The sequence below is a fragment of the Stenotrophomonas sp. PUT21 genome (genome assembly GCF_052232875.1).
Classification (GTDB): Bacteria; Pseudomonadota; Gammaproteobacteria; order Xanthomonadales; family Xanthomonadaceae; genus Stenotrophomonas; species Stenotrophomonas maltophilia_N.
On sequence record NZ_CP197645.1, the window covers coordinates 1,125,391 to 1,347,869 of the forward strand.

Sequence of the window (222,479 nt, forward strand, 5' to 3'; positions counted from 1 at the left end):
AGAACATGGTGAAGATCCTGATGGAAGAGCGCCTGGCCCTGACGGTCTACCGTCCGGAAGCCTTCGTGAAGGGCACCATGACCGATCTCGACACCCCGTAAGGGCTGGTCTAGGTCCATCGAAGGGACGGCGTCGCCGTCCTTTCTCTTTTCGGAGATAGGACATGTACGAAGTGAAGGCTCTGGCCAGTTTCGATCACCACGGAAACCGCCGTGTGGGCGATCAGTTCAAGGTGGGGAGCAAGCGGCAAGCCGACGAGCTGGCCGAGAAGGGCTTGGTTGAGGTTGTCGGTGAAGTGGCCGCGCAGGAAGCCACGGAGAAGAGCGCGGCTGAGAAGCTTGTCGAAGGGACTGCCTCCGACGTGATCGCATCCTTGGCGGGTAACCAGGACAAGGATTTGTTGCAAGCCTTGCTCGCCGCGGAGCGAGCCGGCAAGAACCGCAAGACAGTTCTCGACGCGCTGGAAGCTGCTGTGAAGGCGGATTGACATGCGCCTGGTGACCATCGAACAGGCCCGACAGCACTGCCGGGCCGATAGCGACGACGACCAGATGCTGACCCTCTACGGAGGCGCGGCTGAAGACGCCGCCCAGGACTTCCTGAATCGTCGCGTCTACGAGGACGAGGATGCGCTCGCGGCAGCGGTTCTGGCCGGCACCGCGGGTTGTGAGCCGATCGTCGTCAACGACGCGATCCGGGCGGCGGTGCTGCTCACCCTCGGGCACTTGTACGCGAACCGCGAAAACGTGGTCACCGGCACCATCGTGTCGGAGATGAAGGAAGGGACGCGCAGTCTGCTCTGGCCCTACCGCATAGGCTTGGGGGTCTAACGTGGGAATCCCTGCCGGCCAGCGGCGCCATCTGATTCGCTTCGAGCGGAAGGTTTTCGTCAGCAACGACCTCGGAGAGGCTGTGGGTGTTGAGTGGGTCCGCGTCGTTGAGGTCTGGGCGAGGCTCACCAACCAGTTGAGTGCGACGGCTGAGGCAGTCGCCTCAGGCGCGGATTCTTACCGTGAGCAGGTCCGCTGGGACATTTTGCCGCGAGAGATCGACCCCAGCTGGCGCATCGTCGATCGCATGGGCCGCATCTACGACATCAAGTCGGCCGGCACAAGCAACGACGGCAGCGAGACAGCGATCATCGCTGTCGCAGGCCTCAATCAAGGCTGATCTCATGAGTATCAACGTCGATATCCGCGGCCTCTCAGGCCTTGCGGATGACTTTGCGTCCCTGAAGAAAGGAGCCCAACAGCGTGTGCTGCGGCAGGCGACCATGGCTGGCGCCAGGGTTGGCCGGGACGCGGTCCGCGATGCTGCACCGATCAACGAGGGAGCCACACGCAGGGGCGTGGTCGCAGCAGCGAAGAAGGAAAACGAGCCGGGCACCTTTACCGCTGGTGTGAGAGTCCGTTCGGTGGAGCGGTCCGACCGCCGATCCAGCCCCGCATACACCTGGCGCTTTTCCGAACTGGGCACCAGCAAGGAACCGGCCCGGCCATGGATCCGCCCGAGCTGGGACAGCCATGAGGATGAAATCGCCGATGCAGTACGGGAGCGATTGGCATCCGCGATCGACGAGGCGTTGGGACGGCGATGATTGAGAAAACCATCCAACAGCGGCTTTCCGCACTTGCTGGGGGCAGGGTCTACGGCGGCGTGGCACCCACGCCCGTGGTGCGTCCTTACATCACCCATTTCCATGTCGGCGGCGAGCTCGGCATGACCTTCTCTGGTGCCGATGGTAGTGATGCCGGCGCCGTACAGATCGATTGCTGGGCTGATAGCCGCGGCGAAGCCACGGCCCTGGCATGGGAGGTGAAGCGCCTCTTGGAAGTCCAGGACGCAGCTTTTGCCGCCAGCAGCATCCGTCGCCTCCCCGGTGACTACGAGTCCGACACAAAGCTCTTCCGCGTCTCCTGGGAAGTCGCAGCAACCACTGAAACTCCAACCTGAGGAACCATCATGACCTCCAAGTACACCCGATCGCAGGGCACGCGCCTGATGATCTCCATCGAATCGGCCGAGGCTCTGCCGGTCGGAACCCCGGATGACGAGGACTACATCGAACTCGGTTGCACGCTGAAGGGCTACAACCGCGCCGGTGGCCAGCGGACCGAGATCGACGTATCGACGTTCTGCAGCGAAGTGGTCGAGAAAGACTTCGGCCTGAAGGACAACGGCACGGCAACCTTCAACGGCAACTACTTCGACGGCGACGAGGCGCAGGATCAGCTCCGCGAGGCCGAGGAAACCGGCGACCGCTACATCTTCCGAGTCATTGACAGCCGCAACCGCGAGGCGCGCTTCGTGGGTGTGGTCACCCAGACCAGCGAAGAATCCAGCGTCAACGGCGCCTGGTCTGCCACCTTCACGGTCGCGATCGTGAGCCGCATCGTCCGCGTGGCATACGTGCCGGCCGGGCCGTAAGGAGATTCCATGGCGAAGCAGAGCAACCTGCGCGCCCTCGCCACGGCCCCGCTCACGCCCTTCAAGCATGAGCGGGTCACCGTCGACGAGTGGGAAGGCGCAAAGCTGATCGTGCGGCAGCTCACTGCCGGCGACTGGATTGACTACCGGGCCTCGATCGCGCGAGCCCGCGAGGCCGCTGGGCTCGAGCCGGGCGAGCCGTCTGAGCGACCGGTCAACGTGATCCCGGCAACTGCGCTGGTGCTGGTGCGCACGCTTTTCGGAGAGGACGGCAAGCGCGTGCTGAGCGATCGTGATGCGGACGAAGTGGCCGCTTCCTTCTCCGAGGTGCATGGCCGCTTGGTCGACAAGGCGTTCTCGTTGTCGGGGATCACGACCACCTCTGATCCGGTGGCCGACGCGGGAAACGTCTGACGCAGGAGCCGGACCTGCGGTTTATGTGTGACCTCGCGCTCCGGATGGGGCGAACGCTTCGGGAGCTGCGCGAGACGATGGAGCCGGATGAGCTGGCGATATGGCTCGCGCGTAACCGTGAATCCCCGATCGGCATGGACCGGGAAGACTTCCATGCAGCGCAAGTCGCAGCGGCAATGGGGGGCGGCAAGATCGTCGATCTCATGCCTCGCTGGGGCGAAGCGGCAGGGGATGACCCCGACTCGGCGATGGATCGACTGATGGGCGGCTGACACCAGCCGCCATTTCTTTTTCTTCTGGAGTGCTTCGTGTCGACGAGCCTGCGAGAGTTGATCGTGTCCGTTACTGCGGACACGACCAAGTACCAGCGCGAGATGGATCGTGCCGGACGTATGGGGGCACAGTACTTCCGCTCCGTGCGACAGGAGGGCGCTCAGGCTTCACAGTCGTGGAATGCCCAGACAACGGCAGCCCGCACCCACGCAAATGCGGTGGAGGCCAGTTCCCAAGCTATCGGCCGGTATGCGGCGGTGGCCGCCGCGGCGTTCAGCGTCGGCAACCTCATCTCCATGGCCGACGACTGGGGGCAGATCTCTGCCCGGATCCGGCTTGCGACTCAGACCCAGGATGAGTTCGCCCTGGCGCAGACGCGCCTTCTGGAGATTGCGAACCGGACCTACCGCGACTTCAACGAAGCAGCCGATCAGTTTGCGGGAACCGCGCAGTCCATGCGGGAGATGGGCTTCGCTGCGTCGGACACACTAGATTCTGCGGAGGCGCTGGGTCTGGCGCTTGTGGCCGGCGGCAGCAACGCTCAGCGCGGCGCTGCGGCGAACGACGCCTGGGCGAAGTCGATGGTGCAGGGGCGCATTGCGACGGACCAATTCCAGACGCTGCTTCTACAGACACCTCGCGTCGTTCAGGCCTTGGGGGAGGGTCTTGGTAAAACCACCCAGCAGCTGCAGCAGATGGCCAAGGATGGCCAGCTCACGGCCCAGGTCGTTGTTCCGGCGATCACCTCCCAGATGGGGAAGCTGCGTGCCGAAGTAGAGGCTATGCCCACGACGGTGCAAGATGCTGGCATCCGGTTTCGCAACGAGCTTCGCGCTTGGGTGGGAAGCCAGAACGATGCGTACGGCGCCACGCAGGTGCTGGTGGGCGGGCTGGAGCTGGTAACCGAGAACCTCGAAACGCTCATCACCGTCGGCGGTGCCGCGGCCCTGGGCGGCCTTGCTGGGCGCATGGTTCAGATCGGGGCTGCCACTGCCCAGGCAGCGGTGGGCTTCGTGCAGAATCGCGTCGCGATCGTAGCCGAGGCAGTCGCCATCAGGGACGCCACGGCCGTTGGTTTGGCTAAGGCGCAGTCGGATTTGCGTAGGGCGCAGGCGTCGGTTACTGCCGCCCGGGGAACCGCTGAGAGCGCAAGGCAGTCCCGGAATCTCGCGGCCGCTCTACTCGCCGAGCGTCAAGCCTCAATCGCCGCCGCTGAGGCACAGGTTGCCTATGGTCGAGCAACGAGCCTTGCTGGCAACCTGGGGCGTGGCCTCTTGGGTGTCCTAGGAGGACCTGCCGGCCTGGCGATCACTCTTGGCACCGTGGCCGCTGGCTGGCTGCTGTTCCGAGACAGTTCCTCCGAGGCGACCGCGGCCCTACGGGAGATGACTGGCCCGTTGGATGAAGTGCTCGGAAAGTTCCAGGCACTCGGCGCGGCCCAGCAGATGCAGGCTATCCGGGAGGCCGAGAAGCAGGTCGCGGAGGCCACGGGCGAGATGCGCCGCAGCATGGAGCAGCTGCGCACGGGGATGGACAACTGGAACCTCCGCCCCATGCTCGACGCTATCAAGCGCGACATGGACGCCGGCACCCTGACGGTAGAGGACGGGTCGCGACGGATCGCGGCTGTACTGGAGAGGTATTCGAAGACGGGCTACTACAGCGACTCGGCCCGAGATCATCTGATAGCCACTGGTGCTGCATGGGAAGAGAATGCCCGCAAGGCGCAGGAGGCGACCCAGCGACTCGACGGCTTCCGCGCAGCTCAGGAAGCGACAAAGTCGCCGACGGATGCCGCCGCCGACTCGGCGCGTAAACAGGCCGAGGCGCTGCGTCAGGTGGGTGGCGCCGCCGCCGACGCGAATCAGCAGTTGCAGGGCCTACAGGGCGGGCTGAACTCGCAGATCGTCAACCTGGTGCGCGTGCGCGACGGCGCGATCGCCGCGATGAAGGTGGAGATCGGGCAGCAGATCAATGCGGCGGGTGGTGTCGGTGCGCTTACTGCAGAGCAGCGCGCCGAGTTCAATCGGCAGATTGAGATGCGCTCGCGGCTCATCCAGCAAACTGAGGCGGCGCAGGAGGCCTCCAAGCGTAGCGCTGCCTCCAGCCGCTCCGGGGCAAAGAGCGGAGAGCAGTGGGCCGAATACAGCGCTCAACTTCAGCGATCCATTGCTCAACAGGACGAGCTTTCTGCGGCCTATGGTCGCGGTGAATCGGCTGTCGCGGCAGCCAATCGCCAGCATGAGATCGAGGTACAGGTCCTTCGCCTTGGAGAAGCACATCGTGCGGAGATCACCCGGCTGATCGATGCGGAGAATGAAGCAAGGTCGCGCGCGTATGGCGCCGAGCAAATCGCCAATCTCGAGCGGCAGATCGCCACCTACGGCCTTGTCGGCAACGCGGCGAAGATGGCTTACGAGACGGCGGCTGGATCGCTGTCCATGCTGAGTCAGGAGCAGAAGTCCGCACTAGAGGATGGCGCGCGCTGGCTGGACTGGCTTGATGAGATGGCCGACATCGAGAAGGTGTGGGACCAGCAGGCTGCCGGAGCTGCCAAGTTCGCCAGCGAGGCCGAGAGCAAATTCGGCGGGCTCTCAGCCCAAGCAGACCAGGCCGCCCGCAACATGCAGAGCAGCTTCGCCGACTTCCTGTTCGACCCATTCGAAGATGGCGTGGGCGGGATGGTCGAGGGGTTCGGCAAGGCAATCCAACGCATGATGGCTGAGGCAGCGGCGTCCCAGATCTTCCAGATGGTGGGCAGCTGGGCGTCTGGTTACAGCGGCGCCGGTTCTGGCTGGGTGAACGCTGTGGGCGGTGCTATCTCGCAGGGCGCCGGCAAGGCAGCCGGCGGGCCGGTGAGCGCGCGGTCCATGCAGCCGGTCGCTGAGTATGGCCCGGAGCTGCTCCAAGTCGGTGGCCAAACGATGTTGATGATGGGCGCGCAGCCCGGCCTCGTCTCGCCCTTGATGAACGGCCGAGCTGGTGGAGGCGCTTCCTCCAGCGCCGCACCAATCCAGGTGATCACCAACGTGAGCGTGACCGATGGCGGCACCCAGACGACCAGCAGCGGCACCAACGACCAGTTGGGCCAGAAGCTGGGGACGCTGGTCAGCAACCTGGTCAAGTCCGAGCTGATCCAGCAGAAGCGCCCCGGCGGCATTCTCGCCTGACCAAGGAACAGCAATGGCTGATGAATTCACTTGGTGCGTGCGCACCGACAGCACCGGCTCTGGCTCGTTTGACGTCAAGGAGGCGCGGTTCGGTGATGGCTACCGGCAGACGTCCGCCGATGGCCTCAACAATGAGACGCAGCAGTGGCCGATCTCGATTGTCGGCCGCGAGGCAAAGGTGCTCCCCGCGCTTGCCTTCCTCCGAGCACGGCGCGGCGCGGTGTCTTTCCTGTGGACGCCGCCCCTTGGAGTTCAAGGGCTCTACCTGTGCAAGACCTACAACATCAACGGGCATGGCAATGGCGTATTCACGCTGAGTGCCACGTTCGAACAGACGTTCCAGCCGTAAAGGATCCCCATGGCACGCCAAGTAATCGACACGACCACCAACAACGGCACCTACATAGGCGATCCGGCGAAGGTGGCCTTCGAAAAGGCCAATAACAACTTCGTTGAGCTCTACGGAAGGGGGTTCGCCACCGTCGGCACCTATGCACAGCGGCCTGCGGCCTCAACGATGCCTGGGCAAGGGTACTTCGCTACAGATGTGCAGGAAATCTACATCAGCAACGGAACGATCTGGCGAGTGATGCCAAGCGGGGGAAGCGAGCTTGGCTACGCCCAGATGGGCACGGTGTTCAGCACTTCATCCACTACCTTGGTGGACGTTCCGGGCATGGCGGTCACTTGCCGGGTCGGCGAGCGACCGGTGGTGGTTTCATTTGGTGGGCTGATGACCACCAGCGCAGATTTCGCCAGGCTGTACCTGCTTTGTGATGGCAACAAGGTGGGGAATATCCTTTGTCCCAACTCAGTAGGCCCCGGCGGAGCGGTATCGCAGTACAACACGAGGTGGAGGGAGGCCCGTATTTCAGGGCTGACGCCAGGACAGAGTTACCTGTTCAAGCTGCAGATGTTGGCAATCGGAACCGGAAACGCAAACCTGTTCGGCAGCGCTTCGGATGGTGACTTCGCCTCTATGCAGGTGCGCACCACATGATCTGGACTGATACCTCTATCGGCCGGGCCTACGCCAACGAACGCGACGTTGTGGTGCGAAACAAAGACCGACAGTCGAGCTACCAAGGGGTCCTGTACGTGCACGGATCCGAGGGAGGGGACGGCGGCAGCTCCCAGTGGATGGGGATTAAAACGCGCTGGCCGGTCATGCGGGCCGTCGGCGAGAAATGCCTGATGGTTTGCGCGGATCTCGCCGGAAACCAGACTTGGGGCAACGACACAGCCATCTCCAGGCTTTCGGCGGCGCGAACCTATATGCGTGGCATCGCCGGGGTCAAGCAAGGGCGCGTGAACATCCTTGCGCAGTCTATGGGCGCGACGACGGCTCTCGCATGGGCAGCAGCGAACCCTACGCTTGTGGGACGGATCGTCCTCATGATCCCGGTCATCAACCTCAGCGACGTGCACGCAAACAGCTCCATGTATCGGCCCTACATCAACGCAGCGTATGGCGGCTCTTACACCGAGGCAGCATTTGGGGCTACGCACAATCCTCTGACCATGGCGCAGCTTGGCAAGCTCGCTGGAGTACCTATCCAGATGTGGTACGGCACCGCCGACGCACTATGCAAACCGGAGCACGCTGTGATGTTTGCAAATGCAGTGAGTACGTGTGAGCCAAGGCCGATCCCCGGTGGCCACGCTGAATCAACTTTGATTGGAATCGACCAGGACATCGTTGCTTCATTCCTCGCAACGGAGCGCTCATGATCACCGCGGATGCACAGCAGCTCGAGCCAGGCGGCCGGGTCACGGTCTACGAACTGGACGCCAGCAGCTTCGGCGCTGATCAGCTCTTCTTCCACCAGCACCTGCAGACCGGGGTCATCTGGTGGCAGGGCCAGGAGTACGGCGCCTGGCCGATCGAGGCGACCGGTTTCGAGCGGACCAGCGACCAGCCGCCGAACCCGCGCCTGCGCGTGAGCAACATCGATGGCCGCATCGGGGCCCTGTGCCTGATGTACGACGACATGGTCGGTGCGCGGATTGTCCGCCGGCAGACGCTGGTGAAGTACCTGGACGCGGCCAACTTTCCACCGATCGTCAACCTTCTCAACAACAGCAACAACCCGGCCGCGTCGAACTGGAGCGGGGTCGGCACCACAACTTCGGCGCTCCCAGCCGAGGTCGCGGACGGGATCACGTTCGTCGGACCGGCCCTTCTCACCAGTGGTGGTGCCAACTGGCACCGGCGACAGGCTCCGCTCCGTGGGCAGACGCCGTGCACACCGACGACCGTGCGCGTCCTGACGGTCTACTTCCGCTATGGAACATCGAACGCTGCCCGAGTGGTGTTCAACACGAATGCCGGTGCTGGCGGCGCCAACGTTGAGTCCATCGTCAGGCTGACGGCTTCAGGCGGTCCTGTTTCATCGACGGCCTTCAACGGACCCATCGATGTCCTGTCGTATGAAAGCGTCGGCGGTGGCGTGATGAAGCTCGTTCTCCAGATCCGGTACTCAGTTACAGCGACCTCCTGCCAGTTTGCTTTCGGTCCAGACTCAGGCCCCGCTGGCCGTAACGTCGCGCTGCTTGGTATGCAGGCTCAGGATGGAAGCGTCGCGACGGCGTTCCAGGCCACCACCAACAATCCGGTATACGACCGGCAGCCGACCGCCGACCCCAATGAGCACTTCCTCGACGAGATTTGGTTCATCGAGCGCAAGGTCTCGGAGGACTTCGAAACCGTCGAGTTCGAGCTGGCCACCGCGATCGACCTCAACGGGGAGCAGTTGCCCGGCCGGCAGATCATCGCCGGCACCTGCGGTTGGCTGATCCGCGGCGGCTACCGGGGGCCGTACTGCACCTACAACGGCTCGGTGTACTTCGACATCAACGACAACCCAGTGTCCGACCCGGCGCGCGATATCTGCGCCGGCCTGGTGCGCAGCTGCAAGAAGCGTTTCGGCGAGAACAACCCGCTGCCCTACGGCGGCTTCCCGGCCGCCGGCCTGCTGCGCACCTGACAGCACGGCGGCGCGACACAGACCACCACACCCCGGCCCGCCCAGTGCGGGCCTTTTCTATGGGCGAGGCAATGGAACAGACGACTCTTCAGGCGATCCAGGCACACGCCGTGGGCGAGTATCCGCGCGAGTGCTGCGGGCTGGTGGTGACCACCGCCGCCGGCGAGCACTACCTGCCGTGCCGCAACACCGCCGAGACGCCCAGCGAGCATTTCCGGCTCCCAGCGGAGGACTTCGCCGATGCTGAGGATCAGGGAGAGCTGCTGGCGGTCGTGCACAGCCACCCGAACGCCGCGGCCACGCCGTCCGACGCCGACCGCGTCATGTGCGAGGCGAGCGGCCTGCGGTGGCACATCGTCAGCGTGGGCCAGGTCACCGGGGAACCTCCGGAATTCGTCGACCTGCAGACCATCGAACCGTGCGGCTATCAGGCCCCGCTGATCGGCCGCGAGTTCGCCCATGGCGTGCTGGACTGCTACAGCCTGGTGCGGGACTTCTACGCGCGCGAGCTGGGTATTGCCCTGAGCCAGTACGACCGCGAGGACGACTGGTGGGAGAAGGGGCAGGACCTCTATAGCATGAACCGCCTGCAGGCCGAGGGCTTCCAGCCCATCGCTGGCGAGCTGCAGCGCGGCGACATGATCCTGATGCAGATCCGCTCACCGGTGCCGAACCACGCAGGCGTCTATCTCGGCGACGGCCAGATGCTGCACCACCTGCACGGGCGTCTATCCGAGCGTGTGCCCTACGGTGGGATGTGGGCGGAGCGCACCTGCTACATCGTCCGCCACCGGGAGGCGCGCCATGACTGAGCGTGTCCGCACCGTTCGGCTCTACGGCGTCCTGGGCGCGCGCTTCGGCCGTGAGTTCAAGCTGGCCGTGAACAGCCCGCGCGAGGCCGCTCATGCGCTGAGCATGATGATTCCGGGGTTCCGTGAGTTCATGCGCGATGCGAAGTCCAAGGGAATGGAGTTCGCTGTGTTTCTGGGCAAGCAGAACCTGCGGCACGACCAGATCGACGACCCGCCCGGTAGGGACGACATCCGTATCGCCCCGGTGCTGGTCGGCTCGAAGCGCGGTGGCATCCTCCAGACCGTCATTGGAGCGGTGCTGATCGTTGTGGGCGTTGTCCTGAACGCTTACACGGGGGTCAGCGGCACGCCCTTCATCAACCTCGGCATCAGCATGGTCGTCGGCGGCGTTGTGCAGATGCTATCGCCACAGCCAAAGGGCCTGGGCGCCAAGGACAGCGCCGAGAACGCGCCGAGCTACAGCATGAACGGTACGGTCAATACGCAGGCCCAGGGCAACCCTGTGCCATATGCATTCGGTGGCCACGACACCAAGGGGATGTTCGTGGGCTCTGCCGTCATCAGCGGCGGCATTCTCGCAGAGGACCAGCAATGAACCTGCCCGTTCTCGCGCACGTGCCCGGCAAAGAGCTGGCGCTCGCCACAGCCTGCCGAGAGCTGGTTGGAGCGAAGAAGGGCGGCAGCAACGCCCGGACGCCGGTGGAGACGCCGGACAGCCTGCGCTCGATCGCGCGCGCACGCATCTTGGACCTTATCGCCGAGGGCGAGCTTCGCGGCCTGGTCGCCGGCAACCAGTCGATCTACCTCGATCAGGTTCCGATCCAGAACGCCGACGGCACGCTCAACTTCCAAGGCGTGCGGGTGGAGACTCGGTCTGGCACGCAGGACCAGACGCATATCGCAGGCTTCCCGTCCGTCGAGAATGAGATCGCGGTGAATGTGGAGCTGCGCAGCGACAACCCGGTCGTTCGCACCGCTACCGGCGCCGATCTTTCGGCCGTGCGCGTCCGGCTCGCTGTTCCCGCGCTGCAGAAGGTGGACACCAGCAACGGCGACACCGTCGGCTACAGCATCAGCTATGCCATCGACCTTTCCACCAACGGCGGGCCGTACGCCACTGTGCTGACCAGCGCTTTCACCGACAAGACCACCACCCAGTACGAGCGCAGCCACCGCATCGACCTGCCGACCGGCACGCAGTGGCAGGTACGCATCCGCCGCCTGACTCCGAACGCCAACAGCTCCACCATTTCGGACACGGTGAACGTCCTGTCCATGACCGAGGTGATCGACGCAAAGCTGCGCTATCCCAACTGCGCACTCGCCGCGGTGGAGGTCGACGCCAGCCAGTTCCAGAACATCCCGACGCGGTCATATCGAACCTGGGGGCGCATCGTCCGCATCCCGAGCAATTACGACCCGCTGACCCGCTCCTACAGCGGTGTATGGGACGGGACCTTCAAGACCGGCTGGACCAATAACCCGGCGTGGGGCTTTTTCGACATGGTCAGCAATGACCGGTTTGCCCTCGGCCACCGGATTCCGCTGGACTGGGTAGATAAGTGGCGGCTGTACCAGATCGCCCAGTACTGCGATCAGCTGGTCAGCGATGGCCAGGGAAACATGGAACCGCGGTTCACCTGCAGTCTGTACATGCAGACCCGTGCTGACGCCTACCGCGTGCTTCAGGACATGGCATCCATTTTCCGCGGCATCAGCTTCTATGCGGCCGGCCAGGTGATGGCCTCAGCCGACATGCCTTCGGATCCGGTGTTCACCTACACCCAGGCGAACGTCATCGATGGCCGCTTCACCTACGAAGGCACCGGGCGCAAGGCTCGGCATACCGTCGCGCTGGTCTCCTGGACGGATCCGGACGATTTCGGCCGGCAGAAGGTGGAGCCGGTGCAGTACCAGCAGGGCGTGCAGCGATACGGCATCCAGCAGACCGAGGTGACGGCGGTTGGCTGCCATTCGCGATCGCAGGCGCAGCGGATCGGCAACCACATCCTCTACACCGAGAACCTCGAGACCGAGACGGTCAGCTTCGGCGTCGGGCTGGACGTGCTCAACTGCCTCCCCGGCGACGTGATCCAGGTGGCGGATCCGGCGCGAGCTGGTCGCCGCAACGGCGGGCGCATCAAGACCGCTACGGCCGACACGTTGGTGCTGGACAAGTTGCCCGAGGTGATCGGGCCGGGTGACACGCTGCGTGCAACGCTGCCCTCGGGCAAGACGCAGGCCCGCACCGTGCAGTCGATCACCGGCAACGCGGTCAAGGTCACCGCGCCGTGGTCGGCAGTGCCCGTGGCGCAGTCCGTCTGGTCGCTGGAAAGCGCCGAGCTGGCGCTGCAGCAGTTCCGGGTGCTGGCGATCACCGAGAATCCCATTACGGAAGAGCAGGGCATCACCTACCGGGTGACCGCGCTGAAGCACGTGCCGGGCAAGTTCGCGGCCATCGATGACGGCACCCGTCTGGAGCTGCCGCCCATCAGCATCATCCCGCCCAGCGTCCAGCCGCCGCCGACCAACGTGCGGCTGACGTCCCGCTCGGTAATCGACCAGGGCATCGCCACCCACGTGCTGACCATCGCATGGGACGCGGCTGACAAGGCCATCGCCTATGACGTCGAGTGGCGCCGGGACGACATGAGCTGGGTCAGGGCAGGGCGGGTGTCCACGGCGAGCCTCGAGGTGCCTGGCATCTATTCCGGTAACTACCTGGCCCGGGTCCGCGCCGTGAACGCCCTCAATGCGGTCTCGCAGCCGACAATGAGCGCCCTCACGGCGATCACCGGGAAGACCGAGCCGCCGCCGGCATTGACCTCCCTGACGACGTCCAGCGATGTCTTCTCCATCGGGCTGGCGTGGGGCTTCCCGACCGGCGCCAGCGACACCCAGCGCACGGAGATCTGGTACGGTCCAACGCCGAATCGCGCCGCGGCGATCAAGCTGGGCGACTTCGCCTACCCGCAGGCCAAGCACCAGATCAACGGCCTAGCCGCCGGCGCACGGTTCTATTTCTGGGGCCGGTTGGTCGACCGCAGCGGCAATATCGGCCCTTGGTATCCGGCGACCACCGGGATCATGGGGGAGGCGAGCACCGATCAGAGCAAGTACGACGAGTACTTCTCTGGCCGAATCAGCGAAAGCGCGTTGGGGCAGGATCTTCTGGAGAAGATCGATTCCATCGACCAGCTGGTCCCGCTCGTGTGGGATGCCGAAGCCACCTACAGCAATGGCCAGACGGTGATCTACAACGGGCGCATCTACAGCTGGGAAGGAAGTGCGGCCGGCAATGAGACGCCGCCTGGCACAAAGTGGAAGGACGTGGGGCAAGCGATCGCCGACGCCGGCGCTATTGTCGGCCGGGTCGATCAGCTGGAGATGGACATCATCAACCTGGACGGCGAGGTCTCTGCCCAGGGCCAGAAGGTGGACGGTCTCTTCGCGCAGCTCGATGTGCACGCAGCGGGCGATACCGATTGGGGCGCAGGGGACACCGGGGTTTATGCCGGCTCGGTGACGATCCAGACCGTGATTGCGGAGGGTGATCGCGCGCTGGCCAGCAGGGTCGACCAGGTGGAGGCATCCATCGGTGACATCGACCTGGGTGGTATTGAGGCATCGGTGCAGAAGGTGAGTCAGGCGGTTGTCGACCTCAACGGCCGGGTCAGCGCGACCTACACCGTCAAGGCGCAGATCACCAGTGCGGGCCAGATCTATATGGCTGGCATGGGTATTGGTGTGGAGCAGCAGCCCGACGGCAGCTACCAGAGCCAGATTCTGATGCAGGCCGATCGATTCGCGGTCATCAACATCGTGAACGGGCAGGTGACCTCGCCGTTTGTGATCCAGGGTGGTCAGACCTTCATCAACCAAGCGCTGATCGGCACCGGCTGGATTCAGAACGCAATGATTGGAGACGTGATCCAATCGACCGCAATCGGGGCGGGCGGAAACGCGCGGTGGAGGCTGGACAAAAACGGAACATTGACGATGACAGGACCCAACAACGGCGGCTACCTGACCATCAACGACAGCGCGATCAGGGTGTATGACGCCAACGGAACGCTACGGGTTCGTATGGGGATCTGGTAATGGCGCAGGGCCTTCAGGTGTGGGACGCGAGCGGGGCGATCGTGCTGGATGTGACGGAGCGCCTGACACGCTTCATGACGTCCGGCTCCTATCAGGCGCCGGCGGGCAGTCCAAGTTTCCCGACGGTATTTGTCGGCGTACCGGGTATGTCGAACGATGGCACTTGGATCGCAGTGGCCACGTCGGGGCCAGGTGCGGGGAATCCGGTGAGCATCGTCAACGGGGGGTTCAACGTGGTCTGTAATGACACCACCGGCGGGATTCGGCCCGTCAACTACTATTCGGTGTATCGGGTATGACCGCTGGCATTCAAGTTTTCAACGATCAACAGATTCTTCAGATCGATAGCGACTACAGGAATGCGCGGTTCGCATTTAGCGGTTACTGCAACACGAGGGCGGTCGGCAGTAACAGCTATTTCGTGAATGTAGCTCTGGATGCGCAGACCAGCAGCGCGTTGGAATGCCCGATGGTATTAATCCGCCCCGAGCAGACCAATCAGTACGTGGGCGGGTGCTTCGTAAACCGTCCTCACGAGGCAATCGGCTCGTTTCCGGCTAGGCCAAACGGGGCGATCCAACTCTGGGGTCAGTGCCCCTTCGATTGGGCGATCCTGTCCACGCGCGTGGCTATGGGGAGCGGTGGCTCGACCTTTGGGTTTGATGTGTTCGATGCGGGCGGAAACCTCGTCTTCGCATCCGCATACCGGCAGCTGCGCATTACAGAGGTGTTTGACGATGTGGACAGCAACGGCTGGCCTAAGGCTTTCAACCTCACGAAAGGCCAGAGCGATCCTTGGATATGGGCGAACCCGCTTATCGGTCTTGCAGGTGGCAGCTACGACGAGATATTTCCGGGCATTGTCGCGCGCTTCAATGGAAATAGAAGCCAGCTCACAGTAGCAGCTGTAGACCTTGTGACTATGGCAGCTCTGCCAGGCAATCCGTTTGCGAACTACAGAAGGTTCTTTGGGACAGCGGCGTATTGACGCGATGGGGTTGAGCTCAACCGAGGGATCGTACTGCCGGTCTTTGCTGATGTATCGTTAGCGCATGAACGTCGTGTCTTCCTACCGCTGGGCCGTTCCCCTCATTGCATTGGCCCTTTCCGGGTGCGGCATCGGGCATGGTGCTGCCCCCACGGCATCCGCCACCAATGCGCGTATGGAATGCCTGTCGATCGTCGTCCGCGACATGCAAATCGCCTGGCCGAAAAATACTACAGTCAACATCGTGGCCTTTGGACATAGCGTGCCTGCCGGTTATGGCAATACCCCGGAAGTGAACAAGCGAGACGCATACCCTCGGCTTCTAGAGGATGCGCTTTCGGAGCGCTACCCTCACGCGGTGCTGAATGTGATCACCGCAGGCATCGGAGGGGAGGATTCAGGCCAAGGCTTACTGCGGATGCAGCGGGACGTTTTGGATCACCATCCGCGCGTAGTGACGATCGACTACGGGCTCAATGACCGCGCGATGCCCCTGGCGGAGTCCCGAAAGAACCTACTCGATATCATTGGTCGGGTAAGGGCAGTAGGAGCATGCCCAGTCCTACTCACGCCAACTTGGGACCTGCAGGCGCACCCGGGCGATAGCTCCGACCCCTTGGCTAGGCAGGCGGCGATGATCCGTGCACTTGGAGGGTCTGAGAACGTGCCCGTCGCGGATAGCATGCGTGCCTTCGAGCAGTACCGAGGGAATCGCGAAGGTCTAATGGCCCAGTTCAACCATCCGAACCGCGCGGGACATGAGCTGGTCGTCGGTCAGCTGCTCCCGCTGTTCGAGCGTGCCATTGCTGATTAGAGAGCCGGTTCCAGGAGTTCCGCGCGATTGTTCCGCGGCGTGTTCACGGCCCGGCTGACGCGATAGGCCTCCATCGCCGGCGGCTCACTGCCCCAGCGGCATCGCCGTCACCGGCTCCTGTGGCCGGCCTCCATGGCCGGCAGGTGAGACGCGCCGCCGACTCGGTTCACGAACTCGGAGAACCTGACGAAGCTGACTGCCTGTCTGTTATCGCAGTGCGGGCACTTGAGCACCGCGCCGCCCGCAAGGGTGGTGAGGCCATGGTCGGGCGTGGCGGTGAAGGTCCAGCCGCAGGGCAGGCAGCTGCATTCTACGGCGGTCACCTCAAGTAGCCTCTCGGCCTCGTCGGCTTGACCATCAACGCGTAGGAGATAGAACTGTCCGGTGTTGGGCATGGGCCTTCTCGTCGGAAACGGGGCCGGATCGCCTCGGGACTGAATAATATCCGTCCGCTTGTTAAGCGGGAGCAGATTTCGTCGCTCACGGCGCCTTGCGGCCCCCGTGATGTAATCCGCTCATGTGCTACTCCGCTCAGATCAAAGCCGACTACCACAAGCTCGTGCGCGAATTCGGCGCGGTCGTGTCCATGGACGAGTTCGCGGCGCTGTATGCCCACGACCCGGGCAAGAAGCGGCCGAAGACCCCGAAGGCCATGGATGATGCGTTCGCCGCGGGCAAGACCCCAGCCGAGCGCTCGGTCTGGGCGGCGATTCAGGACTGGAACGGCAGGGATGCAACAGCCTTCGAGCAGGAGCTGTTCACCCAGAAGACCCGCCTGGTCAACGCCGAGCGCGCGTTGCAGACCAAAGTCACGAAGAAGGCCGAGAACGACGTTCGGGTGGCCACCAACAAGATCGCCCGGGCCCAAGGCAAGCTGGCCGACCTCCGGCGCACTGACCACGTGGCAAGGGACTCGCGCATCTTCCCGGGCGTGTATGGCGCCGTCATCGTGTCCGAGGGCGGCAAGCGAGTGGTGAAGCCAATGCGCTATCAGTGCCGACTGGCGGGGAAGCCGGCCAGCTACGACCAGCGTTACCCCGGCACCTACAACGCGAGGCGTGACAGCCTGAAGGGCTTCTGGCGGCCCGCCTTCGGTTACACGCACGCGCTCATGGTGGTGGACACCTTCTACGAGAACGTCGAGGGGCCGGACGGCGGCAACCAGGTAGTCCAGTTCACCCCCCGCACCGGCGATCCGATGCTGGTGGCCTGCTTGTGGTCGCACTGGGTGGATCCGGCCGGCAAGGAGCCCGATCTACTGTCCTTCGCGGCAATCACCGATGACCCAGAACCCGAGGTCGCTGCAGCGGGTCACGACCGGACGATCATCAACATTAAGCCCGACCACGTGGACGCCTGGCTCAACCCCGACCCGGCCGACCTGGGCGCGCTCTACTCGATCTTCGACGACAAGCGGCACCCGTTCTACGAGCACCGCCTAGCGGCGTAGGGCTGTTCCGACTCTTTCTCGCGCACTTGGCCTATGGTCCCAGGGTGCGGCGCGGTCGATGATTGGCATGCCGGATCCGGGAGCCGCAGGCAGCTCAGCCCGGGTGCCGGGCGGCCTGAGCAGCCGCCCGCCGGCGCTTTCCGATTTCTGGTGCCGCCACTATAGGGCGGCACGTCCGATCACAAAGCCATCGGATACTGACTAATGTGAGCGGCGGTCTTACCCCGCCATTCCGGCGCTCACCGCCTTATACACTGCCAAGCTCACGGAGGCGATGGCCACAATCGCGCCAAAGAACCAAGTCAACACCTTGTATCCAACGCTCATCAGCCAAGTCTTGTTCTGCTCGCCAGCCAACTTGATCTGGCCCAAGACCTCGTTGGCGTTGGCGTAAAACGTCGCAGATTGCGCCACGTTTGCCTCACCTTGCGACTTGACCTCTTTGAGCACCAGTCCGATTTGATCGTTACCGGCCCTCAGGTCTGAGCGGAGCTTTACCGCCTCTTCGCGGAATTCCGCCAGCGCTGCACGGGAATTGGCTTCTGCCACCCTGATGCGCTGCTCGACTTCTTCCCGACTCATCGTATTCATAACCGTATGATCATCCCCGGGAGGCGCGACTTCAATGGGCTTGAGTTTTACGACGCCATCCGTTAAGGGGGCGTTGATCTGGGTCCACGTCAGGAAGGTGCTAGCGGGAGGGCTGCTCGATTTGGGCATTTCCACGAAATCGCCAGCAGCCTTCGAAGCGCTGAACATCGTTGAAATGCTCCTCCCGGCCTTTTCACCATCGGCTTCCCCCATCAATGACGCAACAAACTCTTGGGTCGCTGGAGGGCAGGACACTTGACTGGTTGTGGTGATCCTTACCTGGCCCAAAATTGGATGCTCCATCTCTATCCCTGTCTACTAGTCCTGACTGCTCTCGTGCAGCTTTTTAAGGTGAGCAGTGAGGACGCGCTGAAGCTGCTCAACTCCATTTTGAGTTAGGACCAAAGTCACGACGTCCTCACGGAGAGCGCCTTCTACAGCTATCACGCCCTTACTCGACATCACCAACGAACCACCGTCCGCGGCCTCGCTGTTTACCTCGACGACTTCCGTAAGAGAAGGAAGAACCTCTCGATAGAGAATTAGCATCGTCGGGCCGTCGTTCATTGGTCCGGCGGCGATGGCTCCAGAGATGTACTCAAATCGATGGTCTTTCGCCTGCACATGCGGAAAGCGAATCTCGTCGCCCTCTCGTTCCCAAGCAAGGATTTTCTTTGCCACAGTTTTCCCCTATTCACTAAACGGCGGATACTAGCTGAACCGTTGTCATTGGGGGAGTAGGAAAAACCCTACAGCAGCTCGATGGAGGCCTCGCTCAACGCGGTCGCGAAATCTGAGACTCCGGTCCGTATCCTGCGCCCATGCTCCCTCCCGACTTCCGATGGCGCTCGGTCGCCAGCCGCCCTGATGAACTCCCGGATGCGCTCTACTGCGGCGCCACGGAGGTACTGCGCCTGCAGAAGCGCGTCGACAATCACGTCTGGTGGGTCGAGGTGGACCGTCATCTGGACGACCAGTATCGGGGGCGACGGGGCTGCACCAGCTACGAGAAGGGCGTGATCGGGTCTGAGCTGTGGGCGGTCAGGCATCAGCAGCGGCTTCGCCTCGAGATCGACCAGCGCGAAGTGGCCCGCGCGGCCGCGAGGAAGAACCGGACCTGGTAGGCAGTCAGCCGGCGTTGCCCCCGTATCGGCCCGTGCGACCGCCGGCGACGACAGTGGCTCCATGGATCAAAAGAGCATCGGCAAGGCGCGCTGGGCGCGCGCGAGGGCGGCTTCGCTATGGCAGCAGGCCGACGATCTGGACAGCATTCGCAGCGGTGACTGGCGGGCGAGGGCGACGCGTCGTCGTGGGGCTGATCGCCTCCGCGCCGAGGCCGCGCGCTTCGACGGCATCGCAAACCGGCTGCAGCCCTTGCACGACGACCAGGCCGCCTGATGGACTGACCCCAAACTGACCCCAGGCCACGGGTAGGTCATTGATTTCCGTAGGCCGCCAATGATCGCGGGTGATCGGCTTAGTCGTTGTTTCTATTGATCTTCCGCGACCTTGACATGGTAGGGGTCACAGGTTCGAACCCTGTACCGCCCACCACTTCAGTCCCGGAGACTGTCGTGGCACAACAGAAAAGCCAGCCCTCGGGTTGGCTTTTTTGCTATGTGCATTTCCTGACAGCACCATGCATGCCGCACTGATACCCGGCATTGCGTTCGCCGTCGACACTCAGGGTTTCCTGGGTGGCGCGCATGCGGCGAGTGCTACACACCGATGGCACGGCTGTGCGCCTCTCGCTCCCGATCTTCGGCAAGGCGTGTGTCGTTGCGCTGTTGGCAGGCATCTGCACGATCATTTTCTCGCCTCGGCTGCTGCCGCAGGGGTGGGGCGTTGCTGCGGCAGCGTTCGGAATCCTGCTCTGGGTCCTGCCCTCCCGCCTGCGCCTGCTCGGTGCTGCTCTTTTCGGTCTCGGCTGGGCCGCGGTGCACGGCCACGCCGGGCTCGCGCAGCAGCTGCCCCCCGGTGGCCCGCCGGTGGACCATGCGCTGCACGGACGGGTGATCAGCCTCCCCGACCACGGTCCCGGTGGCACCCGCTTCCGTTTCCGGGTGGATGATGATCCGGCGATGCCAGGCGAACTCCGCGGGCGGGATCTCGCCCTGGGCTGGTACGACGGATTCCGGGGCGCAGCGGATGACCGCCGTCGCACGCTCCAGGCCGGCGAACGCTGGTCGCTCAGCGTGCGCGCCCGGCCGCCGCGCGGGCGGGTGAATCCGGGCGGGTTCGATGCCGAGGGCTATGCGTTGCGGCAGCGCGTCGCCGGTAGCGGCTACGTACGTGAGCCCGCCCAGGCCCATCCATTGGCCGAGCCGAGCGGGTTGCCGGCGTGGCGGGAGCGCATGGCCGATGCGATTGCCAGGGCGGTCAAGGGCGATGGCCGCCGCTTCGTCCAGGCGCTGGCACTGGGCGATACCCGCGGCCTCAGCCAGGCGGACTGGGACGACCTGCGTGCGCTGGGCGTGACTCACCTGGTGGCGATTTCCGGCTTCCATGTCGGCGTGGTCGCTGGCGTCGCCGCGGTGCTGGCGGGCGGGCTCTGGCGGTGCCTGCCGATAGTCGGCCTGTACGTACCGCGCCCGATGGGCGCCGCGGCCGCGGCGGTCGCAGGTGCGGCGCTGTACGCCGCAGCGGCCGGCTTTGCACTGCCAACGGTGCGCACCGTGCTGATGATCGCGGTGGTAGCGGCGGCGCGCTGCAGCCGGCGGCGGGCGACGGTGGCGCAGTCGCTGTCCCTGGCGGCGCTGGCGATGCTGGTGTTCGACCCGCTCGCGGTCCTTGCCCCCGGCTTCTGGCTCAGTTTTGCCGGCGTGCTGTGGCTGATCTGGTGCCTGCCCGGGCGTGAGACGAGCTGGCTGCGCGGCTTTCTGGGCGCGCAGGGCGTGGCGACCGTGGCGCTGTTGCCGTTGACCGTGGCGCTGTTCGGCCAGGCCTCGCGCGCCGGCCCGCTGGTGAATCTCGTGGCGATTCCGTGGTGGACGATGGTGGTCGTGCCGCTGGCCCTGCTGGGCACTGCCTTGGAGGCGCTGCTCGAGGGGGCCGGGCGCTGGCCCTGGCAGCTGGCGGCGTGGTGCTTTGAAGCGAGCTGGTGGCTGTTCGGCCATGCCGCGCGCAGTGAGCTGTCGCTGTGGTGGCTGCCGCAGGCCAATCGCTGGGCGTTGATCTCGGCGGTGTTCGGTGTGTTCTGGCTGCTGCTGCCGCGCGGCAGTGGCGGCCGGGTGCCCGCGCTGCTGCTGTGCCTGCCGTTGCTGTGGCCGGCGCGGCATGGCCCGGGCGAGGGTGAGGTGGAACTGCTGGTGATGGATGTGGGGCAGGGCCTGGCGGTAGCGGTGCGCACGCGCCGCCACACGCTGCTGTATGACACCGGGCCGGGGGCCGACGACGGCTTCGATGCCGGCGAGCGCATCGTGGTGCCGACCCTGCGCGCGCTGGGGCAGGGCCGGCTGGACCGGATCATGATCAGCCACGACCACCGTGACCACACCGGTGGGTTGCGCGGGGTGCGCCGCAGCTTTCCCGGTGCGACGCTGCAGGCACCGCCCGGTGCCCTGCGTGGCCGCGCAGTGGCCTGCCATGCCGGTCAATCATGGCAGTGGGACGGGGTGACGTTCCGGGTCCTGCATCCGCCACCCGATACACCGCAGTCGACCAACGACAGCAGCTGCGTGCTGCGGATTGAAACCGGGCAGGGGGCGGTCCTGCTGGCCGGCGACATCGAGAAGCGCAGCGAGGCCCTGCTGGTCCAGCATGCAGGCGCGCTGCTGGCGGCCGAAGCGGTGGTGGTCCCGCACCATGGCAGTGCCAGCTCGTCCACGCCGGCCTGGGTGGCGGCTGTCGCGCCGCGGCTGGCGATCGTCTCGGCTGGTCACCGCAACCGCTTCGGCCATCCGCGTGCCGAGGTGGTGGCGCGTTGGCAGGCTGTGGGGGCCGAAGTGCTCAACACGTCCGAGAGCGGCGCGGTGCGCGTCTGGCTCGGGCGTGAAGGCCTGCAGGTACGTGAACAACGGGTTTTCGAGCGGCGTTGGTGGGATGCCGCGGAGCGGAGCCGGTCGGCTGCTATCCTATCGGCGATCAAACAGGCGGCCGCTGGGCCGGAGGATTGAAACGTGTGGGAACTGGTCAAGGCCGGTGGCTGGCCGATGCTGCCGCTGCTGCTGTTGGGCGTACTGGCTTTGGCAATTGTCCTGGAGCGTTTCTGGACCCTGCGGCGCAATGAAGTCCTGCCCCCCGGGCTGGGGCAGGAAGTGCGCAACTGGGCCGCGCGCGGCAAGCTCGACCCGAGCCATATCCAGTCGCTGCGCGGCAATTCGCCGCTGGGCGCGCTGCTGGCCACCGCGCTGGAAGCACGCAATCGCCCGCGCGACCAGATCCGCGAGCGCATCGAAGATGCCGGCCGGCATCTGGTTCACCGCATGGAGCGGTTCCTGAACGCCCTGGGCACGATCGCCTCGGCCGGCCCGCTGCTGGGCCTGCTCGGCACGGTGGTCGGCATGATCCAGATGTTCATGGGCATCCTCGACCACGGCGTGGGCGATGTGAATCAGCTGGCCGGCGGTATCGGCAAGGCGCTGGTCTGCACCGCGACCGGCATGATCGTGGCGATTCCGGCACTGATGTTCCATCGCTATTTCAAGGGCCGCATCGCCGGCTACGTGATCGAGATGGAGCAGGAGGCCTCGGCCCTGCTGGATGCACTTGATGGTCGTCCGGGCGTGATGAACAACGCGCCGCGTGCTGCCGGTGCCTCGGCCGGCGCCACACCCGTCACGGTCAAGGGCTGACGGATGCGCATCCGCAATGACCGGATCCAGGACGAGCCACATATCGATCTGGTTCCCCTGATCGATGTGATTCTCGTCCTGATCATCTTCTTCGTGGTTACCACCACTTTCGATGCGCGTTCGACGCTGCAGCTGCAGTTGCCGACCGCCAGCCAGCAGGACACCACCGAGCCGCCGCGCTCGCTGAGCGTGCTGGTCAATGCCGAAGGGCGTTACTTCATCAACGATCAGGAAGTGCTGCGCACCGACGTGGAGTCGGTCAAGCAGACGATTGCCGCTGTTGCCGGCAGTGATCGGGAACAGACCGTGCTGTTGCGCGCCGACGCGCGCACGCCTTACCAGGCTGTCGTCACGGCCCAGGATGCCCTGGGTCAGCTGGGCTTCCGCCGCATCGCCATCGCTACCGCGCCGGAGGTGCGTCCATGAGCAAGAAACATTCCCCCGTCTGGCCGATCTACAAGCGCCTGCTCGGCTATACGGGCGCCTATTGGGTGTTCATGGTCGCCGCCGTGGTCGCGATGGTGGTCGAGGCCCTGGCCGGCTACAGCTTCACCAAGTTGATGGAGCCGCTGGTCAACCGGGGCTTCGTCAACCCGGAGCCGCGCATGGCGGTGATCCTGCCGCTGACCATCCTCGGGTTGTTCATGATGCGCAGCCTGGCCACCCTGGTCAGCGATTACGCGCTGGCCCGCACCGGCCGCAGCGTGGTGCGCGACCTGCGTGAGCAGGTGCTGGAAAAGTACCTGCATCTGCCGTCCTCGCATTTTGATGCCGAGGCCACGCCGGTGATGGTCAGCCGCCTGAACTTCGATACCGAGCAGGTCACCCAGGCCAGCGCCGATGCGCTCAAGACCCTGGTGGCCGATACCCTCACCATCATCGCCATGCTGGTGGTGATGCTGCAGATGAGCGTCAAGGTCACCATGGCGATGCTGGTGGTGGTGCCGCTGATCGGCGTGATCGTCTCGATCGTCGGCAAGCGCTACCGCCGCATCAGCCGCGGCATCCAGGATGGCATGGGCGGCATGGCGCAGACCGCCGAACAGTCCCTGGCCGCACAGCAGGAAGTGAAGGTGCATGGCACCCAGGCGCACGAGATCTCGCGCTATTCCCGGCTGGCCAACCGCATGCTCGGCCTGAACATGAAGGTCGAAACCACGCGCGCGCTGGCCTCCAGCACAGTGCAGTTCCTGGCGGCATTGGCGCTGGCGGTGATCGTGTGGGTGTCCACCCGCGAGGCGCTGGCCGGCAAGCTCAACGCAGGCCAGTTCATGGGCCTGATGACCTCGATGATGGCGATCATTCCGTCACTGCGTCGCCTGACCAGTGTGCAGACCTCGATCTCACGCGGTGTGGCCGCGGCCGAGCGCCTGTTCGGGATTCTGGACATGCCGGTCGAGCGCGACGAAGGCCTCCAGCGGATCGGCCGTGCACGGGGTGAGCTCGCGTTCGAACACGTGATGCTGCGCTACCGCGAAGACACCGGCATCGCGTTGGACGACATCAGTTTCGTGGCCAAGCCGGGCACGGTGACGGCGATTGTCGGCCGCTCCGGCAGCGGCAAGACCAGCCTGATCCGGCTGGTGCCGCGCTTCTACGAACCCAGCGGCGGCCGCATCACGCTGGACGGCGTGGCACTGGATGATTACCCGCTGGCGGACCTGCGTCGCCAGGTGGCGATGGTCGGGCAGAAGGTCATGCTGTTCGATGACACCGTGGGCGCCAACATCGCCTACGGCATGGAGGCCACCGAAGCGCAGATCCGCGCCGCGGCCGAAGCGGCCAATGCGTGGGAGTTCATCGCGCGCATGCCGCAGCAGCTGCAGACGCCGGTCGGTGAGAACGGTGCGCTGCTCTCCGGCGGCCAGCGCCAGCGCCTGGCGATCGCCCGCGCGATCCTGCGCGATGCGCCGATCCTGATCCTGGATGAAGCCACCGCTGCGCTCGACAACGAATCCGAGCGCCTGGTGCAGGACGCCCTGCAGCGCCTGATGCCCGAGCGCACCACGCTGGTGATCGCCCATCGCCTGTCCACCATCGAACATGCCGACCAGGTGCTGGTGATGGACCATGGCCGCATTGTCGAACGTGGCACGCACAACGAACTGCTGGCGCTGGGTGGCCTGTACGAGCACCTGCACAAGATGCAGTTCCGCGAAAGGCAGCCTTGATGGCAGGCAAGGGCACGCAGACGCCGTCGTACTGGTATGACGGCAGCGCCATTCCGTTCCTGGCGCGCCTGGCGTCACCGCTGTACGGCGCGGCGATCGCGCTGCGCCGGATGGCGTATCGCCGTCGCTGGCTCAAGCGGCATTCGCTGCCGGTGCCGGTGGTCGTGGTCGGCAACGTCACCGCCGGTGGCACGGGCAAGACGCCACTGACGATCGCCCTGGTCAACCGCCTGCGCGAAGCCGGCTGGAAGCCGGGGGTCGCCAGCCGTGGCTATGGCCGCGAGGATGCAGGTACGCCGCGTTGGGTGCTGGCCAGTACCGATACCGCGGTCGGGGGTGACGAGCCGGTGTTGATCGCCTGGAAAACCGGCGTGCCGGTGCGCGTCGATGCGGACCGAGTGGCCGCGGGCAAGGCGCTGGTCGAAGCGGGCTGCGACATCATCGTCTGCGATGACGGCCTGCAGCACTACCGGCTGGCGCGCGATATCGAAATCGAAGTGGTCGACGCCCAGCGTCGCTACGGCAACGGTCGTCTGATTCCCGCCGGGCCGCTGCGCGAGCCGGCCAGCCGTGCGCGCGACTGCGATTTCCGCGTAGTCAACATGGGCCAGGCCAGCGATGGCACCGAAGCGCAGACTGCCTGCGGCTTCGGCGAATGGCCGATGCAGCTGCGCATCGACAGCGCGCAGCCATTGCAGGGCGGCCGTGCGCGGCGCCTCTCGCATTTCCAGGGGCAGCGCGTGCATGCCGTGGCCGGCATCGCCAACCCGCAGCGCTTCTTCGACATGCTGCGCGCGCACCGCATCGGCGTGGTGCCGCATGCCTTCGCCGATCACCATGCCTACCAGCCCGCGGATCTGCGCTTCGGCAGCGAACTCCCCGTGCTGATGACCGAGAAGGACGCGGTCAAGTGCAAGGCCTTCGCGACCGAGTGGCACTTCGCGGTGCCGCTGTCGGCCGAGTTGCCCGCCGCGTTCTGGATCAGCCTGCTGGATCGCGTCGAGAAGCTCGGCAAGCGTTGACGGGCCCGGTGCCGGTTACGGCACACTGAGGCCCTGACTGCATTCCTTTCGTACAGGTCATCCCCCATGAGCGCTTCCGTCGAGTTCGTCGTCGCCATTCCCGCCCGTTACGCTGCCTCGCGGCTGCCGGGCAAGCCGTTGCGCCTGCTCGGTGGCGAACCCTTGGTGCTGCGCGTAGCGCAACGGGCGCTGCTCGCCGGCGCGCGCGAAGTGTGGGTCGCCACTGACGATCAGCGCATCGCCGAGGCGCTGCAGGGTCTGGCCGATGTGCGCGTGGCGATGACCTCGACCGCACATGCCTCCGGCACCGATCGGCTCGCCGAGTGCGCCGCGCAGGCCGGCTGGTCCGACGACACCCTGGTGGTGAACCTGCAGGGCGATGAGCCGTTCGCCCCGGCCGAGGGCATCCGTGCCGTGGCCGAAGCCCTGGTCTACAGCGGTGCGGAGATGTCCACGCTGGCCACGCCGGTCGAAGACGCCGAAACCCTGTTCGACCCGAACGTGGTCAAGGTGGTGCGCAAGCAGAATCTGGATGCGCTGTACTTCAGCCGCGCGCCGATTCCGTGGCACCGCGATGCCTTCGCCCGCTCGCGCGACACGCTTGCCGGCCCACACTGGCTGCGCCATATCGGCATCTACGGTTACCGCGCCGGCTTCCTGCGCCAGTTCGCCGCGCTGCCGCCGGGCACGCTGGAGCAGCTGGAGTCGCTGGAGCAGCTGCGCGTGCTGGAAGCGGGGCACCGCATCAGCGTGGCCCTGACCCCGGCCGAGTTCCCGCCCGGCATCGATACCCCGGACGATCTGGCGCGTGCCGAAGCCTGGTGGGCCGCACATCCGTGACCGTGGCACGACGGTTGCATGACGCGTAGTCCGGCATAATCGGGGCATGAACGTCCAGCCCGTCCAGGATCTTCCCGAATTCGCCACCTGGCTCAACGCCACGCCCACCACGCTGGCCGAGCTGCAGGGGCGGCCGGTGGTGCTGGCCTTCGTCAATGCCGCCTCGGTGTGGTGCGCGCAGCGGCTGGCCGAGCTGGCCCAGTGGCAATCGCGCAACCCCGGCAGGCTGCAGTTGCTGGTGCTGCAGGTGCCGCGTTTCGATGGGGAACGTGACCCCGAGCAGTCCCTCAAGCTGCTGCGCCGGCAGGGGCTGACCGCCCCGGCCCTGCTGGATGCGGAGTGGGATGGCTGGCGCCGCTTCGGCGTGACCGCGTGGCCGACCCTGGTCCTGCTCGATGCCCAGGGGCGCGAGCGCGACCGTCTGGTCGGTCTCGGCGGGGAGCTGGAACGCGCGCTCACGGCGCTCTGCGAAGGGAGCTCGCGGCCGTCCGATGAAGAGCTGCACGGTGCCCGCGAACTGAGCCCCGAGCCGCGCCTGCCGCTGCGCTTCCCGACCGGCCTGGCGGTGACCACCGAGCGCCTGTACATCGCCGATACCGGCCATCACCGCGTGCTGGAGTGCAGCCATGGCGGCCGTGTGCTGCGCCAGTTCGGCATGGGGACCGCCGATTTCATGGATGGCGACCAGGCCCAGGCGGCCTTTCACCATCCCCAGGGCCTCGCGCTGGAGCGCGAATGGCTCTACGTGGCCGACACCGGCAACCATGCCCTGCGCCGCATCCATCTTCTTTCCGGGCAGGTCGATACGCTGTGCGGCACCGGCCGCCCCGGCGAGCCGATCGAAGGGCCGGTGGCCGATCCGCGCCACACCGCCCTCAACCACCCGCAGGGCCTGGCCGTCGCCGACAACCAGATCCATATCGCGATGGCCGGCGACAACCGCATCTGGAGCTATCACCTCGGCCAGCGCAGCCTGCAGTGGCGCGCCGGCAGTGGCGCCATCGATGAGCGCGACGGCAGTGGCCATATGGCAGCCTTCGCGCAGCCGTGCTCGGTCGCGGCGGTCCAGCAGGTGCTGTACGTCTGCGACGCGCTGGGCTCGTCGATCCGCGCCATGCAGCTGCGTGGCGATCTGGTACAGACGCTGGTCGGGCAGGGGCTGTGGACCTTCGGCGAACAGGACGGCCCGCGCACCTCGGCGCTGCTGCAGTACCCGCAGGCGATCGCGCTGAGTCCGGATGCGCCGCTGCTGTGGATCGCCGATGCCGGCAACGGCCGCCTGCGCACGCTGCGCCTGGGCGGTGGTGAGCTGAGCACGCTGGAGCTGCCGCGACGCCTGCATGGTCCGGCCGGCCTGGCGCTGGGCGGCGGTGCGGTCTGGATCGCCGAGACCGATGCCCATGCCGTACTGCGATTCGACCCCGTCAGTGGTGTCCTGAGCGACGTGCCGATCAACGAATGACTGTTACTTCCGCCCCCGCCTTCGATGGCAAGGCATTTGCGGCCCACCTGAGCACCGCCCCCGGCGTGTACCGCATGTACGCCGCCGACGACACGCTGCTGTACGTCGGCAAGGCGCGTGCGCTGCGCAACCGCGTGGGCAGCTATTTCAACGGCACGCCCAAGACCACGCGGATCATGTCGATGCTCTCGCAGGTCGCGCGCATGGACGTGACCGTGACCCGCTCGGAGGCCGAGGCGCTGCTGCTGGAAAACCAGCTGATCAAGTCGCTCTCGCCCCGTTACAACGTCTCCCTGCGCGACGACAAGACCTATCCGCACGTGCTGCTGACCCGTGAGCAATGGCCGCGGATCGCACTGCACCGTGGCCCGCGCGCGGTGCCGGGGCGTTACTTCGGGCCGTACCCCGGCGTCACCGCCGTGCGCGAAACGCTCAACCTGATGCACAAGCTGTTCAAGCTGCGCAGCTGCGAAGACAGCGTGTTCCGTAACCGCTCGCGGCCCTGCCTGCAGTACCAGATCGGCCGCTGCAGCGCGCCCTGCGTGGAGCTGGTGGCGCCGGACGATTACGCCGAATCGGTGCGCCGCGCCTCGATGTTCCTGGAAGGCAAGAGCGATCAGCTGGCGCGCGAACTCGGCACCCAGATGCAGGCCGCCAGCGAAGCACTGGAATTCGAGCAGGCCGCGCGCCTGCGCGATCTGATCGCCTCGCTGCGCAGCATGCAGACTCGCCAATATGTAGACGGCCGCGCGGCCGATCTGGACGTGCTCGCCTGCGCCACCCAGGGCGCCAGCGCCTGCGTGCTGCTGCTGGCCTTCCGTGATGGCCGCAACATGGGCACGCGTCCGTTCTTCCCGCGCACCAACGGCGAAGAAAGCGCTGACGAAGTGCTGGGTGCCTTCGTCTCCCAGTACTACGCCGAGCACGCGCCGCCGCGCGAGATTCTGCTCGACCGCGAAATCCCGGATGCCAGCCTGATCGAATCGGCGCTGAGCGCCTCGGCCGAGCACAAGGTGCAGCTGCGCTGGAACGTGCGCGGCGAGCGCGCCGGGTATGTCGAACTGGCCGCACGCAACGCGCAGATCACCCTGGTCACCGAGCTGGGCAGCCGCACTGCGCAGCACGCGCGCAGCGAAGACCTGCGGCAGATGCTCGGCCTGACTGAACCGGTCAAGCGCGTGGAGTGTTTCGATATCAGCCACACCATGGGCGAAGCCACCGTGGCCTCGTGCGTGGTGTTCGATGCGGCCGGCCCGGTGCGCAGTCAGTACCGCCGTTTCAACATCAGCGGCATCGAGCCCGGTGATGATTACGCCGCCATGCACCAGGCGATCGAACGGCGCTTCCGTCGCGCGGTGGAGGAAGATGCGGTGCTGCCCGATCTGTTGCTGATCGACGGTGGCGCCGGCCAGTTGGCCCAGGCGCAGTCGGCGCTGGCCGATCTGGGCGTGGAAGGGGTGATGCTGGTCGGTGTGGCCAAGGGCGTGGAGCGCAGGGCAGGGCACGAAGCCCTGGTGCTGCCGGATGGGCGCGAACTGCGCCCGGGCGCAGCGTCGCCGGCCCTGCAGTTCATCCAGCAGGTGCGTGACGAGGCCCACCGCTTTGCCATCACCGGCCACCGCGGGCGCCGCCAGAAGGCCCGCATGACCAGCAAGCTCGAAGATATCCCCGGCATCGGCCCGCGCCGGCGGGCCAGCCTGCTCAAGCATTTCGGCGGCCTGGTCGGCCTGAAAGCCGCCGGCGAAGCGGAAATCGCGAAAGTGGACGGCATCAATGACGCCCTCGCTGCGCGTATCTACGCTAACCTTCATGGACTGCCTACGCCCGATGCGGCGGGCGAGTAGAGAGACGCAATGAAGTTGACCCTCCCCACCTGGCTGACCCTGCTGCGGATCGTGATGATCCCCGTCCTGGTGCTGGTGTTCTATCTCCCCTACAAGTGGACCAATTTCGCCTCCGCGGCGATCTTCGGCCTGGCCGCGCTCACCGACTGGCTCGACGGCTGGATCGCCCGCCGTTACGACCTGCAGTCCGCGTTCGGTGCGTTCCTCGACCCGGTCGCGGACAAGCTGATGGTGGCCGTGGCGTTGTTCCTGATCGTGCAGGGCCATCCCACCGCGTGGATGGCGGTGTGGGCGGCCGTGATCGTCGGCCGCGAGATTGCCGTGTCGGCACTTCGCGAATGGATGGCCGAAATCGGCCAGCGTGCCAAGGTGCGCGTGGCGGTGATCGGCAAGGTGAAAACCACCGCGCAGATGGTCGCCCTGTTGTGCCTGCTGTATTCGGTCGCCCCGCACACCCCGATGCAGGACATCTGGATGGGTACCCAGGTCTTCCACATCGGTGACTGGACCCTGGCGATCGCCTCGATCCTGACGCTGTGGTCGGGGCTGCAGTACCTGCACGCGGCGTGGCCGAGCCTGCGCGAAGACGAGCGCCTCGCGCGCGAGAACGCCAAAGCAAAAAAGAATGCATAAGGGCTGTTGACAGCCCCTCGTTTGGCTGTAGAATTTCGCCTCCCAAGCGGGAATAGCTCAGTTGGTAGAGCGCAACCTTGCCAAGGTTGAGGTCGCGAGTTCGAGTCTCGTTTCCCGCTCCAGATACCGCATTGCATCGTGATCCGTCCCGATGCGATGCAACGAAAAAAGCGACCTTCCGGGTCGCTTTTTTCGTTTGTGCGTGTGCAATCTCAGTGGCGCTGCCCGATCCGGACATCGCACCACGTGCGGATGTCCTCGCGGTCGAACCCGGGGCAGCGGTTGTTGATCGGCAGGTACAGGTACAGCGCCTCGTCCAGATGCACGAAGTGGTAGTAGTTCGTGCGGTCTTTGCCATACAGCCAGTAGTTCGATGAGCCCTGGTTGATGACGTAGGGCTCGAACCAGAGGATGGAGGACTCAGCGGGCATCACATTGCTTCTGTCGGTCAGCATCAGCCAGGCGTTGGAGAAGGCGTGGGTCGTTGCACCCAGCAGGAGGATGGCCACGACCAGGCTGATCGCGGTCACGATGACGACGCGGGCGGTACGGGAACGGCTTGGCATGGCCGGGGAGTTCCAAAGGCGGCGAGGGGGCTGCGCCAGCGCACTGGCAGGCGTCGGGGCAGATCGGACAGGCGCACGGACATGCTGCGAAAAGGATGTTGACGACGTGAAGGAATTCCGACAGAATAGCGCTCCTTCGACGCAGGTCGAGGGGCCGACAGCCTCCAGCGCCTCAGGGTGCGGTGCCGTTGGGGCAAGCGAAAGTCTGCGGGAATAGCTCAGTTGGTAGAGCGCAACCTTGCCAAGGTTGAGGTCGCGAGTTCGAGTCTCGTTTCCCGCTCCAGATTTCGACAGGGCCCCCTTGGGGCCTTGTTTTTCTCCGCAGTGGCACGCGGGCATCCGGTCCGGAAGCATCGGCCGGGATGTGAAAAAAAGTGTGAAAAGGCTGGTGTGTTTCGAGTGGTTTCGGTAACATACACGCTTGATTTTGCGGGAATAGCTCAGTTGGTAGAGCGCAACCTTGCCAAGGTTGAGGTCGCGAGTTCGAGTCTCGTTTCCCGCTCCAAATCCTGACCAGGCCCCGTTCTCGGGGTCTTGTTTTATCGGGGCACGCAACACGCCTTCGATGATCGTAGGGTCACCGGCCTGGTGGCAGAGTGGTCATGCAGCGGACTGCAAATCCGCGTACGCCGGTTCAATTCCGACCCAGGCCTCCAAATAGAAAGTAGCCCAGAGCCCGCGAAAGCGGGCTTTGTGCGTTGTGGGCCTCCATTCAGTTTCGGAGGCAAGAGGCGACAGGGTCTACACAACGCGCTTCGTATGCTGCGGCCGTCCATATTGGCAGCCTTATGCAGACACAAAAAGCACGCGTAGCGACGGGTATCGAAGGCCTCGACAGCATTCTGGGCGGGGGCTTCCCGCAAGGGCGGCTGTACCTGCTCGAGGGGCCGCCCGGCTCGGGCAAGACCACGCTGTCCCTGCAGTTCCTGCTGCATGGGCTGACCAAGGGGGAGCGATGCCTGTACATCACACTCTCCGAAACGGCTGACGAACTACGGGAAGTCGCCCATGCCCACGGCTGGTCACTGGAGGGCCTGGATCTGTTCGAGCTGGCCTCGGCCGAGGAAGCGCTGGGCGACGGCCGGATGCAGTCGGTACTGCACTCCTGGGAGGTCGAGCTGGATGAGACGGTCAAGCTGATCCTGGGCGAGGTGGAGCGGATCAAGCCCCACCGGGTAGTGTTCGATTCGCTCTCCGAGCTGCGCTTGCTCTCGCAGGATCCGCTGCGCTATCGCCGGCAGATCCTCTCGCTCAAGCAGTTCTTCGCGCCCAAGAGCGCGACGGTGGTGCTGGTCGATGACATGACCGCCTCCGGTGAAGAGCGCGATGGCCAGTTGCACAGTCTGTGCCATGGCGTGGTGTCGCTGGAACGGCTCACGCTGGATTTCGGCCCGGCCCGCCGGCGGATGCATGTGCAGAAACTGCGTGGCGTGAACTTCACCGCCGGTTACCACGACATGACCATCCGCGAAGGCGGCCTGGAGGTGTTCCCGCGCTTGATCGCTTCGGACCACCACGCCACGTTCAACGGCACGCCGATCAGCAGCGGGGTCGGGGAGATCGACAGTCTGCTCGGCGGCGGACCGCTGCGGGGCACCAGCACGCTGCTGACCGGCCCGGCTGGCAGCGGCAAGACCAACGTGGCACTGCAATATGTGTGGGCTGCCTGCGAGCGCGGTGAACACTGCTGCATCTTCGAATTCGATGAGCGCATCGGCACCTTGCTGGCGCGCGCCGAGTCGCTGGACATCGACCTGAGCAAGCACTTGGCGTCGGGCCTGCTGGAGATCCAGCAGGTGGATCCGGCCGAGATTTCACCGGGCGAGTTCGCCTGGAACATGCAGCGTGCGGTCGAGGAACGTCACTGCCGTCTGCTGGTGATCGACAGCCTCAACGGTTACGTCACCGCGATGCCGCAGGAAAAGCAGCTGATGCTCCAGCTGCATGAGATGCTCTCCTACCTCAACCAGAACGGCGTGGCGACCATCCTGATCAATCCGCAGCACGGGCTGGTCGGTACCATGTCCACGGGCAATCTCAACGTGTCCTACATTGCCGACTCGGTGGTGCTGTTCCGCTTCTTCGAATCGCAGGGGCGGATCCGCAAGGCGATCTCGGTGATCAAGAACCGCGGCGGTGCGCACGAGAACACGATCCGCGAGTTGAAGATCGACGGCAAGGGCATCTCGCTCAGTGCGCCGCTCAATGAGTTCAAGGGCATCCTGACCGGCACACCGGAATTCGTGGGCAATACAGCGCATCTGCTTGGCCACACCCGTGCGGACTGACGCCGCGCCCGGTGGGGTGCAGATCTTCGCACCGTTCGGGCGTGATGCGCACAGCATCGCTGCCGTGCTCAGCGCCGCCGGCGTGCCGACCACGATCCACGACAGCCTGGCACGGCTGGCCGAGGCGCTCGATGATGACGTGGGCGTCGTGGTGGTGACCGAGGAGGCCGTGGCGAAGGGCACTGCCGCCCTGCTCGAGCCCCTGTCCCGGCAGCCGTCGTGGTCCGATATTCCCTTCATCCTGCTGCGCTCGCCGCGCTCGCAGAAACGCCCGCTGGCCGATGCCGGCCTGAAGCTGGCGATCAACATCATCGAACTGGACCGCCCACTCGGCAGCAGCTCGCTGCTGAGCTCGGTGCGCAGTGCACTGCGCGCGCGCGACAAGCAGTTCCTGGTGCGTGACCAGATGCGGGCGCTGGCCGATGGGCGTGCCGCGCTGGAACGCAGCGAGGCCGAATTGCGCTTGGTCGCTGATGCGATGCCGGTGCTGATCGCCTTCATCGACCGCGACCTGCATTACCGCTTTGCGAACAAGGCCTATGAAGCCTGGTTCCAGCGTCCGGTATCGGAGGTGATCGGCAAGCGCGTGCCGGAGGTGTTCGGGGAAGAGGTCTGGACCAGTCGCCGCCCTTTGATCGAACGTGCGCTCGCCGGCGAACACATCGTGTTCGAAGCCAATTGGCCGTTCAGTGACGGCCGCCGGCGCGATAGCGAGATCCGCTACTCGCCGCGCTTCGATGCGGACGGCGCGCCGGATGGATTCCATGTATTCGTCACCGATGTCACCGCCTCCAAACTGGCCTTGGAGACCAGCCAGCAGCACGCGCTGGACCTGGAGGCGATGGTCGCCGAGCGCACCGCCGAACTGGAACGCCAGATGGCGGCGCGCGAGGCCAGCGAAGCGGCCCTGCGCCAGTCGCAGAAGATGGATGCGATCGGGCAGCTCACCGGTGGCATCGCGCATGACTTCAACAACATGCTGACCGGCATCCTGTCCTCGTTGGACATCATGCGCATGCGCGTGGACATGGGGCGCATGGAAGGGTTGGAGCGTTTCCTGGATGCAGCGACGGCCTCCAGCCAGCGTGCGGCCGCGTTGACCCAGCGCCTGCTGGCATTCTCGCGCCGGCAGTCGCTGGATTCGAAAACGGTGGAGCTCAACGCGCTGGTCGGTTCGGTCCAGCACCTGCTGCGCAGCACCCTCGGCGAGAAGATCCGCATCCAGATGGCGACCAGCGATGCCCCGCTGCGCGCGAACCTGGACAGCAACCAGTTCGAAAGTGCGCTGTTGAATCTGGCCATCAACGCACGTGATGCGATGCCTGAAGGGGGCGAGCTGATCCTGCGGACCTCGCACGTTTTTGCCGCCGATGGCGAGCTGCCGACCATTCCGGCGGGCGAGTACGCCGTGGTGTCCGTCTCCGATACGGGTACCGGCATGCCACCGGAGGTGGTCGAACGGATCTTCGAGCCGTTCTTCACCACCAAGCCGATCGGCAAGGGCACCGGCTTGGGCATGTCGATGATCTACGGTTTCATGCAGCAGTCCGGCGGGCACATCACGGTGGATTCCGCGCCCGGGCAGGGCACGACGGTGTCGTTGTTCATGCCGGTGGTGCACGATGCCGCCGAGGATGACGAGGCGCCCAACGCACAGCCGGTGTCGCTCGGTGCCGGCCAGTCGATCCTGGTGGTGGAAGACGACGAGCAGGTCCGGATGCTGGTCACCGTGGTGCTGGAAGATCTCGGCTATACCGCCGAAGTAGTGGGCGATGCCGATGGCGCCATTCCGATTCTGGGCTCGTCGAAGAAAATCGATCTGCTGATCACCGATGTCGGGCTGCCTGGCCTCAACGGACGCCAGCTGGCTGAAATCGCACGGCAGTCGCGCCCGTCATTGCCTGTGCTGTTCATGACCGGCTATGCGGAAAAAGCACAGGAGCGCTCGGCGTTTCTGGATAACGGCATGGCCATGATCGCCAAGCCGTTCCTGCTCGATGCGTTCAGCGAGGCGGTACGCAGTTCGATGGCCACGCCTCAGTAAATGGTGCCGCCGATATGGAGCAGCGAAAGCAGTACAGCCGCGCGAGTTTCGTTTTAATGCTGTTCTGAACGCTTCAGCCAGTCGCTTTATTTAGGTACCTGAAAGTGCCAGCATAGAGGTTTGACGTGTTGGAGTTTACCCATGCCCCTTTGCGCGATCGCGTATGTCAGCGACGTTGCGGGCCCGCTGTCGGCCGAGCACCTCGATGCACTTGTTGAGGATGCCATCCGCTTCAACAGCCTGGCCGGGGTCACCGGTGTGCTTCTCTGTGACGGCAATCGTTTCCTGCAGTATTTCGAAGGCCCGGATGACGGGGTGTCGGCCGTGCATGAGCGCGTGCTGCAGGCCCGCAGCCATCGCAACATCCGCAAACTGGGCCATGCACGCGTGCCTGGGCGTTATTTTCCGTACTGGAGCATGCGCTGGCTCGGCGTGGAGCCGACCCTGATCGAGGTGTTGTCGGCCGGAGACTGGGAGGCGTTTGCCGATCGCATTGCAGGCCGACCGCCGGCGGACAGTGCGATGGAACGGTTGATGCAGTTCGTTGCGCCGCACCTGCCTGAGCGGGTGGGCATGCAGGACACCCGCTCGGCGGCGGAGTAGTTCGGCTGCGCCCGTGGTTTCTCCCGGGGGCGATGTGGCCGGCAGTGGATTATCCGGCGTGCCGCGCTGACATATTGCTGTCAATACGCGCCCTGCATGATGCGGGCAGGGCGACGGGCGTAATATGAACGGTTCATCATGGACGCGGCCTTTGCCCTTCGGATAATTGACTTAATGAATGGGCCGTGCAAATTTTAAGTGAACCCGAAGTGAATCCACCCCTAAGGGGGTTTTGTCGTCCCTGAAGCAAGCAAGTCCCACGGAGGTCGTATGGAATACGGCGAACATGACTTGGCTGACGGAGTGCGAACCGAGCTGGAAGCCAGCTACGTGAAACATGGCTGCGGCCCGGAATTCTGGTCCACCTACCAGCGTGTGCTCGAACGTCTGGTCCCACCCGCGCAGGGCACCGCGCGAACCCGTGTCACCAATGAGCTGGCGTTGATCATCGAACAGTTGGGGATCGTGCGGCGCGCCCAGTTGGTGCCGCCGCGCAGCGTACGCCCACGCGCGCGCTGAAACCGGGTCGGGGGACCGGGGAAACGATACGGGGACAACCGCCAACGCGGCGCCACTACAGGTGATGAAGGCCGATGGCCAGCAGCGCCAACAGCGTGCCGGCGGCCGCGAGCGTGCGCGGGCGGACCCAGCGTGACGGGCGGTGCTGCATGGCCGATGGGCGCGCATAACGGAGCAATCCCGGTGGGAACTGCCAGGCACGCATGCGCGCGTCGCAGGCATCCTGGCAGTCGCCACAGCCGATGCAATCGGCGTTCGGCCCGGCGCGTACGTCCAGCGCCATCGGGCAGACGCTGACGCAGTCCCCGCAATCCAGACAATCGCCGAGTCGATCGGCGCTGAAGTGCGGCATCGGGCCGGCGATAGCCTCGTGCGCGGCGCGGAACGCATAGTCGCTGGCGCTGGTGGGGTCGAGCAGTCCGCGGCCGCGCGCCTCGATCCCACCCAGCCCCGCCACGCGCGGGCCACGCGGTTCACCGCGACGTGCGTGGTAGTGCATGCGCGGGGTGTCGCTGTCGCAGAACATGCCGTGGATGCGCGCATACGGGCACAGCTCGCGGCAGACATGTTCGCGCAGGAAGCCGGCATTGCCCCAGGTGGCTGCCGCATAGAAGACGATCCAGAACGTTTCCCAGCCACTCCAGGCGGGTGGCCAGGGTGTACCGACCAGGCCGTGGATCGGGCTGAAGAAGCCCACGAAGGTGATGCCGGTCCACGCGGCCACCAGCAGCCACAGCAGATGCTTGACCGTACGCGCGGCGCCGGTGGCCGGCAGCCAGCGCGCGGTGCCGTGATCGATCCAGCGGAACAACCGGCTCCACAAGGTCTGCGGACAGGCGTAGCCGCACCAGAGCCGCCCGGCCAGGTTGGTGAGCAGTACCAGCGCGGTGGCCAGCACGGCGGCCAGACCTAGCAGGAGGCCGACGTCGTGCGGCCAGAGCGTCCAGCCGAACAGATCGAAGCGGCGCGCGGTCAGGTCGAACAACAGCGCTTGCCGACCCTCCCAGCGCAGCCAGGGCAGGGCATAGAAACCGGCCAGCAGCAGCGCGGACAGCAGCGGCCGCCAACGCAGTGGCGCGCGTCGCGCCGGGGCAGGGGGTGCGGGCGAGGTATCGACAAGATGCAGGGCGAGGCGGTCTGTCATGGTCACCCCAGCGGCAGATCATCGTCGTCGCTGGGCATCGGGCGCAGCAGGTACCAGGTAATCGTGCTGGCCGCGGCGGTGACTGCCCAGAACATGAAGAACCCCAGCGTATAGCCCAGTTCGCGGCTGATCTGGTGTTGCGGGAAGCTGATGTCGCGCAGGCGCAGGGGGTCAACGAAGGCGAAGAACACCACGCTGGCCAGGCCGGCCGCCACGAAGCTGGGCCACAGGATGGCGCCCCATTGCTGGATCAGCCGTCGGCGGCTGCCGTCGGGCGGGTCGTGCAGGTCGTTCATTGCGGCCACGGTCAGGAGGAGGGGGCAGGGCACGGCTATACTTCGCGCCGACCGGGGGCCGGGATCGCGGGTGCGCGCGTCCTGTCGAGTTCCCAGACTAGAAGGCTTGGCCACTGGCTTCATTGATCCTGATCAAGGCGGTGGCAGGCTCTGCCGCCGATGCTGGGCGTTGCTGCCCGAGGATGTTCATGCCCGATCCCACTGACAACGCGCTGCCCAATCCCGCGCTGGACCTGTGCAGCGAACAGGAGGTCACCCGCCTGGTGCATGACTTCTACGCGCGCGTCCGCGAGGAGCCGCGCCTGGGCCCGGTGTTCACGGCGCGGATCCACGATTGGGATGCGCATCTGGCCCAGCTGGTCGATTTCTGGTCGGCGATGCTGCGCGGCACGCGGCGCTTCAAGGGCGCGCCGATGCCCAAGCACATGGCCATGGATGAGCTCGACCGCGATCTGTTCGACCGCTGGCTGGCCCTGTTCCGGCAGACCACCGCCGAATGCGGCAATCCACCGATGCAGCGGCTGGCCGACGATGTGGCCGAGCGGATCGCCGACACATTCTGGCGTCGCTTCCAGATGCTGCGCTGGCCAAGCCTGCCGATGGCTGGCCGCCCGGGTGTGAATTGATCTGACGCAATGCGTGCGCACCCGCGCACGCGCAAGCTGGCGGCATGGATACCTTCTCGCCTGCCGCCGCCGGGCTCGCCTGGCACTTTGACCCCGAGCTGCTACGCCGCCACGACCGGCCTGGCCCGCGCTACACCTCCTATCCCACCGCGCCGCATTTCCATGACGGCTATGGTGAGCTTGCGCTGCGCGAGGCCATCGTGGACAGCAACCAGCTTGGCCGGCCGCTGTCTCTGTATGTGCATGTGCCGTACTGCAGCAGCCCGTGCTTCTACTGCGGCTGCAACCGCGTCATCACCCGCGACCAAAGCAAGGGCATCAGCTATGTGGCCCGCGTGCTGAGCGAGGCGGACCTGATGGCGCCGCAGTTCGATCCGGCGCGCGAAGTGATCCAGCTGCATCTTGGCGGTGGCACGCCGAACTTTCTCGCACCGGCGCAGATGCGCGAGTTGATCGATGGGCTGCGCCAGCGCTTCAACTTCAGCTCGGCCGCCGCCCGCGACTTCTCGATCGAACTGGACCCGCGTTTCGTCAGCCGCGATGACATCGCGGTGCTGGCCGAGCTCGGTTTCAACCGCGCCAGCCTGGGGGTGCAGGACTTCGATCCGGACGTACAGAAGGCGATCAACCGCGAGCAGGGTGTGGAGGCCACGCTGGAGATCCTGCGTGCGTGCCGCGAGCACGGGCTGCGATCGGTCAATGTCGATCTGATCTATGGCCTGCCGAAGCAGACACTCGCCGGTTTCGCGCAGACGCTGGACACTGTGCTGCGTGAGCGGCCGGATCGCCTGGCGGTGTACGGCTACGCTCACCTGCCAAACCTGTTCCGCGCGCAGCGTCAGATCGCCGATGCGGACCTGCCCAGCCCCGAACAGAAACTCGCGCTGCTCGGCCTGGCCGTGCAGCGGCTCTCTGATGCGGGCTATCAGTACATCGGCATGGACCATTTCGCGCTGCCCGAAGAAGACCTGTCGCGTGCACAACGCGCGGGCCAGCTGCACCGCAACTTCATGGGCTACACCACACACGCCGATACCGATCTGGTCGGTCTGGGCGCCAGTGCGATCAGCCATATCGGCGCCACCTACAGCCAGAATCCGCGTGAACTGCCGGCCTGGGAGGCGGCGGTCGATGCAGGGCGCCTGCCGGTCTGGCGGGGTCTGCAGCTGGATGAGGACGATGTGCTGCGCGCCGATTTGATCGGGCAGCTGATGTGCCACGGTGAAGTGGACGGTGCCGCCCTGGCGGCACGGCATGGGGTGGACTTCGAGACGTATTTCGCCGATGGCCTGCGCGCGCTGGCCGCACTGCAGGCCGACGGCCTGGCCGACTATGCGCAGGGCGTGGTGCGCGCCAGTGAACGCGGGCGCCCGCTGCTGCGGCTGCTGGCGATGTGCTTCGACCGCTATCTGGCCCAGCCGGACCAGCCGGTGCGGTATTCCCGGGCGATCTGAGCGTCGCGGCATCGGCGCGCATGCATTCCAAAAACCGGTGCGATCAGGCACCCTATGCGCGCCGTTGCCCGGGTGGCGAAACTGGTAGACGCATCGGACTTAAAATCCGCCGGGGGCAACCCCATGCCGGTTCGATTCCGGCCCCGGGCACCACACTGTGGTGTTGTATCTCCCCGCGATCGCGGGTCGAGGCCTAGCAGTACCGCTCCTCATCATCGTCCCTTCGATCGTTCCCGGTCGCCGTGGCCCTGTGCACATGCGCCGGGTACTGCGCTGCGTGCGTGCGTGTGTCCGCACAACTGTGGAACGCCGTCCGCCGCGCCCTGATGCCCCGGCGAATTTCTGAAGTCGGTCACAGAACTGAGATTTATCCGAAGAAGTTGTCTCACAAGACTGTCCCGACGGACATCACGGTGCCGGGCGATTGACGCTGGCTCGCCGACATCGCGGCGTGTTGCTGCGCAGCAAAAAATGGCCGCCCGGCGTCAATGCCAGATCTTTGGCGGGCGGTGCGAAAACATCGCGGAGATTAAGTGCGATCCGCGGAATTCCATCACGGAATCAGCCTCCCGCCACGCTTGATCATTGACTCAAGCTATTAATCGTGCAGCCGCAATTGGGTTCCTGATGTCACTCGTGACGATATAGCGGACGCAATGCAATGGACTATGTGAGAAATCTGAAAGTGGGCAGCAAGCTGGCGCTGGGCTTTGGGCTGCTGTTGGTGCTGTTGGTCCTTTCCTCGTCGTTGGCCTTGTACCAGGCCGCCGGGATCGGGCAGCGCGTGATGGAGATGGAGACCAACAACCGCAAGGTGCAATTGCTCTCGTCGATGCGGCGCAGCAATTTCCAGAATGAAACGAACCTGCGTGACCTGATCCTGGAAGGGGAACAGCGCACGCCCGCGATCCTTGCGCGGATCCAGGCAGTGCGCGAGGAGTACGCCAGCGCGCGTACCGCCCTGGATGCGATTCCCCACAATGCAGAAGGGATGCAGGCCAAGCAGGCCATCAAGGAGGCCCAGGACGCGGCGGTGGCGTTGCACAACCGCATCATCGAGCACGCCAGTGCCGGTGAGGACGAGGCGGCGGTCGCCTTGCTGTATGGCGAGGCCGGGCCGTTGATGGCCGCGCGCGCGGCCTCGATCCAATCGGCGGTGGAGCTGCAGGAGCGACGCAACGGGGAAGGGGCGGCGGCCATCAATGACGCCATCCAGGCATCGCGCACCTTGCTGATCGTCTTCGCGGCGGTTGCGTTGCTGGCCGGCGGCGGCATGGCCTGGTGGATTACCCGCAGCCTGGTTGGCCCCCTGCGCCGGGCGATGGAGGTCTCGCGTTCGATCGCCGAAGGGCGCTTCGACACCGTGGTGGGTGCGCGCAGCCGTGACGAGACCGGGCAGCTGCTGTCCAGCATGGAGGACATGACCACGCGGCTGCGTGCGTTCTCCACCGCGCAGCAGGAGATGGCGCACCGGCATGATCTGGGCGAGCTGGACCACCGCATCGATGCGGGCGCCTTCCCCGGTGATTTCGGGCGCATGGCCAGCGGCACCAACGCCCTGGTCGGGAGCAGCATTGCGTTGACGCAGAAGATCATCGACGTGGTGCGCAATTACGCGGTGGGTGACCTGACCGAGGACCTGGAGGCCCTGCCTGGCGATAAAGCGCGCTTCACCGAAGCGATGGCTACGACCAAGCAGAATCTCGCTGCGATCAACGGCCAGATCCACCGCCTTGCCTCGGCCGCCGCGGCGGGCGACTTCAGTCAGCGCGGCGATGCCGATGCCTTCGAGCATCAGTTCAAGGTGATGATCGAGCGCCTGAACACGATGATGCATATCAGCGATGACAACCTCCGGCAGCTGTCAGCGCTGCTCAAGGCGATCGCCTCCGGCGACCTTACGGTGCGGATGGATGGCGAGTTCCAAGGCGTGTTCGCGCGGATGCGGGACGATGCCAACAGCACCGTCGGGCAGCTGACCGGCATCATCGGCAGCATCCAGTTCGCAGCGGGCAGCATCAATACGGCGGCGGTGGAGATTGCCAGCGGCAACAGTGACCTGTCGCGGCGCACCGAGCAGCAGGCGGCCAACCTGGAGGAAACCGCGGCCTCGATGGAAGAGTTGACCTCCACCGTGCGGCAGAACGCCGAGCACGCGCGCCAGGCCAACCAGCTGGCGATCGGTGCCGGCGCGGTGGCCTCCGAAGGTGGCCAGGTGGTGCAGGAGGTGGTCTCCACGATGCGCGGGATCGAGGCTTCGTCCAAGAAGATCGCCGACATCATCACCGTGATCGACGGGATCGCGTTCCAGACCAACATCCTGGCCTTGAATGCGGCGGTCGAAGCCGCGCGAGCGGGCGAGCAGGGCAGGGGCTTTGCGGTGGTGGCCAGCGAGGTGCGCACGTTGGCGCAGCGTTCTGCGGCGGCGGCCAAGGAGATCAAGGGATTGATCGAAGATTCGGTGGACAAGGTGGCCGTCGGTGCGGGGCTGGTCGACAAGGCCGGGGTCACCATGACCGAGATCGTCACCTCCGTGCAGAAGGTCACCGACATCATGGCCGAGATCTCGGCGGCGTCGCAGGAGCAGTCCGCCGGTATCGAGCAGGTCAGCCAGACCGTGGTGCAGCTGGATGAAACCACGCAGCAGAACGCGGCGCTGGTGGAAGAGGCCACTGCCGCGGCCAGGGCGATGGAAGAGCAGGCGGTCGCGCTGTCGGGTGCGGTCGCGCGCTTCCGTCTGGCGGCGCAGCACGACGGACAGCGGCAGCCGCCGGCCGTCTCCACACGCGCGGTGTCATCGCCGGTTGCTGCATCGCCGCGGCCCGCAGCCAGCGTTCGCCCGGCCGGCGGGAGCGTAACGTCGCTGCCGTCGCGTTCGGCCGCGAACATCGAAGGGGATTGGCGCGAGTTCTGATCGCGCCGTGATCCGGCGCACGCTGTCGAGGTGATGCAACGCGAGGGCAGCCAATGGGCTGCCCTCGTTCGTGAGAGCCGCCAGTGCCGGCGCAACGCAAACTTTACGCAGCCGCCCGCGCGCCGCCGTACGCTGCGCAGCAATTCACTTCGGACACACCACATGGCAAACGCAGGACGTGCAGGGAAAGCACTGGGGTGGGGCGTGGCACTGCTGCTTGGTGGCGCGGCCCAGGCGGCGGCCCCGGTCCAGACGCCGGTGGCGGTGCAGGTGCCGGTGCAGGCGGCGGGCGAGGTGATCGATCTCGCCCCGGTGATGGTGTCCGGCGCGCAGCCCGGGCCGGGGTTGTGGCAGGTCCGCAACAGCCAGGGTCACACGCTGTGGATCCTCGGCACGGTCTCGCCGCTGCCGGCCAAGCTGGACTGGCGCGCCGACGAGGTGCAGGCGGTGATCGCCAGTGCGCAGGAGGTGCTCGGCCCGCCCGGTTGGACGCTGGATGCCGATGTGGGGTTCTTCCGCGGCCTGACCCTGGTGCCGTCGGCGATGAAGGCCGCGCGTGATCCGCAGGGCCGCACGCTGCGCGAAGTGCTGCCGCCCGATCTGTACGCGCGCTGGGAGGTGCTCAAGCAGCGCCATATCGGCCGCGACAACGGCATCGAGAAGGACCGGCCGCTGGTGGCGGCGACCCAGCTGTATGCAGCCGCGCTGAAGGATGTCGGGCTCGGCCGGTCTTCGCCGGTCTCCCGCATCATCGAGAAGGCCAGCAAGGCCCATGGCCTCAAGCCGGTCTCGACCCAGGTGACGATCAAGATCGCCGACCCGCGGCAGGCACTGAAGGAGGTACGTGGGACCGCGCTGCAGGATGTGGAGTGCTTCCGCCGCACCCTGGATGTGGTCGAACACGGGCTCCCGCTGCTGGCCGAACGGGCCAACGCCTGGTCGGTCGGCGATATCGAGGCGCTGCAGCGGCTGGCGGTGAAAGGCCAGTACCTGGCCTGCGTGGACGCAGTGGCCAACAGCGACTTCGGGCGGCGCCGTGGGCTGACCGACGTAGATGCCCAGGCGCATCGCAAATGGATGAGCATGGTCAGCGACGCGCTGGCACGTAATACGGTCACCTTTGCGACCGTCCCGGTGACCTCCCTGCTTACACCGGGTGGGTATGTCGATCAGCTGCGCGGCCGGGGCCTGGAAGTCCAGGCGCCGGAATGAGCGCCGCTGCGCCGCGCGGTTGATAACGGGGCCCGTGCCACATTCAATGTCTACCCAGTGCGAATACTTCGTGGCATAGTCAGCTTCAGTTCATTCCGGAAATCCTTCATGCCGCTGCATGCGGTCGCTTATGTCAGCGACGCTATCGATGGAATCGAAACGTCTGATATCGATCAGATCCTGCAAGCAGCAATGGGGTTCAACAAAGTAGCAGGCGTCACCGGCGTGCTGATGTTCGACGGGCGACGTTTCCTGCAGTACTTCGAGGGCCCGGAGGACGGCGTGGACTCGGTGTTCCAGCGCGTGTTCAATGCGCGCATCCATACGAACCTGCGCGAGCTGGCGCGCGGTCCGGTCAGCGTCCGCCACTTCCCACGCTGGACGATGGCATCGGCAGCGGTCGAGCCCGACGCACTGGCGCGTATCATCGATGCGCCCTGGCACGGCTTTCAGCCACAGCTTCCGACCGGTGGCGATGTGCCTGCAGGGTTTGGATGTCTGCTTGCTGCCTGGACCGGTGTGTCCGGCGAGTTGGAACCTGCAGCGGTGACGCTGGGTTCGTAACGCAAAACAACGCTGGCCGTAACATAATGATCACGGCTTGGCGCCTATTCTCTTTCTACCAGCTGTGACCAGTCTTGCGGGGTTTGCCCTTGGAGGCTGTCTGAAAGGGTAGTAACCGCAGCTGGACCAATATTCCTTTGGCCGTCGTCCGTACTCTCCGCGGGCGGCGGCTTTGTTCTTTGTGGGGCAGGGGCCGGCGCGTTAGGCTTGCATCACCTGCACCCCCGGCTCCGTATCGCATGACGTATCCCCTGATGAAGCCCCGCCTGATGGCCGGCCCGGTTCCGCGATGCGGAGCCGAGCGATGACGCAGGCCATTTCCGCGGCGGTCGCCCCGTGCATCGGCGTCATCGGGCTCGGCTACGTCGGGCTGCCGTTGACGGTGACCTTCGGCCGGCAGCAGCCCACGGTGGGCTACGACATCGATACTGCGCGGGTTGCCGAACTGCAGCGTGGCGTGGATCACACCCTGGAACTGGACGCCGACGAGCTCGCTGCCGCGGTGCATGCCCGTTACACCGCCGATCCTTCGCAGCTGGCCGGGTGCAACGTCTACATCGTGACCGTGCCCACCCCGATCGATGCGCACGAGCAGCCCGATCTGGGCCCGCTGCGCAGCGCCAGCACGCTGATCGCCGGGCTGCTCAAGCGCGGCGACATCGTGATCTACGAATCCACGGTCTATCCCGGCACCACCGAGGAAGTCTGCGTGCCGCTGCTCGAGGCGGGATCGGGGCTGCGCTTCAACGACGATTTCTACTGCGGTTACAGCCCGGAACGGATCAACCCGGGCGACCGCGAGCGCCGGCTGCCCGACATCCGCAAGATCACCTCCGGCTCGACGCCCGAGGTCGCCGCCGTGGTCGACGCCCTGTACAAGGGCATCATCACCGCGGGCACCTGGCCGGCCCCGTCGATCCGCGTGGCCGAAGCGGCCAAAGTGATCGAGAACATCCAGCGCGACGTCAACATCGCCCTGGTCAACGAGCTGGCCTTGATCTTCGATCGGCTTGGCATCGACACCCAGGACGTGCTGGACGCGGCCGGCAGCAAGTGGAATTTCCTGCCGTTCCGGCCGGGCCTGGTCGGCGGCCACTGCATCGGCGTGGATCCGTATTACCTGCTGCACAAATCCGAGAGCGTGGGGTATCACCCCGATCTGATCCATACCGCGCGCCAGGTCAACAACCGGGTCGGCGAGCACGTCGCACAACGCGTGCTGGCGCTGCTGGCATCGCGCAGCATCGAGGTCGCGCAGGCCCGCGTGCTGGTGCTCGGCGTGACCTTCAAGGAGAACTGCCCGGACCTGCGCAACAGCCGCGCGCTGGAGCTGGCGCAGCGTCTGCAGGCCTGTGGTGCCCGGGTGGATGTGCAGGACCCGTGGGTCGGGCCGGCCGCGCTGGCCGATGCGGGTGTGCGCTGGGTCGAGACCCCGGATGCCGCCGCCTATGACGCCGTCGTGCTGGCGGTGGCGCATGAGCGTTTCCGTGCGCTCGATGTCGCGCAGGTGCGCGCGCTGTTGACGCCGGGCGGTGTGGTGTACGACGTGAAATCCGTATGGCCCCGGGAAGTGGTGGACGACCGCCTGTAGACTCGGGGCAGCTATTGATTGAGGAAAGCCATGCACCGCTATCTCGCGTACCTGCTCGCCATCCTGTTGTTCCCGGTCTGCCTGTGGTTGGCCACGATCTGGCCCGCCTGGTACTGGGGCGTCGGCGTGACGGCGGTGCTGGTCGGGCTGGGCACGTGGGACATGCTGCAGAAGCGCAGCACGCTGCGGCGCAACTATCCGGTGATGGCGCACTTCCGCTACGGGCTGGAATCGATCGGGCCGGAGATCCGCCAGTACTTCGTGCAGAGCGATCTGGAAGACGTGCCGTTCTCGCGCCAGCAGCGCGCGCTGATCTACCAGCGCTCCAAGAATGAGATGGACGTGGTGCCGTTCGGCACGCTGCGCAGCACGTATGCGGTGGACTACGAATGGATCAACCATTCGCTGGCACCCACCGAGATCGCCCACCACGATTTCCGCATCCAGATCGGCCCGAACTGCGCCAAGCCGTATTCGGCCAGTGTGTTCAACATTTCCGCAATGAGCTTCGGCTCGCTGTCGGCCAACGCGATCCGCGCCCTCAATGAAGGCGCGCGCCGCGGCAGTTTCTACCACGACACCGGCGAAGGCTCGATCTCGCCGTATCACCGCGAAATGGGCGGCGATCTGGTCTGGGAAATCGGCTCGGGCTATTTCGGTTGCCGTGACGATGCCGGCGGTTTCAGCGAAGAAAAGTTCGTTGCCAACGCCAACCACGATCAGGTCAAGATGATCGAGATCAAGCTCTCGCAGGGCGCCAAGCCCGGCCATGGCGGCGTGCTGCCGGCGGCCAAGGTCAGCGAAGAGATCTCGATCACCCGGGGCGTGCCGATGGGCGTGGACTGCGTGTCGCCCTCCAAACACAGCGCGTTCAATACGCCGGTGGAGCTGCTGCAGTTCGTCGCGCGGCTGCGCGAGTTGTCCGGCGGCAAGCCGGTCGGCTTCAAGCTGGCCATCGGCCATCCCTGGGAATGGTTCGGCATCGCCAAGGCGATGCAGGAAACCGGATTGCTGCCGGATTTCATCGTCGTCGACGGCGCCGAGGGCGGGACCGGTGCCGCGCCGGCCGAGTTCATCGATCACGTCGGTGTACCGATGCACGAAGCGCTGCTGCTGGTGCACAACACGCTGGTCGGGCTGGACCTGCGCGACCGTATCCGCGTGGGTGCGGCCGGCAAGGTGACCAGTGCGTTCGAGATCGCGCGCACCATCGCGCTGGGTGCGGACTGGTGCAACGCCGGGCGTGGCTTCATGTTCGCGCTGGGCTGCATCCAGTCGTTGAGCTGCCACAGCGACAAGTGCCCCACCGGCATCGCCACGCAGAATCCCAACCGCTGGCGTCACCTGGACGCGGCCGACAAGGCCACGCGCGTGCACAGCTATCACGAGAACACCCTGCGCGCACTGCGCGATCTGCTGTGCGCGGCGGGATTGAACGACCCCGCCGAGCTGGGCCCGGAGCACATCCTGCGGCGCGTCTCGCCGGTGGAGATCCGTTCGCTGGCGTCGCTGTACCGCTATCTGGCGCCCGGTGAACTGCTGCGCAAGGTGCCGGACCACGCGGTCTTCCACGACTACTGGGCCGACGCCCGCAGCGACTCGTTCCAACCTCCGGCGCGCATCCAGGCGCTGCGCACGAGCAAATCGCGATGAGCGGTGCGCGTACCGTGCGCCTGCGCGTGGGCGGTGCCGAGGAAGCGGACCGGCTGTGGGTGCTGCGCACGCGCTGCGTCCGCGAGCTGTGCAGTTCGGCGTATCCGCCGGAGGTGATCGCCCCGTGGTCGGCCTCACCGCCGCCGGAACACTATCGCGCGCTGCTCGCTGCCGGTGGCTGCGTGATCGCCGAAGACACCGATGGCGTGCTGCTGGGTTACGGCGTGATCGATCTGGCCGGCAACGAGATCGACGCGCTGTTCGTCGATCCCGACTGCGGCGGCCGCGGCATCGGTCTGACCTTGATGCAGGCGATGGAGGCGCTGGCCGACCCTGTGCGGCCGCTGGTGCTCTCGGCCTCGCTCAACGCGGTGCCGTTCTATGAACGCTGTGGCTTTGAAGCCCTGCGCGAGGAGAACTACCCGCACCCGAGCGGTGTGGCACTCGCGTCGGTGCGGATGCAGCGCACGCGGTAGTGCCGGCCGTTGGCCGGCACCGTGTGATTCACGCCCGCGCCAGCCACGCCACCACGCCACGCCCGGCGCGCAGCCCGCTGGCGTAGCACGCGGTCAGCAGATAGCCGCCGGTCGGCGCTTCCCAGTCCAGCATCTCGCCCGCACAGAACGTGCCCGGCCGGTCACGCAGCATCAGCTGCGCATCCATCGCTTCCAGGCGCACGCCGCCGGCGGTGCTGATCACTTCATCGATGGGGCGCGGTCGCTGCAGGGCCAGCGGCAGGCGCTTGAGCGCGTGCGCGATCTGCTCCAGCGGCAGCTGCCCGGCCTCGCGGCCCAGTACTTCGAACAGCAGGGCGGATTTGACCCCGGTCAGCCCCAGCTGGCGGCGCAGGACCTCGCCGAAGCTGCGGCCCTGGCGCGGCTTCTGCAGCTTTTCCAGCACCTGCGCTTCGGTCTGGCCCGGCAGCAGATCCAGCTGCAGTTCCACCTGGCCATCGCGGGCCAGGTGATCGCGCAGATCGGCTGAGAGGGCATAGATCAGGCTGCCTTCAATGCCGGTCGTGGTGATCACGCACTCGCCCTGCAGTGAGCGCGGTTCACCCCTCAGGTCCGTCCAGTGCGCCACCACCGGCTTGAGCGGGGCGCCGGCCTGGCGCTCGCTGAAGTAGGGCGTCCAGCCGATGTCGAACCCGCAGTTGGCGGGCTGCAGTGGGGCAATGTCGATGCCGGTGGCGGCCATCGGCGCGACCCAGGCGCCATCCGAGCCGAGTTCCGGCCAGCTGCCGCCGCCGAGCGCGAACACCACCGCGTCGGCGGTCACCGTCGTTTCGCCATCGGGCGTCTGCAAGCGCAGCGCACCCGCGTCATCCCAGCCGGTCCAGCGATGCTGCACGTGGAAGCGCACGCCCTGTTCCTTCAGCCGACGTACCCAGCCGCGCAGCAGCGGCGCGGCCTTGCGGTCGACCGGGAACACACGGCCGGAACTGCCCACGTAGGTTTCCACGCCGAACTCCAGCGCCCAGGCACGCAGCGCCTGCGCATCGAAATCGGCCAGCCAGCCGCCCACCGCTTCCGCGCGCTCGCGGTAGCGCGAGACGAACACGTCAGGCGCGTCGGAGTGGGTCAGGTTGAGGCCGCCCTTGCCGGCAATCAGGAACTTGCGGCCGGGCGAGCCCTTGGCTTCGTACAGATCCACGGCGTGGCCGACAGCGCGAACGGTTTCCGCCGCCATCAGGCCGGCGGGGCCGCCGCCGATGATCGCGACCCGGCGTGGGGTGGTCAGGGCAATGCTCATGCAGGCAGGATCAACGCGGCTTGACGTCGAGCAGTTCGACATCGAACACCAGCGAGGCGTTCGGTGCGATCGGGCCGGCGCCACGTGCGCCATAGCCGTACTCGGCGGGAATCATCAGCGTGCGCTTGCCGCCCACCTTCATGCCGGCGAAGCCTTCGTCCCAGCCCTTGATGACCTGGCCCTGGCCGAGGTCGAAGCTGAAGGGCTCGCCGCGGTCCACCGAGCTGTCGAACTTGTTGCCGTGCTTGTCGGCGGTGCGCTCGTCGTAGATCCAGCCCGTGTAGTGCACGGTCACCTTGCTGCCCGGCGTGGCCTCGGCACCGGTGCCCGGCTGGGTATCGATCTTCTCGAACTGTGCGATGCTGCCACCGGGCGGCGGGCCGGGCGGGGTGCAGGCGGCCAGCAGCGACAGCATCAGGGGGGCGAGCAGGTAACGCGGCAGACGGCGCATGGGCGGGCTCCGGATCCAAAAAACGGGGACGCAAGGGTAGCGCATCGCCGGGCGCTATCATGGGCGCATGTCGAAACTGCTGCTCAACCTGCGCAATGTCGCGGACGATGAAATCCAGGATGTCACCGCCCTGCTGGACAAGGCGGGCATCGCCCATTACCGCACCGAGCCCAGCCCCTGGGGCATCTCCTTTGGCGGGATCTGGGTCCGTGACAACGAGGATCACCCGCGGGCCAAGGCCTTGATGGCCGACTACCAGCAGCTACGCGGCGAGCGCGTGCGTGGTGAGCGTGAGGCCGCGCTGCGCGAGGGCACCGCCGAGACCTTCGGCAGCCTGATCCGCCGCCGCCCGGTGTTCGTGGTCATGGTGCTGGTCGGGATGGCCGTCGCCGCCGCCCTGGTGCTGCTGCCGTTCGTGCTGCTGCGCGGCTGATTCCCGGGCGGGTCAGGCGTAGCGCCGGCCCAGCGGCTAAAATGGGCGGATGATTGCCAATACCGCCGCCTACCACTTCACCCCCGTCGCCGACCCGGACGCGCTGTGCGCGACCCTGCTGGAGCGGGCAACCGCCGCGCAGCTGCGCGGTACGATCCTGGTAGCGGGCGAGGGCATCAACCTGTTCCTCGCCGGCGCCGAGGCGCAGATCGACGGCTTCTACGCCGCCCTGCGCGCGGATGCGCGGTTTGCCGGGCTGCGCGTGAAGACCAGCTACAGCCGCATGCAGCCGTTCGCCCGGCTCAAGGCCAAGGTGAAGCCGGAGATCATCAGTTTCCGCATCGACGATGGCCAGCCGCTGGCCTACCCGCGCGCGCCCTCGATCGACCCGGCCACCGTGCAGCGCTGGCTGCGCCAAGGGCACGATGACGCGGGCAAGCCGGTGGTGATGCTGGATACGCGCAATACCCAGGAGATCGAGTACGGCACCTTCCAGGACGCGCTGGTGCTGCCGATCACCAAGTTCACCGACCTGCCCGAGGCCCTGGCCCCCCACCGCGAAGCGCTCAAGGACAGCACCGTGGTCAGCTTCTGCACCGGCGGCATCCGCTGTGAGAAGGCCGCGCTGTGGATGCGCAACGACGGCATGGACAACGTCCTGCAGCTGGATGGCGGCATCCTGGGCTACTTCGAGGCCGTGGGCGGCGAGGGCTATGACGGCCGCTGCTTCGTGTTCGACGAGCGGGTGGCGCTGGATGCGGCCCTGCAGCCGCTGGTGGACCAGGACGCAGACGCCGCCTGAGCGCCTTCACGGCGTTGATTGTCCTGAATCGTCGCGAGACGGAAATCAGCGTCTTGCCATCCACGCCTTGTTGGCGGTGGCAAACCGGCCGGACAGCCCCATCTCAGTGAGATATCTCCTGGTTGGAACGAGCATTCATGATGCAGCTGTCGATTCTTGATCTGGCGCCGGTCTGCGAAGGCAGCGACACCACGCAGGCCTTCGCCAACATGCTGGACCTGGCCCAGCACGCCGAAGGCTGGGGTTTCCACCGTTACTGGCTGGCCGAGCACCACAACATGCCCGGCATCGCCAGCGCCGCCACCGCGGTGCTGATCGGCCATGTGGCCGGGGGTACCCAGCGCATCCGCGTCGGTGCCGGCGGCATCATGCTGCCCAATCACTCGCCGCTGCAGGTAGCCGAACAGTTCGGGACGCTGGCCTCGCTGTACCCGGACCGCATCGATCTCGGCCTGGGCCGCGCGCCCGGCACCGATCAGCCGACCGCCCGTGCACTGCGTCGCTACTTCGACAGTGCCGACCAGTTCCCGCAGGACGTGCGCGAGCTGCTGCATTACTTCGAACCGGCCCAGAAGGGCCAGGCCGTGCGTGCGGTACCCGGCGCGGGCATTCCGGTGCCGGTGTGGCTGCTGGGCTCGAGTCTGTTCAGTGCGCGGCTGTCGGCGGCGATGGGCCTGCCGTTCGCGTTCGCCTCGCACTTCGCGCCGGACGCGATGGATGAAGCGCTGGCGGTCTACCGTCGCGAATTCCGCGCCTCGCAGTATCTGCAGGCACCGTACGCGGTGCTGGGCCTGAACGTGGTCGCCAGCGAGTCCGAAGCCGAAGCCAAGCGCTTGTTCACCACCCAGCAGCAGAGCTTCGTCAATCTGCGCCGTGGCCTGCCGGGGCTGATTCCGCCGCCGATCGACGACATCGAAGCATTCTGGCAGCCACACGAAAAGGCGGGCGTGCAGAACGCGCTGGCCTGCGCGGTGGTCGGCGATGTGAAGCAGGTGCAGGAAGGGCTGGCCGCGTTCGTGGCGCGGCACAAGCCTGACGAAGTGCTGGTCACTGCCAACATCTACGACCATGCCGCGCGCAAGCGTTCGTTCGGCCTGGCGATGCAGGCATGGCGCGCACTGCAGGTGTAATGCCCACGGCGCATGCGAAGAAGGTGTGACCGCGCGGTTCACGTCGCCGTAGCCGCCGATCGGCTGTGATGGTGGCTCCCCTTGCAGGAGTCACCCCATGGCCGAACACGATCGCCAGCAGCACATCAAACAACTGGCCGAACTGATCCGCGACGTCGATATCGCGATGTTCACCACGGTCGGCGCGGACGGGCGCTTGTTCAGTCGTCCGCTGGGCACGCAGGAAGTCGAGTTCGATGGCGACCTCTGGTTCGCCACGGAAGCCGACAGCCCCAAGGTCGCGGAAATCGCCGCCAACCCGCGCGTCAACGTCGCCTATGCCTCTCCGTCGGGCAACACCTATGTCTCGGTCTCGGGCACGGCCCGCGTGGTCAATGACCGCGCCAAGATCGAGCAGCTGTGGTCGCCGGCAATGAAGATCTTCTTCCCGGGCGGCAAGGACGACCCGAACCTGCGCCTGATCCACGTCAGCGCCGAATCGGCCGAGTACTGGGATGGCCCGGGTGGCCTGCTCGGCAAGGCGCTGTATTTCGTGCTGTCGGCGGTTACCGATGATCCGGGCGCGATGTCCGACACCGGCACCGTGGATCTCAAGCCCGGCGCGTAACCGGGCTCACAGGGCCGGCCCTGCGCTGGCCATTGTGGTGCTGAAGCCGGCCGCGGGGTCGGCTTTTTTCGTGGCGCGTCGCGTGAAGGGGGGCCGGCCTCAGCCGAACCAGCGCTGGAACAGGTCCACCGTATATCCCACCAGCTGCCCCGAGCTGAAGCCGAAGAACAGCACGGCTGCCACTGCGCCGATCCAGTTGAGCAGCATCAGCACGCCATCACGCTCCAGCAGTGCCAGGGCGAACAGCAGCAGCTGGAAGCCGAACAGGTAATTGGTCAGCGGGATCGGCAGCGACAGCAGCAGGCCGATCAGGATCAGCAGCAGGCCGCTGAAGGCATGCGCCGGCAGCGGCACCAGCAGCCCCGGCAGACGCGGCTTGAGCAGCCGGTCCAGGCGGCGCAGCGGGCCGTTGATCCGCTCCAGGAAGCGATGCATGGTGCCGCGCTTGGGCCCGCGGTTGCGGATGAAGCCCGGCAGCCAGGGCCGGCGCATGCCGCACAGCATCTGCGCGCCGATCAGGATCACCAGCGGCCCACTGACCGCCCCGCCGATCCCCGGAATCGGAATGAACGCCGGCAGGATCGCCACGAACAGGAACACGCCGAACGCGCTCTGCTGCAGGTCCTGCAGGATCTGGCCCAGCAGCAGCCGTTCCTCCGGGTCACCGTGGTCGAACATCGCCAGCAGGGTACGGATACCCTCGTTGCGGTACTGCGGCCGCGTCGGGTCCGGCGGTGTCGGCTCAGCCGGTGATGTCATCGGTTTCGTCTTCGCTCAGGGTGCGCAGCAGCAGCTTGTCGACACGGGCACCGTCGAGATCGACGATCTCGATGCGCCAGCCGGCCCAATCGAAGTACTCGCCCGCATGCGGGATGCGGCCGAAATAGTGGATGCACATGCCGGCCAGCGTGTAGTAATCGCCATCGTCGGCATCGGGCAGCTCGGCGTTGCCCATCAGTTCGCGCAGGTCCTCGATCGACAGCGAGCCATCGACCAGGAACGAGCCGTCCTCACGGGTCACCACCAGTGCGTCCTCGTCCACGTTCTCCACCGACTGCAGGCGGCCGACCACCGCGCCCATCAGGTCGCTGATGGTGACCAGGCCCTGGATCTCGCCGTACTCGTCCACCACCAGCGCCATCGACTGCTGTTCCTCGCGGAAGATCTCCAGCAGCTTCATCGCGTGGGTGGATTCGGAGACGTACAGCGGCTCGCGCAGGTTCTGGAACAGCGAATGGTCATCGCGCACCAGGCGGGTCACCAGGCTTTTGACCTCCAGCACGCCCACAATGTCCTGGTCGTTGCCGCGGAATACCGGGTAACGCGAGAATTCGTTCTCGCGCATGGTCGCGATGTTCTTCTCCGGTTCGGCCAGCGTATCCAGCCAGGCGATCCGGTTGCGCGGGGTCATCAGGCTGTCGGCGGTGCGGTCGCCCAGGCGCATGACGCGGTTCATCATGTCGCGTTCGTGGGCGTCGATCACGCCGGCTTCGTGGCTCTCGGCCACCAGCATGCGGATTTCCTCTTCGGTCACCGACGCCGATTCGTCCTTGCCCAGCCCCAGCACGCGCAGCACCAGGCGGGTGGAGTGGGACAGCAGCCAGACGCCGGGGGCGGCGATCCTGGCCAGCCAGCTCATCGGCAACGCGACCAGGCCGGCGATGTCCTCCGAACGGGTCAGCGCCAGCCGCTTGGGCACCAGTTCGCCGAAGATCAGCGTCAGGAAGGTGATCAGGGCCACGGCCAGGGTCTTGCCGACCACGCCGGCGTAAGCAAACGCCGGGAACATGCCCTGCAGCCACTCGGCGATGGTCAGGCCGATGGCCTCACCGCCGAACAGGCCGGTCAGGATACCGATCAGGGTGATCCCGATCTGGACGGTGGACAGGAAGTTCTCGGGCTTCTCGGACAGGGCCAGGGCGCGCTCGGCGCGCTTGCTGGAGCCGGCCATCTGCTTGAGGCGGCTCTTGCGCGAGGTCATGACCGACATCTCGGACATGGCGAAGAAGCCGTTGAGCAGGATCAGGGCGAGGACAACAATCAGTTCAAACACGGGCGTCATCCCCGGTTGGTGGCAGGGAGGGCGTGTTCAAGCGATGTCGGCTACCGGAGGGCGCGTAAGCGCGGCGGTGCGGCGGGGGGTAAGGGTCGTCGTCCATAGAGTGCACCCGAAGGTGCCCGCGCATCTTAACAAAAGGCCGGGGCAGGGATGCAATCAGGGTCGTTCAGGCAGGGCCGCGGGAGCGTGAAGATGACGGGGAGTACCCGGATTGGACATCAAACCGTCATAATTCCGCCCGGTGCCGTCCTTCCTCGACGGCGAATAGGTTTCTCAATGTTCTCTCTGCAGACCATTTTTGGCTCCGGCAAACAGTTCTACACCCTGCTGGACGAGGCTGCCCAGGCCGCCCAGGACAGTTCCAAGGCGCTGCACGCGATGCTGCGCGAAGCGGACCGCCAGCCGGCGCTGGACGCCTTCAAGCTGGCCCGCCTGCGCGAGCGCGCGGCCTCCGACAAGATCAGCCAGGCGCTGGTCGACAGCTTCATGACCCCGATCGAGCGCGAAGACATCGAAGCGCTGGGCTCGGCGCTGTACAAGATTCCCAAGCAGATCGAGAAGTTCGCCGATCGCTATTCGCTGGCCACCCAGCACCTGGAACACATCGATTTCGCCCCGCGTGCGGCGATGCTGGAGCAGGCCGCCAGCGTAGTGGTGGAGATGGTGGGCGACCTGCGCCACATGAACCTGGACCGGATGACCGCGCTCAACGAAAAGCTGCGCTCGCTGGAAAACGAAGCCGACCGGCTGATGCTCGAGCTGTACCGCGACATCTATTCCGGCCGCCTGGACAGCCTGCAGATGTTCCTGCTCAAGGAATTCTTCGAGATCCTGGAAAAGGCCATCGATCGTTGCCGCGAGGCCGGCGTGGTCGCGTACCAGATCGTCTTGAAGAACAGCTGACGGACACCACAGCATGCTGACCCTTGTTCTGGTGGTGATCCTGGCCGCGCTCGTCTTCGAGTTCATCAACGGCTTCCACGACACCGCCAACTCCATCGCCACCGTGGTGGCGACCAAAGTGCTCTCGCCCGGCTGGGCGGTGATGCTCGCCGCGTTCATGAACCTCATCGGCGCGCTCACCGGCACCGCCGTCGCGCTGACCATCGCCTCGGGCCTGCTCAACACCAACGTGGTCGATGTGACCCCGCAGGTGATCCTGTGCGCGCTGCTGGGCGGCATCATCTGGAACCTGATCACGTGGTGGAAGGGACTGCCGTCCTCCTCCTCGCACGCCCTGATCGGCGGCCTGTGCGGCGCCGGCCTGGCCGCGGCCCACAACAACTGGGACGCGCTGATCTGGTCCGAGCGGATCGGCACCTGGGCCCAGAACAAGGGTCTGCTGTGGAAGGTGTTCCTGCCGATGATCACCTCGCCGATCGCCGGCTTCCTGCTCGGCATCGCGGTGATGCTGCTGCTGTGGGGCTTGATCGCCGGCATGGCGAAGATCGGTGGTTTCCTGGGCCGTCTGGCCCGCCCGCGCATCGTCAATGCGTTCTTCGGCAAGGCCCAGATCGTCTCGGCGGCCTACATGGGCTTCGCCCACGGCCACAACGATGCACAGAAGACCATGGGCATCATCGCCATGACCCTGATCGGTGCCGAGGCGACCGGTGCGCTGAACGACCTGCCGTCCTGGCTGGCCTTCATGCACCCGGACGCGACCGCCGGTGACGGCATCGCGATGTGGATCGTGCTGACCTGCGCCGTGGTGATGGCTGCCGGTACCGCCTCGGGTGGCTGGAAGATCATCAAGACCCTGGGCCACAAGATGGTCAAGCTGCATCCGATCCACGGCTTCGCCGCGGAGACCAGCTCGGCCACCATCCTGACCGTGGCCGCGCACTTCGGCATGCCGGTCTCGACCACGCACAGCATCTCCACCGCAATCATGGGCGTGGGCTTCGCCAAGAACCCGCGTTCGCTGCGCTTCGGCGTGATCGAGCGGATCGTGTGGGCCTGGATCCTGACGATCCCGGCCGCCGGCGGCTGTGCGTACCTGATCCTGCGTCTGTTCGAAATGTTCGGCTGGGCCTGATCGGTCCACCCGCTGGAACAACGAAAAGCCCGCCGCCAGGCGGGCTTTTTCGTGGGAGTGGGCGTGCCGGGCAGGGCGGGGCGAGGTCGCTACCCGCAGGGTGGCGCCGCGCCGGTGCTATCGCGGCGCCGGGTCGGCCTGATCCTGCCACTCCCGTGCCAGCAGGCCGTAGACGGCTGAATCGGAGATCTCGCCGGCGACCCGCCAGCGCTCCCGCAGCAGCCCCTCGCGCTGGAAGCCGAGCCGCTCCAGCACCTTGGCCGAGGGCACGTTGCGCGGGTCGATTTCCGCCTCCAGCCGACGCAGGCGCAGTGCATCGAACAGGTAGGCCGCGAACCGTGACAGCGCCTCGTGCATGTAGCCCTTGCCCTGTGCCGACGCGGCCAGGTGATACCCGATCTCCGCGCGCCTGGAGGTCTCGTCGATCGCGAACACCACCACGATGCCCAGCAGCGGCCCGTCCACGTGCTCACGGATCGCCAGTTTCAGCTGCGTGCCTGCATCCAGTGCGGCGAGGTCGTCGAGGATCTGCACGTAGGCCTGCTTGAGGTCGGTCCACGCGGGATGGTTCCAATAGCGCATGCCGGCATGGTCGGACTGGATCGCGAACAATGCCTGCGCGTCCGTGGCGCGGATCGGTGTCAGCACCAGGCGCGCACTGTCCAGTTGCAGGGTGGGATCGAACGGCATGGGGGTTCCTGCGAATGCGGTGACGCCACGGTAATCCTTCCCGCTGCATGCATCCATGCCCGGTGGCACAGGCAAGAAAAAACCCGCCGGGAGGCGGGTTCTTTCGGTGTCACATCAGGCGGATCAGACTTCCAGCGAGGCCAGATCGCCCTTCTTTTCCAGCCAGCCCTTGCGGTCGCTGGCGCGCTTCTTGGCCAGCAGCATGTCCATCAGCGAATGGGTCTGCTCACCATCGTCGATGGTCAGCTGCACCAGGCGGCGGGTATCGGGATGGATGGTGGACTCGCGCAGCTGCTGCGGGTTCATTTCACCCAAGCCCTTGAAGCGGGTCACGCTGATCTGGCCCTTGATCTTCTCGCGCTCGATCTTGTCCAGCATCGTGCGCTTCTCTTCCTCGTCCAGGGCGTAGAACACCTGCTTGCCCACGTCGACACGGAACAGCGGCGGCATCGCCACGAATACGTGGCCGGCATCGACCAGCGCCGGGAAGTGCTTGAGGAACAGCGCGGTCAGCAGGGTCGCGATGTGCAGGCCGTCCGAGTCGGCGTCGGCCAGGATGACGACCTTGCCGTAGCGCAGGCCGGCGATGTCTTCCTTGCCCGGATCGCAGCCGATCGCGATAGCCAGGTTGTGCACTTCCTCGGAGGCCAGCACGCTGCCCGAGGACACTTCCCAGGTGTTGAGGATCTTGCCGCGCAGCGGCAGGATCGCCTGGAAGTCCTTGTCACGCGCCTGCTTGGCACTGCCGCCGGCGGAGTCGCCTTCGACCAGGAACAGCTCGGTCCGCGACAGGTCCTGGCTGATGCAGTCGGCCAGCTTGCCGGGCAGGGCGGGGCCCTGGGTGACTTTCTTGCGGGTCACCAGCTTTTCGGTCTTCAGGCGCGCACTCGCGCGCTCGATGGCCAGCTGCGCGATCTGCTCGCCCAATGCGACGTTCTGGTTGAGCAGCAGGCTGAAGGCATCGTGCGCGGCGCCTTCGACGAACCCGGCGGCCTGGCGCGAGGACAGGCGTTCCTTGGTCTGGCCGCTGAACTGCGGGTCGGTCATCTTCAGCGACAGCACGAACGACACGCGGTCCCAGACATCTTCCGGGGCCAGCTTGACGCCACGCGGCAGCAGGTTGCGGAAGTCGCAGAACTCGCGCAGCGCCTCGGTCAGGCCGGTACGCAGGCCGTTGGCGTGGGTGCCGTGCTGGGCGGTCGGGATCAGGTTGACGTAGCTTTCCTGGACCAGCTCGCCCTCGGGAATCCAGGCCAGGGCCCAGTCCACGATTTCGTTTTCTTTCTTCAGGTGGCCCACGAACAGGTCGGCCGGCAGCATCTCTCGCTCGCCGAGCTCGGCCTTGAGGTAATCGCTCAGGCCATCTTCGTAGTACCAGGTGTCCTGCTCGCCGGTGGCTTCATCGTGAAGCTTCACGGTCAGGCCCGGGCACAGCACGGCCTTGGCGCGCAGCAGGTGGCGCAGCCCACGCAGGTTGTACTTGGGCGTATCGAAATACTTCGGGTCGGCCCAGAAGCGCACACGGGTACCGGTGTTCTTCTTGCCGACGCTGCCGACCACTTCCAGCGGGGTGGCGCGGTCGCCCTTGCGGAAGGTGATGCGGTGTTCACTGCCGTCGCGCTTGATATGCACTTCGACGAGGGTGGACAACGCGTTGACCACGCTGACGCCAACGCCATGCAGGCCGCCGGAGAAGGTGTAGTTCTTGTTGTTGAACTTGCCGCCCGCATGCAGGCGGGTCAGGATCAGTTCGACGCCGGGGATCTTCTCCTCGGGGTGGATGTCCACGGGCATGCCGCGGCCGTCATCGCTGACTTCGCAGCTGCCGTCCTTGAACAGCGTGACTTCGACCGTGTGGGCATGTCCGGCCAAGGCTTCGTCGACGGCATTGTCGATGACTTCCTGCGCCAGATGGTTCGGGCGCGCGGTGTCGGTGTACATGCCGGGGCGGCGCTTGACCGGGTCCAGGCCGGACAGGACTTCAATATCGGCGGCGTTATAGCGGGCGTTCATCTGTCTTCATAAAGCGCAATGCGACGGCGAAGTTTGCGGTCTGGACGGGTTTTTTGCACGCCACACGTTCAGGGGGCGGCCGACCGGGGCGCGATAGACTGTGCTGGATGGGAAACCGGACCCTCCGGCGCCCCATTCCATGCCATACCGCGAGGAGCACCCCATGAAGAAGTTGCTGACCATCGTTGCCATCGCCGCCGCCGTGGTGGCCGTGCCCATGGCACTGGCCCAGAACGCCGGACAGGGCCAGCCCACGCCGCAGCAGGGCGAACAGGCCGACAAGGCGCAGGCCGAGGCGGACGCCAAGGCCAAGCGCCGTGCCGCCGCCACGGCCGAAATGAAGGCCAGGGGCGAGCAGGCCCCGCAGAAGGAAGAGGAAGAAGAAGCGCGGAAGAAGCGCTGATTCCTGTTGTCTGATTACCGACGCCCCGGCCTGGCCGGGGCGTTTTTTATGTGAAGACCGTCATCCGCCCCTTGGGCTGGAGGCCGTCAATCTGTAAACTATGGCTTTCCGGGAGTAGTGCGTGTCATCCATCAGCGAATGGACTGGCCTGATCGTGCGCGATCGCCAGCAGGGTAGGCAGGAGGTGACGGTCCAGACAGCGGCCGGCACGGCTGACCCGACGTCGCTGACCCACTCCCGCACCGCATCCCCCCTGATCCCGGCCCAGGCGCGTGAATCTTCCGCTGCCGCCCGGCTCATCCCGATTTCCCCCTTCACGTCGTCCGTCGCCCTGCGCGCCGGCGCCGTTTCCCCCTTCCTGACAGGACACCCCCAGCCATGACTCCCTTGATCTTCGTAACCGGCGGCGTAGTGTCCTCGCTCGGCAAAGGTATTGCCGCCGCGTCGCTTGCCGCCATCCTCGAGGCCCGCGGCCTGCGGGTGACGATGATGAAGCTCGATCCGTACATCAACGTCGACCCGGGCACCATGAGCCCGTTCCAGCACGGTGAGGTCTACGTCACCGACGACGGCGCCGAGACCGATCTGGACCTGGGCCATTACGAGCGCTTCGTGCGCACCCGCCTGAGCCGCAAGAATTCGGTCACCACCGGTCGCATCTACGAGAACGTGATCCGCAAGGAGCGCCGCGGCGACTACCTCGGCGCAACCGTGCAGGTGATCCCGCACATCACCGATGAGATCCGCCGCTGCATGGACGAGGCCACCGAAGGCTTCGACGTGGCGCTGGTGGAGATCGGCGGCACCGTGGGCGACATCGAGTCGCTGCCGTTCCTGGAGGCGATCCGCCAGGTGCGCACCGAGCGCGGCCCGGAGAAGGCGCTGTTCATGCACCTGACCTTGGTGCCGTACATTGCCGCCGCCGGCGAGCTGAAGACCAAGCCGACCCAGCACTCGGTCAAGGAACTGCGCTCGATCGGCATCCAGCCGGACGTGCTGCTGTGCCGTTCCGAGCAGGTCGTGCCGGATTCGGAGCGCCGCAAGATCGCCCAGTTCACCAACGTCTCCGAGCGCGCCGTGATCAGCGTGCCGGACGTGGACGTGCTGTACCGCATTCCGATGGGCCTGCACGCACAGGGTCTGGACGAGATCGTGGTCAACCAGCTCAAGCTCGGCGACAAGGCCGGCCCGGTCGATCTGGCCGAGTGGGAAGCCGCGGTGGATGCCACCCTGCACCCGCTGGACGAGGTCACCATCGCGGTGGTCGGCAAGTATGTCGATCACCAGGACGCCTACAAGTCGGTCGGTGAAGCGCTCAAGCATGGCGGCCTGCGCCAGCGCACCAAGGTCAACCTGAAGTGGCTCGAAGCGCAGGAGCTGGAAGACAGCGATCTGGCCGCGCTCAAGGATGTCGACGGCATCCTGGTGCCGGGCGGCTTCGGCGACCGTGGCTTCGAAGGCAAGGTGCTGACCTCGCAGTTCGCCCGTGAGCAGCACGTACCGTACTTCGGCATCTGCTACGGCATGCAGGCTGCGGTGGTCGATTTCGCCCGCCATGTGGCCGGCCTGGAAGGCGCCAACAGCACCGAGAACGACCGCCAGTCGCCGAACCCGGTGATCGGCCTGATCACCGAGTGGCGCACCGCCACCGGCGATGTCGAGAAGCGTGACGACAAGAGCGATCTGGGCGGCACCATGCGCCTGGGCCTGCAGGAGCAGCGCCTGAAGCCGGGCACGCTGGCCCGCGAGCTGTACGGCAAGGACGTGGTGTCCGAGCGTCATCGCCACCGTTACGAGTTCAACAACCGTTACCGCACCCAGCTGGAAGATGCGGGCCTGGTGATCGCCGGCAAGTCGATGGACGACACCCTGGTGGAAGTCATCGAACTGCCGCGCGACCAGCACCCGTGGTTCCTGGCCTGCCAGGCGCACCCGGAGTTCCTGTCCACCCCGCGCGAAGGCCACCCGCTGTTCATCGGCTTCATCCGTGCCGCGCGCGAGCGCAAGGCCGGTGGCAAGCTGGCGCAGGACGCCGCCGCCTGATCGGCACGCCGCACTTGCAGCGGGGGCCGCGTGCCCCCATTGCAGAGCGCTAATCACCCACGGCGGCTGGCCTGGCCAGTGTCCGCCGGACAACAAGGAAACGCCATGAAACTGTGTGGATTCGACGTCGGGCTGGACCAGCCCCTGTTCCTGATCGCCGGCCCGTGTGTGATCGAGTCGATGCAGCTGCAGCTGGACGTGGCTGGCAAGTTGAAGGAAATCACCGATCGCCTCGGCATCAACTTCATCTTCAAGTCGAGCTTCGACAAGGCCAACCGTACCTCGGGCACTGCCTTCCGCGGCCCCGGCATGGAAGAGGGCCTGAAGGTCCTGGCTGAAGTGAAGAAGCAGATCGGCGTGCCGGTGCTGACCGACGTGCACGAATACACCCCGATGGACGAAGTGGCCTCGGTGGTGGACGTGCTGCAGACCCCGGCGTTCCTGGTGCGTCAGACCGATTTCATCACCAAGGTCTGCGCGACCGGCAAGCCGGTCAACATCAAGAAGGGCCAGTTCCTGTCGCCGTGGGACATGAAGCCGGTCGTGGAGAAGGCCAAGGCCACCGGCAACCAGGACATCATGGTCTGCGAGCGCGGTGCCAGCTTCGGCTACAACAACCTGGTCAGCGACATGCGTTCGCTGTCGGTGATGCGCGATACCGGGTGCCCGGTCGTGTTCGATGCCACCCACTCGGTGCAGCTGCCGGGCGGGCAGGGCAACAGCTCCGGCGGCCAGCGCGAGTTCGTGCCGGTGCTGGCGCGCGCGGCAGTGGCGGTCGGCGTCTCGGGCCTGTTCGCCGAGACCCATCCGGATCCGTCCAAGGCGCTGTCCGATGGCCCCAACGCGTGGCCGCTGGACCGCATGGAAGAACTGCTCGAAACGCTGATGGAACTCGACGCGGTCACCAAGAAGCACGGGTTCTCGCGCTTCGCATGATGGCCGACGTACCGGCGTCACCCGCGGTGCGCCGCGGCTGGCGCGGCTGGGCCTGGGGCTGGATCGCGCTGGGTGCGGCGATCACCGCCTGGGGCGGCGTGTTCGTGCTGGTGCTGCTGGTGTTCGCCAGCGTCGGCTCGCCCGGCGATGGTGACAACGCGCTGCGCTCGGTGCGCCCGCTGCTGTTGGTGACGCTGTCGTTGACCGGCACCGTGGCGCTGGTCTGTGTCACCGCCAGCGTGCTCGCGTTCCGGCTGCGCCGGCAGGCGGCCGGTGGCGGTGCCGCGCTGGCGCTGCTGGCCGTGCTGATGCTGGTGCTGTTGATCCCGTCGCTGGTCTCGCGCCACGCCAGCGTGGCCGGGGTGCTGCCCGCCGCTACGCCGATTTGGCAAGTGGCGGGTGTGCAGGGATAATCACGCGGCATGTTTTTTTTGGCGCTGCGTTGGCGGCGCCTCCCCCTCTCTGACTGGTAACCGGCCCGCTATGACCACGATCCGCAGCATCCACGCCCGTGAAATCCTCGACAGCCGTGGCAACCCCACGCTGGAAGCCGAAGTCATCCTCGAGGACGGCTCGTTCGGTCGTGCCGCGGTGCCGTCGGGCGCCTCGACCGGCACCAAGGAAGCCGTGGAACTGCGTGACGGCGACAAGACCCGTTACCTGGGCAAGGGCGTGCGCAACGCCGTGTCCAACGTCAACACCACGATCGCCACGGCGCTGAAGGGCTTCGATGCCGCCGACCAGGAAGGCCTGGACCGCCGCCTGATCGATCTGGACGGCACCGAGAACAAGGGCCGCCTGGGTGCGAACGCGCTGCTGGGGGTTTCGCTGGCCAATGCCCATGCCGTGGCCGCCTCGAAGAAGCAGGCGCTGTGGCAGCACCTGGCCAACGGCCGCGACGTGACCCTGCCGGTGCCGATGATGAACATCATCAATGGCGGCGCGCATGCCGACAACAACGTCGATTTCCAGGAATTCATGGTGCTGCCGGTCGGCTTCACCTCGTTCTCCGAGTCGCTGCGTGCCGGTACCGAAATCTTCCATTCGCTCAAGTCGGTGCTCAAGGGCCATGGCCTGAGCACCGCAGTGGGCGACGAAGGCGGTTTCGCACCGGACTTCCGCAGCAACGTCGAAGCGCTGGACACCATCCTGGAAGCCATCGGCAAGGCCGGCTACACCGCCGGTGAAGACGTCCTGCTGGGCCTGGACGTGGCCTCCAGCGAGTTCTACGAGAACGGCAAGTACAACCTGGTCGGCGAGAACAAGCGCCTGACCTCCGAGCAGTTCGTCGATTTCCTGGCCGACTGGGCCGCGCAGTACCCGATCGTGACCATCGAAGACGGCCTGGCCGAGAACGACTGGGCCGGCTGGAAGCTGCTGACCGACCGCATCGGCAACAAGGTGCAGCTGGTCGGCGACGATCTGTTCGTCACCAACCCGAAGATCTTCAAGGAAGGCATCGAGTCCGGTACCGCCAACGCGATCCTGATCAAGGTCAACCAGATCGGCACCCTGACTGAAACGCTGGAAGCGATCGCCATGGCGCACGCGGCCAACTACGCCTCGATCGTCTCGCACCGTTCGGGTGAAACCGAAGACACCACCATCGCCGATATCGCCGTGGCCACCACTGCCACCCAGATCAAGACCGGCTCGCTGTGCCGCAGTGATCGCGTGGCCAAGTACAACCAGCTGCTGCGTATCGAGGAAGCCCTCGGTGCCGGCGCGCGTTACGCCGGTCGTGACGCGTTCGTGTCGCTGAAGCGCTGATCCCATGCGCAACTGGCGCTGGCTGCTGCTGGTGCTCGCGCTGCTGCTGGGATGGCTGCAGTACCGCTTCTGGTTTGGGCCGGGCAACTCGGGCGAGGTGATGATGCTCGAGGCCCAAGTGGAGAACCAGAAGCGGGACAACGCCGGCCTGCAGCAGCGCAATGACGCGCTCGCTGCCGAGGTCAAGGACCTCAAGGAAGGCGAGGCGGCCATCGAAGAACGCGCGCGCAGCGAGCTGGGCATGATCAAGCCCGGCGAAAAGTTCTACCGCGTGGTCGAAGACGCGCCGGTGCCGCCGCCGCGTGCGCCGACGGCTGTGTCCGATCCGGACGCACCGCACCAGGACGTGCCCTGATGGCCGGCATCTGGGCGGTGGTTCCCGCCGCTGGCCGTGGCACCCGCTTCGGCGGGCCCACGCCCAAGCAGTATCTGCTGGCCGGCGACCGCGTCCTGCTGGCCCATACCCTCGAGGCCTTGCTCTCGCACCCGGTCGTGGCCGGGGTGATGGTGGTGGTCGCCGAGGATGACGCCGACTGGCCGGGCTGGCAGTCACTGGCGGACAAACCCATTCTGACCTGCATCGGTGGGGCGACCCGCGCCGGTTCGGTGCTGGCCGGCCTGCATGCCTTGCCCGATGACGTGCGCGCCGATGATTTCGTGCTGGTGCACGACGCAGCACGCCCCAACCTGGCCGCGGCCGATCTCGGTCGCCTGCTGGAAGTCGGCCGTGCCGACCCGGTCGGGGCGATCCTGGCCGCACCGGTGCGCGATACGCTCAAGCGCGCCGGCGATGATGGCGGCATCGATGCCACCGAACCGCGCGAGCGCCTGTGGCGTGCGCTGACCCCGCAGCTGTTCCGCCGCCACCAGTTGGCGCGCGCGCTGCAGGAGGCGGCCGACGCCGGCGTGGAGGTCACCGACGAGGCCATGGCCATGGAGCGCCAAGGGCTGCGCCCGCTGCTGGTGGAAGGCAGCGAAGACAACTTCAAGGTCACCACCCCGGCTGATCTGTCCCGTTTCGAATTCGTGTTGTCGCGTCGCGAACCCTGACGTCCGCACGCGCCACACCCAACCGCAGGTTCCCGCAATGACCACGCCACAGTTTCCTCCCTTCCGCATCGGACAGGGCTACGACGTCCATGCCTTCGGCGAGGGCGACCACATCATGCTCGGCGGGATCCGCGTCGCGCACAGCTGTGGCGTGCTCGCGCACAGCGACGGCGATGTGATCCTGCATGCGCTGTGCGATGCGATGCTGGGTGCGCTGGCGCTGGGCGACATCGGTGTGCATTTCCCGCCGACCGACATGCGCTGGAAAGGCGCGGACAGCGCGCACCTGCTCGCGCACTGCAACGGGCTGCTGCGTGAGCGCGGCTGGCAGGTCGGCAACACCGACATCACCGTGATCTGCGAGCGGCCCAAGGTCGGCCCGCATGCGTTGGCCATGCGCGAGCGCATCGCCGCCGTGCTGGGGATCGCGCTGGACTGCGTGAGCGTCAAGGCGACCACGTCGGAGAAACTGGGCTTCACCGGCCGCAGTGAGGGCATTGCTGCCCAGGCCAGCGTGCTGTTGGTGGCGCTGTGATCCCGTTGCCGCTGGCGTTCGGTGCGCCGCTGCTCACCGCGAAGATCCGCACCACGCCCGAGGATTTCCAGGTCGACGAACTGCCGGCCTTCGAGCCGAGCGGCGAGGGCGAACACCTGCTGCTGACCATCCGCAAGCGCGGCGCCAATACCGTGCATGTCGCCAAGGTACTGGCCAAGTGGGCCGGGCTGCCTGACATGGCGGTCAGCTACGCCGGGATGAAGGACCGTCATGCGGTCACCACCCAGCGCTTCAGCGTGCACCTGCCCAAGCGCGTGGCACCGGACCCGGCACTGCTGGCTTCGGACGAGATCGAGGTGGTCGAGTCGACCTGGCACAACCGGAAATTGCAGCGCGGTGCCCTGGCCGGCAACCGATTCAAGCTGGTCCTGCGCGATGTGCAGGGCGATGCCGCGGCCATCGAAGAACGCCTGTCGCATATCGCCTCGCGTGGCCTGCCGAACTGGTTCGGGGAGCAGCGCTTCGGTCGTGACGGTGGCAATGTGCCGGCGGCGCTGGCCATGTTCGGCGGGCGCCGCATGCGCCCGGACCAGCGCTCGCTGCTGCTCTCGGCCGCACGCTCGGCGCTGTTCAACCAGGTCCTGGCGGCGCGCGTGGAGCAGGGCAACTGGGACACGCCGCTGGACGGCGAGGTCTGGATGCTCGATGGCAGCCGCAGTGTGTTCGGCCCGGAGCCGTGGACCGATCTGCTGGCTGATCGACTTGCCCGCTTCGACATCCATCCCAGCGGCCCGTTGTGGGGCGAGGGCGAGCTGCGCAGCACCGGTGCCGCCGCCGAACTGGAACGGGGCGCGGTCGCCGATGCGCAATCGCTCGCGCTGCGTGCCGGGCTGGAAAGCGCCCGCCTGAAGCAGGAGCGCCGCGCGCTGCGCCTGCGCCCGGCGATGCTGCAGCACCAGTGGCTGGCGGCGGACGTGCTGGAATTGAGCTTCGCGCTGCCGCCGGGTTGCTATGCCACCGCAGTGCTGCACGAACTCGGCCCGGTGGAAGACGCCAGCCAGTCCGATACCTGAGCCACGTAGAGCCGACCGTTGGTCGGCTGCCTAGCTCAGCCGACCAACGGTCGGCTCTACCCCGTGCATCTGCGGCAGGGTGCTCAGCCGACCAACGGTCGGCTCTACCCCGTCGTGTGGGGCGGGGGGATTCCGGGGGGCGGCGTTACCGGTTGCTCAGCAGTACCAGCACCGCGCCGGTGCCGCCCTGGCCGGCGGGCGCGGAATGAAATGCCAGCACGTCGTTGCGCAGCCTCAGCAGCCGATCGACCAGATTCTTCAGCACCGGTGCGCCGCCATCGGATTGCAGTCCCTTGCCATGGATGATGCGCACGCAGCCGTACTCATGCGCGTGGGCCTCCACCAGGAACTGCCGCACCAGCGTCTCGGCCTGGGCCACCGTCGCACCATGCAGGTCCAGTTCGTCCTGCACCGAATACTGCCCACGCTTGAGCCGCTGGAACATCCGCGGCGGCAGGTTCTCGCGCCGGTAGCTGGCGGTATCGCCGGCCTCCAGCGGGCTGCTGTCGCGCAGCAGCCGGGCGAATTCCCCGCGGGCCTCCTGTTCATCCTGCTCGGCCATCCGCGCGCGCGGTTTCGGCCGCGGCGTGGCTGGCGGCGCAGTCACCACCTTGCGCAGCGGTTTGACCTCGCCGATGGCGGCCCGGAACAGGGCTGCGGGATCTTCGTCTTCAGGATGTGACATGCGTACAGCCTAATGGGCGGACGAGGCGATGCCTACCGTTATCGGGGTAGGACGATCTGTCCGCTTGCGGCACAATAGCTGACGCACTTGCGCGGTCGTCCCGCTCCGGAAGGGGCAGGGCCACCGCCGCCAACAGTGGGAAGTGATGGAATCGAAGTCTTGAAAAATCAAGCGGTTAAATCGCAGATGCGGATTCTGGTCAGCAACGACGATGGTGTCGATGCGCCGGGCATCAAGATGCTCGCCACGGTATTGCGTGACGCCGGTCATGAAGTGACCGTGGTCGCCCCCGATCGTGATCGCTCCGGCGCCAGCAATTCGCTGACCCTGGACCTGCCGATCCGCATGAAGCGCATCGACCACTACACCTGCTCGGTGGCCGGCACGCCGACCGACTGCGTGCATCTGGCCCTGACCGGCATGCTCGAGTACGAGCCGGACATGGTGGTATCGGGCATCAACAATGCCGCCAACCTCGGCGATGACGTGATCTACTCCGGCACCGTCTCGGCGGCGATGGAAGGGCGCTTCCTGGGCCTGCCCGCGGTGGCGATGTCGCTGGTCACGCACAACCACGAACCGCGCAACTTTGAAACGGCGGCCCGCGCCGCGGTCGAGATCGTGACCCGGCTCAAGGCCGACCCGCTGCCGGCCGACACCATCCTCAACGTCAACGTGCCGGACCTGCCGTGGAGCGAGGTCCGGGGCTTTGAAGTCACCCGGCTGGGCAACCGCCACCGTGCCGAAGGCTGCATCGCCCAGCGCGACCCGCGCGGCAATGAAGTGTTCTGGATCGGGCCGGCCGGACGTGAGCAGGATTCCGGCCCCGGCACGGATTTCCACGCGGTCCGCAACGGCTACATCTCGATCACGCCGATCCAGGTCGACCTCACCCGTTACCAGGCATTGGAAAAGGTGGCCAGCTGGGTGGCCGGGCTCACCGACGCGCTGGACCAGCCTTCATGAGCCCGCGCCTGCGCCTGCAGCCCGAAGCGGTCGGTATCGGCATGACCTCGCAGCGGGTCCGCGACCGTTTGGTCGATCGCCTGCGCGACGCCGGCATCACCGACGAAGCCACCCTCAATGCGATCCGCGTGGTGCCGCGCCACCTGTTCATCGATGAAGCACTGGCCTCGCGTGCCTATGAAGACACCGCGCTGCCGATCGGGCACGGCCAGACCATTTCGCAACCCTGGGTGGTGGCGCGCATGACCGAAGCGGTGCTGCAGTCCGCGCCGAAGACGGTGCTGGAAGTGGGCACCGGCTCGGGCTACCAGGCCGCCGTGCTGGGCGCGATCGGGCTGGAGGTGTACACGGTCGAGCGCATCGGTGATCTGCTGCGCCAGGCGCGCAAGCGTTTCCGTGCGCTGGGCATGAACATCCGCAGCAAGCATGACGACGGCCGTGTCGGTTGGGTTGAGCACGGCCCTTACGATGCGATCGTTGTGACGGCGGCGGCACCGGCGCTGGTCGATGCGCTGGTCGAGCAGCTGGCCGTGGGCGGCCGCCTGGTCGCGCCGGTCGGTGGCCCGGGCGCGCAGTCGCTGATCCAGTTGACCCGTCGCGATGACGGCAGTGTCGAACAGCAGGTACTGGCACCGGTCACGTTCGTCCCGTTGCTGTCTGGCATGCTGGACTGATTCCAAGGAGCGTTGCGTCATGAAGATTTTTGGTCCGCTGTACGAGCGGGCAATGAAGTGGGCCGCGCACGAGCGCGCCCCGACCTATCTCACGGTGCTGAGTTTCATCGAGGCGATCATCTTCCCGGTGATGCCCGAGGTGATGCTGGCACCGATGTGCGTGGCCCAGCCCAAGCGCGGCTGGTGGTTCGCCACGCTCAGCCTGGCCGGCTCGATGGCCGGTGCGCTGGTCGGCTATGCGCTGGGCCATTTCGCCTTTGAAGCGCTCAAGCCGGCGTTCGCCGCGATGGGCATGCTGGGCAGCATCGAAGGCGGCATCGCCATCGTGCAGGCCAAGATGGCCGAGTCGCCCTGGGCGGTGTTCACCTTCCTGGTGCTGGGCGGTTTCATGCCGATCCCGATGAAGGTCTTCACATGGGCATCGGGTATCGTCGGCGTGCCGTTGCCGCAGTATTTCCTGAGCATGTTGATCGGCCGTGGCAAGCGCGTGTACGTGCTGGCGGCGGTCATTCGTATTGGCGGGCCGCGTGCGGAAGCTGCGCTGCGCCGTTGGATTGAACCGCTGGGCTGGATCGCGACCGCGCTGGTGGTCGTGCTGGTCGCCTGGCTTGTATGGAGGTCGAAGTTCGCATGAGTGCTGATCGTTTGAGCAAGGGAGTGCGCACCGGCGCGCTGCTGTTGGTGGTGTCGGCGCTGAGCGCCTGCGGCACTGCCACCGTGGTGCGGCCCTCGGGCTCGGGCGGCGTCGCCCACAGCACGCCACAAACCTCGGTGGCCAAGCCGGGCCAGACCGCTGTCGTGCGCCGCGGCGACACGCTGTATGCGCTGGCCCGCATCCACAACATCACCCCGCGCGATCTGGCTGCCTGGAACGGGCTGGCCGAGCCGTACACCATTTATCCGGGCCAGTCCCTGCGCCTGTTCCCGGGTGGCAGCGGCAGCCCCGGCCGTGCCCCGACCACCGTGGTCACTGCGCCGCGTCCCGGCGGCACGGCCCCGGCCGCCACCCCGGCACCGACCGTTGCGATCAAGAGCAACATCAGCTGGCGCTGGCCCGCCGATGGGGCCATCGTCGGCCGCTTCGTCGCCGGTGAAGCGACCAAGCAGGGCGTGGACATCGCCGGTACCAGCGGCCAGCCGGTCCGGGCGACCGCGGCGGGTGTGGTGGTGTACTCCGGTGCCGGCCTGGTCGGTTTCGGTGAGCTGATCATCATCAAGCACAGCGACCAGTGGCTGTCGGCGTATGGCCACAACCGCAAGCGCCTGGTCAACGAAGGGCAGAGCGTGAAGGCCGGCGAGCAGATTGCCGAGATGGGCCGCACCGGCGCCGCGCGCGACATGCTGCACTTCGAGATCCGCTACAACGGCAAGCCGGTCGACCCGCTGCTGTACCTGCCGCCGAAGTAACCACGAAAAAGGCCGCCCCAGGGGCGGCCTTTTCTGAACGGAATCGCCGGTCTCACCCCTTCAGGATGAATGCCGCCGCCACCTTGCGACCCTCGCTGGCGAGGATGTTGTAGGTCCGTGCGGCCGCCGGGTTGTTCATCACTTCCAGTCCAATCCCCCGGGTCAGGCACGCGGCCATGACCGCCGGAGGCGGGAACACCTGGGTATCGCCCGTGCCCAGCACCACCAGCGCCGGGTTCAGCGCCAGCACCGGCGCTAGGTCTTCCGGGGTCAGGCGGGCGATGTCCGCCACCGGCCAGGCTTCGATCAGCGTGTCCGGGGCCAGGATGAAACTGGCCGCCAGGGTCCGGTCATTCACCTTCGCGCTGCGGCCATCGGCGGCACGCAGGGCATAGGCGTAGTCGGGGATTTCGTGGCTCAGCTGCATGGGCGTTCCGGGATCAGCCGCGCGGCAGGACGATCTGGCGCTGTTCCTTGCTCGGGCGGTACAGCACGGCCACGTGGCCGATGCGCTGCACCAGCGCGCTTTCGCTGGCACTGACCAGCTCGGCGATCAGGGCATCACGGGCCTCGCGGTCTTCGGCAGCGACCTTGACCTTGATCAGCTCGTGGCGCTCCAGCACCTCTTCCAGTTCAGCCAGGAAGGCCGGTGTCACCCCCTTGCCGCCGATCTGGAGCAGGGCTTTCAGATCATGCGCGTGGCCGCGGAGGAAACGGGTTTGGGAAGACGTCAGGGCGATAGCCATTCAGGAACAAGCGGTTAACTGGGGCGATCAGGGTATCATGACCTCCCCATCGGACCCGCATCTCAATGGCAACCCGCAGCAAAAGCAGTCAACGTTGGTTGAAAGAGCACTTCGCCGACCCCTTCGTGAAGAAGGCCCAGGCCGAGGGCATGCGCTCGCGCGCGGCCTACAAACTGGAGGAGCTGCTGGAGCGGGATCGGCTGCTGAAGCCGCACATGGTCGTGGTCGACCTGGGCGCCGCCCCGGGCGGCTGGTCCCAGCAGGTCCGCCGCCAGATCGGCGATACCGGCCGGGTGCTGGCCCTGGACATCCTGGAGATGCCGCCGCTGGCCGGCGTGGAGTTCCTTCACGGTGACTTCAGGGAGCAAACCGTCCTATCGGAGTTCGAAGCCATGCTGGGGGATCAGCCGGTAGACCTTGTGCTCTCGGATATGGCCCCCAATAAGAGTGGAATGGACGCGGTGGACCAACCGCGGATGATGCACCTGGCGGAGTTGGCGTTGGAGTTTGCCGACAACCATCTCAAGCCCGGTGGCGCGTTCCTGATCAAGCTGTTCCAGGGCGTGGGCTTTGACGACTATGTGCGCGAAATGCGCCGCCGGTACGACAAAGTGGTGATCCGCAAGCCTGAAGCGTCCCGTAAGCGCTCGCCCGAGGTGTACGCCTTGGGGCAGGGAAAACGCGCGCAGATCAAGTAAGCTCAACCATACGAATCGCGTCAGGAATTAGAGGAACACCGGAGCCAATGAGGATGAACGACTTGACCAAGAACCTCCTGCTATGGGTGGTCGTCGCCGTCGTGCTGATGGTGGTCTTCCAGAGCTTCTCGCCGAAGAGCAGCGGAGCCGGCGCGCAGGGGGCGACGTACTCGCAGTTCCTGGACCAGGTGGACAGCGGCAACATCCAGAAAGTAGTGCTGGGCGAAATGCGCGGCGGTGCCAACGATGTGACCTATACCACCCGCAGCGGCCAGACCAGCACCATCACCGCGCCCTACGATCGTGATCTGATCAACGTGCTGCGCGGCAAGAAGGTGGAATTCGAACAGGCACCTCCGTCCAGCGGCATCTCGCTGGGCGCGATCCTGATGAACTTCCTCCCGGTGATCCTGATCATCGGTTTCTGGATCTTCATCATGCGCCAGATGCAGGGCGGTGGCGGCGGGGCCAAGGGCGCGATGTCCTTCGGCAAGTCGCGCGCCAAGCTGCAGGGCGAAGACCAGATCAAGGTTACCTTTGCTGACGTCGCCGGTTGCGACGAGGCCAAGGAAGAAGTCGGCGAACTGGTCGACTTCCTGCGCGACCCGACCAAGTTCACCAAGCTGGGCGGCAAGATTCCGCGCGGCGTGCTGATGGTCGGCCCGCCGGGTACCGGCAAGACCCTGCTGGCCCGTGCGATCGCCGGTGAAGCCAAGGTTCCGTTCTTCTCGATCTCCGGTTCGGACTTCGTGGAAATGTTCGTCGGCGTCGGCGCCAGCCGCGTGCGCGACATGTTCGAGCAGGCCAAGAAGCAGGCACCGTGCATCATCTTCATCGATGAAATCGACGCTGTCGGTCGCCATCGCGGCGCCGGCCTGGGCGGCGGTCATGACGAGCGCGAGCAGACCCTGAACCAGTTGCTGGTCGAAATGGACGGTTTCGAGGGAGGCGAGGGCGTGATCGTCATCGCCGCCACCAACCGTCCGGACGTGCTCGATCCGGCGCTGCTGCGCCCGGGCCGTTTCGATCGCCAGGTCGTGGTCGGCCTGCCGGACGTCAAGGGCCGCGAGCAGATTCTCAAGGTGCACATGCGCAAGCTGCCGCTGGCCGACGATGTCGAGCCGATGGTGATCGCGCGCGGTACCCCGGGCTTCTCCGGTGCGGACTTGGCCAATCTGGCCAACGAAGCCGCGCTGTTTGCCGCACGTGGCGGTGAGAAGGAAGTCCGCATGGACCACTTCGACCGTGCCCGCGACAAGATCCTGATGGGTGCCGAGCGCCGTTCGATGGCGATGAGCGAAGAAGAAAAGACGCTCACCGCGTATCACGAAGCCGGCCACGCCATCGTCGGCCGTCTGGTGCCCGAGCACGATCCGGTCTACAAGGTCACCATCATTCCGCGCGGTCGCGCGCTGGGTGTGACGATGTACCTGCCGGAAGGCGACAAGTACTCGATGAACCGCGTGGCGATCGAATCGCAGCTGTGCTCGCTGTATGGCGGGCGCGTGGCTGAAGAGCTGATCTTCGGCACCGACAAGGTCACCACCGGTGCGTCCAACGACATCGAGCGCGCCACCAAGATGGCCCGCAACATGGTCACCAAGTGGGGCCTGTCCGACGAGCTCGGTCCGATCGCCTACGGTGAAGAAGACGATGAAGTGTTCCTCGGCCGTTCGGTGACGCAGCACAAGAGCGTGTCGGATGACACCGCGCGCCGGATCGACGAAGTGGTCCGCAGTATCCTGGACAAGGCCTACGCCCGTACCACCGAGCTGCTGACCGCCAACCTGGACAAGCTGCACACGATGTCCCAGCTGCTGCTGCAATACGAGACCATCGATGCGCCGCAGATCAACGCCGTCATGGAAGGGCGCGATCCGCCGCCGCCGGCGGGTTGGGGCAAGTCCCCCAGCAACAAGGATGGCGGCAACAACGACAAGGGCGGCGATGCCCGTCCGGTCGCCCCGATCGCCGGCCCTGCCGAGCAGATCTGAGGGGTGCCCACGTAAGTGACGAAGGCCGGGGAAACCCGGCCTTCGTCGTTTCGGTCAGGTCATAATGACCGTCCGTTTTCGTTCCCGTTCTGGAGTCGCCATGTCCGCACCCCCGCCGCAACCGGTCTCGCACACCACTGAAATGGTGATCGCCACGATCATTGGCGTGGCCATCGGCCTGACCCGCGACAACTTCCTGCTCGGCGCCGGCATCGGCATCGCGGTCGGTGTGCTGATGAGCATCGCCAAGACGGTGTACGTGGAGCGCAAGCGCCGCCAGCGCTGAGGGCACGCTTCGTCAGCGCGACCGGCAGGCGCTCGCGTGGTCCGGCGTAAACTACGCGCTGGCGTACTTTGTGGATCTGCCCATGTTCGATATCTCCCCCCAGCTCGATTGCGGTGGCCGCCTGCTGCGGCTGGATCGCCCGCGGGTCATGGGCATCGTCAACGTCACCCCGGATTCGTTCTCCGACGGCGGTAAGCACGACAGCGTCGAGTCCGCGGTCGCGCATGGGCTGCAGCTGGTGGCCGAAGGGGCCGACCTGCTCGACATTGGCGGCGAGTCAACCCGGCCCGGCAGTGCGCCGGTGCCGCTGGATGAGGAGCTGCGCCGGGTCATCCCGGTGATCGAACGCCTGGCGCGCGAAACGTCCGTGCCGATCAGCATCGACACCTTCAAGCCCGAGGTGATGCGCGCCGCGGTTGCGGCCGGTGCGGGTCTGATCAATGACATCCATGCACTGCGCCAGCCCGGTGCGCTGGCGGCTGCCGCCGAACTCGATGTGCCGGTAGTGCTGATGCACATGCAGGGCGAACCGGGCAGCATGCAGGACACGCCGCACTACGACGACGTGGTCGCCGAAGTGCATCGCTTCCTGACCGAGCGGATGTTCCAGGCCGAGATGGCCGGTGTCGCCAAGAAGCACCTGATCATCGATCTGGGCTTCGGCTTCGGCAAGACCACCGAGCACAACATGATCCTGCTGGCCCGCTCGGACCGCTTTCTCGAGCTGGGCGTGCCGATGCTGGCCGGCCTGTCGCGCAAGCGCAGCATCGGTGAGCTGACCGGCCGTGAGCACCCGCGTGACCGCGTGGCCGGTTCGGTCGCCGCGCACCTGATCGCTGCCCAGCGGGGTGCGATGCTGCTGCGCGTGCACGATGTCGCGGCCACCGTGGATGCATTGAAGGTCTGGGCGGCGGTCGATGCCGTGCCGATGCCGCGGGTGTCGGCCGCACCGGCGATGCCGCGCTGGCCGGACGAGGACTGATGGCCGTCGACCAACGTCCGCTGGCGATCGCGGTGATGGGCCCGACCGCGTCGGGCAAGACCGCCACCGCGATCGCGCTCGCCCAACAGCTGGGCGGCGAGATCGTCAGCGTGGATTCGGCGCTGGTCTATCGCGGGCTGGACATCGGCTCGGCCAAGCCCGATGCCGCCGAGCGCGCGCAGGCGCCGCATCATCTGCTGGATGTCCGGGACCCGTGGCAGACCTATTCGGCGGCAGAGTTCGCCGGCGACGCGGCGAGGGCCGTGCGCGACATCATTTCGCGCGGTCGGATGCCGATTCTGGCCGGTGGCACGGGGTTGTACTTCCGCGCCCTGCTGCAGGGCCTGTCGCCGATGCCCGAGGCCGATCCGGCGACGCGGGCGCAGATTGCCGCCGAGGCGGCCGAGCAGGGGTGGGCGGCGATGCACGCCCAGCTGGCCGGCATCGATCCGGCGGCGGCAAAGCGCATTCATGCCACCGACCCGCAGCGCATCCAGCGTGCGCTGGAGGTCCATCGCCTGACCGGCACCCCGATCAGCGACTGGCAGAAGCTGCCCGGCGTGGACCGTCTGCCGGTCCGGGCGCTCAAGCTGGTGTTGGCCCCGCGCGAGCGCAAGGTGCTTCACCAGCGTATCGAAACCCGTTTCGACGCCATGCTTGCGCAGGGATTTCTCGAGGAAGTGCGTGGCCTGCGCACCCTTCCCGCCATGGCCGCGGTGGCCGCGCCGCTGGATCTGCCGGCGGTGCGTGCAGTGGGCTACCGACAGGCCTGGGAGTACCTGGACGGGCAGGGGACGGTCGCAGAGTTCCGGGAGCGCGGCATCCAGGCCACCCGCCAGCTGGCCAAGCGCCAGCTGACCTGGTTGCGCGGGGAGCTTGATGCGCGCTGGTTCGATCCCCATCTAGACAGGGCTTCCCTGGCAGATGCGGTGTCGACCTTCGTCGCACGCTGAGTCCACGCCTTCACGCACCCGCCCCGTGTACCATCAAGGGTTCCGGCGGGCGGCGGGGGCCGTGGCAACTGCCGGAAGACCATAAAAACAATAATCAGGAGTGTGCAATGTCCAAGGGGCAATCGCTGCAGGATCCGTTTCTGAATGCACTTCGGCGCGAACGTGTGCCGGTGTCGGTGTATCTGGTCAATGGCATCAAGCTGCAGGGAACGATTGAATCGTTCGACCAGTTCGTGGTGCTGCTGCGTAACACGGTGAGCCAGATGGTGTACAAGCACGCCATTTCGACCGTGGTGCCGGCACGCAATGTGAAGGTCGGGCCCGGTGGTGGCTATGTGCAGTCCAATGATGGCGCCGAGGGCGTCCAAGGTGATGACGACGTTGAGTGACCGCGTGAAAAATTCTGGAGAACTGCGTGTTTGACCGTTCCAAGCGAGGCGAACACGCACTCCTGATCCAGCCGCATGTCGGCCGGCTTGAAGATGACGTGCTTGAAGAGTTCACCGATCTGGCCCGCTCCGCCGGGGCCAGCATCGCGGCCACGTTGACCGCGCGCATCGATCGGCCCAATCCGTCGATCCTGATCGGCAGCGGCAAGCTGGATGAGGTCAAGGCCGCGGCCGATGCGACCGGCGCCGACCTGATCCTGGTCAACCATGCGCTGTCGCCGGGGCAGGAGCGCAACCTGGAGCGGTTCCTGGAACGGCGCGTGATCGACCGCACCGGGCTGATCCTGGATATCTTCGCCCAGCGTGCGCGCAGCCACGAAGGCAAGCTGCAGGTCGAGCTGGCGCAGCTGCGCCACATGTCCACGCGGCTGATCCGCGGCTGGACCCATCTGGAGCGCCAGCGCGGCGGTTCCATCGGTCTGCGCGGCCCGGGTGAAACCCAGCTGGAAACCGATCGCCGCCTGCTGCAGAAGCGGGTGGAACAGCTGCAGAAGAAGCTGGAAAAGGTGGAAGTGCAGCGCACCCAGATGCGCCGTGCCCGCCTGCGCAGCGAGCTGCCGCGCGTGGCCCTGGTGGGCTACACCAACGCCGGCAAGTCGACCCTGTTCAACGCATTGACCGGTGCCGAGGCGTATGCCGCGGACCAGTTGTTCGCGACGCTGGACCCGACCGTGCGCCGCATCGCGCTGCCGGGCGGCAGCGTTGTGCTCGCCGATACCGTCGGCTTCGTCCGCGACCTGCCGCATGATCTGGTGGCAGCGTTCCGCTCGACCTTGTCTGAAGCCCGCGAAGCGGACTTCCTGCTGCACCTGGTCGATGCCGCCGATCCGCACCGTGAGGAGCGCATCGCGCAGGTGGATGAAGTGCTGACCGCCATTGGCGCGGGCGATCTGCCGCAACTGCTGGTGTTCAACAAGATCGACCGCATCGATGGGGCCGAGGTCCGTCACGACGGGCAGGACGGCATCCCCGACAACGCACGCCGCGAACGGGTCTGGATTTCCGCCCGCGACAACGTCGGCCTGCCGCTGCTGCAGGCCGTGCTGGGCAAGCGCCTGGGCCTGCAACACGTCAGTGGCGAGCTGCGGCTGCCGCCCAGTGCCGGTCGCCTGCGTTCGCGCCTGCATCAGCTCGAGGTGGTCCGCGACGAAGCAACCGACGAAGACGGTTGGCTGCTGCAGGTCGAAATTCCGATCGCCGAGGCCGAGAAGCTGGCGGCCGGCGAGGGCGGCGAACCGATCCGCGCGATGCTCCCGGAGAAGCTTCCGGAGTGGTGATGGGTGTGCCGGCCAGCGGCCGGCGCTCCATCAGCCTCGCGGCGCTGCTGCACGACTCGGCGTGCCGGCCGCTGGCCGGCTCGCAGGATCCTGGGCGCGCGACCTTCCGTCGCGCCCGGCGACACACGACACCACGCGCGATTTCGGCTAAAACAGGGGGCGTTCGTCCCCCGTTGATCCAGGATTCCCCATGACCGTTCCTTCCGACGCCGAGCTGGGCGCCCTCGCCAGTGACGTGGGCCAGCGCCTCCAGCAGGCCTCCCTGCAACTGGTCACCGCCGAGAGCTGCAGTGGCGGTTGGATCGCCAAGGCGATGACCGATATCGCGGGCTCCTCGGCGTTCTTCGATTGCGGCATGGTGGTCTACAGCTACGAAGCCAAACAACGCCTGCTCGGCGTGCGCGCGCAGACGCTGGAACAGTTCGGTGCGGTCAGCCGCGAGACCGTACTGGAAATGGTCTCTGGCGCGCTGATCAATTCCGGTGCCGGCATCGCCGTGGCGGTGACCGGAATTGCCGGCCCGGGCGGCGGCAGCGAGGACAAGCCGGTCGGCAGCGTCTGGATCGGCTGGAAGGGCCGGGGCGGCTACGCGCGTGCGCAGCTGTTCCAGTTCGACGGCGACCGCGAAGCCATACGGCGGCAGACCGTGCAGCAGGCGCTGACGGGAATCTTCCCGCTGTTGTGACATTCTGACCGGGTGTGCTGACAGGAGAGTGGGCCGATGTGGGAAACGCTGGGTACCGTGCGTGACCTGGGGCGATTGCAGGAAATCGCGTCGGTCCTGATCCGCTATGGCTTCGGCGACCTCGTGCGCCGCATCGGCCTGGCCGATGTGCTCGAGCGCGCCGGCCGCCTGCTGCACTGGAACGACACCCAGCAGATGCTGCGGATGACCGCGCCGGTGCGCGTGCGCCGCGCGATGGAAGACCTCGGCCCCACCTTCGTCAAACTCGGCCAGGTACTGGCCACCCGCGTGGACCTGTTCCCGCCGGACTGGATCGCGGAATTCTCCGAACTGCAGAATGCCGTGCCCGCGCTGCCATATGCGCAGGTGCGCGATCAGCTGGAGCGCGATCTGGGTGCACCGGCCACCGAGGTCTTCGCGTGGCTGGACGAAACCCCGATGGCGGCGGCCTCGCTGGCGCAGGCACACCGCGCGACCCTGCATGACGGCACCGCCGTGGTGTTGAAGATCCGTCGCCCCGGGATCCGCGAGGTCATCGAAGCCGACCTGCGTCTGCTGGCGCGGTTGGCCGAGATCGTCGAAGCGCGGCTGCCGGATCTGCAGCGGTATCGCCCGGCCGAAGTGGTCCAGCAGTTCCAGGTGTCATTGCGCCGCGAGCTGGATTTCGCCGCCGAATGCCGCAATGCCGAACGTATCGCGCGCAATTTCCAGGGCCGCGACGACATCCTGATTCCCAACGTGCACTGGCAGTGGACGTGCGAGAGTCTCAACGTGCAGGACTTCGTGGATGGCATTCCCGGCCGCGATCTGGCCGGTGTCGATGCGGCGGGCCTGGACCGCGTGCAACTGGCCCGTACCGGCGCGCGCATCGTGCTGAAGATGGTGCTGGAGGATGGGTGTTTCCACGCCGATCCGCACCCGGGCAACATCATCTACCTGCGTGACGGTCGCATCGGCGTGATCGATTTCGGCATGGTGGGCGCGATCTCCGAGCAACGCCGCTTCCAGGTCGCCCAGCTCCTGCATGGCCTGGTGACGCAGGAACCGGAGCAGGTGGCCGACATCCTGCTGGACTGGGCCGGTGGCGTGGAGGTCGATGAATCGCGGTTGCAGCAGGACATCAGCACCTTCGTCGACCAGTATCGCGGCGTGCCGCTCAAAGACCTGCACATGGGCCTGATGCTGGGCAACATCACCCAGCTGCTGCGCCAGTACGCGCTGACCCTGCCAGCCGATCTGGCCCTGATGATCAAGACCTTCCTGACGCTGGAAGGGATGGGCCGCCAGCTGGATCCGCAGTTCGACATGGCCAGTGCCGCGCGCCCGTATCTGGAGCGGGTGATGTGGCAGCGTTATTCGCCCGGTGCCATGCTCAAGCGTGGCAAGCGCAGCCTGGTCGGGGTGATGGACCTGGTCGGCGACCTGCCGCGCGACGTGCGCCGCCTGCTGCAGATGGCGCGCCGCGGGCGGCTCCAGCTCAAGGTCGAAACCACCGCGCTGCAGGGCTTCGGCGACCAGGTCAACCGTGCCGCCAACCGGCTGGTGATGGGCATCGTGACCGCCGCGCTGATCATCGGCTCCTCCATCGTCATGCACAGCGTCGGCGGCGTCTCCAGCCGTTGGCTGCTCGCGCTGGGCGTGGCCGGCTTCATCGGCGCCGGGTTCTGTGGCGTGTGGATCCTGTTTTCGATCTGGCGCAGCGGCAAGAACCCATAGGGTTCCTGCCGCTGGGATCCGAAGGATCCCCGCAACGTGCCGCCTACGCGGCGCGTTGCGCGTAGAGCCGACCGTTGGTCGGCTGCTCCTGCCTGGCAGGCCCGCTCATCACTTGCCCCGGTTCGCGCCGCGCCATGCATGGCTGCTCCCCCGTCCGGCGCCGGGTACGCCAGATCCAGGGGATTGCAGAGGCTCAACGCCCGAGGGATGGTCGCAAGCGACACGCGACCGCGCCGCCGTCAGGCATTGCCGCGCTGCGCGCGGTCACCGACCAACGGTCGGTGGGTACAGGCGTTGCTGGCGGCTTCGGCTGGGGCCGGACCATTCTTCTTGTAACGGCTCTTCCTCTGCGGGCACTTGCGTGCCCGCATCGTTAGTAGTAATACTACTAACCATGGACCTGACCGATACCCAGCAGGCGATCCTGCAGTTGATCGCCGAGCGTATAGAGACCGATGGCGCACCGCCGTCGCAGACCGAAATCGCCCGTGCGTTCGGCTTCAAGGGCGTCCGCGCCGCCCAGTACCATCTGGAAGCGCTGGAGGAGGCCGGGGCGATCCGTCGCATCCCGGGCCAGGCCCGCGGCATCCGGCTGGTCCAGGCGCCGGCGCTACAGAACGGCCTGCCCGAATCGCTGCCCGCCTCGGCGCTGCCGGATCATGTCCTGCGCCTGCCGGTGCTGGGCCGGGTCGCGGCCGGTCTGCCGATCGGCGCGGATATCGGCTCGGATGACTTCGTGGTCCTGGACCGGGTGTTCTTCTCGCCCGCGCCGGACTACCTGTTGAAAGTGCAGGGTGACTCGATGATCGACGAAGGCATCTTCGACGGCGACCTGATCGGCGTGCACCGCACCCGCGATGCGCGCTCCGGCCAGATCGTGGTCGCCCGCATCGATGACGAGATCACGGTCAAGCTGCTGAAGATGGGCAAGGACCGGATCCGCCTGCTGCCGCGCAACCCCGATTACAAGCCGATCGAAGTGCTGCCGGACCAGGACTTTGCGATCGAAGGCCTCTATTGCGGGTTGCTGCGGCCCAACCGCTGACCCTGTTTCCCCTGAATCACGCGCGGTCTTTTGTGGCACATCTCTGGTTTTGCTGAGGTTGGTACGGATGTCCGATAATTTTTTTCCGAACGCCGGGCAGAATCTCAGCCCGTGCGATACGCCAGCCTTAAAGTGAACCCATGGCCAAGAAGACTTCCAAAGACAGCACCTCCACCGATACGACCTCTGCAAGGACCACTCCGATGGACGAAAACAAAAAGCGCGCCCTCACCGCCGCGCTGAGCCAGATCGAAAAGCAGTTCGGCAAGGGCGCCGTGATGCGCATGGGCGACCGTGTCGTCGAGGCGGTCGAGGTCATCCCCACCGGTTCGCTGATGCTGGATATCGCGCTCGGTATCGGTGGTCTGCCCAAGGGCCGCGTCGTGGAGATCTACGGCCCGGAATCCTCGGGCAAGACCACCCTGACCCTGCAGGCGATCGCCGAATGCCAGAAGAAGGGCGGTACCGCCGCCTTCATCGATGCCGAGCACGCGCTGGACCCGATCTACGCCGCCAAGCTGGGCGTCAACGTGGACGACCTGCTGCTGTCCCAGCCCGATACCGGTGAGCAGGCGCTGGAAATCGCCGACATGCTGGTGCGCTCGAGCTCGGTGGACATCGTGGTGGTCGACTCGGTTGCCGCGCTGACCCCGAAGGCTGAAATCGAAGGCGAAATGGGCGACCAGCTGCCGGGCCTGCAGGCCCGTCTGATGAGCCAGGCGCTGCGCAAGCTGACCGGCAACATCAAGCGCTCCAACACCCTGGTGGTCTTCATCAACCAGCTGCGCCACAAGATCGGCGTGATGATGCCGGGCCAGAGCCCGGAAGTGACGACCGGCGGCAACGCGCTGAAGTTCTACGCCTCGGTCCGCCTGGACATCCGCCGTATCGGCGCGATCAAGAAGGGCGACGAGATCATCGGCAACCAGACCAAGATCAAGGTGGTCAAGAACAAGCTGGCCCCGCCGTTCAAGCAGGTGGTCACCGAGATCCTGTACGGCGAAGGCATCAGCCGCGAAGGCGAACTGATCGACATGGGCGTGGAAGCCAAGCTGGTCGAGAAGGCCGGCGCCTGGTACAGCTACGGCGAAGAGCGCATCGGCCAGGGCAAGGACAACGCCCGCGGTTACCTGCGCGACAACCCGCAGATTGCCCAGCGCCTGGAAGCCGAGCTGCGCGAGAAGTTCCAGCCGGAAGAAGCGGTGCGTGAAGGCGGCGACGAGGCCGACGACGACGCCGAGTGAGTTTCCTGCGGGGCAGGGCAGCGCCGTCAGTGACGCTCGCCCTGTCCTGCAGTTTCAAGAATCCCCGACGGGATGGCGCCAAGGATGGCGCACTGTAATGAAGGTCCGCCATGCAAGACTCCGATCCCCCCGCACCCCGGCGCAAGCGCCGTGTCCAGGAACAGACGCCGGTCCAGCGGGCGTTGGGGCTGCTGGTGCGCCGCGAGCATTCACGTAAAGAGCTGACCCGCAAACTGCAGGCCCGCGGCATCGAGAACGAGGCCGCCGAAGCCGCGGTCAGCAAGCTGGCCGAGGCCGGCTGGCAGGACGACACCCGCTTTGCCGAGAATCTGGTCCGGATCCGGGCCAACACCGGCTATGGCCCGATCCACATCCGCGCCGAACTGGGCACGCATGGCCTGGACAGCGATCAGATCGCGGCGGCCATGGACACCTTCGAAGGCGATTGGACCGAGAACGCCCGCGACCTGGTCTGCCGCCGTTTTGGCGACGCCGGCCCGCAGGAACTGCCGCAGCGGCGCAAAGCCGCCGATCTTCTGGCCCGCCGCGGGTTCCCCGGCGACAGCATCCGCCTGGCCACCCGTTACGACCCTGAGGACTGAGCGGCCCGGGCCTGATACCCTTTGTGGTTTCGGCGGTCCTGCAGTTGACACCCGGCCATTGGGGCTGCGTGCCAGGGACTGACCGGCCCGCACAAAGCCAGCCCCCCATGAACGCATCCGTCAAATTCACTACCTCCCAGATCCGCAGCGATTTCCTTGAGTTCTTCAAGGGCAAAGGCCACACGATCGTGCCGTCGGCGCCACTGGTGCCGGGCAATGATCCGACCCTGCTGTTCACCAACTCCGGCATGGTGCAGTTCAAGGACGTGTTCCTTGGCGCCGAGAAGCGCAGCTACGTGCGCGCGGCCGACGTCCAGCGCTGCCTGCGCGCCGGTGGCAAGCACAACGATCTGGACCAGGTCGGCTACACCGCGCGCCACCACACCTTCTTCGAGATGCTGGGCAACTGGTCGTTCGGCGACTACTTCAAGAAGGACGCCATCGCCTGGGCCTGGGAGCTGCTGACCCAGGTCTGGAAGCTGCCGGCCGAGCGCCTGCTGGTCACCGTCTACCAGACCGATGACGAGGCCTACGCGCTGTGGCGCGACATGGTCGGCATCCCGGAAGACCGGATCGTGCGCATCGGCGACAACAAGGGGGCGCCGTTTGCCTCGGACAACTTCTGGCAGATGGCCGAGACCGGCCCGTGCGGCCCGTGTACCGAAATCTTCTATGACCATGGCGACCATATCGCCGGTGGCCCCCCGGGTTCGCCGGATGAAGACGGTGACCGCTTCATCGAGATCTGGAACCTGGTCTTCATGCAGTTCGACCGCCAGCCCGACGGCACCTTGGTGCCGCTGCCGGCCCCGTGCGTGGATACCGGCATGGGCCTGGAGCGCCTGGCGGCGATCCTGCAGCACGTCCACACCAATTATGAAATCGACCTGTTCCAGGCGCTGATCCGCAAGGCCAGCGAACTGACCGGCATGGCCGATCTGGAAAACAAGTCGCTGCGCGTGATCGCCGATCACATCCGCGCCTGCTCCTTCCTGATCGTCGACGGCGTGCTGCCGTCCAACGAAGGCCGCGGCTACGTGCTGCGCCGGATCATCCGCCGCGCCCTGCGCCATGGCTGGATGCTGGGCGTGCGCCAGCCGTTCTTCAGCAAGCTGGTGCCGACCCTGGTCGAGCAGATGGGCGTGGCCTATCCCGAACTGCCGGCCCAGGTCGACACCGTCGTGCGCGCCCTGCAGGCCGAGGAAGAGCGTTTTGCTGAAACGCTGGATTCGGGCATGAAGATTTTCGACGACGTCGCGGCCAAGGTCAGCAACGGCGTGATCCCGGGCGTGGATGCGTTCCGCCTGTACGACACCTACGGCTTCCCGCTCGATCTCACCCAGGACATCGCGCGCGAGCGTGACCTGACCGTGGACATCGAGGGCTTCAACGCCGCAATGGACACCCAGCGCGAGACCGCACGCGCGGCTGGCAAGTTCGGTGGTGGCGTGACCCTGTCGGCCGATCTGGTCGCCACGCTCAAGCCGACCGTGTTCCTCGGGTATGACCGCCTGCAGGCCGACGACCTCGCCGTGGTCGCCATCCTCAAGGACGGCCGCCCGGTGGAGAGCGCCCAGGCCGGTGATGACGTCATCGTGCTGACCAACCAGACCCCGTTCTACGCCGAGTCCGGTGGCCAGGTCGGTGACAACGGCACCCTGTCCGGCGCCGGCGTGCAGGTGGACGTCAGCGACACCCAGAAGTTCGCGGGCCAGTTCCATGGGCACGTGGGCAAGCTCACCCAGGGCAGCCTGAAGGTCGGCGATGTGCTGTCCGGCCAGGTCGATGGCCAGCGCCGCGGCGCCACCATCCTCAACCACTCGGCCACCCACCTGCTGCATGCCGCCCTGCGCGAAGTGCTGGGCACCCACGTGCAGCAGAAGGGCTCGCTGGTCGCCCCCGATCGCCTGCGTTTCGACTTCTCGCACTTCGCGCCGATCAGCGCCGAGGACCTGGCGATCATCGAGCGCAAGGTCAACGAGCAGGTGCGCGCCAACAACGCGGCCGAAGTCCACAACATGGGCATGCAGGAAGCGCTCGAGTTCGGTGCGATGGCGCTGTTCGGCGAGAAGTACGGCGAGCACGTGCGCGTGCTGAAGATGGGCGATTACTCCACCGAACTGTGTGGCGGTACGCATGTCTCGCGCACCGGCGACATCGGTCTGTTCAAGATCACCTCCGAAGGCGGTGTGTCCTCGGGCGTGCGCCGTATCGAAGCGGTGACCGGGCAGGGTGCCCTGGATTACGTGGCCCATGAAGAAGCCCAGCTGAGTGAAGCGGCCGCACTGCTCGGTGGCAACGCCGGCGATGTGGTCGACAAGATCCGCCAGCTCGGCGAGCGCCAGAAGAAGCTGGAGCGCGAGCTCGAGGCGCTCAAGGCCAAGCAGGCCGCCGGTGCGACGGCCGATCTCGGCGCCGGCGCAGTGGAGGTCAACGGCATCAAGATTCTGGCCGCGCGTCTGGAAGGCTTCGATGCCAAGGCCCTGCGCGATGCCATCGACCGCCTCAAGCAGCAGCTCGGCGATGCGGTGATCGTGCTGGCCGGCACCCAGGACGGCAAGGCGGCCCTGGTCGCGGGCGTGAACGGCAGCGCAATGGGCAAGGTCAAGGCCGGGGAACTGTTGGCCCATATCGCCAGTCAGATCGGGGGCAAGGGCGGCGGCCGCCCGGATCTCGCCCAGGGTGGTGGTGAGGACGGGCCCGCCCTTGCTTCTGCACTGGCCGCCGTCGTCGACTGGGTCACCCCCCGTATCTGAACAGCCTGAAGCCTCCTGCTCCTTGATGGGTCGGGAGGCCTGACGGTACTATGGCGAATCTTTTCCCGTTGTCGTGGGGCGCTCTTGCCGGGGCGCCAAGCCGGTGGGGAAATGCCACCACCGGTTCCCCTGGAGACTTGAACAAATGTTGATCCTGACTCGCCGTGTAGGCGAAACCCTGATGATCGGTGACTCGGTCAGCGTGACCGTGCTCGGCGTCAAGGGCAACCAGGTGCGTATCGGTATCACCGCTCCGAAGGACGTGGCCGTGCACCGCGAAGAGATTTATCAGCGGATCCAGCGCGGCGATGAGCCGAATGCATCCGGAAGTGAAAATTCTTCGGATTAAGGCTTTACCTGAGGGCGCGGAAAACGTTATTATTCGCGCCCCCGCTGAGATGATTCATCGCAGCGGCGGACCAAGAACACTGGAGCGGTGCCCGAGTGGCTGAAGGGGCTCCCCTGCTAAGGGAGTATAGGGCTTAAAACTCTATCGAGGGTTCGAATCCCTCCCGCTCCGCCAGTTGTAGAAAAGGCCTTCGTACGCGAGTACGGAGGCCTTTTTCTTTATGCGATCCGGCTCAGGCGACCGATTTGCAGACCGCCTCGATCCGATGCCCATCCGGATCGATCAAGAAGGCGGCGTAATAGTGATCGCCATAATCCTCGCGCAGCCCCGGCGCCCCGTTGCAGGTGCCGCCGACCGACAGCGCATCGCGATGAAACGCATCCACGGCGTGGCGCGAGGGTGCACCGAACGCCAGATGGAAGCCAGCGCCAGGCGGGGAGGCGTCGGCCCGCAGTTTCAGGCACAACAGATCCTCATCGTCGGCATACCCATAGCCGATGGCCTCGTCGTCCTCGAAGACGCGGCGCATGCCCAGCGCGCCGAGCGCGGCGTCATGGAAGGCGGCGGCATGGGCGAGATCGCGCACCCCCAGGGAAATGTGATGCAGCATGGCGATGTGCCTCCGTGTCCAATGTCGCGCGCAGCGTCGCATGAAACCGGCGGAACGCGCGTCGGCCGACGCATTCGGATGGCGAATGCAGTCGATCCCCAATCTTCATTGGTGCCGGCGCGGCGGCTCGGCTACGGTCGTTCTCCAGCGGCGCCCACCGGGCGCCCCCGTGGAAGGAGCAGGAAAATGTCGATGGGACGGAGGTCGCTACGCGGCTGGGTGGTCATGAGCCTGCTGATGGGCACGGTCATGCCGGCCAGTGCCGCTTCGCTGGAAGAGCGGCTGCATCGGGCAGCGGAGAAGGGCGATGCCACTGCGGTGCGCACGCTGCTGGGGCAGGGCGCCGAAGTGGATGCACGCGATGCCGCCCAAGCGACCCCGTTGCTGGTCGCGACCCACCGCAATCACGTGGAGGCCGCACTTGCGCTGATCCAGGCTGGAGCCGACGTCAATGCCAAGGATGCGATCCAGGACAGCCCCTATCTCTACGCCGGTGCCCGCGGGCATCTCGAGATCCTGCGCGCGACCCTGGCGGCCGGTGCGGACCTGAAGAGCACCAACCGGTACGGGGGCACTGCACTCATTCCGGCGGCCGAACGCGGGCACGTGGAGACCGTGGCGACGCTGATCGCCGCCGGCGTCGATGTGGATCATGTCAACACCCTGCAGTGGACCGCGCTGCTGGAGGCGATCATCCTCGCCGATGGCGGCCCACGGCATGTCGAGATCGTCCGTCAGCTGATCGACGCGAAGGCGGATGTGAACCTAGCCGACGGTGACGGCATCACGCCGCTGCAGCATGCACGCCAGCGCGGCTACCGCGAGATCGAGACCCTGCTTCTTGCGGCAGGCGCGCGTCAGGGCTGAGGTCCCGCGTGCGCACCGGCATCGCAATGTTGCCGCTGCCTTGACGCGGCACAGGCATGCTCTGCACTGCCGCTCTGCGAAGGTGTCGGCTTCCCTTGCAGAAACAGGAGTCGCCGTGAACGCACGTCGCCACTTCCTCTCCGTTGCCGCCGCCGGCACCGCTGCTTTCGCCGCTGCCCCGTTGATGGCCCAGTCGGCCGGCCCGGGCAGCGTCCTGCCCACGCGTGGGCAGGCATCGGCAAAGCCCTTGCCGGGCAATCCGGCGCAACAGGGCGGGCGTTACCGTCCGCAGACCCGCCTGGGCCTGGGCGGTGTCGCGATCGGCAACGGGTTTGCGGCCGCGACCGATGCGCAGAGCGAGGCCACCCTCGCTGCGGCGTATGCGGCCGGTGTGCGCTGTTTCGATACATCACCCTGGTACGGGCTCGGCCTGAGCGAGCGCCGCTACGGCCATCATCTGCACAACCATCCGGCGCGCGAGTACACGCTGTCGACCAAGGTCGGCCGCCTGCTGACCGCGACCGCCGGTGAGCTGCAGGAGGTGATGTGGAAGGACCCGTCGCCGTTCCACTACCGTTACGATTACTCCGCCGACGGCACACGGCGCTCGGTGGAGGACAGCCTCAACCGCCTGGGTGTGTCGCAGCTGGATGTGGTCTTCATCCATGACCTCTCGCCGGACAACGAGAAAGACCTCGGCATGCCGTGGGAGCAGCGCTTCGCCGAAGCCGCCAAGGGGGCGATGCCCGCGTTGACGCGCATGCGCGAGGAGGGGCTGATCAAGGCCTGGGGCTTCGGCGTCAACCGCCCTGAGCCGGCGCTGCGCGCGGTGGCCGAGGCAGACCCGGACATCTTCCTGCTCGCCTGCCAGTACTCGCTGCTGGATCACGAGCAGGCCCTGCATGACACCTTCCCGAAGATCGCTGCGCACGGTGCCTCCGTGGTGGTGGGTTCACCGCTGCTGGCCGGCTATCTGGCCGGGCGCGACCGGTATCTGTACGACGGCAAGGTGCCGTCGTGGGCGCCGGAAAAGCGCGCCAGGGTGCAGGCCATCTGCGATCGCCACGGGGTGGATATGCGCACGGCCGCCCTGCAGTTCGCCGATGCACCGGAGGTGGTCTCGGCGGTCATTCCGGGTGCGCGTACGCCGGAACAGGTGTTGGCCAATGTCGCCTCCCTGTCCGTGGCGGTGCCCGCAGCGTTCTGGGCCGAGCTGAAGCAGGAAAAGCTGATCGCTTCGGATGCGCCGGTGCCGCGCGGCTGAGCCGGCTCCGGGACCAGGCAATCGCTTGGCCTGATCGGCACCCCCTGAGGCTCTGATGGGCGCCCCGCCTGTAGAGGGGGCGTCACCTGTCTTCAGGACGGCCCCGCCCGGTGTCATTTCCGCCACAGTCTTTCGCGATAGACCCGGATACGGCATCATGCCGCCCATTCCTTCCCTCCAGCCGCCGCCAGAGGAGTTCCTTCCTGCCTGGAGGCATTGCCGTGTCCGTCGTTCCGTTCCGTGTTGCCCCGATCCGTTCGGGTCGCCGCCCTGCTGTTCTCTCGATCTCCCCGCTGATGCAGGCCATGGCCTGCGTGCTGGGCCTTGCCCTGTCCGCCTCGGCGGTGCAGGCCGAAGAGGCGCCGGCAGGGGACGCACCTGCCAAGGAAGGTGCGCAGACCCTGCAGACCGTGCAGGTCACCGCCAACCAGCTTGGCACCGTGACCGAGGGCAGCGATTCGTACACGCCCGGCACCATCGCCACGGCCACCCGCCTGGTGCTCAGCCCGCGCCAGACGCCGCAGTCGATCAGTGTGATCACGCGGCAGGAAATGAACGACTTCGGCCTCAATGGCATCGATGACGTCATGAAGGTCACGCCCGGGGTGAGCATCGTCACCTACGACAGCGAGCGCACCGAGTACTACGCGCGCGGCTTTGCGGTGCAGAACTTCCAGTACGACGGCATCCCGATGGCACGTGATTCGGCCTACTCGGCGGGCAACACGCTCAGCGACATGGCCATCTATGACCGCATCGAAGTGCTCAAGGGCGCCACCGGCCTGCTGACCGGCATGGGCGACCCGGGCGCGACCATCAACCTGGTGCGCAAGAAGCCCACCCGCGAGCTGGCCGGCAGTGCCACGCTGGGTGTCGGTTCGTGGGACAGCTATCGCGCCGAGGTCGATGTCGGCGGGCCGCTCACCGAGAGCGGGCGCGTGCGCGGCCGCGTCGTGGGCGCCTACCAGGACAAGCATTCCAACGTCGATCATTACCAGCGCAGCAATGAAGTCTTCTACGGCATCCTCGAAGCCGACCTCGGCGAGAGCACGCTGCTGACCGTCGGTGCCGATTATCAGGACAGCGACCCGGAAGGCTCCAGCTGGGGCGGTATTCCGCTGCTGGACAGTGCAGGCAACTTCAACGACATGCCGCGCTCGTTCAACAACGGCGCGCGCTGGAGCCGCTGGGGCCAGTACGCCCGCACCGGCTTCGCCACGCTGGAGCACACCTTCGGCAATGACTGGGTCGCCAAGCTGCAGCTCAATCACCAGGTCAACGGCTATGACGCCTCGCTGGGCGCCGCGGCCGGCGGCAATCCCGATCCGGTCACCGGTGAGGGCGTGAGCATGTGGCTGGGCCAGTACATCGGCAAGACCACCAGCAACGCGGCCGATCTGTATGTCAGCGGAAAGTTCGAGTGGTTCGGCCGGCAGCATGAGCTGGTCGTCGGTGGCAGCGTGTCGCGCAAGCGCTGGGTCAACAACGGCTACTCGCCGCAGCCGGGCTACGTGAGCGACGTCGCCAACTACTACGCCTGGACCGGCGATGTGGCCGAGCCGGACTGGCAGTGGGGCTACGGTGACAACCAGGTCACCCGCGAAAGCGGTGCCTATGTGGTGGGCCGTTTCGACCTGGCCGATCCGCTCAAGCTGATCGTCGGCAGCCGCATCGCCAACTATAAATCTCCGGATACCGACGAGAGTGGCGTGGTCGTCCCGTATGCCGGCCTGGTGTACGACCTCAACCGCAACTTCTCCGTGTTCGCCAGCTACAGCACCATCTTCAAGCCGCAGGGCAACCAGGATGAGCAGGGCCGGGTGCTGGATCCGCTGGAAGGGCGCAGCTACGAAGCCGGCCTGAAAGCGGAGTTCTATGAGGGTCGCCTCAATGCCAGTGCGGCCGTATTCCAGCTGGAACAGGACAATTACGCGCAACCGACCGGCGGCAGGACGCCGAGTGGCGGGATTGCCTATGAAGGCCTGATGGGCGTGCGCACCAAGGGGTATGAGTTGGAAGTGTCCGGTCAGTTGGCACCGGGCTGGCAGGTCCAGGGCGGCTACGCGCACAAGATCGCACGCCAGCAGTCCACCAAGGTTTCCACGCTGGAGCCGGAAGACCAGTTCAGTGTGCACACCAGCTACCGGCTCACCGGCGCGGCCGATGGCTGGAGCGTCGGCGGCGGCGCGCGCTGGCAGGGCAGCACGTTCGGCACCATCACCAATCCGGCCACCGGCGGAAGCCAGGTCCATCGCACCGAGCCCTACTGGCTGCTCGATGCCATGGCCCGTTACCAGTTCAACGACCAGCTTTCGGCGACGCTCAACGTCAACAACCTGCTGGACAAGCACTACTACACGATCTTCAGCTGGTACAGCACCTACACCTGGGGTGAGCCGCGCAACGTGCGGCTGACGCTGAACTACAAGTTCTGATCCACGCAACGACTCATCAACGCAACGACTGATCCACGCAACGAACGACACCCCGGGCAACCGGGGTGTCTACGTTTCCGCGCCGGGTGATTACAGCGCGACGTCGAACACGATGACTTCCGCATCATTGGCGTTCTCCAGCGTCAGCTGCGCCTCGTCGCTGACCTGCAGCGCATCGCCGCTCTCCAGGGTGATGCCGTTGACCTGCAGCTGCCCCCGGGCGACCTGGACGTAGGCGCCGCGGCGTGGGGCCAGTGGCAGGTGGACGCGGTCGTCGCCATCCAGGATCGTGGCGTAGAGGTTGGCGTCCTGGTGGATCAGCAGGGAGCCGTCACGCCCATCGCGCGAGGCGATCAGGCGCAACTGGCCGCGCTTGGTCTCCGGGGCGAAGTGGGTCTCCTGGTAGCTGGGGGTGATGTTCTCCTGATCGGGGAACAGCCAGATCTGCAGGAAGTGCACCGGCTCACTGGCCGAGTGGTTGAACTCGCTGTGGCTGACGCCGCTGCCGGCGCTCATGCGCTGCACATCGCCGTAGCGCAGCACCGAGCCGGTGCCCATCGAGTCCTTGTGCTCCAGCGCGCCGCCGAGCACGTAGGAGACGATCTCCATGTTGCTGTGGCTGTGCGTGCCAAAGCCCTGGCCGCCCTGGACGCGGTCTTCGTTGATCACCCGCAGCGGGCCGAAGCTGACATAGCGCGGATCGTAGTAGTTGGCGAAGGAGAAGGTGTGCATGGAGTTCAGCCAGCCATGGTCGGCCTTGCCACGGGTGTTGCTCTTGCGGATCTGCAGCATGGGAATCTCCTCGGTGTTCGATGGTTTCGATGGTGGTCCGGAGCGGTCGCTGACGGCCCCTTTCCTGTTGGCGCCAGTATCCGCTTGCTCCGGCGCCTTGAAAAACGGATAGTTTTGCAAGCCATCATCGAAAAAATCGAATGCTCAAGCTCAGCCTCGACGCCCTGCAGATCCTGGACGCCATCGACCGCCGCGGCTCATTCGCCGCGGCCGGCAAGGCCCTGCACAAGGTGCCCTCGACCATCTCCTACACGGTCGCCAAGCTGGAAGAGGACCTGGGCGTGCAGTTGTTCGACCGGGTCGGCCCGCGCGCGCACCTGACCCCGGCCGGGGAGGCGCTGCTGGAAGAGGGCCGTCATCTGCTGCGGGCGGCCCGTGAACTGGAGATGCGGGTGCGGCGGGTGGCCTCCGGCTGGGAAGCCGAGCTGACCGTGGCGGTCGATTCGATGTTCGTGCCGGCGTTGCTGGCCGAGGACGTGCGGGCCTTCAATGCGGTGGCCGAACAGACCCGGATGCGGCTGATCACTGAATCGCTCTCGGGTACCTGGGAAGCGCTGCTGGACCGGCGTGCGGACCTGCTGGTGGGTGCGGCGGGCGAGGGACCCAGTGGCGGCGGCTATGTGGTCGAGCCGATGGGCGTGGTGCGTTTCGTGTTCGCCGTGTCGCCCTCACATCCATTGGCGGCCGCGCCCGAACCGTTGGGCCGTGAGCAGCTGGCCACCCACTGCGCGATCGCCGTGGCCGATTCGGCACGGCGGCTGCTGCCGCGTACGGTGGGCCTGCTGATGGGGCAGGAGACGGTCACCGTGCCGGACATGGTCAGCAAGTTCCGCCTGCAGTGCGCCGGGCTCGGCTTCGGTTTCCTGCCCGAGCCGTATGTGCAGCAGGCGGTGCGGGACGGCCGGCTGGTGATCAAACAGGTCGAGGAACCCAAGCCGGAGGAGACGTTCTGGCTGGCCTGGCGCACCGGCGAGGAGGGGGCCGCGCTGACCTGGTGGCGGGAGCGCATGCAGCGCCCGGAGGTGCTGGCGGGCTGGTGGCCCACCATGGAAGGCTGGCTGGGCTGATCGCAGGCCAGGGTAGAAGGGGCCGCGCTGCGGTCCCGGTGATCACGGCGCTCAAGCTGAATCGTGGCTTGGCTGTCATCGGATGGTCATACGGATGCGATAGAGCGGCGCTGACGTGATCGGTACCCTGCCGGACTCGTTTGGTTTCTCCGATTCTGCCCATGAAGCGCTTGCTGCTGTTGCTGCTGGCCGGGGCTGGCCTGTGGCTGGCTGCCTGCTCTTCCTTGACCTCCACCGCTGCCTCGACCTCGTTGAGTGATCGCCTGATCGCGCCCGGCGGCGTATCCACGCTGCTGGACATGCCGCGCATCGCCGACGCGGTGGACCGTGTGCCCAACCGGCATGGGCGGGTGACCGGGCGCGCGGGCGTGCCGATCTTCTGGCGTGCGTTCGACCCCGGTCAGTACGGCCTGCACTATCAGTACCTGGCCCAGGAGCACGACAACGGCGAGCCGCTGCGCACCGGCATGGCGCTCGACCTGCCGCACCCGTTCCAGCCACAGGCGCCGCGCGGCACGGTGGTGCTGCTGCACGGCTGGATGATGAACGGTGATGCGATGCTGCCGTGGTCGCTGCAGTTGGCGCAGTCCGGCTACCGCGTGGTCACCATCGACCTGCGCAACCATGGCCATTCCGGCGCGGGCCCATCCGGCTATGGCACCTTCGAATCCGATGACGTGGTCGATGTCATCGCGGCCCTGAAGGCGCGCGGGGAGGTGGTCGGGCCGCTCTACCTGTTCGGTGTTTCCTACGGTGCGGCCACCGCGTTGTTCACCGCCGACAAGCTCGGCGACCAGGTCACCGGCGTGGTGGCGATGGAGTCCTTCGCCAATGCCGGCGATGCGATCCGCAGCATGATCCCGCACCTGATGTCGCTGCAGCCCACCGCATGGAAGGCCCAAGCCATGGCGGCCTACGGGCGTTGGCGCTATGGCGGGCAGGACATCGACCAGGTGATCGCCGCCGCCAGCCGGCGGCTGGATCTGGATCTGGACCGTGTCGATGTCACCCGCGCGCTGGCCGACAGCCGCGCCTGCGTGCTGCTGCTGCATGGCCAGGACGATCAGCACGTGCCGGTCGGGCAGGGGCGCCGCCTGGCGGCCGCCAGCCCGCGCGTGCATTACATCGAGCTGCGCGGCGAAGACCACATCACCCTGCCACTGCGCGTGGATCTGCTGGGTAGTGTGGTGGATGACTGGCTGGCCCATGACGACCACGCCGGTGGCGAATGCCCGGCCCCGCAAGTGCCGGGCGAAGCCGATCTGATGGCGATGCAGGCGGCGCAGGCGCACGTCGAGCCGCGGGGCTGATCTTCGCTGATGCCGGCCGCTGGCCGTTGCCAACGCAAAAAAAAACAGCAACCGAGGGCTGCTGTTTTCGTCGATGCAATGGTGCGCCCGGAGAGATTCGAACTCCCGACCGCCTGGTTCGTAGCCAGGTACTCTATCCAACTGAGCTACGGGCGCATTTGCATTGTCTGGTTGTGTGTCCTGCCGCGCGTGTTGCCACGTTCGACGGGAAGGCAAGCAGGCTTGCCGTTCGATGTAATGGTGCGCCCGGAGAGATTCGAACTCCCGACCGCCTGGTTCGTAGCCAGGTACTCTATCCAACTGAGCTACGGGCGCATTTACATCGAATTTTCATTACTGATACCGACGGCGAAATCGATACCCTGTTGATGGTGCGCCCGGAGAGATTCGAACTCCCGACCGCCTGGTTCGTAGCCAGGTACTCTATCCAACTGAGCTACGGGCGCGTCAACAGGAGCGGAATTATGCGGATCGGCGTCGCATTCGTCAACGGTTTTTGTGAAGGTCTTCATTCAAATGAATGAAGAAGCTGCTCCACCACGGCTTCCGGCGTTTTCATCCAGGCGAAGTGATCGGCACGCGCACCCAGCATCTGCGCACGGACCACGCGGACCTGCGCACGCATGCCCGGCATCTTGGCCAGCAGGCCCTGCATCGAGCCCGTCGGTGCCAACCAGTCATGGTCCATCACCACGGCGGTCGCCTGGCCGCGTAGTTCGCGCATCCCGGCCTCCAGATCGGTCGCCATGCCAGCGGCCGCATAGTGGTTGTTGAGGCCCACGCGCGACCAGTCGCGGATCAACCCGCGCGCCTCGGTGCCGCCGAAGCCGAGCTTCTTGCCATGCAGGACCCCTTGGCGCTGGGCCAGCCAGGGCAGGAAGCGGTACACCAGCGGCAGCGTCCAGCCGCGCGGGGCCGGGAAGGTGCGCCAGTACGGCGTACCGCTGGCGACCAGCCACACCCGCGCAAAGCGCTGCGGGTGCAACCCGGCGAAGCAGCAGGCCAGCTGACCACCGAGGCTGTGGCCGCCGACGATCAGGGGCGCCGCAGCGTCTGCGGGCACCTGTGCCAGGCTGGCCGGCAGGTCCTGTTCGAGGATCTCGCGATACCCCCAATCCTGCGTGCGCGACGGGCGCAGGCTGCTGCTGCCGTTGCCGCGCCACTCATGCAGGTACACCGCGATGCCCTGTGCAGCGAGGGCCTCGGCGAAGGGCAGATAGTGGCGCGCGGCCACACCCAGCGCCGGCAGCCACAGCAGGCGTGCGCGTGGCTGGGTGGGCATGCGCGCCAGCAGTTCGAAACGATGGCCATCGCCGGTCTGCACGGGCAGGGGAGAAGCGTCGATCATGCCGGGCGTGCCGCGCCGAAGTGGTCGATCACCAGCACCTCGCTGCGGCCCGGGTAGTAACCGCTCTGCAGGCCACGCGCGACGTAGTCGATGGCTGCTTCGCAGGCGTTGGGCAACGAGAGCCCCTGGCACAGCTGCGCGGCGATGGCCGAAGCCAGTGTGCAGCCGGTCCCGTGCGCATCCACCGGCAGCCGGGTATGGATGAATTCTTCGCGGGTCACGCCGTCGAAGTAGCGATCGATCACGCGGCTGCCTTCGTCCAGATGGCCGCCCTTGAGCAGCACCGCCCCGGCGCCCAGCTCGAGCAGCGCGTCCGCGGCATCTTCGGCGTCTTCTGCGGTGATGATGCGGCGGCCGAGCAACAGTTCGGCTTCCGGGGTGTTGGGCGTGAGCAGCGTGGCCAGCGGAATCAGACGCATGCGCATCGCATCCAGCGCGCTCGCCTCGAGCAGTTTGGCACCGCTGGTGGCGACCATCACCGGATCCAGCACCACCTGTGGCGGGCAGTGCTTTTCCAGCGCGTCGGCGACCAGGGCGATCACTTCGGCGTTGGCCAGCATGCCCAGCTTCACGGCATGGATATCGAAATCGGCGAAGCAGGCATCGATCTGCGCCTGCAGGAAGTCCAGCGGCGGCACGTGCACGGCAGTGACGCCGCGGGTGTTCTGTGCGGTCAGCGCGGCGATCGCGGACAGGCCATGCACGCGATGGGCGGCGAAGGCCTTCAGGTCGGCCTGGATGCCTGCGCCACCGCCGGAATCGGAGCCGGCGATGGTCAGGGCGGAAACGGGGCTGGAAGGCGTCATGCCCCGATTGTGCAATGTTTGCCGCCGTCTTGCTGCCGCACGATCAGCGCGCCCGCAGCAGTGCCCACTGCCGGTACAGCACGTAGCCCAGTCCGGTGCCGCCAGTGAGCAGGGCGGGCGCCAGCAGCGCGTCGTAGCCGAAACGCAGGAACAACCCGGCACCGATCACGCCGCCGGCCAGGAAGCCGCTGACGATCAAGCCGCTCAGGGTCAGCCGCCGGATCGGCAGTGGCAGCCCGCGCAGCAGGTGACCCAGGCCGATGCCCAGGTCGGTGAACATGCCGCTGAGATGGGTGGTGCGCACCACCGCCCCACTGAAGGTGGTCGCCATCGCGTTCTGCAGGCCGCAGGCCATCGCCGCCGCCAGTGCGCCCCAGATCTGCTGCTGTTTGAACAGCGGAATCGCGATCAGCAGCAACAGCGATTCCAGCGCCAGCACCACGCCATAGCGGCGGCCCAGCTGCAGGCCACTGTCCTGGATGATCACGCCGCTGAGCGTGGCACCCACGCAGAACGCGATCAGTAGTCCCCACAGATGGCCGACCACGCGCCAGTCGCGCTGGGCCAGCGCCATGCCGAGCTGGCTGGTGGTGCCGGTCATGTGGCTGACTGCCTGGTGCTCGAAACCGAGGAAGCCGACCACGTTGACCATGCCGGCCACGCAGGACAGCGCGATCGCGCCGATCCAGACCCAGGTGGGCAGCCGGATGCTCATCCGGCGCGTGTGGTCGGGGTCACGGCACGATCAACGGCCCACAGGCGGGCCGTTGAACTGCACATCCGAGAAACGGCCGCTGGCTGGATCGAACACCGCGCCCCAGAACTGTGCGCCGCCATCGCAGACCCGGATCGCATCGCGCGCCGGGTCGATATCGGCATCGTCGGGCAGATGGAAGGCGTTGAGATAGATCAGCTGGCGGCCGTCCATTTCGATGCCGACGTACTGGCGGTCGAAATCGGCGGCCTTGGGTACCTGCGCCTCCAGCGAGGGCAGCTGGGCTTCCAGCTGTTCGACCTGTTGGCGGCTGGGCGCCCAGTAGCCGGTGACCCGCCCCGGCTCGCGGCCGGGGCTGGAACGCGAGCAGGTATCCAATACCTGGGCGGCGACGACCGGCCGCGTCACCACCCAGGACTGGCCGGTCTTGATCGCGGTCGGGACGCTGGCGCCCGGCCGCGTATTGGCGGGCGTGCAGGCGGCCGCCAGCGCAGCAAGCGCCAGCGGCAGGACGGCACGGGACAGGGAACGGCTCACAATACCTCCGAAGCGTAATCAGCCAGGCGCGAACGCTCGCCACGGCGCAGCGTGATGTGCGCGCTGTGCGGCCAGTTCTTGAAGCGGTCCACCGCGTAGGTCAGGCCCGAGGTGGTCTCGGTCAGGTACGGGGTATCGATCTGTTCCACGTTGCCCAGGCAGACGATCTTGGTGCCGGGGCCGGCACGGGTGATCAGGGTCTTCATCTGCTTGGGGGTGAGGTTCTGTGCTTCATCCAGGATCAGATAGCGCGACAGGAACGTGCGCCCGCGCATGAAGTTGAGCGAGCGGATCTTGATCCGGCTGGCGATCAGGTCGTTGGTTGCCGCGCGTCCCCATGCGCCGCCTTCCTGGGTATGCGTGAGCACTTCCAGGTTGTCGGTCAGTGCGCCCATCCACGGCGTCATCTTTTCTTCCTCGGTGCCGGGCAGGAAGCCGATATCCTCGCCGACGCTGACCGTCGCACGGGTCATGATGATCTCGCGGTAGCGCTGCTGGTCCATGGTCTGGGCCAGGCCGGCGGCCAGCGCGAGCAGCGTCTTGCCGGTGCCGGCGGTGCCGAGCAGGGTGACGAAATCGATCTCCGGGTCCATCAAGGCGTTGAGCGCGAAGTTCTGCTCGCGGTTGCGCGCGCTGATGCCCCACACCGCATGGCTGCCGTGGCGGAAATCGTTGACCAGCGACAGCGTGATCCTGTCGCCGTCCACCTTGGCCACGCGCAGTTCGACTTCATCATCGCCGGGCAGGTAGGCGTACTGGTTGGGATGCCAGTTCTCGTCTTCGCTGGCGATGATTTCGTAACTGGTGCGGCCCTTGTCGCTCCAGCTGCGCAGGTTGTCAGTGTGCTTCTTCCAGAAGTCTTCCGGCAGCTCGGTGGCACCGGTGTAGAGCAGGCTGAAATCGTCGAGCGCGCGGTCGTTTTCGTAATCCTCGGACACGATGCCGGCGATCGCCGCCTTGATCCGCAGGTTGATGTCCTTGGAGACGAACACCACCGGGATCTCGGGCACCTGTTCCTTCAGGGCCAGGATCGCCCCGAGGATGGCATTGTCCGGAATCACCGCACCGAAGCTCTTGCCGGCCTCGAAGTGGCTGGTCTGGAAACGCAGCAGGCCCACGCTCTGCTTGCCGCGCAGCTGCAGCCCGTTCGGCCGCTGCAGCGGAATGCCATCGGCCAGGTTGTCCAGGCCCGAGGCCTGCACCAGCTCATTGAGGAAACGGCTGACCTGGCGCGCGTTGCGGCTCGCCTCGGTGGTGCCCTTCTTGCCGTTGTCCAGCTCTTCGATCACCTGCATCGGCAGGTAGACATCATGCTCCTCGAACTTGAACAGCGCGGTCGGATCGTGCATGAGCACGTTGGTATCCAGTACGTAGATGCGCTTGCCTCGGGTCATCGTCAATTCCTGGTGGCAGAACAGGGACAAGCCATCACGACCTGCGGGGCAGGGTGATGGCCATTGGGGGTGCCGGGGTGATCACTGGGTTTTCGCGGCCTTCAGGGCTTCAAGGACGGTGTCTGCGTGGCCGGCCACTTTGACCTTGCGCCACGCCTGCACGATACGACTGTCCGGCGAAATGAGGAAGGTGCTGCGCTCGATGCCACGCACCTGCTTGCCGTACATGTTCTTCAGCTTGATCACGTCGAACGCGGTGCACAGCGCTTCATCGCCATCGCTGATCAGCGGGAAGGCGAAGCCCTGCTTGGCGCAGAAGTTGTCGTGGGATTTGACCGAATCGCGTGAAACGCCGAAGACGCGGGCGCCGGCGTTGGTGAACTGCGGGAGCAGTGCGTTGAAATCGATGCCCTCGGTGGTGCAGCCCGGGGTGCTGTCCTTGGGGTAGAAGTACAGCACCAGCCACTGGCCGGCCAGATCGCCGAGGGTGGTGGTCTCGCCGCCGGACAACGCCAGCGGCAGTGCGAGGGTGGTGCTGTCCAGGGTGTCGCCGTCGTTCATGGGTTCCTTTCCGGATCCTGGGGTAGATCTACTACAACTGCATGAAACCCCGCGCGCCCGTGACGAGCGCGCGAAACATCAGAACTTCATCGGGTCCATGATCGCATCGAGGTTGAGGTGATCGCAGAACTCGAGGAAATCATCGCGCAGCGCGGCGATGTGCATGTTGGCCGGCACACCGATCGTGACCTGCGCGGAGAACATTTCCGCACCGGTCTGCATCGCGCGGTAACGCGTGCTCTGCAGGTTTTCGATGGTGATGCCCTGGCGGTCGAAGAAATCGGCCAGCTGGAACAGGATCCCCGGCTTGTCGGCGGCGATCACTTCCACGATGTAGGGCAGCAGGTTGGACTGCGCCTGCTTGGCGCCGGTGCGGTACCAGACCAACTTCAGGCCTTCCTCGCGCTCGAGCCGGGTCAGCATCGCCTCCAGCTTGGCCACCGAGTCCCACGAGCCGGTGGCCAGGGCGGTGACGGACACGTCGCGCCCGACCGTGGCCAGGCGGGCATCGACCAGATTGCAGCCACTATCGGCGATACGCCGGGTCACAGGCAGCAGGGGGGACTCCGGATGCGTCGTATAGGCGTTGATCAGGAGGTGGTTTTCGGTCGGCGCAGGCCGCGGCGTGGTGTCGGTCAAGATGGTTCCGGGTGATGCAAGGTGAGTCTGAACGGCCGGACGACGGCACGTTCGCCGGAGTCCAGCATACTTGCCCGCGCTTTCGACCCGCAAGTAACATGCAACGTACATCTGGCCGGCGTTTACGCAGGCACGGTGCCCCCTTTCTTCCGAGCACGATGTCCTTGTCCCTTTCCGGTCTCATCACCGCGCTGGCGACGCCCTTCCAGGCGAACGGCGCATTGGATCCCGACGGTTGGCAGCGCCTGCTGCATCTGCAACTGGAGGGTGGTGTTCACGGGGTGGTGGTGGCCGGTTCGACCGGTGAAGCCGCGGCCCTGTCCGACGACGAATACGACCAGTTGCTGCGCAGTGCGGTCAAAACCGTCGCCGGGCGCATCCCGGTGCTGGCCGGCACCGGCCTGTCCGGGACGGCCAAAACCATCGAGCAGACCCGCCGGGCGGCCGCCAATGGCGCCACCCACGCGCTGGTGGTGACCCCGCCGTACGTGCGCCCCACCCAGGCTGGCCTGATCGCGCATTACCGCGCGGTGGCCGACCAGGGCGGCCTGCCGGTCATCCTGTACAACGTGCCCGGCCGCACCGGCTGCGACATGCTGCCCGAGACCGTGGCCGAGCTGGCCAGCCACCCGAACATCGTCGGCATCAAGGAAGCGGTGGGCGATATCGGTCGCGTGCATGCGCTGCTGGCCCTGCGTTCGCCGGACTTCGCCATCCTCAGCGGTGACGACGGTACGGCGGCACGCTCGATCCTGTCCGGCGTGGATGGCCTGATCTCGGTGGGCTCCAACGCGCTGCCGGGGGCTTATCGCCGGATGTGCGACCTGGCCGCAGCCGGTGAGCGCGAGGCGACCGAATCGTGGGACGCCCGTCTGGAGCCCTTCCATGAATTCTGCGGCGTGGAGTCCAACCCGATCCCGGTGAAGGACCTGCTGCGCCGGATCGGCATTGGTGACGGCCTGCGCCTGCCGCTGCTGCCCCTGTCCGCGGCCCATCACGCCGCTGCCGAACACCTGGCCACCGATATCGGTGCGCTGGAAGCACTATCCAACCACTGATCGCAGTGGTCACTCAGGAGATTCCCATGCGTCAATCCGTTTCCGCCTTCCGCGTCCTGTCTTTTGCGGTCCTGGCAACCGCGACCCTCATCGGCACCACCGGCTGCTTCAAGCGTGGTGCCAAGGGCGACTATGCCCTGGCCCCCGAAGTGCGCCCGCTGGAAGTGCCGCCGGATCTGAACGTCCCGGCCGGTCAGGCCGCCGCTACCGCCGCCACCAGCTCCTCGCTGGCCTCGCAGGCCTCGCGTCCGGCCCCGGCCTCGAACCAGGCGGCCGCTAACAACGCCGGCTTCACCGTGCCGGGCACCAAGGAAGAAGTGTTCGCCAAGGTCGGCACCGCGCTGGAAACTGTTGAAGGCGTGAAGATCGCCAGCAAGGCGCAGCTGCTGGGTTCCTATGACGTGGCCTTCGAAGGCAGCGACTTCCTGGTCCGCGTGGTGGCCGTCGATGCCGGCGCCTATGTGTCGGCCGTGGATCCGCGTGGCCTGCCGGCCACCGCCGCAGCGCCGACCAAGCTGCTGGGTGAGCTGAAGGCGAAGCTGGCGCCGTAAAAGCGCCAGCGGCAGGCCCGGCCGCTGGCCGGGCCGGCGCGCCACGTGCCGCCCGGGTCCGACCTGGGTGGCATCGCAGCGCAGCCGCCGGCACGACCGGACACTGCGTGTCCGGGAAACGAAAAGGGCGCCTTTGGCGCCCTTTTTCGTTGCCGCCCGAACCCGCAGGCTCAGCGTTCCAGCAGTTTCAGCTTGTCCGGTTTGCCGTCCCATTCGCCGGCGTCGGCGGGCGGGTCCTTGCGCACGGTCAGCACCGGCCAGGCCTGGGCCAGCTCGGCATTGAGGGCAACGAACACTTCCTGGCCGGCGGGCACGTCATCTTCGGGGAAGATCGCGTTGACCGGGCACTCCGGCTCGCACAAGGTGCAATCGATGCACTCGTCCGGGTCGATCACCAGGAAGTTGGGGCCTTCATGGAAGCAATCCACGGGGCACACTTCCACGCAATCGGTGTGTTTGCACTTGATGCAGTTTTCGGTGACGACAAAAGGCATGGCTGGATCTGAATCCGACAGTAAGCCGGACAATTCTAGAACAGGTTGGTCCGCGGCGCGGAGTCGGATCGTGTCTGGACCCCCGAAATGCCGCTGGCACAAGGCTCAGGCCCAGCGGAAAGGACGCTCGGGCAGGCCAGCGATGCCGGTCTCCAGCGCAAATACGCCGCCGGCGTGCGGGCTGGCCGCCAGTTGCCCGTCGGTGTGATCCAGCCGGGAACTGGTGATCATCAGCTGCCGCATTCCAGCCCCGCCCAGCGCAACGCAGGTCGGATTGCGCACCGGCAGCAGGACCACCCGATCGACCTGCCCGTCGGGTCGATAACGCACCACGCGCGAAGCGCGCCACTGCGCATTCCACACGCCGCCTTCGGCATCGACGATGGCCCCATCCGGCTCCCAGTGCGGATCGGGCAGGGCAGCGAACAGCCGTGGCGGCCCGCAGTGCGCGCGCTCGGCATCGTAGTCGCAGCACCACAGCGCAGGGCGCACCGAATCGCAGAAATACATCGTGGCGCCGTCCGGGCTGAAACAGATCGCATTGGGGATGACGACCGGCGGCAGATTCAGTTCGCGCAGGCCGTGCCGCATCGAAAACTGGTAGTAACGGCCGAGCGGCGCACGCGCAGGATCCTCGCTCATGGTGCCGAACACCAGGTTGCCGGCGCGATCGGTGCGGCCGTCATTGCTGCGCGTCTCCGCCACATCGGGCTGCACGTCGGCCAGCCATTCCAGCGGCGGCGCCGTGGCATCACCGTCGCGGTCGATGTCCAGGCGCTGCAATGAGTTGGCCAGTGCGATCAGCAGGCGGCCATCGTCGCCTTCGGCCAGGCAGCCGGGGCGGTCCGGCAGCAGCCAGCTTCGATGCATGGCATCGGCAGGCCGGTACTGCCACAACCGGCGCTCACTGATATCCACCCAGAACAGGCAGTGCCGCTGTGCCGACCAGAGGGCGCCTTCGCCGTGGGTGCAGCGGCTGTCGACCAGCAGGGGAACGTCAGCAACCGCAGAGGACGGGGCGGCAACGGCATCGGGCATGGGGCAGGTACTCGCAACAGCAGGGGCGTTGCAGTGTGCCAGCCAGCCGATCAATGCGGCGTGCGCTGGCCGCAGGAGGGTGGTAATGCCGCACTGCACGATTGCACCGCCTTGGATGCCCGGGCCAAGATGATGACCACCGGTAGACAATCAGGAGCGGCGATGGGTCAGGCGGAAGTGGTCGAGGCGGCGCTACCCCGGTGCGGCAGGGAGCGCGGGCAATGAGTCTGTATGTGGGCCTGGATGTCGGCACCCAGAGCGTGAAGCTGCTCGCCTATGACCCGGCGCTGGGCGAGGTAGTGGCCACGGCGGCGCGACCGATGCAGTTGGTCAGCCGGGACGATGGCACCCGCGAGCAGGACGCGCGCTGGTGGATCGACGGCATTGTGGCGTGCTTTGCCGAACTCAGCCCGTCGCTGCGCAGCCGCATTCGTGCCATCGGCGTGTCCGGCCAGCAGCATGGTTTCGTGCCGATCAACGCACGCGGCGAGGTGATCGCGCCGGTGAAGCTGTGGTGCGATACCAGTACCGCAACCGATTGCGAGCCGATCATGGCGGCGGTGGGGGGTGCTGCCGCGTGCATCGCACTGGCCGGCAATCCCATCCTCGCCGGTTACACCGCCTCCAAGCTGCCGTGGACGCGCCGCCATCGTGCGCAGGCCTATGCGGAACTGGACGGCATCCTGCTGCCGCACGACTACATCAACTTCTGGCTGACCGGGCAGCGCTACGCCGAGTACGGTGACGCCTCCGGCACCGGCTGGCTGGACGTGCGCCACCGGCGCTGGTCGCCCGAACTGCTGCAGGCGATCGACCCGCAGCGCGATCTGCTCGCATTGCTGCCACCGCTGGTCCCACTGGAAACCACGTTCACGCTGGCGCCGACGATCGCCGCACTGCTGGACCTGCCGGCCGACGTGCAGGTCTCCACGGGCGGTGGCGACAACATGATGGCCGCGCTGGGCACCGGGAACGTGGCCGCAGGGCGGCTGACCATGAGCCTGGGCACGTCCGGCACGCTGTTCGCATACGCCGATCACCCGGTGGTCGACGACGACGGGCGCTGGGCTGCGTTCTGCTCCTCCAGCGGCGGTTGGCTGCCGCTGATCTGCACCATGAACTGCACCGTCGCCACCGAGCGGATGGCGGCGCTGTTCAACATTCCCCGTGGCGGTGGCGAGGTGCTGATGGCGCAGACCGATCCCGGTGCAGGCGGGCTGGTGATGCTGCCGTACTTCAACGGCGAGCGCACCCCGGACCTGCCCAACGCGCGTGCCTGCCTGCATGGCATGGACCTGCACAACACCACGCCGGCGCATTTCTATCGCGCCGCGATGGAAGGCGCGACCTACAGCCTGCGCAACGGCTACGACGCCTTCACCGGCGCGGGCCTGTCCTTCGACACCGTGCTGCTCACTGGCGGCGGCAGCAACAGCGCGGCGTGGCGGCAACTGATCGCCGATGTGTTCGATCTGCCGGTCAAGGTGCCCACCCAGGCCGAAGGCGCGGCGTTCGGCGCGGCGCTGCAGGCGCTGTGGGCCGCGCAGCGCGGGCAGGGCGGAAGCGACAGCCTCGCGGCAACGGTCGATGCACACGTGCGCTTTGATGACGCGCTGTCGGCCACCCCGGATCCGCGCACTGTGCCGCGCTACGCAGAACTGTACCGCCGTTTCCTCCACCATCTTTCCGAGGTGGGTCCGCTGCTGCGTACCGACCCGTCACCACCGCAAGGATCCGAGCAATGAGCACCTCCGTTTACATCGGCGCACAGGAGTACTTCCCCGGCATCGGCCGCATCCCGTTCGAGGGACGTGGCTCGGACAATCCGCTGGCCTACAAGGTCTACGACGCGGACAAGCGCGTGGGCGGCAAGACCATGGCCGAGCACCTGCGCTTCGCGGTGGCGTACTGGCACAGCTTCTGCGCGACCGGCCACGATCCGTTCGGCCCGGGTACCCGCGTCCATCCGTGGGATGCCGGCGCTACGCCGCTGGCACGTGCCGAGGCCAAGGCCGATGCCGCGTTCGAGTTCATCACCAAACTCGGCGTGCCGTACTACTGCTTCCATGACATCGATCTGGCACCGGACGCCGACGACATCGCCGAGTACGAGGCCAATCTGCAGCACATGGTCGGCATCGCCGGCGAGCGCCAGAAGGCGACCGGGGTCAAGCTGCTGTGGGGCACCGCCAACCTGTTCTCGCACCCGCGCTACATGAACGGTGCCTCGACCAATCCGGACTTCGCCGTGGTCGCCCGCGCCGCGGTGCAGGTCAAGGCCGCGCTGGAGGCCACGGTGGCCCTGGGCGGTGAGAACTACGTGTTCTGGGGCGGCCGCGAAGGCTATGCCTGCCTGTACAACACCGACATGAAGCGCGAGAAGGACAACATGGCGCGCTTCCTCACGCTGGCCCGCGACCATGGGCGCAGCATCGGCTTCACCGGCACCTTCCTGATCGAGCCCAAGCCGATGGAGCCGATGAACCACCAGTACGATTTCGACAGCGCCACGGTGGTCGGTTTCCTGCGCGAGCACGGCCTGGACAAGGACTTCAAGCTCAACATCGAGGCCAACCACGCCACGCTGTCCGGGCACACCTTCGCGCATGACCTGCAGGTCGCTTCGGATGCCGGCCTGCTGGGCAGCATCGATGCCAACCGCGGCAACCCCCAGAACGGCTGGGACACCGATCAGTTCCCGACCGATCTGTACGACACCGTCGGGGCGATGCTGGTGGTGCTGCGCCAGGGTGGCCTGGCCCCGGGCGGGCTCAACTTCGACGCCAAGGTGCGCCGCGAGTCGTCTGCGCCGGAAGATCTGTTCGAGGCGCACATTGGCGGCATGGATGCGTTCGCGCGCGGGCTGGAAGTGGCGCATGCCCTGATCGCGAACTCCCCGCTGGAGGGCTGGCGACGGGACCGCTACGCCAGTTTCGAGCGCGGCGCCGGGGCCGATTTCGCCGCCGGCCGCAGCAGCCTGGACGCGTTGCGCAGCCTGGCCCTGGCCCAGGGCGAGCCGCAGCAGCGCAGCGGCCACCAGGAAAGGTATGAGAACCTGATCAATCAGTACCTGTTGCGCTGACCCGCCGTTCCCTTCCGACCCAGGTATCTCCATGTCCAGTGCTTCGCTCAGCAGTACCCGCGCCGGCAGCGGCGAGAACACCGGCTTCATCGTCCTGATCAGCTGCGTGGCCACCATCGGCGGCTTCCTGTTCGGGTTCGACAGTGGCGTGATCAACGGCACGGTCGATGGCCTGAAGGACACGTTCCAGTCCAGCTCGGCCGGGATCGGCTTCGAGGTCGCCTCGATGCTGCTCGGCTGCGCGATCGGTGCCTTCTTCGCCGGTCGCCTCGGCGACCGGCTCGGCCGCCGCGGCGTGCTGATCATCGCCGCGGTGATGTTCCTGTTCTCGGCACTGGGGGCAGGGGCGGCGCACAGCTCCACGGTGTTCATCATCGCCCGGGTGATCGGCGGTTTCGCCGTCGGCGCGGCCAGCGTGATGTCGCCAGCGTATATCGCCGAGGTCGCCTCGGCCCGCTACCGCGGGCGGCTGGCCACGGTGCAGCAGATCGCGATCATCAGCGGCCTGTTCTGCGCTTTCCTCAGCAACTACCTGCTGGCCAAGGCGGCCGGGGCCTCCACCCAGGAACTCTGGCTGGGCCAGGCGGCATGGCGCTGGATGTTCTGGATGCAGGCCATTCCCTCGCTGCTGTTCCTGTGCCTGCTGCTGGTGATTCCGGAGAGCCCGCGCTTCCTGGTGGTCAAAGGGCGTCGGGACCAGGCGCTGTCGGTGCTGACCCGCCTGTACGGTCCGGCCGAGGCACAGGCCAAGATCACCGAGATCGAAGGTTCGCTGGCGCAGGACCAGCACCGCCCGACCTTCTCGGACCTGATCAGCAAGGCCACCGGCAAGCTGCGCCCGATCGTCTGGATCGGCATCGGCCTGGCGGTGTTCCAGCAGTTGGTCGGCATCAACGTCGTCTTCTATTACGGCGCCGTGCTGTGGCAGGCCGTGGGCTTCTCGGAGAACGATGCGCTGTTGATCAACGTGCTGTCCGGTGCACTGAGTATCGGCGCCTGCCTGATCACCGTGGTCCTGATCGACCGCATCGGCCGCAAGCCGCTGTTGTGGGTCGGCTCGCTCGGCATGGCGGTCTCGCTGGCACTGGTCACCATCGCGTTCGCCAGCGGTTCGCTGGATACCGCCGGGAAGCTTCAGCTCACTGACACCATGGGCGTGCTGGCGCTGGTGGCGGCCAACGTCTACGTGATCTTCTTCAACATGTCCTGGGGCCCGGTGATGTGGGTGATGCTGGGCGAGATGTTTCCCAACCAGATCCGTGGTTCCGGGCTGGCGGTGGCTGGCGCGGCGCAATGGACCTCCAACTTCGCCATCACTGTGTCCTTCCCGATCCTGCTGGGCAGCATCGGCCTGGCCGGCGCCTACGGCATCTACACGGTCGCGGCGGTGGTCTCGGTGTTCTTCGTGCTGCGCTTCGTCAAGGAGACCAAGGGCAAGGAACTGGAGCAGATGGAGGGCTGAGCCGCTTTCTGCAGCCCGGCGCGCTGGGCAGGGGCCGGGTCGGGGGCGTGTGCTCCCGGTCCGGGCGGGCAGGGCAGGCGCCGCAGGCCTGGGGCCTGAACGCAAAAAACCCCGCCGTGGCGGGGTTTTTGGCTCTCTGCACCGCGACTGGTGCTCCCTAGGGGACTCGAACCCCTGTTTTAGCCTTGAGAGGGCCACGTCCTAACCTCTAGACGAAGGGAGCAGACTTTGTCGCGAACTGCGCAGCGCGCTAGTATATGGACCTAGATGCCATTGGGCAATCCCGAAAACTCAACCGGAAGCGCCAACATCAATTCCTCTGCTACATCACCGTTCAGCCTGCGCGTGATCCCGCGCGATCAGCACAACATCTCCCGCAAGGACATCAGCCCCAACGCCCTGCGCGTCCTGTACCGGCTGCGTGATTCCGGGTTTGCCGGTTACCTGGTCGGCGGCGCCGTCCGCGATCTGCTGGTGAACGGGCACCCCAAGGATTTCGACGTCGCCACCGACGCGACGCCCGAGCAGGTCAAGCAGTTGTTCCGCAACTGCCGGCTGATCGGCCGCCGCTTCCGCCTGGCGCACGTGGTGTTCGGCCGCGAGATCATCGAGGTCGCCACCTTCCGCGCCAACATCGACGATGGCAGCGGCGACCGTGAGATGGAAAACGGCATGCTCGTGCGCGACAACGTGTACGGCAGCATCGAAGACGACGCGATCCGCCGCGACTTCACCTGCAACGCCCTGTATTACGCGATCGAGGATTTCTCGGTGCGCGATTACACCGGTGGCTTCGAAGACGTGCAGGCGCGCCTGATGAAGCTGATCGGCGATCCCGAGCAGCGCTACCAGGAAGACCCGGTGCGCATGCTGCGCGCGGTGCGCCTGGCCGCCAAGCTGGGCTTCCAGATCGAAGAGGCGACTGCCGAACCGCTGCCGCGCCTGGCCAACCTGTTGGCCGAGGCCGCCCCGGCACGCCTGTTCGAGGAAGTGCTCAAGCTGTTCCTGTCCGGGCACGGCGTGGCCAGCTTCGAAGGCCTGGAGCGCTACGGTCTGCTTGACGTCATGTTCCCGGAAAGCGCCGCCGCGCTGCGCAGCAACCGCAGTGGCGCGCTGCGCCGCATGGTCATCGAAGGCCTGCACAACACCGATCTGCGCGTGGCCAATGACGAGCCGGTGTCGCCGTCGTTCCTGTTCGCGCTGCTGCTGTGGCCGGCCTTCTGCCGCGCCCTGGCCAGCCTGCAGAAGCAGGGCGTGGCACTGGAAGAAGCGCAGCGCCGCGCGGCGGACCGCGTGACCCTCCACCAGCTGACCACGATCGCCCTGCCGCGCCGCTTCTCGCTGCCGATGCAGGAGATCTGGCTGCTGCAGGGCCGTTTCGCCTCGCGCCAGCGCAAGCGCGTGATCCGCACGTTGACCCATCCGCGCTTCCGCGCCGCTTACGATTTCCTGGTCCTGCGCCAGGTCGCTTCCAGCGAGCACGAAGCCGATGTGGCGTTCTGGCGCGAAGCGCAGCTGCAGTCCGGCACCGAGCTGGATTCGGCGCTGGACGCCGCCCAGGCCGAAGGCGAGGGCGAAGACGGCGCACCGCGCAAGCGTCGCCGCCGCCGTCGTCGTCCCGGTGGAGTGGCAGGCGAGTAAACCGTGACCCTGGCCTGTATCGGATTGGGCGCCAATCTCGGGGACGCCGCGCAGACGCTGCGCGATGCGTTCCAGGCGCTGGCGGCGCTGCCGCAGACCTCCCTGCGGGCACGCTCGCAGTTGTACAGCACGCCGGCCTGGGGCAATGAAGACCAGCCGGCGTTCGTCAATGCTGCCGCCGTGCTGGAAACCGCGTTGCCGGCACCGGACCTGCTGGACGCGTTGCTGGAGATCGAACGCCGCTTCGGCCGCGTGCGGGACCCGGCCGTGCACTGGGGGCCGCGCGCGCTGGATCTGGACGTGCTGCTGTACGGCGAGGACGTCATCGCGCTGCCGCAGCTGCAGGTGCCGCACCCGTACCTGCATGAGCGTGCGTTCGCGCTGCTGCCGCTGGCCGAGATCGCGCCGGACGCCCTCATTCCCGGTCACGGCCGCGTGCGGGATGCTGTGGTGCGGGTCCAAGCCTGCGGGATCGCTCCAATAGGAGGATAATGCGGGGCTTATCGCCACCGGTTATCAGCTCATGAGTACCCACGCAGACAGCAAGCCCTGGACCGTCCCCGCATTGGCCGAGGCCAAGCGCAATGGGCAGAAGCTGGTGATGTTGACCGCCTACGATGCCGGGTTCGCGCGCAGCTTCGACGCTAACGGCGTGGACCTGATCCTGATCGGCGATTCGCTTGGCATGGTGGTGCAGGGGCACGATTCGACCCTGCCGGTCACCACCGACGACATGGTCTACCACACCCGCGCTGTCGCCCGCGTCCTGCAACGCGCGCTGCTGGTGGCCGATCTGCCGTTCGGCGCCGATGCCACCCCCGAGCGCGCGCTGGATGCTTCGCTGCGCCTGCTGCAGGCCGGTGCGGAGATGGTCAAGATCGAGGGTGCCGGCTTCAAGCTGGACATCATCCGGCATCTGGTCGAGCGCGAGATTCCGGTCTGCTCGCACCTGGGCCTGACCCCGCAGTCGGTGCTGCGCCTGGGGGGGTATCGCGTGCAGGGCCGTGGCGACGCCGCCCAGCAGCTGCGCGATGACGCCAAGGCCGCAGTCGCCGCCGGCGCCAGCCTGGTGGTGCTTGAATGCGTGCCGACGCCCGTCGCTGCGCAGGTCACCGCAGACATCAGCGTGCCCACGATCGGCATCGGTGCCGGCCCGCAGTGCGATGGCCAGGTGCTGGTGCTGCATGATTTCCTCGGTCTGGACAGCGGCCATCGCCGTCCCAAGTTCGTCAAGGATTTCCTTGCCGAAGGCGGGTCGGTTGCCGGTGCGGTCCGTGCCTATGCCGACGCCGTGCGCGACGGCTCCTTCCCCGACGCAGAGCACGCCTACGCCTCATGATCGAAACCGTCACCGAACTGTCCCGTCTGCGCGCCGTCGTCAACGGCTGGAAGCGCGAGGGCCTGCGCGTCGCGCTGGTCCCGACCATGGGCAACCTGCATGCAGGTCACTACTCGCTGGTCACGCTGGCCCGGCAGTACGCCGACCGGGTGGTCTCCAGCGTCTTCGTCAATCCGACCCAGTTCGGCCCGAACGAAGACTTCACCCGCTACCCGCGCACGCCCGAAGCCGATACCACCGGCCTGGAGCAGGCCGGCTGCGATGTACTGTGGCTGCCCACCGTTGAATCGATGTACCCGTTCGGCGTCGAGCTGGCGGCCAGCGTCAACGTGCCGGGCATCAGCGGCCTGCTCGAGGGCGCGCACCGCCCGGGCCATTTCGACGGCGTCTGCACCGTGGTCTCGCGCCTGTTCAACCAGGTGCAGCCGGATGTCGCCGCCTTCGGCAAGAAGGACTACCAGCAGCTGGCAGTGATCCGCCAGATGGTCGAAGACCTGGCCTTCCCGATCCAGATCGTCGGGGGTGACATCGTGCGCGAAGACGATGGGCTGGCGATGAGCTCGCGCAACCAGTACCTCAACGCCGAGCAGCGCCCGGTCTCCACCACCATCCACCAGGTGCTGCTGGGCATGCGCGAAGGCTTCATCGCCGGCAAGAGCCGCACCCTCATCGAGGCCGAAGCGGCCGCGGCGCTGCAGGCGGCCGGCTTCCAGGTCGACTATGCCGTGGTCCGCCTGCCGGACCTGTCCGAGCCGGCCGATGCCAACGACGGCACCCGCGTGGCCCTGATCGCCGCGCGGATCGGCAACACCCGGTTGATCGACAACCTGGAGTTCTGAGCCCGCCAGCGGGTACCGGCACAGGGCCACCTTCGGGTGGCCCTGTGCGTTTCCGGGCCCCAGCCCCGCCCGCCCGCTCTGGCTGAACGGCCGGCAGCGCCGGAGGGGGAGGGCAGGGCTACCCCCTGCCGCGCGGCCCCCGGGTGCTAGAATTTCCCTTTCCTTTACCGTTTCCCCGTTGCCATGCATCTGTCCCTGCTGAAGACCAAGATCCACCGCGCCACCGTCACTCACTCCGAGCTGAACTACGAAGGTTCCATCGCCATCGATGACAACCTGCTGGCTGCGACCGGCATCCGTGAGTTCGAGCAGGTGCACATCTGGGATGTGACCAACGGTGCGCGTTTCTCCACCTATGCCATCCGCGCCGAAGCCGGCAGCGGCGTGGTGTCGCTCAACGGCGGCGCTGCGCGCCACGTGCAGGTGGGCGACATCATCATCATCGCCGCCTTCGCCAGCATGAGCGAAGAAGAAGCTGACAGCTTCAAGCCGAAGTTGGTATATGTGGACGGCAAGAACCAGATCTCCCACACCAACGACACGATCCCGACACAGGCCGCATGACACAGCACAACGGATTCGACCCGCTTCATTCCCATGCCCAGCGCCTGCGAGGCGCGAGCATCCCTTCGTTGATCGCCGCCGAACCGGGCCGCGCACAATCGCTGGGGTTGCGGGTCGGTCCGTTGTACGTCAATTTCGCGCGGCAGAAGTACGACCGCGCGGCGTTGGACGCACTGCTGCAGCTGGCTGCCGAGCGCGATGTCGCCGGCGGCTTCCAGCGCCTGTTCCGCGGTGAAGCGGTCAACGTCACCGAGGGCCGCGCCGCCCTGCACACTGCGCTGCGCGGCGATGCCAGCGGCGCGCCTGTGGCCGGCGAGGCCTTCGCTACGGCGGCCCAGGTGCGTCAGCAGATGGGCGAACTGATCGCCGCACTGGAAGCGACCCACATCACCGATATCGTCAGCGTCGGCATCGGCGGTTCGGACCTCGGCCCGCGGCTGGTGGCCGATGCGCTGCGTCCGGTGACCGGTGCGCGCTTCCGCGTGCATTTCGTGTCGAACGTGGATGGCGCCGCGATGCAGCGCACGCTCGCCACGCTGGACCCGGCCACCACCGCCGGCATCCTGATCTCCAAGACCTTCGGCACCCAGGAAACCCTCCTCAACGGGCAGATCCTGCACGACTGGCTGGGCGGCAGCGAGCGCCTGTATGCGGTCAGTGCCAACCCGGAGCGTGCGGCCAAGGCCTTCTCGATCGCCGCCGGCCGTGTGCTGCCGATGTGGGACTGGGTCGGCGGGCGTTATTCGCTGTGGTCGGCGGTCGGTTTCCCGATCGCACTGGCGATCGGCTTCACGCGCTTCGAGCAGCTGCTCGAGGGCGCGGCGCAGATGGACGAACACGCGCTGACCGCACCGCTGGCGCAGAACCTGCCGGTGCTGCATGCGCTGACCGATATCTGGAACCGCAACCTGCTCGGCCATGCCACGCATGCGGTAATGACTTACGACCAGCGCCTGGCGTTGCTGCCGGCCTACCTGCAGCAGCTGGTGATGGAAAGCCTTGGCAAGCGCGTGCAGCTCGATGGCAGTCCGGTGGCCAGCGACACCGTACCGGTGTGGTGGGGCGGGGCGGGCACCGATGTGCAGCACAGCTTCTTCCAGGCGCTGCACCAGGGCACCAGCGTGATCCCGGCCGACTTTATTGGCTGCGTGCACAACGATGATCCCTACGTGGTCAACCACCAGGCGTTGATGGCCAACCTGCTGGCGCAGACCGAGGCGCTGGCCAACGGCCAGGGCAGTGAGGATCCCCATCGCGAGTATCCCGGTGGCCGCCCGAGCACGCTGATCCTGCTCGATGCGCTCACTCCCCAGTCGCTGGGTGCGCTGATCGCCATGTACGAACACGCCGTGTACGTGCAGTCGCTGATCTGGAACATCAACGCCTTCGACCAGTTCGGCGTAGAGCTGGGCAAGCAGCTGGCCAGCCAGCTGCTGCCTGCGCTGCAGGGTGAAGCGCATGCGATCACCGACCCGGTGACGCTGGAGCTGCTGGGGCGTCTGACCGCCTGACCGCCGCTTAAGCCGACCGTTGGTCGGCTATAAGCCAGGTAGAGCCGACCGTTGGTCGGCTATAAAGCAGGTAGAGCCGACCGTTGGTCGGCTGTCGTACGCATCGCGCGGGGTTGATCGTCGTGGTGAAGCGCAGCCGACCCACGGTCGGCATCACCGGCTCGGGTCGCGCTCCGGGCTCGGCCGCTTGGCCAGCTTGCGCTGCAGCGAGCGCCGGTGCATGCCGAGCAGGCGCGCGGCGGCGGACACATTGCCGCCGGTCTCATGCATCGCCTGCTGGATGTGCTCCCACTGCAGGCGGCTGATCGGGGTCATCGCATCCGGCGGCTCCATGTCGCCGTCATCGGCCGGGCCATCGTCCTCTTCGCCGAGCGCGCGCAGGATCATCGGCACCGTGGCCGGCTTGGGCAGGTAGTCGTCGGCCCCGAGTTTGATCGCTTCCACCGCCGTGGCGATGCTGGCATAGCCGGTCACCAGCAGGATCCGCATGTCTTCGCGCAGGGCGCGCAGCGGCTGGATCAGCGCAAGCCCGGATTCGGTGCCGAGCTTGAGGTCGATCAGCGCATACGCCGGCGGCTGTTGCCGGGCCAGCAGCAGCGCCGAGGCGATGTCGCTGGCGGTGACGGTTTCCAGCCCTTTTCGGGCCAAGCTGCGCTGCAGTGTGCGCAGATAGAGTTCGTCGTCGTCGACCAGCAGGCCATGGCTGGCCTGACCGGGCGCGGGGGTAAAGGCGGTCATGCGGAAGTCTCCCGTGGGGACAAGGGCAGACGGAAGCCGACGCGGGTGCCGGCACCATTGGCCGGACGCATCCACAGCTCGCCGTCCAGGCGTTCGATGGTGGCGTGGGACAGGGCCAGGCCCACGCCCATGCCGTCGGTCTTGCCGCTGTTGAACAAGGTGCCGGGCAGCACGGCCTGGCGGGCGTCGAAGCCGTGGCCGTAGTCGCGTACTTCGCCGATCAGGTCATCGCCTTCGATGCGCAGCGACAGATCCACCTGCGGGCGGTCGGCCTTCTCGCCCGCGTCGGCGGCATTGTTGAGCAGCACCATCAGCAGGTGCCCGATACCCGGGTCCAGCGGCAGGGTCAGCGGAGCGTCTTCATTGCGCTTGAGCGCGATGGTCGGCCGCACCAGCCGCCATTGTTCCAGTACCTGCGGCAAGGTCACCGCGTCGCGGCCGGGGGCGTCGCCAGCGGCGGGGCGGGCCAGCGCCAGCACGCGTTCGCGACACTGCACCAGCAGCTCGCGCAGGGTTTCCACGTCGTCGCGGACCTCGCTGCTTTCGGTCTGGTCGGCGATGTCGTCGGCGAGCAGGGTCATGGTCGCCAGCGGGGTGTTCAGCTCATGCGCCACCGAGGCGGCGTGGGTGGCCAGCGCGACGATGCCTTCGTTGCGCACGAAGCGTTCGCGCAGCATGGCCAGCTCGTGTTCGCGCTGACGCAGGGCGATCGCCAGCCGCGTGGCGAACACCAGCACCACCGTGGCCGACAGCAGGAAGTTGCAGACCACGCCCCACTGCTGCATCTGCGCGCCGGTGAAATAGCCGCTGGGCAGTGGCAGGCCGAACACGCCGCTGACCGCGTAACCGATCAGGCAGGCCGCCGCCACGGCCAGGGTCCAGCGCAGGGGCAGGGCGAGCGCGGCCAGTGCGATCAGGATCAGGAACAGCGAGCCGAAGGGATTGGCGATGCCGCCGCTCCAGCCGACCATCCAGGTCAGCACGGTGACATCCACCAGGATGTGGCCGAAGGCAGTCACCGGTGCGGTGTCCGGCTCCTGCACACGCAGCTGCGCGTACAGGTTGAACAGGGTCAGCGCGGCGACGCCGGCCCACAGCGGCAGCTGCGGCAGTTCCAGCCCCAGTACCCAGGTGGCGACCAGGATCGTGGCGGCCTGGCCGGCCACGGCCAGCCAGCGCAGGCTGCACAGGGTGCGGAGAAAGGGGGCGTCGGTACCGGTCATCACCGCACATCCTATGCGCTCCCGCCAACGCCTGCCTGCGACAATCGGCCGCATCGGGAACGGGCGCCCTCCGCGGCGCATCGAACATGAGTGGCAACCAACGCTGGGCACCTACCTGCACGCTGGGCGCGCTAAAATAGGCGGATGCATGACGCCGTGACCCGACCGACCCAACCCGCCGACTCCGCCGTGTGGGCCCGCCGCCAGACCCAGCCCGTCCGTATCGGCGGCGTGGTCGTGGGTGGGGGCCATCCCGTGGTGGTGCAGTCGATGACCAACACCGACACCGCCGATGTCGCCTCCAGCGTGAAGCAGGTGGCCGAACTGTGGCGCGCGGGCTCGGAGATGGTGCGGCTGACTGTCAACAATCCCGAATCGGCCGCAGCCATCCCGCGGATCGTCGAAAAGCTGCAGATGATGGGGATCGACGTCCCCCTGATCGGCGACTTCCATTACAACGGCCATCAGCTGCTGACCCAGGAGCCGGCCTGCGCGCAGGCCCTGGCCAAGTACCGGATCAACCCGGGCAACGTCGGCTTCGGCAAGAAGAAGGACACCCAGTTCGCGCAGCTGATCGAGTTTGCGATCCGCTACAACAAGCCGGTCCGGATCGGCGCCAACTGGGGTTCGCTGGACCAGTCCCTGGCCGCGCGCCTGATGGACGAGAACAGCCAGCGCGCGCAGCCCTGGGATGCCGGGCGCGTACTGCGTGAAGCGCTGATCCGCTCGGCGCTGGATTCGGCCGAGACCGCCGTCGAACTGGGCCTGCCGCGCGACCGTATCGTGCTGTCGGCCAAGGTCAGTGGCGTGCAGGAGCTGATCGCGGTGTACCGTGACCTGGCCCAGCGCTCGGATTTCGCCCTGCACCTGGGCCTGACCGAAGCCGGCATCGGCAGCAAGGGCATCGTCGCCTCCTCGGCGGCGCTGGCGGTGCTGCTGCAGGAAGGTATCGGCGACACCATCCGCATTTCGCTGACCCCCGAACCGGGCCAGTCGCGCACCGCCGAGGTGATCGTCGCCCAGGAACTGCTGCAGACCACCGGGCAGCGGGCGTTCACCCCGCTGGTCACGGCCTGCCCGGGCTGCGGCCGGACCACCTCGGAATTCTTCCAGGAACTGGCCAAGGTCGTGCAGAACCATGTGCGCGAGAAAATGCCGATCTGGAAAGTGAGCCACCCGGGCGCGGAGAGCATGACCCTGGCGGTCATGGGCTGCATCGTCAACGGGCCGGGCGAGTCGCGTCACGCCAACATCGGCATCTCCCTGCCGGGGACGGGCGAAACGCCCGCGGCGCCGGTGTTCGTGGACGGCGAAAAGACGGTCACCCTGCGCGGCGAGAACATCGCCCAGGACTTCGTGGCGCTGATCGACGATTACGTCGAACGCACCTATGTCCGAACCATCGGATAAGCCGGCGGTGCTGGCTGCCCCGGAGCCGGCGGCCGGCTTCCGCCACTGGATGGGTCGCAACGCCTGGCGCTTCGTGCTGCTGTTCGTGGGCGTGCTGCTGCCCTTGGCCGGGTTTGTCGCGTTGGCCGATGAAGTCCATGAACTGGAATCGATCTATTTCGACGCGCCCCTGCTGTGGAAGATGCACGGCCTGCATTCGCCGGGCCTGGACCAGTTCTTCGTGCTGCTCTCCAAACTGGGCTACGAGTGGTTCCTGATCCCGGCCGATGTGCTGATCGTGGCCGTGCTGGTCTGGCGCAAACGCTGGCGCGAAGCCAGTTTCGTGGCCATCTGCTTCGTCGGCTCGGCGCTGCTCAACATGGGCAGCAAGCGCTTCTTCCAGCGCGACCGCCCCAGCCTGTGGGAATCGATCGCGCCGGAAAGCACGTTCAGCTTCCCCAGCGGCCATGCCATGGGCTCGATGACCCTGGCCGTCACCCTGGTGCTGCTGGCCTGGAACACCCGCTGGCGCTGGCCGGTCGCGCTGTCAGCGGTGACCTTCGCGGCACTGGTCAGCCTGTCGCGGGTCTACCTCGGTGTCCATTACCCCTCCGACATCCTGGCCGGCTGGTGTGCCGCCCTGGTCTGGGTGGTAGGGTGCTTCCTGGTCATGTTCCGCCGCCGCCATCCCTGGCGGCATCGCCACTGAGACGAATACGGCGGTAAACTGGCCGAAAGCGGCATGAAGGCGGGCTGCATCCATAGGCTGTTCCACTGGAACAGATGAGGATGAGAGGCACAGGGGGAGGGGCAGGACAGCATGTCTGTGATGCGCGGACCAGAACGCGATGATGGGGAACCCGGTTCCTTGTGATCGACACATCCCGCGGCTAGGCTTGCCCCCGTTCACAGTGTTTGACGAGGTTGGCGGATGACGATTCGAGTGTATCTGGTGGACGATCATGCTCTGGTACGCACGGGCATGAAGATGATCCTCTCCAATGAAACCGACATCGAGGTGATCGGCGAGGCGGAGAGTGGTGAAGATGCATTGCCGGACATCCGCCGCCTGCGGCCCGACGTCGTGCTGTGCGACCTGCACCTGCCCGGCGTCAGCGGCATGGAAGTGACCGAGCGGGTGGTTCGTGGCGATCACGGCACCCGCGTGGTGATCGTCTCCGTGCTCGAAGACGGCCCGATGCCCAAGCGCCTGCTCGAAGCCGGTGCCTCCGGCTACATCGGCAAGGCCTGCGACGCCCAGGAACTGCTGCGTGCCGTGCGCGATGCGGCGCTCGGCCGTCGTTATCTCGGCAACAGCATCGCGCAGAACCTCGCGCTGTCCAACGTGGAAGGCAACCACTCGCCGTTCGATACGCTGTCCCCGCGCGAACTGGAAGTGGCGCTGCTGCTCACCCAGGGCCTGCGCCAGGAAGACATCGCCAAGCGCCTGAGCCTGAGCGCGAAAACCGTCAACACGCACAAGGCGCGCCTGTTCGAGAAGATGGGCATCAACGACAACATCGCACTGGCGCGCATGGCCAGCCAGTACGGCCTGGTGGATCCGGCACGCCCGATGTAATCCTCGCGCGGGTGCCAGACAAAAAAACGCCCGGGCATGCCCGGGCGTTTTCGTTCAGTGCGCGCGGACCCGCGCCACGATCTTCGCGGCCTGGGCCGCGCTCGCGCGCACCTTGTCCCACTCGCCACGCTCGATCCAACCGCCCGGCACCATCCACGAGCCACCGATGCAGACCACGTTCTTCTGCTCCAGGTACTCGGCGGCGGTGTCTTCGGTAATGCCACCGGTCGGGCACAGCTTCAGATCCGGGATCGGACCGGCCAGGCCCTTGATCATCGCCAGCCCGCCCACGGCCGAGGCCGGGAACAGCTTGCACACCCGGAAACCGCGCGCATACAGCGCCAGCATTTCCGTTGGCGACGCCGCACCCGGCACCACCGGCAGCGGCGCCTGCGCCAACGCATCGGCCATGTGGGCCGGCGTACCCGGGGTGACCAGGAAATCGGCACCGGCATCGATGGACTGCTGCATCTGCTCCACGGTCAACACCGTGCCCGCACCCACCACCACATCCGGCAGCTCGCGCTTGAGCATGGCGAGCGCTTCCATCGCCACCGGCGTACGCAGCGTCAGCTCGATCGCCGGCAGCCCGCCCTCCAACAACGCCGCACTGACCGCCCGGGCCTGATCCAGCGTGTGCACGGTCACCACCGGCAGAATGCCGGCAGCCTTCAACAGGGTTTCAGCGCGTTTCTGATGTTCGGCGATGCTCATGCGTTTCCAATCCTTCTTCCAATAAGTGCGACGCCACAACGCGCCGAAATGTGTCCAGAGGCAGCGGGATGGCCCCGACCAGGACCGTTACAGCGCCATGGATGGCGCTGACGAGCCCCCATGGATGGGTTCACGGCGCGTCTTGGTCGGGGCCATCCCGCTGCCTCAACCAGGAAACCCCACCGCTGCGTCAGCTCAGGCGTCCTTGGCCTCATGCGGCGCATCCGCCGCCGCCGCATCATGCCCAAGCTCGTATTCCGCATCGTAATTCCAGATGCTGCCGTCATCTGCCGCCGGCCCACACGAAATCGACATCGCACCCTGATCGGCCGGACCCACGAGACGGCGGCTCATCGCGAACAGATTGCGGCCCAGATCATGCCCGGCCGGTGCCGTATTCGGTGCCGGCTCGCGTGCCGCGAACTCGGCCGCGTCCACCAGCAGTTCCAGCGTGCCCGCCTCACCATCCAGACGGATGATGTCGCCTTCGCGCACGCGTGCCAGCGGACCGCCACGCGAGGCTTCCGGCGTCATGTGGATCGCCGCCGGGAACTTGCCCGACGCACCCGACAGACGGCCATCGGTGACCAGCGCCACACGGCGGCCCTGGTTCTGCAGCAGGCCGAGCAGCGGCGCCAGCGAATGCAGCTCCGGCATGCCGTTGGAGCGCGGGCCCTGATAACGCACCACCGCCACGAAATCGTGCGGCAGCACGCCGGCGGCATGCAGCTTGTTGAGCACCTGCGGCGCATCGACCACCACCGCCGGCGCTTCGATCGTGCGGAACTCCGGCTTCACCGCCGACAGCTTGATCAGCGAACGGCCGAGGTTGCCGCGCAGCAGGCGCAGGCCGCCCTGCGATTCGAACGGATTGGCCACGCCACGCACCACATCCGGGTCGGCGCTTTCGCGCACGCCATCGATGTAGGTCAGCTTGCCATCGCGCAGCGCCGGCTCCTGGCCGTACTGGCGCATGCCGCCCTCGGCAACGGTCTGCAGGTCGGCGTGCATCAGCCCGGCCTCCATTAGCTCGCGGAACACGAACGCGGTGCCACCGGCGGCTGCAAAGCGGTTCACGTCAGCCTCGCCGTTCGGATAGACGCGGGCCAGCAGCGGAATCAGCTGCGAGAGCTGGTCCATGTCGTCCCAGGTCAACACGATGCCGGCGGCGCGCGCCACGGCGATCCAGTGGATGGTGTGGTTGGTCGAGCCGCCGGTGGCCATCAGGGTGACCACGGCGTTGACGATCGCGCGTTCGTCGATCAGGCGGCCGAGCGGACGGAAGTCGTCGCCCAGTGCGCTGATTTCCAGCGCACGTACCGCTGCCTGGCGGGTCAGCGCATCGCGCAGCGGTGTATCCGGATTGACGAACGAGGCGCCCGGCATCTGCACGCCCATTGCCTCGAGCAGCGTCTGGTTGGAGTTGGCAGTGCCGTAGAAGGTGCAGGTGCCGGCGCCGTGGTACGAGGCGGCTTCGGCTTCCAGCAGTTCCTCGCGGGTTGCCTGGCCGGCGGCATAGCGCTCGCGCACTTCGGCCTTCTGCTTGTTCGGGATGCCCGGCGTCATCGGGCCGGCCGGCAGGAAGATCGCCGGCAGGTGGCCGAAGGCCAGCGCGCCGATCAACAGGCCCGGCACGATCTTGTCGCACACGCCGAGGTAGACGCTGGCGTCGAACATGTCATGGCTCAGGCCGATCGCGGTCGACTGGGCGATCACATCGCGCGAGAACAGCGACAGCTCCATGCCACCGCGGCCCTGGGTGACCCCGTCGCACATCGCCGGCACGCCACCGGCCACCTGTGCGGTCGCACCGAGTTCGCGTGCGGTTTCGCGCAGGATCTCCGGGTAGTGCTCGAACGGCTGATGCGCCGAAAGCATGTCGTTGTACGCGGTGATGATGCCCAGGTTGGGCGTCACGCCGCCGCGCAGGCGCGACTTGTCGGTCGGGCCGCACGCAGCGAAGCCGTGGGCGAGGTTGCCGCAGCTCAGGCGCGAACGGAACGGACCGTCGCGCAGCGCCGCGTCGACACCGGCCAGGTAGGCGGCGCGGGAGGCGGCGCTGCGCTGGACGATGCGTTCGGTGATGGCATGGAGTTTGGGATGCAGGCTCATTGGCTACCGGCTATGAGAAGGCGAACGGAACAACACCGGGGCAACTCAGTCACACCAGTGGACGCGCAGTTTCGCGCCGTCGAGATCGATCGCATTGAGGATGGGATACAGCTGCGGATTGTTGCTTTCCAGCGCGTGCTTGAGCACTTCCAGCTTCTGCTTGCCACGCAGCAGCAACAGGCGCTGGCGGCTCTGCTTCAGGCCGTGCGGAGTCAGGGTGATGCGCAGCGGCCACTGGTTGGCACCGGGGCAGCCGGTGGCATCCAGCGCCGCGTAGGGCAGGGTGCTTTCCAGTGCGCGGGCCAGGTCCTTCGAGCCCGGGAACAGCGAGGCGGTATGGCCGTCGTTGCCCATGCCGATCACGCTCAGGCACGGCCGCTGGCTGTGCTGGGCCTGCAGGTTGGCGCTGTAGACACACTCGGGCAGCGGCTTGCCGACCCGCACCAGCGGATCGAAATGCGCGCCTTCGGCGCGGGCGAGGAAACTTTCCTTCACCAGCCAGGCATTGCTGTCGCGATCCTGCGGTGACAGCCAGCGCTCATCGACCAGGCTCACTTCCACCCGGTCCCACTGCACGTCCAGTTCGGCCAGCGCCTGGTAGACCGGTGCCGGCGTGGTGCCGCCGGAGAGCAGCATGCGCGCGCGGCCGAATTCGGCGATGTCGCGGTTGAGCTCGACCGCCATTTCGGCGGCGACGGCCTCGATCCAGGCATCGGCATCGCCGTGCCGGACCAGGGTGAAACGGTCGGACGTATCCAGGGTATTCATGCAGTGCCTCCGGGCAGATCGCGTTCCACATCCGCCGCATACGCGGCCGCGCCGAGCAGGCCCGGGCTGGGGTGCATCACCGCCAGTGACGGCACCTTGGACATGATCGAAGAGAAGCGGCCCTTGTGTTCAAAACGCTGGCGGAAACCGGAGTGCTGCAGCGAATCGAGCATCTTCGGCACCAGCCCGCCGGTCAGGAACACGCCATCCCAGGCGCCCTGCATCAGCACCAGGTCGCCGGCGATCGCGCCGAACACCGCGCAGAACACATCCACGGTGCGCATCGCCTGCGGGTCGCCATGCAGCGCCCGCGCGGTGACGTCCACCGGCTGCAGCTGGCCCGGATCGATGTCGGCCATCTCGCACACGGCGCGATGGATGTTGACCAGGCCGGGGCCGCAGATCAGGCGCTCGTTGGACACCCGGCCGAACTGCTCGGACAGGATTTCCAGGATGCGGATCTCCTCCGGCGTGCCCGGCGGGAAGCTGACATGGCCGCCCTCGGTTTCCAGCGGGTAGCAGCGGCCGTGGCGCAGGATCAACCCGCCCACGCCGAGCCCGGTGCCCGGGCCGATCACCGCATAGTTGCGCGGCTGGCCCGGCTTGCCCGGAACCCACGACGCGCCGCCGACCTGGATCACGTCCTGCGGCTGCAGCAGCGAGATGGCCATCGCCTGGGCGGCAAAATCGTTGATCAGGTGCAGTTCGTCGAAGCCGAGCATGTGCGCGGTGCGCATGCGCGAGATTACCCACGGGTGATTGGTGATGCGCGCCTCGTCACCGTCCACGCGGCCGGCCACGGCGAACACGCCGCGCCTGGCTTCCGCGCCGATCTGCTCGAGGTAATGCCGTGCGGCCTCACCGAGCGAGGGGAAATCAGCGACCGCGAACTCGCGGATGCTGTCCTGCTGCAGCGGCGCGGCCAGCGAAGTGTCGGCCAGTGCGAAGCGTGCATTGGTACCGCCGATATCCGCCACCAGGACCGGCTGGGACAACACCGTCATGCCTGGCCACCACGGGCAGCGTCGGCATCGGCATCGGCAGGCAGGAAGCCGGCGGCTTCCGCCGGACCCCATTCGCCAGCGGGGTAGGGCTGCAACGGCAGCTTGGCTTCCTTCCACGCGTCGCTGACGCTGTCGATCCAGGCCCAGGCTGCGCGCACTTCGTCATCGCGCACGAACAGCGCATGGTTGCCGTTGAAGGCATCCAGGAACAGCCGCTCGTAGGCGATACGGCGGTGCAGGCCGGTCGGCACGGACAGTTCCAGTTCCAGCGGATGCAGTTCCAGCGCACCCCATTCCGGGCCGGCCAGCGAGCTCATCAGGCCCAGTTCGATGTTTTCCTGCGGCTGCAGCTGGAAGGTGATGCGGTTCGGGGTGGCATTGCCACGGTGCGGGCGCTCGAACAGCCAATGCGTGACCGGCTTGAGCGTGACCACGACGCGGGTGGTGCGCTCGGCCAGGCGCTTGCCGGTGACCAGGTGGAACGGCACGCCGGACCAACGCCAGTTGTCGATATGCGCGGTGACACCGGCGAAGGTTTCCACGTCGCTGCCTTCCGGCGGCTGGTAGGCCTGCGCGGGCTGGCCGTTGATGGTGCCGGCGGTGTAGCGGCCACGCACGCTGTCACGCGCGGCGTGCTTGGCATCAAGCGGACGCAGGGAGCGCAGCACTTTGACCTTTTCATCGCGGATGCGATCGGCTTCCAGCGAGGCGGGCGGTTCCATGGCGACCAGGCACAGCAGCTGCAGGATGTGGCTCTGGACCATGTCGCGCAGCGCGCCGGAGCGGGCGTAGTACGCATCGCGGCCGTCCACGCCCTCGCTCTCGGCAACCAGGATGTGCACCGATTCGATGTAGTTGCGGTTCCAGACCGCCTCGAGCAGCGTATTGCCGAAGCGCAGCGCGATCAGATTCTGCACCGCGGCCTTGCCCAGGTAGTGGTCCAGGCGGAACACGCGGTCTTCGTCGATCCACTGGCCGATGGTGGAGATGATCTCCTCGGCGCTGGCACTGTCGCTGCCGATCGGCTTTTCCAGCATCAGGCGGTGCGGTGCGGCCAACGCGCCGCCCTTGGCCAGCCCTTCGCAGGTGGAGATGTACAGGCCCGGCGGGATCGCCAGGTAGCTCACACACTTGCGGTCGACCAGGTCATGGACCGACTCGGCCACGGACTCGGGATTGCGCAGATCCACCGAGCGGTAGTCGATTCGCTGCAGCAGCGAGTGGATGTCGTCCTGGCTGGCCATCGGCATGGCCTGCTGCAGGCGCGGGCGCAGGATCTCGCGGAAGGCCTCGGTATCGTGCGGCGACAGCGCCAACGCACGGACCTTGAAGTCTTCGGGGAGCAGACCGTCGCCCAGCAATCGCAGCAGCGAGGGGAACAGATAGCGCTGGGCCAGGTCACCTGTGGCACCAAACAGGAAAAGGGTGTCGTGCATCGCTCGAGTTTCAGATCCGGGTGACATCGTTGTCAATCGCTTCTCGTCTATGTTCTCGGGGGTCGGGCGGGGTCCGTTGTCTGCTTATTGCAGGTGCAGCACGCCCCATGGATTCCGCCCGGCATGATGGCCTGCCGACCGGGTGTCGTGGGAGATATCGCATCCTCCCCGTCACCCCGGTCACGGCCGACTATCGGATAGTGCCACGTGAAAACGTTTACATGGCAGAATGCGCAGACTGTATTCGATTGCAGTGGTCGCCGTCATGCGGCACCACGCCATCGACCTGCCATCGGGAGGGCCGAAGGCAGTTCCGCATAACAGCCCGGAGACCGGGCGGACTGGAATGGTGATATGGCAAAAGTGCAGTTGCAGGGCGTTCGCAAGGTCTACGACAACGGTCAGGTGGCCGTGCAGGGCGCGACCTTCGAAGTGGCCGATGGTGAATTGATGGTGCTGGTGGGGCCGTCCGGGTGTGGCAAGTCCACACTGCTGCGCATGGTCGCCGGCCTGGAAGAGATCAGCGGCGGCACGCTGACGATCGGCGACCGCGTGGTCAACGACGTGGCGCCCAAGGATCGTGACATCGCCATGGTGTTCCAGAGTTATGCGCTGTACCCGCACATGACCGTGGCCGAGAACCTGGCCTTCGGTCTGAAGCTGCGCGGCCACGACAAGGCCACGATCAGCAAGCGGGTCAGCGAGGCGGCTGACACCCTGGGCCTGACCGACATGCTGGACAAATTGCCCAAGGCGATGTCCGGCGGGCAGCGCCAGCGCGTTGCGCTGGGCCGCGCGCTGGTGCGCGAGCCGGCGGTGTTCCTGCTGGATGAGCCGCTGTCCAACCTGGACGCCAAGCTGCGCCACAGCGTGCGCACCGAAATCGCGCAGCTGCACCGCAAGCTCGGCACCACCATGATCTACGTCACCCATGACCAGGTCGAGGCGATGACCTTGGGCCAGCGCATCGTGGTGCTCAAGGATGGCGTGATCCAGCAGATCGATACGCCGATGGCGCTGTACGACCGTCCGGCCAATCTGTTCGTGGCCGGTTTCCTCGGCAGCCCGGCGATGAACGTGCTGCGCGGCACCCTGCAGCGCACCGATAGTGGCTATGCCGTGCAGGACACCGGGCTGACCGCGCCGCTGGGCCAGGCCCGGATCGATCAGGCGTGGGTCGGCAAGGCGATCGCCGTGGGCGTGCGCCCGGAGCATCTGCAGCCGGCCGCCGCAGGTGATGTGACCGCGTTCGAAGCGATGATCGATGGCATCGAGCCGGTCGGCAACGAGATCTTCGTCAACATGACCAGTGGCGGCCAGCCCCTGGTGATGCGCGTGGCGCCGCAGGCGTTGCCGCCGGTCGGCGAGCCGATCCGCGTGGCGATCCATCCGCAGGGCCTGCATTTCTTCGATGCAGAGACCGGCGAGCGCTTGAACGACGCGTAAGTCGCGGAGGGGGGAGGCGCGCCGACCAACGGTCGGCGCCTACCGGACCGCGATGCTGGCGTGGCGCGTACGGATCGACCAACGGTCGATGCCGTTAACGCGCCAGACGGTCCAGCAACGGCAGATGGGCGGCCTCAACCCCGCCGACCGTCAACGGTTCGGGCGCGATTTCCAGTGGCAGCACGGCCAGGGCCAGGTCACCGGCCACCGAGGCGACCGTGCCGATCGCCGCCTCGTTCTGCTGCACCTGTGTGCCGCTGGTCGTGCCCTCCACGACCCGCAGCAACTGCAGGGCGCGTTTGGCCTTGCCCAGAAAATGGGTGCGGGCCACGATTTCCTGGCCGGGGTAGCAGCCCTTCTTGACGCTGTACCCGTTCAGGCGGTCCAGCCCCAGCTGCTGGGGCGTCCACTGTTCACGCTGATCGGCGTCCAGTCGCGGCAGCCCATAGCGAAGGTCGGACTGGCGCCAGGCCAGTGCGATATCCGCGCTGTCCGCGGCGGCGGCCACGGCATCGGCCGCACCGATCCGCAGGCTGCGCGGAAGCGCATCGCTGCCCAGGTCCAATTCCATGTTTTCGGCGCCAAGTTGCGCAATCGCGGCCCCGGAGGCGCTTTCCGGCGCGGTGAAGCTCGCCGCCACGGCCAGGTCGTTGCGCACCTCGATCCGCACTTTGCGGCGGAATACAAAACGCTGCAATTGCGACGCAATTGCATCGGCATCGCCGTCGGCGAGCACCAGCACGATGCGCTCCTCCTCCAGCCGCAGCAGCTGGAACACAGCAATGGTGCGGCCCTTGGCCGTCAGCCAGGCGCTCCACTGCCAATGCCGCAGGGGCAGGGCGGTCACATCGCTGGAGAATTGGGCATGGGCGAACGCAGCCGCGTCAGCACCGCTGAGACTGAGCAGCTGGTGACCGGTGAGGCGCGAAAAGCCGGCGAAATCGGAGGGCAGGTTGTCAGGCACGTGAACGGGGTCTAAAATTTGTGCGTTGCGAGAACACCCATGATAGGCCAAACAACCCCCACTCCAGATTCTGAAGCTGAAGGCACGCTGGTACCGGAGGAGCATCCGCTTCCCGAGACCCCGGCATCGCCTTTGGAAATCGGCGGCCGCGGCGGACTTGATCCGGTGCGGTACGGAGATTGGGAAAAAAACGGACGCTGCATCGATTTTTGATCAGCATTGAGCCAACGCGGCATTGCGCCGCCCAGCCGAGATAACGAGCCCAGCGAATGGCCGCCAGAGAACGTCCCCTTTCCCCGCACCTTCAGGTGTATCGCTGGCAGATTCAGATGGCCACCTCGATCCTGCATCGAGCGACCGGCATCTTTCTGTCTGTTGGAGCCCTGATCATTGCCGGCGGCCTGCTCGCCCTGATGATGGGTCCTGAATCCTGGAACTGCTTCACCGGCCACGCCGGTAGCTGGTACGGCAAGCTCTTCCTGTTCGCCTGGACCTGGTCCTTCGCCTACCACCTGTGCAATGGCATCCGCCATATCGTGCAGGACTTCGCGATCGGCTTCTCCATTCCCGCCTTCGTGCGCAGCAGCTGGGTCTCGGTCTTCGCCAGCCTGGTGATCACCGCCCTGATCTGGGCCTACGTCTTCATGGGAGCGGCCGCATGAACAAGTACCGTACCCCGCTGAAGAACGTGCGTGGCCTGGGCGCGGCCAAGACCGGCACCGAGCACTTCGTGATGCAGCGCCTGACCGCCACCGCGCTGGTCGGCCTGACCATCTGGTTCCTGGTGTTCGTGCTGAGCCTGATCGGCGCCGATTACGTGACCGCCACCGATGTGGTGTCCAAGCCGTGGAACGCGGTGCTGCTGGTCGGCTTCCTGGTCGCGATGTTCTGGCACGCCCAGCTCGGCCTGCAGGTCGTGCTGGAAGACTACATCCATAACTCGCTGCTGGCCCTGGCGCTGCAGACCACGGTGAAGTTCATCGCCGTGCTCGGCGCGATCGTCAGTGTGTTTGCGGTCGCCCGCATTGCGCTCGGCGTTGCCTGAGTCCAGGCACCAAGACAGGAATCCAGATTAGATGTCCGCTTACAAGATTACGGAACACAAGTACGACATGGTCGTGGTCGGCGCCGGCGGTGCTGGCCTGCGCGCCACGTTCGGTCTTGCCGCCAAGGGCCTGCAGACGGTCTGCCTGACCAAGGTCTTCCCGACCCGTTCGCACACCGTGGCCGCGCAGGGCGGTATTTCCGCCGCGCTGGGCAACATGGGTGAGGACGACTGGCGCTACCACTTCTTCGACACCATCAAGGGCTCGGATTGGCTGGGTGACCAGGACGCCATCGAGTACATGTGCCGCGAAGCGATCCCGGCCATCATCGAACTGGAGCACTACGGGGTGCCGTTCAGCCGTACCGAAGACGGCAAGATCTACCAGCGCCCGTTCGGCGGCATGACCACCAAGTACGGCGAAGGCCCGTCCGCGCAGCGCACCTGCGCCGCGGCCGACCGTACCGGCCACGCCATGCTGCACACGCTGTACCAGCAGTCGCTGGCGCACAACGCGCGCTTCATGATCGAGTACTTCGCCCTCGACCTGATCTTCGATGAGGAAGGCGTCTGCCGCGGCGTGCTCGCGCTGGACATGGCCGACGGCTCGCTGCACCTGTTCCGCGCCCACGGCGTGGTGCTGGCCACCGGCGGTTACGGCCGTGCCTACTTCAGCGCCACCTCGGCCCACACCTGCACCGGCGACGGCGGCGGTCTGGTCATGCGTGCCGGCCTGCCGATGCAGGACATGGAGTTCGTGCAGTTCCACCCGACCGGTATCTACGGCGCGGGCTGCCTGATCACCGAAGGCGTGCGCGGCGAAGGCGGCATCCTGCGCAACAGCAACGGCGAGCGCTTCATGGAGCGCTATGCACCGCACTACAAGGATCTGGCCTCGCGCGACGTGGTATCGCGTTCGATGACCATCGAGATCCGCGAAGGCCGCGGCGTCGGCGAGCACAAGGATCACATCCTGCTCGACCTGACCCACCTCGGCCCGGGCGTCATCGACGACAAGCTGCCGGGCATCGCTGAAAGCGCCCGCATCTTCGCCGGGGTGGACGTGCACAAGCAGCCGATCCCGGTCATCCCGACCGTGCACTACAACATGGGTGGCATCCCGACCAACTACCACGGCGAAGTCGTGCGCAAGGTCGGCGACAACCCCGATGCGGTCGTGCCGGGCCTGTACGCCATCGGCGAAGCGGCCTGCGTCTCCGTGCACGGCGCCAACCGCCTGGGCTCGAACTCGCTGCTGGATCTGGTCGTGTTCGGCCGTGCGGTGGCCAACCGCTGCGCCGACACCATCAAGCCGGGCCAGCCGCACAAGACCCTGCCGTCCGATGCGTGCGACAAGGCCCTGGGCCTGCTCGACAAGCTGCGTTATGCCAACGGCGACACCCCGACCTCGGTCATCCGCGATCGCATGCAGCGCACCATGCAGAACGACGCGGCGGTGTTCCGTACCAGCAAGACGCTGGAAGAGGGCTGCGCCAAGATGGCCGAAATCTTCGACTCCTTCCAGGACGTCAAGGTCTCCGACCGTTCGCTGGTGTGGAACTCGGACCTGATCGAAACCTACGAGCTGAACAACCTGCTGCTCAACGCGGTGGCGACGATCAACTCGGCCGAACAGCGCAAGGAAAGCCGCGGCGCGCATGCGCATGAGGACTTCCCGGACCGCGACGACGTCAACTGGCAGAAGCACACGCTGGTCAACGTCGACGAGAACGGCAAGTGCGAGTTCGACTACCGTCCGGTCCACATGTACACGCTGAGCAAGGACGTGGACGTCGTCCCGCCCAAGCCGCGCGTTTACTAAGAGACCTGCGGCATGACCTCCGTCCACGCAGCGCTCGCCATCGCCTCCCCCCGCACGGGTGGGGTGGTGCGTGCGCCGCTGGCCGGCGGTGTCGACTTCCTCATCTTCCGTGCTACCCGCGCCTGCCCCGCAGCGCGAGCCGCCTGAGCCAACGAGAACAGCCATGGCCGAGTTTTCCCTCCCCAAGAATTCCAAGATCGGAAAGGGCAAGCACTTCCCCGCCCAGACCGGTGCGAAGAACACCCGCACCTTCAAGATCTACCGCTGGAGTCCCGACGACGACAGCAATCCGCGCACCGATACGTACGAGATCGATCTGGACGCCTGCGGCCCGATGGTTCTGGACGCGCTGATCAAGATCAAGAACGAGATCGATCCGACCCTGACCTTCCGCCGGTCGTGCCGCGAGGGCATCTGCGGTTCGTGCGCGATGAACATCGACGGCACCAACACGCTGGCCTGCACCCGCGCCATCGCCGACTGCGGCAAGGCCGAAGTGCCGATCTACCCGCTGCCGCACATGAGCGTGGTCAAGGATCTGGTGCCGGACCTGACCCACTTCTACGCGCAGTACGCCTCGATCAAGCCGTGGATCCGTACCCAGACCCCGCCGCCGCCGGATCGCGAGCGTCTGCAGTCGCCGGAAGACCGCAAGAAGCTGGACGGCCTGTACGAGTGCATCCTGTGCGCGTGCTGCTCGACCAGCTGCCCGAGCTACTGGTGGAATGGCGAGCGTTACCTGGGCCCGGCCATTCTGCTGCAGGCCTACCGCTGGATCATCGACTCGCGCGATGAAGACACCGGTGCGCGCCTGGACGAGCTGGAAGACCCGTTCAAGCTGTACCGCTGCCACACCATCATGAACTGCTCGCGGACCTGCCCGAAGGGCCTGAACCCGGCGCTGGCGATTGCCGAGATCAAGAAGCTGATGATGGCGCGTCGCGCCTGATCCAGCGGTGTCCTGTAGCGCCACGCCATGCGTGGCCCTGCAACAAAGGGTGGAAACTGTGGGGCCGCGCCATGCGGGGTTCTGCAGAAAATGATCGAAACGGTAGAGCCACGCCATGCGTGGCTTTGCCTTATCTGGAAACGCAGAAAATGGACGAAGCAACCGAACTCAAGAAACTGCGCTGGCGTTGCCGTCGCGGCATGCGCGAGCTGGACCAGCTGTTCGGCCGTTACCTGGACCGTTGCTGGGGGCAGGCACCGACAGACGAGCGCGAGGTTTTCCTGTTCCTGCTCGAAAGCGAGGACGATAAGTTGTGGCGCTGGTTCATGGGTTACGAGGAGTGCCCGCATGCCGCGCCCGCCGCCCTCATCGCCCGGATCCGCGCCCTGCCAGCTTGAGTGGCAGCCCTCGCGCTGGCAGTGCCGCGCGCTGATCGCCATGGGCGCGCTGATGCCCTGGGCGTTGTGGGCCACCGATCTGCCGACGCCCTGGGGCCTGGCATCGGGCTTCGTGGCGATGGCCGGGACGTGGCTGGAGGCGTGGCGGTATGCGCGCCGCCCGGGCTGCATGTTCGTGATCCCTGCCGATGAGGGCCCCGCGCAGGTGGATGACGCGCCGGTCGAGGACCTGCAGATGCGCCGCCGCGGCCCGCTGGTGCAGCTGGCCTGGCGGCAGCAGGGCCGCCGCCACTGGCGCCTGTTCTGGCCCGATACCCTTCCGCAGGCACAGGCACGTGAACTGCGACTAGCCGTCCGGGCACACTGCATTTCCCGTTCACCCCCTGCAGTGGCACCATAGCCTGAATTGTCCGGCGTACCTGCATGTTCAAACCCATACCTGTCTCGATTGGCCTGCGCTACCTGCGCGCCAAACGCCGCAACGGCTTCATCTCCTTCATCTCCATGGCCTCGATCCTCGGCATTGCCCTGGGCGTGACCGTGCTGATCACCACGCTGGCGGTCATGAGCGGTTTCCAGAAGGAAATCCGCGATCGCCTGCTGCAGATGACCGCGCATACCACCATCACCACCGACGGCGCGCCCATGGCCGATTGGGCGCATGCGGTCGAGGTGGCCAAGAAGGACCCGCGTGTCGCCGGAGCGGCGCCGTACATCGAAATCCAGGCCATGCTCAGCGGCCCCCGCGTGCAGGGCGCCATCGTGCAGGGCATCGACCCGGCGCTGGAGCCGAACGTCTCGGTGATCAACCAGAAGGTCAAGAAAGGCAGTTTCGACAGCCTGACCGCGGGCAGCTACAACCTGCTGGTCGGCCAGGAGCTGGCGATCTACCTCGGCGTCGGCGTCGGCGATACGGTGCTGGTGACGTTGGCCGAAGTGCAGGGCACGCCGATCGGCGCCATCCCGCGGATGAAACGCTTCACCGTGAGCGGCATCTTCGAAGCCGGCTACAACGAGGTTGACCGTGGCGTGGCCTACGCCAACATGGCCGATCTGGAAAAAGTGCTGCGCATCGATGGCGTCACCGGCGTGCGCCTGAAACTGCATGACATGGACAAGGCGCTGGACGTCGGCGTCGATCTGGCGCACAACCTGACCGGTGCCTACCGCGTCAGCGACTGGACCCAGCAGAACGCCAACCTGTACCACTCGCTGCGCATGGAGAAGGTGGTGATGGGCATCCTGCTCTCGCTGATCATCGCCATGGGCGCCTTCAACCTGGTCTCCTCGCAGGTGATGCTGGTGACCGACAAGCAGGCCGACATCGCGATCCTGCGCACGCTGGGCCTGACGCCGGGTGGCGTGATGCAGGTGTTCATGGTGCAGGGCTCGCTGATCGGCATCTTCGGCACCGTGCTGGGCGTCATTGGCGGCATCACCCTGACCTTGAACCTGGAGCGCATCCTCGGCGCGATCGAGACGCTGTTCAACGTCAAGCTGCTGCCGGAGGACGTGTACTACATCACCGGCCTGCCGACCGACATGCAGACCCCGGACATCATCGTGATCACCGCCGTGGCGCTGGTCATGAGCTTCCTTGCCACCCTGTATCCCGCCTGGCGCGCGGCACGTACCCAGCCGGCGGAGGCCCTGCGTTATGAATGAAGCACTCACCCTGGGCCAGGAAGTCATCCGCGCCGAAGCCCTGGCCAAGACCTACGCCGAAGGCCGCATGCAGACGCCGGTGTTCAACGGGCTGGACCTGCGCGTGGCCGCCGGCGAGACCGTGGCCATCATCGGTGCCTCCGGCGCCGGCAAGAGCACCCTGCTGCACCTGCTCGGTGGCCTGGATACGCCGACGGCGGGCGAGGTATATGTCGCCGGCCAGCGCATGTCCGGCCTGTCCGACAGCCAGCGCGGCCGGCTGCGCAACCGCGCGCTTGGCTTCGTGTACCAGTTCCATCACCTGTTGCCCGAATTCACCGCGCTGGAAAACGTGATGATGCCGGTGCTGCTTGGCGGCGATGAAGTGGCGGATGCGCGCACCCGCGCGCAGGCGCTGCTGGAGTCGGTCGGCCTGGGCCATCGCCTGGACCACAAGCCCGGCGAGCTGTCCGGCGGTGAGCGCCAGCGCGCTGCCGTGGCCCGCGCGCTGGTCAACCGCCCGGCCTGCGTGCTTGGCGACGAGCCGACCGGCAACCTGGACGACAAGACCGCCGCGACTGTGTTCGAGCTGATGCTCGAGCTCAACCGCGCGCACCATACCAGCCTGGTGCTGGTGACCCATGACCGCTCCCTGGCGCGCAAGCTGGACCGCGTGCTGGAGCTGCGCGAAGGGCGGCTGCACAGCCTGGCGCACAGCGAGGTCTGAGCAGGCAGCCGTGCCTGCCTGAGCGCTGAACACCCGGCGGGTCCCTCTCGCCGGGAGCACGCCAGGCGGCGCATGATCGGCGCACATTCCCCAGCAGGAGGCGTCATGAAGCAGACCCTTGCCATCGCGGTCCTGTGCCTTGGCCTGGCCGCGTGCGCCAGTACCGGCCGCCTGTCCACCGCGCAGAAGCTCGATCTCTACCGTGCCCATGCCGGGCCACCGCAACAGGACATGCCGCTGTACGGCTCGTTGTCCGGCTGGACCGCCCTGGGCGACAGCGCGCTGGCGGTGTGGACGCGCCCGAGCGAAGGCTATCTGCTGGACCTGGCCGGCCCGTGCCAAGGGCTGGACTACGCCTCGGCGATCGGGCTGACCAGCCGGATCGGCCGCGTCTCCTCGCGCTTCGACAAGGTGCTGGTGCGTGACCCGACGGCCGGCCCGGTGAACCTGCCGTGCTTCATCAGCAGCATCCGCAAGCTGGATACCAAAGCGCTGCGCGCGTCCGAGCAGGAACTGCGCCAGGCACAGGTGCAGGAGCGCGAAGAGGGCCAGCAGGCGCCGACCCCGTAGTGCCGGCCGCTGGCCAGCCAAGGCACATCGACGAGGGCACCGCGATCTCGCGATCGCCACACCCTGGCGGTAGCTACCGACCGGCGGTCGGTATCCGCGGCGATCAGGCCTCCGGTACGAACCCGGCCGGCTTCTCGGCGCCACCGCTGAAGAGGTACTTCACCAGTTCCTCTTCCAGGAACGCACGGTGCTTGGGATCCCGCGGCGACAGCCGGTTTTCGTTGATCAGCATGGTCTGGTGCGCCAGCCACGCGGACCACGCCGGCTTGCCGATGTGGTTGAAGATGCGCTGGCCCAGCTCGCCGGGGTAGGGCACGAAGTCCAGGCCTTCGGCGTCGCGTTGTTCGTACTGGCAGAAAACGGTGCGGGGCATAGCGTTACTCGATGTCTTGGGATGTTGCTGCGCGCCGCATTGTACGGCGCTTGGGCTGAGCGGGCGGTGCACCGGTCTGGAGCAGCTTGCGGATCGGGGCGGGCAGGCCCAGCGTGGCCAGCTCCTCGGCAGCGACCCAGCGCACGCCGGCATCCTTACCGCGCGAGCCCTGTACCGTTGCCACCAGTACCTGCAGATGCAGCCGGTAGTGGCTGAAGGTGTGCTCCAGCACCGGCAGCGGCTCTGCATCGTCCAGCGAGCCGTCGATATGTGCGTCGAACCAGTCCTGCAGCGCGATCCCGCTCTCGGCCTGGGGCAGGGTCCACAGCTGCGCCCAGATGCCGGTGTCCGGCCGCTTCTGCAGCAGCACACGGCCGCGTGCATCGCGCAGCAGCAGCGCCACCGCCTCGCGCTCGGGCAGGGTCTTGCTGGGCTTGGGCGTCGGCAGCTGGTCGGTGCGCCCTTCGCGGCGGGCGACGCAGGTGGCCTGCAGCGGGCAGATCACGCAGGCCGGTTTGCTGCGGCTGCAGACGCTGGCGCCGAGGTCCATCTGCGCCTGGGTGTAATCGACCATGCGCGTTCCGGGTACCTGCGCTGCGTGCGCCTCGGCGACCGCCCAGAGCTGCTTTTCGATCGCCGGCAGGCCGGGAAAGCCCTCGATGCCGTGATAGCGGGTCAACACGCGTTTGACGTTGCCATCCAGGATCGCGAAGCGATCATTCCAGGCCTGGCTGAGGATCGCGCCCGCGGTGCTGCGGCCGATGCCCGGCAGCGCATGCAAGGCATCAAAATCACGCGGCAGCTCGCCGCCGTGCAGCTCGATGCAGCGCTGCGCGGCGGCATGCAGGTTGCGGGCACGGGCGTAATAGCCCAGGCCTGCCCACTGCGCCATCACCGCATCATTGCTCGCCGCGGCGAGGTCGGGCAGGGTCGGGAACGCCTCGAGGAACTTCAGGAAGTACGGAATGACCGTGCTGACCTGGGTCTGCTGCAGCATGATCTCCGACAGCCATACCCGGTACGGCGAGCGCGGGTGCTGCCAGGGCAGGTCGTGCCGGCCATGGTCGTCGAACCAGTGCAGCAGCCGGGAAACGAACACATCGTCGGCAGGCAATACGGCGCTGGCGGGAGGCTGGCGGGTCATGCAGATTCCGGAGAAGGGCTGAAGCCACGCGAGGCGTGGCTGCATCGGCAGCCGGGGGTGCCGGTCACGGAGGTGAAGCAGCCACCCATGGGGTGGCGCTACAAGTGGAGCTGCTGCCTGGCGCGGCGGTGATCAGGCGCCGAGCGCTTCGGGCAGCAGGGCGTCGACAAAGGCTTCCGGATCGAACACGCGCAGGTCTTCCGGGCGCTCGCCGATGCCGCAGAAGCGGATCGGAATGCCGAACTCGCGGGCCAGCGCGAACACCACGCCGCCCTTGGCGGTGCCATCCAGCTTGGTCACCACCAGACCGGTCACGTTGACCGCGGCATGGAACTGACGCAGCTGCGAGAGCGCGTTCTGGCCGGTGGTGCCATCGATGACCATCAGCACTTCATGCGGCGCATGGGCGTCGATCTTGCCGAGCACGCGGCGGATCTTGCCGAGCTCGTTCATCAGCCCGGCCTGGGTATGCAGGCGGCCGGCGGTATCGGCGATCAGCACTTCGGTGCCGCGTGCCTTGCCGGCCTGCAGCGCATCGAACGCGACCGAGGCCGCATCGGCGTTCTGGCCCTGCGCGACCACGGCCACGCCATTGCGCTCGCCCCAGGCCTGCAGCTGCGCAACGGCGGCGGCACGGAAGGTATCGCCAGCGGCCAGCATCAGACTGTGGCCGTCGTCCTTGAAGCGCTTGGCCAGCTTGCCGATGGTGGTGGTCTTGCCGACACCGTTGACGCCGACGGTGAGTACCACGAACGGCTTGGCGGTGCGGTCGATCACCAGCGGCTTGGCGACCGGCTGCAGGATCGCGATCAGCTCGGCGCGCAGCGCGGTGAGCAGCGCATTGGCATCGGCGAACTCGCGCGCCTTCATCCGCTTGCGCAGCCCTTCGACCAGCGCGGTGGTCGCGCCGACACCGACATCGGCGGTGATCAACGCGGTTTCCAGCTCATCGAGCAGGTCGTCATCGAGCTTGGGATTGCGCGAGAACAGGCCGCCGAAGCTGCGGGCGATCACGCTGTTGCGCAGGCGCTCGCGCCAGCCGCTCTTGCCGGCCGCGGCGGGGGCGATGTCCTGGGAGGACGGGCGCTCGGTCACGATGGTCGGCGCAGCCGGAGCAGCTGGCGTAACGGGCGTTGTCGGTGTGACCGGAACAGCCGGCGTGACGGGTGTTGCCGGACTAACCGGGGCGGGCGCTGCCGGCGCGATGACAGCCGGCGCAGGCGCGCTCACCGGCACGGCGGGTGCCGGGGCCGGTGCGGCGGGTGCACGGCTTTCTGCCGGCGCTGGTGGAACCGGTGCCGCAACGACAGGTGCAGGCGTAGCCGGAGCCGGGGCGACCGGCGCCGGGGCAACAGGCGGTGCGACCACAGGCGCCGGTACGGCGGGCGCAGGCACAACCGGCGCAGGCACAACCGGGGTGGCAACGACAGGTGCAGTCTCAACCGGCGTCGGTGCGATCTCGCGCTGGACCGGCGTGGCAGCAGGCACCGGGGCTTCCACCACGGGCGGCAACGGCGCGGGCGCCGGCGCTGCTGCAGGCTCGGGCGTGGCCTGCGGGAACGCGGCGGCCAGCTCCTCGGTGGAGTAATGCTGGGTCTTGGCCGCCTCTTGCGGGGCGTCCTGGGGCTTTTTGCGACGGAAGAAGCTGAGCATTGGCAAAAGACGCTGAAATCAGAGGGGTATGCTACCACTGCACCCTGAAGGCCCATGGGCGTGCAGGTGCGGTGGGGCGGGGCTCAAGTAATGGCCGATGCGGCCGTTACCGGTTGTGAAGGGCTGCGCCATGCGGGCGCGGTCGGAACAGCAGAAAAACGGTGACCGATGAGCGTGATGTCCATTGCCAGTGCCGGCATGCGTGCAGCCTCGCTGGGTCTGCAGGCCGCCGCCTCCAACGTGGCGAGGTTGCCGGTCAGGGATGCCACCCGGCTGGGTGTCGCGCAGGCGGCAGCGGCAGGAGGCGGTGTGACCGCCAGCGTGGTCGCCGCGCCCGACGATGCCAATGCGCCGATCGCGGACCTGCTCACGGCGAAAGAAGCCGCGCTGGCGTTTGCCGCCAACGCGACCGTGGTGCGCCGCCAGGACGACATGCTGGGCACCCTGCTGGACCGCTGGGCCTGATCCCGGCGGGGCGCGCCAGCCGCTGCCCAGCGCCACGCATCACCGTCCGCAACAGGGCGCCGACACGGAGCCGGCGCCCACCTGCAGAACGCCTTACGCCGACAGCTCCAGCAACAGCTTGTTGAGCCGGCGCACATACGCCGCCGGGTCCTTCAGCGTGTCACCGGCCGCCAGCGCGGCCTGGTCGAACAGCACGCGGCTCAGGTCATCGAAGCGCGCGGCGTCGCCTTCCTGGTCCAGCTTCCCGATCAGCGGATGGCCGGGGTTGAACTCGAACACCGGCTTGCTGTCGGGCACCTTCTGGCCGCTGGCTTCCAGGATCTGGCGCATCTGCAGCCCCAGGTCCTGTTCGCCGATCGCCAGGATCGCCGGGGAGTCGGTCAGGCGGTGCGAGACGCGCACGTCGGCAACGTCATCGCCCAGGGCGGCCTTGATACGGTCCACCAGCGCCTGCTTGTCCTTGGCCACGGCTTCCTGGGCCTGCTTGTCTTCGGCGGTTTCCAGCGCGCCCAGGTCCAGATCGCCACGCGCGACATCGACGAACGACTTGCCGTCGAACTCGGTCAGGTACCCCATCAGCCATTCGTCGATGCGGTCGGTAAGCAGCAGCACTTCCACGCCCTTCTTGCGGAACACTTCCAGGTGAGGGCTGTCCTTGACCTGGGTGTGGCTGTCGCCGGTCAGGAAGTAGATCTTGTCCTGGCCCTCGATCATGCGGCCCACGTAGTCGGCCAGCGAGACGCTGGGTTCGCCGCTGTCGTCATGGGTGGAGGCGAAACGCAGCAGGCCGGCGATCTTCTCGCGGTTGCCGTAATCCTCGGCCGGACCTTCCTTGAGCACCTGGCCGAACTGCTTCCAGAAGCCGGCATAGACCTCCGGCTTGTCCTTGGCCAGCTTGTCCAGCATGTCCAGCGAGCGCTTGGTCAGCGCCGACTTCATCGAATCGATGACCGGGCCGGACTGCAGGATTTCGCGCGAGACGTTCAACGACAGATCGTTGGAATCCACCACGCCCTTGATGAAGCGCAGGTACAGCGGCAGGAACTGCTCGGCCTGGTCCATCACGAACACGCGCTGCACATAGAGCTTCAGGCCCTTGGGTGCGTCACGGTGGTACAGATCGAACGGGGCGTGGCCGGGCACGTACAGCAGCGAGGTGTACTCCAGCTTGCCTTCGACCTTGTTGTGGCTCCACGCCAGCGGATCCTGATGGTCGTGCGCGGCGTGCTTGTAGAACTCCTGGTACTCGGCGTCGGTGATCTCGGTACGTGGGCGGGTCCACAGCGCGCTGGCACGGTTGACGGTTTCCCATTCGGTCTCGGCCGGGGCGTCTTCGCCGTGGTGTTCCTTGACCATCTGGATCGGCAGGCCGATGTGGTCGGAGTACTTCTTGATGATGCCGCGCAGGCGCCAGCCATCGGCGAAGTCGCGCTGGTCATCTTTCAGGTGCAGCACGATGCGGGTGCCGCGTTCGGGCTTGTCGATGCTCTCCACGTCGAACTCGCCTTCGCCGCGCGAGGACCAGTGCACGCCCTCGCTGGCGGGCAGGCCGGCGCGACGGGAGTAGACGTCCACCTGGTCGGCGACGATGAAGGCGCTGTAGAAGCCGACGCCGAACTGGCCGATCAGCTGGGAGTCCTTCTTCTGGTCGCCGGAGAGCTGGCGCAGGAAGTCGCCGGTGCCGGATTTGGCGATGGTGCCCAGGTGGGCGATCGCTTCGTCACGGCTCATGCCGATGCCGTTGTCGTCGATGGTCAGGGTGTTGGCCGTGGCATCGAAGCTGACGCGGATGCGCAGGTCGCCGTCGTTCTCGAGCAGGGCCGGCTGGGTCAGCGCTTCGAAGCGCAGCTTGTCCGAGGCGTCGGCCGCGTTGGAGATGAGCTCGCGAAGGAAGATTTCCTTGTTGGAGTACAGCGAGTGGATCATCAGCTGCAGCAGCTGTTTGACTTCGGTCTGGAAGCCCAGGGTTTCTTTTTGGGTCTGCACGGTCATGGGTCGTGTTGCTCCTTGGGACATTGCCGCGCCTGGCGCGGCGGCTGGCTCAAGGGGTAGGGGTGGCGGGCTGGGTTTTCAAGTGCATGGAAACACCGCGGGTAGACCAACGGTCGGGTCCTGATGGTCCGGGCGGCAGTCGACGGTTTTGTCGCCAGGCACGGCCCTTCTGTGCTGATGGGGAGAGGCGGGGCGCTTCCGGTTGAAACGGTTGCGCCCCATCGCCATTGTGAATGAGCATCACACAATTTCATCGATGGCCCAGCTCGCATTTCTGGTCATGTGGCTAAATAACTGCTATTCATCCTCTTGCGCCGGAGTGTGTGGGGCGTGCTTCAGTTGATAGTCACCGACCCATTGTCGAAGCCACATAGGCGGGGGACGCAACCTTCCATATTCGTTGATATCCTTCTTGGTTGGTGAACGATACAGATCGCGGTTGCAACATGACTTCCGCTGAAGGGTTGGGCGTAAAACTGAGAGAAATTGGTTTTGCACCGGCCGCTGTCGACTGAGACACTACCCCGCATGGATCCGGAGCTTGAACTGCTGTAGCGAATGGTGCCGGTTGAGTGGAAGTTGACGCCTACACGTGCTGATCCATTGGGTGCATTTGCAAAAACATAATCGGTCGATTTATCCATAAGCGGACCCAGGTATTGAGGGGCAGCCACTTCTGCGTCGAGCGCCTTGTCCTCATCACTCAATTCGCATATCCAAGCCGCAATACTTCCTTTCAGCTCTGCTTCTCCTCCAGCCGGCCGTGCATTCTTTTCAAGGCAGAAGGCCTCATGGTATAGCTGTGTTGCCTTGCTTTGGCGAGAATACTGATAAGTGGGATTCCCGTCTTCATTCATCAATAAGCGCTGTTCGACGGCGACGAAGCCACCTTCGAAGTCCGGCCATTGAGTGGTCCTGACCATGGTGCTCTCCCCACTTGTGTTTACTTCTATCCGATCTTGTTGAGAGGTGGGAGGGGCTGCGGAAACTGGAAACGAAATTATCAAGGCTATCGCGAGTTTATTCATTGTAAATGTCCGCAAGGCCGCGGATGCGGCAATTGGATTCTCGTTAACCAAGTAAGGCCGTGCAGCGCTATCCGTCTCGAAATTGCGCATTAGGAAATGATATTTTTATATTGATATTGTTGCGGCCATCTGCTGTCCTGATGGCGGGTGAGGTGTGGGTCCACGATCTATCACGAGATCGCCCGGTGTCGAGTTTGGTCCATGAAGCGCATTCGCCCGGTACCACCGATTAGACTATTGGCCCCCTTCTGCCTGACCTTCGTGCGATGACCCCTGTGCCTCCGTTTCACGCGCCGACCCACTCAGCCAAAAGCCCCGCATGAAACTGCGTCAGCCGGCGGCCGCGGTGGGCCAGGTGCGGATCATCGGGGGCAAGTGGCGCAATACGAAGCTGCCGGTGCCGCTGTCGCCGGGGCTGCGGCCCAGCAGTGACCGGGTGCGCGAGACGCTGTTCAATTGGCTGATGCCGCGGCTGGGCGGGGCGCGGGTGCTGGATCTGTTCGCCGGCAGCGGGGCGCTGGGGCTGGAGGCGGTCTCGCGGGGGGCGGCGCAGGCGACGCTGGTGGAGCGCGATGCCGCATTGTCCCGCCAGTTGCGCGAGTCGGTTGCCAAGCTGGGGGCGCAGGAGCAGATCGCGGTGGTGCAGGCCGATGCGCTGCAGTGGCTGCGGCAGCCGGCCGGGGCACTGGCGGATATCGTATTCATCGATCCGCCGTTCGCCGATGGGCTGTGGGAGGCGGTGATCGCCGGGCTGCCGTCGCATCTGGCCGCCGATGCCTGGCTGTACGTGGAGTCCCCGGCCGATCAGGCGCCGAAGATGCCCGCACCGTGGCTGCTGCACCGCGAGGGGGGCACCCGTGAAGTGCGTTTTGCCCTGTATCGCCGCGCCACTGCTACACTTTCACCAGACCAACACGCGTAGCTGACGTATGACCGTGGCCAACCGCCGCATTGCCGTGTACCCGGGCACCTTCGATCCGATCACCAACGGTCACATCGACCTGGTGAACCGCGCTGCGCCGCTGTTCGAGAAGGTGGTGGTGGGCGTGGCACAGAGCCCCTCCAAGGGGCCGACGCTGCCGTTGGAGCTGCGCGTTCAGCTGGCCCGCGATGCGCTGGGCCACAACCGCAACGTGGAAGTGCGTGGTTTCGATACCCTGCTGGCGCATTTCGTGCGCTCGGTGCAGGGCGGGGTGCTGCTGCGCGGCCTGCGCGCGGTGTCCGATTTCGAATACGAATTCCAGATGGCGAGCATGAACCGCCATCTGATCCCGGAGGTCGAGACGCTGTTCCTGACCCCGGCCGAGCAACACAGCTTCATTTCGTCTTCGCTGGTCCGCGAGATCGCCCGCCTGGGCGGCGACGTGTCCGGCTTCGTGCCGTCCGCCGTGCTTGAGGCACTGCGCAAGGTCCGTGAAGCGAAGTCGGGCCAAGCGTAGTACCTGTCAGACCCATACATACCAAGAATCACCAAGGGAGGAATTCCATGAACAACACCATGCGTGCCATGTTGATCGCGTCGTTCGCGCTGGCCTTCACCGCCTGCAAGAAGGAAGAGGCCGCGCCGGTCGTCGAAGCCCAGCAGGCGCTGGTCGCCCCGGCTGCCGATGACGATGCCGGCTGGAAGAAGTACCTGCAGGCCGTGGCCGTGCAGAACATGGGCAACATCAGCAACAGCCCGTACCTGTACTACCTCGCCCCCGAATCGGACCCGGAATTCGCGGCCAAGTATGAGCGCCAGGTCGAGAGCGCCACCCAGGCCGTGGGCCGTGGCGTGCAGCCGGGCAACATGCTGGCCTTCGGTTCCTCGGCCTCGGCCAAGATGGCCGACATGATCCAGGCCGTGTTCAAGGACGTCTCGCCGGACTCGATGAAGGGTGTGCGCGTGGTGTTCATCGGCAAGGCCGCCGACAACGCCCGCGTCCAGTCGATCATCCAGCCGACCGGCGCCGAGTACATCTTCGTCGAAGCCAAGTAACCCGTGCAGTGGCGGCTGCGCCTTGTGCGCGGCCCGGGTGGCGCCCGCAGGGGCGTCACCGATGACCGGCCCGCGCGCCCGCGTGGGCCGGTTCTCATCCGCCGGCGCGGGCGTGGAGTAACGCCATGTCGCTGAAAATCAATGAGCTCTGCGTCAATTGCGACGTCTGTGAGCCGGCCTGCCCCAATCAGGCCATTTCGATGGGTGAAACCATCTACGTGATCGATCCGGCCCGCTGCACCGAGTGCGTGGGACATTTCGACGAACCCCAGTGCGTGGTCGTCTGCCCGGTCGAATGCATCGATCCCGATCCGGACATTCCGGAAACCCAGGACGCCCTGCTGGCCAAGCTGCACGGGCTGCAGCGCGATCATCCCGAATTGTATGTCACGGAGTTTCTGCCCAAATGAGAACGCTGTCGCGTCGTTGGTTGCTGCTCGTCCTGCTGGTGGCCCCGGGTGCCTGGGCCGCGGAATCCGCACCGGCGGTTCTGGCCAAACACCCTGACGGCGCCGCCGTCGCCAGTGGCCATCACCTGGCCACGGAAGCGGGCATGGAAATCCTGGCCAAGGGCGGCAACGCATTCGATGCGGCCGTGGCCGTGTCTGCCACGCTGGCGGTGGTCGAGCCGATCAGCTCCGGCCTCGGCGGCGGCGGCTTCTTCCTGCTGCACGATGCGGCGACCGGCAAGGACGTGATGCTGGACGCGCGCGAAACCGCGCCACAGTCCGCCACGCCCGAAGCGTTCCTGGACAAGAAGGGCGAGCTGGACCGCGACCGTTCGGTCAACGGTGCCTGGTCGGCCGGTATCCCGGGCCTGCCGGCCGCGCTGGTGGAACTGTCCTCCAAGCACGGCAAGCTGCCGCTGAAGACCTCGCTGGAACCGGCGATGCGCATCGCGCGCGATGGCTTCCCGGTGTACGCGCGCATGGCCAAGGGCTACGAATCGCGGCGCGCGGTGATGCAGCGCTACCCCGGCACGCGCGAAGTGTATGAGCGCAACGGCAAGCCGATCGCCGAAGGCGATCTGTTCCGCCAGCCGGAACTGGCCAAGACCATGGCGCGCCTGGCCGACCAGGGCTTCGATGGCTTCTATCGGGGCGAGACCGGCAAGCTGCTGCTCAAGGGCGTGAAACAGGCCGGTGGCCACTGGACCGCCGAGGAACTGGCTGGTTATCGGGTCAAACTGCGCGAGCCGATCGCCTTCAAGTACCGCGACTGGACCATCACCACCGCCTCGCCGCCGTCTTCCGGTGGCATCGCCCTGGCGGCCATGCTGCAGATCCTCGAAGGCTGGGACCTGAAGACGCTGGACCCGGCGCATCGCACCCATCTGGTGGTGGAAGCCATGCGCCGTGCGTATCGCGACCGCACCTTCTTCCTCGGCGATCCCGACTTCGTGGATATCCCGCAGAAGGTGCTGACCAGCAAGGATTACGCGCAGGGCCTGCGTGCCACCATCCACCCGGACAAGGCCACCCCGAGCGATCTGCTGTCGGGCAACCCGACCCCGCTGGAAGATGACGAGACCACGCATTTCTCGATCATCGACCGCGAAGGCAACCGCGTCGGCGCGACCCAGACCGTGAACCTGCTGTACGGCTCGGGCCTGATTCCCTCGGGCACCGGCGTGCTGCTCAACAACGAGATGGATGATTTCGCGCTGAAGCCGGGCACGCCCAATGCCTTCGGCGTGATGGGCTATGCAGCCAATGCGCCCAAGCCCGGCAAGCGCATGCTCAGCTCGATGACCCCGACCTTCATGGAATCGGCCGACAAGGTCGTGGTGCTCGGCACCCCCGGTGGCAGCCGCATCATCACCATGGTGCTGCTGGGCATCCTGGGCTACGACGACGGCCTGACCGCGCAGCAGGTCGCCGCGCTGCCGCGTTACCACCACCAGTGGCTGCCGGACCTGATCGAGGCCGAGGACGGCACCTTCGATGCCGACACCATCAAGCAGCTGCAGGCGATGGGCCACAAGATCGATCTGCCCGGCGATACCGCTGCGGGCGGCCGCGGTTCCAGCCACGTCTGGGGCAACCTGCAGACGGTGGAATGGGATCGCCGCAGCAACGTGCTCAGCGGTGGCAGCGACCCGCGCAATCCGGTCGGCAGCGCCGCGGTCAGCCAAGCGCACTGATTGACCGCAGAAACGAGAAACCCCGTCCCAGTGGCGGGGTTTTTTCATGGGCGATGGCTAGCGAATATTTAACGGGCGCGCGACGATAATTTGCCAATGAAACTATGGTCCATCCGCGGTAACTCCCAGAAACTTGACGGCGGCGCGATGTTCGGCAACGCGCCGCGTGCGGTCTGGGAAAAGTGGGCAGTACCGGACGATCTCAACCGGATCGAACTGGCCTGCCGCGCCCTGCTTGCCAGCCCGCTGGCCGGCAAGACGGTGCTGTTCGAAACCGGGATCGGTGCCTTCTTCGAGCCGAAACTGCGCGACCGCTACGGCGTGCAGGAACCCAGCCATGTGCTGATCGAATCCCTGCGCGAGGCCGGGTTCGAGCATGAGGATATCGATGTGGTGGTGCTGAGCCACCTGCATTTCGATCACGCCGGCGGATTGCTGGCGCCGTGGAGCGAAGGTCGCTCGCCGGAACTGCTGTTCCCGAATGCGACCTTCCTGGTCGGGGCCGAGCACTGGGCGCGCGCGCTGCATCCGCATCCGCGCGACCGCGCCAGTTTCATCCCTGAGCTGCCCGGCCTGCTGCAGGCGAGCGGTCGGCTGGAGATCGTCGACGGTCCGAATTCGACGGCCTTGGGTGACAGCGTGCGTTTCAGCTTCAGCGACGGGCACACGCCGGGCCTGATGCTGGCCGAGATCATCGGGCCGGAAACCGTGGACGGCCAGGCGCGGGGTGGGGTGGTGTTCTGTGCGGACCTGATTCCCGGCCGCTCGTGGGTGCATGTACCGATCACCATGGGCTACGACCGCAACGCCGAACTGCTGATCGACGAGAAGCGCAGCTTCCTGGAAGACAAGCTGGCCCGTAACGTCCATCTGTTTTTCACCCACGACCCGCAGTGCGCGCTGGCGCAGGTGTCACGCGATGAGAAGGGCCGCTTCGGCACCGTGCACGAACAGGGCGAATTGAAGGCCCGCGCGCTGGCCTGACGCCTGCGGCAGGTCCGGCCGCGCACCGGCCTGTGGTACCGCGCAGCGCCCGGCATTATCGGCTGCGCAACCACGCCGGTAGCTGCCGGCCGGTGGCCGGCACGGCACCCACGGCCGCGGGCATCAACCCGGTTGGACGCGTCAATGCGCCTTCAAACACCCGCTCATGAACTTCTTGCGCGCATCGCCGGCCAGCTTCTTCGCGGCCGCATCGGCGTTGCAGGTCTTCATGCGCTCCTGCGGCGTGCTCGCCGCCGGTGCCGGCGCGCTCAGGCAGGCCTTCTGCGCGGCCTTGTAGTCCTCGCCGGTCTTGCCTTTGTTCCTGGCCGAGCAATCGGCCATCCGCTGTTGCTGCGGCGTGGCCGCACTGACAACCACGGGGCTGCTGAGAAACAGCAGACAGGCCAGCAGGGACAGGGTCTTCATGACGCAGCTCCACGCACGGGTTGATGGTGCGCGCAGCTTCTGCCCGGCCATGGCTAGGCCGTGTGAAGCGCCGGCGGCCGGTGCTGGCCGCCGGTCGGAACGAGTGGATCAACCGACTACGCGGGTGCCGAAAATCCGGTCGCCGGCATCGCCCAGGCCCGGCAGGATGTAGCCCTTCTCGTTGAGCTGGGCATCGATGGCGGCGGTGAAGATCTCCACGTCCGGGTGCACGGCCTGCACGGCGGCGATGCCTTCCGGTGCGGCGACCAGGAAGATCCCCTTGATGCGGCGCGCGCCGGCACGCTTGAGCATGTCGATGGTGGCGATCAGGGTGCCGCCGGTGGCCAGCATCGGGTCCAGGATCAGCGCATCGCGCTCTTCCAGGCGGCCGGTCAAGCGTTCGAAGTAGGGCACCGGCTGCAGGGTTTCCTCATCGCGTTGCAGGCCGACCACGCTCACCCGCGCGGCGGGGATCAGCGAGAGCACGCCACTGAGCATGCCCAGGCCGGCGCGCAGGATCGGCACCACGGTGATCTTGGCCCCGGCGATGCGCTGCACCGTCACCGGGCCGGCCCAGCCGGCCATGGTGTGGGCCTCGGTATCCAGATCGGCGGTGGCCTCGTAGGCCAGCAGCCCACCGAGTTCATTGGCCAGCTCGCGGAAGTCCTTGGTGCTCAGGGACGCATCGCGCATCAGGCCGATCTTGTGCTGCACCAGCGGATGGCGCACTTCGACGATTTTCATGGGGGAGGACTGGCAAAGGAGAGGCCGATAGTGTGCCGCAGCCGCACTGTACCGGGCCAGAGTCGCGTGACGGAAAGGTGATGAACCGGTTTCTGGAGCGGTACCGGCTCCACCGGTGTCATCCCTATGAAACCTCCCGGACATACCGTGCTGACCCATTCTTTACACAGATTGGGGAATGCAGTGCAGAAGAAGCGTCCGTTGGGCCTGGCGATCAGCCTCTCGTTGTTGGCGGTGATCACCCCGTCTGCCCATGCCGCCGATACGCCCGATGGCAGCACGGTGGCCGGCAATGCCGCTGCCGCGGCCGGGGCTATCGATCTGGACCGCGTGGAAGTGCGCCCGCAGCTGGAGTCGCAGACCCGCGCGGTCGACCTCAAGCGCAGCAGCGATGCGATCGAAGATGCGGTGTCCTCCGACGCGATGGGCGTCTACCCGGACAAGAACGTGGCCGAATCGCTGCAGCGGCTGCCCGGCGTCAGCGTCACCCGTGATCAGGGCGAGGGGCGCTTCGTGGTCATCCGTGGCCTGGATGCCAACCTCAACAGCGTCAGCGTCGACGGCATCGCCATCGGCACCCCGGAAGACTCCAGCCGCGCTGCACCGCTGGACGTGATTCCCTCCGACTCGACCGAGCGCCTGCGCGTGGTCAAGTCGCCCACCCCGGACATGCCGGGCGACGCCATCGGTGGCGCGATCCTGGTCGAGTCGGCCTCGGCGTTCGACCGCGAAGGCCGCAATCTGCGCGGCAAGATCGAGGCCAGCCACCAGCAGCTCTCCGGCAATACCAGCCCGAAGGCCGCGATCAACTACAGCGAAGTGTTCGCCGATACCTTCGGCGTGGCACTGGGCGTGAACTACCAGAACCGCAAGTTCGAATCGGACAACACTGAAGTGGAGTACGGCGAGTTCGACGGCGGTGGCGAGGACGAGCTGTTCGCCAACAGCCTGCAGCAGCGCAAGTACGAGATCGAACGCAAGCGCATCGGCGCCAACCTCAACCTGGACTGGCGCCCGGACGACGACAACCGCTATTACCTGCGCACGCTGTACAGCCAGTTCGACGATGCTGAAACACGCCAGCGCACCCTCTTCAACTTCGGCGATGGCGAGGTCACCGCGCTGGGCAACAACCAGTACCGGGTGGACGAGCTGCCGGCCGATGCGATCCAGAAGCGCATGCGCTATCGCACCAAGAAGGAAAACACCTTCACCACCAGTGCCGGCGGCGAGAACCGTCTCACCAATGCGGTGGTCGATTACAAGGTGGGCTACACGCGTACCGAAGAGCGCGTCAACGACGAGATGGAAGCGCGCTTCGAGTACAACGGCGACGACCTCGGCGGCACCGTCGATCAGAACAGCGGCATCCCGCGCTACACCCTGACCAGCGCGCAATGGATGGACAACGGCAACTACGATTTCGACCGTTTCGTGGTGTCGCCCAAGCAGGTCAACGACAGCGAGCGCAGCGCGCAGATCAACGTGCGCTTCGATGGCGATTCGTCGAGCTACAAGATCGGTCTGCTGGGCCGCTGGCGCGACCGCGACGTCAACGTCGATGAGCGCGAACTGCGCGTCGGCCCGGACGTGGCGTTGTCGGACTGGACCGCCGCCACCCCCGATCACCGGGGTGGCAGCCTCGGCCAGGGGATGAGCTCGGATGCCATGCGGCGCTACTGGGCCCAGCAGGGCGGCCAGTACAGTGCCCGCCCGCAGGATGCCGGCGGCAACGCCCTGGCCTCGCTGGAAGAGGACTACACCGCCAGCGAGGACATCTTCGCCAGCTACGCGATGGGCACCTGGGATATTGGCGCGCTGCGCATCATCGGCGGCGTGCGCGTGGAGAACACCCAGTTCAGCGCCACCGGCAACAGCGTGGAGGTGGCGCCCAACGGCCGCAGCTTCACGGTCACCCCGTTGAGCGTGAGCCGCAGTTACACCACTGTGCTGCCCGGCCTGCATCTGCGCTACGACGCAGGCGATGACTGGGTGCTGCGCGCGGCCGCCAACAAGACCGTCTCGCGCCCGTCGTTCGGCGATGTGGCACCGCGTGTCGGCCTGAGCCGGGGCGATGAGGAAGTGCGGATCGGCAATCCCCAGCTGGATCCGTATGAATCGAAGAACATCGACCTGTCGCTCGAGAAATACCTCGGCAGCACCGGCATCGTCTCGCTGGGGGTATTCCACAAGTCGATCGACGGCTACATCGTCAACACGGTGAGCAACACCGATCCGGCGTATCCCGGCTTCGAAGTCACCCGGGTGATCAACGGCAACAAGGCGACGGTCAAGGGCGCCGAGTTCAACTGGCAGCAGCAGCTCGCCTTCCTGCCGGCCGGCTGGGATGGTCTGCTGGTCGGCGCCAGCGGTACCTGGCTCGATACCGACTTCGACCCCGGCGTGGCGGGCCGCGAGCGCGACGACTTCATGCTGCCGCGGGCGTCCAGGCATGTGTACAGCGCGCACATCGGCTATGAAAAGGCCGGCTTCAGCACCCGCGTGGCGGCGGTCTACCGCAGCGAGTATCTGGACTCGCTGGGCGACAGCCGCGCGTATGACATCTACGTCGCACCCAACACCCAGCTCGACTTCAGCATGGACTACAAGATCACCTCGAACGTGAGCGTCTACGTCGAAGCGCAGAACCTGCTCGACAAGCCGCTGGAGCTCTACCAGGGCGTGCGCTCGCGCACCCTGCAGAACGAAGAATATGGCCGCACCTATGCGCTCGGCCTGAAGGTGGCCCTGTGATGCGCGCGTCCCCTGGCCTGAGCCTGCTCGCGCTGGCGCTGTTGACCGCCTGCAGCCCGGCCGCCGGTCCCGAGGCTGCCACGCCGGACCCTGCGGCACCCGCCGCGGCGACCGCTGCTGCCGACGCCTCCGCCGCGCGCAATGTCGCCACGGTCGCCGAGGCGTTCCTGACCCCGATGACCCCGGAGGACAACATCGACTCGCCGGCCAGCTGGACCACGCCCGACGGCCAGGTCTGGCTGATCGCCACCGCCAAGGCCACCGACAAGCTGGTGGTCTATGACGGGCAGACCGGCGCGAAGCTGCGCGATGTCGGCAGCCTCGGCACCGCCCCGGGCCAGTTCGACCGCCCCAACGGCATCGCCGTGGTCGATGACCTGGTGCTGATCGTGGAGCGCGACAACCACCGCGTACAGGTGCTGCAGCTGCCGGACTTCACCCCGCTGGGCGTGTTCGGCGCCGATGATCTGCGCAAGCCGTACGGGGTGTGGGTGAACAAGCAGGGCAGCGGCTACGACGTGTACGTCACCGATTCCTACGACGCTGGCGAAGACGCGCAGGGCAACGATGTGCTGCCGCCGTTGGCCGAGCTGGACAAGCGCGTGCGCCGTTATGCGCTCACTGTGCAGGGCGGCAAGGCGCAGGCCTCGCTCACCGCCAGCATCGGTGACACTACCGAAGCGGGCGCGCTGCGCGTGGTCGAATCGATCTGGGGCGACCCTGTCAATGACCGCCTGCTGATCGCCGAAGAGGACGAAACCTACGCCAGCGAGTTCAAGGTCTACACGCTGGAAGGCCGTTTCAGTGGCACCACGTTCGGCCGCGATGCCTTCAAGGCCCAGGCCGAAGGTGTGATGCTGCGGACCTGCGGCAAGGAGGGTTGGTGGATCACCACCGAGCAGGGCAAGCAGCGCAGCGTGTTCCATCTGTTCGACCGGCACAGCCTGAAACATGTCGGTGCGTTCCAGGGCAACACCGTGGCCAACACCGACGGCATCTGGTCGATGCAGGCGCCGTCCGCGCGTTTCCCGCACGGCGCGCTGTACGCCGTGCACGATGACCAGGGCGTAGTGGCCTTCGACTGGGCCAGCATCGCCAGGCAGTTGTCGCTGCCGCTGGAGTGTGGCGCGTGAGCCGCGTTCCTGCCGCCCTGACCGCGCTCGCACTGGCGCTGCTGCTGTGCAGTGGCAGCGCCTTGGCGAAGAAGAACGCCGAGACCGGTGCTGAGCCGAACACCCAGGTGCCGGCCGGCAACCGCCATTACGCGGCGACCGGGTTTCCGGACCGGCTGGTCGCCTCGCCGGCGCAGGACGCCGCGCGCGGTTTCTCGGTCGCGTGGCGGACCGATACCTCGGTCAAGGCCCCGGTGCTGGAATGGGTAGTCGCCGGTGATTCGCCGGATGTCGGCGTGCCGACCCGCATCACCGCCACCACCCAGGCGCTGACCACCGAGCTGGGGGCATCCCATTACCACCGTGCGGATGTGACCGGCCTGCAGCCGGACACGCTGTATCTATGGCGCGTGCAGGGGCAGAACACCTGGAGTGCCTGGAACCAGCTGCGCACCGCCGGCCGTGCGGACCAGCCGCTCACGCTGCTGTACTTCGGTGATACCCAGAACAAGAACCTCAGCCATGTTTCGCGCGTCATGCGGGCCGGCATCAAGGCCGCCCCGGATGCACGCCTGAGCCTGTTCGCCGGTGACCTGGTCAGCGGTGGCGACGGGCAGGATGACAGCGAGTGGGGCGAGTGGTTCGCCGCCGCCGGCTGGCTGCCGCAGGAAACCGCAGTCGCCCCGGCAATCGGCAACCATGAGTACGTCGAGGAGTTCGAAGACACCCCGCAGGAGCGCCGCGTGCTCGGGCGCCATTGGCCGGTGACGTTCGCGTTGCCTCGCAATGGCGTGGACGCCGCAGATACCAGCACCTACTGGTTCGACTACCAGGGCGTGCGCATCGCCGTCCTCGACGGTACCTCCGCGCTCGATCTGGGCACCGCCAAGGCACAGGCCGCCTGGTTGGACACGGTGCTGGCCGACAATCCGCACCCGTGGAGCATCGTGCTGCTGCACCAGCCGTTCTATTCCCCGCGCGAAGGCCGCGAGAACACCGAGCTGCGCGATGTGCTGCTGCCGGTGGTGCGCCGTCACCAGGTCGATCTGGTGCTGCAGGGCCATGACCACACCTATGGCCGCCGCGGTGAAGGGCAAGGCGCCACGCCACAGTTCGTGGTCACCGTGGCCGGGCCGAAGCAGTACCGGCTGTCCGATGAGGCCCGCGCCACCATGGCGCCGGTCGGCGAGGACACGCAGCTGTTCCAGGTGCTGAAGATCGATCCGACCCATCTGCGTTACGAGGCGCGTACCGTCACCGGGCGCCTGTACGACGGTTTCGAGTTGACACGTGGCGCCGATGGCCGCAAACAGAAAGCTGAACTGACGCAGGGACGCATCGCCCCCCGTGACTGCGCGCGCGCCCAGACCCTGAAAGGCCGCGCCGACCGTTGCTGGGAATGACCTATCGGCCGGGCCGCTGCGGCGTGCCCGGCCCTTCGTGGAGACCGAGATGATCCATCGCCGTTCCATCGGGCGGGCTGTGTTGGCCACGTCCCTGCTGCTGCTCACCGGTGCCGGCGTGGCCGGCAACGCGGTGCTGCACCCGTTCCTTGCCGCGCAGCCGAAGAATGCTCCGGAGGAGGTGAATCTGGCCGTGGAGATCCCGGCCGGCAGCGTCACCAAGTACGAGATCAAGGACGACGGTCTGGTGCATGTGGATCGCTTCCAGTCGATGCCGGTGGCGTACCCGGCCAACTACGGCTCGATGCCGCGCACCTTGGCGGGCGACAACGACCCGTTGGATGCGCTGGTGCTGACCCGTGAGCCGCTGCATCCCGGCGTGATCGTGCGGTTCCGCCCGATCGGCTTCCTGAAGATGGTCGATGACGGCGAGCAGGATGAAAAGGTGATCGGCGTGCCGACCGACAAGATCGACCCCACCTACGCCACCATCCGCGATCTGGACGACCTGCCGCTGATCGAACGGCAGCGCATCGAAGCCTTCTTCCGCGTCTACAAGGACCTGCCGGCCGGCCGCAATCCGGTCCAGCTCAACGGCTGGGGCAATGCCGCCGAGGCCAAGGCGCTGATCCGTGCTTCGATGCAGCGTTTCGATACGCAGCAGCGGCGCGCGAAGGGTGATTGAGGACCCAGGTGGCCGGGCAGGTGTTGATCCACCGCTTGATCGCGCTCTACAACAACGGCCTGCTCTGGTAACGCTGTCGCCCGATCACGCCCGGCTCGTACTCGCCTTGTGCAGCCGCCGCAGGAACACGCCCATCTCCTTGACCGCCTGCTTGTCGCCGTTGCGCTCGGCGACGCGGCTGCCTTCCTGCCACGCCTGTGCTGCTCCGGACGTATCGCCGGCCGCCAGGGACGCTTTGCCCAGCCATTTCCAGCCCGCCGAATAGCGCGGATCCTGTGCGACACAGTGCTGCAGATGGATGACCGCCTCCGCGGCGTTGCCCGCATCCAGCAGGGCCTTGCCCAGGCCGAAGCGCAGCAGGGCGCTGTCGCGACCACGCTCAAGCAGACGTTGCAGGGCAGGAATGTCCATTCGCTCTCGGCTCAGGCAGGGTTGAAGCGGGCAAGTGGCGGGTCCAGCACTGCAGCCCCGGACGACGTGGCGCAGTGCTGCGTGTCGACGCCCAGTCCAGCACCCGCGTCGATCAACGGCCGCCCGCGGCCTGGTAACGGCGCGCGACCTCGGTCCAGTCGATCAATTCAAAGAAGGCGGCGATGTAGTCCGGGCGGCGGTTCTGGTAGTTCAGGTAGTACGCGTGTTCCCATACATCCAGCCCGAGGATCGGGGTGCCGCCCGAGAGGCCCGCGAACTCGCCCATCAACGGGCTGTCCTGGTTCGGACTGCTTTCCACCTGCAGCTTGCCGTCCCGGTTCAACGTCAACCACGCCCAGCCACTGCCGAAGCGGGTCTGCGCGGCCTTGGTGAAGGCCTCCTTGAACGCGCCATGGCCGCCGAGGTCACGCTCGATGGCGGCGGCAACCACATTGTCCGGTTGGCCGCTGTCCGGCGTCAGGACGGTCCAGAACAGGCTGTGGTTGGCATGTCCGCCGCCGTTGTTGCGGACGGCGTTGCGCACCCCCTCGGGCAGGGACCCGATATCGGCGATCAGCGCATCGATGTCGGTGCTCTCGATGCCGGTATCGGCGAGCGCCGCATTGAGGTTGGTGATGTAGGCCTGGTGGTGCTTGGCATGATGGATTTCCATCGTGCGTGCATCGAAGTGCGGTTCGAGTGCGTCGTAGGCGTAGGGCAGGGCGGGGAGGGTGTAGGCCATGGGTATCTCCGGAAGTGCAGGTGGGGGCGGTGCAGGCACGCAGCACGGTCGTGCTTCGGCGTGGCGGCAGTGGTTCGGTGGCGCAACGATAGAACCTCAAGCGTGATTGAGGTCAAGCGCGGCGATGTGGAACAGTGCGGGCTATTCACGCGCGATCGCTGCCTCTCCTTCACCTGCACTGGCTATCATTGCCCTTCGAATCTTCCGGGGTAGTCTCGTGTCGGTAGCGTTGGTGTGGTTTCGCCGTGACCTGCGGTTGCAGGACAACCCGGCCCTGCAGGCCGCTCTGGATGCCGGCCATGTGCCGGTGCCGGTCTACATCCATGCGCCACACGAAGAAGGCGACTGGGCGCCCGGTGGCGCGTCGAACACCTGGTTGCATCGTTCGCTGGCCGCGCTCGACGCCGACCTCCGTGCGCGCGGCTCGTCGCTGGTGCTGCGCCGGGGCGATAGTCAGGCACAGCTGCGGCAGCTGATCGATCAGACCGGTGCGGTGGCGGTGTACTGGAACCGCAAGTACGAGCCGGCCACGCAGCCGCGCGATGCGAAGGTCAAACGGGAGCTGCGCGAGCAGGGCATCGAGGCCGAAAGCCACAACGGCAGCCTGATGTTCGAACCGTGGGACGTAGCGACCCAGCAGGGCGGGCCGTACAAGGTGTTCACCCCGTTCTGGCGCAATGCGCTGACCCGTCTGCAGTTGCCGGCCCCGACCCGCTTGCCCGAGCGGCTTGCCGCGCACAGCGCCAGTGGCGAGAGTCTCGACACGCTTGGCCTGGCACCGTCGATTCCGTGGGACCGACAGTTCTGGGACCATTGGCAACCGGGCGAGGCGGGCGCGCACGAGGCGCTGACCGTCTTCATCGATGGGGCGCTCAACGGCTATCGCGAGCAGCGTGATCTGCCGGATCGTGTCGGTACCTCGCTTCTCTCGCCGCACCTGCATTTCGGTGAGATCGCACCATGGCAGATCGCCCGTCGGCTGCAGAGCGAACGCAGCGCCAGCCGCGACGCCGATATCGATGGCTACCTACGCGAGCTCGGCTGGCGCGAATTTTCCTACCACCTGCTGCATCACTTCCCGCAGACCCCGGACCACAATCTCAACCCGCGCTTCGATCAGTTCCAGTGGGCCAAACCGGATCCGGCGGCATTGAAAGCGTGGCAACAGGGGCGTACCGGCATCCCGATCGTCGATGCCGGCCTGCGCGAGCTGTGGGCGACCGGTTACATGCACAACCGCGTCCGGATGATCGTCGCCAGCTACCTGTGCAAGCACATGCGCCAGCACTGGCGCGAAGGTGCGCGCTGGTTCTGGGACACGCTGGTCGATGCGGATCTGGCCAACAACACCATGGGCTGGCAGTGGGTCGCCGGCACCGGTGCGGATGCGGCGCCATACTTCCGGATCTTCAACCCGGTGACCCAGTCGCAGAAGTTCGACCCGCAGGCGCGCTACATCACGCGATGGGTGCCTGAACTGGAGGCGCTGCCGTTGAAAGCGCGCTTCGCACCGTGGCAATCGCCGCAACTGCTGGCCGCGCACGCGCCGGGCTATCCCACGTTGCCGCTGGTGGATCTGAGCGAGGGGCGCGATGCCGCGTTGGCGGCGTATCGGCACACTGGCGGGGCGTGACGCGCATCCCGAACCGGTCGGTTTCACCGTAACCGTTTACCTGAACAGGGAGCTGCCGAGCGGTCCATTCATCATGCCGGCATCGCGTTGGGCTGTTTATGCTCTTCACGGCCCGCACGCCGGCGCCGTCCGGTAACCAAGGAGAAACCTCATGATTCGACCCGCAACCCGCAACGTGGCCCTGGCCCTGATGACTGCTGCCGCCCTGACGGCCTGCGCCACCGGTGGCTCCTACGTGCAGAGTGACCAGTACGGCAACCCCGTCGAACAGCAGAACCGCACCGGCCGCAACGCCCTGATCGGCACTGCCGTCGGCGTCGCCGCCGGCCTGCTCAGCGGGAACAGCGCCACCGAGCGCCGCCAGCACGCCATGATCGGTGCCGGTATCGGCGCACTCAGCGGCGCGGCCGTCGGCCAGTACCAGGACCGTCAGGAACGCGCGCTGCGCGAACGTACCGCCAACACCGGTATCGACGTCTCCCGCAATGGCGACAACCTGGTCCTGAACCTGCCGGACGGCATTACCTTCGATTTCGGCAAGTCCACGCTGAAGCCGCAGTTCTACAGCTCGCTCAACGGCGTGGCCAGCACGCTGGCCGAGTACAACCAGACCATGATCGAAGTGGTCGGCCACACCGACAGCATCGGCAGCGATGCAGTCAACAACCGCCTCTCCAAGGAACGTGCCGATTCGGTCGCCGCCTACCTGGCGGGGCAGGGTGTGCAGCGCGCCCGCATCGAAACCCTCGGTGCCGGCAAGGCCTACCCGATTGCCGACAACAACACCGATGCCGGCCGCGCGCAGAACCGCCGCGTCGAAATACGTGTGATTCCGTTGCAGCAATAACAGCGCGTCAGCGCGCTGTTATTGGGTGTTGCGTGCCACAGGTTCGCAACACAAAAATGCCGCCCTTACAGGCGGCATTTTTTGTAGGTACCGGCCGTTGGCCGGTACGCCCTGAACAATTCCGTCCACGCGCGCACCCGCAACGCCAACATGACAACGCCGCCCGAGAGCGACGTTGTCGTTCATACGGCACTGCGCGGATGAAGCATCCTCAGGATCAACCCGCAGTCACCGTCTCCAGAATCCGCTTCCCGGTCGCCTGCAACTCGGTTTCCACCTGGGTCTGCTGCTGCTTGGCCAGCTTCGCGGCCGGGCACTGGGCCAGCATGTAGTTGGCGTCGAAATTCATCTTCTCGACCAGGAAATCGACGAACGCGCGCACCTTCGGCGAGACCAGCCGGCCGCCGGCGAACACCGCGTTGAAGTCCACTTCCGGCCCGGTCCAACCGGCCAGCACGCGGCGCACCATGCCCGATTCGACAAAGGGCTTGGCCATCACGTCACCGGTCAGCAGCAGGCCCTCGCCACACACCAACGCACCGTTCAACGCAGAGGGATCATTGGCCACCAGCAGCGGATTCACCGGGAAATCCAGTAGTTCGCCGCCGTTTTCGCCCAACTGCCAGAAGAACCGGTTGTTGTTGAGGTTGCGGGCCTTGCGCATCGCCAGGATGCGGTGGAACTGCAGTTCATCCGGGTGCAGCGGCTCGCCATAGCGTTCGATGTAGGCCGGGCTGGCAAACACCTGGGTGCGCAGGCTGCCGAGCTTGCGCGCCACCAGGTTGGAGTCGGGCAGGGTGCCCACGCGCAGCGCCAGATCGGCCTCACCGGCGATCAGATCCAGCTTCTCGTTGCCCAGGTGCATGTCCAGCTGGATTTCCGGGTACTGCGCATGGAACTGACCCAGCAGCGGCGCGATCCAGGTGATGCCGATCGAATAGGGCACGGTGAAGCGCAGCCAGCCGCGCGGGCCGGACTGCAGCTGGTTGACCGCGCCTTCGGCTTCCTCCAACTCGCGTGCGATGCGCTGGCAATGCTCGTGATAGACCGAGCCGGCTTCGGTGAGGCCGAGGCGGCGGGTGGTCCGGTGCAGCAGGCGCGCGCCGAGGCGCGTTTCCAGTTCCTGCACTTTGCGGCTGACCGTCGTCTTGGGTAGCCCCAGTGCAGTGGCGGCGGCGATGAAACTGCCTTGCTCGACCACTTTGACGAAGATCAGCGTGTCGTTGAGATCGTGGGCCATGACGGGATCCAAAGTCGGGGGAGGGAAAGAGTGCCGCAAATGATTGTGCCGGGCACGGGATGATTATTCCCCTAAATCCGGACTAATCAAGGGGGAGTTTGAGGACTAATCTGGCGCCATTCCAGATATGAAGGACGACAACCATGTGGTTGCGGAACATTCTTGGCCGCCTGCGTAGCGGCCCCAACGCCCCGCTGGACCTCGCGATGACCGTGGAGGCCCGTCCGGGTTCCTTGTCCCGTAAGGCTTTCCGGGAATTCACCCCGCCTGCCAACATGCAGCGCGGTGGCACTCTGCGGCTGGGCGCCCGCAATGGCGACCGACTGGGTCGAATTGGGATTATCCCGGCGACGGGAGTGAAAGTCCCATGAATGGGACATTGGCCCCCGAGGTGCTGGTGCTCGGTGGCACCGGCAGCGTGGGCCAGGGCATCGTGGCGGCCTTGCTGGAGGCCGGCAGCCCCGTGCTGGTGGTTGGCCGCGACCCCGGCCGGCTGGCTGCGCTGCAGGAGCAGTTCGCCGACGAGCCCGGCCTGGAAGTCCTGCTGGGTTCGTTGGGCGATGACGGCTCGGCACGCACCGTGGCCGAGCGCATCGGCGGCCGTCCCCGTGCGCTGGCCGCGGTGGTGGATGCGATGGGCGGCCCGTACAACCGTGGGCGGGTGACCGACCGCAGCGGCGACGCATTGCTGCAGGCGTTGCAGGCCGACGTGATGCCGCACGTGCACGCCGGTCGCCATCTGCTGCCGCTGGTGCGCGGTGGCGCGCAGGCGCGGCGTTACGTACTGGTCGGCGGCCCGGCCGGCTTCAAACCGTGGGCCGGGCATGGCGAGTCGTCCATCACCATGTCGGCCACGCGCATGTACGCGCAGGTGCTGCACCAGGAAGCCCAGGCGCTGGGCGTGCGCGCGCAGATGCTGGAAGTGTGCGACCCGGTGTGTACCCCGGCCAATGCGGCCAAGGCCTGCATCGAATGGCCGAGCGCGCTGCTGGTCGGCCGCCGTGTTGTCTCGCTGCTCGACAACTGCACCGACAACCGCGCCATCGTGCGCTGCGATGCGCGCGATGCCGAACTGCCGCGCGGACTGCTGCACCTCGACCGCCCTCCACCGATGTCGCGCAACACGGCCGGCACGGCTTGACCTCTACCAAGGTTCAGGTCCCAGGCTACGCCCCCTCGTCGCCCCACGTTTTCGATTCTGTATCACCACCCCTACGTACGGATGCATGTCATGACTTCCAACTCCTCCCCGCAACGTTTCACCCGACGGCTGGCCATGGCCGGCGTTTCGATCCTTGCCGCCGCAGTGCTGACCGCCTGCAGTGGCAGCCACGCTGAAGAAGCCGGCATGCCGCCGCCGCCGTCGGTCAGTGCCGCGCCGGTGCTGGTCAAGCAGGTCAGCCAGTGGGACGACTTCAGTGGCCGCGTCGAAGCGGTCGAAAGCGTTGAGCTGCGTCCGCGCGTCTCCGGCTATATCGACAAGGTCAACTATGTCGAAGGCCAGGAGGTCAAGAAGGGCGATGTGCTGTTCACCATCGACGCACGCAGTTACCGCGCCGAGCTGGACCGCGCCACCGCCGAGCTCAACCGCGCGCGCACCCAGGCCCAGGTGAGCCGCAGCGAAGCCGACCGTGCCCGCCGCCTGTCCGATCAGCAGGCGATCTCCACCGAAACCTGGGAACAGCGTCGTGCCGTTTCCGAGCAGGCGTTGGCGCAGGTGCAGGCCGCACAGGCCGCTGTCGACGCGGCGCGCTTGAACATGGAGTTCACCCAGGTGCGTGCCCCGATCAACGGCCGTGCAGGCCGCGCGATGGTCACCGCCGGCAACCTCGTCACCGCCGGCGACAGCGCCAGCGTGCTGACCACGCTGGTCTCGCTGGACAAGGTGCACGTCTACTTCGATGCCGATGAAGGCACCTTCCTGCGTTACGCCCAGATGGCCCGCAAGGGTGAACGGCCGAGCGAGCGCGACAGCGAACTGCCGGTAAAGGTCGGCCTGTCCGGTGAGGATGGCTACCCGCACGAAGGCAAGGTCGACTTCCTGGACAACCAGGTGACCCGCAGCACCGGCACCATCCGGGTCCGCGCGCTGCTGGACAACGGCGACCGCGCGTTCACTCCGGGCCTGTTCGCCCGCGTGCAGCTGCTCGGCAGCGGCCAGTTCCAAGCCATGCTGATCGACGACAAGGCCGTGCTGACCGACCAGGACCGCAAGTTCGTCTACGTGGTCGACAAGGACAACAAGGCACAGCGTCGCGATATCCAGCTCGGCCGCAATGCCGACGGCCTGCGCATCGTCGAGCAGGGCCTGAAGGCCGGTGACCGCGTGATCATCGACGGCGTGCAGAAAGTCTTCATGCCCGGCATGCCGGTCCAGGCCAAGGCTGTTGCGATGCAGCCGGTTGCCGCACCGGTAGCCGCGCCGGCGGTTGCAAAGAATTGAAGGGCAGCCGACTGACCGTCGGTTCTACATAGCAGCCGACCAACGGTCGGCTCTACCGTGACTGCCATCGCCCCGTGCAGGGGAACCCGCCACCGCTGTCGCCTGCGACAGCGGCCGGGGTCGTGCACGCCGGCGCTGGTGAAACCCCAGGAATCCACCCATGGACTTTTCCCGTTTTTTCATTGACAGGCCGATCTTCGCGGCGGTGCTGTCGATCGTGATCTTCGCCGCCGGCCTGATCGCGATCCCGATGCTGCCGATCAGCGAGTACCCCGAAGTGGTGCCGCCCTCGGTGGTGGTGCGCACGGTGTACCCGGGCGCCAACCCCAAGGTGATCGCTGAAACCGTGGCCACGCCGCTGGAAGAAGCGATCAACGGCGTGGAGGACATGATGTACATCAAGTCCGTCGCCGGCTCTGACGGCGTGCTGCAGATGACCGTGACCTTCCGCCCGGGTACCGATCCGGACGAAGCCGCGGTCAAGGTGCAGAACCGTGTCGCCCAGGCGCAGGCGCGCCTGCCCGAAGACGTGCGCCGCCAGGGTGTTTCCACCCAGAAGCAGTCGCCGACCTTCCTGATGGTGGTCCACCTGACCTCGCCGGATGGCAAGTACGACTCGCTGTACCTGCGCAACTACGCCCGCCTGCACGTCAAGGACGCGCTGGCACGCCTGCAGGGCGTCGGCGATGCGCAGATGTTCGGTGGTGGCGACTACGCCATGCGTGCGTGGCTGGACCCGGACAAGATCGCCGCGCGCGGCCTGACCGCCAGCGACGTGGTGCGTGCGATGCGCGAGCAGAACGTGCAGGTCTCTGCCGGCCAGCTCGGTGCCGAGCCGATGCCGAGCAGCGACTTCCTGACCCTGATCAATGCGCAGGGCCGCCTGCGTAGCGAACAGGAATTCCGCGACATCGTGCTCAAGGCCGGTGACGACGGTGAAGTGGTGCGCCTGTCCGATGTCGCCCGCCTGGAACTGGGCGCCGGTGACTACACGCTGCGCTCGCAGCTGGATGGCAAGAACGCGGTCGGTATCGGTATCTTCCAGGCCCCCGGTGCGAACGCGCTGGAGATCCGCGACTCGGTCATCCACACCATGGATGAGTTGACCAAGCAGTTCCCGCCGGGCGTGAAATACGAAGCGGTGTATGACACCACCATCTTCGTGCGTGACTCGGTCAAGGCCGTGGTGTCCACGCTGCTGGAAGCGATCGCGCTGGTGGTGCTGGTGGTGATCCTGTTCCTGCAGACCTGGCGCGCCTCGATCATTCCGCTGATCGCCGTGCCGGTGTCCATCGTGGGTACGTTCGCGGCGCTGTACGTGCTCGGCTTCTCGATCAACACCTTGACCCTGTTCGGGCTGGTGCTGGCGATCGGCATCGTGGTCGATGACGCGATCGTAGTGGTGGAGAACGTCGAACGAAACATTGAAGAAGGCCTGACCCCGCTTGCCGCGGCCCACCAGGCGATGCGCGAAGTGTCCGGCCCGATCGTGGCGATCGCGCTGGTGCTGTGCGCCGTGTTCGTGCCGATGGCGTTCCTGTCCGGCGTGACCGGTGCGTTCTACAAACAGTTCGCCGTCACCATCGCCATTTCGACCGTGATCTCGGCGATCAACTCGCTGACCCTCTCGCCGGCGCTGGCCGCACGCCTGCTCAAGCCGCATGGCGCGCCGAAGGATGGCCTGACCCGCCTGATCGATCGTCTGTTCGGCTGGATCTTCCGTCCGTTCAACCGCTTCTTCAAGACCAGCTCGGAGAAGTACCACGGTTCGGTCGGCCGCCTGCTGGGCCGTCGTGGCCTGGTGTTCGTGGTGTACGCCGGCCTGCTGCTGGCCACCGGCCTGATGTTCAAGGCGGTGCCGGCCGGCTTCATCCCGACCCAGGACAAGCTGTACTTGATCGCGGGTGTGAAGCTGCCGGAAGGCTCCTCGATCGCCCGTACCGACGCCATGCTGTCCAAGGTCGCCGAGATCGCGCGCAACACCGATGGCGTGGCGCACACGATCCAGTTCCCGGGTCTGAACGCGCTGCAGTTCACCAACACGCCCAACACCGGTGTGGCGTTCGTTCCGCTCAAGCCGTTCAGTGAGCGCAAGGGCCGTACCGCCGCGCAGATCAATGCCGAGATCAACGCCAAGATCGCCGGGCTGCAGGAGGGCTTCGCGTTCTCCATGATGCCGCCGCCGATCCTCGGCCTGGGCAACGGCAACGGCTACCAGATGTTCATCCAGGACCGCGGCAACCTCGGCTACGGCGCACTGCAGACCGCGGTGAGCACGATGCAGGGTGCGGTCGCGCAGACCCCGGGCATGGCGTTCCCGATCACCAGCTACCAGGCCAACGTGCCGCAGCTGGATGCCGAAGTGGACCGCGTCAAGGCCAAGGCCCAGGGCGTGGAGCTGACCGAATTGTTCGACACGCTGCAGACCTACCTGGGCTCGGCGTACGTGAACGACTTCAACCAGTTCGGTCGTACCTGGCAGGTGATCGCCCAGGCCGACGGCCAGTTCCGTGACAGCGTGGAAGACATCGGTCGCCTGCGCACCCGCAACAACCGTGGCGAGATGGTGCCGATCGGCTCGATGGTCACCGTGAAGCAGACCTACGGCCCGGACCCGGTGCTGCGCTTCAACGGTTACCCGGCGGCCGATCTGGCCGGCGAAGCCGACCCGCGCATGCTGTCCTCGGCCGAAGCCATGACCAAGCTGACCGAAATCGCCGGCAAGGTGCTGCCGGTGGGCATGCAGACCGAGTGGACCGACCTGAGCTACCAGCAGGCCACCCAGGGCAAGGCCGCCTTCATCGTGTTCCCGGTGGCGATCCTGCTGGCGTTCCTGGTGCTGGCCGCGCTGTATGAAAGCTGGTCGCTGCCGCTGGCGGTGATCCTGATTGTCCCCATGACCCTGCTGTCGGCGTTGTTCGGCGTATGGCTGACCGGTGGCGACAACAACGTGTTCGTGCAGGTCGGCCTGGTGGTGCTGATGGGCCTGGCATGCAAGAACGCCATCCTGATCGTCGAGTTCGCCCGCGAACTGGAAATGGGCGGCAAGGGCATCGTGGAGGCTGCACTGGAAGCGTGCCGTCTGCGTCTGCGCCCGATCGTGATGACCTCCATCGCGTTCATCGCCGGCACCATCCCGCTGGTGATCTCGCATGGCGCCGGTGCGGAAGTCCGCTCGGTAACCGGTATTACGGTGTTCGCCGGCATGCTGGGCGTCACCCTGTTCGGCCTGTTCCTGACCCCGGTGTTCTACGTGGCCCTGCGCAAGTTCGTCAGCCGTAACGGCGGCGGGCAGCTGGTGACCCACGGCGAACCGACCATCCACCATTGATTCCTTCCCCCGCGAGGTTTTTCACATGAATACCGCTACCCAAAAGATCGCCCTGGTCACCGGTGCCACCCGCGGCATCGGCCTGGAAACCGTCCGTCAGCTGGCCCAGGCCGGTGTGCATACGCTGCTGGCCGGGCGCAAGCGTGACATTGCCGTGGCCGAGGCGCTGAAGCTGCAGGCCGAGGGCCTGCCGGTCGAAGCGATCCAGCTCGACGTGGGCGATGCCGACAGCATCGCCGCGGCGGTGCAGACCGTGACCGAGCGTCACGGCCGCCTGGACATCCTGGTCAACAACGCCGGCATCCTGCTCGACGACCCCAAGCTGGCGCCGTCGGCGCAGACCCTGCAGACCTGGCGCGATACCTTCGACACCAACGTGTTCGCGGTGATTGCCGTCACCCAGGCCTTCCTGCCGCTGCTCAACGCCTCGTCGGCCGGCCGCATCGTCAACGTCTCCAGCATCCTGGGCTCGCTGACCCTGCACAGCCAGCCGGGCTCGCCGATCTACGGTTTCGCCGTGCCGGCCTACAACGCCTCCAAGAGCGCAGTGAATGCGTGGACCGTGCAGCTCGCCTACGAGCTGCGCGACAGCACCACCAAGGTCAACACCGTGCATCCGGGCTATGTCAAAACCGACATGAACGGTGGTGAAGGCGAGATCGAAATCAGCGAAGGCGCACGCTCGAGCGTCGACATGGCGCTGATCGATGCCGATGGCCCCAATGGCAGCTTCACCTACCTCGGTGAGGTGCTGCCATGGTGATGCGCCTGTTGACCGTGGCCGTGACCAGCGCACTGCTGGCCGGCTGCGTCAGCGTCGGCCCCAACTACCAGGCGCCACCGGCCGAGCCGGTGACCCTGCAGGGCGCCGCCGCGCCGGTGTTCACCACCACCTCGCCGGTGGCGAGCTGGTGGGCCCAGTTCGACGATCCGGTCCTGGAGCAGCTGGTGCATGAGGCACTGGGCACCAACCTGGACCTGCGCATCGCGATGTCGCGCGTGCGCGAGGCCCGCGCGGTGTTCGTCGAGCAGCGCCTGGACCAGTTGCCGCACGTCACCAGCGGCGGCAGCTATGACCGCCGCAAGCAGCCCGATGCCACGGTGGGGGGCGAGCGCGTGTTCAGCGAGACCTACCAGCTCGGCTTCGATGCGGGCTGGGAGCTGGATCTGTTCGGTCGCCAGCGCCGTGCCGCCGAAGCGGCGCGCGCGGACCTGGGCGCCGAGCAGGACAACCTTGCCGATGCCCAGGTCACCGTCGCTGCGGAAGTGGCCCGCAACTACTTCGAACTGCGCGGTACCCAGAAGCGCATCGCGGTGGCCAAGCGCACCCTGGTCAATCTGCGCGACACCCAGAAGCTCACCGAAACCCGGTGGGAACTGGGCGCGGGCAGCGAACTGGACGTGCAGAGCAGCCGTGCGCGCCTGAAGGCGATCGAGGCCGACATCCCGCTGCTGGAAGTGGCTGAGGTGCAGTCGCGGCATCGTCTGGCCGTGCTGCTGGGCCAGCGCCCGGACGCATTGGACAGCCTGCTGCAGCCGCGCGAGATGCGGCCGTACGCCAAGGCGCTGCCGTTGGGTGACACCACCGATCTGCTGCGCCAGCGCGCCGACGTGCGCGTGGCCGAGCGTCGGCTGGCGGCAGCCACCGCACGCGTTGGCGTGGCCACCGCGGACCTGTTCCCGCGGATCAGCCTGAGTGGCTTCGTCGGCTTCCTGTCCGGCGATGCCAGCGGTCTGGTCAACGGCAGCAACAAGGCGTGGTCGGTGACCCCGTCGATCAGCTGGGCCGCGTTCGATTTCGGCACGGTCAAAGCCCGTCTGCGCGCCAGCAAGGCGCAGGCCGACGGTGCCGCGGCCGAGTACGAAAAGGCCGTGCTGCTGGCGCTGGAAGACACCGAGAACGCACTGACGCGGTATGCCAAGCAGCAGGCCCGCCTGGCGATCGTCGCCGAGCAGGCCCAGGCGGCGGGGCGCGCAGAGGAACTGGCGCAGATCCGCTTCCGCGAGGGGTCGGAAGACTTCCTGACCCTGCTGGATGCGCAACGCACCCAGCTTGCCGCGGATGACGCGCTGGCCGAGGCCGAATCCACGGTCAACGTCAGCGTGGTCGGTGTGTACAAGGCCTTGGGTGGCTGGGGCCAGCAGCAGGATGCGGCGAACACCCCGGTGGCGGTCACGCAGCGCTGACCGGGCGAGGGTCAGGGGGGGCGGCGAGGTCGCCGCCTCCCCTCGAAGAATGGGCAACAGCCGTCACATCCGTTGCGCAGTGCGTCGCGGTTGACGGCTTTGCCTCTGCACGGTCTCCGCACACGGTGCTAAAAGCGTGGGTTGTTCTCTGGAGTGGCCCGCATGCAACCCAATCAGTGGCGTCCCGTCCGTCCGCCTGTGCAGGACCCGGGTATGGGGTCCGGCGCGGGACTTTCGCGTGGCGTGATCGCATTGCTGCTGGTGGCGATCATCGCGGTCGCCATGGGATTCTGTTGCCTCACTGAAGGCCTGTTCGAGATCGGCCTGATCGCCACCGGTGTGTTCATCGCCATCGGCGCGCGGATCTGCCAGGCACGCGAGCAGCACCAGGCGCTGTACCGGCTGTTGCAGAAGATCGATGAGCGGCAGCCGTGATCCGGATGCTGGAAGCGCAGGGCCGCGGTGCGGCCATGCGCAGGCGATGGACGGTGCGCTGACCGCCCATCGCGCGCCGGCTTACCTGCCGGCCGGCGTTGGCGCGGGGAACCGCAGTTCGGCCTGCACCGGGTAGTGATCGGAGGGCAGCACGCCACCCGGCTTCTGGTCCAGTGTGCTGAAGCGGTCCACGGTGAAACCGCGCACCAGGATCCAGTCCAGTTCCACCGTCGGCTTACCGGTGAAATCGTGGAAGGTCAGGCGCGGGCCATCGACCTTGCCGGCGAGTTTGCGTGCATCGCCCAACGCGGCGGTGAAGGCCTTGTAGGTGTCGCTGCCGGGCTCACTGTTGAAATCCCCGGTGACCACCACCGGGATATCCTGGGGCAGCGTTGCCAGCCGCGAGACGATCAGCTTCGCACCGAGCACGCGGCGCGGCTCGTCTTCATCGCGGTAGGGCAGGTGGGTGTTGAACAGATAGAAGCGCTGGCCGTCGGCCTGACGCTGGAACAGTGCCCAGGTCACCATGCGCGGGAACAGGTTGCCCCAGGTGATGCTGCCCGGCACATCGGGCGTATCGGAGAGCCAGAAGTCGCCCGACTCGAGCACCTTCAGGCGCGCGCTGTCGTACAGCACGCCCATGTGTTCATCACCGTTGCCACCGCGACGGTCCCTGCCGAACAGGGTGTAGCCCGGCAAGTGCGCGACCAGGTAATCGCCCTGTTTCTGCACCAGCTCCTGGGTGCCGATCACCTCGGGCTTCTGCTCACGGATCAGCGTGACCATCGCATCGCGGCGGTCTTCCCAGCGCTTGCCCGGGTCGGTATCGGCCGGCGTGCGCACGTTGAACGACATTACTTTCAATGCGTCCGGCGCCTGCGCCCAGGCGCTGCCCAGCGGGCCGGCGAACATCATCAGGGCCAGCAGCGCGGGCCGGTGGAAACGAGACAGCATGTGGAATCCCTCCATTCCATGAAAACGTTCCCAAAGGGTCGCATGGAAGGGCAGGGAAAGGATATGCGGGACATGGCGGTTGATCGGGGAGCGGCGGGGCGGACCCCATGAAGTGTGCGCCTGCATGCTTGTACACGCCGCTCGTGTTCGCTTGAATGGCGGTACGCCTCGCTGGAGATCGCTGTGACCCCGTCGCCTGTTGCCTTGCCGTCCGCCGGTGTCCCCGGTGTCTCCCTGCGCTGGCTGCGGCCCGAAGACGCGCACGCGTGGTATGCGGTATTGCGCCTGCCCGAAGTGACCGCCCAGACCAGCTGGTCGCTGTCCTCGGCCGAGGATCTGCTGCCGATCCTGGAGGCCTGCGGCGACGATGCGTCCGCATCGCAGGTCCGCTTGGCCATCATCGACGCCCAGGGTGTGCTGGCAGGCAGCATCGGTTTCCACAGCATCAACGTGCAGCACGGAACGGCCGAGATCGCCTACGAGCTTGCACCGCACCACTGGCGGCGCGGCATCGCCAGTGCCGTGTGCAACGGAGTGGTTGCGTGGGCGTGGCGACAGTTCGGCTGGCAGCGGATCCAGGCCTCGGTACTGGATACCAATGTCGCCTCGGCGGGTGTACTTCGCCGCTGTGGCTTCGAGCATGAGGGGCGGCTGCGCCGGTACCGTCGGGTGGCGGGCGTGTCGCGCGATTTCGACCTCTATTCGCGCCTTCCGGACGCGTCCACCGACGCACTCAATTCGACAGCAGGATCATCCCGATCGTGATGTTGATGAGTGACCCCAACACCAGCACCCACACGGTGGACAGGATCGTGTTCAGCCAGGAACGTTGAAGCGCGACCTTCAGCCATCCGGCCTGCACCACCGCATACCAGAGCGCGGCGATCACCCCCACCGTGATGCCCAGTGTGGTCGACAGCTGGCCCGGCAGCCGCACGAACACCATGCTGGTGGACAGCGCCACCGCAAACGGTGCGGTCAGATAGCACTGCATGAAGAAGGGGCGTCGCAGCGACTCGCGGGTCATCGGCACGTGCTTGCGTCGCAACAGGTGCGTGGTGGTCACCAGTGGCCAGATCGCAAAGGTGATCGAGCGGTACAGCAGCAGGCTTTCTTCGTTGCCGAACACCGAGCGCGACAGCGCCCCGGTGCCGACCACCTGCTGGTGCAGCATCAGCTCGACCCCGTGCGCGACCAGCACCGCCAGCATCAGGAACATCGGCGGGCTGATCGCATCGTCGAACTGGCGCTCCAGCTTTTCCTTCAGCTCGGTATCCACGTACTGCGCCATCCGGCGCGGATGCACGACCACGCGGTACAGCGTGCGCGGGAAGAACAGGAACCAGGTACACAGCTCGTAGAGAAACTCTTCCAGCGACCGCAGCAGTTTGAGGAAGTCCATCCCGGGGCCCTTGCGTGGACGAAGCCGACACCCCCGAGCATACCCGGGGCGGGGCTCAGCGGATGGCGACGGTCAGGCTGTGCGGTGCCTTCTCGCCACGGCGCGCCTGCGCACGCATCTGATAGACCTGCACCACATAGGTGCCGGTGGTTGGCAGCGTGCCACTCCAGCGCCGCTTCTCGTCGTTGCTGCCCAGCGCCTCGCCCTGGCCCGGCGTCACGCCTGGCGCGAAGACATTGAAGTTGGCGTTCGGGCTGCCGTCGATCGTCACCGCCATGGTCTGGCCGGCACGCGCGGCGATCGTGTAGCGCACGGTGTCATATCCGGACAACGTGCCACGCAGGGTGGCGCTGCTTGCGCCCTTGGTGAAGTGAACGGGGGTGGTGGTGACCTTGTCCGCCGCGGTGGCCAGCATCGGCGTCAGGGCGAGCAGGGAGGTCAGCAGCAGCGAGCGGAGCGGCGTCATGGCAAGTCCTCGGTCGGGCCCGGCAAGGGCGGTTCGTGCCGAGCATGAGCGCGCCGGCATCAAGGGATTGTCGATGCGCTGCAGATCACGGCTGACGGCAGTGAACGCACTTTGCTCTATCGGGGACGTTTTCCGCTGCGTTCTGAATTGTTTACGCAGGTGCCCGGCGCGTGCATGGCCGCACGTCCGCCACGCACGCATGGGTAACGCAGGCAGGCCTAGCGTGGATTCACCGGCACCACTTCGATGCCGAACACCGGAGATACGGCAATGGCCAACACCCCGAACCCGCAGCAGGGTCAGAACGATCCGCAGCGCAACACCCCGCAGCAGGGCCAGCAGGACCAGCAGGATCAGCGCGACCGCGATGCCCAGAAGCAGCAGCAACAGCAGGACCAGCAGGGCCAGCGCCAAGGCCAGCAGAACGATCAGGAAGAATAAGACCACGCGGTACGCATCGTGGGCCCGGCCGATCTGGCCGGGCCTTTGCGCGTCATGGCGAACCACAACGCTTCAGCTGTCGTCGGCCGCCTGGCAGCACCGCCCCGGCTTACCGGCTACCATAGCCACATGAGTATTCCTCTTCCGGACAGCAGCGTTCCCCGCCTGCTGGGCTTCGACGTTCCGACGCTGCAGACCATTGTCGACCATGGTGCGGACGAGGCGATCGTGGCCATGCTCGATGTCGCGCCCGATGCGCACTGGTTGAAACTGTTCGACGAACGCGTTGCCGCGCTCCAAGGCGAACTCGGCCTGGCCGGCGTCGAACTGGACGGGACCTCGATCCTGTTCTTCGGCTCCATCGCCGACAGCCGCCGCCTGGCCACCGCCATATCGGCGCTGATCAATGGGATCAACATGGAAGTCGCCGGACACAACGCGCCTCTCCGTCCGCCGGCACCGTAGCCTTCACGAATCAATGCGTGAGGCGTGCAGCCGCAGCACCTCGTTGCGTCCTGGCTCGGCCAGGCCATACGGCGAAGGGCAGGCGCCGCGTATCTCGGTGACCCACATCACCATCATGCCCACGATCCGATTGGCGTCGCCTGGCCACTGCGCGACCAGCCGGTCGTGGATACCGTCATAGACCGCCCATCGCTCGGCCGCCGATCTGCCGCGCGTCCAGCACTGCTCCAACTCGGCGTGTGCCTGCCGAAATGCCTCTTTCTGTCCGTCCATAGCAATCCCCGACACCGTGCATACCGGGCTGTCGCGCCTGCCCGGGTGAGCCCCCTGCCATCTGAACAACGCCAGTTGGCCGGGGAACCGGCCATCGGTGCAGTGCGCACGGCATCGCCCGACGCACGCTGAACACCGCCAGGACGGGGTCGATCAAACCAAACAGGACATCCTGTATAGTTACGACCCCCGCTCAATGCATGCGTTGCCCTCATGACCCCCACCAAGACCCAGCGCTGGAGCCTGCTGCTCACCGTGGCTGCCGGCCTGTTGCTGATCACGCTCGACAATTCGGTGCTGTACACCGCCTTGCCCACCTTGACCGCCGAACTGGGGGCCACGCCGCTGCAGGGCCTTTGGATCATCAACGCCTATCCGCTGGTGATGGCCGGGCTGCTGCTCGGTGCGGGCACCCTCGGCGACCGGCTGGGACACCGGCGGATGTTCCTGATCGGCCTGGTGATCTTCGGCATCGCCTCGCTGCTGGCCGCGTTCGCCCCGGATGCCAACCTGCTCATCGCCGCGCGTGCGCTGCTCGCGGTGGGTGCCGCGGCGATGATGCCGGCCACCCTGGCGCTGATCAGCCTGACCTTCGACGACGAACGCGAGCGCAATCTGGCGATCGCGGTGTGGGGGTGTATCTCCATCATCGGCAGCGCGATCGGCCCGATCGTCGGTGGCGTCCTGTTGGCGCACTTCTGGTGGGGCTCGGTGTTCCTGATCAATGTCCCGATCGTGCTGCTGGCCATGGCCGGTGCGGTGCTGTTTGCGCCGCATGGCCGGCCCGATGCCAGCAAGCCGTGGGATCTGATTTCCTCGCTGCTTAGCCTGGTTGCCTTGTCCGGACTGGTGGTGGCGATCAAGGAGATCGCGCATGCGCCGCCGAACGGGCCGCTGGCCGCGGGCGCGGGGCTGGTCTTCGTGGTCGGTCTGGTGCTGTTCCTGCGTCGCCAGCGTCGTCTGCCGTATCCCATGCTCGATGTGGCGATCTTCCGCAATGCGCCGTTCCTGGCCGGTGTGCTGTCGGCGGCCTTTGCGATGTTCGCCATCGCCGGCCTGCAGTTGCTGACCACGCAGCGCTTCCAGCTGGTGGCCGACTACACGCCGCTGCAGGCCGGCCTGCTGGTGTCGGTGGTGGCGCTCGGCTGCCTGCCCAGCGCAATCTTTGGCGGCGCGTTCCTGCACCGCGTCGGGCTGCTGCCGCTGATCACCGGCGGACTCGGCACAGGCACCGTTGGCGTGCTGCTGGTGGCGGTGACGTTCGGCAGCGACCTGGGCTGGACCATTGCCGGGCTGCTGCTCACCGGGCTGGGCATGGGCGCGACCATTTCGGTGGCCTCCACCGCGATCATCGGCAACGTGCCGCCACACCGCGCCGGCATGGCGTCCTCGGTGGAGGAGGTGTCCTATGAGTTCGGCAGCCTGTTCGCCGTCTCGCTGCTGGGCAGCTTGATCGCCGCGCTGTACTCGGCCACCGTCACGCTGCCGGCCGGTGTGGACGCTGCGGCGGGCGAGAGCATCCAGCAGGCGTTCGCCCTGGCCGCGCAGCCCGGTGCGGATGCAGGCTGGCTCCGTGCCGCCGCCAGCGCCTACGATGCCAGCTATGTCTGGATACTGTATGTGATCGCCGCTGTGTTGCTGCTCGGTACCGTCGTCACCGGCGTGCTGCTGCGCCGCCACGGCCCCGGCACCGCCACCACCGTCTCCCACGCCCACTGAGCCCATGCGCCCCAGCAACCGAACCAACATCCTCGACGCCGCCGTCCGCGTGATCGAACGCGACGGCATCACCGCACTGACCTTCGAGGCGGTCGCCACCGAATCCGGCATCGCCCGGGGCGGGCTGCTGTATCACTTCCCCTCGCGCGACGCGCTGCTGCAGGGCATCCACCAGCACCTGGCCGGGACGTGGGAGGCGAGCCTGATCCAGGTGGCCGGCAAGCCCGCTGAGGCCGCCGAGGCGACCGAGCGCTACCAGGCGTACGCATTGACCTGTGCGCAGACCGCTACCCGCGCCGAACTGCAGCTGATGTTCGACGCGGCGGCGACCGACGAGAACGTGCAGCCCTGGGCGACCGTGGCCGAGCGCTGGTCGCCGCCGACCCCGCATGACCTGAGCGACCCGGCCGCGCTGGACCTGTTCATCGCCAAACTCGCCGCCGATGGCCTGTGGGTGTTCGAAGCGCTGTCGCGCTCGCGCCTGGCGCCGGAGGTGGGGCAGGCCATCGCCGACCGCCTGGCGCAGATGATTGCCGCCGCTTCAAAGACAACGTGATGCCCGCCATGCGGGTAACCTTGGCGGTTCACTTCTTCAACGACGGGTCCGCCTGATGGATTACCAGCTTGTGATCAAGTTCTGGCGCAAATCGCTGGACGATGAGGCGTTCCTGGCCACGCTGGAGGCCGAGCTGACCGCCGCGCTCGGCAAGGCGGCGACGCTGGACGGCTATGACCTCAGCGCGAAAGAGATCAACCTTTTCATGTTCACGGCAGATCCGCGCCCGACGTTCCGGAAGACCAAGGATGTGCTGGAGGCGATGGGGGTGCTGCACAGTGTGTCGGCAGCATACCGGCTGGTGGGTGGCGCGCAGTTCACCTCGGTGTGGCCGCTGCGGATGGCGCGGAAATTCACGTTGCCGTGAGGCACGCGTATCGATCCGGGCGATTCAGCCACGCCAGTCGAAACGATTCCGGCGGTGCGGCGGTTATGCTCGCTGCCTGCCCTTGATGGATCGCGCCATGCGCCAGTTCTTGCTGTCCCTGTTGCTGCTTACCGGTTCCGTTGCACCCTCGCTGGCCGCCGAGCCGGCCCTGTCCGCACCCACCTCGCCGCTGGTCATCGGTGAAACGTTCACCGTGCACTCCGCGGCGCTGGGTGAAACCCGCCGCATCAACGTGTACCGCCCGCAGCCCTGGGGATTGGACCCGAAGGCGCCGCTCCCGGTCATCTACATGCCCGACGGCGGTATCGCCGAGGATTTCCTGCACGTGGCGGGGCTGGTGCAGGTGCTGTCCGGCAACGGCAGCATCCGGCCGTTCCTGCTGGTCGGCATCGAGAACACCGAGCGCCGCCGTGACATGACCGGTCCCAGCAGCGACCCAGAAGACCGGAAGATCGCCCCGCGCATCGGCGGGTCAGCTGCGTACCGGGCGTTCCTGCGCGACGAACTGATGCCGGAAGTGCGCCAGCGCTATGCGACCACCGACGAGCGGGCGCTGATCGGAGAATCGCTGGCGGGTCTGTTCGTGGTGGAGACGCTGCTGCAGGAACCCACGCTGTTCAACAGCTATATCGCGCTCGACCCCAGCCTGTGGTGGAACCGGGGGCAGTTGCTGGCCGATGCACCGAAGCAACTGGCGGCCGCCCGCCAGGCGCAGCCGCGGGTGTTCCTGGCAAGCAGTGGCCAGCCGCAACTGGCAGCCAGCACGCTGCAGTTCTCGGCACTGTTGCAGCAGGCCTCCCCCTCGCTGCTGGTGAAGTACCAGCCGATGCCGGACGAGACCCACGCCACGATCTATCACCCGGCGGCCCTGCAGGCGTTGCGTACGATGTTCCCGGCGCCCGTGCCTGCCTCGCCCTGAGCAGCGGTGGAGCGGCAGACAACAAAAAAGCCGGAACCCCTTGTTTGACGGGAGGTTCCGGCTTTCTGTGGTCCTTGTGGGACCGTCTAATGGTGGAGGTGGGCGGAATTGAACCGCCGTCCGAAGGCACTCCATCCCCGGTACTACATGCTTAGCTCACCGTTGAATCTCATCCTGTGGCAGCACGGTGTGCAAAGCGCACCCCAGGACCAGCCTGCTTTAGTTAAGTCGTGACTGACAGGCAGCCATCACAACCGGTTCCGTGATAATGACCCTACACCTACGAGCACGGGCACAAGTAGGTTCGGGGGTTCGCCTAAGGCGGCTGTAGAACTAAACGCTAAAGCTGTTTTTAGGCAGCGATTGCGAAGTCGTTCGAACCGTAGTTGTCGTCGTTGGCAACTAAAAGTTTGCTGCTGGATTAACGAGGAAAGCTGCCCCCTCGGCATGCACCAAGTAACTTCACAACCCCCGTCGAAACCAATGCACCCCCGGTTTCTTCAAGAACCGCACTTCATCCGGAAAACAGCGCCGAACGTCTACTTGACGGAATGGATGCTACTCCAATCCAGCTGAACAGTCACCTTGCCCGCCAAGGACTTACTTCTGCAGCTGGCGGCGGCTGTCGGCCTTGTGGCGGGCCTTTTCCTTCTTCAGGCGGTTGTGCTCATTGCGCACCGTCATTGCCTGCTTCTTGGCCTGCGGCTCTACCCGGGCCATCAGCGATTCCACCTGGGCGACCAGGCGGCGGTGCTCCAGAGTGTCGTAGCTCTGGGTCTCCGAGGCAGCGCGCTTGGCGTTGCGGATGAGGTAGGTCAGCACCTTGAGCAGCGCGGCCGGGTCCATGGCGCGGGCGAGTTCGTCAAAGATGAACTCCAGCGCCGCCACGTCGGCGCGCAGGGTGGTCAGTTCGTCCGCCGCCTGTGCGGGTGCCGGGGTAATTTCGAGAGTCACGCGCGGATCCTTTCCATATCAATACGGGGATTCTGACAGTTGTGCGGGGTTGGCGGGGAAAGATCGTTGTCCCGCTGGCGTCGGCGGTCAGGTGGGGCCGGCCCCCTGGAATACGGGCGGACTACAATCCGGCCCCGGAACAGCGGTCGCAGACAAGGACGAGGCGTTGAAGAAGCAGGTGTGGATTGGGGTGGCGGTGCTGTTGGCGACGGTGATCGGCGCAGCCAGCGTCTGGCTGTCGACACAGGATGCACAGGCACCGGGCGGGGCAGGGCAGGCGTACAAACCGACCGGCCCGGCGGCCAGGCCGGTGGCTGAAGCGGCGCCGCGCGCCTCGGCCAGACCGCCGCATCCCTTTCCCGATCTCCCCCGCACGCGGGAAGGCCTGGATACCCACCAGGATCCTTTCGGCACCGGGCACCCGGAGGAGTGGCGCTGGCTCGACCAGCACGGCTTCCCCAATGGCGCGCAGTGGACCCGCTATCAGCAGGCGTCCGATGCCGAACTCGACCAGGCGGCGCGGGCAGGCGACACGGTGGCGGCGACGATGCGCGATGCGCGGCGGCTGGGCGCCGATCCGAAGGCAGAAAGCCGTCTGCTGGCCGCAGCAGCGGAAGGGGACCTGTTCGCGCTGGGCCTGCTGTCGTCCTGGAAGGCGGGCGCCCGTGCGGATGGAATTCCCGAGGCCTATGCGGTATCGCGTGTGGCCGAGATGCGTGGCGACCTCACCACGGCATTGCATCGGGAAATGATGCTGGGCGCACGCCTGACCAGCGAGCAGCGCCTGCTGGCCGAGGCCGAGGCGCTGCACCTGAATCTGCATCTCAATGCGTTGTACCGCCAGAAGCACGGGGTGGATCCGCCGCCGGTGGAGATGCGCCCCTACCGGGCCGATCCGGACGATACCGCGCGCTGACCGCGCGCCGCGCAGGGCCCTACAGCCGCTTGCGCAGATACAGCCGCTGATGGCCGGGGGGAAAGTCCTGCAGCCGGCCGAATACCTCATAGCCCTGCTTGAGGTAGAACCCCTCGGCCTGCCAGGAGAAGGTATCCAGTGTCACAGCGTGGGCGCCGAGGGCGCGGGCCTGGTGTTCGGCATCGGCCAGCAGGGCCTTGCCCAGCCCCTCGCCGCGGCGGCTATCGTCCACCCACAGTGCGTGCACCATCAGCCAGCCGCCACAGACATCGGCGGCGATTCCCGCCACGACCTGGCCGGTGGCATTGTGGATTACGCGGTTGACCGGCTGATCGTCCAACGCATCGCCACTGGCGGCCTGGTTGAAAGCCAACAGGCCGGCGAACACCGCGCGGGTGTCCTCGGCGCTGGCCGGCTGGATCCCCGGTGCGGCCACCGTACGCGTCATCACGCGTCGCGGTTGTGCCGGCGCATGGTGCGCGACTTCTCGCGCGCCCAGTCGCGGTCCTTCTCGGCATCGCGCTTGTCGTGGGTCTGCTTGCCCTTGGCCAGCGCGATCTCGAGCTTGATCTTGTTCTTGCTCCAGTACATCGCGGTGGGCACGATCGTGTAGCCATCGCGCTGCACCTTGCCGATCAGCTTGTCGATCTCGCTGCGATGCAGAAGCAGCTTCCGCTCGCGACGGTCGTTGGCCACCATGTGGGAGGAGGCCTGGATCAACGGGGTGATCTGCGCACCGATCAGGTAGATCTCGCCATCACGCACATAGGCGTAGGCATCGATGATGTTGCCGCGCCCGGCGCGGATCGACTTCACCTCCCAGCCCTGCAGGGCCAGGCCGGCTTCGAAGCGATCTTCGATGTGGTACTCGTGACGGGCACGCTTGTTGAGCGCGATGGTTTTGTTGGCCGTCGCGTCCTTTGCTTTATCCTTGCCGCTGTTCTTGCTCATTTCCATATTGTCTCCGATTCGGGCCCGCCCGGTCGATTCATCAGACATCTGTATCGCATGCCAACTATCCGCCGTAGTGCCCTGGTCGAACATTCGGCTGCCCGCATGTTCGACCTGGTCAATGATATTGACGCCTATCCGCGCCGCTTCCGCTGGTGTTCGGCCTCGCAGATCCTGGAGTCCGGCCCGGACCGCCTGGTCGCGCGCCTGGATCTGGGCTTTGGGTCGTTCTCGACCTGGTTCATGACCGAGAACACGCTGCAGCGCCCGCACAGCATCGATATGCAGCTCAAGGACGGGCCGTTCAAGCGTCTGCACGGGCGCTGGGAATTCCATGCGCTGGCCGAGGAAGCCTGCAAGGTCACGCTGACGCTGGAGTTCGAGCCGACCTCACGCCTGCTCGGTCCGGCACTGGCGCTGGGCTTCCAAGGGCTGGCCGACCGCATGGTGAATGATTTCGTCCGCGTCGCCGACGCCCAGGACTGAGCCGTGATCACGGTCGAGGTGGTATTGGCCTGGCCCGACCGGGCCGCGTCACGGGTGCTGTCGCTGCCCGAAGGCGCCACGATCGCCGAGGCCATCGCGCTGGCCGCCATTGACGGCAGCGGGCAATGCCCGGCCGTGGCCGTGCATGGCCTGCTGGCCAGGCCGGATCAGGTGCTTCGCGAGGGCGACCGGGTCGAACTGCTGCGTCCGCTGCTGGCCGACCCGAAAGACAACCGCCGCCGGCGCGCACGCGCCGGCAGCTGAGTGAAGAAGGCAGGCCTCAGCGGCCGCGCTTCTTCTTGTCCTTGGGCAGGTTGCGGCCGAACTGGCGCAGCGTGCTGCGGGCCAGCTGGGCGTCGTCGCTGGCGAAGTACTCGCCGTCCCAGCGGGTGACCGCGTCGTTTTCAAAATAGACGGTGAAGTTCTTCACTTCCGTCTTGCCGACCCGGTTCACGCGCTGGCTGGCGGTGTAATCCCAGCGCTGGGCGTGGAACGGGTCCGGGATGGAGGGCGTACCGAGCAGGGCGTTGACCTGCTGCTTGCTCTGGCCCACCTGCAGCTGACCGACGGCCTGCTCCCGGATCAGGTTGCCCTGATAGATGGGTTGCTTGTAAATGATGCCGCAGCCCGTGGTGGACAGGGCAACGGCGGCGACCAGCAGGAGATTGCGCATCGGGGAATGGCGTTTGGGGAAATCGAGTCGATGATACACTCCCGACGTGTCGCCGCGACCCAATCCGAGGCAGCTGGCGCTAAATCGCCAATGAACGGAGAACTATGGAAACCCACGACCTGCGCAAAGTCGGCCTCAAGGTGACCCATCCGCGTATGCGGATCCTGGCACTGCTGGAGCAGCGCAATGCCAGCCACCACATGACCGCCGAGGACATCTACCGCCAGCTCCTGGAGCACGGCGATGAGATCGGCCTGGCCACGGTGTACCGCGTGCTGACCCAGTTCGAGGCCGCCGGCCTGGTGCTGAAGCACAACTTCGAGGGCGGCCAGGCCGTCTACGAGCTGGACCGCGGTGGCCACCACGACCACATGGTCGATGTGGACAGCGGCAAGATCATCGAGTTCGAAAGCCACGAGATCGAGGAGCTGCAGCGCAAGATCGCAGCCGACCATGGCTACGAGCTGGAAGAGCACTCGCTGGTGCTCTACGTCCGCAAGAAGCGCCGTTGATGGCCGTGGGCCGGTCGCGATGACCGGCCTGGACGGGTCCGGCTGCTGATCAAAACCCCCGTGCCTCGGCCCGGGGGTTTTTTCGTTGTCAGGGTGTCGTGACCGGCACCTGGCCGGGCAGCAGCGCGTGCAGATCCACCGCGTCGGCCATGGCGCGGTTGCCCGCATCGCCGGGGTGCAGGTGGTCGCCTGAATCGAATGCCGCCGCCATCCGCGCTGGATCGGCCGGGTCGCGCAGCGCGGCATCGAGATCGATCACCGCATCGAACGGGCGGTCCTGCCGCAGCCAGGCATTGAGCTGGCGCCGCAGCGCGTCTTTCTCGGGCTGGTAGTAGTCGTCCAGCGGCGTGCCGGGCAGGGCGCCCGCAAACGGGGGCAGGGTGGCACCCACGATGCGCACGCCGCGGGCATGGGCGCGATCCACCAGGGCGCGATAGCCCGCCTGCAGCTCGGCCAGCGTCGGTGCCGCCTCGGTGCGCGCGAAGGCAGTGCCGGGCCAGCCGATGTCGTTGGTCCCCAGCAGCACGATGACGCTGGCCACGCCGGGTTGATCGAGCACATCGCGCTGGAACCGGGACAGCCCGGCCTCTCCCATGCCATCGCGGAGCAGGCGCCCGCCGGAAATCCCCGCGTTGACGACGGCCACGCCCTGCGGCGCCAGGCGCGCGGCGAGGTGATCAGTCCAGCGCTGGTCGCGGTCAAGGCTGGCGGTGGCGCCATCGGTGATCGAATCGCCGATCACCACCACGCTGCGCGCGCCGGCAGGCGCCTGCACGTCGATGCCCGAGACGAACAGGCGGGCGGTCGTGGTGGACGTGGCGGTCAGGGCCGGGGCGAGGGTCTGGTCCCCGTCAGCGAATGAGGCGGTCTGCCGGCCTTCCCAGTGGAAGGTGCGCAGGGGCGTGCGCTCTGACAGGTAGACACTCACCTGCACGGCCTGCAGATCGGCGGTGGGCAGCGCCAGCGGGTCGCTCAGGCGTTCGGTGCCGGGGGCGATCACGGTCTCCGCGCGTCCCTCGAAGGACAGCGCCAGCGGCTGCTGGCCCGCCCCGGCGGCCAAGCTTGCCGCGCTGATCCTCAACGGCTGATCGCCATAGGTATTGCTCAGGCGCACGCGCAACCGGCGGCCACCGAGGCTGAGACGCGCGGTCTGGCGGAAGGTCTGAGCTTCCAGGTGTGCCGGGATCAGCGTGGGGAACAGGAAATCTGCGCCCCAGACCGGCTGCGGGCTGGCCTGCCAGCTGGCCACCCAGGTCGGCGCAGGGGCGGCAATCGCGGTGCCGGCAGTGGCCAGCAGGGCGGTGGCGGTGAGGCGGGCGATGGCATTCATCGGGCGGTCCATGGGAGAGGGAGCGCCATGGTGATCTTCGCTGGACCTGTGAACTAGACTGCCTGTGGACAATCATCTGTGAACTGGATTCATCTCATGGCAGGCACCGACATCAACCGTTCCGGCGAACTGGAAGTGTTCGTCCGGGTCATCGAAACCGGCGGCTTCTCGGCAGCCGCTCGCTCGCTGGACCTGAGCCCCTCGGCGGTCAGCAAGCTGGTCTCGCGGCTGGAGCAGCGGCTGGGCACGCGGCTTTTGCAACGCTCCACCCGCCAGCTGCAGCTGACCCAGGAGGGCTGCGCCTTCTATGAGCGCGGGCTGCGCGTGCTGGCCGATCTGGATGAGGCCGAACGCTGCGCCAGTGCCCATGCCGAACCGCGTGGGCGCCTGCGGGTGAACGCCAATGTGCCGTTTGGTCAGCACTTCCTGCTGCCGCTGCTGCCGGACTTTCTCACCCTGCACCCGCAGGTCGGGGTGGATCTGGTGCTGACCGACGAGGTGATCGATCTGCTCGAGCAGCGCACCGATGTGGCGGTGCGGGCCGGGCCGCTGAAGAGTTCCAGTCTGATCGCCCGGCGGCTGGGTGCGACCCGGATGATGATCGTGGCGGCGCCGAGCTACGCCGAGCGGCATGGCCTGCCGCAGGACGCCGACGCGCTGCTTGCGCACAACCGCCTCGATATCGGGCATCCCCGCACGCAGACCGGCTGGCCGCTGGCGGTCGATGGCGAACGGCGGGTCGTGCCCACCCAGGGCAACGCGCGCGCCAGCGACGGCGAGGCGCTGCGCCGGCTGGTGCTCGGCGGCGTGGGCATGGCGCGGCTGGCAGCCTTCCAGGTGCAGGCCGATGTGGCGGCCGGGCGCCTGCTGCCGGTGCTGGAATCGGCCAATCCCGGCGATCTGGAAGAGGTACACGCGGTGTTCCAGGGGCAGGGGGGCTACCTGCCGCTACGGGTGCGCGCGCTGCTCGATTTTCTGGTCGAGCGTGTGGACCTGGCCAGACCGCTGGGGTGAAGACGGCTGGCCGGCATCCTGAGGCGGCGGCCAGCCGCCGGCATTATCGTCGGCACTGCCGCTGACACTGCCGCGGCCCTTGCGCGCCTCAGACCTGCAGCAGCTTGCGCGCCGCGGCGCGGGCCTCCTTGCTGACTTCCACCCCGCCCAACATGCGGGCCAGTTCTTCTTCACGGGCCTTGGTGTCCAGCTTCTCGACCGCGCTCTGCGTCATGCCGTCCACCGGGGCCTTGCTGACCCGGTAGTGGGCATGGCCCTTGGAGGCGACCTGGGGCAGATGGGTGACGCACAGCACCTGACGCTTCTCGCCCAGAGCGCGCAGCTTCTGCCCGACGATGTCGGCCACGGCGCCACCGATGCCCGAATCGACTTCGTCGAAGACCATGGTCGGCACCGCATCCAAGCCCAGCGCGGCGACTTCGATCGCCAGCGAGATACGGGACAGTTCACCGCCCGAGGCGACCTTGCGCAGGGCGCGCGGCGGCTGGCCGGCGTTGGCGGCAACGAGGAACTCGACCCGCTCGGCGCCATTCGGGTCGGGCTTGACCACGGTCTGCGGCTCGATATCGATCAGGAACTGCCCGCCGCCCATGCCCAGCTCGCCGATCAGGGTGGTGGTGGTGTCCGACAGGGCCTTGGCGGCCTTGCGGCGGCTGGCGCTGAGCACCTCGGCCACGGTCTTCCACTGGCCGGCGGCACGGTCGATCTCGCCGGCCAGTGCCTGCAGGCGCTCGTCGGCGCCGCGCAGCTGCTCGACTTCGGCTTCCATGGCGTCGCGGTGTTCGCCCAGCGCTTCCATCGGCACGCGGTGCTTGCGGGCGAGGTCGTGCAGGCGGCCCAGGCGGCGCTCGATATCCTCGAACTGCTCCGGGTCGGCGTCCAAGTCATCATGCACGCGGTCGAGCAGGGACAGCGCTTCGTCCAACTGGATCGCGGCGCTGTCGAGCAGGGCGTCGACCTCGCCGAGCCGGCTGTCGTGTTCGGCCACGCGGGCCAGGTCGTGGCGGGTCTGCTGCAGCAGCTGCAGCACCGAGACCTCGTCATCCCCATTGAGGCGGCTCACCGCCACGTCGCAGGCGCCGATCAGCGCGCTGGCATGGGCCTGGCGGCGGTGGCTGCTGCCCAGGGTGGCAATCGAGGCCGGGTCCAGATCCTCACGTTTGAGCTCGCTGAGCTGATGCTCCAGATAGCCGATCCGATCGCTGACGTCGCCCTGGCGCGACAGTGCCTCGGCTTCGTCCACCAGCGTCTGCCAGCGCGCCGCGGTCTGGCGGACCTGGGCCCGCTCGGCGTCGTTGCGGGCGAAGGCGTCCAGCAGCGAGAGCTGCGAAGGGCGCGAGAGCAGGGCCTGCTGTTCGTGCTGGCCGTGGATCTCCACCAGCATGCCGGCCAGCTCGGTCAGCTGGGTCAGCGTCACCGGGCGGCCATTGATGAAGGCGCGCGAACCCCCATCGGCGCGGATCACCCGTCGCAGTTGGCACTGTTCTTCGTCGTCCAGTTCATTGTCGCGCAGCCACTGGCGCGCCGGGGCGTCGGCCAGCGGCGCGAATTCGGCCGAGAGCTCGGCGCGCGCGGCCCCGTGGCGGACCACGCCGCTGTCGGCGCGCAGCCCGGACAGAAAGCCCAGCGCGTCCACCATCAGCGACTTGCCCGCGCCGGTTTCACCTGAGACCACGGTCATGCCGGCGCCGAATTCCAGCTCGGTGGCGCGGACGACCGCGAAATCCTTGATCGATAGATGTCTAAGCATGGTCTACGTTGTACACGAGGGGCGACTCCAAGCCGCGCAAGCTAGCATGGGCGGGGGGCGTCTCCAATGACTTGCCAACGCCCCGTGCAGCCATTATCTAAGTGGGCGTCTCACAGGCTGATTCCATGCATCCTTCCGCGTCCCATCTCGCCCCGCGTGCCCGCCATCTGCTGCGGACGCTGATCGCGCGCCACATCCAAGATGGGGAGCCGGTCGGCTCGCAGACCCTTGCCCGGCATGCTGGCCTGGACGTCAGCCCGGCCACGATCCGCAACATCCTGGGCGACCTGGAAGACCTGGGCCTGCTCAGCTCGCCGCATACCTCGGCCGGGCGCGTGCCGACCGCGCACGGCTACCGGGTGTTCGTGGACAGCCTGGTCAAGATGCAGCCGCCGGGCGAGGGCGAGCTCAGCCGCCTGCGCACCGAGCTGGCCACCGGCACCGGCACCCAGGCCCTGCTCGGCAGTGCGTCGGAGCTGCTCTCGGCGATGAGCCATTTCGTCGGGGTGGTCAGCGCCCCGCGCCGGGAGCAGTTCGCGTTCCGGCATATCGATTTCGTGGCGCTGGACGCGCGCCGGGTGCTGGCGATCCTGGTGTTTGCCGACAATGAAGTGCAGAACCGGGTGATCGAACCGCGCCGCAGCTTCGATCCGGGCGAGCTGGAGCAGGTCGCCAATTACCTCAATGCCAACTGCGCCGGGCGGCCCCTGGCCGAGATCCGGGCCCGGCTGCTGCTGGAGCTGCGCGATGCGCAGTCGGAAATGGAGCAGCTGCTGGCGCACAGCATCGAGCTGGCCGAGCAGGCCATGGTGCCGCCGGCCGATGACATGGTGCTGGCCGGGCAGACCCGGCTGATGGGCGTGCAGGACCTGTCCGACCTGGAGCGCCTGCGCGAGCTGTTCGACGTGTTCGCCAGCAAGCGCGAGATCCTGCAGCTGCTTGAGCGCACCATCCAGGCCCCGGGAGTGCGCATCTTCATCGGTGAGGAGACCGGGGTGATGCCGCTGGAAAGCGTCTCGCTGGTTACCGCGCCGTATTCGGCCGATGGCCAGGTGCTGGGCGTGCTGGGGGTGATCGGCCCGAAGCGGATGGCGTACGACCGGATGATTCCGCTGGTGGAAGCCACCGCCCAGGTGCTCGGGGCCGCGCTGGGCTCGTCCGCTGGCGGCGGATTGTCCCGCGATCGCGCATAAAGCAGCTCTGGACTCTTGAATCCCGTAGCCGCGCCCACATAGGGGTGGGTGGAGGCGGAGAGTCACCGCCAAGGATCCGGAAATGAACCAAGATCAGTCAGATATCGCATCCCAGAATCCCGCCGGCGAGCCGGCCGCTGAGCCGTCCCTGCAGCAGCAGCTGGACAGCCTGCACAACGAGCTGGCGCTGCTGCGTTCGGAGTCGCTGCGCGAGCGCGCCGACCTGGACAACCAGCGCAAGCGCGTGGCCCGCGACGTCGAACAGGCGCGCCGCTTCGCCAATGAGAAGCTGCTCGGCGAGCTGCTGCCGGTCTTCGACAGCCTCGATGCCGGCCTCAATGCCGCCGGCAGTGACCCGAGCCCGCTGCGCGAAGGTCTTGAACTGACCTACAAGCAGCTGCTCAAGGTCGCCGCCGACAATGGCCTGACCCTGCTCGACCCGACCGGCCAGACCTTCAACCCGGACCACCACCAGGCCATCAGCCAGGTCGACGCGCCTGGCGCGGCGCCGGGCAGCGTGGTCCAGGTGTTCCAGAAGGGCTACCTGCTCAACGACCGCCTGCTGCGTCCGGCGCTGGTCGTGGTGGCCCGCGACTGACCCGCGGGCTGGTCGGCCGGGCATGTCCCGGCCGATCGACCGGACGCTGAACGCGTTGGGTCGCCATCGAACACTGTGTTTGATGGACGGCTTGAAAGTGTCCGCAGCGTCCCACACATCCCATTCATAACCCGGCAACTGCCGGATGTACCCAGAACTTTCAGGAGTCTCCCTCATGGGCAAGATCATTGGTATCGACCTCGGCACCACCAACTCGTGTGTGGCGATCATGGACGGCGGCAAGGCCCGCGTCATCGAAAACGCGGAAGGCGATCGCACCACGCCGTCCATCGTTGCCTACACCAAGGACGGCGAAGTCCTGGTCGGCGCCTCGGCCAAGCGCCAGGCGGTGACCAACCCCAAGAACACCTTCTACGCTGTCAAGCGCCTGATCGGCCGCAAGTTCACCGACGCTGAAGTCCAGAAGGATATCGCGCACGTGCCCTACGGCATCCTGGCCCATGACAATGGCGATGCCTGGGTGCAGACCAGCGACGGCAAGAAGATGGCCCCGCAGGAAATCTCCGCCCGCGTGCTGGAGAAGATGAAGAAGACCGCCGAAGCGTTCCTGGGTGAGACCGTCACCGAGGCCGTGATCACCGTGCCGGCCTACTTCAACGACAGCCAGCGCCAGGCCACCAAGGACGCAGGCCGCATCGCCGGTCTGGAAGTCAAGCGCATCATCAACGAGCCGACCGCTGCTGCCCTGGCCTATGGCCTGGACAAGGGTGACGGCCGTGACCGCAAGATCGTTGTGTACGATCTGGGCGGCGGCACCTTCGACGTCTCGATCATCGAGATCGCCAACGTGGACGGTGAGAAGCAGTTCGAAGTGCTGGCCACCAACGGTGACACCTTCCTGGGCGGCGAAGATTTCGACAACCGCGTCATCGAATACCTCGTGGACGAGTTCAACAAGGACCAGGGCATCGACCTGCGCAAGGATCCGCTCGCCCTGCAGCGCCTGAAGGACGCTGCCGAGCGCGCCAAGATCGAGCTGTCCACCAGCCAGCAGACCGAAGTGAACCTGCCGTACGTCACCGCCGACGCGTCGGGCCCGAAGCACCTGAACATCAAGCTGACCCGCGCCAAGCTGGAAGCGCTGGTGGAAGACCTGATCAAGAAGTCGATCGAGCCGTGCCGCATCGCGCTGAACGATGCCGGCCTGCGTTCGAGCGACATCGGTGAAGTGATCCTGGTCGGCGGTCAGACCCGCATGCCGAAGGTGCAGCAGGCCGTGACCGAGTTCTTCGGCAAGGAACCGCGCAAGGACGTCAACCCGGACGAAGCCGTGGCACTGGGTGCTGCGATCCAGGGCGGCGTGCTGGGCGGCGACGTCAAGGACGTGCTGCTGCTGGACGTGACCCCGCTGTCGCTGGGCATCGAGACCCTGGGTGGCGTGTTCACCAAGATCATCGAAAAGAACACCACCATCCCGACCAAGGCCTCGCAGGTGTTCTCCACCGCCGAGGACAACCAGTCGGCCGTGACCGTGCACGTGCTGCAGGGTGAGCGCGAACAGGCCCGCTTCAACAAGTCGCTGGCCAAGTTCGACCTCTCCGGCATCGAGCCGTCGCCGCGCGGCCTGCCGCAGGTGGAAGTGTCCTTCGACATCGACGCCAACGGCATCCTGCACGTGTCGGCCAAGGACAAGAAGACCAACAAGGAACAGAAGGTCGAGATCAAGGCCGGTTCGGGTCTGTCCGAGGACGAGATCGCACGCATGGTTGCCGACGCGGAAGCCAACCGCGAAGAAGACAAGAAGTTCCACGAGCTGGTCCAGGCCCGCAACCAGGCTGACGCGCTGATCCACGGTACCCGTACCGCGATCACCGAGCACGGCAGCAAGGTCGGCGGCGATGTGATCGGCAAGGTGGAGTCGGCCCTGGCCGATCTGGAAACCGCGATGAAGAGCGACGACAAGGCCCAGATCGAAGCCAAGTCGAAGGTGCTGGAAGAAGCCGGCCAGGCGCTGTTTGCTGCCTCCGCAGCGGCAGAGCAGGGCGGCGCGGCGCCGGGCCCGGATGCCGGTGCCAACAACGGCGCGCACGACGATGTGGTCGACGCCGAGTTCACCGAAGTCAAGGACGACAAGAAGTCCTGATCCGGACTCGACACGGGACGTTGCGCAGGCAGCGTCCCGTTGTCATATCCCCTTCTGGTCCTGACAGCCGTATCCCGGCCTGTCGGGGCGCCCGGCGAAAGAGCGGACCTGGTGCCGCTCTTCCGCTTTGACGAATCCCGACTTCCGGAACCCGATTCAAGTTATGAGCAAGCGCGATTACTACGAAGTGCTGAGCGTGTCCCGCACCGCCAGCGACGAAGAACTGAAGAAGGCCTATCGCCGTTGCGCGATGAAATATCATCCGGACCGCAATCCGGGTGACAGCGAGGCCGAGGCATCCTTCAAGGAATGCAAGGAAGCCTACGAAACCCTGTCCGACGGCAACAAGCGCCGCATGTACGACGCCCACGGTCACGCTGCGTTCGAGCACGGCATGGGCGGCGGTGGCGGCCCGGGTGGCCCGGACATGGGCGATATCTTCGGTGACATCTTCGGCAACATCTTCGGCGGTGGCGCCGGCGGTGGTGGTCCGCGCCAGGCCCGTCGCGGTGCCGACATCGGTTACGTGATGGAGCTGGACTTGGAAGAGGCGGTGATGGGCGTGGAGCGCCGCATCGAGATTCCGAGTCTGGTCGAGTGTGATGACTGCAACGCCAGCGGTTCGGACGACGGCAAGGTCGAGACCTGCTCGGTCTGCCGTGGCCAGGGCCAGGTGCGCATCCAGCGCGGCATCTTCGCGATGCAGCAGGCCTGCCACCACTGCAACGGCCGTGGCCAGATCATCCAGAACCCCTGCAAGACCTGTCACGGCAATGGCCGTGTCGAGGAAGACAAGGTGTTGTCGGTCAAGGTGCCTGCCGGCGTCGACACCGGCGACCGCATCCGTCTGTCCGGTGAAGGCGAGGCCGGTCCGGCTGGCACCCCGGCGGGCGATCTGTACGTGGAAGTGCGGGTGCGCGAGCATGCGATCTTCCAGCGCGACGGCGATGACCTGCACTGCGAAGTGCCGATCCGCATCTCGCAGGCCGCGCTGGGCGATACCGTACGCGTGGCGACCCTCGGCGGCTATGCGGAAATCCGCATTCCGGCCGAGACCCAGACCGGCAAGCTGTTCCGCATGCGTGGCAAGGGCGTGCGTTCGGTGCGCAGCCGCAGCGAAGGCGACCTGTACTGCCGCGTGGTGGTGGAGACCCCGGTCAACCTCACCCCGGAGCAGCGCAAGCTGCTGGAGCAGTTCGAGACCACCTTCACCGGTGAGGAAGCGCGCAAGCATTCGCCGAAGTCGGCGACCTTCATCGATGGCGTGAAGGGCTTCTGGGACCGGATGACGTCGTAAGCGTCAAGGGTTCCTGTGAACTACCGAAGGCCCCCTGGAAACAGGGGGCTTTTTCTTTGGGCCGCCAGGCGGCCCACCGCCCGACACAGCCGCCGTGGCGCGCGCTTCGCATTGTCATCGTGCGCACCCCCGGTGGGGTGTGGGTACGATTGCATCTGCAAGCATTCCCGACACCTGCGCGGGGCAGGCGTAAAATGTCGGCATGAACGAATCCCTCGAAAGCCACCTGGTCCACGGCCGCCGCCAGCGCCCGGACGGTCCGTCGCCGGTCGACGTCATCTCGGTGCAGTCGCAGCTGGTCTACGGCTATGCCGGCAACAGCGCGGCCGTGCCGCCGCTGCGCGCGCTGGGCGTGCGCGTCGCCGAAATCCCCACCACGCTGCTCAGCAACGCCCCGTTCTATGAGACCACGCGTGGCCGTGTGCTGCCCTCGGACTGGTTCGCCGACCTGCTGCTCGGCGCGGGTGAGCGCGGCCTGCCACAGCGGGCGCGGATGCTGGTTTCCGGTTACTTCGGCAGTGTCGGCAACGGGGCGGCCTTCGCCGATTGGCTCGATGCGGTGCTGCCGTCCTCGCCGCAGCTGCGGTATTGCCTGGACCCGGTCATCGGCGACACCCACACCGGCCCCTATGTTGAGCCGGGCCTGGAGAGCGTCTTCGCCGAGCGCCTGCTGCCGCACGCCTGGCTGGTGACGCCCAATGCTTTCGAACTCGGCCGCCTCACCGGGATGCCGAGCCTGGCCCAGGACGATGCGATCGCCGCTTCGCAGGCATTGCTCGCACGCGGTCCGGAGTGGGTGCTGGCGCACAGCGTCGGCGGCGATCCGGGCCAGCTGGTCACGCTGGCGGTCAGCCGTGATGCGATCTGGCGCTGGTCCTCGCCGCATCTGCCGGTGGACGTGGCCGGCACGGGCGACGTGCTGATGTCGCTGCTGGTCGCTTTCCTGCTGCGTGGGGAAACTTTCGAACAGGCGATCTCGCGCGCCATCGCCGGCGTGCATGTTGCACTGGAAACCACCTTGGCCAACGGCCACGAAGAGTTCGATGTGCTGGCCGCTGCGCCGGCGGCGCTGGCGTTGCCCGATCGTTTCGTTCCAGAGCGTCTGGCGTGAGTCTGACACCGGTGGTGGGCATCGTCGGCAGCGACGGTGCCTACGGACGCTGGCTGCGCCGCTTCCTGGAGCAGCGCCTTGGGCTGGAGGTCATCGGGCATGATCCGGCCGATGCCGCATCGGACAGTCCGGACACGCTGCTCGACCGCGCCGAGGTGCTGATCTTCTCCGCACCGATCCGGCACACCCCGGCGTTGATCGCCGAGTATGTCGCGCGTTCGGGCGGTCGCGAAGCCGGTCGCCTGTGGCTGGATGTCACCTCGGTGAAATCGGCCCCGGTGGAGGCGATGCTGGCCTCGCAGGCCGAGGTGGTGGGTCTGCATCCGATGACGGCCCCGCCCAAGGCGCCCACGCTGAAGGGCAGGGTGATGGTGGTGTGCGAGGCGCGCGTGTCGCAGTGGCAGCCGTTCGTGCAGCAGCTGTGTGAGGCACTGGAAGCCGAGTGCGTCCGTGCCACGCCCGAGCATCACGATCAGGTCATGGCACTGGTGCAGGCGATGGTGCATGCCACCCATCTGGCGCAGGCCGGCGTGCTGCGCGAGTACGCGCCAATCCTGGGGGCCTTGCCGGCGTTGATGCCTTATCGGTCGGCCTCGTTTGAACTGGATACCGCGATCATCGCGCGCATCCTCTCGCTCAATCCGGCGATCTACGAAGACATCCAGTTCGGCAACCCGCATGTGGCGCCGATGCTGGACCGGTTGCTGGCCCAGTTGCAGCAGCTGCGGGCGCAGCTGGCGCAGGGCGATGACGCGGCACGCGCAGCGTTCCGGCAGCAGCTGCTGCTGGACAACCGCGACAGCTTGGGGAGCGAGGTGTTGGCCGACGGCAACTACACTTTCGAGCGCGTCGGGTATCTGTTGGCCGACCTGACCGAACGCAACGCAATCAGTGTGCATCTGCCGGAAGACCGGCCGGGGTCGTTGCGCGAATTGCTGCACGTGTTCGAGCGGCACCGGGTCAGCCTCGCCTCGATCCATTCCTCGCGCACGCCCGCCGGGGAAGTGCACTTCCGGGTGGGGTTCGTGGCAGGGAGCGATGCGCTCGCGCTGCAGGCCGCCGCCATCGAGATCGACGCCTCGGGTATCGGCCGGGTGCTGGTGCGCTGACACGGTGCACTGCAGCATTCATCCACAGGGGGTGTGGATGATCTGCGCACAAACGTGTGGATAAGTGCGTTCGCGCCTTGAGCCAAAAGGCTGTCAAGATACTTGGTCAAAAAATGACCAACATCCGAGGAACTTTTTTCAAGCGCCCCAGGTCGCGAGTCAGGTGGTGAGGGTGAGCTCACCACCGGCGGTGCGGAATTCCCGACCGTCACGGACCAGATGCCGGCCGTCGGCCAGCTCGTAACGCGCGCTCTGGCCGTTGCCTGCAGCGGCATCGGCCTGCTCATCCTTGAACTCGATGATGACGTAATCGTCGCCGTTGGCATCGGTGGCGGGGAACTGTCGGAACGACATGAAACACCTCCTGCAGCACGTCCAGTGAGGCTTGCAGGATGCGATGCCCGGTGTTACCGGCCCGTCATCAATCGATGAATTGCAGGCGCGCCAGTTCGGCGTAGAGACCGCCTTGGGCCAGCAGCTCGGTGTGCGTGCCCTGGGCGACGATGCGGCCGTGGTCCATGACCACGATGCGGTCGGCCTTGAGCACGGTGGCCAGGCGGTGCGCGATCACCAGCGTGGTGCGGCCGGCCATCAAACGCTCCAGTGCCTGCTGCACGGCGCGCTCGCTTTGTGCATCCAGCGCGCTGGTGGCTTCGTCGAGCAGCAGGATCGGCGCGTTCTTGAGCAGGGCGCGGGCGATCGCGATGCGCTGTTGCTGGCCGCCGGACAGGCGCGCACCGCGCTCGCCCAACTCGCTGGCATAACCTTCGGGCAGGGCCTGCAGGAACTCATCGGCCTCGGCGGCTTCGGCCGCGCGCTGCACCTCTTCGTCAGTCGCCTCCAGGCGACCGTAGCGGATGTTCTCGAACGCACTGCTGGCAAACAGGGTCGGCTGCTGCGGCACCAGTGCCAGCTGCTCGCGCAGCTGCGCCGGATCGACCTCGCGCAGGTCCACCCCATCCACCAGGATGCGGCCGGCCGCCGGATCGTGGAAACGCAGCAGCATCGACAGGATGGTGCTCTTGCCGGCGCCGGAGGGGCCGACCAGTGCGACCGTTTCACCCGGTCGAACGTGCAGGTCCACATGATCCAGCGCGGCCGTGTCCGGGCGCTGCGGGTAGTGGAACACCACTCCTTCGAAACGGATCTCGCCGCGCAGCGGCTGCGGCAACGGGGTGGGATGGGCGGGGGCGGTGATCTCCACGTCTTCCTGCAGCAGCTCGGCAATGCGGCCCATGCCACCGGAGGCACGCTGCAGTTCATTCCAGACTTCGGCCAGGGCGCCGACCGAGCCGCCGCCGATCAGCGCGTACAGCACGAACTGGCCCAGGGTGCCGGCACTCATGTTGCCGTCGATCACCTCGTGCGCGCCCAGCCACAGCACGCCGACGATGGCGCCGAACACCAGCACGATGGCGCTGGCGGTCACGATCGACTGCGCGCGGATGCGGCGGCGCGCGGCACCGATCGCATCGCCCAGCGCCGCATTGAAGCGGCCGCGCTCATACGGCTCACGGGCGTGCGCCTGCACGGTGCGCACCGCCCCCAGGGTCTCCGAGGCCAGGCTGTTGGCATCGGCGATGCGGTCCTGGCTGGCGCGCGCGATATTGCGCAGGCGGCGCGCGCCAATGATGATCGGCAGCACCGCCAGTGGAATGCCGACCAGCGACCAGGCGGCCAGGTGCGGGCTGGTCACGAACAGCATCACCAGGCTGCCGACCACGGTCACGCTGCTGCGCAGGGCCACCGACATGGTCGAGCCGATCACGCTGCGCAGCAGTTCGCTGTCGGCGGTGAGGCGCGAGACCAGCTCGCCGCTGCGGCTGCGGTCGTGGAAGCCGGCGCCGAGCGTGATCAGGTGCGCGTACAGGCGGCTGCGCAGGTCGGCGACCACCTTTTCGCCGAGCAGGGAGACGAAGAAGAAGCGCGCGGCCGTGGCCAGGGCCAGCACCACCGCGACCAGGAACAGCAGGGCGAAGGCTTTGTTGATCTGACCGCCGCTGGTGAAGCCGTGGTCGATCATCTGCCGCACCGCGACCGGCAGGCTGAGGGTGGCCACCGAGGACACCGCCAGCGCGACCAGCCAGGCACTGAACAGCCCCACATGCCGCCGTACGAACGGCCACAGCGTGTTCAAGCTGCCCAATCGGCGCATCGGCGTGTCTTGCGGAGCGGGGGCGTCAGTCATTCGATGGGCCTGGTTCGATGCGGGATTCAATACGGACACGATCACGAGTGGCGTCGCGTAGGCGGTTTTTCAACGGCTCGACCTGATCTGCCGGCAAGCGCAGGTGCAGGTTCACGCCATCGGCGGTGAACGCTTCGTCCACTTTTTCGGCCAGATGCGCGGCCACTGCGGCATGCAGCGGGCCCAGATCCTCGAAGCCGGCGTGGACATCCAGTTCGGCCATGGCGATCAGGGGCAGGCGCGGTGCCACGCGCAGGCACTCGGCGGCGGTGCCACCGTAGGCACGGACCAGGCCACCGGCGCCCAGCTTGATGCCGCCGTACCAGCGCGTCACCACCACCATCACCCGGTCGAAGCCCTGGCCGTCGATCGCCGCCAGGATCGGGCGCCCGGCGGTGCCGGACGGCTCGCCATCATCGCTGGAGCGGTAGTCGTTGCCGTAGCGGTAGGCCCAGCAATTGTGGGTGGCATCGGCCACGGCGACCTGCTGCAGGAACTCCAACGCAGCGGCTGCATGCTGGATCGGCGCGGCATGGGCGATGAAGCGGCTGTGCTTGATCTCCAGGCTATGGCTGACGGGGGTGGCGAGCGTATCGGGCATTCCCACCATTCTAGTGGGGATGCCTGATCACCGTACGCGCCGCGTCAGTTCTCGAGCAGCTGGCGAAGGTCGCGCGGGATGCGCACTTCCGGGTATTGCTGCAGATAGCGCTCCAGGCTGGCGCGTGCGGTATCCACATCGCCGGCATCGCGGCGTTCGCGGATGCGCTTGAGCCACTGCTTGCGCGGCAGCCCGGCATCGGCAGCGACGGCCTGGTGCAGGGCACGCACGGCCTCGTCTGCCGAGGTGGGCGCCGCCATCGGCACGGCAGCGCGACGCATCACGCCGGGCGCGCCGGGCGCAGGCTTGGCCGGTGCTGCGCTCTTGAGCGCGGCGCGCGGTGCCGAACGGTCGGTGGTCGAGCCGGTCACCACGACGCTGTCCAGCGCCGGTTGGCTGGCCTCCATGGCGTAGGACGAGGCGGCTTCGGGCGCGGGGGCAGACATCATCGGTGCCGGTGCCTGCACTGGCGCAGGGGCGGGCGGTGCTGGCGCGGCGATGTCCTCGGGTCGCGGCGAGGAAACACCTCGCGCACGCTCGGGCGCCGGCGGCGCGGCGGCGGCCTGTTGTTGAGGGGATTGCGTCGTTGCCTTCGCCGCGCGTTGTGGCTGGACCCCCGGCGGTGCCGCAGCGGGGGGCGGTGGCGGCGCGGCCTCCATCGCCGGTGCAGCCTCGGTCACGGCGGCGGCCGAGGCCGGGGCGGCAACGGGTTCGGCCAGCGGCGGCGCAGGTGGGTCGTCGGGCTTGAGCTGCCACGCGATGCCGACGGCGAAGATCACCGAGGCAGCCAGCCCGAACACCGCCGGCAGGCGCGAGCGCGGGCGGCGCGGGCGTGCCGGCGCATCGGGCGGGAGCTTCCAGCTGGCAGCATCCGCCGAGGGAGCCTCCACGGCGGTGCGTGCCGCGGCGAGCACCGCCTCGTCGATCGCCGGTGCAGGGCCGGTGGTGCTGGGGCGACCCAGCAGCCGGGCCAGTTCGCGTTCTTCAGGGGTCAATGGATCCGGGCGGTTCATCCGGTCAACCCCGCACGCAGTTTGTCCATGGCATAGCGCAGCCGCGATTTGACTGTCTCACGGCCGACACCGGTGATCTCGGCAATCTCTTCCAGGCTCAGTTCCTGTTCCAGGCGCAATTGCAGGACTTCGCGCTGCTCGGGCGGCAGCTGCTCCATCGCCAGCTGCAGGTGGCGGCGCTGTTCGAATTCGGACAGCTGGGTTTCCGGCGTGCGTGCATCGGCGATGGCCGCGACCCGCTCATCAGCGTCGACCGGAGCCACAGGCCGGTGCCTGGCCGCGCGCCAGTGATCGTTGAGCCGGTTGTGGGCGATCCGGAACAGCCAGGTGGTGAAGGCGGCGTCCGGCTGCCAGCTGGCGCGCGCGGCGATCACGCGCTGCCAGACATCCTGGAACATCTCATCGGCCAGCGCCCCATCGCGCAGCTGGCGCAGCAGGAAGCTGTACAGACGGCTGCGATGACGGCCATACAGCGCCTCGAACGCACGCAGGTCGCCGCCGGCCCAGGCCAGCATCAGCGCTTCATCGGTCGGCAGGGCAAGGGCGTCCACGCCGCACAGAGTAAGCGCTGCAGGGGTGTTCGCATAGTCGATGGCGCGCTGGGCGGCGAAACGGGATGGCATGGCGATGACCTGGGGGACAGCAGTAACAACGCCCGGCAGCGCCGGACGGGGTTGAGGCTCTTCCATTGCCCCCCGGTCCGCGCGTTATGCTCGCAGGACAGGGGAGGTGCCGGGCAGCCGGCACCCGAGAGATGAGCAACGTGTCCAGCCAGATGGTGACCTCTTCAGTGCAACGGGACGGTGAGGCGGTGATCCCTGCCGCGGTCGCCACGGCGTTGTGCGCCCTGTTGCCGGCGGGGGCGACCATCGCGCTGGGCTGGTCGGACCCGGTGCTGGGCGAGGGCACCCTGGACCATCCCGACCGCAGTGCGATGCCGACGGACCCCGCCCCGGCGCGGCGGCAGGCGGCTTCGGCTGGCCTGGCGCTGCAGCAGCGCTGGACCCATGGCGGCGCCGAACTGACCCTGGACGTATCGTTGGCAACCGGCGCACCGCCACCGGACAGCTGGTGGACCACCGCGCGATGCCTGTTCCAGAGCACGGTACTGCTGGCCCGGCAGCGCCGCGAGATCGCCTCGCTGGAAGACTCCAAACGCCTGCAGCAGGCGCTGTATGAGATCGCCGATCTGGCCGGTGCGGACCTGGAAATGGCCGAGATGCTGCGCCACTTCCATCGCGTGCTCAATTCGCTGATGTACGCGCAGAACTGTTTCATCGTCGAGTACGACGACATCCGCCATCGGGTCCGATTCCTGTATTTCGCCGACCAGAAAGATGACTTCGTGGCCGATCCGGATCGCAGCTACGAAGAACACGAAATGCCGCGCAGCCTCACCTTCGCGCTGCTGCGGCATGGCGAGCCGCTGAGTGGGCCTTCGCGGGAGCTGCTGGCCGTCCTTGATGACGAACACGACCCCGAACGTGGGCCGGAAAGCCTGGATTGGCTGGGCGTGCCGATGCTGCGCGATGGGCGGGTCTGTGGTGCCATCGTGGTGCAGAGCTACGAGCACCGGGCGCGTTATGGCGAGGCCGACCGCACCCTGCTGGGCTACGTCGCCCAGCACATCCTGACCGCGATGGACCGGCGCCAGGCGCAGGTGCAGCTGGAACGCCAGGTCGAGCGCCGCACGGTCGAGCTGCAGCGCGCCAACCGCAACCTCCAGGAAGAAGTCGTCGAGCGCCGCCGTGCCGAAAAGCTGCAGCTGGCGCTGTTCAACATTGCCGAACTGGCGATGAGCGCTGAATCGCTGTCGCAGTACTACGGCCAGGTGCACGGCGTCGTCGGGACGCTGCTGGATGCGCGCAATTTCTATATCGCGCTGGTCAACGAAAAAGGCGACGGACTGGAGTTCGTGTACTCGGTGGACGAGTACAACCCGTCGCGCGCACCGCGCCCCTTCAGTGAGGGCCTGACCGAGTTCATCGTGCGCAACCGGCAACCGCTGCTGGCCACCCGCGAGCGGATCGATGCGCTGCGCGACAGTGGCGTGGTGCGCGAGTTCGGCGCGCGGTCGAACTGCTGGCTGGGGGTGCCGTTGTTGAGCGACGACGACGTGGTCGGCGTGATCGTGGTGCAGAGCTATTCGCCGGAGGTGGTGTTCACCGTGCACGACCAGCGGTTGCTGACGTTCGTAGCGCAGAACATCGGCAACGGGCTGGCGCGCCAGCGCGACCAGGAGCGGCTGCGCAATGCCCACGCCGATCTGGAAAAACGCGTGGACGAGCGCACCCGCGAGCTGGCCGACGTCAACGACAGACTGCTCGGCCAGATCGGCGAGCGCCTGCGTGCCGAACAGCGGCTCACCCATCAGGCCATGCACGATGCGCTGACCGGACTGCCCAACCGCCTGCATCTGCTGGATCGGCTGGAAGACGCGATCGTGCGTGCGCGCGCGAACGAAGGCCAGGGCTTTGCCGTGCTGTTCCTGGATCTGGACCGGTTCAAGCTGGTCAACGACAGCATCGGCCATGCCGCCGGCGACCAGATGCTGGTGGAGGTGGCCAAGCGCATCGTCTCGATGATCTCGGCGCAGGATGTGGTTGCGCGGCTGGGCGGGGATGAGTTCGCGATCCTGCTCCAATGCGGTGATGGCCTGGCCTCGGCGTTGGAGTTTTCGCAGCGCATGCTGGTGGCGCTGGAAGAATCGATGTGGGTGAAGGGACGCGAGCTGTTCCCCTCGGGCAGCCTCGGGATCGCCATGTGGAACCCGCGCTACCGCAACGGCGAAGAGCTGGTGCGCGATGCGGATGCGGCGATGTACCGCGCCAAGGCGCAGGGCAATGATCGCTGTGCGGTGTTCGACGAGGCGATGCGCGAGCAGGCCCTGCGCAGCCTGGACCTGGAAGCGGACCTGCGCCGGGCCATCATCAACCGCGATTTCATGCCGTTCTATCAGCCGATCGTGCGGCTCAGCGACGGCGAGCTGGTTGGCCATGAGGCGCTGCTGCGGTGGCAGCACGAGCGCCGCGGGTTGCTGCTGCCGAGCGCGTTTCTGGACCTGGGCGAAGAGAGCGGCCTGATCGAGCAGGTGGACTGGCTGCTGTACGAACAGGTGATCACCCAGCTCGCGCGCGGCGGCCGTGGCTATCTTTCCGTCAACGTATCGCCGCGGCACTTCCGCTCGGCCGATTTCAGTACGCGCCTGTTCGGCCTGATTGAAGCGGCCGGCGCCGACCCGCACCGGTTGCGGCTGGAGATCACCGAGGTGGCGCTGCTCGATGACGGCCCGCGCACGCTGCGGATCCTGCAGACGCTGCGCGAGCGCGGCGTGCTGGTGCAGCTGGATGATTTCGGCACCGGCTTCTCGGCGCTGTCCTACCTGCACCGGTTCCCGATCTCGACGCTGAAGATCGATCAATCCTTCATCGCCGGCCTGCACGGGCAGGACATGCAGAGCACGCACGCGCTGGTGCAGGGCGTGTTGTCATTGGCGCGAACGCTGGGTATCGAAACGGTGGGCGAGGGCATCGAAACCCAGGCCCAGCACGACACGCTGCTGCAGCTCGGCTGCGACTACGGCCAGGGCTATCTGCTCGGCCGGCCGGCCCCGATGGCCACCACCGCGACGGCCTGAGCCGTCGCGGCAGTGCAGGGATCAACGCAGCGCGTTGGCCCGCTTTTCGTCGATCCACTTGGAGGCCTGCGCCGGTTCGTAGGCGCGCATCCAGGTGAGCATTTCATCGATGTCCGAGCCGTACCACAGGTCCGCGCGCTGGGCCGGGTGCAGGAAGCGCTCTTCCACCATGCGATCGATCATGCCGATCAGCGGGGCGTAGAAGCCGTCCACATCTAGGAACGCGCAGGGCTTGTTGCCGATGCCCAGCTGGCGCCAGGTCAGCATCTCGAAGATTTCTTCCATGGTGCCGAAACCGCCGGGCAGGGCGACGAAGGCATCGGAGAGGTCGAACATGCGCGACTTGCGCTCGTGCATCGAACCGACGATTTCCAGCTCGGTCAGGCCGCGGTGGGCCACTTCCCAATCGGCCAGCTGCTGCGGGATCACGCCGGTGACTTCACCGCCGCCTTCGAGCACGGCGTTGGCCACGGTGCCCATCAGGCCGACGTTGCCGCCGCCATAGACCAGGCGCAGGCCATCCCGGGCGATGCGGTCACCCAGCGCGATGGCGCGCTCGGTGTAGACCGGCTTGCTGCCGGGGTTGGAACCACAGTAAACGCAAATCGACTTCATTGGATCTTCCTGTGTTCAGAAACTGACGCGGCGGAAACGAAAAAGCCCCGCCGATGACCGGTGCGCTGGTCTCGTGACGGGGTGTCGTTCCGCAGGTGCGGGCGGTGATTATCGCGCGTTACGGGCGTGGAGGCCAATCGGGCCCCGGGATGGCAGCCGACCAACGGTCGGCTATACCAGGTCATGGCAGCCGACCAACGGTCGGCTCTACCGGAGGTGGCGTGCCCGGTGGGTAGAGCTGACCGTTGGTCAGCTGCCGTCGTTCGTGCCGACGGTCGCCCCCCTCCGTGCGGGCTCACACCCGCACGGACGCCGGCCTCAGGCCGCCTGCGACTGCTCCCGGCGCGGACCTTCCTTCAATGCGCGGCCAACCAGGCCGACCAGCAGGTCCAGCTCCTCGCCGTCCATGCCGAAGTGTGGGGTGAACCGCAGCGAGTTCTCGCCGCCATGGATCACATTGATGCCATGGTTGCGCAGCCATTCCTCGGTGGAGCCGGTGCCGTAGCACTTGAACTGCGGGGCCAGCTCGCAGGAGAACAGCAGGCCGGTGCCCTGGACCTTGGTGATCAGCCCGCCCAGTTCGGTCTTGAGCTGTTCCAGCTTGCGCACGGCTTCCTCGCCGCGCACGCGGATGTTCTCGCGCACCTGGGGAGTGAGCAGCGACAGCGTGGCGCAGGCCACATCCAACGCCCGCGGGTTGGAAGTCATGGTGTTGCCGTAGATGCCCTTGCGGTACAGCTGCGCGGCATGTTCGGTCACGGCCAGCACCGAGAGCGGGAACTGGGCTGCGTTCAGTGCCTTGGAGTAGGTCTCCATGTCCGGCACGTCCAACCCTTCGAAACCCGGGTAATCCACGATCGAGAGCACGCCGTGCGCCCGCAGGCCGGCCTGGATCGAATCCAGCAGCAGCAGGCTGCCGTGCTGGCGGGTCAGTTCGCGGGCCAGCGCGTAGAACGACGGCGGCACCGAGCGGCCCGGGTCGCCTTCGCCCATCACCGGCTCCAGGAACACGGCCTCGATGAACCAGCGGTTCTGCTCGGCCTCGGCGAACACGCGCTTGAGCGCGTCTTCGTCATAGGGCGCGATCGCGATGACCGTGTCCTCGCCCCGGTAGCTGGCCAGGTGCTGCATATAGGTCTTGCGGCTGGAATCGGAGTACAGGCCCGGGCGGTCGGTACGGCCGTGGAAGCTGCCCTTGACCACCACGCGCTTGATCTTCGCACCGGCATGGCGGGCGCCCGGATCGGTCTGCAGCTTGGCGTTGACATCGGCGATGCGGGCGGCCAGACCGACCGCTTCCGAACCGGAATTCAGGCACATGAAGTGGCTGTACGGGCAACCGCCCCGGCGATGGCCGATTTCCTTGCGCAGGGCCTGGATGAAGCGCTGCTGGGACAGGCTGGGCGTCATCACGTTGGCCATGACCTGCGGGGCGGCCATGGCCTCCATCACTGCCTCGGGGGTGTGGCCAAAACCCAGCATGCCGTAGCCGCCGGCGTCGTACAGCACCGCCCCCTTCAAGGTGACCACCCACGCGCCGCGGGCGGCGAGGGCGACGTACGGGGTGACCGCATCATCGGCATAGAAATTGACGAACCCGTCCTGCATCGCCTCGATCTGGGCGCGTTCGTCCAGGGCCAGCAGATCGCCCAGACCGGCGCGCACGCGCTCGAATTCAGCGGCGGCGGCGTCGATGGCGGCGACCAGGGCAGGGTGGCCGGCGGCCAGGCGTTCGAGGGTGGCGTCATCCAGGCCGGTGGTGAGGCGGGTGCCGGGCTGGGCGCGGAGCGGGGCAAGACGTTCGATGAAGCTCATTGCAGATCTCCTGAAACGATGGCGGCACGGCGGAAAAGCAAAACGCGCGTCTATTCGCGCGCGCTTCGGGCATTCCTGCTCGTGCATCAGACTTCCGGCTCGATGCTAGCACGCGGTTTTTCGCGCGATAACCCCGTCAAAAACTGTTGCAGAGCAGCATTTTGCGCGACGTTCGCGGAATCCTGCGTTGCTACCGAGGGCCAGTCGTACAATGGGCGACATTGCCTACACGTTGCCGTGCGCTCCCTTGAAGAAGTCCGATTTCAACTACGACCTGCCGCCTGAACTGATTGCCCAGGCCCCGCTCGCCGAGCGCTCGGCCAGCCGCCTGATGGTGGTGCCGCCGGCCCCGGCCGCCTTCGACCACCGCCAGGTGCGCGATCTGCCCGGGCTGCTGCGGGAAGGCGATCTGCTGGTCTTCAACGATACCCGGGTGATCCCGGCGCGCTTGTTCGGCCAGAAGGCCAGCGGTGGCCGTGTCGAGATCCTGATCGAGCGCCTGCTCGGCGGCCAGCAGGCGCGGGCACAGGTCGGCGCCAGCAAGTCGCCCAAACCGGGCAGCCGGATCGCGCTGGATGCCGGTGGCGAGGCGGAGGTGCTGGGCCGCGACGGCGAGTTCTACGTGCTGCAGTTCCATGTGCCCGAGGCGCTGGAACAGTGGCTGCTGCATGCCGGCCGGCTGCCGCTGCCGCCCTACATCCAGCGCGAGCCGGGCGTGGACGACCGCGAGCGTTACCAGACGGTCTTTGCCCGTGAGATCGGCGCAGTAGCCGCCCCGACCGCCGGCCTGCACTTCGATGAGGCCCTGCTGGCCACGTTGAAGGAGAGGGGCGTGGAGTTCGGCCATGTGACCCTGCATGTGGGAGCGGGCACCTTCCAGCCGGTCCGCGTGGACGATCTCAGCGAGCACGTGATGCACCGCGAGTGGCTGAACGTCGGTGCCGAACTGGTCCAGCAGGTGCGCCGCACCCGCGCTGCCGGCCGCCGGGTGATCGGCGTCGGCACCACCGTGGTCCGCGCCCTGGAAAGCGCCATGCGCGACGGCGAGCTGCTGCCGTACGCCGGGGAAACCCAGATCTTCATCACCCCGGGCTACCGGATCCGCAGCGTGGACGCGATGGTGACCAACTTCCATCTGCCGGAAAGCACGCTGCTGATGATGATCTCGGCATTTGCCGGCCAGGCGCGGGTGTTCGAGGCTTACCAGGCCGCGATCGCGGAGAAGTACCGCTTCTTCAGCTATGGCGATGCGATGCTGCTGTTCCCGCAGGGGGAGTGATGGGGGCGGGGAAGGCGCGGCCGTTTTCGGCGACAATGGCAGACTATCTGCCCGAATGACCGCTCCATGTCCCGACTCCAGTTCCAGCTCCAGACCACCGACGGTCGCGCCCGCCGCGGCCGCCTGACCTTCCCGCGCGGGACCGTGGAAACCCCGGCCTTCATGCCGGTGGGTACCTATGGCTCGGTGAAGGGCATCCTGCCGGAGCAGATCCGCGCGCTGGGTGCGGAAATCATCCTGGGCAACACCTTCCATCTGTACCTGCGCCCGGGCCTGGACGTGATCGCCGACCACGGCGGCCTGCACGGTTTCGCGCGCTGGAACGGCCCGATCCTGACCGACTCCGGCGGCTTCCAGGTGTTCTCGCTGGCCCACCGCCGCAAGATCACCGAGCAGGGCGTGACCTTCTCCTCGCCGACCGACGGCGCCCGCGTGTTCCTGGGCCCGGAAGAGAGCATGCGCATCCAGAAGGTGCTCGATTCGGACGTGGTGATGATCTTCGACGAGTGCACGCCGTACCCGGCCACCGAGCCGGTCGCGCGCACCTCGATGGAGCTGAGCCTGCGCTGGGCGCAGCGCAGCCGCAACGCCCACGATGAGCTGGGCAATGACGCGGCGCTGTTCGGCATCGTCCAGGGTGGTGTCCATCACGACCTGCGCAGCCGCTCGGCCGAGGGCCTGCAGCAGATCGGCTTCGACGGCTACGCCATCGGCGGCCTGGCCGTGGGCGAGCCCGAGCACGAGCGCAATGCCATGCTCGACCACATGCATCCGATCCTGCCGGCCGACCGCCCGCGCTACCTGATGGGCGTCGGCCGCCCGGAAGATCTGGTGGAGGGCGTCGCCCGCGGGGTGGACATGTTCGATTGCGTGATGCCGACCCGCAATGCCCGCAACGGACACTATTTCACCTCGTTCGGCACGGTGCGCATCCGCAACGCCCGCTACGAGCGCGACATGGACACCATCGAGCCGGGCTGCGGCTGCCACGCCTGCACCAGCGGCTATACGCGCTCCTACCTGCGTCACCTGGACCGCTGCAACGAGATGCTGGCGCCGATGCTGGGCACCATCCACAACCTCTACTACTACGAGAAGTTGATGGCCGACATGCGCGCGGCGATCGCGGCGGGAACCTTTGCCGCCTTCCGCGAGTCCTTCTACGCGGCCCGTGGTGCGGTGACGCCCCCGCTGTAAAGTGACCCCCGCCGGCCGATCCAGCGCGCGGACCCTGCCAAACGGCCCAAGGACGAACTCCCGGGGCCATGGCATACTTCGAGGCTGACCCCCGTTTCGCGGCGACACCCTGACCCTCAAAGGGGGCGGGGCGCCTCCCAACCCAAGGACACACTATGAACCTGCTCGCCTTCCTGATTCCCACCGCCAACGCCCAGGCCGCCGGTGGCCAGCCGCAGGGCATGGGTCTGACCACCCTGCTGTTCCCGATCATCCTGATCGCGATCATGTACTTCCTGATGATCCGCCCGCAGATGAAGCGCCAGAAGGAACACAAGGCCATGCTGGAGAAGGTCAAGCGCGGTGACGAAGTGCTGACCAACGGCGGCATCGCCGGCGTGGTCACCGACATCGGCGACAACTTCATCACCATCGAAGTGGCCGAGAACGTGCGCATCCGCGTGCAGAAGGGCGCCGTGGGCAATGTGCTGCCGACCGGCACGCTGAAGTCGGCCAACTGATCCACCTCCTTTCCGTTCAACCGCGGTGCCGGGACGGGCACCGCGCGGGACCCAAGCAATGCTCGAATTTCCACGCTGGAAGTATTTCCTCATCCTGATCGTGTTGGCGGTCAGTGCGCTGTACGCACTGCCCAACATCTACCAGAAGGACCCTGCCGTGCAGATCACCGCCAACCGTGGCGGGCAGATCGACGACGCCCTGCGCGACCGCGTGCTGGGTGACCTCAAGCAGGCCGGCGTGGAGCCGCTGTCGGTGGCCAAGGAAGGCGACAGCCTGATCGTGCGCCTGCCGACGCTGCAGGCGCAGACCGCCGCCAACGACGCCCTGCGCGACGAGATGGGCGAGGACTACGTGGTCGCCCTTAACCTGGCCTCCACCGTGCCGGACTGGCTGAGCGACCTCGGCGCCAAGCCGATGGTGCTGGGCCTGGATCTGCAGGGCGGCGTGCACTTCGTGCTGCAGGTCGACCAGAAGGCGGCACTGGACAAGCGTCTGGACGCCTACGCCGAAGACGTGCGGACCAGCCTGCGCGATGCCCGCATCGCCTACCAGTCGGTCGAGCGCCGTGGCGACAACACCATCGTGGCCACCATCAGCCCGTCTGCCGGTGCTGATGCGGCCGCCCGTGCCCGCGAGGTCATGGTCAAGGCGCAGCCGACGCTGGGCTATGAGGTGGCGGGCAACCGCATCACCGTGAGCATGCCGGAGGCTGAGCTGACCGCGATCGCCAATGGCGCCATCGAGCAGAACGTCAACACGCTGCGCAACCGCGTCAATCAGCTGGGTGTGTCCGAGCCGATCATCCAGCGCCAGGGTGCCGACCGCGTGGTCGTGCAGCTGCCGGGCGTGCAGGACACCGCCGAAGCCAAGCGCATGATCGGTGCCACCGCGACGCTGGAATACCGCGCCGTGGTCGAAGGCAACGCCCAGGACGCGATCGCCAGCGGCCGCATTCCGCCGGAGGCCAAGGTCTACCAGCAGCGCGACAACCGCGGCCCGATCCTGCTCAACAAGCGCGTGATCGTGACCGGTGACCAGATGGTCGCCGCACAGGCCACCACCGACCAGAACGGTTCGGCGGCGGTCAGCGTGACGCTGAACAACGTCGGCGGCCAGCGCATGTTCGACTTCACCAGCGCCAACGTGAACAAGCCGATGGCGGTGGTCTACACCGAGCGCATCCCGACCGTGAACGTGGTCGACGGCAAGGAAGTGCGCAGCTTCCGCGTCAAGGAAGAGGTGATCTCGGTCGCCAACATCAACGGCGTGTTCGGCAAGAACTTCCAGACCACCGGCCTGGACAAGCTTGAAGCGGACAACCTGGCCAAGCTGCTGAAATCCGGCTCGCTGGCCGCACCGATGGACTTCGTCGAAGAACGCATCGTCGGCCCGAGCCTGGGTGCGGAGAACGTCGAGCGCGGCGTGACCGCGGTCGGCTTCGCGTTCCTGTTCACCCTGATCTTCTTCACCGTGTACTACCGCATGTTCGGCGTGATCACTTCGGTGGCCATGCTGTTCAACCTGCTGATCGTGGTGGCGGTGATGTCGCTGTTCAGCGCGACGATGACGTTGCCCGGCTTCGCCGGTCTGGCGTTGTCGATCGGCCTGTCGGTCGATGCCAACGTGCTGATCAACGAACGTATCCGTGAAGAGCTGCGCGCCGGCATGCCGCCCAAGGCGGCCATCGTGGCCGGTTACGAGAAGGCCTCCGGAACCATCCTGGACGCCAACCTCACCGGCATCCTGGCGGGTGTGGCGTTGTATGCGTTCGGTACCGGTCCGTTGAAGGGCTTCGCCGTGACCATGATCGTCGGCATCCTGGCCTCCATGTTCACTGCAATCACCGTCTCGCGTGCCCTTGCCGTGCTGGTTTACAGCCGCCGCAAGAAGCTCAAGACCCTGGCCATCTGACGGGAAGCGAATAGAAACCATGAAACTTTTCCCGTTGCATCTGATCCCGAACGACACCAAGTTCGACTTCATGCGCACCCGCTGGGTGGCCATTGGCCTGGCGGCGCTGGTGTTCATTGCCGCCATCGGCTGTATTGCCTTCAAGGGCTTCAACTACGCCCTGGACTTCACCGGCGGCACCGTGGTCGAAGTCCGCTTCGACAAGCCGGCTGACGTCGATGCCGTGCGCGACCACCTGGAAGGCGCCGGTTATGCCGGTGCCCAGGTGCAGAGCTTCGGCAGCGGCAGCAACCTGCTGATCCGTCTGCAGCCGCAGGAAATGGCCGAAGGCGAGAACGCCGGCGAAGCCAACAACCGCACCGCCGAAGCGGTGCAGAAGGCGATCTCGGTCGAAGGCAACCAGGCGGCCATCGTGGGCGCGGAGTTCGTCGGCCCGCAGGTCGGCAAAGAGCTGGCCCTGAACGGTCTGTACGCGGCGCTGTTCGTGCTGATCGGCTTCCTGATCTACATCGGCTTCCGCTTCGAGTGGAAGTTCGCGATGGTGGCGATCATCACCACGCTGTTCGACGTGCTGGTGGTGGCGGGTTACTTCTCGCTGAGTGGCCGTGAGTTCGATCTGACCGTGCTGGCCGGCCTGCTGTCGGTGATGGGCTTCTCGATCAACGACACCATCGTGGTGTTCGACCGTGTGCGTGAGAACTTCCGCAGCCTGCGTGTGGAGCCGCTGGAAGTGATGAACCGTTCGATCAACCAGACGCTGTCGCGCACGATCATCACCTCGCTGGTGTTCTTCCTGTCGGTGCTGGCGCTGTACCTGTACGGCGGTGGTTCGCTGGAAGGGCTGGCGCTGAGCCAGATGATCGGTGCGGTGATCGGTACGCTGTCGTCGATCTTCATTGCCTGCCCGCTGCTGACGATGGGCGCGCTGGCGGTGACCAAGCAGGATCTGCTGCCGAAGGCCAAGGACGTGGAAGCGCTGGAGCGTCGTCCGTAAGGGTTCTGGTGGTATGAAACATCTGAAAGGCCGCGCATTGCGCGGCCTTTCTTTTGGGGCTGCCCGGAGAGCGCGCCAGGGCGGGACCGTCACCTCCCATACACCCCCGTCGGTTGTACTCAGCGGCGCTGCGCACTACGATCCCTTGCGTTCCGCGCAGCCGCCCAGGTGGCGCGCGACCTCCCTTTTCATCGCGCCGGTCCGCCCTGCGCCAGTCCCCCTCGAGGTTTACATGGTCATCAAACCGCGTGTGCGCGGCTTCATCTGCGTCACCACCCATCCCGTCGGCTGCGATGCAGCCGTCAAGCAGCAGATCGATTACATCCAGTCCAAGCCGAAGATCACCAACGGGCCGAAGAAGGTGCTGGTGCTCGGTGCCTCCACCGGCTACGGCCTGGCTGCGCGCATCACGGCGGCGTTCGGCAGCGATGCCGCCACGCTGGGCGTGTTCTTCGAGCGTCCGGGTACCGAGACCAAGCCCGGCACCGCGGGCTGGTACAACACCGCCGCGTTCCACAAGTACGCCGAGCAGGCCGGCCTGTACGCCAAGAGCGTCAACGGCGATGCCTTCTCCGATGAGGTCAAGGCGAAGGTCATCGAGCTGATCAGGCAGGACCTCGGCCAGGTCGACCAGGTGGTGTACAGCCTGGCCGCGCCGCGCCGCAAGCATCCCAAGACCGGTGAAGTGATCAGCTCCACGCTCAAGCCGATCGGCGCGCCGATCACGCTGCGTGGCCTGGATACGGACAAGGAAGTGATCACCGAGACCACGATCGAACCAGCCACCCCGGAAGAAATCGCCGGTACCGTCGCCGTCATGGGCGGTGAAGACTGGCAGATGTGGATCGATGCGCTGCTCGAGGCCGGTGTGCTGGCTGAGGGCGCGACCACCACGGCCTTCACCTACGTCGGTGAGGAGATCACCCAGGCGATCTACTGGAACGGCTCCATCGGCGCAGCCAAGAAGGATCTGGACGAGAAGGTCGTCGGCCTGCGTCAGAAGCTGGCCCCGATCGGTGGCGATGCGCGCGTGTCGGTGCTCAAGGCGGTGGTCACCCAGGCCAGCTCGGCAATCCCGACCATGCCGCTGTACCTGTCGCTGCTGTTCAAGGTGATGAAGGCCAAGGGCACGCACGAAGGCTGCATCGAGCAGCTCGATACCCTGTACGACATCCTGTACGGCGGCAAGGACGCGGGCACCGCGACCGAGCGTCTGCGCCACGATCTGGTCACCGATGGCGGCCGCAAGGTGGCGCTGATCGATGACGCTGGTCGCCTGCGCGCGGACTACAAGGAAATGGCGCCGGAGGTACAGGGCGAAGTGGTCGCACTGTGGCCGCAGGTGACCAACGAGAACCTGTACGAGATCAGCGATCTGGCCGGCTACAAGGCCGACTTCCTGCGTCTGTTCGGGTTCGGCATCGAAGGCGTGGATTACGACGCCGATGTCAGCCCGGACGTGAAGATTCCGAACCTGGTCGAGATGGCCTGACCGGAAGGAGCGATGCCGACCAACGGTCGGCATCTCCCCGCGCGGCCACCGATGCACGCGCGGTGACCCCATCGATGCACGTGCGGTGCACCCAATGATGCACGCGCGCTGCGCCCATTGATGCGCGGAAGAGGGTAGGTCACGACCGTTGGTCGTGACGCTCCCAATCAGCTGAAATCGAAATCCATCACCGGGCCGGCAGGGCCGACGAACTCGCCCTGCACGTAATCCACGCCGGCACTGAAGAGCAGGCTCATCGAATTGGCGTCGGCGACGAACTCGGCGATGGTCTGGATGTTGGCCGCCTGCGCACGCGCGGTGATCTCGCTGATTTTCTCGCTGTGCTCGCGGGTGCGGGCGAAATCGGATGTGAAGTCGCGGTCCAGCTTGAGGAACTGCGGCTGGAAGTGCGCCAGTAGCTGGAACGAGTCCAGCCCCGATCCGAACTGTTCCAGGCCGATCCGGCAGCCCAGCGGGGCGACCGCGGCGAGGAACTGCTGCGCGTTGCGCAGGTGAGTGAACACTTTGGCCTCTGGTGCATGCAGCCACAGCTGTTCGCCGGGCACGCCCTGGGCCTGCAGCTCGCGGCGCAGGGTGGCGATCATCTGCGGGTCGTTGAACGACTCCGGGGTGATCTTGACCATCAGGTGGGTGAGATGACCCTCGCGCTTGCGCGCGGCGAGCATGCTGATCGCGTGCGTCACGACCCAGCGGTTGATGTCGGCCAGCAGGCCGTGCTCCTCGGCAATGCCCAGGAAGGCGGTCGGGCTGAGCAGCTCGCCGTTGTGATCCAGGCGCAGGTAGGCCTCGTACAACTCCAGCGCTTCGCCCTGCAGGTTGAGCACCGGCTGGTAGTGCAGCTGGAAGCCATCGCCGTCCAATGCCTGGCGGATGCGGGCTACCCAGTGCTGGATGCGCTCTTCTTCCACGCGGTCGACCGCGGCCGGATCGAACACGCGCGTGGTGTTGCCCAGCTCCAGTGCGGCCTGGGTGCATTCGGTGGCGCGGGCCAGCACCTGGCCGATACTCGCGATCTTCTCGCCGACCTGCACACCGCCCACGCTGACCGTGACCGTGGCCGAACGCTCGCCGATGCTGAACACCTGCGAGGCGAAGGCCTCGCGGATCTGGTCGGCCAGGGCGATGGTCTGCGCGTAGGGCGCCTCGGTCAGCACGGCAAAGCTGTGCTCGCCGAAGCGGGCGACATGGGCCTGATCGCCGACCGATTGGGCCAGCACGCGGGCCAGGGCGCCGATCAGCGCGTCGGCCGAATCCAGGCCGATCTCCGGCAGCAGGCGCGCGTAGTGGTCCGGTTCGATCAGCAGCAGGCCGAAGCGGCCCTCGCTGCGGCCGGCCTGGGCGACGGCATGTTCGACATGCAGCATGAAGGTCGGGCGGTTGAGCAGGCCGGTGACCTGGTCGCGCTGGCGCAGGTCCTCGACCTCGCGTGCCAGTTCCGGATCGAACTCCATGCGCCGGCGGAACACCACCTGCAGGCAGGATTCGCCTTCGTAGCTGGCCTGGGTGAACTCCATCGTGGCCGGGAACACCGCACCGTCCTGGTTGCGTGCGTCCACCTGGTACTGCGGCGGCGGCGCATCGCCCTTGCTCATGGATTTGAGCAGCTGCTTGAAGCCGTCCACATGCTGTGGCGCGACCATGTCCAGCAGCGAGATGCCTTCCACGTCGTCGAAGGTCTCGTAGCCGAACATCTCTAGGTAGGCCTCGTTGGCCCGGATGTGCATGCCTTCGTGGACGTAGGCGATCGGGTCGCGCGAGGAGGAGATCAGCGCGTCGCAGCGGCGCTCGGTCTCGCGCATCTGGGCCTCGATCCGGCGCAGCCCGCGGCGCGCATGCAGATCGGTCCATTCATTGCGCACCACTGCCAGCAGGTGCTCGGGGCGGTGGCGCAGGGCGATGGCGCGGATGCCGTTGGCACCGGCTTCCACCCATTCGTTCTCGTTGATCGATTCGGCCAGCAGGATCATCGGAATGTCCTTGCCGCTGGCCGCGATCTGCTGGGTCACCTGCAGCAGCGGGATGCTCTGCGCGGCGGCGGCCAGCACCAGGTCGATCGGCTGGGTGGCCAGTGCCTGGGCCAGTTCCTCGCTGTGCTGCGGGCGCGTCGGGCGCACCGCGATGCCGCTGTTGCGCAGCGTGCTGACGATGGTCTCGGCGTTCTCGCCGCTGTCGTCCACGATCAGCAGGCGGACCGTCATGTCATTCGCGTTCTGCATTCACTACTCCCCGGACTGCAAACTTGATACACGATGCGTGTGACTACGTCCATGCGGCAAACGGTAGCCGATCACGGAACGCCGGTTCCGGCTCAGGCCACGCTGCCCGCGGCATGGCCACAGGCCCAGGCCCACTGGAAGTTGTAGCCCCCCAGCCAGCCGGTCACGTCCAGCACCTCCCCAATGAAGTGCAGGCCGGGAACCAATTGCGATTCAAATGTACTGGAGGACACCCTGCGGGTGTCGACCCCGCCCAGCGTCACCTCGGCGGTACGGTAGCCCTCGGTGCCACTGGCCACCAGGGGGAAATTCTGCAGCAGCTCGGCCGCCTCGCGCAGCTGCGGCTCGTCGATCTGGCGTACCAGCCGGTCCGGCAGCCAGTGCTCGCACAGGCGCAGCGCCAGCCGGCGCGGCAGCACCTCCGAGAGCACCGTGCGCAGCTCAGCCGCGCCGCGCTCGGCCTTCATCCGGCGCAGCCAGTCCAGCGCGTCCTGGCCGGGCAGCAGGTCCAGCCGCAACTCGTCGCCCGGCTGCCAGTAGGAGGAGATCTGCAGGATCGCCGGCCCGCTGATGCCGCGGTGGGTGATCAGCATGGAATTGCGGAACTCGACGCCGTTGCAGCGCGCCTCGATCGGCAGGGCCACGCCGCTGAGCTCGTTGAAGCGCTCCTGGTGCTTGCCACTCAAGGTCAGCGGCACCAGCCCGGCGCGGGTCGGCAGCACCTCGTGGCCGAACTGGCGGGCCAGCTCATAGCCGAAGCCGGTCGCGCCCATGCTCGGGATCGACAAGCCACCGGTGGCCACCACCAGCGAGGCCCCATGGAAGTGACCCTGTGTGGTGTGCACATGGAAGCCGTCCGCGCCGCGCTCGACCTTCTGCACCCCGCAGTCGGTGCGGATCTGCACCCCGGCGGCCTGGCACTCGTCCACCAGCATCTTCACGATCTGCTTGGAGGAGATATCGCAGAACAGCTGGCCCAGTTCTTTTTCGTGATACGCGATGCCGTGCCGCTCCACCATCTCGATGAAGTGCCAGGGCGTGTAGCGGGCCAGTGCGGATTTGCAGAAGTGCGGATTGGCCGACAGGAAGTTGGCCGCCGTGGTGCCGGTGTTGGTGAAGTTGCAGCGCCCGCCGCCGGACATCAGGATCTTCTTGCCGACCTTGTTGGCGTGATCGATCACCTGCACCATGCGCCCGCGCTTGCCCGCGGTCATCGCGCACATCAGCCCGGCCGCGCCGGCCCCGATGACCAGCACATCACAGCGGATCACACTCACGCCTGCGGCTTCTGCTTGCGCCAGGTGGGGATGACGCTGAGCTGCGCCTTGTCCGACGTCAACTGCACTTCGCCGTCCTGGATCTGCACGTCCCACTGCATCGTGCGTTCGATCTGCGCGCCCCATTCGGTGACGAACTCGCCCGGCAGGTCCATCACCTCCAGCGTGGAGAGCTTCTTCAACGCGGAGGCATTGCGGTCCCACCAGATGTCGGCAGCGCGGCCGCCGTAGGTGACCAGCTGCACCGCACGCGCGCGGCCGGCGGCCTTGCGCAGGCGCGACTCGTCGGGCTGGCCCAGTTCGATCCACAGCTCGATATCGCCGGTGTAATCGCGGCGCCACAGGTCCGGCTCGTCGTCCACGCTCAGGCCGCGGCCAAATTCCAACCGGTCATCGGCGTTCAGCGCGAAGGTGAGCAGGCGCACCATCAGGCGGTCGTCGGTCTCGGACGGGTGCTGGGCCAGGGTCAGCGTATGGCTGGCGTAATAGCCGCGGTCCATGTCGCTGATCTGAAGTTCGGCCTTGCGGATGGTGGCGGTGAGGGCCATGGGGATACCTGAAACAAAGAGCGCCATGATAATGGTTCGTCATGAGCCCGTCCGATCCGATCCTCGCTGCCCCCGCACCCAGCCGCCTGCAGTTGCCGCCCGGCGCCTGGCCGAGCCTGCTGGACGGGCTGTGTGCGCGCTTCCCGCGTATCGACCGCGCGCAGTGGGTGGACCGCTTCGCCCGTGGGCGGGTGCAGGATGCGCAGGGCAGGGCGCTCGCGCCGGATCATCCCTGGCAGGTCGGGCTGGAAATCGTCTACTTCCGTGAAGTCGCCGAGGAGCAGGTGATTCCCTTCGCCGAGGCCATCGTGCATCAGGACGCGCACCTGCTGGTGGCCGACAAGCCGCACTTCCTGCCGGTCACGCCGGCGGGCGGCTATGTGCGCGAGACGCTGCTGGCCCGGCTGGTGGCGCGCACCGGCAACCGGGATCTGGTGCCGCTGCACCGCCTGGACCGGCTCACCGCCGGGCTGGTGCTGTTCTCGACCCGGCCCGATACCCGCGACGCCTACCAGCGCCTGTTCCGCGAACGCCGTATCGAGAAGGCTTACGAGGCCTTGGCGCCCGCACTGCCCAGCCTGACGTTCCCGCTGGAGCGCCATACCCGTCTGCTCCCGGGCGAGCCGTTCTTCCGCATGGCCGAGGTGCCCGGTGAGCCCAATGCCCGGACCCGCATCGAGGTGATCGACGGCGCCGGGCCGGTCTGGCGCTACCGGCTGCACCCGGTGAGTGGCCGCAAACACCAGCTGCGCGTGCACATGGCGGGGCTGGGCGCGCCGATCGCAGGCGACGACCTGTACCCGGATCTGCTCCCGGATGCGCCGGCCGATGCGCCGCTGCAACTGCTGGCGAAGGCACTGGCGTTCGATGACCCGCTGACGGGGCAGCGGCGCACGTTTACCAGCAGCCTGTCGCTTCACCGGTAGGGCCGGCCGCTGGCCGGCTTCACCAGGAGCCGATCGTTCACTCCATGTCCGTTGTTCAGCGGGCTGAACGTCGCGCCAGCCAGCGGTCCAGCTGCGCAGCGAAGGCCTGCTTGTCCCGTGCGTGCAGCGGGGGCCGCCCACCGGTCTGAACGCCGGCGCCGCGCAGTTCCTCCATGAAATTGCGCATCGACAGCCGCTCGGCCATGTTGTCGGGCGTGTACAGCTCGCCGCGCGGGTTCAATGCGACGGCCTTCTTGTCCAAGACCAGGGCCGCCAAGGGGATGTCCTGCGTGACGACCAGATCGCCCGGCTGGACCCGTTCCACGATCACGCTGTCGGCCACATCCAGGCCAGGGGGCACCTGGATCGAGCGGATGAAACGGGACGGAGGCGTCCGCAGCCAGTGGTTCGCGACCAGGGTCATCTCGATCCCGGCACGCTCGGCGGCCCGGAACAGGATCTCCTTGATGACGGCGGGACAGGCGTCGGCGTCCACCCAGAGGTGAACTTTAGGGGTCGAGGCATCGGTCATTTGGCTGATCTTAAGGTAGGAAAAATCTGAATAGGGGCTCCGGTTTCGTGTAGGATCGCCCGACCCCTTGTCCTGTCAGGCGGGAGGGGGAGGATGGCTGAATAAACCAGCTATCGCTTTTTCGGTAAAACACGAGTATCGTCACCCACACTGTGTTTGCTAGGGTCACCGTGAATCGTGGCCTGGTGCAGTTGATCTCACGATCTGCTCATCGATCCGCTTTACCAACGCCTGCAACTCAGTCTCGGCTCCGATACGCGGCGGCCGCGATTATTTCAACTATTGTTTCAGGAGTTAGTACATGTCTGATCGTCAGCAGGGCACCGTGAAGTGGTTCAACGACGCCAAGGGCTTCGGCTTCATCACCCCGGAAAGCGGCCCGGACCTCTTCGTGCATTTCCGCGCGATCCAGGGCACCGGCTTCAAGTCGCTGCAGGAAGGCCAGAAGGTGACCTTCGTCGCCGTGCAGGGCCAGAAGGGTATGCAGGCTGACCAGGTGCAGGCGGTCTAATCGACCCCCCGCAACCGTAAGGTCGCCTAGAACGCCGGAAGCGAAAGCTTCCGGCGTTTTTTATTGGGCGGCATTCCGCCATCGTCGACGCGGAGCACGTTGAAGACGTCATCGTTCCCACCGCCCGGTTACGATGCCGCTTTGACCCTGCGGAACCCTCGATGATCAAGGTGCACCATCTGGACCACTCGCGCTCGCTGCGCGTGCTGTGGATGCTCGAAGAGCTGGGCCTGCCGTACCAGGTCGTCAACTACCAGCGTGATCCCAAGACCTGGCTGGCGCCGCAGGCGCTGCGCGACGTCCATCCGCTGGGCAAGTCGCCGGTGCTGCAGGACGACACGCTGGTTCTGGCCGAATCCGGCGCGATCCTGGAGTACCTGGCCGACCGCTACGACAGTGGCCGCCAGCTCTCGCCCGAGCCGATGCCGGCGCAGGCCCCCGAGCGCGTGCGCTACCGGTACTGGATGCATTACGCCGAAGGCTCGGCGATGCCGCCGCTGGTGATGACGCTGGTGTTCTCGCGGCTGCGCAAAGCACCGATGCCCTTCTTCGCTAAGCCGATCGCGCGCTCCATCGCCGACAAGGCGCTGAAGGGTTTCGTGGGGCCGCAGGTGAAACTGCACATGGACTGGATGGAGCGCGAACTCGGCCAGTCGCCGTGGTTTGCCGGTGAGCGCTTTACCGCAGCGGACATCCAGATGAGTTTCCCGATCCAGGCCGCCGCTGCGCGCGGTGGTGACATGGCCGCGTACCCACGGCTGCAGGCGTACCTGGCGCGGATCGAGCAGCGCCCGGCCTACCAGCGTGCGGTGGAGCGTGGCGGTTCGTTGAACCTCGGCGGCGGTTCGCGCTGAACTTGCGGGACAGCCGGTCTGCCCCCATTTCATGCCTATGAGTACCCAGCCCCTGCGTTTCGACAACCGCTTCATCCGTGACCTGCCCGGCGACCCGGAAACCGGCCCGCGCGTGCGCGAGGTGCGGGAGGCCGCGTGGTCGTCGGTGATGCCGACCCCGGTCGCCGCACCACAGCTGCTGGCGTACTCACCGGAGGTGGCCACGCTGCTGGGCATGGGGGAGGACCTGATCCAGAGCGAGGACTTCGCACGGGTGTTCGGCGGCAACGCGCTGTATGCCGGCATGGCGCCGTGGGCAGCCAACTACGGCGGCCACCAGTTCGGCCATTGGGCGGGGCAGCTCGGCGATGGTCGTGCGATCTCGCTGGGCGAGCTGCTCACCCCGCAAGGGGCGCACTGGGAGCTGCAGTTGAAGGGCGCCGGGCGCACGCCTTACTCGCGCGGTGCCGATGGGCGAGCGGTGCTGCGCTCGTCGATCCGCGAGTTCCTGTGCAGCGAAGCAATGCATCACCTCGGCGTGCCGACCACACGTGCGTTGAGCCTGGTCGGCACCGGCGATGCCGTGGTGCGCGACATGTTCTACGACGGTCACCCTGAAGCCGAACCCGGCGCGATCGTGTGCCGCGTCGCGCCGTCGTTCATCCGTTTCGGCACCTTCGAACTGCCGGCCTCGCGTGGCGACACCGCGTTGCTGCGGCAGTTGGCCGATGTCTGCATCGCGCGCGATTTTCCTGCGCTGGCAGACGCCGGGCAGGCGCGCCATGCACGCTGGTTCGCCGAGATCTGCGAACGCACCGCAGTGCTTGTCGCGCATTGGATGCGCGTCGGTTTCGTGCATGGCGTGATGAACACCGACAACCTCTCCATTCTCGGGCTCACCATCGATTACGGGCCATATGGCTGGGTCGAGGACTACGATCCGGAGTGGACCCCCAACACCACCGACGCGCAGGGCCGGCGCTATCGTTTCGGCACGCAGCCGCAGGTGGCGTACTGGAATCTCACCCGGCTGGCGCAGGCACTGGCACCGCTGTTCGAGGATGTCACGCCGCTGCATGACGGGCTGGCCCGGTTCCAGCAGGTGCACGCCGAATGCGAGCGCGCCGACATCGCCGCCAAGCTGGGCCTGGATACCTGCCGCGATGACGATGTGGCGCTGATGGCCGCGTGGCTGGAGATCCTGCACGAAGGGGAGATGGACATGACCATCGCCTTCCGTGGCCTGATGAATCTCGATCCCGCCGCGCCGTCGGTGGCGGTGCTGGAAGACGCGTTCTACAGCCCGGCACGCCGGGAAGCGGTGCTGCCGTCATTGCAGGCGTGGCTGCAGCAGTACGCGGCGCGGGTGCGCGCCGATGGGCGCAGCGCACAGGCGCGGCAGCAGCAGATGGGCCGCGCCAACCCGGTGTACGTGCTGCGCAACTGGCTGGCCCAGGAAGCGATCGAGCAGGCGGAGCAGGGCGATCTCAGCGGCGTGCACACGCTGCTGGAGGTGTTGCGACGCCCGTATGAGGTACAGCCCGGGCGGGAGCACTTTGCAACGAAGCGGCCCGAGTGGGCACGGGTGAAGGCCGGCTGCTCGATGCTGTCCTGCAGTTCGTGATCCCCAGTGAGGGCGGGCGGGATGAACCGTTCTGCCGCGCACGCCGGCCTGTGAGGCGCTGCTGCGGGGGGCTCGGTTACCCTATGCCACCCTTTGTGCTGTGCCGATCATGACCGAGTCTTCCGCCACGCCCGCCTGGGCCGGCCGCCTGCGCGACATCGCCGATTTTCCCAAGCCGGGCATCCTGTTCAAGGACATCATGCCGCTGCTCGCTGACGGCCCGGATTTCGCGGCCGCCATCGATGCGATGGTCGCGCCCTGGCGCGATGCCAACCTGCAGGCGGTGATGGGGATCGAGTCGCGCGGCTTCATCCTCGGTGCGGCCATGGCGCGGGTGCTGGGCGTGGGGTTCGTGCCGGTGCGCAAGCCGGGCAAGCTGCCGGGCAAGGTGCTGCGCCAGGAGTACACGTTGGAATATCGGACCGACAGCATTGAAGTGCACGCCGATGCCCTGCCGGCCGGCGCCCGCGTGCTGGTGATCGATGATGTGCTGGCCACGGGCGGCACGCTGCTGGCCGCGTTGTCGCTGGCCCGTCAGCTTCAGGTCGAGGTGGTCGGTGCGGCGGTGCTGGTGGAACTGGCCGGCCTCGGCGGCCGCGAACGCTGGACGAGTGACGTCCCGCTGCTGGCCAACCTGGTGTATTGAGGGAGTGCCGGCCGCGGGCCGGCACCTCAAACGCCCCGACGAAGGCGCAGCCGACCAACGGTCGGCTCTACCCCGTGCGTGAAGCGATCAGCCGACCGACGGTCGGCTCTACCCCATGCGTGAAGCGATCAGCCGACCGACGGTCGGCTCTACCGCTCAGACATCCATTTTGCGGACGCGGAACCGGCGGCCCTTGATCTTGCCGGCCTCCAGCTGGGCGATCGCCCGGCCGGCCTGCTCGCGTGCGATCGCCACATACGAGCGCGTGGCGTAGATATCGATCTTGCCGATGTACTTGGCCGCCAGCCCGGCATCGCCGGTCAGCGCACCCAGGATGTCGCCCGGGCGCAGCTTGTCGGTCTTGCCACCATCGATGCGCAGCGTGGTCATTGCCGCCTGCGGCAGCACCGGCGGGCGGGCGGTGGCCAGCGGCGTCTTCTGCCAGTCCAGCGGCTTGCCCTGTGCGGCTTCCAGTGCGTCGGCGCGGTTGCGCTCACGGTGCGTCACCAGGCTGATCGCGAGCCCCGTCGCACCGGCGCGGCCGGTACGGCCCACGCGATGCTCATAGGTTTCGATATCGGTCGGCAGCTCGTAATTGATCACTGCGGCCAGGTCCTGCACATCCAGGCCGCGCGCGGCCACGTCGCTGGCAACCAGCACGTTGCAGCTGCGGTTGGCAAAGCGCACCAGCACTTCGTCGCGGTCGCGTTGTTCCATCTCGCCGTGCAGCGGCAGCGCGGAGAACCCGAACTGCTGCAGCGAAATGGCGACATCGTCGACATCGCGGCGGGTGTTGCAGAACACCACGGCCGATTCCGGCGTGTACTTCAGCAGCAGGCCGGCCAGCGCCTTCTGCTTCAGTGCCAGCTCGGTCTCGCAGAACAGGTGGCGGATCGCCGGCGCATGGTCGGCGCCTTCCACGGTCACTTCCACCGGGTCGCGCAGCAGCACGCGGGCGATCTCGCGGATCTCATCCGGGAAGGTGGCCGAGAACAGCAGCGTCTGGCGGTCCTTGCTGGTGCGCCCGGCGATCTCGCGGATCGGCTCTTCAAAGCCCATGTCGAGCATGCGGTCGGCTTCGTCCAGCACCAGGGTGGTCACGCCGCCCAGGTGCAGCACGCGCTTGCGGCCCAGTTCCTGGATGCGCCCGGGCGTGCCGACCACGACCTGCGGATCGTGCGCTTCCAGCGAGGCGAGCTGCGGGCCCAGCGGCATGCCGCCGGTCAGCACCAGCAGTTTCAGGTTCGGAATGCCGGTGGCCAGCTTGCGGATCTGCTTGCCGACCTGGTCGGCCAGTTCGCGGGTCGGGCACAGCACCAGCGCCTGGGCGCGGGTCACGGATGGGTCCAGCGCCTGCAGCAGGCCCAGGCCGAAGGCGGCGGTCTTGCCGCTGCCGGTCGGGGCCTGTGCGATGACATCGCGGCGCTCAAGGATGGCCGGCAGGCTCTGGGCCTGCACGGGGGTGAGCGAGGTATAGCCCATGGCATCGATGCCGGGCAGCAGCGCTGGTTTCAGCGGCAGGGAGGAGAATTCAGACATGCGGTAGTGTCGCAGAAGTCCGCCCGGCGTGCCTCAGCCCAGCAGCGCGTGGACGCCCAGGTTGATCCCCAGCCCGCCCGCCAGCAGCCAACCGAACAACAGCAGCGCCAACAGCAGCGGCTTCATCCCGGCCCTGCGCAGCGCTGACACATGGGTGGTCAGACCGAGTGCGGCCATCGCCATCGCCAGCAGCACGGTGTCCAGATCGATCGCCGCGCTGACCACGGCCGCCGGCAACACCTGCAGCGAATTGAGCCCGGCCACGGCCACGAAGCCGAACGCAAACCAGGGCACCACGATCTTCGCGCGTTGGCCGGACGCGGCCGTCGTGCCGCCGCGTGCCAGCAGCATCGACAGCCCGATCAGGAACGGCGCCAGCATCATCACGCGCACCATCTTGGCGATCACGGCCGTGTCGGCGGCCGGCTCGCTCACCGCGCGGCCGGCGGCGACCACCTGGGCGACCTCATGCACGGTGGAGCCGGTGAACACGCCGTAGGCCTGGGCGCTCATCGGGAGCCACCCGTGCGCGAGGTTGAGCTGGTACAGCAGCGGGTACAGGAACATCGCGAGCGTGCCGAACACCACCACGGTGGACACGGCCACGGTCACCTGTTCGGCGCGCCCGCGCACCACCGGCTCGGCCGCCATCACCGCGGCCGCACCGCAGATCGAGCTGCCGGCGCCGATCAGCAGGGCGCTCTCCTTGTCCAGGCCGAACCAGCGCGTGCCAGCCCACCAGGCCAACGCGAAGGTGCTGGCCAGCACCAGCGCATCGATCAGCACCCCGCCGATACCGACCTGGCCGATATCCTGGAAGGTCAGGCGCAGGCCGTACAACACGATGCCCGCCCGCAGCAGCCAGTGCTTGGAAAAGCCCACCCCGGCGCCGGCAGGGGCGGCCAGGCGCGGATAAACCGTGTTGCCCACGGCGATGCCGAGCACGATGGCCAGGGTCAGCGCGCTGATCCCGTGCGTCTGCAGCCATGGCAGCGGCGCCAGTCCCATGGCCGCCGCCGCGACGGCGCCGGTCAGCAGCAGCCCGGGGAGGCGGCCGCGCCAGCGCTGGGCGGTAGTCGGTGAGGGCAGGGCGGCGGCAGAGGTGTTCACGGGTGTCTCCAGTCAGATCACAGCGATAGCCTGCGCGCCGCTGATGAACCTGTAAAATGCATTGTTCATGTCATTTCAACCTGTTCAGTGCGTTAATGAGCGGCATGCACCTCACCCTCCGCCAATGGCAGGTTTTCGTGGCGGTCGCCGACGCCGGCACCACCGCCGCGGCGGGGGCGCAGCTGGCGTTGTCGCAGTCGGCCACCAGCGCGGCGCTCAATGAACTGGAAAGCCAGCTGGCCAGTCCGATGTTCGACCGCATCGGGCGCCGCCTGGTACTCAACCCGCAGGGACGGGCGCTGCTGGACCCCGCCCGCGCGCTGCTGGTCGCCGCCGTCGATCTGGAGCGGCTGGCCGGGGTCGGGCAACCCGCGCCCGGTGCGCAGCCCCTGCTGCTACGGCTCGGGGCCAGCACCACGATCGGCAACTATCTGCTGCCGTCCCGCGTCGCCACGCTGCTGGCCGTCAACCCCCAGGCCCAGGTGGACCTGCGGATCGGCAACAGCGCCGACGTCGTCGCGGCGGTCCAGCGCCTGGAGGTGGATCTGGGCCTGATTGAAGGGCCCTGCCACGAAAGTGGCCTGCAGGTGCTGCCGTGGCAGCACGATGACCTGGTCATCGTCGGCGCACGGGAAACGACGCCCTCACGCATGGACATCGCGGCGCTGGCGCAGGCGCGCTGGCTGCTGCGCGAGCCGGGCTCGGGTACCCGCGAGGCGGTCGAGCAGGCGCTGCTGCCGCACCTGCATCACTTTGCCCGCGCCATGCAGCTGGGCAGCACCGAGGCGATCAAACAGGCCGCGGCGGCCGGGCTGGGCTTGGCCTGCCTGTCGCGGCATGCGGTGGCCGATCTGCTCGCGCTGGGCAGCTTGAGCGTGGTGGAGACGCCGCTGCCGCCGCTGTCGCGCCAGCTGTGGGTGGTACGCCATCCGGGCAAGCGGGTGCCCCCGGCGCTGTTGGCGCTGCTGGAGCTGCCTGCGGGCGCGTTCGGTCAGCAGTAAGCGACGCCGTGCACCGCCAGACCGTACAATGGTCGGATGCCTCTGATTACTCTGCAAAACGTCGACTTCAGCGTCGGCGGCCCCCTGTTGCTGGAAAAAGCCGAACTGTCGATCGAGCCGGGCGAGCGTATCGCCCTGATCGGGCGCAACGGCGCCGGCAAATCGACCCTGCTCAAACTGCTGTCCGGCGATCACAAGCCCGATGACGGCGAAGTCCGCGTGCAGCAGGGGGTGCGCATCACCCGCCTGGAACAGGAGGTGCCGCACGGTGCCGCCGGCAGCGTCTTCGACGTGGTCGCCGATGGCCTGGGCGAACTGGGTCAGTGGCTGGCCGAGTTCCATCACCTGAGCATGGCCGAGGATTTCGATGGCGATGCGCTCTCGGCCGTGCAGGCCAAGATCGATGCCGCCAACGGCTGGGGCCTGGATCAGCGCGTCAGCGAAACCCTGACCAAGCTCGACCTGGATGGCGATGCCGAATTCGCGCGCTTGTCCGGCGGCATGAAGCGCCGCGTGCTGCTCGGCCGCGCGCTGGTGTCCTCGCCGGATCTGCTGCTCCTCGACGAACCGACCAACCACCTGGACATCGAAGCCATCGACTGGCTCGAAATGTTCCTCAAGAACTGGAACGGCAGCGTGGTGTTCGTCACCCATGACCGGCGCTTCCTGCGTGCACTGGCCACTCGCATCGTCGAGATCGACCGCGGCCAGGTCACCAGCTGGCCGGGCGACTGGGCCAA

General features: G+C 66.6%; 226 protein-coding genes, 10 tRNA genes, 1 other RNA gene and 1 pseudogene (2 of these 238 only partly in view). 165 read left to right on the forward strand and 73 right to left on the reverse strand.

Annotated features, from left to right (window positions below):
* The 20 genes from ACTT2I_RS05325 to ACTT2I_RS05420 all read left to right on the forward strand — a co-directional run.
* On the forward strand, positions 1–101 hold the 3' end of the coding sequence (locus ACTT2I_RS05325; RefSeq protein ID WP_421099625.1) for a phage major capsid protein. It extends 1,243 nt beyond the left edge of the window; the window shows 101 of its 1,344 coding nt (coding positions 1,244–1,344); its start codon lies off the left edge, out of view; its stop codon occupies positions 99–101.
* 62 nt (positions 102–163) lie between these two features.
* Positions 164–487, forward strand: a complete 324-nt coding sequence (locus ACTT2I_RS05330; RefSeq protein WP_421099624.1) for a hypothetical protein — start codon at positions 164–166, stop codon at positions 485–487.
* 1 nt (position 488) lies between these two features.
* Positions 489–830, forward strand: coding sequence for a head-tail connector protein (locus ACTT2I_RS05335; protein ID WP_421099623.1), 342 nt, complete (start codon positions 489–491; stop codon positions 828–830).
* Position 831: 1 nt separating this feature from the next.
* On the forward strand, positions 832–1,170 hold the full coding sequence (locus ACTT2I_RS05340) for a phage head completion protein (RefSeq protein ID WP_421099622.1): 339 nt from the start codon (positions 832–834) through the stop codon (positions 1,168–1,170).
* Positions 1,171–1,174: 4 nt separating this feature from the next.
* On the forward strand, positions 1,175–1,597 hold the full coding sequence (locus ACTT2I_RS05345) for an HK97-gp10 family putative phage morphogenesis protein (protein WP_421099621.1): 423 nt from the start codon (positions 1,175–1,177) through the stop codon (positions 1,595–1,597).
* The gene (gene gp17, locus ACTT2I_RS05350) at positions 1,594–1,953 is read left to right on the forward strand and encodes a tail completion protein gp17 (protein ID WP_421099620.1); all 360 of its coding nucleotides are present in this window, start codon (positions 1,594–1,596) and stop codon (positions 1,951–1,953) included. Before ACTT2I_RS05345 ends, gp17 begins: the two co-directional genes overlap by 4 nt.
* A 9-nt stretch (positions 1,954–1,962) precedes the next feature.
* Positions 1,963–2,427, forward strand: coding sequence for a hypothetical protein (locus tag ACTT2I_RS05355; RefSeq protein ID WP_421099619.1), 465 nt, complete (start codon positions 1,963–1,965; stop codon positions 2,425–2,427).
* A gap of 9 nt (positions 2,428–2,436) precedes the next feature.
* A complete protein-coding gene (locus ACTT2I_RS05360; protein WP_421099618.1) occupies positions 2,437–2,841 on the forward strand; it encodes a phage tail assembly chaperone in 405 nt (134 codons plus the stop codon).
* 23 nt (positions 2,842–2,864) lie between these two features.
* Positions 2,865–3,113, forward strand: coding sequence for a phage tail assembly protein T (locus ACTT2I_RS05365; RefSeq protein ID WP_421099617.1), 249 nt, complete (start codon positions 2,865–2,867; stop codon positions 3,111–3,113).
* Between the two features lie 36 nt (positions 3,114–3,149).
* The gene (locus ACTT2I_RS05370; RefSeq protein ID WP_421099616.1) at positions 3,150–6,284 is read left to right on the forward strand and encodes a tape measure protein; all 3,135 of its coding nucleotides are present in this window, start codon (positions 3,150–3,152) and stop codon (positions 6,282–6,284) included.
* Positions 6,285–6,297: 13 nt separating this feature from the next.
* Positions 6,298–6,633, forward strand: a complete 336-nt coding sequence (locus ACTT2I_RS05375) for a phage tail protein (RefSeq protein WP_421099615.1) — start codon at positions 6,298–6,300, stop codon at positions 6,631–6,633.
* Between the two features lie 9 nt (positions 6,634–6,642).
* On the forward strand, positions 6,643–7,284 hold the full coding sequence (locus ACTT2I_RS05380) for a hypothetical protein (RefSeq protein ID WP_421099614.1): 642 nt from the start codon (positions 6,643–6,645) through the stop codon (positions 7,282–7,284).
* The gene (locus tag ACTT2I_RS05385; RefSeq protein ID WP_421099613.1) at positions 7,281–8,015 is read left to right on the forward strand and encodes an alpha/beta fold hydrolase; all 735 of its coding nucleotides are present in this window, start codon (positions 7,281–7,283) and stop codon (positions 8,013–8,015) included. The genes ACTT2I_RS05380 and ACTT2I_RS05385 overlap by 4 nt, the downstream gene beginning before the upstream one ends.
* Positions 8,012–9,271, forward strand: coding sequence for a phage minor tail protein L (locus ACTT2I_RS05390; RefSeq protein WP_443096809.1), 1,260 nt, complete (start codon positions 8,012–8,014; stop codon positions 9,269–9,271). The genes ACTT2I_RS05385 and ACTT2I_RS05390 overlap by 4 nt, the downstream gene beginning before the upstream one ends.
* 71 nt (positions 9,272–9,342) lie before the next feature.
* Entirely contained in the window at positions 9,343–10,083 is a 741-nt protein-coding gene (locus ACTT2I_RS05395) for a C40 family peptidase (RefSeq protein WP_421099611.1), read from the forward strand.
* Entirely contained in the window at positions 10,076–10,678 is a 603-nt protein-coding gene (locus ACTT2I_RS05400; RefSeq protein ID WP_421099610.1) for a tail assembly protein, read from the forward strand. Before ACTT2I_RS05395 ends, ACTT2I_RS05400 begins: the two co-directional genes overlap by 8 nt.
* A complete protein-coding gene (locus ACTT2I_RS05405; protein WP_421099609.1) occupies positions 10,675–14,184 on the forward strand; it encodes a host specificity protein J in 3,510 nt (1,169 codons plus the stop codon). The genes ACTT2I_RS05400 and ACTT2I_RS05405 overlap by 4 nt, the downstream gene beginning before the upstream one ends.
* Positions 14,184–14,483: a hypothetical protein gene (locus ACTT2I_RS05410; RefSeq protein WP_421099608.1), complete on the forward strand. Its 300-nt coding sequence runs from the start codon at positions 14,184–14,186 to the stop codon at positions 14,481–14,483. Before ACTT2I_RS05405 ends, ACTT2I_RS05410 begins: the two co-directional genes overlap by 1 nt.
* Positions 14,480–15,172: a hypothetical protein gene (locus tag ACTT2I_RS05415; RefSeq protein ID WP_421099607.1), complete on the forward strand. Its 693-nt coding sequence runs from the start codon at positions 14,480–14,482 to the stop codon at positions 15,170–15,172. Before ACTT2I_RS05410 ends, ACTT2I_RS05415 begins: the two co-directional genes overlap by 4 nt.
* 64 nt (positions 15,173–15,236) lie before the next feature.
* The gene (locus ACTT2I_RS05420; protein ID WP_421099606.1) at positions 15,237–15,986 is read left to right on the forward strand and encodes an SGNH/GDSL hydrolase family protein; all 750 of its coding nucleotides are present in this window, start codon (positions 15,237–15,239) and stop codon (positions 15,984–15,986) included.
* Here ACTT2I_RS05420 and ACTT2I_RS05425 read toward each other — a convergent pair.
* Together ACTT2I_RS05425 and ACTT2I_RS05430 are read right to left on the reverse strand one after the other, a co-directional pair.
* Positions 15,983–16,075 (reverse strand): annotated as a pseudogene (locus ACTT2I_RS05425) (SOS response-associated peptidase); the annotation flags it as partial. The gene ACTT2I_RS05420 and the pseudogene ACTT2I_RS05425 sit on opposite strands and share 4 nt — an antisense overlap.
* An 18-nt stretch (positions 16,076–16,093) precedes the next feature.
* Positions 16,094–16,381 (reverse strand): hypothetical protein, encoded by a 288-nt coding sequence (locus ACTT2I_RS05430; protein WP_421099605.1) that lies wholly within the window; start codon positions 16,379–16,381, stop codon positions 16,094–16,096.
* A gap of 122 nt (positions 16,382–16,503) precedes the next feature.
* Here ACTT2I_RS05430 and ACTT2I_RS05435 point away from each other — a divergent pair, with 122 nt between their 5' ends.
* Positions 16,504–17,436 carry an SOS response-associated peptidase family protein gene (locus ACTT2I_RS05435; RefSeq protein WP_421099604.1) on the forward strand — a complete coding sequence of 311 codons (933 nt, stop codon included), beginning with the start codon at positions 16,504–16,506 and terminating at the stop codon, positions 17,434–17,436.
* 219 nt (positions 17,437–17,655) lie between these two features.
* Here ACTT2I_RS05435 and ACTT2I_RS05440 read toward each other — a convergent pair whose 3' ends face one another.
* Positions 17,656–18,330, reverse strand: coding sequence for a hypothetical protein (locus tag ACTT2I_RS05440; RefSeq protein ID WP_421099603.1), 675 nt, complete (start codon positions 18,328–18,330; stop codon positions 17,656–17,658).
* A gap of 15 nt (positions 18,331–18,345) precedes the next feature.
* A complete protein-coding gene (locus ACTT2I_RS05445) occupies positions 18,346–18,708 on the reverse strand; it encodes a hypothetical protein (RefSeq protein ID WP_421099602.1) in 363 nt (120 codons plus the stop codon).
* A 140-nt stretch (positions 18,709–18,848) separates the two neighbouring features.
* Here ACTT2I_RS05445 and ACTT2I_RS05450 point away from each other — a divergent pair, with 140 nt between their 5' ends.
* From ACTT2I_RS05450 to ACTT2I_RS05505, 12 genes are all read left to right on the forward strand, one after another.
* A complete protein-coding gene (locus ACTT2I_RS05450; RefSeq protein ID WP_421099601.1) occupies positions 18,849–19,151 on the forward strand; it encodes a hypothetical protein in 303 nt (100 codons plus the stop codon).
* 61 nt (positions 19,152–19,212) lie between these two features.
* Complete coding sequence (locus ACTT2I_RS05455; protein ID WP_421099600.1) at positions 19,213–19,425, forward strand: hypothetical protein; 213 nt, start codon at positions 19,213–19,215, stop codon at positions 19,423–19,425.
* Between the two features lie 308 nt (positions 19,426–19,733).
* Positions 19,734–22,142, forward strand: a complete 2,409-nt coding sequence (locus ACTT2I_RS05460; RefSeq protein WP_443096810.1) for a DNA internalization-related competence protein ComEC/Rec2 — start codon at positions 19,734–19,736, stop codon at positions 22,140–22,142.
* 3 nt (positions 22,143–22,145) lie between these two features.
* Complete coding sequence (locus ACTT2I_RS05465; RefSeq protein ID WP_088433215.1) at positions 22,146–22,820, forward strand: MotA/TolQ/ExbB proton channel family protein; 675 nt, start codon at positions 22,146–22,148, stop codon at positions 22,818–22,820.
* Positions 22,821–22,823: 3 nt separating this feature from the next.
* Positions 22,824–23,246, forward strand: a complete 423-nt coding sequence (locus tag ACTT2I_RS05470; protein ID WP_019183376.1) for an ExbD/TolR family protein — start codon at positions 22,824–22,826, stop codon at positions 23,244–23,246.
* Positions 23,243–24,991, forward strand: a complete 1,749-nt coding sequence (gene msbA, locus ACTT2I_RS05475) for a lipid A export permease/ATP-binding protein MsbA (protein ID WP_421099598.1) — start codon at positions 23,243–23,245, stop codon at positions 24,989–24,991. The genes ACTT2I_RS05470 and msbA overlap by 4 nt, the downstream gene beginning before the upstream one ends.
* The gene (lpxK, locus tag ACTT2I_RS05480; RefSeq protein WP_088433213.1) at positions 24,991–26,013 is read left to right on the forward strand and encodes a tetraacyldisaccharide 4'-kinase; all 1,023 of its coding nucleotides are present in this window, start codon (positions 24,991–24,993) and stop codon (positions 26,011–26,013) included. The genes msbA and lpxK overlap by 1 nt, the downstream gene beginning before the upstream one ends.
* A gap of 66 nt (positions 26,014–26,079) precedes the next feature.
* Positions 26,080–26,853: a 3-deoxy-manno-octulosonate cytidylyltransferase gene (gene kdsB, locus ACTT2I_RS05485; protein ID WP_421099597.1), complete on the forward strand. Its 774-nt coding sequence runs from the start codon at positions 26,080–26,082 to the stop codon at positions 26,851–26,853.
* 46 nt (positions 26,854–26,899) lie between these two features.
* Positions 26,900–28,315 (forward strand): hypothetical protein, encoded by a 1,416-nt coding sequence (locus ACTT2I_RS05490; protein ID WP_421099596.1) that lies wholly within the window; start codon positions 26,900–26,902, stop codon positions 28,313–28,315.
* A complete protein-coding gene (gene uvrC / locus ACTT2I_RS05495; protein WP_088433210.1) occupies positions 28,312–30,159 on the forward strand; it encodes an excinuclease ABC subunit UvrC in 1,848 nt (615 codons plus the stop codon). Before ACTT2I_RS05490 ends, uvrC begins: the two co-directional genes overlap by 4 nt.
* A gap of 9 nt (positions 30,160–30,168) precedes the next feature.
* On the forward strand, positions 30,169–30,792 hold the full coding sequence (pgsA, locus tag ACTT2I_RS05500; protein ID WP_088433209.1) for a CDP-diacylglycerol--glycerol-3-phosphate 3-phosphatidyltransferase: 624 nt from the start codon (positions 30,169–30,171) through the stop codon (positions 30,790–30,792).
* A 46-nt stretch (positions 30,793–30,838) separates the two neighbouring features.
* A tRNA-Gly gene (locus ACTT2I_RS05505) sits at positions 30,839–30,914 on the forward strand.
* A 90-nt stretch (positions 30,915–31,004) separates the two neighbouring features.
* On the opposite strand, the gene ACTT2I_RS05510 is transcribed toward ACTT2I_RS05505, so the two are convergent.
* Positions 31,005–31,358, reverse strand: coding sequence for a hypothetical protein (locus tag ACTT2I_RS05510; RefSeq protein ID WP_421099595.1), 354 nt, complete (start codon positions 31,356–31,358; stop codon positions 31,005–31,007).
* A 207-nt stretch (positions 31,359–31,565) separates the two neighbouring features.
* On the opposite strand from ACTT2I_RS05510, the gene ACTT2I_RS05515 reads away from it, so the two are divergent.
* From ACTT2I_RS05515 to ACTT2I_RS05545, 7 genes are all read left to right on the forward strand, one after another.
* Positions 31,566–31,641, forward strand: a tRNA-Gly gene (locus ACTT2I_RS05515).
* Positions 31,642–31,787: 146 nt separating this feature from the next.
* Positions 31,788–31,863 (forward strand) — tRNA-Gly (locus ACTT2I_RS05520).
* A 77-nt stretch (positions 31,864–31,940) separates the two neighbouring features.
* A tRNA-Cys gene (locus ACTT2I_RS05525) sits at positions 31,941–32,014 on the forward strand.
* Positions 32,015–32,134: 120 nt separating this feature from the next.
* Complete coding sequence (locus ACTT2I_RS05530; RefSeq protein WP_421099753.1) at positions 32,135–33,646, forward strand: ATPase domain-containing protein; 1,512 nt, start codon at positions 32,135–32,137, stop codon at positions 33,644–33,646.
* Positions 33,636–35,690, forward strand: coding sequence for a hybrid sensor histidine kinase/response regulator (locus ACTT2I_RS05535; RefSeq protein WP_421099592.1), 2,055 nt, complete (start codon positions 33,636–33,638; stop codon positions 35,688–35,690). Before ACTT2I_RS05530 ends, ACTT2I_RS05535 begins: the two co-directional genes overlap by 11 nt.
* A 141-nt stretch (positions 35,691–35,831) precedes the next feature.
* Positions 35,832–36,293: a BLUF domain-containing protein gene (locus ACTT2I_RS05540; RefSeq protein WP_293978941.1), complete on the forward strand. Its 462-nt coding sequence runs from the start codon at positions 35,832–35,834 to the stop codon at positions 36,291–36,293.
* 270 nt (positions 36,294–36,563) lie between these two features.
* The gene (locus ACTT2I_RS05545; protein WP_088433206.1) at positions 36,564–36,812 is read left to right on the forward strand and encodes a hypothetical protein; all 249 of its coding nucleotides are present in this window, start codon (positions 36,564–36,566) and stop codon (positions 36,810–36,812) included.
* Between the two features lie 55 nt (positions 36,813–36,867).
* On the opposite strand, the gene ACTT2I_RS05550 is transcribed toward ACTT2I_RS05545, so the two are convergent.
* Entirely contained in the window at positions 36,868–37,956 is a 1,089-nt protein-coding gene (locus tag ACTT2I_RS05550) for a 4Fe-4S dicluster domain-containing protein (RefSeq protein WP_421099591.1), read from the reverse strand.
* 2 nt (positions 37,957–37,958) lie between these two features.
* Complete coding sequence (locus ACTT2I_RS05555; RefSeq protein ID WP_088433204.1) at positions 37,959–38,252, reverse strand: hypothetical protein; 294 nt, start codon at positions 38,250–38,252, stop codon at positions 37,959–37,961.
* A 182-nt stretch (positions 38,253–38,434) separates the two neighbouring features.
* Here ACTT2I_RS05555 and ACTT2I_RS05560 point away from each other — a divergent pair, with 182 nt between their 5' ends.
* The 9 genes from ACTT2I_RS05560 to ACTT2I_RS05600 all read left to right on the forward strand — a co-directional run bounded on the left by ACTT2I_RS05560 (position 38,435) and on the right by ACTT2I_RS05600 (position 48,742).
* Positions 38,435–38,878, forward strand: coding sequence for a group III truncated hemoglobin (locus tag ACTT2I_RS05560; RefSeq protein ID WP_088433203.1), 444 nt, complete (start codon positions 38,435–38,437; stop codon positions 38,876–38,878).
* Between the two features lie 44 nt (positions 38,879–38,922).
* Positions 38,923–40,332, forward strand: a complete 1,410-nt coding sequence (gene hemN, locus ACTT2I_RS05565; protein WP_421099590.1) for an oxygen-independent coproporphyrinogen III oxidase — start codon at positions 38,923–38,925, stop codon at positions 40,330–40,332.
* Positions 40,333–40,398: 66 nt separating this feature from the next.
* A tRNA-Leu gene (locus tag ACTT2I_RS05570) sits at positions 40,399–40,485 on the forward strand.
* Between the two features lie 508 nt (positions 40,486–40,993).
* Positions 40,994–43,246, forward strand: a complete 2,253-nt coding sequence (locus ACTT2I_RS05575; RefSeq protein ID WP_088433201.1) for a methyl-accepting chemotaxis protein — start codon at positions 40,994–40,996, stop codon at positions 43,244–43,246.
* A gap of 162 nt (positions 43,247–43,408) precedes the next feature.
* Entirely contained in the window at positions 43,409–44,458 is a 1,050-nt protein-coding gene (locus tag ACTT2I_RS05580; protein ID WP_421099589.1) for a TraB/GumN family protein, read from the forward strand.
* Between the two features lie 108 nt (positions 44,459–44,566).
* Positions 44,567–45,022 carry a BLUF domain-containing protein gene (locus ACTT2I_RS05585; RefSeq protein WP_421099588.1) on the forward strand — a complete coding sequence of 152 codons (456 nt, stop codon included), beginning with the start codon at positions 44,567–44,569 and terminating at the stop codon, positions 45,020–45,022.
* Positions 45,023–45,326: 304 nt separating this feature from the next.
* Positions 45,327–46,613 (forward strand): nucleotide sugar dehydrogenase, encoded by a 1,287-nt coding sequence (locus ACTT2I_RS05590; protein WP_421099587.1) that lies wholly within the window; start codon positions 45,327–45,329, stop codon positions 46,611–46,613.
* A 30-nt stretch (positions 46,614–46,643) separates the two neighbouring features.
* The gene (locus tag ACTT2I_RS05595; RefSeq protein WP_421099586.1) at positions 46,644–48,266 is read left to right on the forward strand and encodes an FMN-binding glutamate synthase family protein; all 1,623 of its coding nucleotides are present in this window, start codon (positions 46,644–46,646) and stop codon (positions 48,264–48,266) included.
* 14 nt (positions 48,267–48,280) lie between these two features.
* Positions 48,281–48,742: a GNAT family N-acetyltransferase gene (locus ACTT2I_RS05600; RefSeq protein WP_421099752.1), complete on the forward strand. Its 462-nt coding sequence runs from the start codon at positions 48,281–48,283 to the stop codon at positions 48,740–48,742.
* 28 nt (positions 48,743–48,770) lie between these two features.
* Here ACTT2I_RS05600 and ACTT2I_RS05605 read toward each other — a convergent pair whose 3' ends face one another.
* Positions 48,771–50,018 (reverse strand): TIGR03862 family flavoprotein, encoded by a 1,248-nt coding sequence (locus ACTT2I_RS05605; RefSeq protein ID WP_421099585.1) that lies wholly within the window; start codon positions 50,016–50,018, stop codon positions 48,771–48,773.
* A gap of 10 nt (positions 50,019–50,028) precedes the next feature.
* Entirely contained in the window at positions 50,029–50,469 is a 441-nt protein-coding gene (locus tag ACTT2I_RS05610; protein WP_088433194.1) for an FKBP-type peptidyl-prolyl cis-trans isomerase, read from the reverse strand.
* A 67-nt stretch (positions 50,470–50,536) separates the two neighbouring features.
* Between ACTT2I_RS05610 and ACTT2I_RS05615 the strand changes: the two genes are divergently transcribed.
* The 4 genes from ACTT2I_RS05615 (at position 50,537) to ACTT2I_RS05630 (ending at position 53,441) form a co-directional block, all read left to right on the forward strand.
* Complete coding sequence (locus tag ACTT2I_RS05615) at positions 50,537–50,902, forward strand: DUF6164 family protein (protein ID WP_088433193.1); 366 nt, start codon at positions 50,537–50,539, stop codon at positions 50,900–50,902.
* A 49-nt stretch (positions 50,903–50,951) separates the two neighbouring features.
* The gene (locus ACTT2I_RS05620) at positions 50,952–51,704 is read left to right on the forward strand and encodes a sulfurtransferase (protein WP_421099584.1); all 753 of its coding nucleotides are present in this window, start codon (positions 50,952–50,954) and stop codon (positions 51,702–51,704) included.
* 137 nt (positions 51,705–51,841) lie between these two features.
* Positions 51,842–52,834 (forward strand): LLM class flavin-dependent oxidoreductase, encoded by a 993-nt coding sequence (locus tag ACTT2I_RS05625; RefSeq protein WP_088433191.1) that lies wholly within the window; start codon positions 51,842–51,844, stop codon positions 52,832–52,834.
* Positions 52,835–52,931: 97 nt separating this feature from the next.
* Entirely contained in the window at positions 52,932–53,441 is a 510-nt protein-coding gene (locus tag ACTT2I_RS05630) for a pyridoxamine 5'-phosphate oxidase family protein (RefSeq protein WP_088433190.1), read from the forward strand.
* A 99-nt stretch (positions 53,442–53,540) separates the two neighbouring features.
* Here the strand turns inward: ACTT2I_RS05630 and ACTT2I_RS05635 are convergent, their stop codons facing one another.
* Both ACTT2I_RS05635 and ACTT2I_RS05640 read right to left on the reverse strand, forming a co-directional pair.
* Positions 53,541–54,200, reverse strand: a complete 660-nt coding sequence (locus tag ACTT2I_RS05635; RefSeq protein WP_088433189.1) for an exopolysaccharide biosynthesis protein — start codon at positions 54,198–54,200, stop codon at positions 53,541–53,543.
* Positions 54,184–55,494, reverse strand: a complete 1,311-nt coding sequence (locus ACTT2I_RS05640) for a hemolysin family protein (RefSeq protein WP_088433245.1) — start codon at positions 55,492–55,494, stop codon at positions 54,184–54,186. Before ACTT2I_RS05640 ends, ACTT2I_RS05635 begins: the two co-directional genes overlap by 17 nt.
* Positions 55,495–55,776: 282 nt before the next feature.
* Here ACTT2I_RS05640 and ACTT2I_RS05645 point away from each other — a divergent pair, with 282 nt between their 5' ends.
* Both ACTT2I_RS05645 and ACTT2I_RS05650 read left to right on the forward strand, forming a co-directional pair.
* Positions 55,777–56,403, forward strand: a complete 627-nt coding sequence (locus ACTT2I_RS05645; RefSeq protein WP_088433188.1) for a DUF47 domain-containing protein — start codon at positions 55,777–55,779, stop codon at positions 56,401–56,403.
* A gap of 13 nt (positions 56,404–56,416) precedes the next feature.
* A complete protein-coding gene (locus ACTT2I_RS05650; protein ID WP_088433187.1) occupies positions 56,417–57,538 on the forward strand; it encodes an inorganic phosphate transporter in 1,122 nt (373 codons plus the stop codon).
* 117 nt (positions 57,539–57,655) lie between these two features.
* Here ACTT2I_RS05650 and ACTT2I_RS05655 read toward each other — a convergent pair whose 3' ends face one another.
* Both ACTT2I_RS05655 and parE read right to left on the reverse strand, forming a co-directional pair.
* On the reverse strand, positions 57,656–58,228 hold the full coding sequence (locus tag ACTT2I_RS05655; protein WP_421099583.1) for a GNAT family N-acetyltransferase: 573 nt from the start codon (positions 58,226–58,228) through the stop codon (positions 57,656–57,658).
* 123 nt (positions 58,229–58,351) lie between these two features.
* Positions 58,352–60,241: a DNA topoisomerase IV subunit B gene (gene parE, locus ACTT2I_RS05660; protein ID WP_421099582.1), complete on the reverse strand. Its 1,890-nt coding sequence runs from the start codon at positions 60,239–60,241 to the stop codon at positions 58,352–58,354.
* Positions 60,242–60,404: 163 nt separating this feature from the next.
* Here parE and ACTT2I_RS05665 point away from each other — a divergent pair, with 163 nt between their 5' ends.
* The 10 genes from ACTT2I_RS05665 (at position 60,405) to truD (ending at position 68,012) form a co-directional block, all read left to right on the forward strand.
* Positions 60,405–60,644, forward strand: coding sequence for a hypothetical protein (locus ACTT2I_RS05665; protein ID WP_176989627.1), 240 nt, complete (start codon positions 60,405–60,407; stop codon positions 60,642–60,644).
* Between the two features lie 121 nt (positions 60,645–60,765).
* Positions 60,766–61,026 carry a hypothetical protein gene (locus tag ACTT2I_RS05670; RefSeq protein WP_088433183.1) on the forward strand — a complete coding sequence of 87 codons (261 nt, stop codon included), beginning with the start codon at positions 60,766–60,768 and terminating at the stop codon, positions 61,024–61,026.
* On the forward strand, positions 61,023–62,687 hold the full coding sequence (locus ACTT2I_RS05675) for a CTP synthase (RefSeq protein ID WP_088433182.1): 1,665 nt from the start codon (positions 61,023–61,025) through the stop codon (positions 62,685–62,687). The genes ACTT2I_RS05670 and ACTT2I_RS05675 overlap by 4 nt, the downstream gene beginning before the upstream one ends.
* Positions 62,688–62,792: 105 nt before the next feature.
* Complete coding sequence (gene kdsA / locus ACTT2I_RS05680) at positions 62,793–63,623, forward strand: 3-deoxy-8-phosphooctulonate synthase (RefSeq protein WP_088433181.1); 831 nt, start codon at positions 62,793–62,795, stop codon at positions 63,621–63,623.
* Positions 63,620–64,036 carry a hypothetical protein gene (locus ACTT2I_RS05685; protein ID WP_253247674.1) on the forward strand — a complete coding sequence of 139 codons (417 nt, stop codon included), beginning with the start codon at positions 63,620–63,622 and terminating at the stop codon, positions 64,034–64,036. Before kdsA ends, ACTT2I_RS05685 begins: the two co-directional genes overlap by 4 nt.
* A gap of 70 nt (positions 64,037–64,106) precedes the next feature.
* Positions 64,107–65,393, forward strand: coding sequence for a phosphopyruvate hydratase (eno, locus tag ACTT2I_RS05690; RefSeq protein ID WP_121041757.1), 1,287 nt, complete (start codon positions 64,107–64,109; stop codon positions 65,391–65,393).
* A gap of 4 nt (positions 65,394–65,397) precedes the next feature.
* Positions 65,398–65,748 carry a cell division protein FtsB gene (gene ftsB / locus ACTT2I_RS05695; protein WP_088433178.1) on the forward strand — a complete coding sequence of 117 codons (351 nt, stop codon included), beginning with the start codon at positions 65,398–65,400 and terminating at the stop codon, positions 65,746–65,748.
* Entirely contained in the window at positions 65,745–66,443 is a 699-nt protein-coding gene (ispD, locus tag ACTT2I_RS05700) for a 2-C-methyl-D-erythritol 4-phosphate cytidylyltransferase (protein WP_088433177.1), read from the forward strand. Before ftsB ends, ispD begins: the two co-directional genes overlap by 4 nt.
* 37 nt (positions 66,444–66,480) lie before the next feature.
* Positions 66,481–66,978, forward strand: coding sequence for a 2-C-methyl-D-erythritol 2,4-cyclodiphosphate synthase (gene ispF, locus ACTT2I_RS05705; protein ID WP_088433176.1), 498 nt, complete (start codon positions 66,481–66,483; stop codon positions 66,976–66,978).
* A complete protein-coding gene (truD, locus tag ACTT2I_RS05710) occupies positions 66,975–68,012 on the forward strand; it encodes a tRNA pseudouridine(13) synthase TruD (protein ID WP_088433175.1) in 1,038 nt (345 codons plus the stop codon). Before ispF ends, truD begins: the two co-directional genes overlap by 4 nt.
* Positions 68,013–68,157: 145 nt before the next feature.
* Here the strand turns inward: truD and ACTT2I_RS05715 are convergent, their stop codons facing one another.
* Positions 68,158–68,697: a Smr/MutS family protein gene (locus ACTT2I_RS05715; RefSeq protein ID WP_088432263.1), complete on the reverse strand. Its 540-nt coding sequence runs from the start codon at positions 68,695–68,697 to the stop codon at positions 68,158–68,160.
* 186 nt (positions 68,698–68,883) lie between these two features.
* Between ACTT2I_RS05715 and surE the strand changes: the two genes are divergently transcribed.
* The 4 genes from surE to ACTT2I_RS05735 are packed head-to-tail and all read left to right on the forward strand — an operon-like array spanning position 68,884 to position 71,744.
* Entirely contained in the window at positions 68,884–69,663 is a 780-nt protein-coding gene (gene surE, locus ACTT2I_RS05720) for a 5'/3'-nucleotidase SurE (protein WP_088432262.1), read from the forward strand.
* Complete coding sequence (locus ACTT2I_RS05725; RefSeq protein ID WP_293979434.1) at positions 69,660–70,337, forward strand: protein-L-isoaspartate(D-aspartate) O-methyltransferase; 678 nt, start codon at positions 69,660–69,662, stop codon at positions 70,335–70,337. Before surE ends, ACTT2I_RS05725 begins: the two co-directional genes overlap by 4 nt.
* Positions 70,338–70,356: 19 nt before the next feature.
* Positions 70,357–70,971, forward strand: coding sequence for a YqaA family protein (locus tag ACTT2I_RS05730; protein ID WP_088432260.1), 615 nt, complete (start codon positions 70,357–70,359; stop codon positions 70,969–70,971).
* The gene (locus ACTT2I_RS05735; protein ID WP_088432259.1) at positions 70,968–71,744 is read left to right on the forward strand and encodes a peptidoglycan DD-metalloendopeptidase family protein; all 777 of its coding nucleotides are present in this window, start codon (positions 70,968–70,970) and stop codon (positions 71,742–71,744) included. The genes ACTT2I_RS05730 and ACTT2I_RS05735 overlap by 4 nt, the downstream gene beginning before the upstream one ends.
* 52 nt (positions 71,745–71,796) lie before the next feature.
* Here the strand turns inward: ACTT2I_RS05735 and ACTT2I_RS05740 are convergent, their stop codons facing one another.
* Together ACTT2I_RS05740 and yhbY are read right to left on the reverse strand one after the other, a co-directional pair.
* Complete coding sequence (locus tag ACTT2I_RS05740) at positions 71,797–72,171, reverse strand: Mth938-like domain-containing protein (RefSeq protein WP_421099581.1); 375 nt, start codon at positions 72,169–72,171, stop codon at positions 71,797–71,799.
* Positions 72,172–72,184: 13 nt separating this feature from the next.
* On the reverse strand, positions 72,185–72,490 hold the full coding sequence (gene yhbY, locus ACTT2I_RS05745; RefSeq protein ID WP_019183325.1) for a ribosome assembly RNA-binding protein YhbY: 306 nt from the start codon (positions 72,488–72,490) through the stop codon (positions 72,185–72,187).
* 65 nt (positions 72,491–72,555) lie between these two features.
* On the opposite strand from yhbY, the gene rlmE reads away from it, so the two are divergent.
* From rlmE to ACTT2I_RS05820, 15 genes are all read left to right on the forward strand, one after another.
* Positions 72,556–73,188 (forward strand): 23S rRNA (uridine(2552)-2'-O)-methyltransferase RlmE, encoded by a 633-nt coding sequence (gene rlmE, locus ACTT2I_RS05750; protein ID WP_088432257.1) that lies wholly within the window; start codon positions 72,556–72,558, stop codon positions 73,186–73,188.
* A 53-nt stretch (positions 73,189–73,241) separates the two neighbouring features.
* A complete protein-coding gene (ftsH, locus tag ACTT2I_RS05755) occupies positions 73,242–75,182 on the forward strand; it encodes an ATP-dependent zinc metalloprotease FtsH (protein ID WP_172407459.1) in 1,941 nt (646 codons plus the stop codon).
* A gap of 100 nt (positions 75,183–75,282) precedes the next feature.
* On the forward strand, positions 75,283–75,468 hold the full coding sequence (locus ACTT2I_RS05760; protein ID WP_088432255.1) for a hypothetical protein: 186 nt from the start codon (positions 75,283–75,285) through the stop codon (positions 75,466–75,468).
* A gap of 82 nt (positions 75,469–75,550) precedes the next feature.
* Positions 75,551–76,450 (forward strand): dihydropteroate synthase, encoded by a 900-nt coding sequence (gene folP / locus ACTT2I_RS05765; RefSeq protein ID WP_088432254.1) that lies wholly within the window; start codon positions 75,551–75,553, stop codon positions 76,448–76,450.
* Entirely contained in the window at positions 76,450–77,403 is a 954-nt protein-coding gene (miaA, locus tag ACTT2I_RS05770) for a tRNA (adenosine(37)-N6)-dimethylallyltransferase MiaA (RefSeq protein ID WP_421099580.1), read from the forward strand. The genes folP and miaA overlap by 1 nt, the downstream gene beginning before the upstream one ends.
* 107 nt (positions 77,404–77,510) lie before the next feature.
* Entirely contained in the window at positions 77,511–77,792 is a 282-nt protein-coding gene (gene hfq / locus ACTT2I_RS05775) for an RNA chaperone Hfq (protein ID WP_019183319.1), read from the forward strand.
* A 26-nt stretch (positions 77,793–77,818) separates the two neighbouring features.
* Entirely contained in the window at positions 77,819–79,129 is a 1,311-nt protein-coding gene (gene hflX / locus ACTT2I_RS05780; protein WP_088432252.1) for a ribosome rescue GTPase HflX, read from the forward strand.
* Positions 79,130–79,319: 190 nt separating this feature from the next.
* Positions 79,320–79,814, forward strand: a complete 495-nt coding sequence (locus tag ACTT2I_RS05785; RefSeq protein WP_019183317.1) for a CinA family protein — start codon at positions 79,320–79,322, stop codon at positions 79,812–79,814.
* Positions 79,815–79,850: 36 nt separating this feature from the next.
* Positions 79,851–81,530, forward strand: coding sequence for a 2-polyprenylphenol 6-hydroxylase (gene ubiB, locus ACTT2I_RS05790; protein WP_088432250.1), 1,680 nt, complete (start codon positions 79,851–79,853; stop codon positions 81,528–81,530).
* A gap of 394 nt (positions 81,531–81,924) precedes the next feature.
* Positions 81,925–82,575 (forward strand): transcriptional repressor LexA, encoded by a 651-nt coding sequence (gene lexA / locus ACTT2I_RS05795; protein ID WP_088432249.1) that lies wholly within the window; start codon positions 81,925–81,927, stop codon positions 82,573–82,575.
* A 203-nt stretch (positions 82,576–82,778) separates the two neighbouring features.
* Positions 82,779–83,819: a recombinase RecA gene (recA, locus tag ACTT2I_RS05800; RefSeq protein ID WP_088432248.1), complete on the forward strand. Its 1,041-nt coding sequence runs from the start codon at positions 82,779–82,781 to the stop codon at positions 83,817–83,819.
* 110 nt (positions 83,820–83,929) lie between these two features.
* A complete protein-coding gene (recX, locus tag ACTT2I_RS05805) occupies positions 83,930–84,421 on the forward strand; it encodes a recombination regulator RecX (RefSeq protein ID WP_421099579.1) in 492 nt (163 codons plus the stop codon).
* Positions 84,422–84,528: 107 nt separating this feature from the next.
* Positions 84,529–87,177, forward strand: a complete 2,649-nt coding sequence (gene alaS / locus ACTT2I_RS05810) for an alanine--tRNA ligase (protein WP_421099578.1) — start codon at positions 84,529–84,531, stop codon at positions 87,175–87,177.
* A 145-nt stretch (positions 87,178–87,322) separates the two neighbouring features.
* Positions 87,323–87,526 carry a carbon storage regulator CsrA gene (gene csrA / locus ACTT2I_RS05815; protein ID WP_019183311.1) on the forward strand — a complete coding sequence of 68 codons (204 nt, stop codon included), beginning with the start codon at positions 87,323–87,325 and terminating at the stop codon, positions 87,524–87,526.
* Positions 87,527–87,607: 81 nt separating this feature from the next.
* Positions 87,608–87,700 (forward strand) — tRNA-Ser (locus tag ACTT2I_RS05820).
* A 58-nt stretch (positions 87,701–87,758) separates the two neighbouring features.
* Here the strand turns inward: ACTT2I_RS05820 and ACTT2I_RS05825 are convergent.
* Positions 87,759–88,136, reverse strand: a complete 378-nt coding sequence (locus tag ACTT2I_RS05825; RefSeq protein ID WP_088432245.1) for a VOC family protein — start codon at positions 88,134–88,136, stop codon at positions 87,759–87,761.
* A 186-nt stretch (positions 88,137–88,322) separates the two neighbouring features.
* Here ACTT2I_RS05825 and ACTT2I_RS05830 point away from each other — a divergent pair, with 186 nt between their 5' ends.
* The 3 genes from ACTT2I_RS05830 (at position 88,323) to ACTT2I_RS05840 (ending at position 92,702) form a co-directional block, all read left to right on the forward strand.
* On the forward strand, positions 88,323–89,003 hold the full coding sequence (locus ACTT2I_RS05830; protein ID WP_421099577.1) for an ankyrin repeat domain-containing protein: 681 nt from the start codon (positions 88,323–88,325) through the stop codon (positions 89,001–89,003).
* A 115-nt stretch (positions 89,004–89,118) separates the two neighbouring features.
* Complete coding sequence (locus tag ACTT2I_RS05835) at positions 89,119–90,267, forward strand: aldo/keto reductase (RefSeq protein WP_421099576.1); 1,149 nt, start codon at positions 89,119–89,121, stop codon at positions 90,265–90,267.
* 296 nt (positions 90,268–90,563) lie between these two features.
* Positions 90,564–92,702: a TonB-dependent siderophore receptor gene (locus ACTT2I_RS05840; protein WP_421099751.1), complete on the forward strand. Its 2,139-nt coding sequence runs from the start codon at positions 90,564–90,566 to the stop codon at positions 92,700–92,702.
* Positions 92,703–92,792: 90 nt separating this feature from the next.
* Here ACTT2I_RS05840 and ACTT2I_RS05845 read toward each other — a convergent pair whose 3' ends face one another.
* Positions 92,793–93,494: a pirin family protein gene (locus tag ACTT2I_RS05845; RefSeq protein ID WP_088432242.1), complete on the reverse strand. Its 702-nt coding sequence runs from the start codon at positions 93,492–93,494 to the stop codon at positions 92,793–92,795.
* Positions 93,495–93,634: 140 nt separating this feature from the next.
* Here ACTT2I_RS05845 and ACTT2I_RS05850 point away from each other — a divergent pair, with 140 nt between their 5' ends.
* Both ACTT2I_RS05850 and ACTT2I_RS05855 read left to right on the forward strand, forming a co-directional pair.
* Positions 93,635–94,561 (forward strand): LysR family transcriptional regulator, encoded by a 927-nt coding sequence (locus ACTT2I_RS05850; protein WP_088432241.1) that lies wholly within the window; start codon positions 93,635–93,637, stop codon positions 94,559–94,561.
* A gap of 161 nt (positions 94,562–94,722) precedes the next feature.
* Positions 94,723–95,871, forward strand: a complete 1,149-nt coding sequence (locus ACTT2I_RS05855; protein WP_421099575.1) for an alpha/beta fold hydrolase — start codon at positions 94,723–94,725, stop codon at positions 95,869–95,871.
* Between the two features lie 79 nt (positions 95,872–95,950).
* Here ACTT2I_RS05855 and ACTT2I_RS05860 read toward each other — a convergent pair.
* The 10 genes from ACTT2I_RS05860 to ACTT2I_RS05905 all read right to left on the reverse strand — a co-directional run bounded on the left by ACTT2I_RS05860 (position 95,951) and on the right by ACTT2I_RS05905 (position 101,871).
* Positions 95,951–96,027: transfer RNA gene (locus tag ACTT2I_RS05860), tRNA-Arg, on the reverse strand.
* Between the two features lie 82 nt (positions 96,028–96,109).
* Positions 96,110–96,186, reverse strand: a tRNA-Arg gene (locus ACTT2I_RS05865).
* 54 nt (positions 96,187–96,240) lie between these two features.
* Positions 96,241–96,317, reverse strand: a tRNA-Arg gene (locus ACTT2I_RS05870).
* Positions 96,318–96,379: 62 nt separating this feature from the next.
* Positions 96,380–97,219, reverse strand: a complete 840-nt coding sequence (locus tag ACTT2I_RS05875; protein WP_421099574.1) for an alpha/beta hydrolase family protein — start codon at positions 97,217–97,219, stop codon at positions 96,380–96,382.
* Positions 97,216–98,025: a bifunctional hydroxymethylpyrimidine kinase/phosphomethylpyrimidine kinase gene (thiD, locus tag ACTT2I_RS05880; RefSeq protein ID WP_421099573.1), complete on the reverse strand. Its 810-nt coding sequence runs from the start codon at positions 98,023–98,025 to the stop codon at positions 97,216–97,218. Before thiD ends, ACTT2I_RS05875 begins: the two co-directional genes overlap by 4 nt.
* 43 nt (positions 98,026–98,068) lie before the next feature.
* The gene (locus ACTT2I_RS05885) at positions 98,069–98,740 is read right to left on the reverse strand and encodes a YoaK family protein (protein ID WP_019183301.1); all 672 of its coding nucleotides are present in this window, start codon (positions 98,738–98,740) and stop codon (positions 98,069–98,071) included.
* A 30-nt stretch (positions 98,741–98,770) separates the two neighbouring features.
* Positions 98,771–99,277, reverse strand: a complete 507-nt coding sequence (locus ACTT2I_RS05890) for a hypothetical protein (RefSeq protein ID WP_421099572.1) — start codon at positions 99,275–99,277, stop codon at positions 98,771–98,773.
* Entirely contained in the window at positions 99,274–100,671 is a 1,398-nt protein-coding gene (locus ACTT2I_RS05895) for a PhoH family protein (RefSeq protein ID WP_088432236.1), read from the reverse strand. The genes ACTT2I_RS05890 and ACTT2I_RS05895 overlap by 4 nt, the downstream gene beginning before the upstream one ends.
* Before the next feature lie 81 nt (positions 100,672–100,752).
* A complete protein-coding gene (locus ACTT2I_RS05900) occupies positions 100,753–101,232 on the reverse strand; it encodes a peroxiredoxin (protein ID WP_088432235.1) in 480 nt (159 codons plus the stop codon).
* Between the two features lie 78 nt (positions 101,233–101,310).
* A complete protein-coding gene (locus ACTT2I_RS05905; protein ID WP_019183297.1) occupies positions 101,311–101,871 on the reverse strand; it encodes a glycine cleavage system protein R in 561 nt (186 codons plus the stop codon).
* Between the two features lie 164 nt (positions 101,872–102,035).
* Between ACTT2I_RS05905 and dapA the strand changes: the two genes are divergently transcribed.
* Both dapA and ACTT2I_RS05915 read left to right on the forward strand, forming a co-directional pair.
* Positions 102,036–102,929, forward strand: a complete 894-nt coding sequence (gene dapA, locus ACTT2I_RS05910) for a 4-hydroxy-tetrahydrodipicolinate synthase (RefSeq protein WP_088432265.1) — start codon at positions 102,036–102,038, stop codon at positions 102,927–102,929.
* Positions 102,930–102,955: 26 nt separating this feature from the next.
* On the forward strand, positions 102,956–103,480 hold the full coding sequence (locus ACTT2I_RS05915; protein ID WP_088432234.1) for a hypothetical protein: 525 nt from the start codon (positions 102,956–102,958) through the stop codon (positions 103,478–103,480).
* Positions 103,481–103,650: 170 nt separating this feature from the next.
* Here the strand turns inward: ACTT2I_RS05915 and fdxA are convergent, their stop codons facing one another.
* Both fdxA and ACTT2I_RS05925 read right to left on the reverse strand, forming a co-directional pair.
* A complete protein-coding gene (gene fdxA, locus ACTT2I_RS05920) occupies positions 103,651–103,974 on the reverse strand; it encodes a ferredoxin FdxA (RefSeq protein ID WP_019183294.1) in 324 nt (107 codons plus the stop codon).
* Between the two features lie 105 nt (positions 103,975–104,079).
* The gene (locus ACTT2I_RS05925) at positions 104,080–105,012 is read right to left on the reverse strand and encodes an SMP-30/gluconolactonase/LRE family protein (protein ID WP_421099571.1); all 933 of its coding nucleotides are present in this window, start codon (positions 105,010–105,012) and stop codon (positions 104,080–104,082) included.
* Positions 105,013–105,233: 221 nt separating this feature from the next.
* Between ACTT2I_RS05925 and xylB the strand changes: the two genes are divergently transcribed.
* The 3 genes from xylB to ACTT2I_RS05940 are packed head-to-tail and all read left to right on the forward strand — an operon-like array spanning position 105,234 to position 109,556.
* The gene (gene xylB, locus ACTT2I_RS05930; RefSeq protein WP_421099570.1) at positions 105,234–106,757 is read left to right on the forward strand and encodes a xylulokinase; all 1,524 of its coding nucleotides are present in this window, start codon (positions 105,234–105,236) and stop codon (positions 106,755–106,757) included.
* Positions 106,754–108,094: a xylose isomerase gene (gene xylA, locus ACTT2I_RS05935; RefSeq protein WP_421099569.1), complete on the forward strand. Its 1,341-nt coding sequence runs from the start codon at positions 106,754–106,756 to the stop codon at positions 108,092–108,094. Before xylB ends, xylA begins: the two co-directional genes overlap by 4 nt.
* 31 nt (positions 108,095–108,125) lie before the next feature.
* Positions 108,126–109,556, forward strand: coding sequence for a sugar porter family MFS transporter (locus ACTT2I_RS05940; protein ID WP_421099568.1), 1,431 nt, complete (start codon positions 108,126–108,128; stop codon positions 109,554–109,556).
* Between the two features lie 148 nt (positions 109,557–109,704).
* Here ACTT2I_RS05940 and ACTT2I_RS05945 read toward each other — a convergent pair.
* Positions 109,705–109,779: transfer RNA gene (locus ACTT2I_RS05945), tRNA-Glu, on the reverse strand.
* A 50-nt stretch (positions 109,780–109,829) separates the two neighbouring features.
* Here ACTT2I_RS05945 and pcnB point away from each other — a divergent pair.
* From pcnB to pgi, 6 genes are all read left to right on the forward strand, one after another.
* Entirely contained in the window at positions 109,830–111,197 is a 1,368-nt protein-coding gene (pcnB, locus tag ACTT2I_RS05950; RefSeq protein WP_421099567.1) for a polynucleotide adenylyltransferase PcnB, read from the forward strand.
* A gap of 3 nt (positions 111,198–111,200) precedes the next feature.
* The gene (gene folK, locus ACTT2I_RS05955; protein ID WP_421099566.1) at positions 111,201–111,689 is read left to right on the forward strand and encodes a 2-amino-4-hydroxy-6-hydroxymethyldihydropteridine diphosphokinase; all 489 of its coding nucleotides are present in this window, start codon (positions 111,201–111,203) and stop codon (positions 111,687–111,689) included.
* A 31-nt stretch (positions 111,690–111,720) separates the two neighbouring features.
* Positions 111,721–112,536 carry a 3-methyl-2-oxobutanoate hydroxymethyltransferase gene (gene panB, locus ACTT2I_RS05960; RefSeq protein WP_088432227.1) on the forward strand — a complete coding sequence of 272 codons (816 nt, stop codon included), beginning with the start codon at positions 111,721–111,723 and terminating at the stop codon, positions 112,534–112,536.
* Complete coding sequence (gene panC, locus ACTT2I_RS05965) at positions 112,533–113,375, forward strand: pantoate--beta-alanine ligase (RefSeq protein WP_070427117.1); 843 nt, start codon at positions 112,533–112,535, stop codon at positions 113,373–113,375. The genes panB and panC overlap by 4 nt, the downstream gene beginning before the upstream one ends.
* Positions 113,376–113,558: 183 nt before the next feature.
* Positions 113,559–113,939: an aspartate 1-decarboxylase gene (gene panD / locus ACTT2I_RS05970; protein ID WP_019183273.1), complete on the forward strand. Its 381-nt coding sequence runs from the start codon at positions 113,559–113,561 to the stop codon at positions 113,937–113,939.
* Entirely contained in the window at positions 113,936–115,450 is a 1,515-nt protein-coding gene (gene pgi, locus ACTT2I_RS05975) for a glucose-6-phosphate isomerase (protein WP_421099565.1), read from the forward strand. The genes panD and pgi overlap by 4 nt, the downstream gene beginning before the upstream one ends.
* 153 nt (positions 115,451–115,603) lie before the next feature.
* Here the strand turns inward: pgi and ACTT2I_RS05980 are convergent, their stop codons facing one another.
* Positions 115,604–116,188: a response regulator transcription factor gene (locus ACTT2I_RS05980; protein ID WP_293980633.1), complete on the reverse strand. Its 585-nt coding sequence runs from the start codon at positions 116,186–116,188 to the stop codon at positions 115,604–115,606.
* Positions 116,185–117,411, reverse strand: coding sequence for an ATP-binding protein (locus ACTT2I_RS05985; protein WP_421099564.1), 1,227 nt, complete (start codon positions 117,409–117,411; stop codon positions 116,185–116,187). The genes ACTT2I_RS05980 and ACTT2I_RS05985 overlap by 4 nt, the downstream gene beginning before the upstream one ends.
* A gap of 144 nt (positions 117,412–117,555) precedes the next feature.
* Here ACTT2I_RS05985 and ispG point away from each other — a divergent pair, with 144 nt between their 5' ends.
* The 3 genes from ispG to ACTT2I_RS06000 all read left to right on the forward strand — a co-directional run bounded on the left by ispG (position 117,556) and on the right by ACTT2I_RS06000 (position 120,379).
* Positions 117,556–118,821: a flavodoxin-dependent (E)-4-hydroxy-3-methylbut-2-enyl-diphosphate synthase gene (ispG, locus tag ACTT2I_RS05990; RefSeq protein ID WP_088432223.1), complete on the forward strand. Its 1,266-nt coding sequence runs from the start codon at positions 117,556–117,558 to the stop codon at positions 118,819–118,821.
* Positions 118,802–119,509 (forward strand): phosphatase PAP2 family protein, encoded by a 708-nt coding sequence (locus ACTT2I_RS05995; RefSeq protein WP_443096811.1) that lies wholly within the window; start codon positions 118,802–118,804, stop codon positions 119,507–119,509. The genes ispG and ACTT2I_RS05995 overlap by 20 nt, the downstream gene beginning before the upstream one ends.
* Before the next feature lie 222 nt (positions 119,510–119,731).
* Positions 119,732–120,379, forward strand: coding sequence for a response regulator (locus ACTT2I_RS06000; RefSeq protein ID WP_088432221.1), 648 nt, complete (start codon positions 119,732–119,734; stop codon positions 120,377–120,379).
* A gap of 54 nt (positions 120,380–120,433) precedes the next feature.
* Here ACTT2I_RS06000 and ACTT2I_RS06005 read toward each other — a convergent pair whose 3' ends face one another.
* From ACTT2I_RS06005 to zwf, 5 genes are all read right to left on the reverse strand, one after another.
* Positions 120,434–121,093: a bifunctional 4-hydroxy-2-oxoglutarate aldolase/2-dehydro-3-deoxy-phosphogluconate aldolase gene (locus ACTT2I_RS06005; RefSeq protein ID WP_088432220.1), complete on the reverse strand. Its 660-nt coding sequence runs from the start codon at positions 121,091–121,093 to the stop codon at positions 120,434–120,436.
* Positions 121,094–121,288: 195 nt separating this feature from the next.
* Positions 121,289–123,205: a phosphogluconate dehydratase gene (edd, locus tag ACTT2I_RS06010; protein WP_088432219.1), complete on the reverse strand. Its 1,917-nt coding sequence runs from the start codon at positions 123,203–123,205 to the stop codon at positions 121,289–121,291.
* Positions 123,206–123,250: 45 nt separating this feature from the next.
* Positions 123,251–123,973 carry a 6-phosphogluconolactonase gene (gene pgl / locus ACTT2I_RS06015; RefSeq protein ID WP_421099562.1) on the reverse strand — a complete coding sequence of 241 codons (723 nt, stop codon included), beginning with the start codon at positions 123,971–123,973 and terminating at the stop codon, positions 123,251–123,253.
* On the reverse strand, positions 123,970–124,977 hold the full coding sequence (gene glk / locus ACTT2I_RS06020) for a glucokinase (RefSeq protein WP_088432217.1): 1,008 nt from the start codon (positions 124,975–124,977) through the stop codon (positions 123,970–123,972). Before glk ends, pgl begins: the two co-directional genes overlap by 4 nt.
* Positions 124,974–126,413 carry a glucose-6-phosphate dehydrogenase gene (gene zwf, locus ACTT2I_RS06025; protein WP_088432216.1) on the reverse strand — a complete coding sequence of 480 codons (1,440 nt, stop codon included), beginning with the start codon at positions 126,411–126,413 and terminating at the stop codon, positions 124,974–124,976. Before zwf ends, glk begins: the two co-directional genes overlap by 4 nt.
* 354 nt (positions 126,414–126,767) lie before the next feature.
* Here zwf and ACTT2I_RS06030 point away from each other — a divergent pair, with 354 nt between their 5' ends.
* On the forward strand, positions 126,768–127,859 hold the full coding sequence (locus ACTT2I_RS06030) for an ABC transporter ATP-binding protein (RefSeq protein ID WP_088432215.1): 1,092 nt from the start codon (positions 126,768–126,770) through the stop codon (positions 127,857–127,859).
* Positions 127,860–127,953: 94 nt separating this feature from the next.
* Here ACTT2I_RS06030 and ygfZ read toward each other — a convergent pair whose 3' ends face one another.
* Positions 127,954–128,823 (reverse strand): CAF17-like 4Fe-4S cluster assembly/insertion protein YgfZ, encoded by an 870-nt coding sequence (gene ygfZ, locus ACTT2I_RS06035; protein WP_421099561.1) that lies wholly within the window; start codon positions 128,821–128,823, stop codon positions 127,954–127,956.
* Positions 128,824–128,862: 39 nt separating this feature from the next.
* On the opposite strand from ygfZ, the gene ACTT2I_RS06040 reads away from it, so the two are divergent.
* The 10 genes from ACTT2I_RS06040 (at position 128,863) to ACTT2I_RS06085 (ending at position 135,978) form a co-directional block, all read left to right on the forward strand.
* On the forward strand, positions 128,863–129,036 hold the full coding sequence (locus tag ACTT2I_RS06040) for a DUF1674 domain-containing protein (RefSeq protein ID WP_088432213.1): 174 nt from the start codon (positions 128,863–128,865) through the stop codon (positions 129,034–129,036).
* A gap of 56 nt (positions 129,037–129,092) precedes the next feature.
* Complete coding sequence (gene sdhC, locus ACTT2I_RS06045) at positions 129,093–129,485, forward strand: succinate dehydrogenase, cytochrome b556 subunit (RefSeq protein ID WP_046273608.1); 393 nt, start codon at positions 129,093–129,095, stop codon at positions 129,483–129,485.
* Positions 129,482–129,868: a succinate dehydrogenase, hydrophobic membrane anchor protein gene (sdhD, locus tag ACTT2I_RS06050; protein ID WP_421099560.1), complete on the forward strand. Its 387-nt coding sequence runs from the start codon at positions 129,482–129,484 to the stop codon at positions 129,866–129,868. Before sdhC ends, sdhD begins: the two co-directional genes overlap by 4 nt.
* 31 nt (positions 129,869–129,899) lie before the next feature.
* Complete coding sequence (gene sdhA, locus ACTT2I_RS06055) at positions 129,900–131,690, forward strand: succinate dehydrogenase flavoprotein subunit (RefSeq protein WP_088432211.1); 1,791 nt, start codon at positions 129,900–129,902, stop codon at positions 131,688–131,690.
* A gap of 163 nt (positions 131,691–131,853) precedes the next feature.
* Entirely contained in the window at positions 131,854–132,639 is a 786-nt protein-coding gene (locus ACTT2I_RS06060; protein WP_088432210.1) for a succinate dehydrogenase iron-sulfur subunit, read from the forward strand.
* A gap of 149 nt (positions 132,640–132,788) precedes the next feature.
* Positions 132,789–133,037 (forward strand): FAD assembly factor SdhE, encoded by a 249-nt coding sequence (locus tag ACTT2I_RS06065; RefSeq protein ID WP_088432209.1) that lies wholly within the window; start codon positions 132,789–132,791, stop codon positions 133,035–133,037.
* On the forward strand, positions 132,988–133,437 hold the full coding sequence (locus tag ACTT2I_RS06070; protein WP_421099559.1) for a hypothetical protein: 450 nt from the start codon (positions 132,988–132,990) through the stop codon (positions 133,435–133,437). Before ACTT2I_RS06065 ends, ACTT2I_RS06070 begins: the two co-directional genes overlap by 50 nt.
* A 23-nt stretch (positions 133,438–133,460) precedes the next feature.
* Positions 133,461–134,702 carry a lipoprotein-releasing ABC transporter permease subunit gene (locus tag ACTT2I_RS06075; RefSeq protein ID WP_088432207.1) on the forward strand — a complete coding sequence of 414 codons (1,242 nt, stop codon included), beginning with the start codon at positions 133,461–133,463 and terminating at the stop codon, positions 134,700–134,702.
* Positions 134,695–135,408: a lipoprotein-releasing ABC transporter ATP-binding protein LolD gene (gene lolD / locus ACTT2I_RS06080; RefSeq protein WP_088432206.1), complete on the forward strand. Its 714-nt coding sequence runs from the start codon at positions 134,695–134,697 to the stop codon at positions 135,406–135,408. The genes ACTT2I_RS06075 and lolD overlap by 8 nt, the downstream gene beginning before the upstream one ends.
* Positions 135,409–135,513: 105 nt before the next feature.
* Positions 135,514–135,978: a DUF6491 family protein gene (locus ACTT2I_RS06085; protein ID WP_421099558.1), complete on the forward strand. Its 465-nt coding sequence runs from the start codon at positions 135,514–135,516 to the stop codon at positions 135,976–135,978.
* A 103-nt stretch (positions 135,979–136,081) separates the two neighbouring features.
* Here the strand turns inward: ACTT2I_RS06085 and ACTT2I_RS06090 are convergent, their stop codons facing one another.
* The 3 genes from ACTT2I_RS06090 to ftsY form a co-directional block, all read right to left on the reverse strand.
* Entirely contained in the window at positions 136,082–136,351 is a 270-nt protein-coding gene (locus ACTT2I_RS06090; protein WP_088432204.1) for an oxidative damage protection protein, read from the reverse strand.
* A gap of 4 nt (positions 136,352–136,355) precedes the next feature.
* Positions 136,356–137,495, reverse strand: coding sequence for an A/G-specific adenine glycosylase (gene mutY / locus ACTT2I_RS06095; protein WP_421099557.1), 1,140 nt, complete (start codon positions 137,493–137,495; stop codon positions 136,356–136,358).
* Positions 137,496–137,627: 132 nt separating this feature from the next.
* Positions 137,628–139,148, reverse strand: a complete 1,521-nt coding sequence (gene ftsY / locus ACTT2I_RS06100; protein ID WP_421099556.1) for a signal recognition particle-docking protein FtsY — start codon at positions 139,146–139,148, stop codon at positions 137,628–137,630.
* A 168-nt stretch (positions 139,149–139,316) separates the two neighbouring features.
* Here ftsY and ACTT2I_RS06105 point away from each other — a divergent pair, with 168 nt between their 5' ends.
* Positions 139,317–139,613, forward strand: a complete 297-nt coding sequence (locus tag ACTT2I_RS06105) for a hypothetical protein (RefSeq protein WP_293982662.1) — start codon at positions 139,317–139,319, stop codon at positions 139,611–139,613.
* A 93-nt stretch (positions 139,614–139,706) separates the two neighbouring features.
* Here the strand turns inward: ACTT2I_RS06105 and htpG are convergent, their stop codons facing one another.
* Positions 139,707–141,605, reverse strand: coding sequence for a molecular chaperone HtpG (gene htpG / locus ACTT2I_RS06110; RefSeq protein ID WP_088432200.1), 1,899 nt, complete (start codon positions 141,603–141,605; stop codon positions 139,707–139,709).
* Positions 141,606–141,940: 335 nt separating this feature from the next.
* Positions 141,941–142,528, reverse strand: coding sequence for a hypothetical protein (locus tag ACTT2I_RS06115; protein WP_421099555.1), 588 nt, complete (start codon positions 142,526–142,528; stop codon positions 141,941–141,943).
* A 424-nt stretch (positions 142,529–142,952) separates the two neighbouring features.
* Between ACTT2I_RS06115 and rsmD the strand changes: the two genes are divergently transcribed.
* From rsmD to ACTT2I_RS06145, 6 genes are all read left to right on the forward strand, one after another.
* Complete coding sequence (gene rsmD / locus ACTT2I_RS06120; protein WP_421099554.1) at positions 142,953–143,555, forward strand: 16S rRNA (guanine(966)-N(2))-methyltransferase RsmD; 603 nt, start codon at positions 142,953–142,955, stop codon at positions 143,553–143,555.
* A 7-nt stretch (positions 143,556–143,562) separates the two neighbouring features.
* Positions 143,563–144,072: a pantetheine-phosphate adenylyltransferase gene (coaD, locus tag ACTT2I_RS06125; protein WP_019183241.1), complete on the forward strand. Its 510-nt coding sequence runs from the start codon at positions 143,563–143,565 to the stop codon at positions 144,070–144,072.
* 47 nt (positions 144,073–144,119) lie between these two features.
* Complete coding sequence (locus tag ACTT2I_RS06130) at positions 144,120–144,611, forward strand: hypothetical protein (RefSeq protein ID WP_019183240.1); 492 nt, start codon at positions 144,120–144,122, stop codon at positions 144,609–144,611.
* A gap of 125 nt (positions 144,612–144,736) precedes the next feature.
* Positions 144,737–145,021, forward strand: a complete 285-nt coding sequence (locus tag ACTT2I_RS06135; RefSeq protein WP_070427136.1) for a YfhL family 4Fe-4S dicluster ferredoxin — start codon at positions 144,737–144,739, stop codon at positions 145,019–145,021.
* On the forward strand, positions 145,018–146,754 hold the full coding sequence (gene ggt / locus ACTT2I_RS06140; protein ID WP_421099553.1) for a gamma-glutamyltransferase: 1,737 nt from the start codon (positions 145,018–145,020) through the stop codon (positions 146,752–146,754). The genes ACTT2I_RS06135 and ggt overlap by 4 nt, the downstream gene beginning before the upstream one ends.
* Before the next feature lie 96 nt (positions 146,755–146,850).
* Positions 146,851–147,738, forward strand: coding sequence for an MBL fold metallo-hydrolase (locus ACTT2I_RS06145; protein ID WP_421099552.1), 888 nt, complete (start codon positions 146,851–146,853; stop codon positions 147,736–147,738).
* Positions 147,739–147,879: 141 nt separating this feature from the next.
* On the opposite strand, the gene ACTT2I_RS06150 is transcribed toward ACTT2I_RS06145, so the two are convergent.
* Positions 147,880–148,164: a PsiF family protein gene (locus ACTT2I_RS06150; protein ID WP_421099551.1), complete on the reverse strand. Its 285-nt coding sequence runs from the start codon at positions 148,162–148,164 to the stop codon at positions 147,880–147,882.
* A 108-nt stretch (positions 148,165–148,272) separates the two neighbouring features.
* Entirely contained in the window at positions 148,273–148,908 is a 636-nt protein-coding gene (gene upp / locus ACTT2I_RS06155) for a uracil phosphoribosyltransferase (RefSeq protein WP_019183235.1), read from the reverse strand.
* 183 nt (positions 148,909–149,091) lie between these two features.
* Between upp and ACTT2I_RS06160 the strand changes: the two genes are divergently transcribed.
* From ACTT2I_RS06160 to ACTT2I_RS06175, 4 genes are read left to right on the forward strand one after another with little or no spacing between them, the layout of a single operon-like run.
* On the forward strand, positions 149,092–151,662 hold the full coding sequence (locus ACTT2I_RS06160) for a TonB-dependent receptor (protein ID WP_421099550.1): 2,571 nt from the start codon (positions 149,092–149,094) through the stop codon (positions 151,660–151,662).
* Positions 151,662–152,795 (forward strand): phytase, encoded by a 1,134-nt coding sequence (locus tag ACTT2I_RS06165; protein WP_421099549.1) that lies wholly within the window; start codon positions 151,662–151,664, stop codon positions 152,793–152,795. The genes ACTT2I_RS06160 and ACTT2I_RS06165 overlap by 1 nt, the downstream gene beginning before the upstream one ends.
* Positions 152,792–154,177, forward strand: a complete 1,386-nt coding sequence (locus ACTT2I_RS06170) for a metallophosphoesterase (protein ID WP_421099548.1) — start codon at positions 152,792–152,794, stop codon at positions 154,175–154,177. Before ACTT2I_RS06165 ends, ACTT2I_RS06170 begins: the two co-directional genes overlap by 4 nt.
* A 49-nt stretch (positions 154,178–154,226) precedes the next feature.
* Positions 154,227–154,862: an inorganic diphosphatase gene (locus ACTT2I_RS06175; RefSeq protein ID WP_421099547.1), complete on the forward strand. Its 636-nt coding sequence runs from the start codon at positions 154,227–154,229 to the stop codon at positions 154,860–154,862.
* 84 nt (positions 154,863–154,946) lie between these two features.
* On the opposite strand, the gene ACTT2I_RS06180 is transcribed toward ACTT2I_RS06175, so the two are convergent.
* Together ACTT2I_RS06180 and ACTT2I_RS06185 are read right to left on the reverse strand one after the other, a co-directional pair.
* On the reverse strand, positions 154,947–155,273 hold the full coding sequence (locus ACTT2I_RS06180) for a hypothetical protein (protein ID WP_421099546.1): 327 nt from the start codon (positions 155,271–155,273) through the stop codon (positions 154,947–154,949).
* Between the two features lie 112 nt (positions 155,274–155,385).
* Positions 155,386–156,015 carry a superoxide dismutase gene (locus ACTT2I_RS06185; protein ID WP_421099545.1) on the reverse strand — a complete coding sequence of 210 codons (630 nt, stop codon included), beginning with the start codon at positions 156,013–156,015 and terminating at the stop codon, positions 155,386–155,388.
* A gap of 217 nt (positions 156,016–156,232) precedes the next feature.
* Between ACTT2I_RS06185 and ACTT2I_RS06190 the strand changes: the two genes are divergently transcribed.
* Positions 156,233–157,648, forward strand: coding sequence for a cryptochrome/photolyase family protein (locus ACTT2I_RS06190; protein ID WP_088432185.1), 1,416 nt, complete (start codon positions 156,233–156,235; stop codon positions 157,646–157,648).
* A gap of 151 nt (positions 157,649–157,799) precedes the next feature.
* On the forward strand, positions 157,800–158,495 hold the full coding sequence (locus tag ACTT2I_RS06195; protein ID WP_088432184.1) for an OmpA family protein: 696 nt from the start codon (positions 157,800–157,802) through the stop codon (positions 158,493–158,495).
* 217 nt (positions 158,496–158,712) lie between these two features.
* On the opposite strand, the gene ACTT2I_RS06200 is transcribed toward ACTT2I_RS06195, so the two are convergent.
* The gene (locus ACTT2I_RS06200) at positions 158,713–159,735 is read right to left on the reverse strand and encodes a LysR family transcriptional regulator (RefSeq protein WP_019183226.1); all 1,023 of its coding nucleotides are present in this window, start codon (positions 159,733–159,735) and stop codon (positions 158,713–158,715) included.
* 367 nt (positions 159,736–160,102) lie between these two features.
* Between ACTT2I_RS06200 and ACTT2I_RS06205 the strand changes: the two genes are divergently transcribed.
* From ACTT2I_RS06205 to ACTT2I_RS06230, 6 genes are all read left to right on the forward strand, one after another.
* Positions 160,103–160,876 (forward strand): SDR family NAD(P)-dependent oxidoreductase, encoded by a 774-nt coding sequence (locus ACTT2I_RS06205; protein WP_088432182.1) that lies wholly within the window; start codon positions 160,103–160,105, stop codon positions 160,874–160,876.
* A gap of 90 nt (positions 160,877–160,966) precedes the next feature.
* Positions 160,967–162,178 carry an efflux RND transporter periplasmic adaptor subunit gene (locus ACTT2I_RS06210; protein WP_421099544.1) on the forward strand — a complete coding sequence of 404 codons (1,212 nt, stop codon included), beginning with the start codon at positions 160,967–160,969 and terminating at the stop codon, positions 162,176–162,178.
* A gap of 160 nt (positions 162,179–162,338) precedes the next feature.
* Positions 162,339–165,509 carry an efflux RND transporter permease subunit gene (locus tag ACTT2I_RS06215; protein ID WP_088432180.1) on the forward strand — a complete coding sequence of 1,057 codons (3,171 nt, stop codon included), beginning with the start codon at positions 162,339–162,341 and terminating at the stop codon, positions 165,507–165,509.
* Between the two features lie 25 nt (positions 165,510–165,534).
* Positions 165,535–166,272: an SDR family oxidoreductase gene (locus ACTT2I_RS06220; RefSeq protein ID WP_421099543.1), complete on the forward strand. Its 738-nt coding sequence runs from the start codon at positions 165,535–165,537 to the stop codon at positions 166,270–166,272.
* Positions 166,266–167,696, forward strand: coding sequence for an efflux transporter outer membrane subunit (locus ACTT2I_RS06225; RefSeq protein WP_293980682.1), 1,431 nt, complete (start codon positions 166,266–166,268; stop codon positions 167,694–167,696). Before ACTT2I_RS06220 ends, ACTT2I_RS06225 begins: the two co-directional genes overlap by 7 nt.
* Positions 167,697–167,909: 213 nt before the next feature.
* Positions 167,910–168,131 carry a hypothetical protein gene (locus ACTT2I_RS06230; RefSeq protein ID WP_088433170.1) on the forward strand — a complete coding sequence of 74 codons (222 nt, stop codon included), beginning with the start codon at positions 167,910–167,912 and terminating at the stop codon, positions 168,129–168,131.
* An 81-nt stretch (positions 168,132–168,212) separates the two neighbouring features.
* Here the strand turns inward: ACTT2I_RS06230 and ACTT2I_RS06235 are convergent, their stop codons facing one another.
* Complete coding sequence (locus tag ACTT2I_RS06235; protein ID WP_443096812.1) at positions 168,213–169,085, reverse strand: endonuclease/exonuclease/phosphatase family protein; 873 nt, start codon at positions 169,083–169,085, stop codon at positions 168,213–168,215.
* 183 nt (positions 169,086–169,268) lie between these two features.
* On the opposite strand from ACTT2I_RS06235, the gene ACTT2I_RS06240 reads away from it, so the two are divergent.
* The gene (locus ACTT2I_RS06240; protein WP_421099541.1) at positions 169,269–169,850 is read left to right on the forward strand and encodes a GNAT family N-acetyltransferase; all 582 of its coding nucleotides are present in this window, start codon (positions 169,269–169,271) and stop codon (positions 169,848–169,850) included.
* On the opposite strand, the gene ACTT2I_RS06245 is transcribed toward ACTT2I_RS06240, so the two are convergent.
* Together ACTT2I_RS06245 and ACTT2I_RS06250 are read right to left on the reverse strand one after the other, a co-directional pair.
* On the reverse strand, positions 169,819–170,487 hold the full coding sequence (locus tag ACTT2I_RS06245) for a hypothetical protein (RefSeq protein ID WP_293980688.1): 669 nt from the start codon (positions 170,485–170,487) through the stop codon (positions 169,819–169,821). The two genes, ACTT2I_RS06240 and ACTT2I_RS06245, sit on opposite strands and share 32 nt — an antisense overlap.
* A 55-nt stretch (positions 170,488–170,542) precedes the next feature.
* A complete protein-coding gene (locus ACTT2I_RS06250) occupies positions 170,543–170,953 on the reverse strand; it encodes a g-type lysozyme inhibitor (protein ID WP_293980690.1) in 411 nt (136 codons plus the stop codon).
* A gap of 270 nt (positions 170,954–171,223) precedes the next feature.
* On the opposite strand from ACTT2I_RS06250, the gene ACTT2I_RS06255 reads away from it, so the two are divergent.
* Positions 171,224–171,394 carry a hypothetical protein gene (locus ACTT2I_RS06255; protein ID WP_172407503.1) on the forward strand — a complete coding sequence of 57 codons (171 nt, stop codon included), beginning with the start codon at positions 171,224–171,226 and terminating at the stop codon, positions 171,392–171,394.
* Positions 171,395–171,523: 129 nt separating this feature from the next.
* Complete coding sequence (locus tag ACTT2I_RS06260; protein WP_421099540.1) at positions 171,524–171,859, forward strand: hypothetical protein; 336 nt, start codon at positions 171,524–171,526, stop codon at positions 171,857–171,859.
* A 3-nt stretch (positions 171,860–171,862) separates the two neighbouring features.
* On the opposite strand, the gene ACTT2I_RS06265 is transcribed toward ACTT2I_RS06260, so the two are convergent.
* Positions 171,863–172,132 (reverse strand): hypothetical protein, encoded by a 270-nt coding sequence (locus tag ACTT2I_RS06265; RefSeq protein ID WP_421099539.1) that lies wholly within the window; start codon positions 172,130–172,132, stop codon positions 171,863–171,865.
* Between the two features lie 213 nt (positions 172,133–172,345).
* On the opposite strand from ACTT2I_RS06265, the gene ACTT2I_RS06270 reads away from it, so the two are divergent.
* The 4 genes from ACTT2I_RS06270 to ACTT2I_RS06285 all read left to right on the forward strand — a co-directional run bounded on the left by ACTT2I_RS06270 (position 172,346) and on the right by ACTT2I_RS06285 (position 175,714).
* Positions 172,346–173,851, forward strand: a complete 1,506-nt coding sequence (locus ACTT2I_RS06270) for an MFS transporter (protein ID WP_443096813.1) — start codon at positions 172,346–172,348, stop codon at positions 173,849–173,851.
* Positions 173,852–173,855: 4 nt separating this feature from the next.
* Complete coding sequence (locus ACTT2I_RS06275; RefSeq protein WP_421099537.1) at positions 173,856–174,407, forward strand: TetR/AcrR family transcriptional regulator; 552 nt, start codon at positions 173,856–173,858, stop codon at positions 174,405–174,407.
* 55 nt (positions 174,408–174,462) lie between these two features.
* Entirely contained in the window at positions 174,463–174,774 is a 312-nt protein-coding gene (locus tag ACTT2I_RS06280) for a hypothetical protein (protein ID WP_421099536.1), read from the forward strand.
* A gap of 97 nt (positions 174,775–174,871) precedes the next feature.
* A complete protein-coding gene (locus ACTT2I_RS06285) occupies positions 174,872–175,714 on the forward strand; it encodes an alpha/beta hydrolase (RefSeq protein WP_421099535.1) in 843 nt (280 codons plus the stop codon).
* 90 nt (positions 175,715–175,804) lie between these two features.
* On the opposite strand, the gene ssrA is transcribed toward ACTT2I_RS06285, so the two are convergent.
* Positions 175,805–176,207, reverse strand: a transfer-messenger RNA (tmRNA) gene (gene ssrA, locus ACTT2I_RS06290).
* A 107-nt stretch (positions 176,208–176,314) separates the two neighbouring features.
* A complete protein-coding gene (locus ACTT2I_RS06295; protein ID WP_421099534.1) occupies positions 176,315–176,668 on the reverse strand; it encodes a hypothetical protein in 354 nt (117 codons plus the stop codon).
* Positions 176,669–176,834: 166 nt separating this feature from the next.
* On the opposite strand from ACTT2I_RS06295, the gene ACTT2I_RS06300 reads away from it, so the two are divergent.
* On the forward strand, positions 176,835–177,584 hold the full coding sequence (locus tag ACTT2I_RS06300; RefSeq protein ID WP_421099533.1) for a hypothetical protein: 750 nt from the start codon (positions 176,835–176,837) through the stop codon (positions 177,582–177,584).
* A gap of 19 nt (positions 177,585–177,603) precedes the next feature.
* Here the strand turns inward: ACTT2I_RS06300 and ACTT2I_RS06305 are convergent, their stop codons facing one another.
* A complete protein-coding gene (locus tag ACTT2I_RS06305; protein WP_421099532.1) occupies positions 177,604–178,032 on the reverse strand; it encodes a GNAT family N-acetyltransferase in 429 nt (142 codons plus the stop codon).
* On the reverse strand, positions 178,032–178,535 hold the full coding sequence (gene smpB, locus ACTT2I_RS06310) for an SsrA-binding protein SmpB (RefSeq protein ID WP_088433158.1): 504 nt from the start codon (positions 178,533–178,535) through the stop codon (positions 178,032–178,034). The genes ACTT2I_RS06305 and smpB overlap by 1 nt, the downstream gene beginning before the upstream one ends.
* Before the next feature lie 57 nt (positions 178,536–178,592).
* Here smpB and ACTT2I_RS06315 point away from each other — a divergent pair, with 57 nt between their 5' ends.
* Both ACTT2I_RS06315 and ACTT2I_RS06320 read left to right on the forward strand, forming a co-directional pair.
* Positions 178,593–179,021 carry a type II toxin-antitoxin system RatA family toxin gene (locus ACTT2I_RS06315; RefSeq protein ID WP_421099531.1) on the forward strand — a complete coding sequence of 143 codons (429 nt, stop codon included), beginning with the start codon at positions 178,593–178,595 and terminating at the stop codon, positions 179,019–179,021.
* A 3-nt stretch (positions 179,022–179,024) separates the two neighbouring features.
* The gene (locus ACTT2I_RS06320) at positions 179,025–179,285 is read left to right on the forward strand and encodes an RnfH family protein (protein ID WP_088433156.1); all 261 of its coding nucleotides are present in this window, start codon (positions 179,025–179,027) and stop codon (positions 179,283–179,285) included.
* Between the two features lie 16 nt (positions 179,286–179,301).
* Here ACTT2I_RS06320 and ACTT2I_RS06325 read toward each other — a convergent pair whose 3' ends face one another.
* Positions 179,302–179,694, reverse strand: coding sequence for an outer membrane protein assembly factor BamE (locus ACTT2I_RS06325; protein ID WP_019183163.1), 393 nt, complete (start codon positions 179,692–179,694; stop codon positions 179,302–179,304).
* Positions 179,695–179,798: 104 nt separating this feature from the next.
* Here ACTT2I_RS06325 and fur point away from each other — a divergent pair, with 104 nt between their 5' ends.
* Positions 179,799–180,206 (forward strand): ferric iron uptake transcriptional regulator, encoded by a 408-nt coding sequence (gene fur / locus ACTT2I_RS06330; protein ID WP_070470227.1) that lies wholly within the window; start codon positions 179,799–179,801, stop codon positions 180,204–180,206.
* An 88-nt stretch (positions 180,207–180,294) separates the two neighbouring features.
* Here the strand turns inward: fur and ACTT2I_RS06335 are convergent, their stop codons facing one another.
* The gene (locus ACTT2I_RS06335; RefSeq protein WP_421099530.1) at positions 180,295–181,536 is read right to left on the reverse strand and encodes an SGNH/GDSL hydrolase family protein; all 1,242 of its coding nucleotides are present in this window, start codon (positions 181,534–181,536) and stop codon (positions 180,295–180,297) included.
* Between the two features lie 96 nt (positions 181,537–181,632).
* Between ACTT2I_RS06335 and ACTT2I_RS06340 the strand changes: the two genes are divergently transcribed.
* Positions 181,633–182,550: a LysR family transcriptional regulator gene (locus tag ACTT2I_RS06340; protein ID WP_421099529.1), complete on the forward strand. Its 918-nt coding sequence runs from the start codon at positions 181,633–181,635 to the stop codon at positions 182,548–182,550.
* Positions 182,551–182,638: 88 nt separating this feature from the next.
* Here the strand turns inward: ACTT2I_RS06340 and recN are convergent, their stop codons facing one another.
* Positions 182,639–184,300, reverse strand: coding sequence for a DNA repair protein RecN (gene recN, locus ACTT2I_RS06345; RefSeq protein WP_293980717.1), 1,662 nt, complete (start codon positions 184,298–184,300; stop codon positions 182,639–182,641).
* 125 nt (positions 184,301–184,425) lie between these two features.
* Here recN and hrcA point away from each other — a divergent pair, with 125 nt between their 5' ends.
* From hrcA to ACTT2I_RS06375, 6 genes are all read left to right on the forward strand, one after another.
* Positions 184,426–185,493, forward strand: coding sequence for a heat-inducible transcriptional repressor HrcA (hrcA, locus tag ACTT2I_RS06350; protein ID WP_421099528.1), 1,068 nt, complete (start codon positions 184,426–184,428; stop codon positions 185,491–185,493).
* A gap of 82 nt (positions 185,494–185,575) precedes the next feature.
* Positions 185,576–186,091: a nucleotide exchange factor GrpE gene (gene grpE / locus ACTT2I_RS06355; RefSeq protein ID WP_019183157.1), complete on the forward strand. Its 516-nt coding sequence runs from the start codon at positions 185,576–185,578 to the stop codon at positions 186,089–186,091.
* A 175-nt stretch (positions 186,092–186,266) separates the two neighbouring features.
* Positions 186,267–188,195, forward strand: a complete 1,929-nt coding sequence (gene dnaK, locus ACTT2I_RS06360) for a molecular chaperone DnaK (RefSeq protein WP_019183156.1) — start codon at positions 186,267–186,269, stop codon at positions 188,193–188,195.
* Positions 188,196–188,358: 163 nt separating this feature from the next.
* Positions 188,359–189,492: a molecular chaperone DnaJ gene (gene dnaJ, locus ACTT2I_RS06365; protein WP_421099527.1), complete on the forward strand. Its 1,134-nt coding sequence runs from the start codon at positions 188,359–188,361 to the stop codon at positions 189,490–189,492.
* 202 nt (positions 189,493–189,694) lie between these two features.
* On the forward strand, positions 189,695–190,603 hold the full coding sequence (pdxY, locus tag ACTT2I_RS06370; RefSeq protein WP_421099526.1) for a pyridoxal kinase: 909 nt from the start codon (positions 189,695–189,697) through the stop codon (positions 190,601–190,603).
* Positions 190,600–191,712 carry a prephenate dehydrogenase gene (locus tag ACTT2I_RS06375; RefSeq protein ID WP_421099525.1) on the forward strand — a complete coding sequence of 371 codons (1,113 nt, stop codon included), beginning with the start codon at positions 190,600–190,602 and terminating at the stop codon, positions 191,710–191,712. The genes pdxY and ACTT2I_RS06375 overlap by 4 nt, the downstream gene beginning before the upstream one ends.
* A gap of 159 nt (positions 191,713–191,871) precedes the next feature.
* Here the strand turns inward: ACTT2I_RS06375 and ACTT2I_RS06380 are convergent, their stop codons facing one another.
* The 5 genes from ACTT2I_RS06380 to ACTT2I_RS06400 form a co-directional block, all read right to left on the reverse strand.
* Entirely contained in the window at positions 191,872–192,066 is a 195-nt protein-coding gene (locus ACTT2I_RS06380; protein WP_088433148.1) for a hypothetical protein, read from the reverse strand.
* 67 nt (positions 192,067–192,133) lie between these two features.
* A complete protein-coding gene (locus ACTT2I_RS06385) occupies positions 192,134–193,900 on the reverse strand; it encodes an ABC transporter transmembrane domain-containing protein (protein ID WP_421099524.1) in 1,767 nt (588 codons plus the stop codon).
* Complete coding sequence (locus tag ACTT2I_RS06390) at positions 193,893–194,501, reverse strand: IMPACT family protein (protein WP_088433146.1); 609 nt, start codon at positions 194,499–194,501, stop codon at positions 193,893–193,895. Before ACTT2I_RS06390 ends, ACTT2I_RS06385 begins: the two co-directional genes overlap by 8 nt.
* A 44-nt stretch (positions 194,502–194,545) precedes the next feature.
* Positions 194,546–195,514 (reverse strand): hypothetical protein, encoded by a 969-nt coding sequence (locus tag ACTT2I_RS06395; RefSeq protein WP_421099523.1) that lies wholly within the window; start codon positions 195,512–195,514, stop codon positions 194,546–194,548.
* The gene (locus tag ACTT2I_RS06400; protein ID WP_421099750.1) at positions 195,511–196,065 is read right to left on the reverse strand and encodes an RNA polymerase sigma factor; all 555 of its coding nucleotides are present in this window, start codon (positions 196,063–196,065) and stop codon (positions 195,511–195,513) included. Before ACTT2I_RS06400 ends, ACTT2I_RS06395 begins: the two co-directional genes overlap by 4 nt.
* 203 nt (positions 196,066–196,268) lie before the next feature.
* Between ACTT2I_RS06400 and ACTT2I_RS06405 the strand changes: the two genes are divergently transcribed.
* A complete protein-coding gene (locus tag ACTT2I_RS06405; RefSeq protein ID WP_421099522.1) occupies positions 196,269–199,151 on the forward strand; it encodes an EAL domain-containing protein in 2,883 nt (960 codons plus the stop codon).
* Positions 199,152–199,172: 21 nt separating this feature from the next.
* On the opposite strand, the gene ACTT2I_RS06410 is transcribed toward ACTT2I_RS06405, so the two are convergent.
* Positions 199,173–199,766 carry a TIGR00730 family Rossman fold protein gene (locus tag ACTT2I_RS06410; protein WP_088433142.1) on the reverse strand — a complete coding sequence of 198 codons (594 nt, stop codon included), beginning with the start codon at positions 199,764–199,766 and terminating at the stop codon, positions 199,173–199,175.
* 318 nt (positions 199,767–200,084) lie between these two features.
* The gene (locus tag ACTT2I_RS06415; protein ID WP_293982024.1) at positions 200,085–201,581 is read right to left on the reverse strand and encodes an aminotransferase class III-fold pyridoxal phosphate-dependent enzyme; all 1,497 of its coding nucleotides are present in this window, start codon (positions 201,579–201,581) and stop codon (positions 200,085–200,087) included.
* 211 nt (positions 201,582–201,792) lie between these two features.
* On the opposite strand from ACTT2I_RS06415, the gene queA reads away from it, so the two are divergent.
* The 6 genes from queA to fabV all read left to right on the forward strand — a co-directional run bounded on the left by queA (position 201,793) and on the right by fabV (position 208,955).
* Positions 201,793–202,860, forward strand: coding sequence for a tRNA preQ1(34) S-adenosylmethionine ribosyltransferase-isomerase QueA (gene queA, locus ACTT2I_RS06420; protein ID WP_421099521.1), 1,068 nt, complete (start codon positions 201,793–201,795; stop codon positions 202,858–202,860).
* A 66-nt stretch (positions 202,861–202,926) separates the two neighbouring features.
* Complete coding sequence (tgt, locus tag ACTT2I_RS06425; RefSeq protein ID WP_102788341.1) at positions 202,927–204,057, forward strand: tRNA guanosine(34) transglycosylase Tgt; 1,131 nt, start codon at positions 202,927–202,929, stop codon at positions 204,055–204,057.
* A gap of 155 nt (positions 204,058–204,212) precedes the next feature.
* On the forward strand, positions 204,213–204,557 hold the full coding sequence (gene yajC, locus ACTT2I_RS06430; RefSeq protein ID WP_019183141.1) for a preprotein translocase subunit YajC: 345 nt from the start codon (positions 204,213–204,215) through the stop codon (positions 204,555–204,557).
* Positions 204,558–204,615: 58 nt separating this feature from the next.
* Positions 204,616–206,469 carry a protein translocase subunit SecD gene (gene secD, locus ACTT2I_RS06435; protein WP_088433139.1) on the forward strand — a complete coding sequence of 618 codons (1,854 nt, stop codon included), beginning with the start codon at positions 204,616–204,618 and terminating at the stop codon, positions 206,467–206,469.
* A 19-nt stretch (positions 206,470–206,488) separates the two neighbouring features.
* Complete coding sequence (secF, locus tag ACTT2I_RS06440) at positions 206,489–207,463, forward strand: protein translocase subunit SecF (protein ID WP_088433138.1); 975 nt, start codon at positions 206,489–206,491, stop codon at positions 207,461–207,463.
* A 232-nt stretch (positions 207,464–207,695) separates the two neighbouring features.
* Positions 207,696–208,955: an enoyl-ACP reductase FabV gene (gene fabV, locus ACTT2I_RS06445; protein ID WP_088433137.1), complete on the forward strand. Its 1,260-nt coding sequence runs from the start codon at positions 207,696–207,698 to the stop codon at positions 208,953–208,955.
* 167 nt (positions 208,956–209,122) lie between these two features.
* Here fabV and ACTT2I_RS06450 read toward each other — a convergent pair whose 3' ends face one another.
* The 3 genes from ACTT2I_RS06450 to ACTT2I_RS06460 form a co-directional block, all read right to left on the reverse strand.
* Complete coding sequence (locus ACTT2I_RS06450) at positions 209,123–211,192, reverse strand: GGDEF/EAL domain-containing response regulator (protein ID WP_421099520.1); 2,070 nt, start codon at positions 211,190–211,192, stop codon at positions 209,123–209,125.
* A gap of 92 nt (positions 211,193–211,284) precedes the next feature.
* The gene (locus tag ACTT2I_RS06455; RefSeq protein ID WP_421099519.1) at positions 211,285–212,469 is read right to left on the reverse strand and encodes an NAD(P)/FAD-dependent oxidoreductase; all 1,185 of its coding nucleotides are present in this window, start codon (positions 212,467–212,469) and stop codon (positions 211,285–211,287) included.
* A complete protein-coding gene (locus ACTT2I_RS06460; RefSeq protein WP_088433134.1) occupies positions 212,466–213,017 on the reverse strand; it encodes a YaeQ family protein in 552 nt (183 codons plus the stop codon). The genes ACTT2I_RS06455 and ACTT2I_RS06460 overlap by 4 nt, the downstream gene beginning before the upstream one ends.
* A gap of 41 nt (positions 213,018–213,058) precedes the next feature.
* Between ACTT2I_RS06460 and ACTT2I_RS06465 the strand changes: the two genes are divergently transcribed.
* Complete coding sequence (locus ACTT2I_RS06465) at positions 213,059–213,943, forward strand: pseudouridine synthase (RefSeq protein ID WP_421099518.1); 885 nt, start codon at positions 213,059–213,061, stop codon at positions 213,941–213,943.
* A 55-nt stretch (positions 213,944–213,998) separates the two neighbouring features.
* Here ACTT2I_RS06465 and ACTT2I_RS06470 read toward each other — a convergent pair whose 3' ends face one another.
* Complete coding sequence (locus tag ACTT2I_RS06470; RefSeq protein ID WP_421099517.1) at positions 213,999–214,475, reverse strand: YaiI/YqxD family protein; 477 nt, start codon at positions 214,473–214,475, stop codon at positions 213,999–214,001.
* 301 nt (positions 214,476–214,776) lie between these two features.
* Between ACTT2I_RS06470 and ACTT2I_RS06475 the strand changes: the two genes are divergently transcribed.
* From ACTT2I_RS06475 to ACTT2I_RS06490, 4 genes are all read left to right on the forward strand, one after another.
* Positions 214,777–214,986, forward strand: a complete 210-nt coding sequence (locus ACTT2I_RS06475) for a cold-shock protein (RefSeq protein WP_017356920.1) — start codon at positions 214,777–214,779, stop codon at positions 214,984–214,986.
* A gap of 161 nt (positions 214,987–215,147) precedes the next feature.
* A complete protein-coding gene (locus ACTT2I_RS06480) occupies positions 215,148–215,840 on the forward strand; it encodes a glutathione S-transferase family protein (protein WP_088433131.1) in 693 nt (230 codons plus the stop codon).
* 37 nt (positions 215,841–215,877) lie between these two features.
* Positions 215,878–217,443: a protein adenylyltransferase SelO gene (locus tag ACTT2I_RS06485; RefSeq protein ID WP_421099516.1), complete on the forward strand. Its 1,566-nt coding sequence runs from the start codon at positions 215,878–215,880 to the stop codon at positions 217,441–217,443.
* Between the two features lie 109 nt (positions 217,444–217,552).
* Positions 217,553–218,089 (forward strand): adenine phosphoribosyltransferase, encoded by a 537-nt coding sequence (locus ACTT2I_RS06490; protein ID WP_293982064.1) that lies wholly within the window; start codon positions 217,553–217,555, stop codon positions 218,087–218,089.
* Positions 218,090–218,245: 156 nt separating this feature from the next.
* Here ACTT2I_RS06490 and dbpA read toward each other — a convergent pair whose 3' ends face one another.
* Together dbpA and ACTT2I_RS06500 are read right to left on the reverse strand one after the other, a co-directional pair.
* Complete coding sequence (dbpA, locus tag ACTT2I_RS06495) at positions 218,246–219,628, reverse strand: ATP-dependent RNA helicase DbpA (RefSeq protein ID WP_019183114.1); 1,383 nt, start codon at positions 219,626–219,628, stop codon at positions 218,246–218,248.
* A gap of 33 nt (positions 219,629–219,661) precedes the next feature.
* Positions 219,662–220,738, reverse strand: coding sequence for a YeiH family protein (locus tag ACTT2I_RS06500; protein WP_421099515.1), 1,077 nt, complete (start codon positions 220,736–220,738; stop codon positions 219,662–219,664).
* Positions 220,739–220,842: 104 nt separating this feature from the next.
* On the opposite strand from ACTT2I_RS06500, the gene ACTT2I_RS06505 reads away from it, so the two are divergent.
* Positions 220,843–221,739, forward strand: a complete 897-nt coding sequence (locus tag ACTT2I_RS06505) for a LysR family transcriptional regulator (protein ID WP_421099514.1) — start codon at positions 220,843–220,845, stop codon at positions 221,737–221,739.
* A 36-nt stretch (positions 221,740–221,775) separates the two neighbouring features.
* Positions 221,776–222,479 carry the 5' end (the start) of an ATP-binding cassette domain-containing protein gene (locus ACTT2I_RS06510; RefSeq protein WP_421099513.1) on the forward strand. It continues 1,180 nt past the right edge of the window, so only the first 704 of its 1,884 coding nucleotides appear in the window; it begins with the start codon at positions 221,776–221,778; the stop codon falls past the right edge of the window.

Coding starts and splice junctions, on each gene's coding strand:
- ACTT2I_RS05330 (WP_421099624.1), top strand. CDS start 164: ATGTACGAAGTGAAGGCTCTGGCCAGTTTCGATCACCACGGAAACCGC.
- ACTT2I_RS05335 (WP_421099623.1), top strand. CDS start 489: ATGCGCCTGGTGACCATCGAACAGGCCCGACAGCACTGCCGGGCCGAT.
- ACTT2I_RS05345 (WP_421099621.1), top strand. CDS start 1,175: ATGAGTATCAACGTCGATATCCGCGGCCTCTCAGGCCTTGCGGATGAC.
- gp17 (WP_421099620.1), top strand. CDS start 1,594: ATGATTGAGAAAACCATCCAACAGCGGCTTTCCGCACTTGCTGGGGGC.
- ACTT2I_RS05355 (WP_421099619.1), top strand. CDS start 1,963: ATGACCTCCAAGTACACCCGATCGCAGGGCACGCGCCTGATGATCTCC.
- ACTT2I_RS05360 (WP_421099618.1), top strand. CDS start 2,437: ATGGCGAAGCAGAGCAACCTGCGCGCCCTCGCCACGGCCCCGCTCACG.
- ACTT2I_RS05365 (WP_421099617.1), top strand. CDS start 2,865: ATGTGTGACCTCGCGCTCCGGATGGGGCGAACGCTTCGGGAGCTGCGC.
- ACTT2I_RS05375 (WP_421099615.1), top strand. CDS start 6,298: ATGGCTGATGAATTCACTTGGTGCGTGCGCACCGACAGCACCGGCTCT.
- ACTT2I_RS05380 (WP_421099614.1), top strand. CDS start 6,643: ATGGCACGCCAAGTAATCGACACGACCACCAACAACGGCACCTACATA.
- ACTT2I_RS05385 (WP_421099613.1), top strand. CDS start 7,281: ATGATCTGGACTGATACCTCTATCGGCCGGGCCTACGCCAACGAACGC.
- ACTT2I_RS05390 (WP_443096809.1), top strand. CDS start 8,012: ATGATCACCGCGGATGCACAGCAGCTCGAGCCAGGCGGCCGGGTCACG.
- ACTT2I_RS05395 (WP_421099611.1), top strand. CDS start 9,343: ATGGAACAGACGACTCTTCAGGCGATCCAGGCACACGCCGTGGGCGAG.
- ACTT2I_RS05400 (WP_421099610.1), top strand. CDS start 10,076: ATGACTGAGCGTGTCCGCACCGTTCGGCTCTACGGCGTCCTGGGCGCG.
- ACTT2I_RS05405 (WP_421099609.1), top strand. CDS start 10,675: ATGAACCTGCCCGTTCTCGCGCACGTGCCCGGCAAAGAGCTGGCGCTC.
- ACTT2I_RS05410 (WP_421099608.1), top strand. CDS start 14,184: ATGGCGCAGGGCCTTCAGGTGTGGGACGCGAGCGGGGCGATCGTGCTG.
- ACTT2I_RS05415 (WP_421099607.1), top strand. CDS start 14,480: ATGACCGCTGGCATTCAAGTTTTCAACGATCAACAGATTCTTCAGATC.
- ACTT2I_RS05420 (WP_421099606.1), top strand. CDS start 15,237: ATGAACGTCGTGTCTTCCTACCGCTGGGCCGTTCCCCTCATTGCATTG.
- ACTT2I_RS05430 (WP_421099605.1), bottom strand. CDS start 16,381: ATGCCCAACACCGGACAGTTCTATCTCCTACGCGTTGATGGTCAAGCC.
- ACTT2I_RS05435 (WP_421099604.1), top strand. CDS start 16,504: ATGTGCTACTCCGCTCAGATCAAAGCCGACTACCACAAGCTCGTGCGC.
- ACTT2I_RS05440 (WP_421099603.1), bottom strand. CDS start 18,330: ATGGAGCATCCAATTTTGGGCCAGGTAAGGATCACCACAACCAGTCAA.
- ACTT2I_RS05450 (WP_421099601.1), top strand. CDS start 18,849: ATGCTCCCTCCCGACTTCCGATGGCGCTCGGTCGCCAGCCGCCCTGAT.
- ACTT2I_RS05455 (WP_421099600.1), top strand. CDS start 19,213: ATGGATCAAAAGAGCATCGGCAAGGCGCGCTGGGCGCGCGCGAGGGCG.
- ACTT2I_RS05460 (WP_443096810.1), top strand. CDS start 19,734: ATGCGGCGAGTGCTACACACCGATGGCACGGCTGTGCGCCTCTCGCTC.
- ACTT2I_RS05470 (WP_019183376.1), top strand. CDS start 22,824: ATGCGCATCCGCAATGACCGGATCCAGGACGAGCCACATATCGATCTG.
- msbA (WP_421099598.1), top strand. CDS start 23,243: ATGAGCAAGAAACATTCCCCCGTCTGGCCGATCTACAAGCGCCTGCTC.
- lpxK (WP_088433213.1), top strand. CDS start 24,991: ATGGCAGGCAAGGGCACGCAGACGCCGTCGTACTGGTATGACGGCAGC.
- kdsB (WP_421099597.1), top strand. CDS start 26,080: ATGAGCGCTTCCGTCGAGTTCGTCGTCGCCATTCCCGCCCGTTACGCT.
- ACTT2I_RS05490 (WP_421099596.1), top strand. CDS start 26,900: ATGAACGTCCAGCCCGTCCAGGATCTTCCCGAATTCGCCACCTGGCTC.
- uvrC (WP_088433210.1), top strand. CDS start 28,312: ATGACTGTTACTTCCGCCCCCGCCTTCGATGGCAAGGCATTTGCGGCC.
- pgsA (WP_088433209.1), top strand. CDS start 30,169: ATGAAGTTGACCCTCCCCACCTGGCTGACCCTGCTGCGGATCGTGATG.
- ACTT2I_RS05510 (WP_421099595.1), bottom strand. CDS start 31,358: ATGCCAAGCCGTTCCCGTACCGCCCGCGTCGTCATCGTGACCGCGATC.
- ACTT2I_RS05540 (WP_293978941.1), top strand. CDS start 35,832: ATGCCCCTTTGCGCGATCGCGTATGTCAGCGACGTTGCGGGCCCGCTG.
- ACTT2I_RS05545 (WP_088433206.1), top strand. CDS start 36,564: ATGGAATACGGCGAACATGACTTGGCTGACGGAGTGCGAACCGAGCTG.
- ACTT2I_RS05550 (WP_421099591.1), bottom strand. CDS start 37,956: ATGACAGACCGCCTCGCCCTGCATCTTGTCGATACCTCGCCCGCACCC.
- ACTT2I_RS05555 (WP_088433204.1), bottom strand. CDS start 38,252: ATGAACGACCTGCACGACCCGCCCGACGGCAGCCGCCGACGGCTGATC.
- ACTT2I_RS05560 (WP_088433203.1), top strand. CDS start 38,435: ATGTTCATGCCCGATCCCACTGACAACGCGCTGCCCAATCCCGCGCTG.
- hemN (WP_421099590.1), top strand. CDS start 38,923: ATGGATACCTTCTCGCCTGCCGCCGCCGGGCTCGCCTGGCACTTTGAC.
- ACTT2I_RS05575 (WP_088433201.1), top strand. CDS start 40,994: ATGGACTATGTGAGAAATCTGAAAGTGGGCAGCAAGCTGGCGCTGGGC.
- ACTT2I_RS05580 (WP_421099589.1), top strand. CDS start 43,409: ATGGCAAACGCAGGACGTGCAGGGAAAGCACTGGGGTGGGGCGTGGCA.
- ACTT2I_RS05585 (WP_421099588.1), top strand. CDS start 44,567: ATGCCGCTGCATGCGGTCGCTTATGTCAGCGACGCTATCGATGGAATC.
- ACTT2I_RS05590 (WP_421099587.1), top strand. CDS start 45,327: ATGACGCAGGCCATTTCCGCGGCGGTCGCCCCGTGCATCGGCGTCATC.
- ACTT2I_RS05595 (WP_421099586.1), top strand. CDS start 46,644: ATGCACCGCTATCTCGCGTACCTGCTCGCCATCCTGTTGTTCCCGGTC.
- ACTT2I_RS05605 (WP_421099585.1), bottom strand. CDS start 50,018: ATGAGCATTGCCCTGACCACCCCACGCCGGGTCGCGATCATCGGCGGC.
- ACTT2I_RS05610 (WP_088433194.1), bottom strand. CDS start 50,469: ATGCGCCGTCTGCCGCGTTACCTGCTCGCCCCCCTGATGCTGTCGCTG.
- ACTT2I_RS05615 (WP_088433193.1), top strand. CDS start 50,537: ATGTCGAAACTGCTGCTCAACCTGCGCAATGTCGCGGACGATGAAATC.
- ACTT2I_RS05620 (WP_421099584.1), top strand. CDS start 50,952: ATGATTGCCAATACCGCCGCCTACCACTTCACCCCCGTCGCCGACCCG.
- ACTT2I_RS05625 (WP_088433191.1), top strand. CDS start 51,842: ATGATGCAGCTGTCGATTCTTGATCTGGCGCCGGTCTGCGAAGGCAGC.
- ACTT2I_RS05630 (WP_088433190.1), top strand. CDS start 52,932: ATGGCCGAACACGATCGCCAGCAGCACATCAAACAACTGGCCGAACTG.
- ACTT2I_RS05635 (WP_088433189.1), bottom strand. CDS start 54,200: ATGACATCACCGGCTGAGCCGACACCGCCGGACCCGACGCGGCCGCAG.
- ACTT2I_RS05645 (WP_088433188.1), top strand. CDS start 55,777: ATGTTCTCTCTGCAGACCATTTTTGGCTCCGGCAAACAGTTCTACACC.
- ACTT2I_RS05650 (WP_088433187.1), top strand. CDS start 56,417: ATGCTGACCCTTGTTCTGGTGGTGATCCTGGCCGCGCTCGTCTTCGAG.
- ACTT2I_RS05655 (WP_421099583.1), bottom strand. CDS start 58,228: ATGCCGTTCGATCCCACCCTGCAACTGGACAGTGCGCGCCTGGTGCTG.
- parE (WP_421099582.1), bottom strand. CDS start 60,241: ATGAACGCCCGCTATAACGCCGCCGATATTGAAGTCCTGTCCGGCCTG.
- ACTT2I_RS05665 (WP_176989627.1), top strand. CDS start 60,405: ATGAAGAAGTTGCTGACCATCGTTGCCATCGCCGCCGCCGTGGTGGCC.
- ACTT2I_RS05675 (WP_088433182.1), top strand. CDS start 61,023: ATGACTCCCTTGATCTTCGTAACCGGCGGCGTAGTGTCCTCGCTCGGC.
- kdsA (WP_088433181.1), top strand. CDS start 62,793: ATGAAACTGTGTGGATTCGACGTCGGGCTGGACCAGCCCCTGTTCCTG.
- ACTT2I_RS05685 (WP_253247674.1), top strand. CDS start 63,620: ATGATGGCCGACGTACCGGCGTCACCCGCGGTGCGCCGCGGCTGGCGC.
- eno (WP_121041757.1), top strand. CDS start 64,107: ATGACCACGATCCGCAGCATCCACGCCCGTGAAATCCTCGACAGCCGT.
- ftsB (WP_088433178.1), top strand. CDS start 65,398: ATGCGCAACTGGCGCTGGCTGCTGCTGGTGCTCGCGCTGCTGCTGGGA.
- ispF (WP_088433176.1), top strand. CDS start 66,481: ATGACCACGCCACAGTTTCCTCCCTTCCGCATCGGACAGGGCTACGAC.
- ACTT2I_RS05715 (WP_088432263.1), bottom strand. CDS start 68,697: ATGTCACATCCTGAAGACGAAGATCCCGCAGCCCTGTTCCGGGCCGCC.
- surE (WP_088432262.1), top strand. CDS start 68,884: ATGCGGATTCTGGTCAGCAACGACGATGGTGTCGATGCGCCGGGCATC.
- ACTT2I_RS05725 (WP_293979434.1), top strand. CDS start 69,660: ATGAGCCCGCGCCTGCGCCTGCAGCCCGAAGCGGTCGGTATCGGCATG.
- ACTT2I_RS05730 (WP_088432260.1), top strand. CDS start 70,357: ATGAAGATTTTTGGTCCGCTGTACGAGCGGGCAATGAAGTGGGCCGCG.
- ACTT2I_RS05735 (WP_088432259.1), top strand. CDS start 70,968: ATGAGTGCTGATCGTTTGAGCAAGGGAGTGCGCACCGGCGCGCTGCTG.
- ACTT2I_RS05740 (WP_421099581.1), bottom strand. CDS start 72,171: ATGCAGCTGAGCCACGAAATCCCCGACTACGCCTATGCCCTGCGTGCC.
- yhbY (WP_019183325.1), bottom strand. CDS start 72,490: ATGGCTATCGCCCTGACGTCTTCCCAAACCCGTTTCCTCCGCGGCCAC.
- rlmE (WP_088432257.1), top strand. CDS start 72,556: ATGGCAACCCGCAGCAAAAGCAGTCAACGTTGGTTGAAAGAGCACTTC.
- ftsH (WP_172407459.1), top strand. CDS start 73,242: ATGAACGACTTGACCAAGAACCTCCTGCTATGGGTGGTCGTCGCCGTC.
- ACTT2I_RS05760 (WP_088432255.1), top strand. CDS start 75,283: ATGTCCGCACCCCCGCCGCAACCGGTCTCGCACACCACTGAAATGGTG.
- folP (WP_088432254.1), top strand. CDS start 75,551: ATGTTCGATATCTCCCCCCAGCTCGATTGCGGTGGCCGCCTGCTGCGG.
- miaA (WP_421099580.1), top strand. CDS start 76,450: ATGGCCGTCGACCAACGTCCGCTGGCGATCGCGGTGATGGGCCCGACC.
- hfq (WP_019183319.1), top strand. CDS start 77,511: ATGTCCAAGGGGCAATCGCTGCAGGATCCGTTTCTGAATGCACTTCGG.
- ACTT2I_RS05785 (WP_019183317.1), top strand. CDS start 79,320: ATGACCGTTCCTTCCGACGCCGAGCTGGGCGCCCTCGCCAGTGACGTG.
- ubiB (WP_088432250.1), top strand. CDS start 79,851: ATGTGGGAAACGCTGGGTACCGTGCGTGACCTGGGGCGATTGCAGGAA.
- lexA (WP_088432249.1), top strand. CDS start 81,925: ATGGACCTGACCGATACCCAGCAGGCGATCCTGCAGTTGATCGCCGAG.
- recA (WP_088432248.1), top strand. CDS start 82,779: ATGGACGAAAACAAAAAGCGCGCCCTCACCGCCGCGCTGAGCCAGATC.
- recX (WP_421099579.1), top strand. CDS start 83,930: ATGCAAGACTCCGATCCCCCCGCACCCCGGCGCAAGCGCCGTGTCCAG.
- alaS (WP_421099578.1), top strand. CDS start 84,529: ATGAACGCATCCGTCAAATTCACTACCTCCCAGATCCGCAGCGATTTC.
- csrA (WP_019183311.1), top strand. CDS start 87,323: ATGTTGATCCTGACTCGCCGTGTAGGCGAAACCCTGATGATCGGTGAC.
- ACTT2I_RS05825 (WP_088432245.1), bottom strand. CDS start 88,136: ATGCTGCATCACATTTCCCTGGGGGTGCGCGATCTCGCCCATGCCGCC.
- ACTT2I_RS05830 (WP_421099577.1), top strand. CDS start 88,323: ATGTCGATGGGACGGAGGTCGCTACGCGGCTGGGTGGTCATGAGCCTG.
- ACTT2I_RS05840 (WP_421099751.1), top strand. CDS start 90,564: ATGCAGGCCATGGCCTGCGTGCTGGGCCTTGCCCTGTCCGCCTCGGCG.
- ACTT2I_RS05845 (WP_088432242.1), bottom strand. CDS start 93,494: ATGCTGCAGATCCGCAAGAGCAACACCCGTGGCAAGGCCGACCATGGC.
- ACTT2I_RS05850 (WP_088432241.1), top strand. CDS start 93,635: ATGCTCAAGCTCAGCCTCGACGCCCTGCAGATCCTGGACGCCATCGAC.
- ACTT2I_RS05855 (WP_421099575.1), top strand. CDS start 94,723: ATGAAGCGCTTGCTGCTGTTGCTGCTGGCCGGGGCTGGCCTGTGGCTG.
- ACTT2I_RS05875 (WP_421099574.1), bottom strand. CDS start 97,219: ATGATCGACGCTTCTCCCCTGCCCGTGCAGACCGGCGATGGCCATCGT.
- thiD (WP_421099573.1), bottom strand. CDS start 98,025: ATGACGCCTTCCAGCCCCGTTTCCGCCCTGACCATCGCCGGCTCCGAT.
- ACTT2I_RS05885 (WP_019183301.1), bottom strand. CDS start 98,740: ATGAGCATCCGGCTGCCCACCTGGGTCTGGATCGGCGCGATCGCGCTG.
- ACTT2I_RS05895 (WP_088432236.1), bottom strand. CDS start 100,671: ATGACCCGAGGCAAGCGCATCTACGTACTGGATACCAACGTGCTCATG.
- ACTT2I_RS05900 (WP_088432235.1), bottom strand. CDS start 101,232: ATGAACGACGGCGACACCCTGGACAGCACCACCCTCGCACTGCCGCTG.
- ACTT2I_RS05915 (WP_088432234.1), top strand. CDS start 102,956: ATGCGTCAATCCGTTTCCGCCTTCCGCGTCCTGTCTTTTGCGGTCCTG.
- fdxA (WP_019183294.1), bottom strand. CDS start 103,974: ATGCCTTTTGTCGTCACCGAAAACTGCATCAAGTGCAAACACACCGAT.
- ACTT2I_RS05925 (WP_421099571.1), bottom strand. CDS start 105,012: ATGCCCGATGCCGTTGCCGCCCCGTCCTCTGCGGTTGCTGACGTTCCC.
- xylB (WP_421099570.1), top strand. CDS start 105,234: ATGAGTCTGTATGTGGGCCTGGATGTCGGCACCCAGAGCGTGAAGCTG.
- xylA (WP_421099569.1), top strand. CDS start 106,754: ATGAGCACCTCCGTTTACATCGGCGCACAGGAGTACTTCCCCGGCATC.
- ACTT2I_RS05940 (WP_421099568.1), top strand. CDS start 108,126: ATGTCCAGTGCTTCGCTCAGCAGTACCCGCGCCGGCAGCGGCGAGAAC.
- panB (WP_088432227.1), top strand. CDS start 111,721: ATGAGTACCCACGCAGACAGCAAGCCCTGGACCGTCCCCGCATTGGCC.
- panC (WP_070427117.1), top strand. CDS start 112,533: ATGATCGAAACCGTCACCGAACTGTCCCGTCTGCGCGCCGTCGTCAAC.
- panD (WP_019183273.1), top strand. CDS start 113,559: ATGCATCTGTCCCTGCTGAAGACCAAGATCCACCGCGCCACCGTCACT.
- pgi (WP_421099565.1), top strand. CDS start 113,936: ATGACACAGCACAACGGATTCGACCCGCTTCATTCCCATGCCCAGCGC.
- ACTT2I_RS05980 (WP_293980633.1), bottom strand. CDS start 116,188: ATGACCGCCTTTACCCCCGCGCCCGGTCAGGCCAGCCATGGCCTGCTG.
- ACTT2I_RS05985 (WP_421099564.1), bottom strand. CDS start 117,411: ATGACCGGTACCGACGCCCCCTTTCTCCGCACCCTGTGCAGCCTGCGC.
- ispG (WP_088432223.1), top strand. CDS start 117,556: ATGCATGACGCCGTGACCCGACCGACCCAACCCGCCGACTCCGCCGTG.
- ACTT2I_RS05995 (WP_443096811.1), top strand. CDS start 118,802: ATGTCCGAACCATCGGATAAGCCGGCGGTGCTGGCTGCCCCGGAGCCG.
- ACTT2I_RS06000 (WP_088432221.1), top strand. CDS start 119,732: ATGACGATTCGAGTGTATCTGGTGGACGATCATGCTCTGGTACGCACG.
- ACTT2I_RS06005 (WP_088432220.1), bottom strand. CDS start 121,093: ATGAGCATCGCCGAACATCAGAAACGCGCTGAAACCCTGTTGAAGGCT.
- edd (WP_088432219.1), bottom strand. CDS start 123,205: ATGAGCCTGCATCCCAAACTCCATGCCATCACCGAACGCATCGTCCAG.
- pgl (WP_421099562.1), bottom strand. CDS start 123,973: ATGAATACCCTGGATACGTCCGACCGTTTCACCCTGGTCCGGCACGGC.
- glk (WP_088432217.1), bottom strand. CDS start 124,977: ATGACGGTGTTGTCCCAGCCGGTCCTGGTGGCGGATATCGGCGGTACC.
- zwf (WP_088432216.1), bottom strand. CDS start 126,413: ATGCACGACACCCTTTTCCTGTTTGGTGCCACAGGTGACCTGGCCCAG.
- ACTT2I_RS06030 (WP_088432215.1), top strand. CDS start 126,768: ATGGCAAAAGTGCAGTTGCAGGGCGTTCGCAAGGTCTACGACAACGGT.
- ACTT2I_RS06040 (WP_088432213.1), top strand. CDS start 128,863: ATGATAGGCCAAACAACCCCCACTCCAGATTCTGAAGCTGAAGGCACG.
- sdhC (WP_046273608.1), top strand. CDS start 129,093: ATGGCCGCCAGAGAACGTCCCCTTTCCCCGCACCTTCAGGTGTATCGC.
- sdhD (WP_421099560.1), top strand. CDS start 129,482: ATGAACAAGTACCGTACCCCGCTGAAGAACGTGCGTGGCCTGGGCGCG.
- sdhA (WP_088432211.1), top strand. CDS start 129,900: ATGTCCGCTTACAAGATTACGGAACACAAGTACGACATGGTCGTGGTC.
- ACTT2I_RS06060 (WP_088432210.1), top strand. CDS start 131,854: ATGGCCGAGTTTTCCCTCCCCAAGAATTCCAAGATCGGAAAGGGCAAG.
- ACTT2I_RS06065 (WP_088432209.1), top strand. CDS start 132,789: ATGGACGAAGCAACCGAACTCAAGAAACTGCGCTGGCGTTGCCGTCGC.
- ACTT2I_RS06070 (WP_421099559.1), top strand. CDS start 132,988: ATGCCGCGCCCGCCGCCCTCATCGCCCGGATCCGCGCCCTGCCAGCTT.
- ACTT2I_RS06075 (WP_088432207.1), top strand. CDS start 133,461: ATGTTCAAACCCATACCTGTCTCGATTGGCCTGCGCTACCTGCGCGCC.
- lolD (WP_088432206.1), top strand. CDS start 134,695: ATGAATGAAGCACTCACCCTGGGCCAGGAAGTCATCCGCGCCGAAGCC.
- ACTT2I_RS06085 (WP_421099558.1), top strand. CDS start 135,514: ATGAAGCAGACCCTTGCCATCGCGGTCCTGTGCCTTGGCCTGGCCGCG.
- ACTT2I_RS06090 (WP_088432204.1), bottom strand. CDS start 136,351: ATGCCCCGCACCGTTTTCTGCCAGTACGAACAACGCGACGCCGAAGGC.
- mutY (WP_421099557.1), bottom strand. CDS start 137,495: ATGACCCGCCAGCCTCCCGCCAGCGCCGTATTGCCTGCCGACGATGTG.
- ftsY (WP_421099556.1), bottom strand. CDS start 139,148: ATGCTCAGCTTCTTCCGTCGCAAAAAGCCCCAGGACGCCCCGCAAGAG.
- ACTT2I_RS06105 (WP_293982662.1), top strand. CDS start 139,317: ATGAGCGTGATGTCCATTGCCAGTGCCGGCATGCGTGCAGCCTCGCTG.
- htpG (WP_088432200.1), bottom strand. CDS start 141,605: ATGACCGTGCAGACCCAAAAAGAAACCCTGGGCTTCCAGACCGAAGTC.
- ACTT2I_RS06115 (WP_421099555.1), bottom strand. CDS start 142,528: ATGGTCAGGACCACTCAATGGCCGGACTTCGAAGGTGGCTTCGTCGCC.
- rsmD (WP_421099554.1), top strand. CDS start 142,953: ATGAAACTGCGTCAGCCGGCGGCCGCGGTGGGCCAGGTGCGGATCATC.
- coaD (WP_019183241.1), top strand. CDS start 143,563: ATGACCGTGGCCAACCGCCGCATTGCCGTGTACCCGGGCACCTTCGAT.
- ACTT2I_RS06130 (WP_019183240.1), top strand. CDS start 144,120: ATGAACAACACCATGCGTGCCATGTTGATCGCGTCGTTCGCGCTGGCC.
- ACTT2I_RS06135 (WP_070427136.1), top strand. CDS start 144,737: ATGTCGCTGAAAATCAATGAGCTCTGCGTCAATTGCGACGTCTGTGAG.
- ggt (WP_421099553.1), top strand. CDS start 145,018: ATGAGAACGCTGTCGCGTCGTTGGTTGCTGCTCGTCCTGCTGGTGGCC.
- ACTT2I_RS06145 (WP_421099552.1), top strand. CDS start 146,851: ATGAAACTATGGTCCATCCGCGGTAACTCCCAGAAACTTGACGGCGGC.
- ACTT2I_RS06150 (WP_421099551.1), bottom strand. CDS start 148,164: ATGAAGACCCTGTCCCTGCTGGCCTGTCTGCTGTTTCTCAGCAGCCCC.
- upp (WP_019183235.1), bottom strand. CDS start 148,908: ATGAAAATCGTCGAAGTGCGCCATCCGCTGGTGCAGCACAAGATCGGC.
- ACTT2I_RS06165 (WP_421099549.1), top strand. CDS start 151,662: ATGCGCGCGTCCCCTGGCCTGAGCCTGCTCGCGCTGGCGCTGTTGACC.
- ACTT2I_RS06175 (WP_421099547.1), top strand. CDS start 154,227: ATGATCCATCGCCGTTCCATCGGGCGGGCTGTGTTGGCCACGTCCCTG.
- ACTT2I_RS06180 (WP_421099546.1), bottom strand. CDS start 155,273: ATGGACATTCCTGCCCTGCAACGTCTGCTTGAGCGTGGTCGCGACAGC.
- ACTT2I_RS06185 (WP_421099545.1), bottom strand. CDS start 156,015: ATGGCCTACACCCTCCCCGCCCTGCCCTACGCCTACGACGCACTCGAA.
- ACTT2I_RS06195 (WP_088432184.1), top strand. CDS start 157,800: ATGATTCGACCCGCAACCCGCAACGTGGCCCTGGCCCTGATGACTGCT.
- ACTT2I_RS06200 (WP_019183226.1), bottom strand. CDS start 159,735: ATGGCCCACGATCTCAACGACACGCTGATCTTCGTCAAAGTGGTCGAG.
- ACTT2I_RS06205 (WP_088432182.1), top strand. CDS start 160,103: ATGAATGGGACATTGGCCCCCGAGGTGCTGGTGCTCGGTGGCACCGGC.
- ACTT2I_RS06210 (WP_421099544.1), top strand. CDS start 160,967: ATGACTTCCAACTCCTCCCCGCAACGTTTCACCCGACGGCTGGCCATG.
- ACTT2I_RS06215 (WP_088432180.1), top strand. CDS start 162,339: ATGGACTTTTCCCGTTTTTTCATTGACAGGCCGATCTTCGCGGCGGTG.
- ACTT2I_RS06220 (WP_421099543.1), top strand. CDS start 165,535: ATGAATACCGCTACCCAAAAGATCGCCCTGGTCACCGGTGCCACCCGC.
- ACTT2I_RS06225 (WP_293980682.1), top strand. CDS start 166,266: ATGGTGATGCGCCTGTTGACCGTGGCCGTGACCAGCGCACTGCTGGCC.
- ACTT2I_RS06230 (WP_088433170.1), top strand. CDS start 167,910: ATGGGGTCCGGCGCGGGACTTTCGCGTGGCGTGATCGCATTGCTGCTG.
- ACTT2I_RS06235 (WP_443096812.1), bottom strand. CDS start 169,085: ATGCTGTCTCGTTTCCACCGGCCCGCGCTGCTGGCCCTGATGATGTTC.
- ACTT2I_RS06245 (WP_293980688.1), bottom strand. CDS start 170,487: ATGGACTTCCTCAAACTGCTGCGGTCGCTGGAAGAGTTTCTCTACGAG.
- ACTT2I_RS06250 (WP_293980690.1), bottom strand. CDS start 170,953: ATGACGCCGCTCCGCTCGCTGCTGCTGACCTCCCTGCTCGCCCTGACG.
- ACTT2I_RS06255 (WP_172407503.1), top strand. CDS start 171,224: ATGGCCAACACCCCGAACCCGCAGCAGGGTCAGAACGATCCGCAGCGC.
- ACTT2I_RS06260 (WP_421099540.1), top strand. CDS start 171,524: ATGAGTATTCCTCTTCCGGACAGCAGCGTTCCCCGCCTGCTGGGCTTC.
- ACTT2I_RS06265 (WP_421099539.1), bottom strand. CDS start 172,132: ATGGACGGACAGAAAGAGGCATTTCGGCAGGCACACGCCGAGTTGGAG.
- ACTT2I_RS06270 (WP_443096813.1), top strand. CDS start 172,346: ATGACCCCCACCAAGACCCAGCGCTGGAGCCTGCTGCTCACCGTGGCT.
- ACTT2I_RS06275 (WP_421099537.1), top strand. CDS start 173,856: ATGCGCCCCAGCAACCGAACCAACATCCTCGACGCCGCCGTCCGCGTG.
- ACTT2I_RS06280 (WP_421099536.1), top strand. CDS start 174,463: ATGGATTACCAGCTTGTGATCAAGTTCTGGCGCAAATCGCTGGACGAT.
- ACTT2I_RS06285 (WP_421099535.1), top strand. CDS start 174,872: ATGCGCCAGTTCTTGCTGTCCCTGTTGCTGCTTACCGGTTCCGTTGCA.
- ACTT2I_RS06305 (WP_421099532.1), bottom strand. CDS start 178,032: ATGACGCGTACGGTGGCCGCACCGGGGATCCAGCCGGCCAGCGCCGAG.
- smpB (WP_088433158.1), bottom strand. CDS start 178,535: ATGAGCAAGAACAGCGGCAAGGATAAAGCAAAGGACGCGACGGCCAAC.
- ACTT2I_RS06315 (WP_421099531.1), top strand. CDS start 178,593: ATGCCAACTATCCGCCGTAGTGCCCTGGTCGAACATTCGGCTGCCCGC.
- ACTT2I_RS06325 (WP_019183163.1), bottom strand. CDS start 179,694: ATGCGCAATCTCCTGCTGGTCGCCGCCGTTGCCCTGTCCACCACGGGC.
- fur (WP_070470227.1), top strand. CDS start 179,799: ATGGAAACCCACGACCTGCGCAAAGTCGGCCTCAAGGTGACCCATCCG.
- ACTT2I_RS06335 (WP_421099530.1), bottom strand. CDS start 181,536: ATGAATGCCATCGCCCGCCTCACCGCCACCGCCCTGCTGGCCACTGCC.
- ACTT2I_RS06340 (WP_421099529.1), top strand. CDS start 181,633: ATGGCAGGCACCGACATCAACCGTTCCGGCGAACTGGAAGTGTTCGTC.
- recN (WP_293980717.1), bottom strand. CDS start 184,300: ATGCTTAGACATCTATCGATCAAGGATTTCGCGGTCGTCCGCGCCACC.
- hrcA (WP_421099528.1), top strand. CDS start 184,426: ATGCATCCTTCCGCGTCCCATCTCGCCCCGCGTGCCCGCCATCTGCTG.
- grpE (WP_019183157.1), top strand. CDS start 185,576: ATGAACCAAGATCAGTCAGATATCGCATCCCAGAATCCCGCCGGCGAG.
- dnaK (WP_019183156.1), top strand. CDS start 186,267: ATGGGCAAGATCATTGGTATCGACCTCGGCACCACCAACTCGTGTGTG.
- dnaJ (WP_421099527.1), top strand. CDS start 188,359: ATGAGCAAGCGCGATTACTACGAAGTGCTGAGCGTGTCCCGCACCGCC.
- pdxY (WP_421099526.1), top strand. CDS start 189,695: ATGAACGAATCCCTCGAAAGCCACCTGGTCCACGGCCGCCGCCAGCGC.
- ACTT2I_RS06380 (WP_088433148.1), bottom strand. CDS start 192,066: ATGTCGTTCCGACAGTTCCCCGCCACCGATGCCAACGGCGACGATTAC.
- ACTT2I_RS06385 (WP_421099524.1), bottom strand. CDS start 193,900: ATGACTGACGCCCCCGCTCCGCAAGACACGCCGATGCGCCGATTGGGC.
- ACTT2I_RS06390 (WP_088433146.1), bottom strand. CDS start 194,501: ATGCCCGATACGCTCGCCACCCCCGTCAGCCATAGCCTGGAGATCAAG.
- ACTT2I_RS06395 (WP_421099523.1), bottom strand. CDS start 195,514: ATGAACCGCCCGGATCCATTGACCCCTGAAGAACGCGAACTGGCCCGG.
- ACTT2I_RS06405 (WP_421099522.1), top strand. CDS start 196,269: ATGAGCAACGTGTCCAGCCAGATGGTGACCTCTTCAGTGCAACGGGAC.
- ACTT2I_RS06410 (WP_088433142.1), bottom strand. CDS start 199,766: ATGAAGTCGATTTGCGTTTACTGTGGTTCCAACCCCGGCAGCAAGCCG.
- ACTT2I_RS06415 (WP_293982024.1), bottom strand. CDS start 201,581: ATGAGCTTCATCGAACGTCTTGCCCCGCTCCGCGCCCAGCCCGGCACC.
- queA (WP_421099521.1), top strand. CDS start 201,793: ATGGGCGACATTGCCTACACGTTGCCGTGCGCTCCCTTGAAGAAGTCC.
- tgt (WP_102788341.1), top strand. CDS start 202,927: ATGTCCCGACTCCAGTTCCAGCTCCAGACCACCGACGGTCGCGCCCGC.
- yajC (WP_019183141.1), top strand. CDS start 204,213: ATGAACCTGCTCGCCTTCCTGATTCCCACCGCCAACGCCCAGGCCGCC.
- secD (WP_088433139.1), top strand. CDS start 204,616: ATGCTCGAATTTCCACGCTGGAAGTATTTCCTCATCCTGATCGTGTTG.
- secF (WP_088433138.1), top strand. CDS start 206,489: ATGAAACTTTTCCCGTTGCATCTGATCCCGAACGACACCAAGTTCGAC.
- fabV (WP_088433137.1), top strand. CDS start 207,696: ATGGTCATCAAACCGCGTGTGCGCGGCTTCATCTGCGTCACCACCCAT.
- ACTT2I_RS06450 (WP_421099520.1), bottom strand. CDS start 211,192: ATGCAGAACGCGAATGACATGACGGTCCGCCTGCTGATCGTGGACGAC.
- ACTT2I_RS06460 (WP_088433134.1), bottom strand. CDS start 213,017: ATGGCCCTCACCGCCACCATCCGCAAGGCCGAACTTCAGATCAGCGAC.
- ACTT2I_RS06465 (WP_421099518.1), top strand. CDS start 213,059: ATGAGCCCGTCCGATCCGATCCTCGCTGCCCCCGCACCCAGCCGCCTG.
- ACTT2I_RS06470 (WP_421099517.1), bottom strand. CDS start 214,475: ATGACCGATGCCTCGACCCCTAAAGTTCACCTCTGGGTGGACGCCGAC.
- ACTT2I_RS06475 (WP_017356920.1), top strand. CDS start 214,777: ATGTCTGATCGTCAGCAGGGCACCGTGAAGTGGTTCAACGACGCCAAG.
- ACTT2I_RS06480 (WP_088433131.1), top strand. CDS start 215,148: ATGATCAAGGTGCACCATCTGGACCACTCGCGCTCGCTGCGCGTGCTG.
- ACTT2I_RS06485 (WP_421099516.1), top strand. CDS start 215,878: ATGAGTACCCAGCCCCTGCGTTTCGACAACCGCTTCATCCGTGACCTG.
- ACTT2I_RS06490 (WP_293982064.1), top strand. CDS start 217,553: ATGACCGAGTCTTCCGCCACGCCCGCCTGGGCCGGCCGCCTGCGCGAC.
- dbpA (WP_019183114.1), bottom strand. CDS start 219,628: ATGTCTGAATTCTCCTCCCTGCCGCTGAAACCAGCGCTGCTGCCCGGC.
- ACTT2I_RS06505 (WP_421099514.1), top strand. CDS start 220,843: ATGCACCTCACCCTCCGCCAATGGCAGGTTTTCGTGGCGGTCGCCGAC.